Source organism: Eikenella exigua (genome assembly GCF_008805035.1).
In the GTDB taxonomy this organism is placed as follows: Bacteria; Pseudomonadota; Gammaproteobacteria; order Burkholderiales; family Neisseriaceae; genus Eikenella; species Eikenella exigua.
This window is the reverse complement of record NZ_CP038018.1, coordinates 727586-958271: the sequence shown is the minus strand read 5'-3', so window position 1 is coordinate 958271 and position 230686 is coordinate 727586. Positions and strand designations below refer to the sequence as shown.

General features: G+C 56.0%; 210 protein-coding genes, 3 tRNA genes and 14 pseudogenes (2 of these 227 cut by a window edge). 106 read left to right on the top strand and 121 right to left on the bottom strand.

What is annotated here, in order from left to right:
- Positions 1-809 carry the final stretch of an AsmA family protein gene (locus EZJ17_RS05035; protein WP_067444825.1) on the top strand. Its footprint begins 1348 nt before the window's first position, so only the last 809 of its 2157 coding nucleotides appear in the window; its start codon lies off the left edge, out of view; its stop codon occupies positions 807-809.
- A gap of 239 nt (positions 810-1048) precedes the next feature.
- Here EZJ17_RS05035 and bfr (EZJ17_RS05030) read toward each other — a convergent pair whose 3' ends face one another.
- The 3 genes from bfr (EZJ17_RS05030) to tldD all read right to left on the bottom strand — a co-directional run bounded on the left by bfr (EZJ17_RS05030) (position 1049) and on the right by tldD (position 3991).
- Positions 1049-1522, bottom strand: a complete 474-nt coding sequence (gene bfr, locus EZJ17_RS05030; protein WP_067438877.1) for a bacterioferritin — start codon at positions 1520-1522, stop codon at positions 1049-1051.
- A 17-nt stretch (positions 1523-1539) separates the two neighbouring features.
- Complete coding sequence (gene bfr, locus EZJ17_RS05025) at positions 1540-2004, bottom strand: bacterioferritin (protein WP_067438882.1); 465 nt, start codon at positions 2002-2004, stop codon at positions 1540-1542.
- A gap of 568 nt (positions 2005-2572) precedes the next feature.
- Positions 2573-3991 (bottom strand): metalloprotease TldD, encoded by a 1419-nt coding sequence (gene tldD / locus EZJ17_RS05020; RefSeq protein ID WP_369799474.1) that lies wholly within the window; start codon positions 3989-3991, stop codon positions 2573-2575.
- A 486-nt stretch (positions 3992-4477) separates the two neighbouring features.
- Here tldD and fabI point away from each other — a divergent pair, with 486 nt between their 5' ends.
- The 5 genes from fabI (at position 4478) to ribD (ending at position 9839) form a co-directional block, all read left to right on the top strand.
- Positions 4478-5266, top strand: coding sequence for an enoyl-ACP reductase FabI (fabI, locus tag EZJ17_RS05015; RefSeq protein ID WP_067438892.1), 789 nt, complete (start codon positions 4478-4480; stop codon positions 5264-5266).
- 167 nt (positions 5267-5433) lie between these two features.
- Entirely contained in the window at positions 5434-7062 is a 1629-nt protein-coding gene (locus EZJ17_RS05010) for a YdgA family protein (RefSeq protein ID WP_067438895.1), read from the top strand.
- A gap of 12 nt (positions 7063-7074) precedes the next feature.
- On the top strand, positions 7075-7290 hold the full coding sequence (locus EZJ17_RS10425) for a hypothetical protein (RefSeq protein ID WP_197478842.1): 216 nt from the start codon (positions 7075-7077) through the stop codon (positions 7288-7290).
- Positions 7291-7576: 286 nt separating this feature from the next.
- A complete protein-coding gene (ruvB, locus tag EZJ17_RS05000; RefSeq protein WP_067444816.1) occupies positions 7577-8608 on the top strand; it encodes a Holliday junction branch migration DNA helicase RuvB in 1032 nt (343 codons plus the stop codon).
- 139 nt (positions 8609-8747) lie between these two features.
- A complete protein-coding gene (ribD, locus tag EZJ17_RS04995; protein ID WP_067444815.1) occupies positions 8748-9839 on the top strand; it encodes a bifunctional diaminohydroxyphosphoribosylaminopyrimidine deaminase/5-amino-6-(5-phosphoribosylamino)uracil reductase RibD in 1092 nt (363 codons plus the stop codon).
- A gap of 309 nt (positions 9840-10148) precedes the next feature.
- Here ribD and EZJ17_RS04990 read toward each other — a convergent pair whose 3' ends face one another.
- From EZJ17_RS04990 to EZJ17_RS04980, 3 genes are all read right to left on the bottom strand, one after another.
- Positions 10149-10937: a competence/damage-inducible protein A gene (locus tag EZJ17_RS04990; RefSeq protein ID WP_067444812.1), complete on the bottom strand. Its 789-nt coding sequence runs from the start codon at positions 10935-10937 to the stop codon at positions 10149-10151.
- A gap of 140 nt (positions 10938-11077) precedes the next feature.
- A complete protein-coding gene (locus EZJ17_RS04985) occupies positions 11078-11488 on the bottom strand; it encodes a hypothetical protein (RefSeq protein ID WP_067444809.1) in 411 nt (136 codons plus the stop codon).
- Positions 11489-11714: 226 nt separating this feature from the next.
- Entirely contained in the window at positions 11715-12362 is a 648-nt protein-coding gene (locus tag EZJ17_RS04980; RefSeq protein WP_067438910.1) for an HAD family hydrolase, read from the bottom strand.
- A gap of 331 nt (positions 12363-12693) precedes the next feature.
- Here EZJ17_RS04980 and lolA point away from each other — a divergent pair, with 331 nt between their 5' ends.
- Positions 12694-13311, top strand: coding sequence for an outer membrane lipoprotein periplasmic chaperone LolA (gene lolA, locus EZJ17_RS04975; RefSeq protein ID WP_151086564.1), 618 nt, complete (start codon positions 12694-12696; stop codon positions 13309-13311).
- 83 nt (positions 13312-13394) lie between these two features.
- On the opposite strand, the gene polA is transcribed toward lolA, so the two are convergent.
- From polA to EZJ17_RS04935, 8 genes and pseudogenes are all read right to left on the bottom strand, one after another.
- On the bottom strand, positions 13395-16181 hold the full coding sequence (gene polA, locus EZJ17_RS04970) for a DNA polymerase I (RefSeq protein WP_151086254.1): 2787 nt from the start codon (positions 16179-16181) through the stop codon (positions 13395-13397).
- Positions 16182-16524: 343 nt separating this feature from the next.
- Positions 16525-17271, bottom strand: coding sequence for a hypothetical protein (locus EZJ17_RS04965; protein WP_067444804.1), 747 nt, complete (start codon positions 17269-17271; stop codon positions 16525-16527).
- A 280-nt stretch (positions 17272-17551) separates the two neighbouring features.
- Positions 17552-18427: pseudogene (locus EZJ17_RS10785) on the bottom strand (cytochrome b); the annotation flags it as partial.
- A gap of 39 nt (positions 18428-18466) precedes the next feature.
- Positions 18467-18835 (bottom strand): annotated as a pseudogene (locus tag EZJ17_RS04955) (Rieske (2Fe-2S) protein); the annotation flags it as partial.
- A gap of 298 nt (positions 18836-19133) precedes the next feature.
- Positions 19134-19883, bottom strand: coding sequence for a Nif3-like dinuclear metal center hexameric protein (locus EZJ17_RS04950; RefSeq protein ID WP_067438917.1), 750 nt, complete (start codon positions 19881-19883; stop codon positions 19134-19136).
- Between the two features lie 88 nt (positions 19884-19971).
- Positions 19972-21156, bottom strand: coding sequence for an SGNH/GDSL hydrolase family protein (locus EZJ17_RS04945; RefSeq protein ID WP_067438919.1), 1185 nt, complete (start codon positions 21154-21156; stop codon positions 19972-19974).
- 39 nt (positions 21157-21195) lie between these two features.
- Entirely contained in the window at positions 21196-22218 is a 1023-nt protein-coding gene (locus EZJ17_RS04940; RefSeq protein WP_151086562.1) for an SGNH/GDSL hydrolase family protein, read from the bottom strand.
- A gap of 425 nt (positions 22219-22643) precedes the next feature.
- A complete protein-coding gene (locus EZJ17_RS04935; protein ID WP_067438921.1) occupies positions 22644-24080 on the bottom strand; it encodes an MBOAT family O-acyltransferase in 1437 nt (478 codons plus the stop codon).
- A gap of 293 nt (positions 24081-24373) precedes the next feature.
- On the opposite strand from EZJ17_RS04935, the gene brnQ reads away from it, so the two are divergent.
- Positions 24374-25705: a branched-chain amino acid transport system II carrier protein gene (brnQ, locus tag EZJ17_RS04930; RefSeq protein WP_067438924.1), complete on the top strand. Its 1332-nt coding sequence runs from the start codon at positions 24374-24376 to the stop codon at positions 25703-25705.
- 178 nt (positions 25706-25883) lie between these two features.
- Here the strand turns inward: brnQ and EZJ17_RS04925 are convergent, their stop codons facing one another.
- The 3 genes from EZJ17_RS04925 to rph all read right to left on the bottom strand — a co-directional run bounded on the left by EZJ17_RS04925 (position 25884) and on the right by rph (position 28442).
- Positions 25884-26783 carry a Dyp-type peroxidase gene (locus tag EZJ17_RS04925; RefSeq protein ID WP_067438926.1) on the bottom strand — a complete coding sequence of 300 codons (900 nt, stop codon included), beginning with the start codon at positions 26781-26783 and terminating at the stop codon, positions 25884-25886.
- Between the two features lie 129 nt (positions 26784-26912).
- Positions 26913-27521 (bottom strand): glutathione S-transferase family protein, encoded by a 609-nt coding sequence (locus EZJ17_RS04920; RefSeq protein ID WP_067438928.1) that lies wholly within the window; start codon positions 27519-27521, stop codon positions 26913-26915.
- 186 nt (positions 27522-27707) lie between these two features.
- Positions 27708-28442 (bottom strand): ribonuclease PH, encoded by a 735-nt coding sequence (gene rph / locus EZJ17_RS04915; protein ID WP_067438930.1) that lies wholly within the window; start codon positions 28440-28442, stop codon positions 27708-27710.
- A gap of 243 nt (positions 28443-28685) precedes the next feature.
- Here rph and EZJ17_RS04910 point away from each other — a divergent pair, with 243 nt between their 5' ends.
- On the top strand, positions 28686-29246 hold the full coding sequence (locus tag EZJ17_RS04910) for a pseudouridine synthase (protein WP_067444803.1): 561 nt from the start codon (positions 28686-28688) through the stop codon (positions 29244-29246).
- Between the two features lie 80 nt (positions 29247-29326).
- Positions 29327-30196 (top strand): NAD(P)H-hydrate dehydratase, encoded by an 870-nt coding sequence (locus EZJ17_RS04905; RefSeq protein WP_067438935.1) that lies wholly within the window; start codon positions 29327-29329, stop codon positions 30194-30196.
- Positions 30197-30285: 89 nt separating this feature from the next.
- On the opposite strand, the gene EZJ17_RS04900 is transcribed toward EZJ17_RS04905, so the two are convergent.
- The 3 genes from EZJ17_RS04900 to lon all read right to left on the bottom strand — a co-directional run bounded on the left by EZJ17_RS04900 (position 30286) and on the right by lon (position 35038).
- Positions 30286-31827 carry a peptidylprolyl isomerase gene (locus EZJ17_RS04900; protein ID WP_067438938.1) on the bottom strand — a complete coding sequence of 514 codons (1542 nt, stop codon included), beginning with the start codon at positions 31825-31827 and terminating at the stop codon, positions 30286-30288.
- Between the two features lie 306 nt (positions 31828-32133).
- On the bottom strand, positions 32134-32439 hold the full coding sequence (locus EZJ17_RS04895) for an HU family DNA-binding protein (RefSeq protein WP_161802039.1): 306 nt from the start codon (positions 32437-32439) through the stop codon (positions 32134-32136).
- 160 nt (positions 32440-32599) lie between these two features.
- A complete protein-coding gene (gene lon, locus EZJ17_RS04890; protein ID WP_067444798.1) occupies positions 32600-35038 on the bottom strand; it encodes an endopeptidase La in 2439 nt (812 codons plus the stop codon).
- 280 nt (positions 35039-35318) lie between these two features.
- On the opposite strand from lon, the gene mnmC1 reads away from it, so the two are divergent.
- The 7 genes from mnmC1 (at position 35319) to EZJ17_RS04855 (ending at position 43147) form a co-directional block, all read left to right on the top strand.
- Positions 35319-36869 carry an FAD-dependent 5-carboxymethylaminomethyl-2-thiouridine(34) oxidoreductase MnmC1 gene (gene mnmC1 / locus EZJ17_RS04885; protein WP_067444795.1) on the top strand — a complete coding sequence of 517 codons (1551 nt, stop codon included), beginning with the start codon at positions 35319-35321 and terminating at the stop codon, positions 36867-36869.
- A gap of 124 nt (positions 36870-36993) precedes the next feature.
- The gene (locus tag EZJ17_RS04880; protein ID WP_231868020.1) at positions 36994-37446 is read left to right on the top strand and encodes an SMI1/KNR4 family protein; all 453 of its coding nucleotides are present in this window, start codon (positions 36994-36996) and stop codon (positions 37444-37446) included.
- 90 nt (positions 37447-37536) lie between these two features.
- Positions 37537-38991, top strand: coding sequence for a phospholipase D-like domain-containing protein (locus tag EZJ17_RS04875; RefSeq protein ID WP_067438947.1), 1455 nt, complete (start codon positions 37537-37539; stop codon positions 38989-38991).
- Between the two features lie 632 nt (positions 38992-39623).
- The gene (locus EZJ17_RS04870; protein ID WP_067438950.1) at positions 39624-40505 is read left to right on the top strand and encodes a metal ABC transporter substrate-binding protein; all 882 of its coding nucleotides are present in this window, start codon (positions 39624-39626) and stop codon (positions 40503-40505) included.
- Positions 40505-41431, top strand: a complete 927-nt coding sequence (locus tag EZJ17_RS04865) for an ATP-binding cassette domain-containing protein (RefSeq protein WP_067438953.1) — start codon at positions 40505-40507, stop codon at positions 41429-41431. Before EZJ17_RS04870 ends, EZJ17_RS04865 begins: the two co-directional genes overlap by 1 nt.
- On the top strand, positions 41425-42300 hold the full coding sequence (locus tag EZJ17_RS04860; RefSeq protein WP_067438956.1) for a metal ABC transporter permease: 876 nt from the start codon (positions 41425-41427) through the stop codon (positions 42298-42300). The genes EZJ17_RS04865 and EZJ17_RS04860 overlap by 7 nt, the downstream gene beginning before the upstream one ends.
- Complete coding sequence (locus tag EZJ17_RS04855; protein ID WP_067438959.1) at positions 42293-43147, top strand: metal ABC transporter permease; 855 nt, start codon at positions 42293-42295, stop codon at positions 43145-43147. The genes EZJ17_RS04860 and EZJ17_RS04855 overlap by 8 nt, the downstream gene beginning before the upstream one ends.
- 90 nt (positions 43148-43237) lie before the next feature.
- Here EZJ17_RS04855 and EZJ17_RS04850 read toward each other — a convergent pair whose 3' ends face one another.
- The 7 genes from EZJ17_RS04850 to EZJ17_RS04820 all read right to left on the bottom strand — a co-directional run bounded on the left by EZJ17_RS04850 (position 43238) and on the right by EZJ17_RS04820 (position 49036).
- A complete protein-coding gene (locus EZJ17_RS04850; protein WP_167508171.1) occupies positions 43238-43705 on the bottom strand; it encodes an RDD family protein in 468 nt (155 codons plus the stop codon).
- Positions 43706-43875: 170 nt separating this feature from the next.
- Positions 43876-44421, bottom strand: coding sequence for an RDD family protein (locus EZJ17_RS04845; RefSeq protein WP_067438965.1), 546 nt, complete (start codon positions 44419-44421; stop codon positions 43876-43878).
- 199 nt (positions 44422-44620) lie between these two features.
- A complete protein-coding gene (aroG, locus tag EZJ17_RS04840; RefSeq protein WP_067438968.1) occupies positions 44621-45673 on the bottom strand; it encodes a 3-deoxy-7-phosphoheptulonate synthase AroG in 1053 nt (350 codons plus the stop codon).
- A 273-nt stretch (positions 45674-45946) separates the two neighbouring features.
- Positions 45947-46723: a ferredoxin--NADP reductase gene (locus tag EZJ17_RS04835; RefSeq protein ID WP_067438971.1), complete on the bottom strand. Its 777-nt coding sequence runs from the start codon at positions 46721-46723 to the stop codon at positions 45947-45949.
- Positions 46724-46725: 2 nt separating this feature from the next.
- Positions 46726-47568, bottom strand: coding sequence for a J domain-containing protein (locus EZJ17_RS04830; RefSeq protein ID WP_067438974.1), 843 nt, complete (start codon positions 47566-47568; stop codon positions 46726-46728).
- Positions 47569-47717: 149 nt separating this feature from the next.
- Positions 47718-48140 (bottom strand): DUF4124 domain-containing protein, encoded by a 423-nt coding sequence (locus EZJ17_RS04825; RefSeq protein WP_067438977.1) that lies wholly within the window; start codon positions 48138-48140, stop codon positions 47718-47720.
- Positions 48141-48226: 86 nt separating this feature from the next.
- Positions 48227-49036: an outer membrane protein assembly factor BamD gene (locus EZJ17_RS04820; protein ID WP_067438980.1), complete on the bottom strand. Its 810-nt coding sequence runs from the start codon at positions 49034-49036 to the stop codon at positions 48227-48229.
- On the opposite strand from EZJ17_RS04820, the gene rluD reads away from it, so the two are divergent.
- The 5 genes from rluD (at position 49035) to EZJ17_RS04795 (ending at position 52950) form a co-directional block, all read left to right on the top strand.
- On the top strand, positions 49035-50153 hold the full coding sequence (rluD, locus tag EZJ17_RS04815) for a 23S rRNA pseudouridine(1911/1915/1917) synthase RluD (protein WP_067438983.1): 1119 nt from the start codon (positions 49035-49037) through the stop codon (positions 50151-50153). The two genes, EZJ17_RS04820 and rluD, sit on opposite strands and share 2 nt — an antisense overlap.
- Before the next feature lie 139 nt (positions 50154-50292).
- The gene (gene thiL, locus EZJ17_RS04810; RefSeq protein ID WP_067438986.1) at positions 50293-51279 is read left to right on the top strand and encodes a thiamine-phosphate kinase; all 987 of its coding nucleotides are present in this window, start codon (positions 50293-50295) and stop codon (positions 51277-51279) included.
- The gene (locus EZJ17_RS04805) at positions 51272-51775 is read left to right on the top strand and encodes a phosphatidylglycerophosphatase A family protein (protein ID WP_067438989.1); all 504 of its coding nucleotides are present in this window, start codon (positions 51272-51274) and stop codon (positions 51773-51775) included. The genes thiL and EZJ17_RS04805 overlap by 8 nt, the downstream gene beginning before the upstream one ends.
- 10 nt (positions 51776-51785) lie before the next feature.
- Positions 51786-52268 (top strand): DUF4279 domain-containing protein, encoded by a 483-nt coding sequence (locus EZJ17_RS04800; RefSeq protein ID WP_067438992.1) that lies wholly within the window; start codon positions 51786-51788, stop codon positions 52266-52268.
- 97 nt (positions 52269-52365) lie between these two features.
- Positions 52366-52950 carry a Z-ring associated ZapG family protein gene (locus tag EZJ17_RS04795; RefSeq protein WP_067438995.1) on the top strand — a complete coding sequence of 195 codons (585 nt, stop codon included), beginning with the start codon at positions 52366-52368 and terminating at the stop codon, positions 52948-52950.
- 76 nt (positions 52951-53026) lie between these two features.
- On the opposite strand, the pseudogene EZJ17_RS04790 reads toward EZJ17_RS04795, so the two are convergent.
- Positions 53027-53671: pseudogene (locus EZJ17_RS04790) on the bottom strand (tellurite resistance TerB family protein).
- Between the two features lie 142 nt (positions 53672-53813).
- Positions 53814-56387, bottom strand: coding sequence for an ATP-dependent chaperone ClpB (clpB, locus tag EZJ17_RS04785; protein WP_067438998.1), 2574 nt, complete (start codon positions 56385-56387; stop codon positions 53814-53816).
- Between the two features lie 162 nt (positions 56388-56549).
- Between clpB and EZJ17_RS04780 the strand changes: the two genes are divergently transcribed.
- Complete coding sequence (locus tag EZJ17_RS04780; RefSeq protein WP_067439001.1) at positions 56550-56999, top strand: acyl-CoA thioesterase; 450 nt, start codon at positions 56550-56552, stop codon at positions 56997-56999.
- A complete protein-coding gene (locus EZJ17_RS04775) occupies positions 56996-57913 on the top strand; it encodes a tyrosine-type recombinase/integrase (protein WP_067439004.1) in 918 nt (305 codons plus the stop codon). The genes EZJ17_RS04780 and EZJ17_RS04775 overlap by 4 nt, the downstream gene beginning before the upstream one ends.
- 106 nt (positions 57914-58019) lie before the next feature.
- On the opposite strand, the gene EZJ17_RS10295 is transcribed toward EZJ17_RS04775, so the two are convergent.
- The 6 genes and pseudogenes from EZJ17_RS10295 to EZJ17_RS04750 all read right to left on the bottom strand — a co-directional run.
- Positions 58020-58187: a hypothetical protein gene (locus tag EZJ17_RS10295; RefSeq protein ID WP_156496419.1), complete on the bottom strand. Its 168-nt coding sequence runs from the start codon at positions 58185-58187 to the stop codon at positions 58020-58022.
- Between the two features lie 94 nt (positions 58188-58281).
- Entirely contained in the window at positions 58282-58557 is a 276-nt protein-coding gene (locus EZJ17_RS04770; RefSeq protein ID WP_067439007.1) for a hypothetical protein, read from the bottom strand.
- A 56-nt stretch (positions 58558-58613) separates the two neighbouring features.
- Entirely contained in the window at positions 58614-59447 is an 834-nt protein-coding gene (locus EZJ17_RS04765; protein WP_151086253.1) for a PHP domain-containing protein, read from the bottom strand.
- Between the two features lie 70 nt (positions 59448-59517).
- The gene (serS, locus tag EZJ17_RS04760; protein ID WP_067439013.1) at positions 59518-60810 is read right to left on the bottom strand and encodes a serine--tRNA ligase; all 1293 of its coding nucleotides are present in this window, start codon (positions 60808-60810) and stop codon (positions 59518-59520) included.
- A gap of 305 nt (positions 60811-61115) precedes the next feature.
- Positions 61116-61259 (bottom strand): annotated as a pseudogene (locus EZJ17_RS10560) (cbb3-type cytochrome c oxidase N-terminal domain-containing protein); the annotation flags it as partial.
- Positions 61260-61422: 163 nt separating this feature from the next.
- Positions 61423-61760: pseudogene (locus tag EZJ17_RS04750) on the bottom strand (cbb3-type cytochrome c oxidase subunit I); the annotation flags it as partial.
- A gap of 203 nt (positions 61761-61963) precedes the next feature.
- On the opposite strand from EZJ17_RS04750, the gene EZJ17_RS04745 reads away from it, so the two are divergent.
- From EZJ17_RS04745 to EZJ17_RS04730, 4 genes are all read left to right on the top strand, one after another.
- Positions 61964-63703: a M61 family metallopeptidase gene (locus EZJ17_RS04745; RefSeq protein WP_067439016.1), complete on the top strand. Its 1740-nt coding sequence runs from the start codon at positions 61964-61966 to the stop codon at positions 63701-63703.
- Between the two features lie 263 nt (positions 63704-63966).
- Positions 63967-64269 (top strand): integration host factor subunit alpha, encoded by a 303-nt coding sequence (locus EZJ17_RS04740; RefSeq protein WP_067439019.1) that lies wholly within the window; start codon positions 63967-63969, stop codon positions 64267-64269.
- The gene (locus EZJ17_RS04735; protein WP_067439022.1) at positions 64253-64597 is read left to right on the top strand and encodes a hypothetical protein; all 345 of its coding nucleotides are present in this window, start codon (positions 64253-64255) and stop codon (positions 64595-64597) included. The genes EZJ17_RS04740 and EZJ17_RS04735 overlap by 17 nt, the downstream gene beginning before the upstream one ends.
- A gap of 19 nt (positions 64598-64616) precedes the next feature.
- Positions 64617-64693, top strand: a tRNA-Pro gene (locus EZJ17_RS04730).
- An 808-nt stretch (positions 64694-65501) separates the two neighbouring features.
- Here EZJ17_RS04730 and EZJ17_RS04725 read toward each other — a convergent pair.
- The 8 genes from EZJ17_RS04725 to EZJ17_RS04690 form a co-directional block, all read right to left on the bottom strand.
- Positions 65502-66278, bottom strand: a complete 777-nt coding sequence (locus EZJ17_RS04725; protein WP_151086252.1) for a ferredoxin--NADP reductase — start codon at positions 66276-66278, stop codon at positions 65502-65504.
- A gap of 227 nt (positions 66279-66505) precedes the next feature.
- Complete coding sequence (locus EZJ17_RS04720; protein WP_240746213.1) at positions 66506-67024, bottom strand: thermonuclease family protein; 519 nt, start codon at positions 67022-67024, stop codon at positions 66506-66508.
- Positions 67025-67157: 133 nt separating this feature from the next.
- Positions 67158-67751, bottom strand: coding sequence for an RdgB/HAM1 family non-canonical purine NTP pyrophosphatase (gene rdgB, locus EZJ17_RS04715; protein ID WP_067439028.1), 594 nt, complete (start codon positions 67749-67751; stop codon positions 67158-67160).
- Positions 67748-68017, bottom strand: a complete 270-nt coding sequence (locus tag EZJ17_RS04710; protein ID WP_067439031.1) for an NGO_0222 family membrane protein — start codon at positions 68015-68017, stop codon at positions 67748-67750. Before EZJ17_RS04710 ends, rdgB begins: the two co-directional genes overlap by 4 nt.
- 241 nt (positions 68018-68258) lie before the next feature.
- A complete protein-coding gene (locus tag EZJ17_RS04705) occupies positions 68259-68957 on the bottom strand; it encodes a LemA family protein (protein WP_082886424.1) in 699 nt (232 codons plus the stop codon).
- A gap of 258 nt (positions 68958-69215) precedes the next feature.
- Positions 69216-70343, bottom strand: a complete 1128-nt coding sequence (bamC, locus tag EZJ17_RS04700; protein ID WP_067439034.1) for an NlpB/DapX family lipoprotein — start codon at positions 70341-70343, stop codon at positions 69216-69218.
- A 42-nt stretch (positions 70344-70385) separates the two neighbouring features.
- A complete protein-coding gene (dapA, locus tag EZJ17_RS04695; RefSeq protein ID WP_067439037.1) occupies positions 70386-71261 on the bottom strand; it encodes a 4-hydroxy-tetrahydrodipicolinate synthase in 876 nt (291 codons plus the stop codon).
- A gap of 419 nt (positions 71262-71680) precedes the next feature.
- Positions 71681-73411, bottom strand: coding sequence for an ABC transporter ATP-binding protein/permease (locus EZJ17_RS04690; RefSeq protein ID WP_151086251.1), 1731 nt, complete (start codon positions 73409-73411; stop codon positions 71681-71683).
- Between the two features lie 124 nt (positions 73412-73535).
- Between EZJ17_RS04690 and EZJ17_RS04685 the strand changes: the two genes are divergently transcribed.
- Positions 73536-73781 (top strand): CsbD family protein, encoded by a 246-nt coding sequence (locus EZJ17_RS04685; protein WP_067439043.1) that lies wholly within the window; start codon positions 73536-73538, stop codon positions 73779-73781.
- A 99-nt stretch (positions 73782-73880) separates the two neighbouring features.
- Here the strand turns inward: EZJ17_RS04685 and EZJ17_RS04680 are convergent, their stop codons facing one another.
- Complete coding sequence (locus EZJ17_RS04680; protein ID WP_067439046.1) at positions 73881-76106, bottom strand: TonB-dependent siderophore receptor; 2226 nt, start codon at positions 76104-76106, stop codon at positions 73881-73883.
- 324 nt (positions 76107-76430) lie between these two features.
- Between EZJ17_RS04680 and EZJ17_RS04675 the strand changes: the two genes are divergently transcribed.
- Positions 76431-76937, top strand: a complete 507-nt coding sequence (locus EZJ17_RS04675) for a disulfide bond formation protein B (protein ID WP_067439049.1) — start codon at positions 76431-76433, stop codon at positions 76935-76937.
- 175 nt (positions 76938-77112) lie between these two features.
- On the opposite strand, the gene msbA is transcribed toward EZJ17_RS04675, so the two are convergent.
- The 3 genes from msbA to adk form a co-directional block, all read right to left on the bottom strand.
- Positions 77113-78927 carry a lipid A export permease/ATP-binding protein MsbA gene (msbA, locus tag EZJ17_RS04670; RefSeq protein ID WP_067439052.1) on the bottom strand — a complete coding sequence of 605 codons (1815 nt, stop codon included), beginning with the start codon at positions 78925-78927 and terminating at the stop codon, positions 77113-77115.
- Positions 78928-79101: 174 nt separating this feature from the next.
- Complete coding sequence (locus tag EZJ17_RS04665) at positions 79102-79620, bottom strand: CNP1-like family protein (protein WP_067439055.1); 519 nt, start codon at positions 79618-79620, stop codon at positions 79102-79104.
- Positions 79621-79709: 89 nt separating this feature from the next.
- Positions 79710-80357, bottom strand: coding sequence for an adenylate kinase (gene adk / locus EZJ17_RS04660; protein ID WP_067444772.1), 648 nt, complete (start codon positions 80355-80357; stop codon positions 79710-79712).
- A gap of 214 nt (positions 80358-80571) precedes the next feature.
- Between adk and EZJ17_RS04655 the strand changes: the two genes are divergently transcribed.
- The 3 genes from EZJ17_RS04655 to rpsU all read left to right on the top strand — a co-directional run bounded on the left by EZJ17_RS04655 (position 80572) and on the right by rpsU (position 83051).
- Positions 80572-81717 carry a M14 family metallopeptidase gene (locus tag EZJ17_RS04655; protein WP_067439061.1) on the top strand — a complete coding sequence of 382 codons (1146 nt, stop codon included), beginning with the start codon at positions 80572-80574 and terminating at the stop codon, positions 81715-81717.
- Positions 81714-82556 (top strand): peptidoglycan editing factor PgeF, encoded by an 843-nt coding sequence (gene pgeF / locus EZJ17_RS04650; RefSeq protein ID WP_082886426.1) that lies wholly within the window; start codon positions 81714-81716, stop codon positions 82554-82556. Before EZJ17_RS04655 ends, pgeF begins: the two co-directional genes overlap by 4 nt.
- Before the next feature lie 282 nt (positions 82557-82838).
- Positions 82839-83051 (top strand): 30S ribosomal protein S21, encoded by a 213-nt coding sequence (rpsU, locus tag EZJ17_RS04645; protein ID WP_023886457.1) that lies wholly within the window; start codon positions 82839-82841, stop codon positions 83049-83051.
- Between the two features lie 274 nt (positions 83052-83325).
- Here rpsU and EZJ17_RS04640 read toward each other — a convergent pair whose 3' ends face one another.
- The 8 genes from EZJ17_RS04640 to clpS all read right to left on the bottom strand — a co-directional run bounded on the left by EZJ17_RS04640 (position 83326) and on the right by clpS (position 93323).
- The gene (locus EZJ17_RS04640; RefSeq protein ID WP_067439064.1) at positions 83326-84669 is read right to left on the bottom strand and encodes a DUF58 domain-containing protein; all 1344 of its coding nucleotides are present in this window, start codon (positions 84667-84669) and stop codon (positions 83326-83328) included.
- A 9-nt stretch (positions 84670-84678) separates the two neighbouring features.
- Positions 84679-85683, bottom strand: coding sequence for an AAA family ATPase (locus EZJ17_RS04635; protein WP_151086249.1), 1005 nt, complete (start codon positions 85681-85683; stop codon positions 84679-84681).
- 72 nt (positions 85684-85755) lie between these two features.
- On the bottom strand, positions 85756-87120 hold the full coding sequence (locus EZJ17_RS04630; RefSeq protein WP_151086247.1) for a DUF4350 domain-containing protein: 1365 nt from the start codon (positions 87118-87120) through the stop codon (positions 85756-85758).
- Positions 87117-88631: a DUF4129 domain-containing protein gene (locus EZJ17_RS04625; RefSeq protein WP_151086245.1), complete on the bottom strand. Its 1515-nt coding sequence runs from the start codon at positions 88629-88631 to the stop codon at positions 87117-87119. The genes EZJ17_RS04630 and EZJ17_RS04625 overlap by 4 nt, the downstream gene beginning before the upstream one ends.
- A complete protein-coding gene (locus EZJ17_RS04620; RefSeq protein ID WP_067439075.1) occupies positions 88628-89608 on the bottom strand; it encodes a stage II sporulation protein M in 981 nt (326 codons plus the stop codon). Before EZJ17_RS04620 ends, EZJ17_RS04625 begins: the two co-directional genes overlap by 4 nt.
- Positions 89605-90378, bottom strand: coding sequence for an RDD family protein (locus EZJ17_RS04615; protein ID WP_067439078.1), 774 nt, complete (start codon positions 90376-90378; stop codon positions 89605-89607). Before EZJ17_RS04615 ends, EZJ17_RS04620 begins: the two co-directional genes overlap by 4 nt.
- A 338-nt stretch (positions 90379-90716) precedes the next feature.
- Positions 90717-93014: an ATP-dependent Clp protease ATP-binding subunit ClpA gene (gene clpA, locus EZJ17_RS04610; RefSeq protein ID WP_151086242.1), complete on the bottom strand. Its 2298-nt coding sequence runs from the start codon at positions 93012-93014 to the stop codon at positions 90717-90719.
- A 3-nt stretch (positions 93015-93017) separates the two neighbouring features.
- Positions 93018-93323 carry an ATP-dependent Clp protease adapter ClpS gene (clpS, locus tag EZJ17_RS04605; protein ID WP_067439084.1) on the bottom strand — a complete coding sequence of 102 codons (306 nt, stop codon included), beginning with the start codon at positions 93321-93323 and terminating at the stop codon, positions 93018-93020.
- Positions 93324-93771: 448 nt separating this feature from the next.
- Between clpS and EZJ17_RS04600 the strand changes: the two genes are divergently transcribed.
- The 10 genes from EZJ17_RS04600 to EZJ17_RS04555 all read left to right on the top strand — a co-directional run bounded on the left by EZJ17_RS04600 (position 93772) and on the right by EZJ17_RS04555 (position 104781).
- Positions 93772-93975 (top strand): cold-shock protein, encoded by a 204-nt coding sequence (locus EZJ17_RS04600; protein ID WP_003822547.1) that lies wholly within the window; start codon positions 93772-93774, stop codon positions 93973-93975.
- A gap of 249 nt (positions 93976-94224) precedes the next feature.
- The gene (locus EZJ17_RS04595; protein WP_067444764.1) at positions 94225-95685 is read left to right on the top strand and encodes a DegQ family serine endoprotease; all 1461 of its coding nucleotides are present in this window, start codon (positions 94225-94227) and stop codon (positions 95683-95685) included.
- A gap of 87 nt (positions 95686-95772) precedes the next feature.
- Positions 95773-97716, top strand: a complete 1944-nt coding sequence (locus EZJ17_RS04590; RefSeq protein WP_067439090.1) for an ATP-binding cassette domain-containing protein — start codon at positions 95773-95775, stop codon at positions 97714-97716.
- Position 97717: 1 nt separating this feature from the next.
- Entirely contained in the window at positions 97718-98197 is a 480-nt protein-coding gene (locus EZJ17_RS04585; protein ID WP_151086240.1) for a hypothetical protein, read from the top strand.
- A gap of 92 nt (positions 98198-98289) precedes the next feature.
- Positions 98290-99366 carry a peptide chain release factor 1 gene (gene prfA / locus EZJ17_RS04580; RefSeq protein WP_067439093.1) on the top strand — a complete coding sequence of 359 codons (1077 nt, stop codon included), beginning with the start codon at positions 98290-98292 and terminating at the stop codon, positions 99364-99366.
- A 138-nt stretch (positions 99367-99504) separates the two neighbouring features.
- Positions 99505-100200: an aspartate/glutamate racemase family protein gene (locus EZJ17_RS04575; protein WP_067439096.1), complete on the top strand. Its 696-nt coding sequence runs from the start codon at positions 99505-99507 to the stop codon at positions 100198-100200.
- Between the two features lie 120 nt (positions 100201-100320).
- Positions 100321-101292, top strand: coding sequence for a D-glycero-beta-D-manno-heptose-7-phosphate kinase (rfaE1, locus tag EZJ17_RS04570; protein WP_067439099.1), 972 nt, complete (start codon positions 100321-100323; stop codon positions 101290-101292).
- 153 nt (positions 101293-101445) lie between these two features.
- Positions 101446-103419 (top strand): DNA topoisomerase IV subunit B, encoded by a 1974-nt coding sequence (gene parE / locus EZJ17_RS04565; RefSeq protein ID WP_067439102.1) that lies wholly within the window; start codon positions 101446-101448, stop codon positions 103417-103419.
- Positions 103420-103619: 200 nt separating this feature from the next.
- The gene (locus EZJ17_RS04560) at positions 103620-104225 is read left to right on the top strand and encodes a glutathione S-transferase N-terminal domain-containing protein (RefSeq protein ID WP_067439104.1); all 606 of its coding nucleotides are present in this window, start codon (positions 103620-103622) and stop codon (positions 104223-104225) included.
- 151 nt (positions 104226-104376) lie between these two features.
- Positions 104377-104781, top strand: coding sequence for a ClpXP protease specificity-enhancing factor (locus tag EZJ17_RS04555; protein ID WP_067439107.1), 405 nt, complete (start codon positions 104377-104379; stop codon positions 104779-104781).
- A gap of 73 nt (positions 104782-104854) precedes the next feature.
- Here EZJ17_RS04555 and ylqF read toward each other — a convergent pair whose 3' ends face one another.
- The 5 genes from ylqF to EZJ17_RS10555 all read right to left on the bottom strand — a co-directional run bounded on the left by ylqF (position 104855) and on the right by EZJ17_RS10555 (position 108758).
- Entirely contained in the window at positions 104855-105784 is a 930-nt protein-coding gene (gene ylqF, locus EZJ17_RS04550; protein ID WP_067439110.1) for a ribosome biogenesis GTPase YlqF, read from the bottom strand.
- An 89-nt stretch (positions 105785-105873) separates the two neighbouring features.
- Positions 105874-106731: an RNase adapter RapZ gene (rapZ, locus tag EZJ17_RS04545; RefSeq protein WP_067439113.1), complete on the bottom strand. Its 858-nt coding sequence runs from the start codon at positions 106729-106731 to the stop codon at positions 105874-105876.
- On the bottom strand, positions 106712-107674 hold the full coding sequence (hprK, locus tag EZJ17_RS04540) for an HPr(Ser) kinase/phosphatase (RefSeq protein WP_067439116.1): 963 nt from the start codon (positions 107672-107674) through the stop codon (positions 106712-106714). The genes rapZ and hprK overlap by 20 nt, the downstream gene beginning before the upstream one ends.
- A gap of 14 nt (positions 107675-107688) precedes the next feature.
- Complete coding sequence (gene ptsN / locus EZJ17_RS04535) at positions 107689-108135, bottom strand: PTS IIA-like nitrogen regulatory protein PtsN (RefSeq protein ID WP_067439119.1); 447 nt, start codon at positions 108133-108135, stop codon at positions 107689-107691.
- 299 nt (positions 108136-108434) lie between these two features.
- Positions 108435-108758, bottom strand: a complete 324-nt coding sequence (locus EZJ17_RS10555) for a UbiA family prenyltransferase (RefSeq protein WP_067439122.1) — start codon at positions 108756-108758, stop codon at positions 108435-108437.
- A gap of 370 nt (positions 108759-109128) precedes the next feature.
- Between EZJ17_RS10555 and EZJ17_RS04525 the strand changes: the two genes are divergently transcribed.
- The 4 genes from EZJ17_RS04525 to EZJ17_RS04510 all read left to right on the top strand — a co-directional run bounded on the left by EZJ17_RS04525 (position 109129) and on the right by EZJ17_RS04510 (position 114316).
- A complete protein-coding gene (locus EZJ17_RS04525; protein WP_067439125.1) occupies positions 109129-109605 on the top strand; it encodes a SixA phosphatase family protein in 477 nt (158 codons plus the stop codon).
- Between the two features lie 58 nt (positions 109606-109663).
- On the top strand, positions 109664-110038 hold the full coding sequence (locus EZJ17_RS04520) for a YkvA family protein (protein WP_067439131.1): 375 nt from the start codon (positions 109664-109666) through the stop codon (positions 110036-110038).
- Positions 110039-110151: 113 nt separating this feature from the next.
- A complete protein-coding gene (panC, locus tag EZJ17_RS04515) occupies positions 110152-110985 on the top strand; it encodes a pantoate--beta-alanine ligase (protein WP_067439134.1) in 834 nt (277 codons plus the stop codon).
- Positions 110986-111229: 244 nt separating this feature from the next.
- Positions 111230-114316, top strand: a complete 3087-nt coding sequence (locus tag EZJ17_RS04510) for a DNA translocase FtsK (protein WP_151086237.1) — start codon at positions 111230-111232, stop codon at positions 114314-114316.
- On the opposite strand, the gene EZJ17_RS10880 is transcribed toward EZJ17_RS04510, so the two are convergent.
- The 3 genes from EZJ17_RS10880 to EZJ17_RS04500 form a co-directional block, all read right to left on the bottom strand.
- Positions 114295-114606 (bottom strand): hypothetical protein, encoded by a 312-nt coding sequence (locus EZJ17_RS10880; protein WP_346265218.1) that lies wholly within the window; start codon positions 114604-114606, stop codon positions 114295-114297. The two genes, EZJ17_RS04510 and EZJ17_RS10880, sit on opposite strands and share 22 nt — an antisense overlap.
- Before the next feature lie 87 nt (positions 114607-114693).
- Positions 114694-114927 carry a TonB-dependent receptor gene (locus tag EZJ17_RS10875; protein ID WP_231868022.1) on the bottom strand — a complete coding sequence of 78 codons (234 nt, stop codon included), beginning with the start codon at positions 114925-114927 and terminating at the stop codon, positions 114694-114696.
- 41 nt (positions 114928-114968) lie between these two features.
- Positions 114969-115331, bottom strand: coding sequence for an Mth938-like domain-containing protein (locus tag EZJ17_RS04500; protein ID WP_067439146.1), 363 nt, complete (start codon positions 115329-115331; stop codon positions 114969-114971).
- A gap of 277 nt (positions 115332-115608) precedes the next feature.
- Between EZJ17_RS04500 and EZJ17_RS04495 the strand changes: the two genes are divergently transcribed.
- Positions 115609-116913 (top strand): homoserine dehydrogenase, encoded by a 1305-nt coding sequence (locus tag EZJ17_RS04495; protein WP_151086235.1) that lies wholly within the window; start codon positions 115609-115611, stop codon positions 116911-116913.
- Positions 116914-117056: 143 nt separating this feature from the next.
- The gene (locus tag EZJ17_RS04490) at positions 117057-117284 is read left to right on the top strand and encodes a hypothetical protein (RefSeq protein WP_151086233.1); all 228 of its coding nucleotides are present in this window, start codon (positions 117057-117059) and stop codon (positions 117282-117284) included.
- A gap of 211 nt (positions 117285-117495) precedes the next feature.
- On the opposite strand, the gene EZJ17_RS04485 is transcribed toward EZJ17_RS04490, so the two are convergent.
- The 6 genes from EZJ17_RS04485 to panB all read right to left on the bottom strand — a co-directional run bounded on the left by EZJ17_RS04485 (position 117496) and on the right by panB (position 122502).
- A complete protein-coding gene (locus EZJ17_RS04485; protein WP_082887630.1) occupies positions 117496-117627 on the bottom strand; it encodes a FeoB-associated Cys-rich membrane protein in 132 nt (43 codons plus the stop codon).
- Positions 117628-117635: 8 nt separating this feature from the next.
- Positions 117636-119498 (bottom strand): ferrous iron transporter B, encoded by a 1863-nt coding sequence (feoB, locus tag EZJ17_RS04480; protein ID WP_067444758.1) that lies wholly within the window; start codon positions 119496-119498, stop codon positions 117636-117638.
- A gap of 20 nt (positions 119499-119518) precedes the next feature.
- Complete coding sequence (locus tag EZJ17_RS04475; protein ID WP_067444756.1) at positions 119519-119827, bottom strand: FeoA family protein; 309 nt, start codon at positions 119825-119827, stop codon at positions 119519-119521.
- A 301-nt stretch (positions 119828-120128) separates the two neighbouring features.
- Positions 120129-120548, bottom strand: a complete 420-nt coding sequence (locus tag EZJ17_RS04470; RefSeq protein WP_082888192.1) for a hypothetical protein — start codon at positions 120546-120548, stop codon at positions 120129-120131.
- Positions 120549-120754: 206 nt separating this feature from the next.
- On the bottom strand, positions 120755-121537 hold the full coding sequence (locus tag EZJ17_RS04465; RefSeq protein ID WP_064087876.1) for a DeoR/GlpR family DNA-binding transcription regulator: 783 nt from the start codon (positions 121535-121537) through the stop codon (positions 120755-120757).
- Between the two features lie 170 nt (positions 121538-121707).
- Positions 121708-122502 carry a 3-methyl-2-oxobutanoate hydroxymethyltransferase gene (panB, locus tag EZJ17_RS04460; RefSeq protein ID WP_067439161.1) on the bottom strand — a complete coding sequence of 265 codons (795 nt, stop codon included), beginning with the start codon at positions 122500-122502 and terminating at the stop codon, positions 121708-121710.
- Between the two features lie 410 nt (positions 122503-122912).
- On the opposite strand from panB, the gene EZJ17_RS10550 reads away from it, so the two are divergent.
- Positions 122913-123104 (top strand): hypothetical protein, encoded by a 192-nt coding sequence (locus EZJ17_RS10550; RefSeq protein WP_067439164.1) that lies wholly within the window; start codon positions 122913-122915, stop codon positions 123102-123104.
- Between the two features lie 102 nt (positions 123105-123206).
- Here the strand turns inward: EZJ17_RS10550 and EZJ17_RS04450 are convergent, their stop codons facing one another.
- From EZJ17_RS04450 to EZJ17_RS04440, 3 genes are all read right to left on the bottom strand, one after another.
- Positions 123207-124586, bottom strand: a complete 1380-nt coding sequence (locus EZJ17_RS04450) for a phosphomannomutase/phosphoglucomutase (protein ID WP_067444753.1) — start codon at positions 124584-124586, stop codon at positions 123207-123209.
- A 127-nt stretch (positions 124587-124713) separates the two neighbouring features.
- Positions 124714-125160, bottom strand: coding sequence for a hypothetical protein (locus tag EZJ17_RS04445; protein ID WP_067444749.1), 447 nt, complete (start codon positions 125158-125160; stop codon positions 124714-124716).
- Between the two features lie 206 nt (positions 125161-125366).
- Positions 125367-127112: a vWA domain-containing protein gene (locus EZJ17_RS04440; RefSeq protein WP_231868146.1), complete on the bottom strand. Its 1746-nt coding sequence runs from the start codon at positions 127110-127112 to the stop codon at positions 125367-125369.
- A 212-nt stretch (positions 127113-127324) separates the two neighbouring features.
- On the opposite strand from EZJ17_RS04440, the gene EZJ17_RS04435 reads away from it, so the two are divergent.
- The 4 genes from EZJ17_RS04435 to EZJ17_RS04420 all read left to right on the top strand — a co-directional run bounded on the left by EZJ17_RS04435 (position 127325) and on the right by EZJ17_RS04420 (position 129953).
- On the top strand, positions 127325-127819 hold the full coding sequence (locus tag EZJ17_RS04435; RefSeq protein WP_067445051.1) for a pyridoxamine 5'-phosphate oxidase family protein: 495 nt from the start codon (positions 127325-127327) through the stop codon (positions 127817-127819).
- 12 nt (positions 127820-127831) lie between these two features.
- Positions 127832-128272 carry a protein tyrosine phosphatase family protein gene (locus EZJ17_RS04430; protein ID WP_067439176.1) on the top strand — a complete coding sequence of 147 codons (441 nt, stop codon included), beginning with the start codon at positions 127832-127834 and terminating at the stop codon, positions 128270-128272.
- 299 nt (positions 128273-128571) lie between these two features.
- Positions 128572-128991: an NfeD family protein gene (locus tag EZJ17_RS04425; RefSeq protein WP_067439179.1), complete on the top strand. Its 420-nt coding sequence runs from the start codon at positions 128572-128574 to the stop codon at positions 128989-128991.
- Positions 128991-129953, top strand: coding sequence for an SPFH domain-containing protein (locus EZJ17_RS04420; RefSeq protein ID WP_067439182.1), 963 nt, complete (start codon positions 128991-128993; stop codon positions 129951-129953). The genes EZJ17_RS04425 and EZJ17_RS04420 overlap by 1 nt, the downstream gene beginning before the upstream one ends.
- Before the next feature lie 266 nt (positions 129954-130219).
- Here EZJ17_RS04420 and EZJ17_RS04415 read toward each other — a convergent pair whose 3' ends face one another.
- The 7 genes from EZJ17_RS04415 to purL form a co-directional block, all read right to left on the bottom strand.
- Positions 130220-130849: a YfgM family protein gene (locus EZJ17_RS04415; protein WP_067439185.1), complete on the bottom strand. Its 630-nt coding sequence runs from the start codon at positions 130847-130849 to the stop codon at positions 130220-130222.
- Positions 130850-132142, bottom strand: a complete 1293-nt coding sequence (hisS, locus tag EZJ17_RS04410; RefSeq protein WP_067439188.1) for a histidine--tRNA ligase — start codon at positions 132140-132142, stop codon at positions 130850-130852.
- Between the two features lie 205 nt (positions 132143-132347).
- Positions 132348-132995 carry a dethiobiotin synthase gene (bioD, locus tag EZJ17_RS04400; RefSeq protein ID WP_067439192.1) on the bottom strand — a complete coding sequence of 216 codons (648 nt, stop codon included), beginning with the start codon at positions 132993-132995 and terminating at the stop codon, positions 132348-132350.
- Positions 132996-133058: 63 nt separating this feature from the next.
- Entirely contained in the window at positions 133059-134366 is a 1308-nt protein-coding gene (gene bioA / locus EZJ17_RS04395; RefSeq protein WP_067439195.1) for an adenosylmethionine--8-amino-7-oxononanoate transaminase, read from the bottom strand.
- Between the two features lie 39 nt (positions 134367-134405).
- The gene (locus EZJ17_RS04390; protein ID WP_151086230.1) at positions 134406-134717 is read right to left on the bottom strand and encodes a hypothetical protein; all 312 of its coding nucleotides are present in this window, start codon (positions 134715-134717) and stop codon (positions 134406-134408) included.
- Positions 134714-134929, bottom strand: coding sequence for a hypothetical protein (locus tag EZJ17_RS04385; protein ID WP_151086228.1), 216 nt, complete (start codon positions 134927-134929; stop codon positions 134714-134716). Before EZJ17_RS04385 ends, EZJ17_RS04390 begins: the two co-directional genes overlap by 4 nt.
- A gap of 109 nt (positions 134930-135038) precedes the next feature.
- Positions 135039-138992: a phosphoribosylformylglycinamidine synthase gene (gene purL / locus EZJ17_RS04380; RefSeq protein WP_151086226.1), complete on the bottom strand. Its 3954-nt coding sequence runs from the start codon at positions 138990-138992 to the stop codon at positions 135039-135041.
- A 148-nt stretch (positions 138993-139140) separates the two neighbouring features.
- Here purL and EZJ17_RS04375 point away from each other — a divergent pair, with 148 nt between their 5' ends.
- From EZJ17_RS04375 to ppc, 5 genes are all read left to right on the top strand, one after another.
- Positions 139141-139479: a P-II family nitrogen regulator gene (locus EZJ17_RS04375; protein ID WP_067444746.1), complete on the top strand. Its 339-nt coding sequence runs from the start codon at positions 139141-139143 to the stop codon at positions 139477-139479.
- A 145-nt stretch (positions 139480-139624) separates the two neighbouring features.
- The gene (locus tag EZJ17_RS04370; RefSeq protein ID WP_067439201.1) at positions 139625-140389 is read left to right on the top strand and encodes a hypothetical protein; all 765 of its coding nucleotides are present in this window, start codon (positions 139625-139627) and stop codon (positions 140387-140389) included.
- Positions 140377-141969 carry a methyltransferase gene (locus EZJ17_RS04365; RefSeq protein ID WP_067439204.1) on the top strand — a complete coding sequence of 531 codons (1593 nt, stop codon included), beginning with the start codon at positions 140377-140379 and terminating at the stop codon, positions 141967-141969. Before EZJ17_RS04370 ends, EZJ17_RS04365 begins: the two co-directional genes overlap by 13 nt.
- Positions 141897-142313 carry a prolipoprotein diacylglyceryl transferase family protein gene (locus tag EZJ17_RS10545; protein WP_067444743.1) on the top strand — a complete coding sequence of 139 codons (417 nt, stop codon included), beginning with the start codon at positions 141897-141899 and terminating at the stop codon, positions 142311-142313. The genes EZJ17_RS04365 and EZJ17_RS10545 overlap by 73 nt, the downstream gene beginning before the upstream one ends.
- A 22-nt stretch (positions 142314-142335) precedes the next feature.
- Positions 142336-145044 carry a phosphoenolpyruvate carboxylase gene (gene ppc / locus EZJ17_RS04360; RefSeq protein WP_067444740.1) on the top strand — a complete coding sequence of 903 codons (2709 nt, stop codon included), beginning with the start codon at positions 142336-142338 and terminating at the stop codon, positions 145042-145044.
- 67 nt (positions 145045-145111) lie between these two features.
- Here the strand turns inward: ppc and EZJ17_RS04355 are convergent.
- From EZJ17_RS04355 to EZJ17_RS04345, 3 genes and pseudogenes are all read right to left on the bottom strand, one after another.
- Positions 145112-145186 (bottom strand) — tRNA-Arg (locus tag EZJ17_RS04355).
- A gap of 19 nt (positions 145187-145205) precedes the next feature.
- Positions 145206-145612 (bottom strand): annotated as a pseudogene (locus EZJ17_RS04350) (DUF441 domain-containing protein).
- Positions 145613-145708: 96 nt separating this feature from the next.
- On the bottom strand, positions 145709-146683 hold the full coding sequence (locus EZJ17_RS04345) for a polyprenyl synthetase family protein (protein ID WP_067444739.1): 975 nt from the start codon (positions 146681-146683) through the stop codon (positions 145709-145711).
- 434 nt (positions 146684-147117) lie between these two features.
- On the opposite strand from EZJ17_RS04345, the gene ychF reads away from it, so the two are divergent.
- The 5 genes from ychF (at position 147118) to mscL (ending at position 151305) form a co-directional block, all read left to right on the top strand.
- Positions 147118-148209: a redox-regulated ATPase YchF gene (gene ychF / locus EZJ17_RS04340; RefSeq protein WP_067444738.1), complete on the top strand. Its 1092-nt coding sequence runs from the start codon at positions 147118-147120 to the stop codon at positions 148207-148209.
- Between the two features lie 117 nt (positions 148210-148326).
- A complete protein-coding gene (locus EZJ17_RS04335) occupies positions 148327-149190 on the top strand; it encodes a hypothetical protein (protein WP_151086224.1) in 864 nt (287 codons plus the stop codon).
- Between the two features lie 221 nt (positions 149191-149411).
- A complete protein-coding gene (locus EZJ17_RS04330; protein WP_067444730.1) occupies positions 149412-150293 on the top strand; it encodes a carbohydrate kinase family protein in 882 nt (293 codons plus the stop codon).
- A gap of 152 nt (positions 150294-150445) precedes the next feature.
- On the top strand, positions 150446-150757 hold the full coding sequence (locus EZJ17_RS04325) for an HAD family hydrolase (protein ID WP_067444726.1): 312 nt from the start codon (positions 150446-150448) through the stop codon (positions 150755-150757).
- Positions 150758-150873: 116 nt separating this feature from the next.
- The gene (gene mscL / locus EZJ17_RS04320) at positions 150874-151305 is read left to right on the top strand and encodes a large conductance mechanosensitive channel protein MscL (RefSeq protein ID WP_067444724.1); all 432 of its coding nucleotides are present in this window, start codon (positions 150874-150876) and stop codon (positions 151303-151305) included.
- A 172-nt stretch (positions 151306-151477) separates the two neighbouring features.
- On the opposite strand, the gene rng is transcribed toward mscL, so the two are convergent.
- The 5 genes from rng to EZJ17_RS04295 all read right to left on the bottom strand — a co-directional run bounded on the left by rng (position 151478) and on the right by EZJ17_RS04295 (position 155414).
- Positions 151478-152977 (bottom strand): ribonuclease G, encoded by a 1500-nt coding sequence (gene rng, locus EZJ17_RS04315; protein ID WP_067445049.1) that lies wholly within the window; start codon positions 152975-152977, stop codon positions 151478-151480.
- Positions 152978-153249: 272 nt separating this feature from the next.
- Positions 153250-154551: a tyrosine--tRNA ligase gene (gene tyrS, locus EZJ17_RS04310; protein WP_067444722.1), complete on the bottom strand. Its 1302-nt coding sequence runs from the start codon at positions 154549-154551 to the stop codon at positions 153250-153252.
- Positions 154552-154702: 151 nt separating this feature from the next.
- Positions 154703-154779, bottom strand: a tRNA-Pro gene (locus EZJ17_RS04305).
- 48 nt (positions 154780-154827) lie between these two features.
- Positions 154828-155211, bottom strand: a complete 384-nt coding sequence (locus EZJ17_RS04300; RefSeq protein ID WP_082888191.1) for a hypothetical protein — start codon at positions 155209-155211, stop codon at positions 154828-154830.
- Positions 155208-155414 (bottom strand): dioxygenase, encoded by a 207-nt coding sequence (locus EZJ17_RS04295; RefSeq protein ID WP_067444719.1) that lies wholly within the window; start codon positions 155412-155414, stop codon positions 155208-155210. Before EZJ17_RS04295 ends, EZJ17_RS04300 begins: the two co-directional genes overlap by 4 nt.
- A gap of 269 nt (positions 155415-155683) precedes the next feature.
- Between EZJ17_RS04295 and dinG the strand changes: the two genes are divergently transcribed.
- Positions 155684-157819, top strand: a complete 2136-nt coding sequence (gene dinG / locus EZJ17_RS04290) for an ATP-dependent DNA helicase DinG (RefSeq protein WP_067444716.1) — start codon at positions 155684-155686, stop codon at positions 157817-157819.
- A gap of 124 nt (positions 157820-157943) precedes the next feature.
- Here dinG and EZJ17_RS04285 read toward each other — a convergent pair whose 3' ends face one another.
- Together EZJ17_RS04285 and EZJ17_RS04280 are read right to left on the bottom strand one after the other, a co-directional pair.
- Complete coding sequence (locus tag EZJ17_RS04285; RefSeq protein WP_067439236.1) at positions 157944-158153, bottom strand: hypothetical protein; 210 nt, start codon at positions 158151-158153, stop codon at positions 157944-157946.
- 252 nt (positions 158154-158405) lie between these two features.
- Positions 158406-159650, bottom strand: coding sequence for a D-alanyl-D-alanine carboxypeptidase family protein (locus tag EZJ17_RS04280; protein WP_067439239.1), 1245 nt, complete (start codon positions 159648-159650; stop codon positions 158406-158408).
- A 233-nt stretch (positions 159651-159883) separates the two neighbouring features.
- Between EZJ17_RS04280 and ilvA the strand changes: the two genes are divergently transcribed.
- From ilvA to glyA, 5 genes and pseudogenes are all read left to right on the top strand, one after another.
- Entirely contained in the window at positions 159884-161404 is a 1521-nt protein-coding gene (gene ilvA, locus EZJ17_RS04275) for a threonine ammonia-lyase, biosynthetic (protein WP_067439241.1), read from the top strand.
- Between the two features lie 195 nt (positions 161405-161599).
- A complete protein-coding gene (locus EZJ17_RS04270; protein WP_067444713.1) occupies positions 161600-162235 on the top strand; it encodes an alpha/beta hydrolase in 636 nt (211 codons plus the stop codon).
- Positions 162236-162302: 67 nt separating this feature from the next.
- A complete protein-coding gene (cutA, locus tag EZJ17_RS04265; RefSeq protein WP_067444700.1) occupies positions 162303-162626 on the top strand; it encodes a divalent-cation tolerance protein CutA in 324 nt (107 codons plus the stop codon).
- A 208-nt stretch (positions 162627-162834) separates the two neighbouring features.
- Positions 162835-163434: pseudogene (locus EZJ17_RS04260) on the top strand (IS1595 family transposase); the annotation flags it as partial.
- A 309-nt stretch (positions 163435-163743) separates the two neighbouring features.
- Complete coding sequence (gene glyA, locus EZJ17_RS04255) at positions 163744-164994, top strand: serine hydroxymethyltransferase (protein ID WP_067439247.1); 1251 nt, start codon at positions 163744-163746, stop codon at positions 164992-164994.
- A 210-nt stretch (positions 164995-165204) separates the two neighbouring features.
- Here the strand turns inward: glyA and erpA are convergent, their stop codons facing one another.
- Both erpA and EZJ17_RS04245 read right to left on the bottom strand, forming a co-directional pair.
- Positions 165205-165555: an iron-sulfur cluster insertion protein ErpA gene (gene erpA / locus EZJ17_RS04250; RefSeq protein ID WP_003821808.1), complete on the bottom strand. Its 351-nt coding sequence runs from the start codon at positions 165553-165555 to the stop codon at positions 165205-165207.
- 249 nt (positions 165556-165804) lie between these two features.
- Entirely contained in the window at positions 165805-167310 is a 1506-nt protein-coding gene (locus EZJ17_RS04245; RefSeq protein WP_151086222.1) for an SEL1-like repeat protein, read from the bottom strand.
- Positions 167311-167865: 555 nt separating this feature from the next.
- On the opposite strand from EZJ17_RS04245, the gene EZJ17_RS04240 reads away from it, so the two are divergent.
- On the top strand, positions 167866-168705 hold the full coding sequence (locus EZJ17_RS04240) for a 23S rRNA (adenine(2030)-N(6))-methyltransferase RlmJ (RefSeq protein ID WP_067444694.1): 840 nt from the start codon (positions 167866-167868) through the stop codon (positions 168703-168705).
- A 73-nt stretch (positions 168706-168778) separates the two neighbouring features.
- Here EZJ17_RS04240 and EZJ17_RS04235 read toward each other — a convergent pair whose 3' ends face one another.
- Positions 168779-169342, bottom strand: coding sequence for a hypothetical protein (locus EZJ17_RS04235; protein ID WP_067439256.1), 564 nt, complete (start codon positions 169340-169342; stop codon positions 168779-168781).
- A gap of 181 nt (positions 169343-169523) precedes the next feature.
- Here EZJ17_RS04235 and EZJ17_RS10540 point away from each other — a divergent pair, with 181 nt between their 5' ends.
- Positions 169524-169772 (top strand): alternative ribosome-rescue factor A, encoded by a 249-nt coding sequence (locus tag EZJ17_RS10540; protein ID WP_067439259.1) that lies wholly within the window; start codon positions 169524-169526, stop codon positions 169770-169772.
- A gap of 245 nt (positions 169773-170017) precedes the next feature.
- Here the strand turns inward: EZJ17_RS10540 and EZJ17_RS10535 are convergent, their stop codons facing one another.
- Entirely contained in the window at positions 170018-170323 is a 306-nt protein-coding gene (locus tag EZJ17_RS10535; protein WP_231868024.1) for a hypothetical protein, read from the bottom strand.
- An 83-nt stretch (positions 170324-170406) separates the two neighbouring features.
- Positions 170407-172032, bottom strand: coding sequence for an ABC-F family ATPase (locus EZJ17_RS04220; RefSeq protein WP_067439262.1), 1626 nt, complete (start codon positions 172030-172032; stop codon positions 170407-170409).
- Between the two features lie 274 nt (positions 172033-172306).
- Here EZJ17_RS04220 and EZJ17_RS04215 point away from each other — a divergent pair, with 274 nt between their 5' ends.
- The 4 genes from EZJ17_RS04215 to EZJ17_RS04200 all read left to right on the top strand — a co-directional run bounded on the left by EZJ17_RS04215 (position 172307) and on the right by EZJ17_RS04200 (position 174756).
- On the top strand, positions 172307-172882 hold the full coding sequence (locus EZJ17_RS04215) for a peptidylprolyl isomerase (protein ID WP_067439265.1): 576 nt from the start codon (positions 172307-172309) through the stop codon (positions 172880-172882).
- Positions 172883-172969: 87 nt separating this feature from the next.
- Positions 172970-173461 carry a peptidylprolyl isomerase gene (locus tag EZJ17_RS04210; protein ID WP_067439268.1) on the top strand — a complete coding sequence of 164 codons (492 nt, stop codon included), beginning with the start codon at positions 172970-172972 and terminating at the stop codon, positions 173459-173461.
- 71 nt (positions 173462-173532) lie between these two features.
- Positions 173533-173775: a zinc-ribbon domain-containing protein gene (locus tag EZJ17_RS04205; RefSeq protein WP_067439271.1), complete on the top strand. Its 243-nt coding sequence runs from the start codon at positions 173533-173535 to the stop codon at positions 173773-173775.
- A 6-nt stretch (positions 173776-173781) separates the two neighbouring features.
- The gene (locus EZJ17_RS04200) at positions 173782-174756 is read left to right on the top strand and encodes a glycosyl transferase family 90 (RefSeq protein WP_067444691.1); all 975 of its coding nucleotides are present in this window, start codon (positions 173782-173784) and stop codon (positions 174754-174756) included.
- A gap of 105 nt (positions 174757-174861) precedes the next feature.
- Here the strand turns inward: EZJ17_RS04200 and EZJ17_RS04195 are convergent, their stop codons facing one another.
- A complete protein-coding gene (locus EZJ17_RS04195; protein ID WP_067439277.1) occupies positions 174862-175224 on the bottom strand; it encodes a DUF2185 domain-containing protein in 363 nt (120 codons plus the stop codon).
- Between the two features lie 11 nt (positions 175225-175235).
- Positions 175236-176321 (bottom strand): beta-N-acetylhexosaminidase, encoded by a 1086-nt coding sequence (gene nagZ, locus EZJ17_RS04190; RefSeq protein ID WP_067439715.1) that lies wholly within the window; start codon positions 176319-176321, stop codon positions 175236-175238.
- A gap of 162 nt (positions 176322-176483) precedes the next feature.
- On the opposite strand from nagZ, the gene bamJ reads away from it, so the two are divergent.
- The 3 genes and pseudogenes from bamJ to EZJ17_RS04175 all read left to right on the top strand — a co-directional run bounded on the left by bamJ (position 176484) and on the right by EZJ17_RS04175 (position 178901).
- Positions 176484-177266 carry a BamJ family beta-barrel-assembly machinery protein gene (bamJ, locus tag EZJ17_RS04185; RefSeq protein ID WP_067439282.1) on the top strand — a complete coding sequence of 261 codons (783 nt, stop codon included), beginning with the start codon at positions 176484-176486 and terminating at the stop codon, positions 177264-177266.
- A gap of 67 nt (positions 177267-177333) precedes the next feature.
- Positions 177334-177816 carry a hypothetical protein gene (locus EZJ17_RS04180; protein ID WP_067439285.1) on the top strand — a complete coding sequence of 161 codons (483 nt, stop codon included), beginning with the start codon at positions 177334-177336 and terminating at the stop codon, positions 177814-177816.
- A gap of 136 nt (positions 177817-177952) precedes the next feature.
- Positions 177953-178901: pseudogene (locus EZJ17_RS04175) on the top strand (asparaginase).
- 81 nt (positions 178902-178982) lie between these two features.
- Here the strand turns inward: EZJ17_RS04175 and tehA are convergent.
- From tehA to EZJ17_RS04135, 8 genes are all read right to left on the bottom strand, one after another.
- Positions 178983-179927 carry a dicarboxylate transporter/tellurite-resistance protein TehA gene (gene tehA, locus EZJ17_RS04170; RefSeq protein WP_067444685.1) on the bottom strand — a complete coding sequence of 315 codons (945 nt, stop codon included), beginning with the start codon at positions 179925-179927 and terminating at the stop codon, positions 178983-178985.
- 212 nt (positions 179928-180139) lie between these two features.
- A complete protein-coding gene (gene glnA, locus EZJ17_RS04165) occupies positions 180140-181558 on the bottom strand; it encodes a type I glutamate--ammonia ligase (RefSeq protein ID WP_067439292.1) in 1419 nt (472 codons plus the stop codon).
- Positions 181559-181717: 159 nt separating this feature from the next.
- Entirely contained in the window at positions 181718-182458 is a 741-nt protein-coding gene (locus tag EZJ17_RS04160) for a pseudouridine synthase (protein WP_067439295.1), read from the bottom strand.
- A gap of 97 nt (positions 182459-182555) precedes the next feature.
- Complete coding sequence (locus EZJ17_RS04155) at positions 182556-183104, bottom strand: DUF1287 domain-containing protein (RefSeq protein WP_205748067.1); 549 nt, start codon at positions 183102-183104, stop codon at positions 182556-182558.
- Positions 183105-183389: 285 nt separating this feature from the next.
- Complete coding sequence (gene kdsB, locus EZJ17_RS04150) at positions 183390-184169, bottom strand: 3-deoxy-manno-octulosonate cytidylyltransferase (protein ID WP_067439301.1); 780 nt, start codon at positions 184167-184169, stop codon at positions 183390-183392.
- Positions 184166-184348, bottom strand: a complete 183-nt coding sequence (locus EZJ17_RS04145; RefSeq protein WP_067439304.1) for a Trm112 family protein — start codon at positions 184346-184348, stop codon at positions 184166-184168. The genes kdsB and EZJ17_RS04145 overlap by 4 nt, the downstream gene beginning before the upstream one ends.
- A 143-nt stretch (positions 184349-184491) precedes the next feature.
- Positions 184492-185523 (bottom strand): tetraacyldisaccharide 4'-kinase, encoded by a 1032-nt coding sequence (gene lpxK, locus EZJ17_RS04140; protein WP_067439307.1) that lies wholly within the window; start codon positions 185521-185523, stop codon positions 184492-184494.
- Between the two features lie 20 nt (positions 185524-185543).
- Positions 185544-186044 (bottom strand): dihydrofolate reductase, encoded by a 501-nt coding sequence (locus EZJ17_RS04135; RefSeq protein ID WP_067439310.1) that lies wholly within the window; start codon positions 186042-186044, stop codon positions 185544-185546.
- A gap of 150 nt (positions 186045-186194) precedes the next feature.
- Between EZJ17_RS04135 and ribH the strand changes: the two genes are divergently transcribed.
- The 3 genes from ribH to EZJ17_RS04120 all read left to right on the top strand — a co-directional run bounded on the left by ribH (position 186195) and on the right by EZJ17_RS04120 (position 188847).
- The gene (ribH, locus tag EZJ17_RS04130; RefSeq protein ID WP_067439313.1) at positions 186195-186680 is read left to right on the top strand and encodes a 6,7-dimethyl-8-ribityllumazine synthase; all 486 of its coding nucleotides are present in this window, start codon (positions 186195-186197) and stop codon (positions 186678-186680) included.
- Positions 186681-186704: 24 nt separating this feature from the next.
- Positions 186705-187148, top strand: a complete 444-nt coding sequence (gene nusB / locus EZJ17_RS04125; protein ID WP_067439316.1) for a transcription antitermination factor NusB — start codon at positions 186705-186707, stop codon at positions 187146-187148.
- Positions 187149-187386: 238 nt separating this feature from the next.
- A complete protein-coding gene (locus EZJ17_RS04120) occupies positions 187387-188847 on the top strand; it encodes a TrkH family potassium uptake protein (RefSeq protein WP_067439319.1) in 1461 nt (486 codons plus the stop codon).
- Between the two features lie 12 nt (positions 188848-188859).
- Here EZJ17_RS04120 and EZJ17_RS04115 read toward each other — a convergent pair whose 3' ends face one another.
- Complete coding sequence (locus EZJ17_RS04115; RefSeq protein WP_067439322.1) at positions 188860-189144, bottom strand: hypothetical protein; 285 nt, start codon at positions 189142-189144, stop codon at positions 188860-188862.
- A 261-nt stretch (positions 189145-189405) separates the two neighbouring features.
- Between EZJ17_RS04115 and EZJ17_RS04110 the strand changes: the two genes are divergently transcribed.
- The 6 genes and pseudogenes from EZJ17_RS04110 (at position 189406) to EZJ17_RS10775 (ending at position 195507) form a co-directional block, all read left to right on the top strand.
- The gene (locus EZJ17_RS04110) at positions 189406-191265 is read left to right on the top strand and encodes a lytic transglycosylase domain-containing protein (RefSeq protein ID WP_067439325.1); all 1860 of its coding nucleotides are present in this window, start codon (positions 189406-189408) and stop codon (positions 191263-191265) included.
- Between the two features lie 627 nt (positions 191266-191892).
- A complete protein-coding gene (locus tag EZJ17_RS10940) occupies positions 191893-192219 on the top strand; it encodes a hypothetical protein (protein WP_428840651.1) in 327 nt (108 codons plus the stop codon).
- Between the two features lie 85 nt (positions 192220-192304).
- Positions 192305-192394, top strand: a pseudogene (locus tag EZJ17_RS10935) ((Fe-S)-binding protein); the annotation flags it as partial.
- An 18-nt stretch (positions 192395-192412) separates the two neighbouring features.
- Positions 192413-193686 (top strand): annotated as a pseudogene (locus EZJ17_RS10530) (LUD domain-containing protein); the annotation flags it as partial.
- Between the two features lie 265 nt (positions 193687-193951).
- Entirely contained in the window at positions 193952-194896 is a 945-nt protein-coding gene (locus EZJ17_RS10780) for an L-lactate permease (RefSeq protein WP_282958261.1), read from the top strand.
- Positions 194893-195507, top strand: a complete 615-nt coding sequence (locus tag EZJ17_RS10775; protein WP_282958260.1) for an L-lactate permease — start codon at positions 194893-194895, stop codon at positions 195505-195507. Before EZJ17_RS10780 ends, EZJ17_RS10775 begins: the two co-directional genes overlap by 4 nt.
- A 139-nt stretch (positions 195508-195646) precedes the next feature.
- On the opposite strand, the gene EZJ17_RS04095 is transcribed toward EZJ17_RS10775, so the two are convergent.
- The 4 genes from EZJ17_RS04095 to alaS are packed head-to-tail and all read right to left on the bottom strand — an operon-like array spanning position 195647 to position 200814.
- Positions 195647-196771 carry a GmrSD restriction endonuclease domain-containing protein gene (locus EZJ17_RS04095; RefSeq protein WP_067439331.1) on the bottom strand — a complete coding sequence of 375 codons (1125 nt, stop codon included), beginning with the start codon at positions 196769-196771 and terminating at the stop codon, positions 195647-195649.
- A gap of 9 nt (positions 196772-196780) precedes the next feature.
- Positions 196781-197872 (bottom strand): adenine-specific methyltransferase EcoRI family protein, encoded by a 1092-nt coding sequence (locus EZJ17_RS04090; RefSeq protein WP_067439334.1) that lies wholly within the window; start codon positions 197870-197872, stop codon positions 196781-196783.
- A 53-nt stretch (positions 197873-197925) separates the two neighbouring features.
- On the bottom strand, positions 197926-198183 hold the full coding sequence (locus EZJ17_RS04085; protein WP_205748065.1) for a hypothetical protein: 258 nt from the start codon (positions 198181-198183) through the stop codon (positions 197926-197928).
- 6 nt (positions 198184-198189) lie between these two features.
- A complete protein-coding gene (gene alaS / locus EZJ17_RS04080) occupies positions 198190-200814 on the bottom strand; it encodes an alanine--tRNA ligase (protein ID WP_067444677.1) in 2625 nt (874 codons plus the stop codon).
- A gap of 288 nt (positions 200815-201102) precedes the next feature.
- Here alaS and EZJ17_RS10525 point away from each other — a divergent pair.
- Both EZJ17_RS10525 and EZJ17_RS04065 read left to right on the top strand, forming a co-directional pair.
- Positions 201103-201345: pseudogene (locus tag EZJ17_RS10525) on the top strand (ubiquinone anaerobic biosynthesis protein UbiU); the annotation flags it as partial.
- 1112 nt (positions 201346-202457) lie between these two features.
- A complete protein-coding gene (locus EZJ17_RS04065) occupies positions 202458-203255 on the top strand; it encodes a formate/nitrite transporter family protein (RefSeq protein WP_067439344.1) in 798 nt (265 codons plus the stop codon).
- A 180-nt stretch (positions 203256-203435) separates the two neighbouring features.
- Here EZJ17_RS04065 and EZJ17_RS04060 read toward each other — a convergent pair whose 3' ends face one another.
- The 3 genes from EZJ17_RS04060 to EZJ17_RS04050 form a co-directional block, all read right to left on the bottom strand.
- Positions 203436-203867: a PaaI family thioesterase gene (locus EZJ17_RS04060; RefSeq protein WP_067439346.1), complete on the bottom strand. Its 432-nt coding sequence runs from the start codon at positions 203865-203867 to the stop codon at positions 203436-203438.
- Positions 203864-204334 carry a PaaI family thioesterase gene (locus tag EZJ17_RS04055; RefSeq protein ID WP_067444673.1) on the bottom strand — a complete coding sequence of 157 codons (471 nt, stop codon included), beginning with the start codon at positions 204332-204334 and terminating at the stop codon, positions 203864-203866. The genes EZJ17_RS04060 and EZJ17_RS04055 overlap by 4 nt, the downstream gene beginning before the upstream one ends.
- Positions 204335-204464: 130 nt before the next feature.
- Positions 204465-205322, bottom strand: a complete 858-nt coding sequence (locus EZJ17_RS04050; RefSeq protein WP_067439352.1) for a segregation and condensation protein A — start codon at positions 205320-205322, stop codon at positions 204465-204467.
- Between the two features lie 125 nt (positions 205323-205447).
- Here EZJ17_RS04050 and EZJ17_RS04045 point away from each other — a divergent pair, with 125 nt between their 5' ends.
- A complete protein-coding gene (locus EZJ17_RS04045; protein WP_067439355.1) occupies positions 205448-206155 on the top strand; it encodes a B3/B4 domain-containing protein in 708 nt (235 codons plus the stop codon).
- A 262-nt stretch (positions 206156-206417) separates the two neighbouring features.
- Here the strand turns inward: EZJ17_RS04045 and EZJ17_RS04040 are convergent, their stop codons facing one another.
- The 4 genes and pseudogenes from EZJ17_RS04040 to EZJ17_RS04025 form a co-directional block, all read right to left on the bottom strand.
- On the bottom strand, positions 206418-206645 hold the full coding sequence (locus tag EZJ17_RS04040; protein ID WP_067439358.1) for a hypothetical protein: 228 nt from the start codon (positions 206643-206645) through the stop codon (positions 206418-206420).
- A 75-nt stretch (positions 206646-206720) separates the two neighbouring features.
- Positions 206721-207236, bottom strand: coding sequence for a hypothetical protein (locus EZJ17_RS04035; protein ID WP_151086218.1), 516 nt, complete (start codon positions 207234-207236; stop codon positions 206721-206723).
- A gap of 38 nt (positions 207237-207274) precedes the next feature.
- Positions 207275-207874: pseudogene (locus EZJ17_RS04030) on the bottom strand (OB-fold-containig protein).
- A gap of 155 nt (positions 207875-208029) precedes the next feature.
- Positions 208030-208296, bottom strand: coding sequence for a GNAT family N-acetyltransferase (locus EZJ17_RS04025; RefSeq protein ID WP_067439367.1), 267 nt, complete (start codon positions 208294-208296; stop codon positions 208030-208032).
- Positions 208297-208575: 279 nt separating this feature from the next.
- On the opposite strand from EZJ17_RS04025, the gene EZJ17_RS04020 reads away from it, so the two are divergent.
- The 5 genes and pseudogenes from EZJ17_RS04020 (at position 208576) to EZJ17_RS04000 (ending at position 214173) form a co-directional block, all read left to right on the top strand.
- Positions 208576-208986, top strand: coding sequence for an RNA-binding S4 domain-containing protein (locus EZJ17_RS04020; protein WP_197478839.1), 411 nt, complete (start codon positions 208576-208578; stop codon positions 208984-208986).
- A gap of 84 nt (positions 208987-209070) precedes the next feature.
- Positions 209071-209823, top strand: a complete 753-nt coding sequence (locus EZJ17_RS04015) for an SIMPL domain-containing protein (RefSeq protein ID WP_067439370.1) — start codon at positions 209071-209073, stop codon at positions 209821-209823.
- Between the two features lie 155 nt (positions 209824-209978).
- Positions 209979-210818 (top strand): KPN_02809 family neutral zinc metallopeptidase, encoded by an 840-nt coding sequence (ypfJ, locus tag EZJ17_RS04010; protein ID WP_067444664.1) that lies wholly within the window; start codon positions 209979-209981, stop codon positions 210816-210818.
- 393 nt (positions 210819-211211) lie between these two features.
- Positions 211212-212156: pseudogene (locus EZJ17_RS04005) on the top strand (aminotransferase class IV).
- A 333-nt stretch (positions 212157-212489) separates the two neighbouring features.
- Positions 212490-214173, top strand: a pseudogene (locus EZJ17_RS04000) (bifunctional chorismate-binding protein/class IV aminotransferase).
- Positions 214174-214336: 163 nt separating this feature from the next.
- Here the strand turns inward: EZJ17_RS04000 and thiD are convergent.
- The 4 genes from thiD to EZJ17_RS03980 all read right to left on the bottom strand — a co-directional run bounded on the left by thiD (position 214337) and on the right by EZJ17_RS03980 (position 218578).
- Complete coding sequence (thiD, locus tag EZJ17_RS03995; RefSeq protein ID WP_067439377.1) at positions 214337-215176, bottom strand: bifunctional hydroxymethylpyrimidine kinase/phosphomethylpyrimidine kinase; 840 nt, start codon at positions 215174-215176, stop codon at positions 214337-214339.
- 22 nt (positions 215177-215198) lie between these two features.
- Positions 215199-215999 (bottom strand): hydroxyethylthiazole kinase, encoded by an 801-nt coding sequence (gene thiM / locus EZJ17_RS03990; RefSeq protein WP_067444660.1) that lies wholly within the window; start codon positions 215997-215999, stop codon positions 215199-215201.
- 656 nt (positions 216000-216655) lie between these two features.
- Positions 216656-217147: a transcription elongation factor GreB gene (gene greB / locus EZJ17_RS03985; RefSeq protein ID WP_067439720.1), complete on the bottom strand. Its 492-nt coding sequence runs from the start codon at positions 217145-217147 to the stop codon at positions 216656-216658.
- 39 nt (positions 217148-217186) lie between these two features.
- A complete protein-coding gene (locus EZJ17_RS03980; RefSeq protein WP_082886432.1) occupies positions 217187-218578 on the bottom strand; it encodes a DHA2 family efflux MFS transporter permease subunit in 1392 nt (463 codons plus the stop codon).
- Between the two features lie 279 nt (positions 218579-218857).
- Between EZJ17_RS03980 and EZJ17_RS03975 the strand changes: the two genes are divergently transcribed.
- The 3 genes from EZJ17_RS03975 to rarD all read left to right on the top strand — a co-directional run bounded on the left by EZJ17_RS03975 (position 218858) and on the right by rarD (position 222719).
- Positions 218858-219898 (top strand): type IV pilus twitching motility protein PilT, encoded by a 1041-nt coding sequence (locus EZJ17_RS03975; protein ID WP_049258342.1) that lies wholly within the window; start codon positions 218858-218860, stop codon positions 219896-219898.
- A gap of 459 nt (positions 219899-220357) precedes the next feature.
- Positions 220358-221548, top strand: a complete 1191-nt coding sequence (locus EZJ17_RS03970; protein WP_223417339.1) for a PilT/PilU family type 4a pilus ATPase — start codon at positions 220358-220360, stop codon at positions 221546-221548.
- A gap of 220 nt (positions 221549-221768) precedes the next feature.
- On the top strand, positions 221769-222719 hold the full coding sequence (gene rarD / locus EZJ17_RS03965; protein ID WP_231868027.1) for an EamA family transporter RarD: 951 nt from the start codon (positions 221769-221771) through the stop codon (positions 222717-222719).
- 110 nt (positions 222720-222829) lie between these two features.
- Here rarD and EZJ17_RS03960 read toward each other — a convergent pair whose 3' ends face one another.
- On the bottom strand, positions 222830-224323 hold the full coding sequence (locus EZJ17_RS03960) for a patatin-like phospholipase family protein (RefSeq protein WP_067439392.1): 1494 nt from the start codon (positions 224321-224323) through the stop codon (positions 222830-222832).
- Between the two features lie 190 nt (positions 224324-224513).
- On the opposite strand from EZJ17_RS03960, the gene ppx reads away from it, so the two are divergent.
- The 7 genes from ppx to mltG all read left to right on the top strand — a co-directional run.
- The gene (gene ppx / locus EZJ17_RS03955) at positions 224514-226007 is read left to right on the top strand and encodes an exopolyphosphatase (protein WP_067439395.1); all 1494 of its coding nucleotides are present in this window, start codon (positions 224514-224516) and stop codon (positions 226005-226007) included.
- A gap of 282 nt (positions 226008-226289) precedes the next feature.
- Entirely contained in the window at positions 226290-227480 is a 1191-nt protein-coding gene (locus EZJ17_RS03950) for a lysozyme inhibitor LprI family protein (protein ID WP_067439401.1), read from the top strand.
- A 54-nt stretch (positions 227481-227534) separates the two neighbouring features.
- Entirely contained in the window at positions 227535-228071 is a 537-nt protein-coding gene (locus tag EZJ17_RS03945; protein ID WP_067444657.1) for an NUDIX hydrolase, read from the top strand.
- Positions 228072-228113: 42 nt separating this feature from the next.
- The gene (locus EZJ17_RS03940; RefSeq protein ID WP_067439407.1) at positions 228114-228425 is read left to right on the top strand and encodes an HLGFF motif protein; all 312 of its coding nucleotides are present in this window, start codon (positions 228114-228116) and stop codon (positions 228423-228425) included.
- The gene (gene ccoS / locus EZJ17_RS03935) at positions 228425-228604 is read left to right on the top strand and encodes a cbb3-type cytochrome oxidase assembly protein CcoS (RefSeq protein WP_067444653.1); all 180 of its coding nucleotides are present in this window, start codon (positions 228425-228427) and stop codon (positions 228602-228604) included. The genes EZJ17_RS03940 and ccoS overlap by 1 nt, the downstream gene beginning before the upstream one ends.
- The gene (locus EZJ17_RS03930) at positions 228601-229911 is read left to right on the top strand and encodes an MFS transporter (RefSeq protein ID WP_067439413.1); all 1311 of its coding nucleotides are present in this window, start codon (positions 228601-228603) and stop codon (positions 229909-229911) included. The genes ccoS and EZJ17_RS03930 overlap by 4 nt, the downstream gene beginning before the upstream one ends.
- Before the next feature lie 149 nt (positions 229912-230060).
- A protein-coding gene (gene mltG, locus EZJ17_RS03925; RefSeq protein ID WP_151086215.1) for an endolytic transglycosylase MltG crosses the window boundary here: on the top strand, positions 230061-230686 show its 5' portion. The gene runs 370 nt beyond the window's last position; 626 of the gene's 996 nt are visible here — the first part of the coding sequence; the start codon lies at positions 230061-230063; the stop codon falls past the right edge of the window.

The window sequence follows — 230686 nt, the reverse complement described above, 5'->3', positions numbered from 1 at the left end:
GGCCGCGAGCCCTGCACCACCGCCAAATTCGGCTTACCCTCGATATCGGCATGCTTGAAGGCTCCGGCCTGCAAATCCAAAATTTCCACAGCACCCTGCACCTAGACGCTGAAAAACTTGAAGCTCAAACCATCAAAATGCAGATGTACGATGGCAATGCCGAAGGCAGTGCCGTGTTGCACCACGGCAGCCGCCCCAAATGGGAGGCCGCCATCCGGTTCAACAACATCCAAATCAAACCCCTGCTGCAAGATGCCTTTCGCTTCAACCACCTCAGCGGGCGCGGTAACGCATCCTTCCGCCTTGGTGCAGAAGGCCTCAACCGCAGCGAATGGCACACCACCCTTGCCGGGCAAGGTAGAATCGTGCTCGATAACGGTGCTTGGCAAGGCATCAACCTTGGCAAACTCCTCAATAAGCCCGACAATCTGCCCGCCCAAAACCTGATCCGCTACAACGCCGAAAGCAGCACCCTCTTCCGTCATTTCAGCATCGAAGCCAGTGTAGAAAACGGTATGGGCACCACGCCCAGCCTCAGCCTGCAAAGCGACAGCCTCAACCTCAGCGGCCAAGGCAGCTTCGACATTCGAGCCACCACACTCAACTACGCCGTGCTCGCCAGTGTCGGCCAAGATCTCTGGCTGCCGTTAAAAATCAATGGCAGCATCAGCCGCCCCAACTTTGCCCTCGACTACCAACGCATCACTGGCAACCTGCAAAGCCCCGAACAAAAACAACGTGCCCTGCAAGATGTACTGCAACAGCAATGGCAGTGGATACAGAAACTACCTGAAAATCAACAGCAATAGCTGTCGTGCGTATCTCCAGGCCGCCTGCTTTGTTGGCAACAATTTTCAGGTAGCCTCAACCAGCCAAACAAAGGCTACCTGAAAGCATAAGCTTTAACGAAGTTAAAACCTGTGGCGCGATTTTCCAGGTAGCCTTTTACTTGAAGCGAATTGAATTGCACAAAACAGCCTGCTGCTGAAGCGCACAGGCTGTTGCTATTTGGAAAGGATCTTGCCTAGTTTGGCAGTGGCTTGGTGTTTTAATCCCCTTGCCCCCCGAGTTGCAGGTAGTTTTGCAAACCCAAACTTTCCATCAGATCGAGCTGGGTTTCCAGCCAGTCGAGACGTTCTTCGTTTTCGTCTTTCTGTTTTTCCAAAAGCTGACGGGAAACGTAGTCCTGCTTTTCTTCGCATACGGCAATGGCTTCCACCAGTGCTTGGTGTTTGTCTTGCTCTTTTTGCCGGTCGCATTGGATGATTTCTTCGGTGTTTTCGCCAATCAGCAGTTTGCCGAGCTCTTGCAGGTTGGGCAGACCTTCCAGCAGGAGGATACGCTCAATCAGGGCATCGGCTGCTTTCATATCGGCGATGGATTGTTTGTGGAGATAACCGCCCAGCTCTTCCAAACCCCAGTTTTTCAGGATGCGGGCATGCAGAAAATACTGGTTGATGGTAATGAGCAGGATGCCCAGGTTTTTATTGAGCTGGCGGATAACTTCGCGATCGCCTTTCATGCGTTTTCCTTTCCGTATTACAGCTGGCTTTGCAGATAATTCTGCTCGCCAAGCAAGTCGATGAGGCGCAGCTGCTGTTCGAGCCAGTGGGCGTGATCTTCTTCGGTGTCTTTGAGCTGGTTGATCATCAAATCGCGGGTTACATAGTCTTGTTTTTCTTCGCACAGTTTGATGCCGCGTTTGAGGTTTTCACGCACTTCGTATTCGGTATCCAAATCGAATTGCAGCATTTCGCGCACGTTGCGGCCGATGCGCACGGGAGCGGGCACCATCTGCGGAGTGCCGCCGATCATGAGGATACGGCGGATGAAATCGGCAGCATGCTCGGTTTCGTCTTCCATTTCGTGGCCGATGCGGGCGAAGAGCTTGGTGTATCCCCATTCGTCGTATATGCGGGAGTGGATGAAATATTGGTCGCGGGCGGCGAGCTCGCCGGCCAAAAGTTGGTTCATGTAGTCGATAACTTCTTGGTTGCCTTGCATTGTTTTGCTCCTGTGAATAAATAGAATGATACGTGTAATGGCAGCAGTAATATATGCTGTCGTTTCAACTTGGTGGATTATACGCAGCTTAATGCGAAAATTCTCATATCGCGCTTATTAATGCGAATAATTATCCTGAAAAGTAAGCGATTCCCTTTCGGCATGTGGTATGAAATTTCAGAAAAATAAAATGGTTAAGCAGATTAGCTTAATCAGCTGAATTTGCCAATGATTATCAGTGGGCAAAATATTTACTTTTCTTTGCATTATATGGTGTGTTTTTTAGGAATCCTATTAGAAACATTATCTTGCGTATGATAACTATTGCTATTTCAGCAAGCAACCGGCTATTTGTTGACCTTGCCTTCTGTACTAACAAGGGCTACCTGAAAAAAGAGCTCCTACGAGGAAAACAGTTTTCAGGTAGCCTTTTGGGTTGGCAGCTTGGATTAATCAGCCACACCGCAACACATCGCCAATACCAAGCGGTGATGTGCCACCAATACAAAAGCTAGATACAACAAAGGCTACCTGAAACCTCTTTCAGGTAGCCTTTGCCTCTAAACCATCAAGCGGTTTCGCTGCCGCCGACAGTTAAGCCGGCATCGATACGCAGCGTGGGCTGCCCCACGCCCACGGGCACGCTCTGCCCTTCTTTGCCGCACACGCCAATGCCACTGTCGAGTGCCATATCATTGCCGATCATGCTCACATGTTTGAGTACTTCCGGCCCGCTGCCGATGATGGTAGCGCCTTTCACGGGGTATTGCAGCTTGCCGTTTTCCACCCACCACGCTTCGGAGGCACTGAACACAAATTTGCCGCTGGTAATGTCCACCTGCCCACCGCCGAAGTTCACGGCATACAGGCCTTTTTCGATTGAGGCGATGATTTCTTCCGGCTCGCGGTTGCCGTTTTGCATGAAAGTGTTGGTCATGCGCGGCATGGGTGCGGCAGCGTAGCTTTCGCGGCGGCCGTTGCCGGTTACCGCCATGCCCATCAGCCGGGCGTTGGTTTCGTCTTGCAGGTAGCCGGCCAGGATGCCGTCTTCAATCAGCACGGTTTGGCGGGTGGCGTTGCCTTCGTCGTCCAGATTGAGCGAGCCGCGCCGCAGCTCGATATTGCCTTGGTCCACCACGGTTACGCCTTTGGCTGCCACGCGTTCGCCCAAACGGCCGGCAAACGCGCTGGTGCCTTTGCGGTTGAAATCACCTTCCAGCCCGTGCCCCACGGCTTCGTGCAGCAGCACGCCCGGCCAGCCACTACCGAGCACCACGGTCATGTTGCCGGCGGGCGCAGGGCGTGATTCCAGGTTGACCAAAGCCTGTTTTACCGCCGCCCCCACATAACTGCGCAGCCGCTCTTCGCTGAAATAATCCAGTCCGTGCCGCCCGCCGCCGCCGAAGCTGCCCACTTCGCGCCGCTCGCCCTGCTTGGCCACCACGGTGATGCTTAAGCGCACCAGCGGACGGATATCGGCAGCGGTGATGCCGTCTAACCGCGCCAGATAGATTAAATCGTGTTCGCAAGTTAGCCCAGCCATCACTTGTATAATCCGTGGATCGGCAGCTTTAGCCAGCTGTTCCACACGGTTAAGCAGCGCCACTTTGGCGGCGGAGTCCAGGCCATGAATCGGGTTTTCTGGCGTATATAGTGCAACCTGCCGTGGACTACCTGAACCAGCCAGCTGAATCTGCCGCTCCTGCCCCGATGCACCGATGGTGCGTACCGCTTCTGCCGCCTGCCGCAACATGGCCGGATTTAGGCTATCGGCATAGGCAAACGCAGTTTTCTCGCCCGATACCGCCCGCACGCCCACGCCTTGGTCAATCTGAAAACTGCCGGATTTCACCATGCCCTCTTCCAAATGCCAGCTTTCATAAGCGGTGCGCTGGCAGTAGATGTCGGCATAGTCCACTTGGTGGGTGGAAATGGCAGATAAGGCGCGGGCGATTTCGTCTGTGCCCAGTTGGTTGGCATGCAGCATTTGTTTGGAAACGGTGGAGTGCACTGTGTTCATGGCATTTAAAGATTTGAAAGCGAAAGTCGGGCGGCATTATATAACGGTTGGGTAGCAGCTCGTATTTTGTCTGTTGGCAGAATTGCGAAAATAAATCACATTTTATGAGTATCGATAAAAATATTTCCTATCTAAATATTATTGATAACAATTATCGCTTATGTATAATAGCCATGCCCCTTCTCATGGGGCATGGCTAAAGCAGACTATATCTACCCAATTCTACAGGAGTGCGCCTAGCGAAACCAATTGTTTAACATCCCAATATTCAAAACCGAAAAGTTGAAGCCCGCTGCCAAAAAAACAGCGGGTTTCGGCTGTTCGCAACTCTCGCAAAACAGCTTTGGATTTACTCTGCCAACCTAAATTAAGCTATAATGTCCCGATTTTGGTGCAGGCTACCTGAAAATCAAGCAGCTTATACAGACAATTTCCCCTGAGGACAAGAAAAAAATGGGCTTTTTGCAAGGCAAAAAAATCCTGATTACTGGCATGATTTCCGAGCGTTCTATTGCCTACGGCATCGCCAAAGCCTGTAGTGAACAGGGCGCCGAGCTGGCGTTTACCTATGTGGTGGACAAGCTGGAAGAGCGTGTGCGCAAAATGGCGGCCGATTTCGGCTCCGATTTGGTATTCCGCTGCGACGTGCAGAACGACACCGAAATCGAACAAGTATTTGCTGATCTGGGCAAAAAATGGGACGGCCTCGACGGCTTGGTACATGCCATCGCTTTCTCGCCCAAAGAGGCTCTCAGCGGCGACTTCTTAGACAGCATCAGCCGTGAAGCCTTTGAAATTTCACACGACGTTTCCGCCTACAGCCTACCTGCGCTGGCCAAAGCCGCCCGCCCGATGATGCGCAACCGCAACAGCGCCATCCTCGCGCTCACTTATCTGGGCGCCGTGCGTGCCATCCCCAACTACAACGTGATGGGCATGGCCAAAGCCAGCTTGGAAGCCGCTATCCGCTTCACTGCCGCCTGTGTTGGCCCCGAAGGCATCCGCTGCAACGGCATTTCCGCCGGCCCGATTAAAACCCTGGCCGCTGCCGGTATTGCCGATTTCGGCCGCCTGCTCAGCCACGTGGCTTCGCAAAACCCGTTGCGCCGCAACGTAACCATCGAAGAAGTAGGCAATACTGCTGCTTTCCTGCTCTCCGACCTCTCCTCCGGCATCACCGGCGAAATCACCTATGTGGACGGCGGCTACAGCATCAACGCCCTAAGCGGCACTGGTGCCTAATTTTCCGCCCGATTTAGCCCATTAAGGGCACACAGGCTACCTGAAAACAATTTTAACGAAAGTAAAAATCTGTTTTCAGGCAGCCTCTTGCTTGCCCAGCACCAAGACAGTGCCCCGTTTTGGTGTTATCCTTGCACTTTCCTAATATCACGCATTTTGGTTGTTGCATGAAAAAACTCCTTTGGCTGTTCTCCGGCCTCGTCCTGCTGCTGGTCGCCCTGTTTTTTGGCGCACCTTACTATCTCGGCATCAAAGCCGAACAAAGCCTGAACAAACAGCATGAAATCCTAAGCCACACATCCTTCTTGCAAGTCGAATCCCGCCGCTACGAGCGCGGCTGGTTCAGTTCGCATGAAACCACCGTGGTGCGTTTCAAACCCACCTTCCTGGCTCAGCTGCAAGACAAACTGCCCGACAACATCAAAACCATCCTCACCCAGTCCATCACGCTGGAGAGCAACATCAAACACAGCCTGTTTGCCAACGGCAGCATGCCTGTGCGCGCCGTGGTAGACACCGAATTCGTTTTCCAGCCTGAAAGCCGCGAAATACTGCAGCGCTTCTTTGGCAGCCAAGCCCCTGCCAGCCTGCGTAACGTTATCCAACTCAACGGCAACGGCCGCCTCACTTGGCAGGTTCCCGCCTTCAAATATCAAGAGCTCTCCGGCATCGCCATCAACTGGCAAGGCCTCGAAGGCAGCACCGACTACGCCAAATACTTCACTGAATACCAAAGCAGCCTGAATAACCCCGGCCTCACCATTACCCTGGCCGACAAAGGCAGCGTTTCCTACAAAAACCTCCAGCTGCACACCGAAACCCGAGAAGGCAGCCACAACCTTGCCCTGGGCAGCAGCAAGCTCACTCTCGGCCAGGTGGAAGTGGAGTGGAAAGACAGCATTAACTACGATATCCGCCTCAACGATGTGCTGAATATGGTGTCCGACCTGCAAATCGGCAGCTTTATCAACCCCTATGGCCAAGTACCGCCCGCCAAAATCACCCTCAACGACCTGCAAATCGAAACCCGCATGGATCAAGACGGCCGCTGGGTGAACACCGAAGGCAAATTTGGCTTCGCCAAGCTCAACTACGGCAGCGACAACTACGGCCCGCTGGCCATCCACGTAAGCGCCGAACACCTCGATGCCGAAAGCCTCGCCGCGCTCAAAACCCGCCGCGACCAGCTCATCACCCAGCGCCTCAGCGACGAGCAAATGCGCGAAGCCCTGCTCGCCAGCCTGCGCAACGAAGCCGCCGGCCTTTTCACCAACGATCCCGTTATCCGGCTCAAACAGTTCGACCTCACCACCCCGCAAGGCATGATCAGCGGCAACGGCGAACTCAAATTCAGCAACCTCACTACCGCTGATTTGAACGACATTGACAAAATGCTCGCCCAAACCGATGCCGATTTCCACATTGCCGTACCACAGCAAGTGATCGAACGACTCACCGTCTCCCAAGCCAAAAACTACATCAGTGTCGATCCCTCCCTGCCCGATGCCGACCACGAAATCAAAGAAGCCGTGCGCCTGTGGCTCGACAGCGTGCTCGAAAGCATGGCACGGCAAGGCTACCTGAAAATCGATGACAACCAAATCGTGAGCACCCATATCGTCGTGCGCAACAAAACCTTCAGCATGAACGACAAGCGCATCGAATCGCAGGCCGATGAAAACCTGTTGCCCGACAGCTCCCTGCCCGTCGATTCCAGTACCCCGGCCACGCCGGCATCTGCGCCTGCCACCGCCTCGGCTGCTTCCGTCCCGCCGAAGGGCGCATCTGCCCCCTAGCCCAGCAACAGAATGAGCCAATCCCCCTACCCGCCCGCCACCTATCCTGAAAAAGTGGGTATTTACCCTGCCCACTGCCATTCCGGCAGTGGCTATTTTTGCGATTACGTGCTCGAATACCGCGTATGGTGCCATCCCGAGCGCGGCGTCTCCGATTTATATGAAGGCGACGACTACTTCCATGCTTTCGCCACCCATGCCGAAGCCCTCGCCTTTGCCCGGCAATAACCCGGCAGCGAAGATCCGCTCGTCCTCGTCCGCCAGCAAGAATATATCGACGAGCCCCAGCTCGGCACCTTCATCCGCCATGCCGGCGAAATGGAATGCATCACCGAATGGCTGCCGGAATGGCTGGGAAGCAGTTAACGCCAGCCCGGATTAATCGAAGCCTTCCTCGCCCAACAGGCTACCTGAAAGTGATATTTTGGCGAAGCCAAAGCAGAGCTTTTGCGGAGCTAAAACAAAACCGCAATGAAATTAAACCACTAAGGCCACCTGAAACCCATTTCCCATCATGCTCCACACCGATTCCCTCACCGCCGCCGAACCCGAACGCCTCATCACCGCCCGCCAGATTTCCAGCCAGGAAGAGCAGCTCGAACGCGCCCTGCGCCCCAAAACCCTCGCCGACTACATTGGCCAGGCCAAAACCAAAGAGCAGCTCGGCATCTTCATCCAAGCCGCCAAAAAGCGCGGCGAAGCCCTCGACCACACCCTCCTGTTCGGCCCGCCTGGCCTGGGTAAAACCACCCTCGCCCACATCATCGCCAAAGAGCTCGGCGTCAACCTGCGCCAAACCAGCGGCCCCGTGCTCGAACGCGCCGGCGACCTCGCCGCCCTGCTCACCAACCTCGAGCCGCACGACGTGCTCTTTATCGACGAAATCCACCGCCTCAGCCCCGTGGTGGAAGAAATCCTCTACCCCGCCCTCGAAGACTACCAGCTCGACATCATGATCGGCGAAGGCCCCGCTGCCCGCAGCGTGAAAATTGACCTGCCCCCCTTCACACTCGTTGGTGCCACCACCCGTGCCGGTATGCTCACCAATCCCCTGCGCGACCGCTTCGGCATCGTCTCCCGCCTCGAGTTCTACAGTAGCGCCGACCTTGCCACCATCGTTTCCCGTTCCGCCGGCCTGCTGCAAATGAGCCTCGACGACACCGGCGCCTTCGAAATCGCCCGTCGCAGCCGCGGCACCCCGCGCATTGCCAACCGCCTACTGCGCCGCGTGCGCGACTACGCTGAAGTGAAAAGCAACGGCCGCGTGGATGCCGCCCTGGCCGATGCCGCCTTGCAAATGCTCGATGTGGACAACGAAGGCCTCGACATGATGGATCGCAAATTTCTCGAAGCCGTGCTGCATAAATTTGCCGGCGGCCCCGTCGGCCTGGACAACATCGCCGCCGCCATCGGCGAAAGCCCCGACACCATCGAAGACATAATCGAGCCATATCTCATTCAGCAAGGCTTCCTCCAGCGCACCCCGCGCGGCCGCGTGGCCACCGAACGCAGCTACAGCCACTTCGGCCTGCCGTTTAAGCCTTGAAAGCTAGCTGAAACTATCGGCATCTTTTTAGCTTCGCAGAAACTCCGCTTTGCTTCGTTTTCAGGTAGCCTTTCTTGCCGTTTAAAGGCTACCTGAAAACCTTATTTACCCCGTTTCCCCTATCCGCCCCTTACTCAAAATGCCCCAATTCTCCCCCGCCGACCACGCCCTGATGCAGCAAGCCATTGCCCTTGCTTGGCAAGGCCGTTTCTCCACTTCGCCCAATCCGCGTGTCGGCTGCGTGATTGCGCAGGGCGGGCAGATTGTCGGCCAAGGTTTCCACCTCAAGGCCGGTGAGCCGCATGCCGAAGTGCACGCCCTGCGCCAGGCCGGCAGCGCCGCGCAAGGCGCCACCGCCTACGTTACCCTTGAGCCCTGTGCCCACCATGGCCGCACCCCGCCCTGTGCCGAAGCCCTGATCCGCGCCGGCGTGCGGCGTGTAGTGGCCGCCATGCAAGACCCCAATCCCCTGGTGGCGGGCAAAGGGCTGGCCATGCTTGAAGCCGCCGGCATTCAGGTAGCCTGCGGCCTGATGGAACGCGAAGCGCGGCTGCTCAACCGCGGCTTCCTCTCCCGCATCGAACGCGGTCGCCCGTTTGTGAAGCTGAAAACCGCCGCCAGCCTCGACGGCAAAACCGCGCTCGCCGGCGGCCAAAGCCAATGGATTACCGGTGCCGCCGCTCGGCACGATGTGCAGATCCAACGCGCCGAAAGCTGTGCCGTGCTCACCGGCATCGGCACCGCTCTGGCCGACAACCCGCGCCTCACCGTGCGCGATTTCCCCACCCTGCGCCCCCCGCTGCGCGTGCTGCTCGATAGCCGCCTGCGCCTGCCTGCCGGCAGCCATCTACTCGATGGCAGTGCTCCCACGCTCATCTATACCTTGTCCGACAGCCCCGCGCTCGCCGCCGCCGAAATCTGCCGTTTGAAAGCTGACGCCCAAGGCCGGCTCAGCCTGAATGCCGTGCTGGCCGATTTGGCTGGGCGCGGCATCGGCGAGCTGATGTTGGAAGCCGGAGCCACACTGGGCAGCGCATTTTTGGCGCAGGATTTGGTGGACGAAATCGTCTGCTATCAAGCGCCCAAACTGCTCGGCGGCACGCAATCGTCCACCTTGTTCAGGCTACCTGAAAACCCTGCCGCTCTCAGCTGTGAGTCCAATTGGCACACCATAAGCGTCGAGCAGCTGGGTGACGACATCAAATGGGTGCTGCAAAATTGGCGGGGTTGAAATGCCCGCATGTTTGCCGCCATTTGTTGCCATAAGATTTCCTCGCCGGCGTAGTTAAGGAAGAAAATAGCTTCAGGTAGCCTTTATGTTGCCGCTCCTGTAAGCCAGGGCCTCGAATCCGACATTCCGATTGACAGCGTGGTTAGGATATATGTATGAAATAATTATTGTTTCACGCAAAGCAATGAGCCGCAGACAGTACAGCTAGTACAACAAGGCGAGATAAAGCAGTATGAAGTGCTTTGGTTATAAAAAATTCCAGGTAGCCTCAATCATGCTGAAGGCTACTTGAAACCGATTTCTTTCTGTTTACACGTCTTCTGGCGCCAGCTCAATCTGTGTGGCGCCCTGCTTTTTCAAGCCGGCTTCGGCTGTCTGCCAAGCTGCATCCAGCCGGCTACAAGCTTCCCCTTCGGCTTTGAGGCCGAACAGCAGGCGGTAGCGCTGCTGGGTGGTGGGGGTGGCAGGCAGGCTGAAGCTGCGGATGCCGGGGTAGTGCTGTTCGATGTCGGCCATCAGGGCGCTGATACGGGATTCGGGCAAGTCGATCCAAGCGCTGACGCTGCGGCGTTCGGTTTGGTGTTGGAGATGGGCGTAGTATTCGTCGAGTACCCAAGCTGCCATGGGCTGTGCCATTACGGGGAAGCCGGGCAGGAAGTAGTGTTCGCGGATGGAAAAACCAGCGATGTTGTTGTAGGGATTGGGAAGCAGGCCGCTGCCTTGGGGGAATTCGGCCATGCGCAGGCGGATTTGGTGGCCGATGCTGCCGAGGCTGTCGCCGTGTTTGAGGGATACGACTTCGATGTTGGCAGCGGCCTGCGGGTGCAGCGCCAGCGGCAGACCGAGGGCTTCGGCCGCAGCTTGGCGGGTGTGGTCATCCGGCGTGCTGCCGATGCCGCCGGTAACAAAGGTGGGCAGGCCTTCGGCAAAGCTTTGGCGCAGCCGGTGGACGAGGAGTTGGCGATTGTCGGGCAGGTATTGCACGGAATCGAGCAGCAGGCCGCGCTCTTTGAGCAGCTGTTTGAAAAAGGCAAAGTGTTTGTCTTGGCGGCTGCTGTGCAGGATTTCGTCGCCGATGATGATAAGGGAAAAGGACATGAGGTTTCTTTGGGAAGGAAGGCTACCTGAAGCTATGGTTGATGCTTTCAGGTAGCCTCTATGCAAATAACAGGCTATCTGAAAATTGGATTGCTGCTTGAGCGTCTCCGAAACCTGCACTTTCAGGTAGATTTTTTTGCTTAATAGCTGATTCCCGGCATCGGGTAATACTGGAGGATGGGCGCAGGGCGGGTGGGGTGCACTTCGCCTTCGGCTCGCGGCAGGATTTCCACTACAGCCACATCGCAGCTGTTCCCGCCGCGCGAATACTGTATTTCGTAATTCTTGCCAGCCTGCGAGGTGAGGCTGCTGGCGGTGTAACAGCGGTGTACCTGGCTGGTGGTTTTACTGGGAAACGCGCCATCGAGCACCAGCGGTTTGCTGGCGGGCACAACAAATTCTTTATACGATTCGCGGAACACCACGCCGGTATCGGCATTCACAGTGTTGCTGCGCTGAGTGGTAGGCATGCCCACCGAAAGGTTGCGGATGCGGCGCGGCAGGCCACCAGTAAATCTGGTGTGGCGGCGTCGGCCTTGTTTTCTGCCCATTGTTCGCAGCTGCTGTTCGGGATCATGTGCACCACATCGTGGCCGTATTGGCCGTAAATGCGTAGTTGAGCCTGGTCTTGTGCGTTATACAGCTCTTCGCGGTGCATGATTTACGATTTCTGCGACATAAAGCAGCTACTCAAGGCCAGTGTGGCGCAAATAGGCAGCAATAAGCTAATTTTTTTCATTAAGACGTTCTCCATTAGGTAAAGGTTAAGCTACTCGGCTATAGTAAATCCAAAATCTGCCCGGGCGCATCCAGCCGTGCATCTGCCGGCCATTCGTGCACCTGGTCGCTCTCGGCGATGTAGCCCCAGTTGGCCAAGGCTGTGGCCATGCCGGCGTTTTTGCCCGCCACCATATCGCGTTCGGCATCGCCCACATACAGGCAGCGCTTAGGTGCAATGCCGATTTGCCGACAGGCGTGGTGCATCGGCAGCGTGCTGGGTTTGGACTCGGCGCAGGTGTCGCCGCTCACCACCACGGCAGGCGGGGCGATAAAGCCCAGCTTGGGCACGAGCAGGCTGGTGAAACGGTGCGGCTTATTGGTGATGATGCCCCAGGCAATGCGGCGGCGGGCGAGCTGCTCGAGCATGGGGTTGATGCCTTCAAACAACACGGTTTCATCGCAAAAGCCGTGTTCGTATTCAGCCAGGTATTCCTGCCGCCAGCGCGAGTGGTCGGGGTGGCTTTTTTCAATGCCCGTGCCCAGCTTAATCAGATAGTTGGCACCATGGCTGGCCACTGGTCGGATTTGCGCCATCGGTACGGCGGGTAGGCCGTTTCTGGCCAAGAGGCGGTTGAGCGCGCCGCCCAAATCCAGCGCAGTGTCTGCCAATGTGCCGTCTAAATCGAATAATACAGCTTGAATCATAAGGTTCTCCAAGAAGGCGGATGAGGCTACCTGAAAAGTATAGTGAATTAAAATGAGGATGCTACCGCGTTGGCTTGCCTTACCGTGTTATCTGTATTGTCTGCGGCTCGCTGCATCTACCGCAACCTTTTCCGCCGCTTACCGCAGCCGTGAATTATAGCGCAGGAATAAAATCCGGTTAAAAATTCGCCACCCTATTTTGCCTAATGCCTTGCCGCAGCGGAAAAATTCCTTTGCCCTGCTATCTTCACAATTCCCACCGCCCTGCCCCGCCACGCCCAAGCTGGTACAATGCGCCGTATTCCGTTTTGATTCGCACAAAGGAAAAATGATGAAAAACCAAACCTTCCGCCTTGTTGCCGCAGCCGTTTTGGCAATAGCCATCGGCAGCGCCCAGGCCGGCGGCATCGAAGCCCTGCAAAAATTCAACGCCGACACCGACGGCATCAGCGGCAGCTTCAGCCAAAGCGTGCAAAGCCATAACAAAACCCGCAATGCCCAAGGCCGCTTCAGCATCCTACGTCCTGGCCTCTTCAAATGGGAATATACCAGCCCCTACAAACAAACCATCGTAGGCGACGGCAGCCACATTTGGCTCTACGACATTGATTTGGCGCAAATCACCAAAACCGCGCAAAACCAAGCCATCGGCGACAGCCCCGCCGCCATCCTCTCCAATAAAGACGCCCTCTCCGCCAGCTACACCCTAAAAGAAGATGGCTCCGCCGGCGGCATCGACTACGTATTGGCCACGCCAAAGCATTCCAACGCCGGCTACCAATACATCCGCCTTGGCTTCAAAGGTGACGATCTGGCCGAAATGCGCCTAAAAGACAGTTTTGGCAACCAAACCACTATCAAATTCAACAATCTGAATACCAGATCCAACCTCTCCCGCAGCCAATTCCGTTTTACCCCGCCGCAGGGTGTGGATGTGCTGACGCAGTAAGAGCAGTTTAGTACTTGAGAGAAAGGCTACCTGAAATTTTCAGGAAGCCTTTTTGTGTTAATCAATAAATGTAACTAACCTTTTTAATGTGCCTCTTCCCAATTCATTCCCACGCCTACCTCAGCCACCAGCGGCACTTTCAACATCCCTTCATCCACTTTCGCCATAATCTGCGGCAGTTTTTCTTTGACTAAATCCAGTTCGGCTTCAGGCACTTCCAGTACCAATTCGTCATGCACCTGCATGATCAGTTTGCTTTTCAGGCTACCTGAAACCAGCCAGCGGGACACGTCTATCATGGCGCGTTTGATGAGGTCGGAGGCGGTGCCTTGCATGGGGGCGTTGATGGCGGCGCGTTCGGCTCCGGCGCGGGCGTTGGCGTTTTTGTTGCGGATGTCGGGCAGGTAGAGGCGGCGGCCGAACAGGGTTTCGACAAAGCCTTGGGCGGCGGCTTGTTCTTTGGTGCGCTGCATGTATTCGGCGACGCCGGGATAGCGGGCGAAGTAGCGGTCGATGAAGGTTTTGGCGGACAGGTTGTCTATGCCCAGCGATTTGGCGAGTCCGTATTGGCCCATGCCGTAAATGAGGCCGAAGTTGATGGTTTTGGCGTAGCGGCGTTGTTCGGGCGAGACGTTTTCGGGGGCGATGCCGAATACTTCGGCGGCGGTGCGGCGGTGTACGTCTTCGCCGTTTTGGAACGCGGCAATCAGGGTTTTGTCGCCGGAGAGGTGCGCCATGATGCGCAGCTCGATTTGGGAATAGTCGGCGGAAACGATGACGCTGCCTTGCGGTGCGGTGAAGGCGCGGCGCACGCGGCGGCCTTCGGCGGTGCGGATGGGGATGTTTTGCAGGTTGGGGTTGTTGCTGGCGAGGCGGCCGGTAATGGCGACGGCTTGGGCGTAGGTGGTATGCACGCGGCCGTCTTTGGGGGAAATCATTTCGGGCAGTTTGTCGGTGTAAGTGGATTTGAGCTTCGCCAGGCCGCGGTTTTGCAGGATGATTTTGGGCAGGGGGTAGTCGGGCGCGAGCTGTTCGAGCACGGCTTCGTTGGTGGAAATGCCGCCTTTGGCGGTTTTTTTCAGGCCTTTGGTGGGGATGCCCATTTTGTCGAACAGGATTTCTTGCAGCTGTTTGGGCGAGTTGAGGTTGAACGGCTGGCCTGCGGCAGCGTAGGCTTCCTGTTCGAGCTTCATCAGCTCGGCACCGAGTTCGGCACTTTGGCGGGCGAGTTCGGCACGGTCGATTTGCACGCCGTTGCGTTCCATTTCAAACAATACCTGCGCGACGGGCAGCTCCATTTTTTCATACATTTCAAGCTGCTTGGCGTCCATCTGCGCGCGCAGGTGCGCTTCGAGGCGCAGGGCGAAATCGGCGTCTTGGGCGGCGTATTCGGTCGCCTGCCCGATGGCGACGTCGGCAAAACCGATTTGCTTCGCGCCTTTGCCGCACAGCGATTCGTAGGTAATGGTTTCCAAGCCGAGCCAGCGTTCGGACAATTCGTCCAATCCGTGTCCGAGATGGCTCTCGATGATGTAGGAAGCGAGCATGGCGTCGCCGGCAATACCGTTCAGGGCGATGCCGTAGTTGGCGAAAACATGTTGGTCGTATTTGAGGTTTTGCCCGATTTTTTTCAGGGCAGGGTTTTCCAAATGCGGTTTCAGACGACCTAATACGTCTTGCAAATCAGGCTGTTCGGGCGCGGCAGTCAGGCTGTGTCCTACGGGGATGTAAACCGCTTCGCCCGCTTGGAACGCGATGCTGATGCCGACCAGCGCGGCGTTCATCGCGTCTAATGACGTGGTTTCTGTATCGATGCCGATTTTGTCCGCCTGCGACAGTTTGTCCAACAAAGCGGCAAACTGCGCTTCGGTGGTAACGGCTTGATAATCCAGTTTTTCGGGTGCAACGGCTTTTTCAGGTAGCCTTTCAGACGATGTTTCCATGTCCAACGCCGCCTGTTCGCCTATCGTATCGCTGCCGAACAAATCGCCGTCCGCCGCTTCGTGCATACGGCTTTCCGCTTCTTTCAACCAAGTGCGGAAGCCCCAGCGTTTGAAATCGATCGCAAGCTGCGACCATTTCGGCGAAGTGCGGCGCAGGCTTTCGAGGCCGTCTGAAAGCTCGGTGTGCAAGTCCACATCGGTTTTAATCGTTACCAAATCATACGACAGCGGCAGTTGGGGCAGCGCGGCTTGCAGGTTTTCGCCGACCTTGCCTTTGATTTCCGCAGCGTGTTCCATCACACTGGCCAGCGAGCCGTAGGCTTCCAGCCACTTCACCGCCGTTTTCGGGCCGCACTTCTCCACGCCCGGCACATTGTCCACCTTGTCGCCCATCAGCGCGAGATAATCGCGGATTTGGTCGGGGCGAACGCCGAATTTCTCCTTCACGCCTTCAATATCCAGCGTTTCGCCGCTCATCGTGTTCACCAGCGTCACGCGCTCGTTCACCAGCTGCGCCATGTCCTTATCGCCGGTGGACACCACCACATTCCAACCCACTTCGTCTGCCATCGCCGCCAGCGTGCCGATGACGTCGTCCGCTTCCACTTGCGGAATCACCAGCACCGGCCAGCCCATCAGCCGCACCAAATCCGGCAAGGCTTCCGCCTGCGGACGCAAATCGTCCGGCATCGGCGGGCGCGTCGCCTTGTAGTCGGGGAACATCTCGTGGCGGAAATTCTTGCCCTTCGCATCAAACACCACCGCGCAATAATCATGCACATAATCCGCCCGCAGACGACGCAACATATTCAACACGCCGTAAAGCGCACCCGTCGGCGCACCGTCAGGCGCGGTCAACTGCGCCATCGCGTGATAAGCGCGGTAGAGATAAGAAGAGCCGTCAACGAGGAGGAGGGTTTTGCGCATTTGGGCAACCGTTTGTGTGAAATGAAAACAGCGGGATTATAGCGCACAATAAGCAGGTTACCTGAAAGCCAGCCAAAACCGAACGGCAGATTGCAGCTAGCCTTTGGCAGGTGGAAGAAAGGCTACCTGAAAACAGCGGCGCTAGAATTTCAGGTAGCCTTTTAGAGGATGGATGACGGATTTGCTTTTATTCAGAAGATGCTTTTTATTGGCAAGCAAAGTGGTAATGCTGCCCTACTCTGGAAGTAAGCTCAAGGTTGGTTGCAAGCGGTGCAGCAGTAAAGCTCAAATAACGTGAATTGCTATGTGGCTCAAATTGCTCGGCCGGTTTTTCAGGTAGTCTTCAAGCCAGCCAGTTGTAGCATTGTTCCCACAGCAGGGTTTCTTCCGGCTTTTCACGGCCGGCCAGCAAGGCTTGCTCAGAGGCTCGGCGAAAGGTGGCGCGGGTGTGCGGGTCAGCAAACCAGACAGAAAGTTTGGTGACTAGATACTCACGATGCGGGCGATGGTCGGGGAGATAACAGGCTTTATACCAGTCCGGTTCGTTTGCACCATAGGGTATGGTCAGATACAGGCCGATAAATTCGCGCAGGGCGTTGGTTTCAGAAGCAGACTGTGTCCACAGGGCGAGCAGCTTGTCGGTTACGTCTAGGCCCGCAAAGTGGAACATGGCCAGCCATGCGGACAGACAGCCTTCGTAGCGCGGAGCGGCGATTTGGTGTGCAAACCAAGCGGCAGCGAAGCGGTGCAGCCAGCGGATTTCATCTTCCGGCCAGCATTCTGGTAGGTCACAGAGCAATTTGTCGAGCAGCATTTCGTCGAGAGAACGCACATCTTCGTCGTTTACCAAAGCCTGCAAAATGCGCGGCAGGAAATGCTTCATATCGCGCGCTGTGGCGGCTTCGTCTGCCAGCGGTACGCTGCCCAGATAGCCGGCCAGGTTGTTGGCAGGAATCTCGCGTAATCGGTAGCGCAGCAGTTCGCGTTGGCAGTCTTTAGGCGTGCAGCATTCGCAGGTGCAGATATTGAGAGGGAAGCGGACTGTATAGGGAGCAAACAGCTGGTAGGCTTCTTCGATAAAGGCTTGCATTCTGTGGCTCTTTGATTGGGGTTCAGGTAGCCTGAATCGGTTTGAGGCTACCTAAAAATATAGCTGCTGTGATTTGAAGTATTCAGTATATCAGGCGCTTTGTTAGATACCAGCATCCGGCCTGCGGCTTGCTTTCTTTGTTGGTGGTTTATGGTTTCAGGTAGCCTCTTTCCCCAAAAAACACAAGCTGTTTCCAAGCTGTGTTTCTTGCTGCGGTATGCTTAGTGCACGTTTTTCCAGTATTCCTTTATTCCTTCTTCAGGAAGTAGGCCAGCGGCAGTATGATGGCGAACAGGAACAGCACCAGCATGGTTTTGAAGGTGGTGTTACGGTAGCGCACAGACTTCACCGGCGAACGGTTGAGCCAGACAGGCGGGCAATCAGAATCACTGCCGCACCCATACCGGTTACACCTCACATCTACGTGCCAGGAAACGAGGGAACAGCGCGCAAGATGGCGTAGAACGAGGTGAAATACCATACCGGGGCGATGTGCTCCGGAGCTTTCAGTGAGGTGGCCACGTTGAAGTTGGGCGCTTCGAGGAAGCGGTCGCTTTCAGGAGCGAAGAACATGATGGAGCAGAACACAATCAGGAACCAAAATATCTTTTACATGGTGTAATACGAATGGAAGGGGAAGCTGTTGAGCGGGATGCCATTTTCGTCTTTCAGCTTTTTGATTTACACTTGATTGCCACGCTGTCTGGGTTGTTGGAGCCCACTTCGTGCAGCGCAATCAAATGCGCCACCACCAAACCGACCAGCACCAGCGGCACGGCCATCACGTGCAGGGCATAAGAAGCGGTTGAGCATAACGTCGGAAACGTTAAAGTCGCCGCGAATCCAAGTGGACAAATCAGGGCCGATTACGGGAATGGTACCGAACAGGTTGATGATTACCTGCGTGCCCCCAAACGACATCTGAAAGGCTTCCGCCGTCAGGGCGAGGAAAATCAGCGCGCCACACACCCACACGAGCTCGCGCGGTTTTTTGAACGAGCCGTAAATCAGGCCGCGGAATATAGCAGGTACACCACGATGAAGAACAACGAAGTGCCGGGGAGTACAAATAGCGGATAATCCAGCCGTCAGACACATCCCGTATGATGTATTCCGCCGCAGTAAGTGTGGCGGGCAGATAGTATTGGTTTAGGTTATAGTTTGATTGGTCATGATTTGTTCCTCGGTATAAGCTGTCTTCACCCACGCGGATGGTAGTTTCAGTATAGATATTTATAAGGAGGGATCACCAGATTGGACGGCGCTAGCATTCCTTTGAACGCACGGCTGACCAAGTTGAATTTGGAACCATAGCACAGGCAAAAGAAGCTCCCTTTCCAGCGTGCACCCAAATCCACTTGCCGCGTCACTCGGCGGTAACCAACTGGCCGGTTTCAATTTTTCTCATGTCGATGTCGATCGGCGCAATGGTTGCTTTGGCCTTTTCCGAAGGGAAAAACTGACAACGAAAGGCTGGCTACCCCCAGCGCACCACACCGGCGGCTCCGGCAGTGGCCAGCACCAAAAAGCGCCGTTGTTCTTGATTGATTTCTTGGTTAGTCATTACTTAATCATCCTAATACTCTGAAAATACCGAAATACCAAGGCTTTTGCACAACAGCCGTTGTGGCGTCGCAAGGAGGCAACTTTGCAAAGGCCTCATCCTGCCAATAGCGCAGCGGCGTGATTTAACTTAACCTAAATCAACACTTAAAGAAATATTTAAAATAAAGTAAAGATTTGTCTTGCCGCAGCAGGGAGCATGGGCATAAGTGCAATAATGTAACAACTTGTTCAAATGATAAAAATGCATCCAAGGCTACCTGAAAAGCAAGATGTAAAGATTACATGACAACTTAAACTTAGGCTGGATTGTCTTCATCAAAAAACAGGCATTCCAGCGGCCATTCTTGCTGTAACCGTGTCGACAGCGCCTGGATGCCGTAACGTTCGGTGGCGTGGTGGCCGGCACTCACGAACAGCACACCGTTTTCCTGCGCCAAATGGTATTGCGCTTCGGAAATCTCGCCGGTAACGAAGGCGTCTACACCAATATCGATCGCCTGCTGGAAAAAACCCTGCGCCCCGCCGGTACACCAGGCCAGCTTACGCACCGGCCGCGACAAATCGCCGGCGGAAACCGGCTTGCGTCCCAAGCACTCAGCCAGATTAGCCAGCAGTGCATGGCCGTCTGCCTCTGCCTCTGGTGTGCCGAACATTATTAGGTTTTGCTCGCCGGTTTGGCCTTCGATGCGCCAACCCATGCGTGCTGCCAGCTGTGCGTTATTACCCGCTTCGGGGTGGGCATCAAGCGGCAGGTGGTAGCCGGCCATATTGATGTTGTGTCGAATAAGCGTGGCGATGCGGCGGTGTTTCCAGCCAGTGATGGTTGCTGGCTCGCTTTTCCAAAACAGACCGTGGTGCACCAAGAGCATATCAGCATCCTGCTCCACGGCATAATCGATGGCGGCCTGGCTGGCGGTAACGGCACACACGATTTTGCGCACCTCGTCTCGTCCTTCCACTTGCAAGCCGTTGGGGGCATAGTCGTGAAATTCGGCTGTGCGCAAAAATTCGTTGCACCAGCGGATGATGTCTTGGCATTGCGGCATGGTTGGGCTCCGGAGCGAATGGGTAATGGGTCTATTGTATTTTCAGGTAGCCTCGTATCTAAGGCTACCTGAAATCTGTTTGGGCGGGTTATTTATTGGCCAGTTTGATGATGTCGTCGGCCAGTTTGCCAGCAGCGGTTTGGTAACCTTGAGCGGTGAAATGCACACCGTCGCGCGCGCCTAAGCCTTGTGCCATCCAGCTTTTCATACTGCACGCGCCCCCCATAGCAGCCTGCCACGACCAATACAAAATTTGCTCCTGCTGCGCCACTTCGCGCTGCATTTGCTGTATGGCGTCAAGATAAGGCGGGCGTTGGCCGCATTGGCCGTGCCGTCCTTGAAGCGACTCAGGTGCGCCGATAATCAGGATGCCGGCACCAGGCAGGGCTTCGCGGATTTTATGGATGGTATTGGCCCAGATGCGTTTGGTTTGCGCCATGTCGAGATGGCTGTTAAACGCCTCGTTGGTGCCGTAGGCCAGGATGACCAAATCGGCCTGGGTGGCAGATAAATCCTGCTGCCAATCGGCGCGCCAGCCGCTCCATTGGGAGAGCTGCGAGCCATTGATGCCCATGGCCGATACGGTTACGCCGGGGCGGTTGTTTTCGATGTTGATGTGGCCGATTTCCCAAATATCGCCAGCTTGAGCTCGGTAGCTGAGCGGCAGCTGGGAGGTGAAGGAGAAATACTGCCAAGCGTTACTGCCGAGATTGGGCAGGGAGGCGACTTGGCTGCCTTGCGCGCCGTACACTTTAAGTTCGCTGTCGGCAAACATGGGGCGGGCGGTGATGGTGATTTGTTGGGCTTCGCTGATAGGGCTGCGGGGGTTAACGGTTACGCTACCGCTGCCACCAGAGGAGCGGCTAAGAATACCGCCCAATGGGAATTCGGCACGGGCGTTGCGGTTGCTCAACACCTGCCAGCCGCTGCTGCTATGCAGCACTTGGGCGTTACGCTGGCCGGATACAGTGTTGGGATATACCCAGCCGATGCCGCCATCACCCCACTGTTGTTGCAGGCGGGTGCGCAATTCGTTGGTGAAGTAGTCGCCGGCGGTATGAGAGTCGCCCAGCTGGATGATGCGGAATTTCACGTCGTCCCCACGGTTGAGCCGTTGCAGCTTGTCGAGCCACACGGGCTGCCAGCTGCCGTAGTTGGTGAGCTCGGCTTTTTCAGAAGAACCTTGGGCGGCGGTTTCGGCGCTGCAGGCCTGGCAGGCGAGCAGGCAGACAGTCATTAAGGCCAGTTGGCGGCCTTTTTTGGAAAACAACATTACTCTAGCTATCCTTAAATTATGATTTTCTATTCGCCATCACAGTTTCGGAGGCGGTGGGGTGGCGGGCGCAACGGAATTGGTGGGCTGATAGTCGATGCGGCCTGCTATCTGGTCGGCCAGAAGCTGTTGCCCCTTTATGGTGAAATGAATGCCGTCTTTGCTGCGCAAACGGACGGTTTGTCCGTTGATGCTGATGCTGTCTCGGTATTTCCCATCTTCGCCACCCATGATTTTGTCGGTAGGTAACCAGATGGTTTTTCCGGCCAGCTCACTGGCAAATAGGCTGTCTAAGTAACGCATTTGGGCATTGAAGCGGGTACTCTTCATCAGTGGAATGCCCAGCCAGATAATCTGAACGTTAGCTGCTTTGGCGGCAACAACAATGCGTTCAATACGCTGCCGGTAAACCTGTTCCCATTCAGGGCTTTGGAATTTTAGGTAGCTTTGGGTGCCCGGCTCAGGACTGGGGAAATCCCAAGGGTCGTTTGGCCCCAGGAACACCACCAGCAACTTGATTTTTTGATCTTCCCGCAAGATTTTTTCTATGGTGGCCGGCCAGTCGAAGAAGCTGGGGTACGAAAGGCCAGTGCTTTGACGGCTGAGGTTGAGTGAGTCGATGCCGTATTGGCTGCTCAACCATCTCTGTACATGCGGCGCTACACCTTCCATCATGGAATCGCCGGCAAAGAATACTTTGTCGCCTGCTGAAAGCTGCACGTACTCGTGCAGTGGTTTGGATGCGGTGTTTTGTGCCGCAGCCGGCTCGGAAGCGGATTTGGTTCTGGTTTCAGGCGGTACAGCAGATGCAGTGAGTAACACTACACCCGGCGGGATGTGTGCGGTGGCGTGCTGCTCGCGCCAGCTTTTGTTTTCGGCTTCCAGCCAGCTTAGGGCAGCTTCATGCCGCTGCAAGGCTGCCTGCTGCCAACGGCTGCCGTTACGCCACCAACCATAGTCGGTTAATTTTTCCAAAGGGCTAGCACGGTGGTAGGTTTGCTGCCAATAGGCGTTGATAGAATCTTGACTAAACCACACGGTGAACAGTGCAGTGAGCAGCATAGCCGCATACAGCCGCCACACCGGGGAGGAGGGCTTGCTTTGGTTATCCGGTGTTGCACTCGGGATGCCGATTGCGTCGGCCACGGAGTGGGTGGTTTTGGCCGGACGCACGGTAGCAAATTGTGCAGGTTTCGGTTTGCGCTGCGGCGTTTTGTGCCCTGCTCTGGTTGTTTTGCCTGAGGCTACCTGAAAATGGGTTAGCGATGCGGATTCGGGTTTGGCCGCTTTGGCTGCGGGTTTGGCTTGCGAATCAGGGTTGGTTGCTACCTGCTCCGATACAGATACCGGTAATTCCAGCTGCTCAGGGCGTTTTTTCGTACTAGATTTGCGGCGTGTGGTTTTGTTGCGGTGTTTGTTTTTATTGGCTCTGCGTTTGGCTTTGCTGGGATTCATAACTGCCCAATCCTTTCTTATTATTATGGTTATTAAAAGTTGGCATACATAAAGCCCGGAATGCCGGAAGGGGCAAACACCATCAATAGCCACATGGTGGCACTCATCGGTAGCGGCCATATCCACATCGGCAGGCGTTCCAAGAGCACTATTGCGCTGTCAAACAGCTTGGATAAGAGGCCGTAGGCGGCCAGTGCGAACACCATCGCACCCAGCACTAATAAGGTTTCCAATTCCGGTACGTCACTGCCGCCTCCACCCAACAACGATCGGAACATCAGCCCGGTATCGGCCAGACTTTCAGTGCGGAATACTACAAAGGTGAGACAGACAAAGTTTACGGTAAACAGTACCGCTACTAGTTTACCAAAACGGGACAAGCCGGACAGTTTCTCGCGCCCGCCCAGCATTTTATCACCGATATTCAGCCCCACCAGCCCAACGCCGTGCAACGCGCCCCACAGCAGGAAATTCCAACCATGGCCGTGCCAGATGCCGGAGAGCAGCATGGCAATCATCAAATTGATTTGTGTGCGCCGCCAGCCTTTGCGGCTGCCGCCCAGCGGGATATAGATGTAGTCGCGAATCCAGGTGGAGAGCGTGATGTGCCAGCGGTTCCAAAAATCGCGCAGATTAAACGCGCGTAGTGGCATGGCGAAGTTTTGCGGCAGCTGAAAGCCGAGCAACATGGCCATGCCCACCACCAAATCGGTGTAGCCGGAAAAATCCATAAATAGTTGAACGGTGTAGCCATACATCGCAGTGAGCACTGTGATGGAGTCGTATTGCAGCGGGTTTTCAAACACCGGATCCACCCAGTTACCGCCTAGCGCCCCGGCCAGCCACCATTTTTTGCAGATACCCAGCACAATCAGGCCAATAGCCAATGCCGGGCGGATCATGGTGCGCGGTTGTTCGCTGCGGATTTGCGCCGCCATGCCGCCGTCTGTGCCATAGATGCTTTTTAATTGGCCGGTACGGGCAATCGGGCCGGAAGTGATGGTGGGAAAAAAGCTAAAATACAGCAAAAGCTCGCGCCATTTGAGCCGCACGTCTTCATTGCGGTAGAGCGACACCAGATAAGCCACGCCTTGAAAGGTGTAGTAGGAAATGCCCAGCGGCATCAAAATACCCAGTGCCGCATCGTGCCCGCTTCGCTGCAACAGCGGCAGGAAGAAATCCACATATTTGAAAAACGACAAATTCAACATCGCCAGCAGCACGCCAACCGTGAACCATCTGCGACGCGCCGTCTGTCTCCTTCCCTGCGACAGACCGGCAGCAATCAACGTAGTACCCAGTGAAAACGCTAGCACGGCCACGGCAAACCCCCAATGCAAATGCCACAACCAACCCAACCCAGCAAATAGCAATAGCCAATTCTGCCAGCGCGGCCGCTTGGCCAACAGCCAGTAAACAGGGAAGAAGCACAGGAAAAAGGCAGCAAATTCTATTGACAGCAGCGGCATAAAATCAGCGCAAAGAAAGAAAGGGGTAATTCGTTGGCGAAATTATTGAATTATACTGTGTCCTTCTGCCGGGATAAAGCCTTTTACATCTTCTGTGCCGTGTAGATTTGGTTTCAGGCAGATCGCTTTTCCCAGGTAGCTTCAAAAGGGCTACCTGAAAGCATAAGCTTCAACGAAGCCAAAATCCGTTTAGCCAGCCGCCCTATCCCTTTAACAGCCGATTCGGTATCATAATACCTTTTTACCGCAGCTATCGGCCATATCCAAGCAATAGTAGCCTACCAGAGAACATCATGAATAAAAACACCTTTATTATCGGCTTTATGCTGTTCGCCATCTTTTTTGGCGCCGGCAACCTGATTTTTCCGCCCACTCTCGGCCTCAATAGCGGCTCCGAATTCTGGAGCACCCTCCTCGGCTTCGTGATTACCGGCGTTGGCCTGCCTCTGTTGGGTATCATGGTAAGCGCCTTCTATCACAATGGCTACAAAACCTCCCTCACCCGCATCCACCCTTGGTTTGCCGTCATTTTTCTGATGGCGATTTATCTCACCATCGGCCCCTTCTTCGCCATCCCGCGCACCGGCGCCACCTCCTACGAAATGGCCGTGCTGCCCTTTATCGGCGAAGCCGGCCGCACCTCGCTTCTCGCCTTCACCGTGGTTTACTACGCCATCACCCTGTGGCTGAGCCTGAACCCCTCCAAAATGGTCGAACGCATCGGCGCCATCCTCACCCCTGCGCTGCTCATCGCCATCCTGGCCCTGATCGGCAAATCCGTGTGGTGGCTCTACGGCAACCCGCCCACCATGTCGGCTGCCAACTTTGGCGACCAATCCGCCTTCTTAGCCGGTTTTATTGGTGGCTACCAAACCATGGACGTGCTTGCCTCCGTGGCCTTTTCCGTGATTGTGATCAACGCCATTAAGGCCAAAATGCCGGCAGATCAGCGCGATAACCAAGTGGTGATGAAGCAAACTTTTGTGGCCGGTATCATTGCCGCCGTATCGCTGGCTATTATTTATGTCGGCCTAGCCTGGGTGAGCAACCGTCTGCCCGTGTCGCCCGACACCCTGGCCGACCTGTCTGCCAAACAGCAAGACATCGGCTCCTTCCTGCTCAATACCGCCGCCTACCAAACCTTCGGCAGCTTCGGCCGTATCCTGTTCGGCATCATCGTTACCCTCGCTTGCCTTACCACCTCGGTCGGTCTGGTTACCGCCGTGGGCGAATTCTTCTATGGACTGTTCCCGCGCATCCGCTACAGCAGCTACGTCATCGCGGTAACCCTCGTGAGCTTTATCCTGGCCAACCAAGGCTTGAGCGCCGTTATCGGCAAATCTGTGCCCGTATTGATGGTGCTCTACCCGATTGCCATGACCATCCTGCTGCTGCTGATTATCGACAACTTCATCCGCCCGATGCCCCTGCTTGCCCACCGCCTCGCCACCGGCCTGGCTACCGCGGTTTCCATCCTCTCCGTGGCCGGTGCAGGTTTTACCGAACAACTGCCGTTGAAAGCCTATTCGCTGGAGTGGCTACCTTTCGCCCTGGCCGGGATTGTGCTCGGCAGCATCATCGGCAAAATGGCTGTCGGTAAACCGGCTGATCAGGAAACAGTTTGATTAATTAGATTACTTGATAGCGAGATAAGTAAGGCTACCTGAAACAAACGCGGCGCTGTTCCGCAATGTTTTCAGGTAGCCTTTTATAGCAAGCCAACCCATGTTCTCGATTAGATTAAAGGCTACCTGAAATTCAGGTAGCCTTTGTATTGTCGGCCAATCAAACCAATCTGCAACATCACAGATCAGCCAAGCGCTCCACGCTCGGCGCATAGTAGTAGGCACTGCGCTTGGCGGTGGACATATGTTTTAGCAACAGGTCGATTTTGCCGTCTTTTTCGCCGAACATGAATTTCAGCTGCTCGTCGATATTGTGCAGGCTGGCGCTGTAGGCGATGAATTGCAGGCCGTGCTCGCCGCTCACTTGGCCGAAAGGCAGGCTGCGGCGCACGATTTTCAGGCCGACACCGTTTTCCTTGATGTTAGTGCGGCCCAGGTGCGAATCGGGCAAACGGTCTTCGCGGGCAAACTCGATGTTGTCGGCCTTGCTGCGGCCAACGGCCTGCTCCTGCTCTTTCACGCTGATGCTGTCCCATTTTTTCAGGTCGTGCAAGTATTGTTGCAACACCACATAGATGCCGCCTGCACTTTTCCCTTCGGCAATGATGCCCACGGAAGCGATTTCATCATCGCCGTGCGGGTTTTCTGTACCGTCCACGAAGCCGTCCAACCCGCGCTCTTCCGGCATACGGAAGCCGTGGGTTTCGTTTTTCACTTCAAGCGATTCGCCGAAAGCGGCCAGCATTTTTTCCGCCAGCAAATAGTTCAGGCCGGTATGGGTGGATTGGATATGGATCATCAAATCGCACTGGGTGGCGGGGCACAGGCCGTTGCCCAGCGGCACGAAGGGGCGGATTTCTTCGCCTTCGCCGCTGTGGTTCAGGCCGCGCCAGAAGTCTGCACCGAAGGCGATGGTCATGCCCAACTCGTGGCCGGGGAAACGGGTTTGGCAGTCGGCCAGCGCGGCGAGGGCTTCGCGACAGGCGGTTTTGACTTTGGCGGCGTCGCGCACGTCGGCCTCGATATAAATGGCGGCGGTGATGGTTTCCGGGATGATAGCGGTTTGCGGGGTACTCATGCTGATAATCCTTTCTTGTCTTGGTATTGTTTGGGCGATGCACGCAATTATAACGGCAGGCTACCTGAAAATTCGGCGGTGCTGTTTTTCAGGTAGCCTTTGGCCGTGTCGGCGGGGATGCGGATAGGGCTAAACCAAACCATGCCGCAGTTGTGCCAAGGTGGCGGGGCGGGTTTCCAAGTTTTCCGGCGACACGGCGCGCACGTCGGCGCGGGCGGTGAATTGTGCCAATGCGCTTTGGTTGGCGGGGCTGAGGTGGGGCTGCAAATCAGGCAGGCGGTATTGCATGAACACCAAGGCCATGCCCAGCGCCAGGTGGGCGACATCGCCGCTGTCGGCATCCAGCTGCGGGGCGGCGGCCAGTCCTCGGATGCAGGCGGCGCGGGCGCGTTCGGTGAGCGGGTGGTCGGGGGTGTTTTCGGCTTTGAATTTTTGCAGGCCGAAGAGTTTCACCAGTTGGTCGAGCAGGGAGAAGGCAAAGGCGGCGGTGGCGGTTTGCTCGGCGGTGTGCAGGGGGTGGCCGAGCAGGAAGTCCAAGATAAACGGGCTGTTGCCGATAACGGTACCGCTGTCGGTTTGCAGAACGGGCACTTGGGAGAAGGGGTTGAGGGCTTGGAGCTCGGCGGGGTTTTCCCAAGGATTGGTGTAGGCAATGGCGAAATCGAGCTCATGCTGAGGGAGGGCGGCGAGCAGGATAAGGCGGCCATAGGGGGAAGTGGGGCTGGTGTAGAACTTCATGGGTTTCCTTCGTTTTGATTGCAGTTTGTTTTAACTTCGGTGCAGCTAGGTTTTAGCTTCGCAGAAACTCAGCTTCCTTCGGAAGCTTCGTTTTCAGGTAGCCTGTTGCGCGCTTTGAGGCTACCTGAAATACTGCTACAACGAAATTGAAATGGATTGCGGCGTTAAACCGGCTTTCAGGTAGCCTTAGCCGGCAGCAGCAATGGCGGCCTGCTGGTGTTGCAGCAGTTCGGCGATGCCTTTTTGGCCAAGTGCGAGCAGTTGGGTGAGTGCGGCAGGGCTGAAGGCGGCGCCTTCGGCAGTGCCTTGAATTTCGATGATGTTGCCGGAGGCGGTCATTACGAGGTTGATGTCGCTGTCGCAACCGGAGTCTTCGGGGTAGTCCAAATCGAGCAGGGGCACGCCGCCAACGATGCCGAGCGACACGGCGGCTACGGCTTCACGAATCGGGTTGTGCGCGAGTTTGCCTGCGGCCAAGAGCTTGCCAATGGCCAAATGCAGGGCGACGTATGCGCCGGTGATGCTGGCAGTACGGGTGCCGCCGTCGGCTTGGATCACGTCGCAATCGATCAGGATTTGGCGTTCGCCAAGCTGACTTAAATCTACGGCGGCACGCAAGGAGCGCCCAATCAGGCGTTGGATTTCCTGAGTACGGCCGGATTGCTTGCCTTGGGCGGCTTCGCGGCGCATGCGGCTGGCGGTGGAGGCGGGAAGCATGCCGTATTCGGCGGTTACCCAGCCTTGATTTTTGCCGCGTAGAAAGGGTGGAACGGATTCGTCGATGCTGGCGGTACAAATCACTTTGGTGTTGCCGCAGGCAATCAGGACAGAGCCGTCGGCATGAGGCAGGAAATGCGGGGTGATGCTGATATTGCGCAGTTGGTCGGCAGCACGGCCGGTGCGGATGGGGGCTGGGGACATGGTGTTCTCGCTATGTAGATGGGGGTTGGGCCTTGGTTTGGCCGAAACCTCGCTACGCTTCCTCTTCGTTGCTGCTCGGGTTTTCAGGTAGCCTCAGCTCAGCCGGGGATGATTATACCGCCGGATGGCTGGCATTGCTTGGAAATACTGGCGTAGGTGGCTGGAGTAGCTTTGATTTCAGCTATATAATCTAGCCATTCCAGCCCAAAAGGCTACCTGAAACCCCCCACCGGCCTGCTCACCATGTCTGATTTAATCGTTTTTAACAAGCCCTATGGGGTTATCTGCCAATTCAGCCCGCACGAAAAACACCGCTCGCTGAAAGAGTTTATCAACCTGCCCGATGTTTATCCTGCCGGGCGGTTGGACACCGACAGCGAAGGCCTGCTACTGCTCATGGCCGACGGCCGCCTGCAAGCCAAAATTGCCGACCCGCGCCACAAAATGGTGAAAACCTATTGGGCGCAGCTCGAAGGCAGCCCGGACGAAGCAAAACTGGATTTATTGCGGCGTGGTGTGGATTTGGGCAATTTCTTTACCCGCCCGGCGCAGATCAGGCTACCTGAAAAATCGGAAACCGACCGCCTGTGGCCGCGCGTGCCGCCGATTCGGGTGCGCAAGAGCGTGCCGGATTTTTGGTTGGAAATCCGCATCAGCGAAGGCAAAAACCGCCAAGTCCGCCGCATGACGGCCAAGGCGGGCTACCCCTGCCTGCGGCTGGTGCGCGTGGGCATCGGTCGGCTGGATTTGTGGCAGCTGGAACTGGCACCAGGTCAATGGCGGCCTGCACCGTGTTTGCCCTAGCTCAATATTCGGCGTAATGGCCGTACTCTCGGTATGCCGTTTGCTTGGCATTTGTCTAATTGAATAACATGAGGTTTGATATGGCAGATTTATCCCAGCAGTTGGCGCAGTGGCAGCATACTGCCCGTTTCCGTTTCCCCCTTTTAATCAAACCACGCTCGGAAGACAGCCATAAAGGCACGTTCGGCACGGTGGCTGTGGTGGGCAGCGCGGCCGGCATGTCCGGCGCCGGGGTGCTGGCGGCCAGCGCGGCCTTGAAAGGCGGGGCGGGCAAAGTGTGGCTCGGTTTTGCGCAAAACAGCCTGCCGATACCGTATCTGCCTAATTATCCGGAAATCATGATCACCACCGCCGAGCAGCTGGTGCAGCGGTGCGACATCAGCGTTTACGCTATTGGCTGCGGCTTAGGCATGAGCGATGCCTCGCGCCAGCTGTTGGAGCAGACCACGGCAGCGGCCATCCATACTGATGCACCGCTGCTGTTGGATGCCGATGCGCTGAACCTGCTGGCGGCAGAGACTATGTTCTTGCCCAATAATGTGGTGCTCACGCCTCATCCGCTGGAAGCGGCACGCCTGCTGGGTATTACGGTGGAAGAGGTGCAGGGCAACCGCTATTTGGCGGCAACTCAGATTGCCGAGCGCTATGGCAGCTATGTGGTGCTCAAGGGTGCGAATACCGTGGTGTGCACGCCGAACGGGCGGATTGTGTATGAAAACGACAGCGGCAACCCCGGCTTGGCCACCGCCGGCAGCGGCGACGTATTGAGTGGCCTGATGGCTGCCCTGCTGGCACAACATCTGCCCATGCAAGATGCGGCCTGCGCGGCAGTATGGATGCACGGCACGGCGGCAGAGCTGCTGGCCGCCCGCGGCATCGGCCCCATCGGCCTGACTGCGGGTGAAATTGCCGATGCGGTGCGTGAGCTGCGCAATCTGGCAGCGGGCTAGGCTGAATGGTCGGCTTGCTCCAAGTATAATTGCAGCGATAGAAAGGCTACCTGAAAGTTTCAGGTAGCCTTTTCAAGCGGCAAAATCAATCAGTTTTCATCCCGATCCAATTTCTGTGAGCCATGCTGTATTGGGTATTTGCGTTGCAGCACTTGCAAATATTGGTGGTAGAACGCTTCGGTATTGCGCCCGGCAACTTGTTGGCGCAGCTCCGGCAACTGCTGTTTGCTGTTTTCCGGCAGGTTGATGGCGCGCACCTCCACCAAGGCGGCGTTGCCGTTAGGCAGAGTAATCACTGCGTAGCCAGGTTTGCTGTTTTGCGGATGGGCTTTCACGATGGCGGCAAAGTTTTGCAGGCCAACGGCTTGTTGCAGCTGGGTGGCACCGGCTTTTTCCGGATTGCTCCATTGCAGGTTATCCACTGCCTTACCGGCTTGCAGATTGCTCAAGGCTTGAGCAGCGGCAGCTTGTGCCAGCTTGGCACTCTCCACAGCCACATAATCTTTTAGCACCGCTTCCTTGGCTTCTTCAAAGCTCTGATTGCGGGCTTTGCTCACATCAGTGGCACGCAGCACGCGCAATACGCCGTTTCCCATATCTAATACTTCGGAATTGTGGCGGCGCTCGATAACCTCGGCGCTAAACATGGCTTCCTGCACGGCCTGTGGCAGTTTGGCGGCGGCAGCTTCGGGCTGGCTGAGCCACTCTTCGTGTTTTTGCAACGGCAGCTTCATTTCCTGCGCTACTTTTTGTAGGCTGTCGGGGTTGTCGAAAGCCAATTGTGCCAACTGCTCGCGTGCATTGCCCAAGGCTTGTGCGGCTTTGCGTTGACGCACGCTCTCTTCTAACTGAGCTTTCACGCTCTCAAACGGCGGTTTGGCTTCGCTGGCGACGGTGGGCAGATTGCGGTAGGCTTCTTGCAATTCCTGCGCGCTCACAGTTTGCTGTTTGGCCAGCTCTTCCACGTTCAAATCAACAAACTCAAGTTTCACTGCCAAAGGCAAGGCATATTTGGCTTTGTTGGCTTCAAAATAGCTGCGCAAGGCGGCATCAGTAGGCTGTACTTTGCTGGCAAAATCGGTCGCATTGAAGGGCGCAGTACGCAGCTCGCGCTCGCTGCCGGTAAGGGCAAGGATTTGGTTTGCCTGGCTGTCGCTAACGATATTGCCGTTGCTCAGCAGGCTAATAAGGGTTTGGCGGCGGTACTGGCTGCGCATTTCGTCAATCAGCCGGTCTTCGGTAATACCTCTTTGGCGCAGGTAAGCTTGAAATTGCTCGGAGCTGAATTGGCCGTTGATTTGGAATGAAGGATCGCGCGTAATCACACTTTTGATTTGTTCAATGGAAAGTTCGCCCACGCCCAACTCTGCCGCGCCTTGCTCGAAATAGGCTTGCTGCACCAGCGATTGGAAAACGTCATCTTTGTTGATAGGTTGATCGCTATGGCGCGTCACCTCCCTCAGCAGTTCCTGCACTTGTTCGGTAGTGATGTAGGTGTTGCCGATTTTGCTGATGTAGCTGCTGTGCATACCGGAAGTGAGAGTTTGGGCACCGAATCCTACAAAGGTAACAGTAATCAGCCCCAGGAGCACTTGGGACAGGCGGCGGTGTTTTTCGATGATGGCAAACATAAAAGTAAAAAGGAAATGTGGTAGAAATTAAATGTGATATTGTAACGGTTCTGCGGGTGGCGGGCTATAGCGAATTAACTTAACTTTCTCGGTGGCTTTGACTCGCTTTACCGTGCTGCTGGTGCTGTCGGCGGCTAGCTGTCTTGTATCGCAAACAAATTTAATCCGCTATATGACTACAGACAGTTTATTATAGCCCGAGACCTCTGCTATCTTGCCAAACATAAGAGGCTACCTGAAAATAGTGGCAGGAAAAAAGACAGGCGAGAAAGCCTGTCTTTTTCCATTTATGCAAGAAAGTGCGGTTTACAGCGCGTCTTTCAACGCCTTACCTGCACGGAATTTCGGAGATTTGGCGGCTGGAATAATCAGTTCTTTACCAGTTTGCGGGTTACGGCCTTTACGTTCGGCGCGTTCGCCCACATAGAAAGTACCGAAGCCCACCAGAGTTACGGTGTCGCCTTTTTTCAGAGCGGTGGTAACAGCCTTGGTAAAACCATCCAGTGCCTTGCCGGCAGCAGCCTTGGAAATGTCAGCTTCCTTGGCAATCGCTTCAATCAATTCAGACTTGTTCACGTTAAGTCCCTTTCTAGTTGAGGAGTAATGAAGAATTGGCCGATTGTGGTCGGCACTAATGCGTTTATCTGCAACAGGCTGCTTTATAGCAAGTTCAAAATCATCGGTCAAGCAAATAAACAGCTGGCAAGCGGCTATTTTCAGCTAAAGTGGCAGGTTTGCGCCTTTCACACAACAAAGCCTGCCACTTTTCTCCCTAATGCTTGGTGGCGCGGCCGCCGGATTTCGCCGGGGTTTTCGGTTTGGCCGCAAGCATGTCCTGCCAAGGTTGCGGCTGGTATTCCAGGCCGAAGGAGAGCACTTCGTCAATCCAGCGCACCGGATGGATTTCCAGCTCTTCTTTCACGTTTTGCGGAATTTCTTCCAAATCTTTCACGTTTTCCTGCGGAATCAGCACATGCTTGATGCCGCCGCGCAGAGCAGCCAGCAGTTTTTCTTTCAAACCGCCGATGGGCAATACTTCGCCACGCAGAGTGATCTCACCGGTCATGGCCAAGTCGGCACGCACGGGAATGCCAGTGAGAGAAGACACGATGGCCAGCGTCATGCCGATGCCGGCACTGGGGCCGTCCTTGGGCGTGGCGCCTTCCGGAACGTGCACATGGATATCGGTTTTCTCGTAGAAATCCGGTGCAATACCCAATACTTCGGCACGCGAACGCACCACGCTCCAGGCGGCAGAAATGGATTCCTGCATTACATCGCCCAACTTACCGGTGCGCAGGATGTTGCCTTTGCCTTTGAGTGCGACAGCTTCGATGGTAAGCAGCTCGCCGCCCACTTCCGTCCACGCCAGGCCGGTAACTTGGCCGACACGGTTTTCGTTTTCGGCCACGCCGTAATCGAAACGGCGCACACCGAGGTAGTCGTGCAGGTTGGCCGCATCCACCACCACGGTTTGCGTCGTGGCAGTGCGTTTAGTGCTGGCTTTTTTGTCTTGCTCCAATACCTGCTTCATCACCACCTTGCGGCAGATTTTGGCAATTTCGCGATCGAGCGAGCGCACGCCGGCTTCGCGGGTGTAGTAGCGGATGATGTCGCGTACTGCGCTTTCCTGGATATTGATTTCGCCATTTTTCACCCCATTGCGCTCAATCTGCTTGGGCACGAGATATTGCATGGCAATATTGACTTTTTCGTCTTCGGTATAGCCGGAGAGGCGGATAATTTCCATGCGGTCGAGCAACGCAGGCGGGATATCCATGCTGTTGGAGGTGGCTAAGAACATCACGTTACTCAGGTCGAAGTCCACTTCCACATAGTGGTCAGCAAAAGAATAGTTTTGCTCTGGATCAAGCACTTCCAAGAGCGCACTGCCCGGATCGCCACGGAAATCGCGGCCAAGCTTATCGATTTCGTCCAGCAGGAACAGCGGATTGTTCACGCCGGCTTTAATCATATTTTGTATGATTTTGCCCGGCATCGAGCCGATGTAAGTACGGCGGTGGCCACGGATTTCACTCTCGTCATGGATGCCGCCCAAGGCCATACGCACGTATTTGCGGCCGGTGGCTTTGGCAATGGATTGGCCGAGCGAGGTTTTGCCCACGCCAGGCGGGCCCACCAGGCACAGAATCGGACCTTTGAGCTTGTTCATACGTTTTTGCACGGCCAAATATTCCAAAATGCGCTCTTTCACCCTTTCCAAGCCGTAGTGGTCGGCATTGAGCACCAAATCAGCCCGCACAATATCTTTGCTGACCTTGCTTTTCTTCTTCCACGGGATGTCCACCAGGGTTTCGATATAGTTGCGCACCACGGAAGACTCGGCTGACATCGGCGGCATCATGCGCAGCTTTTTCATTTCGCCCAGCGCTTTTTCTTCCGCTTCCTTGCTCATGCCGGCTTCGCGCACCTGCTGTTCAAGCTGGTCGAGCTCTTCACGCTCGTCACCCTCGCCCAACTCTTTCTGGATTGCTTTTACCTGTTCGTTCAGGTAATAGTCGCGCTGCGATTTTTCCATCTGCCGTTTTACCCGGCCGCGGATGCGTTTTTCTACTTGCAAAATATCCAGCTCGGCTTCCAGCTGGCCGAGCAGGTGTTCCATGCGTTCGGCTACATCGATGATTTCCAAAATCTCCTGCCGCTGCTCCAGCTTGAGCTGCAAATGGGCGGCGATGGTGTCCACCAGTCGGCTGTGGTCGGTGATGCCGTGAATGGTGCCGGCCACTTCGCCGGGGATTTTCTTATTGAGCTTGATGAATTGATCGAACTGCGCCAAAAGCGTTCGGCGCAGGGCTTCATAGTCATGGCCGGCAGTATTTTCTTCGGCAGCCAACACTTCAACTTCGGCTTGGAAATAGTCGCCACCATCGTTTACCGCCAAAGCACGGGCGCGCTGCATGCCTTCTACCAGCACTTTCACCGTGCCGTCGGGCAATTTCAGCACTTGCAGGATATTGGCCAGTGTGCCGATCACGTGCAAATCGTCTGTGCCGGGGTCTTCGTTGGCCGGATTTTTCTGCGCCAGAAGGAATACCGGCCCATCTTGCTCGATGGCGGCATCCAGCGCAGCAATAGATTTGAGGCGGCCGACAAACAGCGGCAGCACCATATGTGGATACACCACCACGTCACGCAGCGGCAACATCGGCAGGGCGCGGTTTTCAGCGGGATTATGCTGGGATTGGGTCATTATCTTCTCGGTTATTGTTTTCAGTCGAATAGGATGGTAAAGCCTCGCTGCCTGGTAAATTGGGGACGGGTAACAGCATTTCAAGCATTAAGTAGAGTTTAGTTTTAAAAGGCTACCTGAAAAACAGACAGCGGTTTTAACTTCGTTGAAGCTACGCTTTACAGGTAGCCTTTTGCTTCATGCCGACGAAACACACCAAGCCAAAGTTGCCGCTGCTGGCCGCTTCTGTCTATACTGCAGCCCTATCACCCATTCCCGCCCGCACTAGCCGGCAAATATCATGACTACCCCTGCCCTCATCTGGCAAGGCATCCCCGACGAACAAGAGCTTGCCGCCGCCATATCCCAGCATCCCCGCGCCGCCTGCATTTTTCTCAGCGACGATTTTTCAGGTAGCCTCCATGAGCCCGATAAAGGCTACCTGAAAAGTTGTACCGCCCCTGCTGCCAACTTTATCCCCGCCGATGCCAACCCGCTGCAACGCGATATTTATCTGTTGCCTGCTGCCGCTGCCGCCGAGTTGGCACAATACGGCTTCGGCGAACTGGTTTGGCAAAACAGTCCGCCTGTGCCGCAACAGGCTAGCCCAAGCAAACCCTGGCAAATTGCCCCTCCACCCATCCCTGTGGAACGCGTACTGATTATCGGCGGCGGTATTGCCGGCGCGGCCACCGCTCACGCCCTCGCCCGACGCAGCATCAGCAGCCTGATCCTCGAACAAAACAATCAGCCCGCCCGCGCCGCCTCCGGTAACCGGCAAGGCCTGCTCTACGCCAAAATCTCCACCCACCCCACCCTGCAAACCCGCCTCCTGCTCGGCAGCTACGGCTACAGCCGCCGCCTGCTCGAACACCTTCTGCCCGACAGCCCGGATTGGCAAGCCTGCGGCGTGCTGCACCTCAACCACAATCAGAGCGAAACCCGCCGCAACCGCGAGCTGGCCGAGCAACGCGCCAACCGCCATCTTTATTATGCCGTCAGCACCGCCGAGGCCGAAGCACTCTCCGGCATCCCGCTGAGTGGGCAGAGCGGCCTGTTTTGGCCGCAGGGCGCTTGGCTCAACCCGCCTTCCTTCGCCGCCGCCCTGCTCGAATCACCCCGCATCCGCGTGCTCACGCAGCATCGACTCATCAATCTGCAACGCCACGGCAGCGAATGGCGGCTTGCCGTGGATACGCCGCAAGGCATGCAGACTTTTTCAGGTAGCCACATCGTGTTCTGTTGCGGCGCCGAGCAATTGGCCGATATCCTGCCCGAAGCCCTGCCGCTGCAATTTATCCGCGGCCAAACCAGCCTGGCCGATGCCGCGCCCCTCAGCCGTCGGCTGCGCTGCGCCCTGAGCGCCGATGCCTATATTTCGCCGGAGTATCGTCATCAGCACTGTTTCGGCGCCAGCTTCGTGCCCAACGAGCAAAGCAGCGAGTTGCGTGCCACAGAAGACGACGGCAACCACGCCAAACTAGCACAACTCTCGCCCGAACTGGCTGCCGCCCTGCCCGCCTACCAGTCCGGTCATGCCGCCGTGCGCGCCGACTGCTACGACCACCTGCCTGCGGTGGGTGCATTGGGCGACTGGGCGGCGATGCGCGTGCAATACGCCAAACTCGCCCACGATAAAAACTACCGCCTGCCAGACCTGCCCGGCCCCCACCTGCCCGGCCTGTTTGTGAACAGCGGGCACGGCAGCCGCGGCCTCGCTACTGCTCCGCTATGCGGCGAACTGGTAGCTGCTCAGATATTGGGGCAGCCGCTGCCCGCCGAACCAGAAGTGGCCGCCGCCCTCTCCCCCAACCGCTTGTTAATCCGCCGCATTATCCACCGGCAAACTTAAAGGCTGCGGGCTACCTGAAAATGTAAAAGCAGCAGAATAGTCTTTCGTTGCGCTACCGGCTTGATTTGCCCCATCTGGCCAGCTGGAATGCCTGTAAAGCCTTTTTTATTGAAGGAATAACGCAATGTGGTATCAATCATTTGAATTTTACGACCGACACCACCCCGCCACGCCGGACGACATTGCCGCATTCCGCACTCCTTTGCCCGAAGCCGAACGCGCCAACGCATTAAACTATCTCGAACCTTACTCAGCACAGCTCAGTGCCACCGGATATTGCCTGCCAGCCCACTTTTATATCCCTGACGAACTGATGCAGCTTTGGCAATATTCCGTGCACGGCGGCATCACGGGCAATGGGCAAGATTTTGGCTACTTCTCACCGGCGGAAACCGTGTCCTATTATTTCGGCTACCAATTCTGGTATTACACGCCCGATTTGCTGCCGATTGCATTCGATGGCGGCGGCGTGTTCTATTGTTACGATTTCGGGCAGCCCATCCTTTTAATTGTGATGAAAGACTCAGGCTCAGACGACCTGGCGTTCCGGTTGGCAACAGCCTTGCTGCCGTGCTGACTCAAGAACCGGCTTACTAAGCATCAAACCAATCCGGCACCAAAGGCTACCTGAAACCTCAAACCAACCAAAACCATACGAAAACACACCATGTCCAACCGCACCCTCCTCCTCGACCACCCGCAGCCGCTGCTCGACCAGCTGCATGCGCGTTCCAGCAGCAGCGAAATGCATGGCGGCAACAGCGTGCAACTCTTGCAAGACAGCCGCGAGAACTTTCCCTCCTGGCTTGAAACGGTGGCTGCTGCCAAGCATTATGTGCTGATTGAAATGTATATTTTTGCCGCCAACGATTTCGGCGTGCGGCTGCGCGATTTGCTGGTGGAAAAATGTCACCAGGGTGTGAGCGTGGTGCTGGTGTACGACTGGCTGGGCAACCTGTGGCCGGCTGTGTGCCGCTTTTTTGAACCGCTCAAGCAGGCCGGCGCGCAAGTGGTGGCCTACAACCCGCCTGGTTTTGCCAGCGGCATCGGCCTGCTCTCGCGCAACCACCGCAAATCCTTCGTGATAGACGGCCACACCGCCTTCGTGAGTGGATTATGTGTGTCTTCCGCCTGGGAAGGCAATCTGGCCAAAGGTGTGGCGCCGTGGCGCGATACCGGGCTGAAACTGCAGGGGCCGGTGGTGGCCGAAGTGGTGCAGGCTTTGTCCGACACGCTGCGCTCGCAAGGCGAAAGGCTACCTGAAAACATCACCCCTTATGGCGGCACGGCTGCCGGCACAGTACGCGCCGGCGTGGTGGCCACCACGCCCAGCAACAACAATATGATGCGGCTGGATTTAAACGCGCTGGCGCTGGCGCGGCGCAACCTGTGGCTTACCGATGCCTATTTCATGCCCACCCGCCTCTACACTCAAGCCCTCATCAACGCCGCCAACGACGGCGTGGACGTGCGCATCCTGGTGCCGCGCACTTCCGATATACGCTGGATAGGCCGCGTGTCGCGCATCCGCTACCGCAGCCTCTTGGAGGCCGGTGTGCGCGTGTTTGAATGGGACGGGCCGATGATTCACGCCAAAAGTGCCATTGCTGACGGCCAATGGGCGCGCGTGGGCTCGACCAATCTCAATTTCGCCAGCTGGTATCTCAACCGCGAATTAGACGTGGTGATCGAAGACGCGGTAGTGGTGCACCAACTGGAGCAGATGTTTCTACAAGACCTCGCCAACGCCACCGAAATCGTGCTCAACAGCAGTGAACGCCGCGCCGCCCTGCGCCGACGCCACCAAATGCTTTCCAAGCGGCACAGCCGCCAGCGCGCCCAAGCTGCCGCCCGTCAGCTGCTGCAGCTTTCCAGCATGTTTCGCGGCAACTTCTACGGCACGCGCACGGTGGATGAAAACGAAGCCAAATCCTATCTGAGCCTGGGCATCGGTATGCTGGCGCTGGCGCTGCTGCTATGGTTCGCGCCCTATCTGTTGGTGGTACCGTTGATATTCCTGCTGTTGGCCGGCGGACTTTCCACCACCGTCCACGCCGTGCGCCAACTGTGGCGCTTCCGGCGCCGCAAACGCACTAGTAAGGTAGATCGTCCGGTTGAATAGAAGGACTACTTGAAACAACTTTTTGATACAGCTAAGGCTGGGTTCTGCGAAACTAAAGCGTTAGCTTCAATGAAGTTATAATTGAAGCATATTTTTCATGCAAGGCGGCCAGCTGCAAACAACGCAGTAGTACGGCAAACCAATGCAAATGCAGTAGGAAGAAATAAAAGTTTTAGCTAAAAAAACCTGATTTTCAATTTTCAGGTAGCCTGTCCAGACAAAATTAACACAAGATAACAAAGCAGACGGTAAAAACAGTAAAAACTGTTTGTTAGTCTGGTTGGGTTGCTTCATTTAAATTGGCAAAGAGGCTATTGCATATGGCAATGATTGTTAGCACGGCACGGTAAAATGCGAATAAAATAATCCCGTATACAGTATAGACCTGTTGTTTTTGTTGGTTTTTCCTGTTGTTATATAAAATCCATAATAAAATAATTGATAATAGTTGTTATTTGCGCTAATATAGTAAAATTCCTGAACCTGATACAAGGCGGCGAGTTGCAGGCAGTACAGGAGTACAGTTAAAGCGAGCCAAATGAAGTATCAGGTTCAGGAATTTTACTATAGCAGGCAAAATCTTTGCTTTAGTTGTCCATTTAATTAGCTCAACTTAAATTTAGGAGAAAACAATGCGCCGATTATTATCTGCATTCTGTCTGTTGGCCGCCTTGGGCTTTGCTGCACCGGCCTATGCTAAATTCAAAGTGGTTACCACCTTCACCGTAATTCAGGATATTGCCCAAAACGTGGCGGGCGATGCGGCTGTGGTGGAATCGATTACCAAGCCGGGCGCAGAAATCCACGATTACCAGCCCACACCGCAAGACATTGCTAAAGCCCAATCTGCCGATTTGGTGTTGTGGAACGGACTGAACCTGGAACGCTGGTTTGAGCGTTTCTTCCAAAACGTGCGCAACAAGCCGGCAGTGGTGGTAACGCAGGGTATTGTGCCGATGTCAATTCACGAAGGTCCTTATCGTGGCACGCCCAACCCGCACGCTTGGATGTCTACCCGCAACGCCTTAATCTATGTGGAAAACATTAAAAACGCACTAATTAAGTACGACCCGCAAAATGCAGCAGCGTACACCCGCAATGCCGCCGCTTATGCCCAGCGCATCCGCAACCTAGACCGCCCTTTGCGCGAAAAACTGGCACGCGTGCCGCAAAATCAGCGTTTCTTGGTAACCAGCGAAGGCGCGTTCAGCTATCTGGCACGTGATTATGGTTTCAAAGAAGTGTATCTGTGGCCGATTAACGCCGAGCAGCAAGGTACGCCGCAGCAGGTGCGCCGCGTGATCAACACTGTGCGGCAAAATCATATTCCGGTGGTGTTCAGCGAGAGCACCGTATCACCGCGCCCGATGCAGCAGGTATCGCGCGAAACCGGTGCCAAATACGGCGGCGTGCTGTATGTAGATTCGCTTTCCGCCAAAAACGGCCCGGTGCCGACCTACCTCGACCTGCTCAACATCACGGTTTCCACCATTGTTAGAGGATTTGGAAAATAATGTCTGAACAAGCCGCCTCCATCAGCGTTGAATCGGTAACGGTTCGCTACAGCAACGGCCACACGGCCATCCGTGACGTGAGTTTCACGCTGCAAGGCGGCACTACCTGCGCGCTGGTGGGCGTAAACGGCAGCGGCAAATCCACCCTGTTTAAAAGTCTGATGGGGCAAATTAAGCCGAAGTCGGGCAACATCCACCTGTGCGGCCTGCCCGTACCACAGGCGCTCAAGCGCAACCTAGTGGCCTATGTGCCGCAGAGCGAGGAAGTGGATTGGCAATTTCCCGTGTCGGTGTACGATGTGGTGATGCAGGGGCGCTATGGCTACCTGAATTTCTTGCGTCTGCCTAAGGCGGAAGACAAACGTAAGGTGCAGGAAGCTATGGAGCGGGTAGGCATTGCCCATTTGGCACAGCGGCAGATCGGCGAGCTCTCCGGCGGGCAGAAAAAACGCGTCTTTCTGGCGCGCGCGCTGGCGCAACAGGGCAAGATTATCTTGCTGGACGAGCCGTTTACTGGCGTGGACGTGAAAACCGAAGACGCGATTGTGGATTTGCTCGGCCAGCTGCGCGAGCAGGGGCATCTGATTTTGGTGTCTACCCACAACCTCGGCATGGTGCCGGACTTCTGCGACCAAGTGGTGATGATCAACCGCACCGTGCTGGCTGCCGGCTGCACTGAGCACACTTTCAACCAACACAACCTCGAGCTGGCCTTCGGCGGCGTGTTGCGCCACTTCCGCCTCTCCGGCAGCGATTTGCACGATGACGAAGATAGCCGTGTACTCACTGTACTTACCGACGACGAACGCCCCGCCGTGTTCTACGGCCAAGCCAAAAATGATCCACCAGCCGTACCTTGCTGCAGCGATGCCCAAGGCAGCGGCGCGGAGCAGGAAAACGGCAGTGAAGGGGAAAGTTCATGCTAGAGATGCTGCTGGAGCCGTTTGCCTATGAATACATGGTGAAGGCCATCGTGCTGAGCGCGGCGGTGGGTGGTATGTGCGCGTTTTTGTCGTCTTATTTAATGCTCAAAGGCTGGTCGCTGATTGGCGACGCACTATCGCACTCGGTGGTGCCTGGCGTGGCGGTTACCTATGCGCTCGGCTTGCCCTATTCTGCCGGCGCGTTTGTATCCGGCATTTTGGCAGCACTGTCGATTTTGTGGATACGTGCCATCACGCAGCTGAAGGAAGACGCGGTGATCGGCTTTATCTTCACCACTTTTTTCGCCATCGGCCTGTTTATCGTGTCGGTGAACCCGACTGCGGTAAACGTGCAGGAAATTGTGTTGGGCAATATTTTGGGCATTGCCGACGAAGATATTTTTCAGGTAGCCATCATCATTGGCGTATGCCTGCTGTTTCTGCTGCCCACTTGGAAAAACTTGCTCTTGGTGTTTTTTGACGAAACTCAAGCCGTGGCTGTCGGCCTCTCGCCACTGCGCTATAAAATTTTGTTTTTCTGTCTGCTCAGCGCCTGCGTGGTGGCTGCGCTGCAAACTGTGGGTGCGATTTTGGTGATTGCCATGGTGGTTACTCCCGGTGCCACCGCCTACTTGCTTACCGACCGCTTCGGCAAACTAGTGCTAATTGCCGTATCGCTCGGCATACTTACCTGCGCCTTGGGTGCCTATATAAGCTTTTTCCTCGACGGTGCCACCGGCGGCGTGATTGTGTCCCTGCAAAGCCTGCTGTTCCTGTTCTCCTTCGTGTTTGCGCCCAAGTACGGCCTGTTGCGGCAAAAATTCGGCGCTGCGCCACAGGCAGCCGAAGAAACGGAGGCCGGCTATGTCTGAGCTGATCAACTGGTTTGCCACGCCGCTCGCCTTCCCCTTCATGCAGAACGCCCTGCTCACCGCGCTGATTGTATCCATCACATGCGGGCTGTTGTCCTGCTATCTGGTGCTCAAAGGCTGGTCGCTGATGGGCGACGCGGTGTCGCACGCCGTGCTGCCCGGCATTGTGCTTGCCTTCGTGTTCGGTATCCCGCTGCAAATCGGCGCATTTGTCTCCGGCCTGCTCTGTTCCGTGGGTGTAGGCTACCTGAAAAACAACAGCCGCCTCAAAGAAGATACCGTGATGGGCATCGTCTTCTCCGGTATGTTTGCGCTCGGTCTCGTATTGTTTACTAAAGTAGAAACCGACCAACACCTCACCCACATCCTGTTCGGCAACGTGCTGGGCGTGAGCCGCGAAGAGCTGCTGCAAACCTTCGCCATCTGCACCGCCGTGGCCTTGGTCATGCTGCTCAAACGGCGCGACTTCATGCTCTACTGTTTCGACCCTGCCCAAGCGCGCATCGCCGGCCTATCCCCGCAGCTTCTGCATTACGGCCTACTTGCCTTGCTTGCCCTTACCATCATCACCGCCATGCAGGTGGCCGGTGTAGTGCTGGTGGTGGCCATGCTCATTTCCCCCGGCATCACCGCCTTCCTGCTTACCAAACGCTTTGAGCACATGATGATCATCGTCATGGCCGCCTCCGTTCTCACCTGCCTCGCCGGCACCCTGCTCAGCTACCACATTAACTCCGCCACCGGCCCCAGTATCGTGATTTTGCAGGCTATCCTATTTCTGCTCGCCCTCATCTGGAGCAAACTGCGGCAGGCATTTGGCAAGGAGGAAGTAGTAGAGGCTAGCTGAAGCCTCGCAGCAACAAGTTTCATATCCGCCCACCATAATAATACGAAAGGCTACCTGAATGATTCAGGCAGCCTTTCGTTATGCCGGCACTCACACCTTCACCACCAAAGTCTGCAACATCAAATCCTGCGGCGTTTGATAATTGCCGCGCTTGCGGCATAGCATAATCAGGTACAACAATTGCACAGCACAATAGATAATGTGGCCCAAACCCAGGCCGCTGAGCAGCCCGCATAGCGAAAGCAAAACGGCAAAGAAAAACACTTCGCGCGCCAGCACATATTTAGCAAAGCCCGGGTTCTCGCCGGTATCCGTAATCACACGGATACGCAGGATTTTCTGGCCGATACTCTGACCGCTTCGACTCATGATAACAGCCTGCCAGAGAAATGACAGCACAGTTAGACAACCAATGATTAGTATAGAATCATACAACCACAGCAATTTGGCACGTGCATATCGTGGGTTCGCACCAACCGTTATGGTAAGAATGAAAAATATAATAGGCAGGATGCGGTCGATTGCCCCGGCCAGCAAGCGTTGCCACGGCTCGGCCAACTCTACTTCCTTCATCCGATCCGCTGCCTGCGGTGCGGCTTCTGATTGAGGAGGCCGATAGGCTTGGCGGAAGTTTTGCATGGTTTGTCCTCAAATTAGGGCAGATAAATAAGGCTACCTGAAAGCGGGAAAATGATTTCAGGTAGCCTTGTGTATGAATAAAAAATGGCTTAGTTTTTGATGACCAATGTCTTTGCCAGCAAATCCTGTAAGGTTTGGCGGTTGCGGCTTTCCATAAACAGCAGCACGATACAGGCGATGGTGGCGATAAGTGCCAGCGAATTGGCCAATGATTTGCTAACAATTCCGATAAGGGTAAAAATGAAGTTGTAGCCAAATTCGCGCACCAAGCAATATTTAACGAAACCGGGGTTGTTGCCATTTTCAGTGATCACGCGGATATTCAAGGCTTTTTTACCTATCGTTTGCCCATCGCGGGACATGATGACCATTTGGTAAATACCAAAGGCGAAAACGAAGAGCAAACTAAGTCCGATAACCATCATCGAATCTTTGATAAAAATTGCGATAACAAAAAAGAAGACTATAAAAATAGCGGCAAAAATCACTATATCTAGCAATCGTGCACCTATCCGCTGCCAAGGGCTGGCCAGATCCACTTCCATTTTACCGTTATCGAATAAATCATTTTCCAATGCGGTGGAAGCATAGGCTTGGCGGAAATCCTCGTTTGGGTTTTCACGGAAATCTTGCATAAGTGTATCTCCCTCAGGCAGCCGCAAACCTTTGCTCCTGCTCTGCAGTTAATGGCATCGTTGAAAAATTATAAATTTTAACAGGTTGGTGTAATTTGTAAATATTTATAGGTTTTCAGGTAGCCTTTTGTTGTATTGGGCTATCTGAAGCGTATTGGAGGCGTTGTAGTTAGTAAAAAATCGGCAAAAGCCGCTTTGCTCATACTCTGCCGCGATTGGCTTCGGCCATCAGCGCAAGCAACTTTTCGGTGGCATCCCAGCCGATGCAGGCATCGGTAATGCTTTGGCCGTAGGTTTCGGGTTTGTCTTGGCGGCTTCCCACCAAGTGGCTTTCTATCATGATGCCCATGATGTTTTGCTCGCCGTTTTTCAACTGCACGGCCACATCGTGCGCCACTTCCATTTGGCGGGTGTAGTCTTTGCGGCTGTTGGCGTGGCTGAAATCCACCATCAGTTTGGGCGTTACGCCGGCTTTGGCCAGCTGTTCGGCGGCGGTTTTAACGTGTTCCGCGCTGTAGTTTGGCTCTTTACCGCCGCGCAGGATGGCGTGGCAGTCGGGGTTACCGGCGGTATGGACGATGGCGGAGTGGCCGGCTTTGGTGACGGAAAGAAAGTGGTGCGGGTGAGAGGCGGCACCAATGGCATCGATGGCGATTTTGAGATTGCCATCGGTGCCGTTTTTGAAGCCGACCGGGCAGGATAGGCCGCTGGCAAGCTCGCGGTGTACCTGGCTTTCGGTGGTGCGCGCGCCGATGGCGCCCCAGGAGATGAGGTCGGCATAATACTGCGGGGTGATCATGTCGAGAAATTCGGTAGAAGCGGGCACGCCGAGGTTGTTTAAATCCAACAACAGGCGGCGGGCTTGGCGCAGGCCGAAGTTGATATCGAAGGTGCCGTTGAGGTGGGGGTCGTTGATGAGCCCTTTCCAGCCCACGGTGGTGCGCGGTTTTTCAAAATAAACACGCATCACGATCAGCAGCTCTTTTTCGTATTTTTTGCGCAGGGGCAGCAGGCGTTGGGCGTATTCGAGGGCGGCTTTGGGATCGTGGATGGAACAAGGGCCGATGATGACAAGCAGGCGCTGGTCGCGGCCGTGCACCAGGTCGGCAATCTGGTGGCGGGTGGTTTCCACCAAATCGGCAGCAGCTTCGCTGATGGGCAGTTCATAGAGGTGGGCGATGGGGGGCAGCAACTCGCTGATGCTGCGGATGCGTACGTCGTCGGTACGGCTGAAGGCTTGGGATTGGCTCATGGCTGTGTTTTGCTGTTCGTGGGAAGGGGCTTATTGTGGACTGGGCGGCGGCGGCTGGCAAGGGCTTAATGTTCAGGTAGCCTCGGATGGATTACTGAGGCTACCTGAAAATTGATGGCTGCTTGCTGCGAGCCTGTATTCTATCGGCATTTCTCTAGTCCTGATGAATTTTAGCCTACCCTTATCTTGCGGGCTAAGAATTTGGTTTCAGGTAGCCTGTTGCTAGGGGCTACCTGAAAATGCTATTGGCTCTATGCGTTGCACCTTTAAGCATTAAAAACCATTTTCCATCATGATGTGGCCGGGGATGCGGTTGCGGTGCATGGCAAAACCGAGCTTGAGCAGGGCTTGGAAGGTGTCTTTCACCATGGCGGGGTTGCCGCACAGCATGAAGCGGCTGCGCTCGGTGCTGAACGGCAGGCCGAAGGCTTGGCTGAGGCTGCCGTTTTCCAACAGTTGCGGCAAGCGTTGGTTGAGGCTGCCGGGCTGCTGCTCGCGGGTGAGCACGGAAACGAAGCGCAGTTTATCGTAATACTCGCCCACTAATGGGTGTTCGGCCAAATCGCGGATTCGCTGGTTAAACACGGCTTCGTTGGCATGGGAAACAGAATGCGCCAGGGCGAGATGGTCGAAACGCTGCCAAATCTGCGGCTGCTGCAAAATGGAGAGGAAGGGGGCGATGCCGGAGCCGGTGCTGAGCATGATGAGGTCGCTGCCGTCGGGGAAGCGTTCGGGCAACAGGAAGCCGGTGGCGGTTTTGTCGAGCAGGATGGTACTGCCTGCTTCCATCTGTTCGAACCGGGCCGACATGGGGCCGTCTTCGATGAGCACCGCAAAGTATTCGAGGGTGTCGTCGTATTCGGCGGAAACCACGGAATAGGCGCGCCAGATGAAGCCGCTGCCTTCGGGGAAGCCGAGGCGGGAAAATTGGCCGGCGGCAAAGCGGTATTCTTCGGGGCGGCTGATGGCGAAACTCATCAGTTTGGGCGTGTGGCGTTTTACCCAAAGTACGGTTTGTTCTGTGTATTTAGCGGCTGGTGAAGCGCTCATGATTATCCTTGCTGTGTGGGCGGGAGAGTGATGCTGGCGTCGGGGTATACCGGCGAATCGTTTTGTTTTTCTATTTGCCAAACATCGGTTTGGGTGTGGCGGCCGCTGTCTAAATCAAGATAGAGCAAGCGGTATTGGCCGGCACCGAGTTCGTAGAGGGTGAAGAACCCCTTCTCGGGCATGTAGAAAGTACGGATGTTTTGCCAGCTGCCGTCTTGCTGCATTTGCAGCTCCACCATGCGGTCGGCGCCGTGGTTGGCAATGCTGGCGATAGACATGCCGTTTTGCGCGGCCACTGGGTAGCCTGAAATATAGTCAGAAAAATACGGCCAGATGTTGCCGTTGGGGGCTTTGGCTGGGCGTTGGTAGGCGCTGCCTTGGGCGGCCAGCTGGCTCACGGCGGAAGGCGTATATTGAGGCGCAGCCGGAGTTTTATCCAACCACCACCAAAGTTGCAACACGAGCAGCCCAAGCAACAAGCCGGTGCCGAACACCAGCCAAAATGCTTTGTTGGCACGCAGCCGCTGCCACTGCGCTTTCAGCTTCTGCCCCCAAGGCACCAGCTTGGCCTGCTGCCGTGCAGCGGCTTGCTGCAGCAAGGGATTGGTAGCTTTGGCCTGGCGCTGGGCGGCAATCCAGGCATCGTGCCGTTTGCGTTGCTCGGGGTCGGACAACACGGCATAGGCCTTGTTTACCATCTGCATGATGCGCAGGGCTTCAGAATTGTCGGGATTAAAATCGGGATGATAGCGTTTCGACAGGCAGCGGTAGGCCTCGCGTATCTCCTTATCCGAGGCGGTTTCGGACACGCGCAGGTTGCGGTAGTGCGTGGGGATGGCGGGCATAAAGGCTACCTGAAAGCATAAGCTTCAACGAAGTTAAATCGGTTGGGATTTTAGGTGGGCAAAATTCGGTTTAGTCGTTTTTCATGTGGCCTGTATCACACTAAAGGCTACCTGAAAACGTTACTGCAAGAAATAAAGTGTAACCGGATTTATTTATTCAGGTTGTTCACTTCCTGCTGGGCTTTGTTCACTTCCTCTTCCAGCTTGCCGATGCGCTCCAGATAGCGGGCGTAGTTGCGCTCGTTGCCATAGCGCACTTTGCGGCCTTCTTCCAGATTCTGCTGGGCTTGGCGCAGGCGCTCGGTGGCGGCTTGGCGCTGGCTTTCCTTGGCAGCAGGCTGGGCGGCCGGGGTGGCGGCAGCTGGGTTGCTGTAGCTCGGGCTGCCAGGCGCGGTGCTTACGGGGGCGGGATAGGTGGTCACGCGGCCGAGGGTGACGGCACGGCAATTAGGGCCGGGGGTGGCGGTGTAGGTGCGGCGGCCTTGTCGGTCGGTGCATTCGTAGGTGGTGGCGCTGGCTATAGCACAGAAGCCCAGCAGGCAGGCGGCGAAGATAGGGGGTAATTTTTTCATTTTCATATCCTTGTTTTGAAGTTAAGACGTTCTAGCTGATAAAGGCCACCTGAAAAACAGCTTTCAGGTAGCCTCCAAAATCTATACTATTTCCAATAGCGCCACCACGGAATATCGTCCGGCTGCCATTCTTTCTGCAAATAAGGGCTTTGCGGGAAGTTTTGCGCTAACACGCGGCGAGTGTCGCTGCTCAACTCCGGTTTTTCCAAACGGGTGTAGGCGGTCATCATAATCGCCAGCGCCTCTTCCACATAACGCGTATTCTGATAGCGGCTCACAATCCCCTGTGCGCGGTTGGCGGCGGCCAAGTAAGCGCCGCGCTGCATATAGTAGCGTGCGATGGCCATTTCGTTACCGCCCAGCGCATCCACCAGGCGCGTCATTTTCTCGCGCGCGTCGTTGGCGTATTTGCTATTGGGGAAGCGGGTGATGAGCTCGTTGAACACCTGATAGGCTTCGCGGTTTGCTTTCGGGTCGCGGTCGGACCAATCCTGCGAGGCCAGCTTGTTGAAGATGGATTTGTCTTGATTGAGCACAATCAAGCCCTTCAGATACAGCGCGTAATCGGTGTTCGGATGGTTGGGATACAGCTTCAAAAACTGCTCCACATGCGCCAGTGCCTGCGGCTGCTGCTCGTCTTTATAATACACATAAGCCGTATCCAGCCGCGATTGCACCGCTTGGCGGGTGTTTGGGAAACGCGCCCGCAAAATTTCATATAAGCGCACTGAACGGCTATAATTGCGGCTCTCCATTTCCTCGTGCGCTTCGGCATACAGCTTATCTACCGACCAATCCTGCGTAATCTGGGCATCTTGGCTCACAGCGGTGGTTGAAGTGCTGGAGCAGGCCGACAGCATCACTGCCAGGCCGGTAACTAAAAGAATCTTTTTCATGCAGAACATTTCTTCCTATACCAACAATGACGCCGATTATAACGATGATTTCGACTTTTCGGCAGGGGCAGACGCGGAAAATTGTATAAATTTAACCGTGCCCACCGATTTGGCCGGCCAAAGACTCGATGCCGCGCTGGCCAAACTGCTGCCCAATTATTCCCGCAGCCACCTGAGCACTTGGATTAAAGACGGCAACGTGTTGCTCAACGGCCAGGTTGCCCGCCCCAAAGAGCGGCTCATCGGCGGCGAAACCTTGGAAGTGCACATCCAACACAGCCACGAAACCGCCGCCTTTACGCCCGAGCCCATGCCGCTGGATATTGTGTTTGAAGACGACAGCGTGATTGTGTTGAACAAACCTGCCGGCCTTGTCGTCCACCCTGCCGCCGGCAACTGGAGCGGCACTCTGCTCAACGGCCTGCTCGCCCACTGCCCGGCACTGGCCGAACTCCCCCGCGCCGGCATCGTGCACCGCCTCGACAAAGATACCAGCGGCCTGATGGTGGTGGCCAAAACCCCGGCCGCACAAAACAGCCTCGTGCAGCAGCTGCAAGAGCGTAGCGTGAAGCGCATCTACCGTGCCGTGGCCGACGGCATCGTGCCGTTCGACGGCAAAATCGACACCCTCATCGGCCGCGACCCGCACAACCGCCTCAAAATGGCCGTGGTCGGCTTCGGCGGCAAAAAAGCCGTGACCCACATCAAAGTGCTCGAGCGCTACCAGAGCCACAGCTACATCGAATGCGCCCTCGAAACCGGCCGCACCCACCAAATCCGCGTGCACATGCGCGAAGCTAAACACCCGCTTGCCGCCGACCCCGTGTATGGCAACCCGCGCCACCCCTGCTCCGATGCCGTAAAAGAAGCCGTACACCAGCTTGCCCGCCAAGCCTTACACGCCTACCGTCTCAGCTTCGTTCACCCCGAAAGCGGCGAAACCGTACAATTCGAAGCCCCGCTACCGGAAGACATCCACCATCTGCTCTCCGTATTACGCTGGGAATGCGGCATGGATTCCACCCTCAGCCACACCCTGCCCCCCGCCGAGCCCGATGACGAAGACGATTGGGATGAAGACGATTACGACGTGGAAACCATCTACGTGCGCGATTAGAGGCTACCTGAAAATATCAGTTACAACGAAGCAAAAATGCCAACCAAAGGCTACCTGAAAGCACCCGCTTCAACGAAGCGAAAACATAATGCAAGCTATGGTTTCAGGTAGCCTTCCCATTAACCAAACACCCCCCGCCATGCCCAACACCGCCCCCAAAGCCCTCGGCGAATTCGACTTTATCCGCCGCTACCTCGCTGCCGAACAGCCTGCCGACCCCGAGCTCCTGCTCGGCATCGGCGATGATGCCGCCATCGTCCGCCCGCGCCCCGGCCATGATTTATGCTTCAGCAGCGATATGCTGCTGGCCGGCCGCCACTTCTTTCCCGATGTCGCCCCTGCCGACCTCGCGCACAAAATCTTGGCCGTAAACATTTCCGACATGGCTGCCATGGGCGCACGGCCGCGCTGGGTGATGCTCAGCGCCGGTCTGCCCGAACTCAACCCAAGCTGGCTGGAAGCATTTTCAGGTAGCCTTTTCGCCATGCTGCGCCAATACGGCATTACCCTCATCGGCGGCGACACTACCAAAGGCGACCTCGTTTTCAACGTGAGCATCACCGGCGAGCTGCCCGCGGGCCTTGGCCTGCGCCGCAGTGGCGCGCAAAACGGCGACGATATCTGGGTGTCCGGCCAAATCGGCCTGGCTGCCGCTGCGCTGCACCATATCTGGCAAAATATCAGGCTACCTGAAAACCTGTTTGCCCAATGCGAAGCCGCCCGCCTGCGCCCCACTCCGCGCGTAGCGCTCGGCCAAGCCCTGCTGCCCGTTGCCACGGCAGCGCAAGATATTTCCGATGGTCTGGCTCAAGACCTCGGCCACATTTTGCGCGCCTCCAACGTGGGCGCGGAGCTATACGCCGACCTGGTGCCTACCGTGCCCGAGCTGCGCCAATGCCTGCCTGCGCAAACTGTATACGAGCTCACCCTTGCCGGCGGCGACGACTACGAATTATTGTTCACCGCCCCGCCCCAGGCGCGCCCAGCCGTGCTTGACGCAGCCGAAAACAGCCAGACGCCCGTAGCCCGCATCGGCCGCATCAACGATACAGGCTACCTGAAATTGCTGCGCGACAACGGCAGCGAACTGCATCTTTCCCAGTTAGGATTCGACCACTTTGGCTAAACAGAAACCCGCCTTCCGCCCCACTTTCGCCTGGCTGCTGCGCCGCCCTGTCTGTTTCCTCGGTTTCGGTTTCGGCAGCGGCCTCGCTCCCGTCGCCCCCGGCACTTTCGGCACCCTGCCCGCCCTGCCCATCGCCGCCGCATTGATGGCACTGGGTATCGACGGCTGGCTGCTCACCCTGCTGTGCCTGCCCCTGTTTGCCGTCGGCATCTGGATTTGCAACCAAACCGAAGCCGCCCTCGGCGTGCACGACTACGGCGGCATCGTGTGGGACGAAATCGTGGCTATGCTGCTGGTGCTCGCCTTCACGCCGAATACTTGGGCTTGGTGGTTGGCTGCCTTTGCCGCCTTCCGCTTCTTCGATGCAGTAAAACCACCTCCCATCCGATGGTTCGACCGCCAAGTGAGCGGCGGCTTCGGCGTGATGTTGGACGACATCATCGCCGCGCTGATGAGCCTACTCCTTATCCGCCTTGCCGTCTATTTAATCTACTGAAAATAAGCCAATGGATGCCCCCAACCTCAACGAATGCTATCTCTACTTCGCCCTCACCGGCCGAGGCTTCGACCCCGATGCCGTCAGCGCCGCTCTCAATCTTGCCCCCACCCGCGCCGTGTATGAGGGCAGCAGCATAGGCGGCAGAGTGCTGCAGCATGCCAGCTGGCAATATGGCACACCCGTCCTGCGCGGTGGCGACGTGTTCCTCCTCAACGAAATCGCCGACGAGCTCATCGCAACCTTGCTGCCCGTGCAAGATAAAATTGCCGAGCTGATCAAAGCCCACCAGCTCGAAACTTATTTGATGGTTGTGCTCACCGTGAGCACCGATGAACGCGACTCCACCCCGGCTATCGGCTTTTCGCCCCAAGTAATCAGCTTCTGCCACGCCGTGGGTGCCAGCATCGAATTCGATATCTACCAAGGCCAGGCCGACGAAGAGGAAGAAGCCGACTACCGCGCAGATAATCCGCCGCGTGTGCTGCATTAACGCTGCAAACTTTTCAGGTAGCCTTTACACAAGGCAACAAACCGCCTAAATTGCTATACAATAGTCATACCGCCCGTCCACCACAAAGGAAAATCCCATGAATAACCTGCCCCTCATCACCCAATTCATCCTTACCGGCCTCGGCGGCTTCCTCATCGGCGTGCTCATCACCCTGTTGTTTAAACGCGGCAACAGCAAGCAGCAAGCCGAATTGGAAGAAGCCAAAAAAGCCCTGCAAGACTACCGCGAAGCCGTAAACCACCACTTCATCGACACCGCCGAAGCGGTGGACGAGCTCACCCGCAGCTATCAAAACGTATTTGCCCAGCTGAGCCGTGGCGCTGAAGAATTGATGACGCCCGAAGCCTACCGCAACCAGCTCGAACAGCGCAGCGGCCAAAGCGTTACCCTTTCCTACCTGGCCGAGCAAACCCATGAAACCTCCGGTAATGCTGAGCAACGCATCCAGCTCGTGCCGCACGACGCACCCGTGCCGCCGCAAAACGACTTAGACGAAGCCGACTCCGCTGCCGATGCCACCATGTTCAATCCTGCCAACACCACCGAACCCGCCCCGGCCGCCAGCCCGGAACAAGAACCCGCACCTGCCGCTGAGCCGGCTGCTCCAGCCCCGGCAGATGAGGCCGCCGAACCCACCAAAGAAACCCCGCCTGCGGAGTAATGCTTCGGCTAGAACGGATTAAAGGCTACCTGAAAATTTTCAGGTAGCCTTTTGCTTATGCCAAACGGCTGGTGTTTTATTGCGCCAACTCCAACTGCCGCTCCAACTGCCGCTCCAACTGCTCCACCAAACCGTCATCCAGCCCCAATACCTGCGACAGCCGGGACAAAAAGGCAATTTCACCGCGCACCAAATCGCCGCAAACCGCGCGGGCAGCCAAATAGGCTTCGGCAGCCAGCGCCTGATCGCCGCCCACCGCCTCGGCCAGCTCGTTAATAGAAGCCGGACGGGCATATTCGTTGGCCAGCCACTGCTGCACTTCGGCATCGGCACCGCCCTCTTGGGTAATCAGCTGTTTTTCCGTTTCATCAATCAAGCCGTCTGAAGCAGCGGCTGCAATCATGGTGCGCAAAATCACGCGGCTGCGCTCTTCAGCCAGCTGCCCCTGCGCGGCAAAAGCCGCTTCGGGCAAAGCGGCCACCGTGCTGTTCGGTCGGTCTCCCTGCCAGTTTTGGTAAGCCTAGGCCATCATCCCCAAAGCTGCGGCCGAGCCGGCCTTCAGCAATGATTTGGTGCCGCCTTTTTTCAGCAGCATCGCAGCCAGCCCGCCGATTAACGCCCTGCCACCGAACGAGTTGAGCGGATTGTTATCGGACATCACTTTGTTGCCGCTTTGCTGCACGGCACCTAATACTTGGTTGAGCAGACTATTGAAATCCATATCGTTTCCTTTTTGTGTGAAGTTGTAGCTTGCGGTGGTTTTCGCATAAGGCATTTCCCGCGTGAGGTAACGCAGGCCACCTGAAAACATCGGTTCAACCATTTTCAGGTAGCCTGCTGTCTCAAACATTCAAGCCGTCAAATCAGGCAAACACCAATCTGCCGCCCTCTTCTTTCACATGAATCGTGCTGTCGGGCGCGTATTTGCCTTCGAGCAAGGCTTTTGCCAGCGGATTTTCGATTTCCGACTGGATGGCACGTTTGAGCGGGCGTGCGCCGTACACGGGGTCGAAACCGGCTTCGGCAATCAAATCCAAGGCGGCATCGTCCACTTTCAGGTGCAGGTGCTGCGCTTCCAAGCGTATTTCCAAGCCTTTGAGCTGGATTTTCGCGATGCTGCGGATATTTGCCTGATCCAAGCCGTGGAACACGACCACTTCGTCAATACGGTTGATCATTTCGGGGCGGAAGTGGGTTTTCACGTCTTCCATCACTACTTCTTTCACGGCTTCGTAGTCCTGCGTACCCATTTGTTGGATGTGATGGCTGCCGATGTTGGAAGTCATGACAATGACGGTGTTTTTGAAGTCTACAGTGCGGCCTTGCCCGTCGGTCAAACGACCGTCATCCAATACTTGCAGCAGGATGTTGAACACGTCGGGATGGGCTTTTTCCACTTCGTCCAAAAGAATCACGCTGTACGGTTTGCGGCGGACTTGCTCGGTCAGGTAGCCGCCTTCTTCGTAGCCGACATAGCCCGGAGGCGCACCGATTAGGCGGGCAACGGCGTGTTTTTCCATGTATTCGGACATGTCGATACGGATAAGGTGGTCTTCGCTGTCGAACAGGAAGCCTGCCAGGGCTTTACACAACTCGGTTTTACCCACGCCGGTCGGACCTAGGAACAGGAAGCTGCCGTAAGGCTTGTTCGGATCGGCAAGGCCTGAGCGGCTGCGGCGGATGGCGTCGGACACGGCACGCACGGCTTCATCTTGACCGACCACGCGGCGGTGCAATACTTCTTCCATTTTCAGCAGTTTGTCGCGTTCGCCTTCCATCATTTTGGCGACGGGGATGCCGGTCATGCGCGATACGATTTCGGCCACTTCATCCGCACCGACTTCGGTGCGGAAGAGTTTATTTTGTTTTTTGCCGTCGGGGTTGCTTTCCGCCGCTTGCAACTGCGCACCCAATTTCGGCAACTCGCCGTATTCGAGTTCGGACGCGCGGGCGAAGTCGCCTTGGCGTTTGGCCTGCTCGATTTTGACTTTGATGTCGTCCATCTGTTTTTTGATGTCGGTGGTGCTGGAAGACGCGGCTTTTTCGGCTTTCCAGATTTCGTCCAAATCGGCGTATTCTTTTTGCAGACCGTCAATTTCTTCGTCTATCAGTTCCAAACGTTTTTTGCTGGCGTCGTCGCTTTCTTTGGCAACATGCATTTTTTCCATTTTGAGCTGGATGATGCGGCGGTCGAGTTTGTCCATCTGCTCGGGCTTGCTGTCCAACTCCATTTTGATGCGGCTGGCGGCTTCATCAATCAAATCAATCGCTTTGTCGGGCAGGAAGCGGTCGGTGATGTAACGGTCGCTCAATTCTGCGGCGGCAACGATGGCGGGGTCGGTAATGTCGATGCCGTGGTGGATTTCATAGCGTTCCTGCAAACCGCGCAGAATGGCGATGGTGTCTTCCACGCTGGGTTCGCCGACCAATACTTTTTGGAAGCGGCGTTCGAGTGCCGCATCTTTTTCGATGTATTGGCGGTATTCGTCCAAAGTGGTCGCGCCGATGCAGTGCAATTCGCCGCGCGCCAAAGCTGGTTTCAACATATTGCCCGCGTCCATCGCGCCGTCGGTTTTGCCAGCGCCGACCAAGGTATGGATTTCGTCAATGAAAATCAGGGTGTTGCCGTCGTCTTTCGCCAAGTCGTTCAACACGCCTTTCAAGCGTTCTTCAAATTCGCCGCGGTATTTCGCGCCGGCAATCAATGCCGCCAAATCCAAAACCAGCAGGCGTTTGTTGCGCAGGGATTCAGGCACTTCGCCGTTGACGATGCGTTGCGCCAAACCTTCGACAATGGCGGTTTTACCCACGCCAGGTTCGCCGATCAGCACAGGGTTGTTTTTGGTGCGACGTTGCAATACCTGAATCGCGCGGCGGATTTCGTCGTCGCGACCGATAACGGGGTCGAGTTTGCCGTCGCGGGCGCGCTGGGTCAGGTCAAGCGTGTATTTTTTCAGAGCATCGCGTTGGTCTTCGGCATTGGCATCGTTCACGTTTTGTCCTCCGCGTACCGCATCAATTGCGGCATTGATGTTTTGTTCGGTCGCACCGGCTTCTTTCAGGATTTTGCCGGTCGCATCGTTCTGCTGCACCAAGGCGAGCAGGAAAAGTTCGCTGGCGATATAGGCATCGCCGCGTTTGACGGCGGCCTTATCCGTCAGATTCAACACCGCCTGTAATTCGCGGCTGGGCAGAATATCGCCCCCCTGGCCGGACACTTTCGGCAGGCTGTTTAAATGTTGCTGCAAACGCTGCTTCACTTGCGGCACGTTCACGCCCGTATGAGCCAACAGTGCAGATGTTCCGCTGTTTTGGTCGTCAAGCAGGGCTTTTAACACGAAACCTGCTTCCAGATAGCTGCTATCCGCAGCCAAGGCCAAACTCTGGCCTTCTTGCAAGGCCTGTTGGAATTTAGCGGTTAATTTGTCGTATCGCATGATTATTTCCTTTGCATATTGTTTTCTTGCAAGGCATATGGGTTTGGAGCAGATTTTGTCAAGGTATTTACACAGCTGTTTTACAGAATGTTGTTGCAACACGTTCAATAATTAGGCAACAAATGCTAAGATAACATGGTTTTTAATCAGCGGAGCCCTAGTATGCCAGCCGCTCAGCGCATCCAAATCAACCTGCCGGAACACTTCTGTTTTGAAACCCGCATCATGCTAGAAGTCGGCCACCTCAACTATGGTAACCACCTTGCCAACGATGCCGTTTTGCGCATCGCCCACGAAGCCCGCTTACGCTTTCTTGCCGCGCACGGCTGCACTGAAACCGATGCCTTCGGTGCCGGTCTGATTATGGCCGATGCTGTCGTGCAATACCGTGCCCAAGCCTTTCATGGCGAAGAGCTGCTAGTTCAGGTAGCCTTAGGCGAAATTGGCAAGGCCGGTTTCCCGTTTTTCGCCAAACTCTCCCGGGCAGCCGACCACACCGAAATCGCCCGCGTACAATGCGGCATGGTGTTTTTCAACTACGCCGCCCAGCTTATCGAGCATACTCCCGCCGCCTTCCGCGCCCATTTTACTCACCACAGAGCAGAGCAATGAGCAGCGGTTGGATAGCACAAATCGAAGCCTGGCTGCACAGCCTGCAACAGCAAAACCACTCCCCCCACACCCTAGCCGCCTACCGCCGAGACCTCGCCTGGCTGGCCAATTTTCAGCCGCAAAGCGCACTTGCCCGACCATTGTTCACCGCCGCCCTGCGCCAGCTTGGCCAACAAAACCAGCACCCACACAGCATCGCCCGCCGCCTCAGCGCTTGGCGGCAATTTTGCCGCTGGCTGGTGCGAACAGGCTATCTGAAAACCGACCCCACCCACGGTCTTAAAGCCCCCAGATCCCCTGAACGCCTGCCCAAAGCTGTACCTGCCGAGCCGCTTAACCAACTCCTCGACCAAGCCCCAGAAAATCTGCTCGACAGTCGAGACCTTGCCATCTTTGAGCTGCTCTACGGCAGCGGCCTGCGCCTTGCTGAAGCCTGTGCTCTCAACCTGGCCGACCTTAACCTGCAAAGCGGTTGGGTGGCCGTCACCGGCAAAGGCTGCAAACAACGCCATCTTCCCCTCACCGCTCAAAGCATCCGCACCCTCGAAGGCTACCTGAAAACCCGTACCGCCGCGCCCAACGAAACAGCCCTCTTCACCGGCCGTACCGGCCGCCGCCTCGGTGCCCGCCAAATCCAAAAACGCCTGCAACAATTCGCCACCCGTTACGGCAGCTGCCACCTCAGTCCCCATATGTTGCGCCACAGCTATGCTAGCCACCTGTTGCAAAACACCCGCGACATCCGTGCTGTACAAGAGCTGCTCGGCCACAGTCAGCTCGCCACCACCCAGCACTACACCAAGCTGGATTTCGACCATCTCGCTCGCGTGTACGACGATACCCACCCCCGTGCCAAGCGGCAGCAAACCAAAGCTGAAACAATGCAAGATAAAGAAGGAAAAATAGAGAAATAGTGTTGCTTATTAGCCAGCGTGCGATATAAAAAAGGACTACCTAAAGGTTTCAGGTAGCCTTTTTCGGCAATTTGAGCAATAGCGCGCGCAGTGCCCTATCAAGCAATCAGTTCAGCGTTCTGTTCTGCTCGATTTCCTGTTTTTTGCGCTCCAAAATACGCTCAATTTCCTCTTCACGGCGCTGGCGCTCGATTTCCTGTTCAATGCGACGGTTGCGGAAAAAGAAGAAAGCCACTACACCGGACAAAATCAGGGCTAGTAAAACCAAAAACATATTTATCACTCCTCTAATTAATAAAATCTTCGATTATCAGTCCTACATTCCTTCCTCACAAGGAATACAGCCTGACACTTTTCGGCAGGTTACCTTATTTAGTTTTTTTTGTCTTTTCTCCATTCACACTTTGCAGTCGGTCTGCAATAAATCCCTGGATAAGTTCGCGCTTTTCCCAGAAGAAGGTTTGCATTTTGCCTAGGGGATAAATCTTGCGTACCATACCAGGCAAGCCGGCATGCACGATAGCAGCAATTTCATTATTGTTGGTTTCTTGAGCCATAGCCTGTTCCAGCGTGAGCTCTTTCTCAGTAAGGTAGTCTTGCAGCTGCTTTCTCACATAGTTATTAATTTCAAACTGTTTGATCATGATTCATTTCCTTATATCGTTTCCCGTGCACAAAGCATTCGTGCGTGAAAAGAGTACTACAAGCAAAATTCTTGCCAAACCGGCCGGCAGCATTCAGGCAGTGGTGGGCAGGCGCCGAGGCGGCCGCTGCCGAAGTCGCCTATGCGGTGGAAATCGCTGCCAGCGCTGGCGAGAAAGCCATATTGCTCGGCGAGGTGAGCGTAGTTGAGGCGGTCATTTAAGTCGGTGGTGCTGCTGTGCACCTCAATAGCCTGTCCGCCCAGTACTTTAAATTCAGTGAATAAATTACGCTGAGCGGTGGCAGAGAGGCCGTAGCGGATGGGGTGGGCAACAACTGCGATGCCGCCTGCGCCCAAAATAGCAGCTACGGCCTCTTCGAGCGTAGCCCATTCATGCCTTACGTAGCCAGGTTTACCATCACCTAAATATTTTTTAAAAGCCTGCTGTTTATTACGCACATGGCCTTGTTCCATCAGCCATTGCGCCAGATGGGTGCGGCTGGCCATTTCACGGTTGGGCACCAGCGCGAGCGCGCCCTCGCAGGCACCGGCAAGGCCTTTCTTCTCAAGCTTTTCCGCCATGCGCAAAAAACGCTCCAACCGACCGCGGCGCAGCCTAGCCAGCAGGTTTTGTAACACGGTATCGGTTTCATCGAGATTGAGACCAACAATATGAATGGTACGTTTGCGCCAACTCACGGAGATTTCCACGCCGTTTATCAGCTGAATGCCCAAGGCTTCCGCTTCCTGCCGTGCTTCGGCCAGGCCACCGGTATGGTCGTGGTCGGTAAGCGCGAGCAAGGTACAACCATTGGCGTGTGCTAGTTTCACTACTTCGCGTGGTGGCAGAGCACCATCTGAAACATTGGAATGGCAGTGTAAATCTATCATCTAATCAGCTAATTGGTATGACATGAAGGCTACCTGAAAACCAAAATAGGTTTTCAGGTAGCCTTTGGGCTTAGGGGACAAGTTTGTCCACGCCGCCCAAATAGGGGCGCAAGGCAGCAGGGATGCTGATGCTGCCATCGGCGTTTTGATGGTTTTCCAGCACCGCCACTAAGGTACGACCTACTGCCAAGCCGGAGCCGTTCAGGGTGTGCACCAAGCGATTTTTACCATCTTCATCTTTGAAGCGGGCTTTCATGCGGCGGGCTTGGAAATCTTCGCAGTTGGAGCAGCTGGAGATTTCGCGGTAGGTGTTTTGCGCGGGCACCCACACTTCCAAATCGTAGGTTTTGGCGGCACCGAAGCCCATGTCGCCGGTACACAGGGTAATAACGCGGTAAGGCAGTTCGAGCAATTGTAGGATGCGCTCGGCGTGGCCGACCATTTCTTCTAGTGCGGTATAGGAGTGTTCTGGGTGGACGATTTGCACCATTTCCACTTTGTCGAACTGGTGCTGGCGGATAAGGCCGCGTGTGTCTTTGCCGTGTGAACCAGCTTCGCTGCGGAAACAGGGTGAATGGGCGGTAAGCTTGATAGGTAGTGCATTGGCGGACAGGATGCGCTCGCGCACGGTGTTGGTCAGAGTTACTTCGGCAGTGGGAATAAGGTATTGCATGGTTTTACTCTCGTCGCCACCACGGGTAACGTGGAACAGATCTTCACCGAATTTGGGTAGCTGGCCAGTACCGATGAGGGTGCTATCGCTGACGATATAAGGTGTGTAACACTCGGTGTAGCCGTGCTGCTGGGTGTGGGTGTCGAGCATAAATTGCGCCAAGGCACGGTGCAGGCGGGCAACTTGGCCTTTCATCAGGCTGAAGCGGGCGCCGGAAAGCGCAGCAGCAGTTTCAAAGTCGAGACCGAGCTTTTCGCCTAAGTCCACATGGTCTTTGATTTCGAAATCAAATTGGCGCGGGCTGCCCACGCGACGCACTTCTACATTTTCGGTTTCATCTTTGCCGGCCGGCACGCTCTCGTGTGGCAGATTTGGAATACCGAGCAACAGAGTGTCGATTTGTGCCTGTACGGTTTGGTAATCGGTATCAGCCCGTTCTAAATCAGTTTTGATTTTCGCCACTTTGGCCATGGCTGCTTCGACTTCGGCGTGTTTGCCCTGCCCTTTGAGCGCGCCGATTTGTTTGGACACGCTGTTGCGCCGTGATTGCAGCTCTTCGGTACGCATCTGCAGGGCCTTACGATGCGCTTCCAGCGCGTCGAAGGCAGTAGGGTTGAAAACAAAACCGCGCTGCGCCAGTTTGGTAGCAACGGCGGCCGCATCGGTGCGGAAAAGTTGGATATCTAGCATGATTTGCGTCCTGTAAAGAAGATTTGGCTATATTGTAAACGCGGCGTATAGGAAAGGCTACCTGAAAAAGCTAAGGCATTTTTCAGGTAGCCTTCAAATGGATGCTTTCTTACTTGGCTGCAGGCTGCGATGCAGAGGAAGCAGCACTAGCTGACGAAGCGGCGGCAGGTGTGAGAGCGGACGCTGTTGCTGCTGCGGGCTTGGTGGCACTACTCGGATTAGCTTTACCCCACACATAGGTGGTTAGGATAGCCGATGGAAAACAGTCAAATCAGAATAATATGAGGTAAAACACTAGAGTGTGACAGCGGATCGTTGTATTCCTCGATGCCGTTCCAATTGTGGCCGGTGGTTTTTACATCTTCGCCTTTGGCTGGTATCTTAACTTTACTTTGCGACAAAATTAGCCATATCAGCCTGATAAAGCTGATTGCGACGATGCCAGTGATGTAGTAGTTCCGGAAATTGCCAGTTTAAAGAGGGATGTATTCATTGTTGTGCTCCGTATTCACGGCTTTAGGGAGTCTGGTTGTTGTTATTGATCGAATCATTATCATCGATGATGTGCCGCTCCTCTTCATCGTAGTGCGTTTTGAATTTGTCGTAGTAGTAGGCAATATTGATCGGTATACTCCAATTGCCTTGGGTATAGTTCATTGGCAGGGCAACCGCCGCCAGCAGAATCACCAGCTGCCAGCTCCAGAATGTAAAGTCTGGTAGTCGACCGTCATATAGACGAGCGTTACAAGTGTGCTGCACTACATAATTAAGATGTGGCAATTAAGCCACAGCTACCGAATACAAAAATAATGGCATTGGTATGCGGTGGATGTAAACGGCCAGAATGGAACCACGGCCCCAACTCAGATAGATTCAGCTGCGGAAAATAGAGCTGTGCAGTCACAGTTACTCTAACCAACATTCCAACCACACCCCCAAACCACCGTCATCACGGCAAACTGCCGCACTACTTTGTAGTTATAGGTTTATGTTCTCATGAAAAATCTCTATTCTCTATATTAAAGATAGCTGTACTCTCCTTATAATACAGTATTGCATGTAACTTAAACAGTATATAGAGTAAATTTTCATTTTTAACAAAACAGGTTTCCTGAAAAAGCTGTATCCCATTCAGTTCTAGCGAAACAAGCAAATGCTCCACTACACCATTACTCCCTTGCCTGAACAGCATCTCTTCCGCGTCTGCCTGCGTTTCAGCCACTGCGGCAGCCAAGCCGTCCGCCTTACCCTGCCCAACTGGGTGCCAGGTAGCTATATGATTCGCGAGTTTGCCCGGCACATCGTCCGTATTGAAGCCAGCTGTAACGGCCAAACTGCCAACTTACAAGCCGTCAGCAAAAATATCTGGCAGGCCGAAGAAAACACACCCGGCGACTGGCTCATTGAATACGACGTTTATGCCTTCGATCTTTCCGTACGCGGCTGCTATCTAGATAGCGAACGCGCCTTCTTCGACGGCGCCGCCCTGTTTTTTCAGGTAGCCTCACACACCGAAGAGCCACACCAAGTCGAACTCTGTTTCCCCAGCCAATGGCAAACCGCCACCGCCCTGCCCAGGCTGGATAACCATCTCTACCAAGCAAACAACTACCGTCATCTTATCGATTGCCCGCTTGAATCCGGCACCCTCGAAATTCTCGAATTCACCGCTGCCGACATTCCACATCGCATCGTCCTCAGCGGCCACTACCCCGACTTCGACCGTCAACGCCTGCTGGCCGACACCCAAGCCATCTGCACCGCCCAACTCCAATTCTTCCCCAACCCCGCCCCATTTACGCACTACACCTTCTTGCTGCACCTGGGCGATCACGTCTACGGCGGCCTCGAGCACACATCATCCACCGCCCTGCTCGCCGATCGCAGCTGGCTACCTGAAAATAACCTTGCCGAAGCCTCTGCCAACTACACCCAGCTGCTCGGCCTGATTTCCCACGAATACTTCCACGCCTGGAACGTCAAATCCATCAAACCCGCCGCCCTTGCCCAATCCGATCTCAACCAAGAAGCCTACACCGAGCTTTTATGGGCATTCGAAGGCATCACCTCCTATTACGACAACCTATTCCTCGTGCGTAGCGGTTGTATCAGCCCCACCGCCTATCTCGAACTCTTAGCCAAAACCATCACCCGTGTGCACCGCAATCCCGGACACCGCCTGCAAACCCTAGCCCAATCCAGCTTCCACGCCTGGGACAAATACTATAAGCAAAACGAGAACAGTCCCAATGTCATTACCAGCTACTACCAGCAAGGCACCCTCGCCGCCCTTTGCCTCGACCTATACATACGCAAGCAAAGCCGGCACAGCCTCGACAGCATCATGCAAGCCCTCTATCAGGACTGGCTGACCAGAAAACAGCCCCTGCACGAAACCGAATGGGAAGAGCTTGCCCAAACCATCACTGGCCTCGACTTACGTAGCCTGTTCAACCAGCTCATCCGCAGTACCCAATCACTGCCTTTCGAAACCGCCCTCGCCCACGCTGGCCTGCGCCTGCATTGGTTGCCCTTGCCACCCTCGCACAACGGCGGCTGCGGGCTGTTACCCCCTACTCTGCCAGCCAACGACTTCGGTGCCCGCTTCCAGCAAAACAGCAGCGACATCACCCTAAGCCACGTACTCAACGGCGGCAGTGCCGAACAAGCAGGCCTTGCTGCAGGCGACCGCATCATTGCCATCAACGGCTATGCTGCCAATGACTTCGCCGTCCAATGGCAGCAGCAGAAAGCCAGCAGCCAAGCCAAATTGCACTACTTCCGATACGGCGTGTTGTATCACACCTCTGCCACTGTACGGCTTGCCGCCGCCAATACCGCCTGGCTTACTATCGAAAATCCAGTCGCACTACAAACCTGGCTGCAAATATAGCCAAAGCGCTGGTTTTCTTCCTACTGCGTTAGCTCGCATTGTAGAAAAAAATGAGCTTTGGCCATATCAAAGCACAGCCATTTTTCAGGTAGCCTTTTTGGAACAGCTGCCAGTGAAATCCACTGTTTATAGGCATAATGAACAAATTGCCACATAATCTGTCGTCTCATTTCACAGATTTTTCCGCATGTAGCAGCATTCACTTGATTTCTAAAAAGTAATTAGCGATAATTCTCAACTTAGTAACTTTAGAGGTAAACTCAATGACACTCACTAAAGCAGAATTGGCCAATATTCTGGTAGAAAAAGTCAGCAATATTAGCAAGAGCGATGCAAAAGAAATCGTTGAACTCTTCTTCGAAGAGATCCGCGCCACTTTAGAACGCGGTGAGGAAATCAAAATTTCCGGCTTCGGCAACTTCCAACTGCGTGACAAACCGCAACGCCCTGGCCGCAATCCCAAAACCGGCAAAGAAGTTCCGATTACCGCTCGCCGAGTGGTAACCTTCCACGCCAGCCAAAAACTCAAAGGCATGGTGGAACACCACTATGGTAAACAAAACTGAACGCGCCTTACCGCCCATTCCGGTTAAACGCTACTTCAGCCTGGAAGAATTGTGCTATCTAGCCGATATCCAGCCCGAACAATTCTTCCAATGGCAGCAAGATAACGGCGTAGTGATCGGCCATGGCGGCAACCAATACACCCGGCAAGACGTGGTGAAGATCCGTAAATTAAGCGGCAGTTTCCCCACCTACATCGACCGTTTCAATCTAAACGGCCACGACAGCCTAAATCGCCCCGCCGCCACTGCTGAAGAAGTTTGGCAGGATTTGCAGGTAATTTTAGAAAAAATCGAAGCAGTCCTTGCCAAGCCGCAAAAAACAGCTTAGAATCATTTTTTCCGGAAGTCGGAGTGTGGCGCAGTCTGGTAGCGCACTTGCATGGGGTGCAAGGGGTCGAAGGTTCGAATCCTTTCACTCCGACCAAAAATCCAAAGGCTTAATAAAAATAGTTAAGCCTTTTCTTATATATTTATCATACAACGTTGCATCTTCCCATATGCCTGAGCGGCTTAAGCTTATACTCGCCAACTCACATCACAAAGTATGTTAATCCGCTACGAAGGCCTCCTGAAAGCAAAGCTTCAACAAAATAAAAACAAGCAAAACAAGTCCCGCTAAATTTCTTAAGTTCTCCCCTTCTATGTCTGATAAAACATGAAGACTCCAGTTGACGTCTACTAACACTGCCGCACCGATTCCCACACCAAGCTGCCCTCTTGGCTAGACAGTAATAACGAAGAATTACGTTATGCTGTAGGTGTCTACAATTTCTACCTATCCGCGAGCTACCTGTCATTTAATCGAAAACTTTCTTGTTCACCAGCTGGACAACACTGATCATGAAACTGCATCTTGAGCACAGTTTTCATTCAAGCAACATATCCCACCCTACACCAATTCTGCTATTTGCTCTACTTTACTGCACTTGCTCGACAGTGTACCGACAAGCAACCTGTTCTACTACGACATCACTGCCAACCTGATTACATGTGGTGAATCCATCGTGCTGCCTTTACTGATGCGGGATGAATCGATAACCATATTGCTGATGCGCTGGAAAACAGCACTGATTCTGTATTTGTCAAAAGCAGACAACAGCTGATAGAGAGCCTATTTCTCACACAAGGCATCAATCCATTCGTCCTCAAAGGCTACCTGAAATTTTAGCTTCGCAGAAATTTCGCCTCGCTGCGTTTTCAGGTAGCCTTTTCTTCACTAAAATACTCAAACTTTATTGGTCTACAAACGCGCGCTCAATCAGATAATCACCGCGCTGCCCCATTTTGGGCGACACAGTTAAGCCAAAGCTGTTGAGCACATCGCTAGTGTCTTTGAGCATGGCCGGGCTGCCACACAGCATAGCACGGTCGGCTTGTGGGTTAATCGGTGGCAGACCGATATCTTCGTACAGTTTGCCGCTCCGCATCAAATCGGTAAGTCGGCCTTGGTGCTCGAATTCCTCTCGGGAAACAATAGGGTAGTAAATCAGTTTCTCACGAATCATTTCGCCCAGGTATTCGTGGTTAGGCAGCTCTTGGGTGAAGCGATCGTAGTAGGCGAGGTCTTTTTTATAGCGCACACCGTGTACGAGAATGACTTTTTCAAATTGCTCATACACTTCTGGATCTTTAGTGATGCTCAAGAACGGGGCAATACCAGTACCGGTGGAGAGCAGATAGAGGTGTTTTCCGGGGTTTAAATCGCCGCAAATCAGAGTGCCGGTGGGCTTTTTACTGATAAGCACCTCGTCGCCGACTTTGAGGTGCTGCAGACGGCTGGTGAGCGGGCCATCCGGCACTTTAATGCTGAAAAACTCGAGATGCTCTTCCCAGTTGGCGGAAGCCACGCTGTAGGCACGCATCAGGGGTTTGCCGTCCACCAGCAGGCCGACCATGACGAATTGGCCGTTTTCAAAACGCAGGCTGTCGTCGCGGGTGCAAGTGAAGGTGAAATAGGCGTCGGTCCAGTGGTGTACGGACAGGACTTTTTGTGTGTTGAAGGCTGCCATATTGTCTTTCTAAATAAAGTGAAACCGCTCGGCGGCGGAAAAATTTGCGAATTATAGCATTGTGTTGTAAGGGATAGGGGTTTTATTGCGAACGATTTTGATTAAGCAGCTATCTAGTTTTGGCCAAGCCCATCCCTTTCATTTTTTACTTCGCTGCAACCTCGTTTTAGCTTCGTTGAGACTTACGCTTTAGCGAAACTCACTACGTTCGTTTTCAGGTAGCCTACTCAATGCCGATACTGTTGCGGCTGCCGGTGGCGAAACTGCCACGGTGCCTGCGGAGAAGCTTGCCGCCACAGACCGAGCCGCTGGTTTTTGGCTTGTGCTTCAGCTTCGGCATAGGCAGCATATTCGGCCTCGCTCTGCCATTCGCGGGCGTAGCGGCGATAGTGCCAGGCGCAGCCGTCGGCCACCTGCTGTCGGTTGATATCCTGGCCATTTAGGCGGATTTGTGCCACTTTGCGGCCGTAGCGGTCGGTATCCACGATTTCGGCCTGTACTTGTCGATGCAGCACTTGTTCGGCCAAACGGTCGCGGCAGGCTTTGCCCTGGGCTTGCTCCAATTCCGGCGCATCGATGCCGGCAAGGCGGATTTTATGCCGTTGACCGGAGCGGTGGTCTTGCAGATGTAGCGTATCACCGTCCCACGCACGAACCACTTCGCCGCTAATGATGTTGTTCCTGGCAGGTTCGGCACTGGCGGGCAAGGTAGAACAGGCGGCCAGCAGCATAGCGTAGCCGGCCATGCCGATTTTGACGAAACCTGCTGCATTAGTTTTAGCTCCGCAAAAACTCACTGCGTTTGTTTTGGCAAAATTTACTATGTTTATTTTCAGGTAGCCTTTGACCTGCAGAATGGGTAACAGGTGTTTCATGCTGTTAAAATCCGGCACGGATTTTTTCTGCCAGTTGCCGCAAAGCTTGAGCACGGTGGCTAAGTTGGTTTTTGGTGTCTGGTGCAAGCTGGGCGGCAGTTTGCTGCAAATCGGGTAGGTAGAAATGTGGATCGTAGCCGAAGCCGTTGCTCCCGGCGGCCTGTTCCTGCCATTGCCCGTGCCACACGCCTTCTGCAATCAGCGGCTGCGGGTCATCGGCGTGGCGCACTAAAACCAGCACGCAAACGTAATACACGGCGCGGTTGGCCTGCGCAGCCAAGTCAGCACTCAGTTTGGCGTTGTTGGCAGCATCAGAACGCAGCTCCTCTCCGGCATAGCGTGCGGAGAGCACGCCCGGTGCGCCGTTTAGGGCAGGCGCGCAAATACCGCTGTCGTCAGCCAGTGCGGGCAAATCGCTATGTCGGCTGGCATGCCGTGCCTTTGCCAGCGCGTTTTCCACAAAACTAACATGCGGTTCCGGGCATTCGGGCACGGCAAAATCCGACTGGGGACATACCTGCCAGCCGAGTTTGACAAACAGAGTGTTGAATTCACGCAATTTTCCGGCGTTGGTACTGGCTAATACTAATTCTTTCACGTTACCTCCTTACCTGTCGGTTGAGCTTCATTTTCTACCTGCTGTGAAACAGCCTGCTGCATCTGTTGGGCGACAAGCTGTTTTTCGCGTAAAAACTTGGCCAACGAAGCCATCTGCCCGGCTATGCACAGGAAGGCGGCCAGGAAACAGGCTACAGCTGCGGCGGTGTATTTCAAAATAAATAACACATTGCCCGCGAGCAGCAACAGGATAAATAGTATCGTGAACAGCGCGGTAAGTTTCAGGTAGCGTCTGGTTTTATTCATGGCAATATGCGTTAGAGCAAGAAAGGTTAAATTTAGGATTAATTTGATTTCAATAGATCATTTGAATCCGAATGAGACGGAAATGGCGAATTCTGATTCACTTCCGTTAAAGGATGCGCTTTCAGGCAACCTTTCGGCAAACAAAAATTAGCCGGATACTCCTTACCCTGTTCCGGCTTTGTAACAGCCTATGTTTTCAGGTAGCCGGGAAGGCTACCTGAAAACATAAACGGCCAATCTTTTATTGTGGCGAACCGTTTGGCTGCCCGGTATCCTGCGATTCCTCATTTTGTGCTATTACATCCTGCGTGGTATCTACTACATTAGGTTTGTCGCCATATTGCTGTTTTAGCTGCGATACACCTTCTTTGGCTGCCCGTGTTGCGTGTTCGGATGCCGATTTAACCGCCTGTGCGCTGCTGCCAATAATTTTTTGCAAGCATTCGGTATCGTCGCGGGCAAAACTCTGTGCCTGTGCATCAAATTTTTCATCATCGCTGTTGAAATATTCCACCGTGCCAAACGACAGCTTCTGCGCCACCAACACGGCGGGGAAGGAGTTGCGGTAGCTGTTGAAACGGCGCACGCGGTTGTTGTAGCTTTCACGACGCTCGAGAATTTCATTTTCCAAGCGCTCCAACTGCCCCATCAGCTTTTGATAGGTGGCATCAGCTTTCAGTTGCGGAAACGATTGCGCCATAGCCATCATCTGTTGGGTATTGTTAGCCTGAGCTACTTTAAGTTGCGTGATTTGCTCGTGTTCCAAATAGCCGGATGCAATTTCGATAATCTGCCCACTGAGCTGCTGGCGTTTTTTCAAACCAGCCTGCAAATTGGAAAACCCTTCGCGAATGCTCTGCATACTGCTTTGCAAGGTGTTGTAAACCTTAACCAGCCAACCAATGGCAACGGTAACAATAATTAGCAAGAACAAAAGCATGTGTGCAACTCCTGAATGATGGTCGAAAATAAGGAGACGAATGCGGCGTATTGTAACAGTTCTCTATTTGTTTTTGTTTGCCATAAAGGCTTTCCAAGCTGCCTGGCAAGCGGGATAGGGCTACCTGAAAACTATCGGCATAGTTGGATTAAGGAAAAACAGCCTCTTGGATACAACAAACTTTCAGGTAGCCTTGAATACAAACAATACAGAAGCAGCCTTTAATCTGCATTATAAGGCTACTTTCTCATTGTGCCATCAGCGCAGTTCGTTATACAGGCGGCTCAGCCAAGTTTGTGCATCCGCGCCTTGGTAGGGGCTGCCGTCTTTGTTGGATAACACCAATTGGCTGCTGTTATTGCCTTGCGGCTGCACAGCTACCACAAATTCAGGCTGTGCCTGCGGTTCGGCGGGTTTGCTGCTGCGGCCGAATAGGCGGCTGAAGAAGCCGGGCTTCTCGGTGCGCACGGCTTTTCCTTCGGCAGGAGCCACCTGAACCAAATAGGCTTGGCGTTGGGTGTTTTGGGCAGTAACGCTCAGGCCGATGCGGTCGAGCGCAAGGCCGACACGACGCCAATTGCGAGCTTGATTACCGCGCAAAATCAGGCGGCCTTTTTCCAGGCTGGCCAAATCGCCGTTGCGCGGGGCGGCAGCCTGCCGCTGTTTCAGCGCTTGCTCAATTTGTTGTTCGTCGGCACCTAAATACTGCATGAAGCGGCCGAGCAGCGTAGCTTCTAAAGCGGTATCGCGCTGTGAAGGCTGCCACATGGTGGTGTCTTTGTTGTGGTCGGCGTAGGTTTCCTTCATACCGCGGTGGGTGAAGAATACATCGGTACCGCCTTTGCTGTTGCGCTCGAGGCGGATGGTGAATTTGTCGCGCTCACCGGTGGAATATACACCGCCCAAGCCGACGCGTTCAAACAGGCGGCGCAGGCCGTCTTGCGGCAGTTTGGCGCGATTTTCTGCCCAATCGGTTTCCATCAGGCCGATACCCGGCTCTTCACGGGCAATCACGAAGCCCTGCTCTTGCCAGAAAGCGTGCAAGAGTGGCCACACTTCGGCTGGGTTTTTGTTGGCAATGTTCAGCCAACGCTCACCACCTTCTCGCTGCATGGTGATGTTTTTCACCTCAGCCAACACCGGCGAACCCGCTTTGTTGGCAGCAGCCTGCTGGCTACGGGCAACATCGCTGGCCCGCACTGAGCCGCCAGCGGGCAGGTTGTATATATTGCCTTGCGAGGGGTTGTCTAAATCGGGCGGTACTTCCAAGCTCACCACTTTGCGGTTTTCAGTTTGGTAGTCCAGCTTGGGTGCTTCGGTTTTAGTGGCGCAACCGGCCACCAAGCTGGCCATCAACAAGGCGGCGGGCAGTTTGAATACGTTCATGCAGCTATGTCCTTCAGGGTTGAAACTTGTAATTAAATCCAATTAAATCAGTTGCAGTTTTTGCAGTGCGGCGCTCACGCGCGCCTGGCCAGTTTCGCTCAGGCTGACCATCGGCAAGCGCACGGCACGGCCGCACAAACCCAGCTTTTCCAGCGCCCATTTCGGCGCGGCCGGGCTGGGCTCGCAAAACATTTCTTGATACAGCGGCACCAGTTTGGCGTTCAGCACACGGGCCTCAGCCAGATTACCGGCCAATGCGGCACGGCACATATCGGCAAACAGCTTGGGCGCCACGTTACCGGCTACGGTAATCACACCGTGTGCGCCGCACAGCATGGCAGCCATGCCGGTGGGGTCGTCGCCAGAATAGATGGCAAAACCTTCGGGCACGCGGTTAATCAGATCCACCATGCGGCCAATGTCGCCACTGGCTTCTTTGATGCCGATGATGTTGGGGATTTCGGCCAAGCGCAGCACGGTATCGTTGTTCATGTTGACCACAGTGCGGCCGGGCACGTTGTACACAATCATCGGAATATCCGCCGCTTCGGCAATAGCAGCGAAGTGGCGGTAGATGCCTTCCTGCGGCGGTTTATTGTAGTACGGCACCACAGACAGCGTGGCATACGCACCGGAGCCAACTGCCGCACGAGACAGCTCGATGGCTTCGCTGGTGCTGTTCACACCGGTACCGGCAATCACCGGAATACGGCCGTCGGCAAAACGGATGGCTGCCTCGATCACTTCAATCTTTTCCGGCACGCTGAGCGTGGTGCTCTCGCCGGTGGTACCAACGGCGACAATGGCATCCGTGCCGTTGGCAACATGCCAATCAATCAGGCGTTGGAATTGTTCGTAGTGGACACTGCCATCTTCACGCATCGGGGTGATGATGGCGACAAGACTACCGGTTAGCATGGCTCACAACCTTATATTTGGTGGGTGGTCGAAAACGGGACGATTGTAGCCTATTTTGCCGGCTTGTGCGAAATATTGCATAGATTAAAACTTGCTTGCCGAAATTATCTCCCAAGTGCCGGCAATATGGATTTAGCAAACAGATTGAGTATGATAAATGAAGGCATTAACTGCTTTCAGGTAGCCTCCACTAGGCAGCCATCACTGAGAAAATCTGGGCAACCGACTATATTCTTGCTCTTAGTAAACCAGCAGCCATTCGCTGAAAGCTAGCCAGAACAAGATTCCAACGCGGTTAAAACGAGCGTAATAGTGGAGTTCGCCAGACTTTAAAAGAAATCGGTAAAACCAAATATCGTTACAACAATGCCGAACCACGGCAATAGAAAGGCTACCTGAAATTTCAGGTAGCCTTTGTTTCAAGTGGTGCCCTCTGCCTCGCAAACCGCCATTTCCCCTTCCATAAATCCAGCCAAATCCACCCTTCGCTCAAACAGTTCCTGAATCCGTGCCTGATGGCTGATACCGATGCACAAGACATCCGGCAAGCATTGGCGCAGAGTGTGCATGAGTTCGGCGGCGGAAGCGTCGTCCAGCTGGTTGGTGGCTTCGTCCAGAAACAATACATTGGGGCGATGCAGCAAGGCGCGGGCAAGGCTGAGGCGCTGCTGTTCGCCACCAGAGAGGATGTTGTGCCACTCGTGTTCGGCATCGGGATCGAGCGCGGTCAGACGCGGCAGGCCGGTTTGCCTTAATACTTGGGCGATGGCGGCGTTATCAGGTGCGGTGGCATACGGATAGGCAAGCACGTTACGCAGGCTGTCGTGCGGCAGGTAGGGGCGTTGCGGCAGGAACAGGCTGCGGCCTTGGATGGCGAAACGGCCTTGATAATACGGCCACAGCCCGGCCAGCGTGCGCAGCAGAGTGGATTTGCCAATGCCGCTGCGGCCTTCAAGCAGCAACCATTCGGCGGCGCGGGCGGCGAGCGAGAGGCCGTGCAGCAGGGTGCGGCCGTCTGCGGTGTGGAGGGTGAGCTTGTCCGCTTTGAGTGCGGCGGTTTGGCCGGATTTGCCGTCGCCATCATGTGCGGGCTGCTTTTGCGGTATGTCGTCCAGCGTGTTCAGGGCTACCTGAAAACCGTCCAGACGTTCCACCACGGATGCCCATTCGATGATGCGTTTGTAGTAATCCATAAACCAGCCGAAGCCGTCCTGCACGTTGGAAAACGCGCTGCGTGCCTTCACCATGTCGCCGAAAGTGAGGGTATGTGCCAGATACATAGGCAGGGTGGCGATGATGGGAATAAACATGGATAGGCGCAGATAGGCGGCGGAAAAGGTTTCCAGGCGCAGTTCGCGGTCGATAAGCTCGCGCCAGTTGCGGCGTACGGCTTCAAAGTGGCGGTTCAGGCGGCTTTGTTCGGCAGCTTCGCCGCGATACAGGGCAATTTGCTCGGCATGGTCGCGCACGCGCAAGAGGGTGGCGCGGTAGTCGGCTTCGCGGTGCTGGCGTTCCACGTTGAGCGGCTGGAGCTTGCGGCCGATCAGATGGGTGAGCAGCGTGCAGGCTGCCGAATAGGCCAGCGCCACCCACACCAGATAGCCGTGCACGGTGATGTTTTGCCCGAAGATTTTGAAGGTTTGCACACCGGATAGCTGCCACAAAATCACCACGAATGCGCCGAGTTTGGCGGCGTTCATGATGAAATATTTGAACAAATCGATGCTTTTTTCCGAGAGCAAGAAGATGTCTTCGGCAATGCGCTGGTCGGGGTTGTCCGGCCCGCCGCCGTGTTGCAGTTGCAGGCGGTAGTGGCGGCTGCGGACGAGCCATTGCCGCTGGAACTGCTGCGTAAGGTGGCTGCGCCAGCGGAACAGCAGGATTTTGCGCAACCAGTTGCCGAAGGCAACCAAGGCGGTCACCAAGGTGATATACAGCAGATATTCGCCAGCCAACGCTGGCATGGCGGTGCTGTCGAAGGCGGCGAGCGCATCGTAAAACGTTTTGTTCCAATCGGTAATCAGCACGCTGACGCGCACGATGGCGAGCGAACAGCCGACCACGGCAGCCAAAAGCAGCCATTCGCGCCATTGGCTTTTGGCAAACCAAAACGGGGCGGCAAGACGGAGGAAACGGCGGAGGGTTTTCACGGGGCTACCTGAAAATGGGATATGGATAATATTGGATGGTAAAGCAAGGTTAATCGGTTTTACTTGCGAAGCGGAAAAGGTTTATAGTTCCAACTCTTATAGCACACAACCAAGGAGTATTTTTATGAGCAATTTCGACGATATCGTAGGCAAAGTGAAAAAAGAAGTGGGCGATGCCATCGGCAGCAGCAAACTGCAAGCCGAAGGCCTGATTCAAGAAGGCGTGGGCAAAGCTAAAGAAGCCATTGCCGATGTGGAAAAACAAGCGGCCGATGTGCTGGAAAAAGGCAAAAAATCCGCTGAAGAGCTGGTGAGCGAAGTCAAAGGCAAAGCCGAGGGCCTGATCAACGACATCAAAAGCAAGTTCTAACTGAGCAAACGGCACGGCAAACCGCCCTGCCCCACGCCGCCGAACAGAGGCTACCTGAAAATTTTCAGGTAGCCTTTTCTCTTTGCCCGCGCGGCGGGATTACAGCTTCCAATCGAATTTCAGCATGATGTTGCGCGGCTCGATCAGATAGTTGTTGATGCCGTTCTGCCGGGTTTTCTGGTTTTCATACACGCGCCGGTCGGTCAGGTTGCTGCCAATCAGGCTGAGCTTCATGTTGTCGTTGAAGCTGTATTGCACATTGGCGTTAAACAGCGCATAACCGCCCTGCTTCACATTGGCCAGGCTGGACGTTTCGCTTTGTGCCGTTACACCGCCGCCAATCGTCCATTTGTTTGCCGCACCGGGCAGGCGGTAGCTGGTGTAGAGACGGAACATATGGCGCGGCGTGTGTTTGCTGAAATTGGTGCCCGCAGGAATCGCACCGCGGTTTTCGGCATCCAGATATTTGCTGTTGTTCAGCGTGTAGCCTGCAAACAGCTGCCAATCGTCCGTCAGCTTGCCGGAAATTTCCATATCCACGCCGCGGCTGCGCACACGGCCCACCGGCTCGTTATACCAGCGCGACATGATATTGTCGTACACCTGCACGCTGCGGTTTTTCTGCACGATGTCGAACAAGGCCACGGAAGCATTCAGCTTACCTTCATACCATTCGCCCTTCCAACCAATTTCGTAGTTACTGCCCAATACCGGCGGCAGATAACGTTCGTAGCGGTCTTTGCTGCCGTTGGGCTTGAAGATGCTGGTGTAGCTGGCGTATACGCTGTGATGCGGCGTGATGTCGTAAATGATTCCGAAATACGGAATAAAACGATGGTGGTTGCGCTCGGTAACACTATCCGGGTCATTATCGACCGCGCCGCTGGTGTAATGATAGTCCACCACAGACTTGGTGGTCATATTGGTGTAGCGCGTGCCGGCCAAAATGTGCAGCTTTTCGGTGGGGTTGAAGCGTGTGCCGGCCATTAAGGAATAACTGCGCTCGGTATTATCGTAGTCCCACAACATCCACGGTGTACCGGCATACCAATCCGGCTCGGCCACTTCGTTACCCCGGAAAGAAGACGGGTCGTAAGACTGAAGATGGCGGAACTGGCGGCGTTCGCCACCACCGCTTTTGTGGTTATAGGTATAGCCGAAGAACACATCGTGTTCCTGCTCCAACAGGCGATATTTGCCGTTCAGATTGGTTTTGATGGTGAACTGCTTTTCGTTGCGGTCATATCGGCCAAGCCAGCCGGAAGGCAGAACGCCGCCGGTTGTCCAGCCCGCATAGGAAGTACTGCCGCTGTAAATGCCGCCGTTACGTTTCAAAGAATGGTTGTTGTTGTAATTGAGCGTGCCGGTCAGTTTCCAATCGTTGGGAAAATAGTGCTCCAATTCAGCAAACAGATTGATTTTACGGGCTCTGTTGCGGCTCCAATCATAGCTGAGGAAAGTGTCGCGCGGCAGACCGGAATCACTGCCGTTCACGCCCATCGGAATACCCCAGTCGTCGGGCGTGGATATTTTGCGCTGATACAGCCCGCCCCAAGTGAGCTTGGTATCTTCGCCTAACTGTGCATCCATCACGCCGTATAAGGTGAATGTGTTCCCTGCCGCACTGTCTTTGAAACTGCCGTCTCTACTTGCCACACCTACCACGCGTCCGCGCAGGGTTTGCGCTTTGTTCAGCGATCCGGAAACATCAATCGTGGTACGGGCGGTGCCGAAGCGGTTAAACAAAACATCGCCTTGTATTTGGCGCAAAGAGGTCGGGCGTTTACGCACGGCATTGACCGTGCCGCCCGGCTCGCCGTTGGCTTGGGTAAGCCCCGTGGCACCGCGTACCACTTCGATATGATCGTACACTGCCAAATCAGTAGCAGATTGTGCATCGTACATGGGGTTGGCTACTGCGCCGGGTACCACGCTGCTGATGCCGTCTTCCTCAATCTGGTCGATATAGAAACCGCGCGATTGGAAGCGCGCCGTACCGGTATCGCGGATAACGTTGACGCCCGTAGTGGTTTTCAGCGCATCTTCCATGCTGGTAATGCCTTGGTCACTCATCTGCCGTTTGGTAATCACGCTCACCGACTGCGGCGTTTCCTTGGGCGACAGCGAAAGCCCCGTGGTGGTGCGCATGGCGGAGGTGGTGTAGCTGTTTCGGTTTCCGGTGCGGGTGCTGCGGTTGCGGGCAGTGATTTGGATGCTTTCCAATTCGGCGCTGCCGCCTTCATTTTCGGCAGCATTATCGGCCCATGCGGGCGCGGTAGCGGCCAGCAGGGCGGCGATAAAGGTGGGTTTGAACGGGTGTTGCATAATTTCCCTTTGATAAGAAAAGTAAACATAGATAAATTTTCAAGGCGCGATTATAGTCTTTTACAACCTAATACAAATGAATTTGATAATTTTTAACAACAAATAGAGTGCAAATACCATACGCAACGCAAAGAGTTTGGTTGTTGGCCGGATACTCCCTTCTTCGCTGTTGCCGAATAACAATGATGCAGTCTCCTGAAAATGTGTACTTCAAAGCGGCGTATCGGATAAGCTTATTTTTCAGGTAGCCTTTGCCGTTTGGCGTTCTCCGGTGGCGGGCTTATAATAATATCCTTTGTTTTACAAGCCGGATGAAAGCAGATCATGATTGGTTCTTATCGAAAAATCCTGTTGGGCATTTTTGCCGTGGCGGTGGTGTGCACGGCGATGTCGTTGTATATGCAGTATGGGCGGGGTATGGACCCATGTGTGATGTGTATTATTCAGCGAGTGTCGATTATTTTCGTGGGGCTGCTTTCGCTGCTTTCTATGCTGTTGCCGCTGAAACGCCGCTGGGCGCGGACGGTGGCGGCGATGCTGGTGAGTATTCCGGCGCTATGGGGCGGCTGGACGGCCATCAGCCAGCTGCATCTGCAAAGTCTGCCCATAGACCAGCAGCCTTCCTGTGGTGCGCCGTGGACTTTCCGCTTGCAGGGAGCGCCGCTGTTTGATTGGTATGAGCCGATTATCCGCGGCTACGGCCAATGCGGCACGGTGGAATATTTCTTGAGTGTGCCGTTTGCCTGGTGGTCGCTGCTGGCTTGTACGTTTATCCTGGTCGGCCTGTGGGGCGGCTGGTGGGTGATGCGTCATCATGAAATAGCGGAGTAGTAGATATTTTCAGGTAACCTGTTGCAACGTGTTATGTGCTATCTGAAATTTTTGGGCTCGATTGAATGTAAGGCTGGCTAGCAATTCAATCTATGAAACACTCGCCTACAAACATACTAAAAAGGCTACCTGAAATCTTTCAGGTAGCCTTTGCCTTTACTCCTATGCAACAGCGTTAAAGCATGCCCGAGAGGCTTTCGGCGGCTTCTGCCTGTTGTGCCTGTTGCTCTTGCTGTTCGTGGAACTGCATACGGTAGAGGTCGGCGTAGCGGCCGCCTTTGGCAAGCAGCTCGGCGTGTTTGCCCTGCTCGACAATCCGGCCTTCGTGCATCACCACAATGTTATCGGCCTGCTCGATGGTGGAGAGGCGGTGTGCCACCACCAAAGTGGTACGCTGCTGCATGAGTTTGTCGAGTGCGGATTGCACCAGGCGTTCGGATTTGGTGTCGAGCGCGCTAGTGGCTTCGTCCAAAATCAGGATGGGCACGTTTTTCAGCAGAGCGCGGGCAATGGCAATACGCTGACGCTGGCCGCCGGAGAGTTTGAGGCCGTTTTGGCCGATTTCGGTTTGCAAGCCCTGCGGCATAGCGGAGATAAACTCCCAGGCGTTGGCGGCTTTGGCAGCCGCTTCAATAGCAGCGGGATCGGCATCGAAACGGCCGTAGGCAATGTTTTCAGCCACCGTACCGTTAAACAGCACCACGTCTTGGCTCACCAGCGCCATTTGTTTGCGCAGGGAGGCCATGCTGTATTCACGGATGTCGCGCCCGCCGATACGCACTTCGCCCGCGGTGGGATCGAAGAAGCGCGGCAATAGGTTGGCCAGCGTGGTTTTACCGCAGCCGGACGCACCCACCAAGGCCACCACGCTGCCATTGGGAATGTGCAAATTGATGTTGTCGAGGCTGTTGCGGGCGGCACCTTCATAGTGGTGGCTCACGTTCACCAACTCGATATCGCCGGTGTGCTCGCTGAGGATCTCGGTGCCGTTATCGGGCTCAACCGGTTCATCTAAAAACTGGAACACGCTCTCGGCGGCAGCCAGGCCGCGTTGCAGCGAGGAAGAAATACCGGTCATGCGCTTGATGGGATCGAACATCATCAGCATGGCGGAGAGGAAGGACATGAAATCGCCGGCGCTAAACGAATCGGAAGCAGCGCGGGCGGCAGCCAAATAAAGGATGGCGGCCAGCGCGGTGGCAATCATCAGCTGGGTTACCGCCGTGCTGAAGGAGTTGGCGGCGGTTTGCTTCACACCGTTGCGGCGCACGTTGATGGCGGTTTCATCGAAGCGGTTTTTCTCGTGCTCCTGCCCGCCATACACTTTAATCACCCGCTCGCCGGTGATGCTCTCGCCCAGCACCTGCGTCATCTGCCCGGCATATTGCTGGCTTTCGCGCGAAAGCTGACGCAGGCGTTTGCTCACCTGGCGCACACACCAGGCCAGCACCGGAATTAAAATCAACGTAATAATCGTGAGCTGCCAATCCAAATACAGCAGAAAACACAGCAAGCCCACTACGGTGATGCCGTCTTTGGCGGTGACGGTTACCACATTAAAGCCGGCTTCGGTAATCTGGCTGGCATCGTTCATGATGCGCGACATAATCCGCCCGCTGCCGTGTTGGCTGAAATATCCGGCCGGCAGCTTGAGCATTTTGGCAAACATTTCGCGGCGAATTTGCTGCACCAGGTGGCCGGAGAGGTAGCTGGTGCTGTATTCGTTGATGAAGTTGAAAATACCGCGCAAGATAAACAGGCCGATAATCGCCAACGGCACCCAACGCATAGCGGAGAGATTTTTCTCCACAAAGCCTTCGTTAATCAGCGGCTTGAGCAGCCATGCGAAAATCGGCCCAGTAGCGGCCACCACCACCATGCCGAGCACGGCCAGGGCGAAAATACGCAGATAGTTTTTCAGGTAGCCAAACAGGCGGCGGAATAAGGCCAGGCTGCTGGCTGTAGTGTACGGGGTAGAAGACGAAGACATGGTGGCCTCTGCCGTTGAAAATGGCGATTGTAAGGCATATCGGGGGCAGGCAACAATGCGGCAAGGCCGCTTTAGCAGGGTTTAACCTAAATTTGTGGCTGGCTGGGGAAAAGGCTACCTGAAACCCATACCAGTTTTCAGGTAGCCTTTATCTTGATTTAAGCGTTCACACCGTCAGTGTAGCCCACCCATGCTGCGGATGCGCTGATCGAGCTCTTGCGCAGTGAGCGCGCGGCCGTCGTTGCAGAAAATCGCCATCAGGCGGCTACGCACCGGGTCGTTGGCGTTCACATAGCTGTCGAACTTGCGCCATACATTATTGCGCGGAGCAATCCAGCGCCGGTTGGTGTTATCGCCAAAGGCGAAGGATCTGAGGTGGCGGTCGCCGCAGCGCATGCCCTCATAACTCATATTCGGCTGCCCGCCCTGCGGCTGTACTGCCAGGACATAACGCATACTGCGGTCGGCAGCCTGCTGCACGGGCAGTTGTAGCCAAACTTTATTGCGGTAGGTGGGGTTGATATACAGCTCAAACCACTCGCCGCGCTGCAAATCGGGATAATCGGGCAACACCACGGCAGCCTCTTCCCACGGCTTTTCCTCTTCCGGCATGTAAGAGCGGTTTTCGCGCAATTCGGCTGAAGCGGCGACGGAAAGCGCCAATACGCAGGCTGCAAACCATAGTTTTTTCATTGCTTTTCCTTTTTCAGGTAGCCTTTTGGTTTCAGGTAGCCTGCTACTTGGCTGGAGGCTACCTGAAAACTTCTGCACCCGCACCCGGCTTATTTGCCTAAGGCAGACAACACAGCGGTTTTCACGGCTTCCACCGGCTGTGTGCCATCGATTTTGATGTAACGAGGCGCATTGTCGCCGGTGAGCTGGCTGTAGAAACCGATGAGCGCGGCGGTTTGTTTGTGGTACACATCTAGGCGATTTTTCACGGTTTCCTCACGGTCGTCGTCGCGCTGGATCAGGTCTTCGCCGGTAACGTCGTCTTTACCTTCCACTTTGGGCGGGTTGTAGCGTATGTGGTAAGTACGGCCGGAGGGCAGGTGCACACGACGGCCGGCCATGCGCTCGAGAATCACCGCATCAGGCACATCGATTTCCACCACCGCATCCAAAATCACGCCTGCCTCCTGCATGGCTTCAGCCTGCGCCAGCGTGCGCGGAAAGCCGTCGAACAGGAAACCGTTTTTGCAGTCATCCTGCGCAATGCGCTCTTTCACCATACCGATGATGATGTCGTCGCGCACCAAACCGCCTGCATCCATAATCTTTTTGGCTTCCAAACCCAGCGGCGTGCCTGCTTTAATGGCAGCGCGTAGCATATCGCCGGTGGAAATCTGCGGGATACCGAAAGCGGCGGTAATAAACTGCGCCTGCGTACCTTTGCCCGCGCCGGGTGCGCCCAATAACAAAATCTTCATTATCTCTTCCTTTAAAATCAATATAAAGCAAGGCAGCAGCAATACTCCAACAGGCTACCTGAAAAACGCTGCCGCCCAATCTGCCGCACAGTTTAGAGCTCCTGCCGCAAAAAATCCAGTTTCCGCCGCCCTTTCCTCGCCCCGCCTTCCCTAGAAAGGCTACCTGAAAAGCATTACAATCCCCGCTTTCCCTCCTCAAGCAGCGAGACCTGCCATGCCTAAAATCAGCAGCAACTTCGATGCCGGCGCCATCACCGTAATCGACAGCGCCGGCAGCCAAAACATCCGCCTCGCCCTGCGCGGTGACAATGCCGCCTCCTTCAGCCAGTGGTTTTATTTCCGCTTGCAGGGCGTGGCCTACCAACCTTGCCGTATCCGCATCGAAAACGCCAGTCAATCCAGCTACCCCGAAGGCTGGGAAGATTATCAGGCCACCGCCTCCTACGACCGCAGCAACTGGTTCCGCGTGCCCACCCGTTATGAAGACGGCGTGCTCACCATCGAACACACCCCGCTGGCCGGCAGCGTGTATTACGCCTATTTCGAGCCCTACTCCCACGAGCAGCACCTCAACCTCCTCGGCGACGCCCAAGGCAGCGGCCTGTGCCAAATCGACGACCTTGGCAGCACCGCGCAAGGCCGCGACATCAACCTGCTCACCATCGGCCACCAAGCCGCCAGCGACCTCAAAATCTGGATTATCGCCCGCCAGCACCCCGGCGAAAGCATGGCCGAATGGTTTGCCGAAGGCCTGCTCTCTCGCCTGCTCGACCACCAAGACCCCACCGCCCGCGCCCTGCTCGACTGCGCCACCTTCTATATCGTGCCCAATATGAACCCCGACGGCGCCGCCCTGGGCAACCAGCGCACCAACGCCGCCGGTGCCGACCTCAACCGCGAATGGCAAAACCCCAGCCCCGAGCGCAGCCCCGAAGTGTATGCCGTGCGCCAGAAAATGCACGAAACCGGCGTAGATTTATTTCTCGACATCCACGGCGAAGAAGCCCTGCCCTACGTATTCGCCGCCGGCTGCGAAGGCAACCCTTCCTATGATGCACGCATCGCCGCGCTCGAAGCCTCCTTCAAAACCGCCTTGCGCCAGGCCAGCCCCGACTTCCAAGACGAACACGGCTACCCCAAAACCGCCCTCGGCCAAGCCAACCTCGCCATTGCCAAATCCTACGTGGGCGAAACCTTCGGCTGCCTCTCCTACACCCTCGAAATGCCCTTCAAAGACAACATCAACCTGCCCGACGACGACTTCGGCTGGAACGGCCAGCGCTCCCTGCGCTTGGGCGAAGCCATCCTCAGCGCCATCCTCGCCGTCTGCCCGCAACTGCGCCCGGATGAAACCGCATGAACGGCCAATTCCCCGCCAACAGCTTTGCCGCCAACTTAGGGCTACCTGAAATTTCAGGTAGCCTCCTGCACGCCGATTGGCCCGCGCCAAACAATGTCCACACCTTGATTACCACCCGCCAAGGCGGCGTCAGCCAAGGCCGTTTCGCCAGCCTGAACGTGGGCGACCACGTGGGTGACGACCCCGCCGTCGTGGCTGAAAACCGCCGCCACGTGCAGGCGCACGTTCCCCTGCCGCTGGCCTATCTGCGCCAAGTGCACGGTAATCGCGTAGTGGCCGCTGCCGACTACCTTGACGCTCCGCCGGAAGCCGATGCCGCTTTCGACCGCAGCCGCCGCACCGCCTGCGCCGTCATGACCGCCGACTGTCTGCCCGTACTCCTCTGCGACCGTGCCGGCAGCGTAGTGGCCGCTGCTCACGCCGGCTGGCGCGGCCTAGCTGGTGGCGTGCTGGAAAACACCATCGCCGCTATGCAGGCCGACCCTGCCGACCTCCTCGCCTGGCTCGGTCCAGCCATCGGCCCCGACGCTTTTGAAGTGGGCAGCGACGTTTTAGCTGCCTTCACCCAGGCCGACCCCGCTGCCGAAGCCGCCTTCGAATCTATAGGCAGCGGCAAATACCTAGCCGATATCTACCTGCTTGCTACACAAACCCTGCGCCGTACCGGCGTTAGCCAAATCTACGGCGGCCAGCATTGCACCGTGCTCGAGCGCGACCGCTTCTTTTCCTACCGCCGCGACGGCCAAACCGGCCGCATGGTCAGCGCCGTGTGGCTGAGCCCGGAGCTAAGTGGGCAAAGGCTACCTGAAACCCATGTTTCCAGTTCAAATCAAGTATGAGTTTTCTAGCGAAGCACTTATTACCACCCATGCACTGCTACCGTCTTGCTCTGCTTGACAAATTCGGTCGTAGCCGCCATAATTCGTTCCTTTGTATGCAGCCCTTTCTGCTGCCTAATATTTTGGCGCACCGCACAGCCGGTGTAGCCGCCCCGATTAGGAGGTGATTTTTCCACCCCGGCTCTTATCCAGCCCGCACCAGCCAGTGCAAAAGTGATAAATCAAACCATTTTCTCGGGCACCATTGCCCGGCAACAAATAAAATATTTTAAGGATGACAAAATGCCTTCTATTCGCGTAAAAGAAAACGAACCATTTGAAGTAGCCATGCGCCGTTTCAAGCGCTCTATCGAAAAAACCGGCCTGCTCACCGAGCTGCGTGCCCGTGAAGCCTACGAAAAACCGACTACTGAGCGCAAACGCAAAAAAGCTGCTGCAGTAAAACGTTTGCAAAAACGCCTGCGCAGCCAACAGCTGCCGCCGAAACTGTACTAATCTTTTGATAAACAAACACAGCCCGTTATTACAACCGGCTGTGTTTTTCTTTGGCCATAAGCCGAAAAGGCTACCTGAAAGTTTATGTACTCATAGCTTGGAGATTTGGATGCACCACTGACTGAAACGCTTCGTTTCATACGGCATTGGCTCGCCTTACAGCCCTCCCACACCGCCTAGGACCAGCCACCTGTAAGAAAATGATTGTTTCAGCTATAAGTTTGAGCGTTTGAAGTTAAAGACAGGGCTACCTAAAATTTTCAGGTAGCCTCCCCTACCACGCTTGACGACGTTTGAGCTGGAGATAGCGGTTGATAAGTTCGGTACTCAGTTGGTTGGGCAAAACATTGATGGCGTTGATGCGGGCGGCATCAAAGTGGCGGATGGCTTCGGCCACGTGGCTTTCGTATTGCAAAGCGCCGAGGTAGGCTTGGGCGTCTGCTTCGTTGCGCACGGGCTGTTGGCGCACTTCTTCTGGCGCAAGCGGGCGCAAGCCACCGAATAAAACCATGTGGTGTTTGCGCAGGCGCTGGATGTGTTGCAGTAGGTGGCGGCTATCTTCGTGGTTCAAATGGGAGAGCACCACCACGAGGGCGCGGCGTTTCTGTTTTTGCAGCAATAAGTTCACGGCGCTTTCAAAATCGGCGGCCTGTTGCGAGGGTTCGATATCGAACATACCCTGCACCAGGCGGCCGAGCTGCTCCATGCCCTTATGCGGTGGCACGAAGCGGGCTACGGGATGAGCGAAGGTAAGCAGGCCGGCGGCGTCGCCGTGCTTGAGCGCGGTGTAAGAAAGCAGTAGCATGGCCTGCAGGGCATGGTCGAAATGGCTTTTGCCTTCCATTTGCAGGCGCATATTGCGGCCGCAGTCGAGCAGGAAGATGAGCTGTTGGTCTTGCTCGTCTTGATAGGTACGCACGATGGGGCGGCTCATGCGGGAGGTAGCTTTCCAGTCGATATTGCGGATGTCGTCGCCATCTTGGTAGTCGCGCAGCTGGTGAAAATCCTGACCAAGGCCTAAACGCGGGAGTTTTTTCACACCCACGAGGTTGAGCCAGCGTTGTAGGCCGATTAAATCGGCACCGAGGATGCGGCTGAAATCGGGCAGCACGTCCACTTTGCCGGGCAGCTCCTGCCGATGCCGCCGCTGCCACAGACCGAGCGGGCTGGCGAGCCAGTATTCGATGCCGGCAAATTCGGCACGGCCTCGCCGGCGCGGGGTGAGCCGGTAGCGGATGGTGGAAAGGCGGCCGGGCCGCGTGTCGATAATCAGATGCGGGGTGTCGGTGTCCCAGTCGGGCGGAAACAGGTCGGCCACCAGGATGGTTTGCGGCTGCCGCCAGCGGCCTTTGGCCGGCGGGGTAAGTGTGAGTTCCACTTCGTGCGGCCGGCCTTGGATAAACTGGTGCGGCAGGCTGCGCTCCCAGCGCGGCTCGGGCTGGCGGCGCTGCCAGAAGGCATCAATCAGCGCCGCCAAGGCGAGCAGGACGGCGAGGCCGCCGGCGATGTATTGGACGATGCGGCCGTTATCTGCGTTCAGGTAGCCTATCAGCCAGCCGGCGATGCACACGGCAACGAGGGCGGCAAACAGCAGCACCAGCAGTCTGGATGGTCTCATGAATATGCCTTACAAGCGCGGGGCGGGCACGGAGGCGGCCAGTTCGTTCAATACTTGCTCCACTTGGATGCCTTCCATTTCCATCTGGGTGGAGAGGCGCACGCGGTGGCGCATGGCGGGCAGCCAAATGGCTTTGATATCGTCGGGGGTAACGAAATCGCGGCCAGCCAACAAGGCATAAGCGCGAGCACAGCTAATCAGAGCAATGCCGGCACGCGGCCCGGCGCCCACGGATAAGGCAGGCCAGTCGCGGGTGGCAGCCACCAGGCGCACGGTGTAGTCGATAATCTGCGGATCAACGCTCACTTGTGCCACCAGTTTTTTCAGCTGGTCGATTTGCTGCGGCTGGAACACGTGCGTGGGCTGGCTGCTGCTGAGCAGGTCGTTGTTGCTGCTGTTGATCACAGCATTCAGCATGCGTGCTTCGTCAGCAGGAGCCGGGTAGCCGATCATCACTTTAAACATAAAACGGTCGAGCTGGGCTTCGGGTAGCGGATAAGTGCCTTCCTGCTCAATCGGGTTTTGCGTGGCCAATACCATGAAGGGGCTGGGCAGATGATGGGTGTGGCCGTCGAGCGTTACGCTGCGCTCCTGCATCACTTCGAGCAGGGCGGATTGGGTTTTGGCCGGAGCGCGGTTAATTTCGTCGGCGAGCAGCAAGTGGGTGAACACCGGGCCTTGGCGCAGCTCGAAGCGGCTGTTTTGCGCATCGTAGCGGTAGTGGCCGGTAACGTCGGAGGGCATCAGGTCGGGGGTGAATTGGATGCGGCGGAATTCACCGGCAAAGGTTTGCGCCAGCGAGCGCACGAGCAAGGTTTTACCGGTGCCCGGCACGCCTTCGAGCAGCACATGGCCGCCGGCCAGGAATACGGTGAGTACTTCGTCCACCACCTGCTGTTGGCCGATGAGCACTTCGTTCAGCCGCGAACGCAGCACTTGAATGGCGCGCACGCCCTGCTGGATGGCGGGGTTGGCGCTGGTTTGTTGGGGCTGGGAGAAATTGATGTCCGTCATCGAATCATCCTTTTACGTTGTTTGTTTCGTTGGTTAATCGGAGGTTTGGGTTTCAGGTAGCCTCTAGCCGCGCTAATACCACGAGCGGTTTATCTTGCGCACGATGCGCTGGTGGGCGGCAAGCATTTGCAGCCACTGCACCAAATTAACCTGTTCCGGCAGAGGCTGAAGCCATGGTTCAACCACGGAGGGCGGCAGTTTGGTTTGGGCGCACAAAAACTCCAGCTGTTTGCGGCTGCCCATTTGTTTCCAAGCCGGGTGGCGCTGCTGCAGGGCTTCGAGCAAGCGGCGTTGCATATCGCTGAGGATGGCGCGGCGGCTCAGGTGGCTGGAGAGGAACTGGCCTTGTGCGAGCAGGTGCTGGTTCAGGTAGCGTTCCGGCGCAGGCGGCAGCTGCTGCACCACGCCCACGCGGACGATGATGCGCCACAGTAATACGGCGGCAGCGGCCAGCACAACGGCAAACAATATGGGCTGGGCTTTCAGCATTTTCCATATCATCGGCTCGGCGTTGTTATAGCCGGACGGGTAAACTTTCTCGGCCAGCAGGATGCCGTCTTTCCCTTGAGCCAGATAAACGGCAAGGTAGGGGTGGTCGTAGAGAGCGAGATGGTTGCGGTTGAAGTCGGGGCGGCTCGGATTGCCCAGCCAGTTGTCATTCCAGGTGAGCAGCACGCTGCCATCGCCGTAGCGCACGCGGATGGTTTGTATTGCACCGTAGGCGTTTTTGCCTTGGAACAATACCAGTTTGCTGTCTTGTGCCGCCCAGCCGTTAGTGCTGCTGTATTCGGCGCCGGTAAAGGTTTGGATAGTGGCCCCTTCCGGCAGCTGGATACTGCTCAAGCCGGCGTTGCAGTGCGGATCAACCTTCAAAGCAACTTCGTCGCCAACTTGGCGGGCGGCTTCGCGGCGCTGCTCGGCGGCTTTCACGCAAGCAGGCAGATTAGGCAGGGTTTTAACATCGATTTCCTCCAACTCCACGGTGCCAATTTGCAAATGGCGCAGCATGGTTTGACGGAAATTCAGCGTGTCTTCATCTTCGGTATTGCCCGGCTTGCCGTCTGCTTTCAGCGAGTTATCATCAGCATAACTGGGCAACGCCATCACCAAATGGTTGCCGCGCCCAACCCATTCCAGCAGGCGTTCGGCATCTTCCTTATCCCGCATGCGGTTGTCGGCCACAATCAGCAGGCGGTTATTATCGTATGCATTAAGTCCGCCCAAACCGAACAGGCTGCGTTCGTGCCGGATATTTTTCACACCGTATCGGGTGAGCAGGGTTTTCAGACCATAGAGCTGCCCCTCGCGCATTTCCTGTTTGGGATCAAGCGACTGCCAGGTTTTGCTTTCCTGCTTGGACAGGCCGGCAACAGCTACCAAGCCGCCTATAAGCAATATGGCAATCAGGCCGATGAGGATGGATCGACGGTTTTTCATGCCCTACCCTCCCCACCGGCAAACACTCGCCGGTATTGGCGGCACAGGCTGTGCACCGCTTCCCGCTCGGGCAAGCGGTGGGCATAGGCCAGTTCTACCCAGTTATCGGTGAGCGATTGCCAGTAGTCCAAAAGCTGCGGCTGGCGCTGGCGCACACGTTTAAGCACTTGGCCTTCGGTGTCGCTGCTGCGCAGCGGTAGGCCGTAGCGGCGGCTGATTTGCGAGAGGCTGGCGCGATAAAGCAGGCTCATGGCAGCGCGCGGGTCGCGTTCGTATTCGGCCAGCACTGCGGAAACTACGTCGTTGGGCAGGCTTTCTGGCGTAATTTTCATGCCGAATAGGGTTTCCGGCACCTCTTCGCCCTGGCTCAAGCCAAAACCGCCGTTGGCTTGATACCAACGGTATAAAATCCACAGCACCAAGGCCAACAGCAAGCCGATTAGGGCATACATCAGGGCGTTAAACCAAGCTGGCGATGGGGTTTTCACATTAGGCAGCTCCAGCTGCTGGCGCGATGCAGCATCGTCGTCTTTATCGCATTTGAACCAGCAGTATTCGGTTTGGGTTTTGATGCTTTGAAACGGCGCTTTACGCAGGGTGTTATCGCGGATTTGCTCCACCTTTTCACGCTGGGGTAGCGGCTCGGCATGCAGGCTACCTGAAAAACTGAAGCCAATAAACACAGCCAAGGCCAATGCCCACAACGCACTGCTGCTGCCCAACAGGCGGCCTTGGATTTTGCGGGCAGCCAAGCGGATGTCCCAGCCTTCGGCCTTGGTGCGGGCATTCAGATAGAGCGTGAAGCCGCAGGCCACATAAATCGGCCCCCAAAAACACAGCAGCAGCACATAAATGCCGTTGAGCAAATGCTGAAAAATCAAACCTTCGCCGGAAGACACCAAAGCCTCAATCTGCTGCAAAGCATCAGTGGAGCGCGCCCCACCGAACGGGCCGGCCACGATATTTTGCGCCGGATCGCCCGTCCACAACCAAAACAGCATCGCAAGCAGGCCAAAAGCCAAGATACTTTCCAGGTGGATGCCGAAAAACGCTAGCCAGCTGGCTGCACCGCCACTTTGGCGCGACAACTCATTACAGCGGCGCTGATGCGCTTTGCCGCTCAAGCCCTCCAGGAGCGTAACCGGCAACACCAGGCTGCGGCGCATGCTGAAGCGCCGCCAGGTTAAATCGCCAATCAAGCGCGGCCGCCACATCTGCCTAAACGCCGCGCGCACGCATTGCCGGTATGGCGGCAGCGGCTCGAATACCTGCTGCGACATCAGCCACAGCACCGGTGCTTCAAACAACGGCTTAAGCCACCACACCAAAAAACCGCCCCATTCAGGCTGCTGCCAGCACAAAGCCAGCACCAACGCATACACCGGCAGTGACAGGGTTGCCCACACCGCCATATACAGCGCCGGTCGCTCCTGAAACAGGCGCGCACCCAAATCCAAAGCCTCCCAGCCACTGCGCGGGCGGAAATTCAGGCGGGTTTCCCAAATATTCATGCCGCCCTCCTGCCCGCATACAGCAGATAAGCATACACCAGAAGCCACATTGCTATGGAAACAATATATTTCAAAATCATCGGAATACTGGTAATCGGCGACCAAAAGCCTTCAATAAATGCGGCAATAAACAGCATCAGGAAACCACCATTCATCAGCCCCACCGCCTGTTTGCCCTGAATGCGCAAGGCATCACGCCGCGACAAACCTTGTGGTTTGAGCAGCGCCAAACCCAACCGCAGGCCGCCTGCCGCAGCCATCACAATACCGGTAAGCTCAAATGCGCCGTGCGCACCCACAAACGAGAAAAAGGCCGGTCCGGCCGGATCGCGGGTCATATAGCCCATTGCCCCGCCGATTACCCAACCATTCATCACCGTGAGATAAACCGTGCCCAAACCAAACAGAATGCCGCTGGCAAAACTTTGAAACGCAATGGTTATATTATTAAAAATATAATAGCCAGCCATGACAAAGTTCTGCCACGCCTCGCGGTTGGTGCCCTCACTATACTGATCCAGCATCTCTTTATAGCTATCCGCCAATTGCGGACCATGCTGTAAGCCTTCGATTTTGTCCACGCTGTCGGGATAAAACGCCGTGAGCAGGAAAGCCACGATAAACGGCAGGTAAAACAGTGCATGCGCCAGCCATACCAGTTTTTTCTCACGCCGCACTAGCTGCGGGAAGCCCTGCATCACGAAATCGCGGCAGCGCACCCACAGCGATACCTGCTGCCCCACATACAAAAGCTGGTGCGCGCGTTCACACAGATATTGCAAATAATCGGTAAGGCCGCCGGAATAGCAGCGATCGGTGGCCACCGCCAAATGATGGCACACTGTGCGGTAGTCTTGCATAAACAAAGCCGTTTTCTGCGCACTCAGACTGCCGCGCCGTTTTTCCAGCTGTTGCAAATCCTGCTCAAACGTGCGCCAGAACGCCTGATGCTGTTCTTCAAAAAACAGTTGCCTCACGCCGCCTCCTTCCGCTGTTCACCCGCGTAATATTTGGCCAAGCCCAATATCAACCGCTCGGCGCTGCGTTCGTCTTCCCGTTGGCCGAAAATCGCCCCCACCATCATTTGCGCCAATTCGCCGGTGCGCGCCGCGCTCAAATGGCGGCGGCGTTCAACAAAGCTCAAAATTGCCTGTTGTTCCTCGCGTGTGAGTGCCACGGGCGGGGTAATCGCTTCAATATTGCCTAAATCCATACGCTCGGCCTGTCCACGCGTTTTATCCACATACACCACCACCGTAGAAGCCATGATATCGCCCAAGCGGCGACCGTAAGGATTGCACAGGCCGCAGATCATGCCGATACCATAGAAAAACGGCAGGCTGTCAAACACACGCAGCAGGTTGCGCAGCAACGAAGCAGACCAGGAGATATGCGTGCCATTGTCGTTGATCACACGCAAACCGAAGATTTTCTTGCCCGGCGTCTGCCCGTTCCAGCACACTTCAAACACCACGAAATACAACCACAGTGTGAAGAAAATATTAACAAACAGCAGAAAGAAGAACAGGCCTTGGGCGATATTGCCGTCATCACCGCCATTCGTACCAGAGAAGATGAATGCAAACAGCATAGTGGAGAGCATCAGCCAAATGCCGCGGAGAATAAAATCAACAAACCAAGCGCGCGAACGGGCAAACACCGAAGCCGGACGCAGATAAATATCAATAGCTTCCGGCGTTTCAACTTTGAGCAGGGTATCCAGCCGCGAGAGAATGGGTTCAGACATAATGAGAGGCTTGCCAAACGAAATGAAGGGTGGCCAAGAAAATGACGAACTTTGCCCGAAAGACGGGGGTTTGGCAAGCCCCCAGCAGGTGGGTAAAACTGCTTACAGACAATTTTTATGCGGGATAGCTGTGTGGGGATAGGATAGAAAGAAAGGCTACCTGAAACACAATAGCGCAACTTCTGCGCACCAATCTTCAGGTAGCCTAAGCCTAAGCGCAATGAAGGCTACCTGAAAATATCAGCTTCAATGCAGTCAAATCATCGCCCTCAAAAAAAGCTGCGTTTCTCCTTAAGAAGCTATAACACGCTTACACTGCAAACCATATCTGCCCTGTATCAGCCGTTGGCATCCGCCACTTTGCCGCGCTTGGCTTTGGCGGCAGAGAAGGCAAGGGTAACTTTGTCGGATTTGGCATCGTAGCCGATGGTTACCTCGCCGCCTTTACTTAAGCGGCCAAAAAGGAGCTCGTCGGCGAGCAGGCGGCGGATTTTGTCTTGAATCAGCCGCTGCATAGGGCGGGCACCCATTTGCGGATCAAAGCCCTGCTCGGCCAGATAGCTGCGCAGGCCGGTAGTAAAATGGGCTTCCACATTTTTGGCCAACAGCTGCTGCTCCAGGGCAAGCAGGAATTTGTCGGTTACCTTGGCGATGATTTCGGTATCCAACGGAGCGAAGGAAATCACGGCATCCAAGCGGTTGCGAAATTCGGGGGTGAAGGCTTTTTTCAGCGCATCGCCCTCATCGCCGCTCATGCGCTGGCGCGTGAAGCCGAGCACGGGGCGGCTAAGGCTTTCTGCACCGGCGTTGGTGGTCATGATCACAATGGTGTTGCGGAAATCGGTTTTGCGGCCGTTGTTGTCGGTGAGTGTGCCGTAGTCCATTATTTGCAGCAGGATATTGTGCACATCAGGGTGGGCTTTTTCGATTTCGTCCAGCAACAGCGCGCAGAATGGCTGTTTGTTTACTACTTCGGTGAGCAGACCGCTCTGCTCAAAGCCGACGTAACCGGGTGGCGCACCGATGAGGCGAGCCACGGCATGGCGTTCCATGTATTCGGACATATCGAAGCGTTGCAGCGGCACGCCCCAAATATAAGCAAGCTGGCGGGCGACTTCAGTTTTGCCCACGCCGGTGGGGCCGGAAAACAGGAAGCTGCCGATGGGTTTTTCCGCCGACCCCAGGCCGGAGCGAGACATCTTAATGGCGGCAGCCAATGCTTCGATAGCAGCATCTTGACCGAATACCATATTTTTTAGGTTGCGCTCCAAATGACGCAACACTTCTTTGTCATCTTTGGAAACAGTCTGCTCGGGAATGCGGGCAATTTTGGCCACCACTTCTTCAATCTGCGCGGCTTCAATCACTTTGCGCCGTTTATCGCCGGGCAAAATGCGCTGGGCGGCAGCAGCTTCATCAATCAAATCGATGGCCTTATCGGGCAGGAAGCGGTCGTTCAGGTAGCGTACCGAAAGCTCGGCGGCAGCACTCAAGGCGTGCTGGGAAAAGCGGATTTGGTGGAAGGCCTCGAGTGCGGGTTGCAGTCCTTTGAGGATTTCCACGGTTTCAGCCACACTGGGCTCGGCTACGTCGATTTTCTGGAAACGGCGGCTTAAGGCATGGTCTTTGGCGAAGATGGTACGGTATTCGTCATATGTGGTGGCGCCGATGCAGCGCAGATGGCCTTTAGAGAGAGCTGGTTTGAGCAGATTGGAAGCATCCATGGTGCTGCCGGTGGTACTGCCTGCACCGATGATAGTGTGAATTTCATCAATAAACAGAATAGAGTGCTCGATTTTGGCTAACTCTTTAAGCACAGCTTTGATGCGGGCCTCGAAGTCGCCGCGGTATTTGGTGCCGGCCAAGAGCGAGCCCATATCCAGCGCAAACACGGTGGCGCCGGCGAGTGCGTCAGGTACATCGCTGTGTTCTAAGCGGTAGGCCAAGCCTTCGGCCAATGCGGTTTTGCCCACACCGGCCTCACCCACCAAAAGCGGGTTGTTTTTGCGGCGGCGGCACAGGGTTTGCATGAGGCGTTCCAATTCCATGGTGCGGCCAACCAGCGGATCGATACGCCCTTCGCGTGCTTCAATATTAAGGTTAACGGTATATTTGGCTAGGGCATGACGGATAGGTTTGCCCTCCTCGCCACCTTCCTGTTCAACTTCATCGCCTTTATCTGTTTCCACTACGCGATCCGGCACGATGCCGTGCGCGATATAGTTGAGAATCTCGCTGCGGCCAATCGACTGCAAGCCCAGGAAATACACGGCATGGCTGTTTTTTTCCGACATAATCGCCACCAGTACGTCCACCGGCTGCACCTGCCGTTTGCCTGCCGACTGCACATGCACAATCGCACGCTGAATCACGCGCTGGAAACCGAGCGTGGGCTGGGTTTCGCTGCTGGTTGGCGAATCCTCAGGCAGAACCGGCGTGTTTTCTTCAATGCTGATAGCCAGCTGTTCGGCCAAAACTGGGATGTTCGCACCGCAGCTTTGCAACACCGCTCGCACCTCGTCGCTCTCCTGCACCAGCGAAAGCAATAGATGTTCTATGCCGATGAATTCATAGCGCTGCATGCGGGCATCGGCATAGATAACCTGTAAAATGCTTTCCAGCTCTTTCGACAACATGGCTCACACCTCCTCAACCGTACTCAGCAGCGGATGACCGGCCTGTCTAGCAAGGTTTTGCACTTGCTGATGCTTGGTATCAGCAATATCTTTTTGGTAAACACCGCACAGACCTTTGCCTTTGTGATGTACTTGCAACATCACTGTTGCCGCCTGGTTTTCAGGTAGCCTGAAAATATCAGTAAGCAAGCTAACCACAAAATCCATTGGTGTGTAATCATCATTAATCAGGAATACGCCATATTTCTTGGGCGGAGACACATTTTGCCAGACAGTTTCTGGCTGGAGCGCCTGTTCGGTATTGGACATAGCTTTGACTCTTCAAGGTGTACTGTAGTTGGCCGAGGCCTTTGCTTTATCTGCTATTAGTGAAGCAGACTAACGCCGCAACAGGAATTCAACGGCTTTAGCCGTAATTCGGTTTTAGATTGTAAATCAACTTTGTTTGCCGGTTGCTTTTTTGCACAGCCTAACCGCAGACTGATGCCAGATAATTATATTCAACCGTACGGCAGAACACAAAATAAGGGTAAAAGCTCGGATTTCTGTCTTTTTTTTGCGATTTTTAACATTATTATTCAAACATTACTTGACTGTTAATCCCGGCTGCGCGAAACTTATCTCCGCAAGCGCGGCAGGCTGGATAAATTGCTCCGGCTCGGCAGCTGAACAAACCGTTTTACCCAACACAGTCGTTTTCCTGCTTTGCCAACCCTGCTTTTCCCGATATTTTGTTTTTTTAGATAGGATGTATTGTATGGCAACTGGTACTGTTAAATGGTTTAACGATGCTAAAGGTTTTGGTTTCATCACTCCCGATGAGGGTGGCGAAGATTTGTTTGCCCACTTCTCGGCCATCAACATGAACGGTTTCAAGACCCTGAAAGAAGGTCAGAAAGTTTCTTTTGAAGTAACCACTGGCCCGAAAGGCAAACAAGCATCCAATATCCAGCCGGCCTAAGTAGCCGCTTATAAAAAGACAGGTAACGGCCTGTCTTTTTGTGCTTTCAGACATACCCTTCCGACTTAATACTACCTGAAAACACGGTTTCAACAAGGTTACGGTCTAGCATAGCAAGTTTTCACACAACTAAATCTTCACACTCCAAGCACATCCCGCAAAAGCAAGGCATTCCAGCCTGGCATGGCTAAATAAATGCTTTAGTTATACAATGCTTCCCTTGCCTGCCAATACAATATTGTTGCCACCATGCCAAACACCACCCGCCCCATCTTTTCCATCCTGCTTGCCCTGATGCTCTTAGGCGGATGCGGCAAAGAAGAAGCCTCTACTGACGATTCCTCATTTGTCCGAACCGTGAGCGCACCCGCAGGTGGTGCTGATATGCTGTTGCCTGACTTCACCAAATTAGTTGCGCAAGAGGGCGGCGCTGTGGTCAATATTCAAGCCAGCCGCACCAATGAAAACACTGCTCAGGCCGGTGGCGAAGACAATATCGATCAGCTGCCTGAAAACGATCCTTTCTCCGAATTTTTCAAACGCCTGCAGCCCAACCAAGCCGATTTAGTCGAGCCCGGCGACGACGAATACAACTTCGGTTCCGGCTTTCTCATTAGCTCCGACGGCTATATCCTCACCAACACCCACGTCCTCAGCGGCATGAATAGTATCAAAGTCGTGCTCAACAACCGCCGCGAATACACTGCCCGCCTGGTCGGCTCCGACACCCAAACTGATATCGCCCTCTTGAAAATCGACGCGCAAGGCCTGCCCACCGTCAAAATCGGCGACCCCAAAACCTTGCGTGTAGGCGAATGGGTAGCCGCCATCGGCGCACCTTTCGGCTTCGACAACAGCGTAACCGCTGGCATCGTCTCCGCCAAAGGCCGCAGCCTGCCCAACGAAAACTACACTCCTTTCATCCAAACCGACGTAGCCATCAACCCCGGCAATTCCGGCGGCCCGCTGTTCAACCTGCGCGGGCAAGTAGTGGGCGTAAACTCCCAAATCTACAGCCAATCCGGCGGCTTTATGGGCATCTCCTTCGCCATCCCCATTGATGTGGCCATGAATGTGGCCGACCAGCTGCGCCGCAACGGCAAAGTTGAGCGCGGCCGCATCGGCGTGGTGATTCAAGAAGTAAACTACGACTTAGCCAAATCCTTCGGCCTCCAAGCCGCCAACGGCGCGCTGATTTCGCAGGTAACTCCTGGCGGCCCCGCCGACAAAGCCGGCCTCCAGCCCGGCGACATCGTGCAAAGCGTGAATGGCGAAAACGTGAAAGCTTCCAGCGACTTGCCCGTGCTCGTCGGCATGATGCCGCCCGGCACCCAGCTCACCCTCGGCATTTGGCGCAATGGCAAACGCGAAGAAGTACAAGTCACCCTCGGTTCTAGCAACACCAGCAGCGCCGATGCCGGCAACCAATCCGGCAGCGGCACCAATGCCGATAACGGCAGCGGCTTCACCTCCGAGCCTACCGGCCTGCAACTACGCAGCCAAGGGCAAAGCCTCTTGGTTTTGCAGGTTGAAGGCGCCGCCCAACAGGCCGGCCTGCGGCGTGGTGACATCATCCTAATGGTAAACCGCACCGCCGTGAGCGACGAAAACAGCTTCAACCAAGCCCTCAACCATGCCGACCACACCGTCGCCCTACTCATCCAACGCGGCAACAGCAAGCTGTTTTTAGCGCTGGAATTACACCGTTAGCCGAACTACATAGCAAAGGCTACCTGAAAAATATTTTTCAGGTAGCCTCTTCATCTAAAAAATTCAGATTCCCACATATCAAACAACATGATAGAAATCAATCGCCTCACCCTGCAACGTGGCAATAAAGTTCTGCTCGAACAAGCCTCCGCCCGCATCGCCCCCGGCCGCCGAGTCGGCCTTATCGGCAAAAACGGCAGCGGCAAATCCAGCCTGTTTGCCCTGATTAAAGGCGAAATTGGTGCCGACGCCGGCGACATCCACCTGCCCCCACATTGGAAACTCGCTGCCGTGGCGCAAGAAACCCCCGCTCTGGAAATTAGCGCGTTGGATTACGTGTTGCAAGGCGATACCGAGCTGCAAACTTTTCAGGTAGCCCTAAAGCAGGCCGAAGCGCAAAACGACGGGCACGCCATTGCCGAATGCCACGCCAAGCTTGAAGAAATTGGCGCCTACAGCGCCCCTGCCCGCGCAGCCAAGCTATTGAACGGTCTGGGCTTTAGCCAATCTGAACACAGCTACCCCGTCAAAGCCTTTTCCGGCGGCTGGCGCATGCGCCTCAACCTTGCCCAAGCCCTCATGTGCCGCGCCGACCTGCTCCTGCTCGACGAACCCACCAACCACCTCGACCTCGAAACCGTATTGTGGCTGGAAAGCCACCTCGCCGCCCTGCCCTGCACCCAAATCATCATCTCCCACGACCGCGACTTCCTCAACGCCGCCACCAACCACACCATCGAGCTCGCCCAACGCCAGCTGCACAGCTACAGCGGCAACTACGACTTCTACCAGCAACAACGCGCCCAACGCCTTGCCAACCAGCAGGCCGCCTACGTTAAACAGCAGGCGCACATCCAGCACCTCCAATCCTTTATCGACCGCTTCAAAGCCAAAGCCACCAAGGCCAAACAAGCCCAAAGCCGAGTTAAAGCCCTGGCTAAGCTCGAGCTGGTTGCCCCCGCCCACCTCGACAGCAGCTTCAGCTTCTCCTTTCCCCCGCCCGAACACCTGCCCAATCCTCTGCTTAAGCTCGAACAAGTCGATCTCGGCTACGGCGGGCAAACCGTTTTGCACCAAACCACCCTCTCGCTCGAAAGCGGCGCCCGCCTCGGCCTGCTCGGCGTAAACGGCAGCGGCAAATCTACCTTGATCAAAGCCCTTTCAGGTAGCCTGGAGCCCCAAAGCGGCCAAATTATCCGCGCCGACAAACTGAAAATCGGCTATTTCGCCCAACACCAGCTCGACACCCTGCGCGCCGACCAAAGCCCGCTCTGGCACATCCAGCGCCTCAGCCCCGAGGCCAAAGAGCAAGACATCCGCAACTTCCTCGGCGGCTTTGACTTCGCCGGCGACATGGCCATCCAGCCCATCACCGGCTTTTCCGGCGGTGAAAAAGCCCGCCTCGCGCTGGCCGTTATCGTGTGGCAGCAGCCCAACCTGCTCCTGCTCGACGAACCCACCAACCACCTCGACCTCGATATGCGCCACGCCCTCACCGTGGCCCTGCAAAGTTTCCAAGGCGCGCTCATCGTCGTTTCCCACGACCGCAGCCTGCTCGAAGCCACCACCGACAGCTTCCTGCTCATCGACCAAGGCTACCTGAAAACTTTCGAAGGCGACCTCAACGACTACCGCCGCCTGCGCCTGGCCCAAAGCAACCCAGAAGCCGCCCCGCCTCCTTCTGCTGCCGGCCAAAACCGCAAAGACGAAAAACGCCTCGCCGCGCAAATCCGACAGCAACGCGCCCAGCGCGGCAAACCCATCCAGCAAAAAATCGAAAAAGCCGAACAGCTCATGGCCAAACTCAGCGCCGAGCAAGCCGAATGCGAAGCCTTTCTCGCCGATGAAGAAGCATATAAGGAACACAATAAAGCCAAATTGCACCAATACTTAGCCAAAACAGCCGAAGTCAAAGTACAATTAGCACAAACAGAAGAAGACTGGCTCGCCCTGCAAGAACAACTTGAAGCCGTGTATCAAGCCGTCGAACAGGAATTTTCCAGCCAGCAATCGTTAGAAAAGGGAAAATAAAATGCAGAAAACTACGCTACTTACCATTTTTGCCCTAAGCTGCCTCAGCGCAGCCGCCGGCCCCGTTTATTCCTGCGGTAACGGCAGCTACAGCAGCAAACCCGGCCCCGGCTGCCAACGTGCCGACCTGCCCACTATCGGCCGCTACAGTGCCGCCCGGCCGCGCCCCACGCCTGCGCCCGTTGCCGCCGGCAGCCAGCAAGCCGCCGTATATCGTGCGCCCGCCCCGCAGCCCGTGGCTGCAGCCGCCCCTTCCGGCCGCACCAATAGCGGTCGCCGCATGATTCTCGAGCAAGAGCTGGCCAACGAACGCCGTGCCCTGGCCACTGCACAAAGAGCCCTCACCGAAAGCCGCACCATGCCCAAAGGTGACGGCGCAGCCTACCAGGCTCACCAAGCCCGCGTCAGCAGTCTGCAAAGCGACGTGCTCGATCGCCAGCAAAACATCCAAGCCCTACAGCGCGAACTCAGCCGCATGTAGGCACGGCGGCAAACCCGGCCGCATTTGCTATAATCCTTTTCAGGTAGCCTCTATCGTTTGAGGCTACCTGAAAATTGTTTGAAAGAGCCCACATGAAACCATCAGTTCTAGACAAACTCCAATCCCTCTCCGAGCGGCTCGAAGAAGTAACCGCCCTGCTCAGCACCCCCGAGGCCACTGCCGACATCAACCGCTTCCGCCAGCTCAACCAAGAGCATGCCGAGCTCACCCCCGTGGTAGAAGCCTATCGACAATACCGCCAAGCCGAAAGCGACCTTGCCGACGCTGAAGACATGCTTGCCGATCCCGAAATGAAAGACTTCGCTGCTGAAGAAATCGAAGCCGCCAAAGCCAAAATCGAAACGCTGGATACCGAGCTGCAAAAACTTTTGCTGCCCAAAGACGAAGACGACGGCAAAAATATTTTCCTCGAAGTCCGAGCCGGCACCGGCGGCGATGAAGCCGCCCTGTTTGCCGCCGATTTGCTGCGCATGTACACCCGCTATGCCGAGCGCAACCGCTGGCAGGTCGAAATCGTTTCCGCCAACGAAAGCGATTTGGGCGGCTACAAAGAAGTCATCGCCCGCATCGCCGGCATTGGCGCCTATGGCCGGCTCAAATTTGAGAGCGGCGGCCACCGAGTGCAACGCGTGCCCACCACCGAAAGCCAAGGCCGCATCCACACCTCCGCCTGTACCGTGGCCGTGATGCCCGAAGCCGATGAGCTCGAAGAAATCCAGCTCAACCCCGCCGAACTGCGTATCGACACCTTCCGCGCATCCGGCGCCGGCGGCCAGCACATCAATAAAACCGATTCCGCCATCCGCATCACCCACCTGCCCACCGGCATAGTGGTGGAATGCCAAGACGGCCGCAGCCAGCACGCCAACAAAGCCCAAGCCATGAAAGTGCTCGCCGCCCGCCTGAATGACAAACAAAAACGCGAAGCCCAGGCTAAAGAAGCCGCCGAACGCAAATCCCTCATCGGCAGCGGCGACCGCAGCGAACGCATCCGCACCTACAACTACCCGCAAGGCCGCGTTACCGACCACCGCATCAACCTCACCCTGCACAAGCTCGACTTCGTGATGGACGGCGACATGGAAGAAATCACCAACGCCCTCATCGCTGAGCACCAGGCCGAACTCTTGGCCGCCATGGGCGAATAGGGTTCCGCTCCACTGAAGATTAAATTTTCAGGTAGCCTTAAACACCAAACAGGCTACCTAAAGCCGATATACAGCTTTTCAGGCAGCTTCTGCATACCGCTCCAAAGGTCACCTGAATCTCACCAAAAGAAAGCCCACATGAACACCCTTAGCATCATCGGCGGCATGTCGCCCGAAAGCACCGCCACCTACTACACTCAAATCAACCGCCTTATCAACCGGCAAAAAGGCGGCAACCACAGCGCACCCATCCTGCTCGCCAGCGTGGAATTTCAAGAAATCGTGGATTGTCAGCAGCGCGGCGATTGGCTCAAAGCCGGCGAAATCCTCGCCCAAGCCGCCCGCAATCTGGAGCAGGCCGGCGCAGACGCCGTCCTCCTGGCCACCAACACCATGCACAAAGTTGCTGCCCCAATACAGGCCGCCATCGGCGTGCCCTTCCTGCATATTTTAGACAGCGTGGCCGAACGTATCCGCGCACAAGGCATGTACACCGTTGGCTTGCTCGGCACACGCTTTACCATGCAGGACGCATTCTACCGCAAAGGTCTGGCCGAACGCGGCATCCAAGCCATTGTACCGGACGAGGACACGCAGGCCGAAATACACCGCATCATTTTTGAAGAGCTCTGCGTGGGCAAGTTTGCTGAAGGCAGCCACCGCTTTTATGTGCAAACTATCGGGCAGCTGGCTGCCCAAGGCGCACAGGGCATCATCCTCGGCTGCACTGAAATCGGCCTGCTGGTGCGCCCCGAAGACACTGCCGTGCCGTTGTTCGACACCACCGAAATCCATGTGCAGTCCGCCACCAAATTTATCTTGCAAACAGCCTGAAGCGGATACTGATTTTCAGGTAGCCTGTTACAGAAATATATCCTTCATACGAGGCCAAACAACTGTGCGAATTGCTTGCATAAGAACGCCCGTCCATCTTACCAACATCGGAGATTAGCCATGATCCTCCCTTCTCTCACCACTCTCCCCCAGCAGTTCCAATCCGCCCGCGTGCTGGTGGTGGGTGACACCATGCTCGACCGCTACTGGTTTGGCGAGGTGGAGCGCATTTCCCCCGAAGCCCCCGTACCCGTAGCCAAAATCGAGCGCATGGATCAGCGCGCCGGTGGTGCCGGCAACGTGGCGCGCAACATCGCGGCCCTGGGTGGGCAGGCAGCCTTGCTGTCGGTGGTTGGCCAAGACGAGGCTGCCAACGAACTGGAAAAAATCGTTCAAAGCAATGGCGTACAAACCTTTTTAGAACGCGATGAAACCATCGACACTACCGTGAAACTGCGTGTGCTCTCGCGTAATCAGCAGCTTTTGCGCATTGATTTTGAAGAGAAGCCCAGCCAAGACGTGCTGGATCGGCTCAACCGCCGTTTCCGCAGCCTGCTGCCGGATTATGATGCCGTTATCCTTTCCGACTACCGCAAAGGCTGCCTGTTTCAGGTAGCCGATATGATTGATTTCGCCCGCGAGCACAACAAACCTGTGTTAATCGATCCCAAAGGCGACGACTACGAAAAATATGCCGGAGCCAGCCTCATCACCCCCAACCGTAACGAACTGCGCCAAGTGGTCGGCTCATGGGAAAACGAAGCCGAGCTCACCGAAAAAGCCGAAGCCCTGCGCCGCCACCTACAATTAAACGCCATCCTGCTCACCCGCAGCGAAGAAGGCATGAGTCTGTATGAGGCAGAGCACATCAGCCACCAGCCCACCCGCGCGCAGGAAGTGTTCGACGTATCCGGCGCCGGCGACACCGTCATCGCCACCGTAGGCCTCGGCCTGGCCGCCAAACTGGATTTGCGCCAAGCCATGCACATCGCCAACGCCGCCGCCGGCGTGGTGGTGGCCAAACTCGGCACCGCCGTGTGTAGCCAAGCCGAATTGCTCGCCGCCTTGCAACAAGATGTTGAGGCAGGCTAAAGCCCAGCCCCATTCCCAACACAGGCTACCTGAAATTTTGTTCCACTCGTTTTCAGGTAGCCTGTTTCTTGTATGCCCGGCACAGCTTGGATAGCCATAAATCGCCAATCCTAATATGCTAAAATAGGCCGGATTTAAAACGTGAACACACCCATGACCAAGCAATACTCAGAAAGCAGCATCAAAGTCCTCAAAGGCCTGGAGCCGGTGAAAGAACGCCCCGGCATGTACACCCGTACCGACAGCCCTACCCACATCTGCCAGGAAGCCATCGACAACGCTGCCGACGAAGCCCTCGGCGGCTTCGCCAGCCGCATCAATGTGGAAATCCACGAAGACGGTTCGCTCTCCGTATCCGACAACGGGCGCGGCATTCCCGTGGGTCTGCATCCAGAAGAAAACGTGCCCGTGGTCGAGCTGGTGTTCACCCGCCTGCATGCCGGCGGCAAATTCAACAAAACCAGCGGCGACGGCGCTTATGTCTTCTCCGGCGGCCTGCACGGCGTGGGCGTATCCGTAACCAACGCCCTCTCCCGCCGCCTCGAAGTGGCCGTGCGCCGCGAAGGGCGCGAATACCGTATCGCCTTTGCCGGCGGCGACGTGGTCGAGCCTTTGGCCGAAACCGGCAAATGCTCCGCCAAAGACAGCGGCACCACCCTGCGCATCTGGCCCGATGCCCGCTATTTCGAAAGCCCCAACTACGACATCGCCGAAATCGAACGCCTGCTGCGTGCCAAAGCCGTGCTGCTGCCCGGCGTAACCGTTACCCTCACCCGCCGGCGCAACGGCCTGCCCGAAACCCAAACCTGGCACTACCCCGACGGCCTGGAAGGCTACCTGAAAACCCTGCTGGCCGAGCAGGAAAACACCCTGCCCCTGCTTACGCTGCAAAACCATGTTTCAGGTAGCCATCATGGTGATTTTGCCGACGGCGAAGGCGTATCCTGCGCCCTCACCTGGCTGGAAGAAGGCCGCATCACCACCGAGAGCTATGTCAACCTCATCCCCACCCCTGCCGGCGGCACCCACGAAGCCGGGCTCAAACAAGCCCTGTTCAACGCCGTATCCAACTTCATCACCCACCACAACCTTTTGCCGCGCGGCGTGAAAATCCAAAGCGACGACGTATTCAACCGCGTCGCCTTCGTGCTTTCCGTGCGCATGCTCGACCCGCAATTCCAAGGCCAAACCAAAGACAAACTCACCAACCGCGACGCGCTCAAACTCGTGGCCGCCCTCGCCGGCGACCCCGTCGAATTGTGGCTCAACCAAAACCTCGAAGCCGGCAAGAAAATTGCCGAGCTCGCCATCAAACAAGCCCAAGAGCGCATGCGTTCAGTGAAGAAAATCGAAAAACGCAAAGGCAGCGGCATTTCCGTATTGCCCGGCAAGCTCACCGACTGCGAAAGCGAAGACATCCGCGAAAACGAGCTGTTCCTGGTAGAAGGCGATTCCGCCGGCGGCTCCGCCAAACTCGCCCGCGACCGCAACACCCAAGCCATCCTGCCCCTGCGCGGCAAAGTGCTCAACAGCTTCGAAGTGCACCGCGACCAACTCTTCGCCAACACCGAAATCCACGATATTTCCGTGGCCATCGGCGTAGACCCGCACGGCGAAGGCGACAGCCCCGACCTCTCCGGCCTGCGCTACGGCAAAATCGCCATTCTTTCCGATGCCGACGTCGACGGCTCGCACATCCAAGTGTTGCTGCTCACCCTGTTTTACCGCCACTTCCCCGAGCTCATCCGCCGCGGCCACATCTACGTTGCCCAGCCGCCGCTGTTCCGTGTGGACGTAGCCGCCCAAGGCAGGAAAAAAACCGCCCGCAAATTCTACGCCCTCGACCAAGCCGAGCTCGAAGGCATTCTGGAAAAACTGCGCAAAGAAGGCCTGCGCGAAAACCAATATTCCATCAGCCGCTTTAAAGGCTTGGGCGAAATGAACCCCGACCAGCTTAAAGACACCACCATGCACCCCGACACCCGCCGCCTGCTGCGCGTGCATATCCCCGAGCACAGCAGCGAGCCCACTCGCGAAGTATTCGTCAAACTTATGGGCAAAGGCGAATCCGCCCAGCGCCGCAGCTGGATGGAAGCCGAAGGCGACAAAGCCGAGCTGGATATTTAAAGCCATAAGCAAAGGCTACCTGAAACATTGCTTGCTTTTCAGGTAGCCTTCATTCTTGCCGTCAATTTGAATAAATATATAAATATCATTAAGTTACACAGATTTCCTAGCCATAAAACCGCCGGCAGGCTATAATTACGCTGCCAGCATATGCCGGCAGCCTTGCCAAGCCGGCGAAACCATTTAGGGAGAATACAGTTATGATGGTCTTATACTCAGGCATCACCTGCCCGTTCAGCCACCGCTGCCGCTTCGTGCTATATGAAAAAGGCATGGATTTCGAAATCAAAGACGTAGATATCTTCAATAAACCCGAAGACCTCTCCGTGATGAACCCCTACAACCAAGTTCCCGTATTGGTTGAACGCGACCTCATCTTGTTTGAGTCCAACATCATCAACGAATACATCGACGAACGCTTTCCCCACCCGCAGCTCATGCCCGGCGATCCCGTGATGCGCGGCCGTGGCCGCTTAGTCTTGTTCCGCATGGAAAAAGAGCTGTTCAGCCACGTGCAGAAACTCGAAAACCCTGATACATCAGCCAAAGAGCAGGCCAAAGCGCGCGAAGCCATCAGCCAAGGCCTTACCCTGCTCGCTCCCGCCTTCTCTAAAAACAAATATGTACTGGGCGACGACTTCTCCGTGATCGACGTGGCCATCGCCCCCCTCCTGTGGCGGCTCGACCACTACGGCATCAAACTGGGCAAATCTGCCGCCCCCATCCTGAAATACGCCGAGCGCATTTTCCAGCGTGAATCCTTTATCGCCGCGCTCACTGCTGCCGAAAAAGCCATGCGCCGCTAGGCATATAGCTGAAATAATTATTTTTTCATACAAGGCGGCAAGCCGCAGACGGTACAGGTAGTACGGTAAGGCGAGCCAACGCAGTAGGAAGAAATAAGTATTTTAGCTATATGTTTTTCAGGTAGCCCTTCGCCACACAGGAATCTTGCTCATGAACCCCACCCTTAAACCCTACCTTGTCCGCGCCCTGCATGAATGGTGCAGCGACCAAGGACACACTCCCTACATACAAGTATGGGTGAACGAACACACCCGTGTGCCCATGCAGTTTGTGAAAGATAACCAAATCATCCTCAATATCGGCGCCACCGCCTGTGCCGGCCTTTCCATCGATAACGACTGGGTCAGCTTCACCGCCCGCTTCGGCGGCGTGGCGCATGACATTTGGATTCCAGTCAGCCATATCGGCACCCTCTATGCCCGCGAAACCGGCGAAGGCATGAATTTCGATATCACTCCCTACGAACCCGGCACTCCACCCGAACCTGAAGCTGGCGGCAGCAGAAAAGACAGCAAACCCACCGGCAAACACAAAGGCCTGAAGCTGGTGAAATAACGCCATCACGGTCAAACTAAAGGCTACCTGGAAACTGAAAATCGGTTTCCAGGTAGCCTTTAGTATATATCGCCTATTTCCCTTTACGCCGTTCAGCCTGCCGCTGGGCACGTTTGGCTTGCAGGTGAGCTTCTTCTTCGCGGGCGGCAGCGAGCCAGGTTTGCCATTGCTCGGGGGTTTCGAGGGTGATGCGGCCGATTTGGCCGTCGCGAAAATCGGTGAGGGTGTTTTCAGCGGCTTTTTGGTAGTTGATGCGGCCGCCGCCAAGCAGGGCACCGCGCCGGCGGCCGATCCATTCGAGCCAGTCGGTGTCTTGCCAGCTTTGGCTTTCTTCCGGATCGGCTTGGTAACGTGCTTGCAGCTGGGGCAGGTAGTGCTGGCGCAGGTAGTTGAGCAGCTCGAGGGCGACGGTTTCTTCGTCCAGCGCATTGCGGCCTACTGCGCCGCTGGCGGCGAGGTTGTAGCCGCTTTGCGGAACGATGATTTTCGGCCACAGCATGCCGGGGGTGTCGTAGAGCCAGAAGTCGTCGGCAAGCAGCAGGCGTTGTTCGGTTTTGGTGATGCCGGGTTCGTTGCCGGTTTTAGCAGATTTTTTACCGATCATGCCGTTGATAAGGGTGGACTTGCCCACGTTGGGAATGCCGCAGATAAGCACACGCAAGGGGCGATCGATTCCTTGTCGGTGAGGGACGAGAGCACGGCAGGCGGCAGTGATCTTTTGGGCGGCCTGGCGTTCGGAAGCATCAAGGGCAATGGCACTGGTGTTGGACCGGTTTTGCAATTCAGCAAGCCACATGCGGGTAAGCTCGGGGTCGGCAATGTCTTGTTTGTTTAGTAGATAAAGTTTAGGTTTGCCGCGTGAGAGTTGGGCAAGCAGGGGATTTTGGCTGGAGGCAGGCAGGCGGGCATCCAGCATTTCGATGACCATATCGGTGCTTCTCAGCCGCTCAATGAGGGCTTTTTTGGTTTTGTACATATGGCCGGGAAACCATTGGATGCTCATGATGTTTTCTTTCTGTGGGTTTCAGGTGGCCTGTTTGATGTTTTAGGCTACCTGAAAACTCAAACCTTAACAGAACCAATCCTTTGTTTTTACACATGGTGAGCAGCGGTGGCGGGAAGCTGGCGATGGCGCACCCACACGGGGTAGTCGCGCAAGCGTTCGGCCACGGCTTCGGCCACGAATACAGAGCGGTGCTGGCCGCCGGTGCAGCCGATGCCGACCACAAGCATATGCACGCAGGTTTGGCGGGCGTATTCTGGCAGCCAGCGGTTTAGGTAGCCGCTGATGTCGGCCACCATCTGCTGCACGATTTTGAATTGAGCAAAATAGGCACGCACGGCTTCATCGCGGCCGGTTAGCGGGCGCAGGTTTTCATCGTAATACGGGTTGGGTAAGGCTCGGGTGTCGAAAAGGAAATCCAAATCCAGCGGTGTGCCGTATTTGAAACCGAATGATTCAATCACCACCTGCAAACCACCGTGGCTGAGGGCGAGCCATTCTTGGATGCGGAATTTCAAATCACCGATGCCGTCGTGGGAATTGTTGATACAAAAGGCGAAACTCTGCCACGGCTGGAGCATCTGCCGCTCAGCTGCTATGCTTTCGCCCAGGGTGAGGGTGTTGGCGGCAAGGGGATGACGGCGGCCATGACGGTCGAGCCGGCGGATGAGGGTGGCGGTGTCGGTATCGAGAAACAACAGGCGTAGGGGATGGCCTTGGCGGCGTATGGCGCGCAGGCAATTTTGGATGTAGTCTTGAGGATAAGGCAGGCGGATATCGAGGCTGATGGCCAGCTTACTGATTTGGCTGGCGGCAGATTGAGCTACCAATTGGGGCAGGAGCGAGGGCGGAATGTTGTCCACGCAAGTGAAGCCCATGTCATTGAGCAGTTTTAAGGCAACTGTTTTTCCCGAGCCGGTGAGCCCGCTAATCAGCACTATTCTCATGGATGCGTTCGTTTTCCCTCAGCATGGCGGTATGGCGTTCTAAAAATTCTTTGGTACTGTCTTTGCCACGCGCCTGCAGAATATAGTTGCGCACCGCTGCTTCCACTAGCACGGCGAGGTTGCGACCGACAGCCACTGGCAGAGTAACCGAACGCACGGCCACGTTGAGGACGGTTTCGGTTTCGCTCTGGATGGAAAGGCGGTCGAGCGTTTTCATGTAGTTGTCGTCGGCCAGCGTAAGATTGATGATGAGTTTGAGCTGTTTGGAGGGCAGCACGGCGGTTTCACCGAAGATGGTACGGATATTGAGCACGCCCAAGCCGCGTACTTCGAGAAAATCGCGCAACACGGCCGGGCAGCGGCCTTCCAGCGTTTCCGGGCCGGTGCGGTAAAGTTCCACCGAGTCGTCGGCCACCAGGCCGTGTCCGCGCGAAATCAGCTCCAAGGCCAGCTCACTCTTGCCCAAGCCGGACGCGCCCATCAGCAGTACGCCGATTTCAAACACATCAAGAAACACACCGTGCTTCACGGTAGAGGTAGCCAATACGCGTTGTAGGTAAATCCGCAGCACGTCCATCAAAAATGGGCTTTCGGTTTTAGAAGTAAGCAACGGCACGTTGTGCGTGTGGCAATAATCGCGCAGCATGAAGGGCACAGGCAAATCATTGGCCACAATCACCAGAGCGATGCTTAAATCGAAGAGTTCGTCCAAACTCTCTCTCACTTCGCCGCCGGCCATCTTATCCAAATAAGCCACTTCGGCCACACCCAACACCTGCACCTGATTGGGGTGGATAAAATTCAAATGCCCCACCAGCGCCAGCACGGGTTTATCGGCATCCACGCTGATGCGGTTGTCTGCGCCCGCCGTGCCGGCCGACCAAGCCAAACTCAGCTTGGCCTGGTTGTCTTGATAGAGCTTGCGCACGGAGATGCTGGGCATGGGTGTCCTATTGGTTATGCGGTGAGGATGCGGTGGGCGGCTTCGGTGTTTTCGGCAACTAAAATCTGCTCGCGCACGGCTTTGTCAGAAAGCTTGATGGCTAAGGCCGACAACACTTCCAAATGCTCGCCGGAAGCGTTTTCCGGCACCAGTAGCACAAACACCAGCGACACCGGCTTGCCGTCGGGCGCATCGAAATCCACAGCTTCTTTCAAGCGGATAAACGCGCCGGTGGCCGCTTGCACTTCGGCATGCCGGCCATGCGGGATGGCCACGCCGTGCCCCAGCGCGGTGGTGCCGAGCTTTTCGCGCGCAAACAGGCATTCAAACACAGCGGCGCGGCTCAGGCCGGATTCGCTTTCCAGCAGCAGGCCGGCTTCTTCAAACAGGCGTTTTTTGCTGCTCACTTCCAAATCCAGCACAATATGCGATACGGGCAGGATATTGCCGATTAGGCTCATGGTTACTTCTCTCGCATAAAAATACATTCAAAGTTGGAATTGTACCTGTGCTGCCACCGAAGGGCAATTTTGTGCCCGGCGGCCAAGTTTTCAGGCAGTCTTTTAGCCGCCGCTGTAATGTGCCAGCAAAACAAGCTACAAAGCTCAGCTGATTCGGTTGCTGGATTAAGGATACTTTAAAACAGGCTTCCCAGTTGCGGCTACGGATGGCGCGATATTGGCCGCATTGGTGCCACATCACATAAACAAGCGCGAACCAATACGGCCAGCGGGCGTGAATGGCGCAGCCAGTAGTGGCATCAGCAGCACAAACAACGTGTGGCATAGCCTGCAGGTATAGGCGGGCAGCTACCGCACAAGGCCAGTATTAAGAGTAGCGCTTTGCGCGTGCTCACTTTGCCGGTGGCAAATGGGCAGTTTTGGGTGCGCGCCACCGTACCGTCGAAATTACGATCGGCAAAATCATTAATCACACAGCCGGCTCTGAGTATCAGAAATGTGTCGAGCACGAAGACAAGGAATGCCGAAATCAGGCAGCCACCGGCGGCCATCCACAGAATCCACAGAGCCCACAAGGCGGCCACAGCAAAAGCAACGTGCCAATGGGCCTTGTCGGCACGCATCACTATAAGTAAACAGCCAAGCGGGCGGCTTGGTGCAGAGTAAGAAAGGAAAGGCACAAGGGTCCTTGGGGGCGTTATTTCAGGTAGCCTCTTCCACAGCCAAAAGGCTACCTGAAATAACGTCTGCTGCAACGCACTGCCCTACTCTGCCAAAAAGCGCACCAATTCCGGCACAAACCCTTCAGTCAGCACCATATCAGGCAGCGCAGGGCGGCGGAAACGGTGGGCGGCTCGGGCTGCCAAAGCAGCGGCGGCAGGGTGTGTGGAAAGGCTGTCATTTGTTTGTGTTATTGAAACCATGCTTTTCAGGTAGCCTCTGCGGCTGCCAGGCATTAAGATGCGAATTTTATCAGAGAATAAGGAGGGCAAGATGAACCTGATTTTATGGCGGCACGCCGAAGCTGAAGATGGCGTACCCGATTTGGAACGCAGCCTCACCGACAAAGGCCGGCGGCAGGCCGATGCGGCTGCCCGGTGGCTGCGCCCATATCTGAACAGCCGGGTGGAAGTATGGGCTTCGCAAGCACTGCGCAGCCGGCAAACTGCCGAAACGCTCGGCCTGCCCTATGCCGTGAAACCCGAGCTTAATCCGATTAACCATGTGGAAGAGCTGCCCGCGCTGATTGCCGCGCATAAAGGGGCGGATTATTTGATACTGGTGGGGCACCAACCCTGGCTGGGGCAGCTGTGCAGCTATCTGCTCAACGGCGGCTGGCTGGCCGGACAATATTGGTCGGTGAAAAAATCCAGCATTTGGTGGTTTGGCGTGAAGGTTGATGAAGGCGGCAGGCTCTGTGCCAAACTGAAAGCCGCAATGACCCCGCAGCTGCTATTGCCGGAAGATTAAACTTGAAACCTGCCGCTGCCGTGCCCATTTGTGCCGTATCCAATGCAAGGAGTTTGCCATGAATCAAGACAACCCTGTCCGCCCCGAAGATTTCGTGCCGGAATTCCGCCGTCGCCGTTTCGAGCCAGACGGCTTTTTGCGCAAACTGCGCCGTTTCGCACTGCGGCTGGGGCGGCCGGTGGTGGAGCAGCTGTATGCGCTGTATTTCCTGTTTCAATCGCCCGCCGTGCCCAAACGCGCCAAACTGATTATCGTGGGCGCACTGGTGTATTTCGTCAGCCCCATCGACAGCATCCCCGACCTGCTCGGCCCGCTGGGCTTCAGCGACGACATCGCCGTGATCACGCTGGTATACGCGCAGATGAAGGATTATCTGACGGAGGAAATCAAAATCCGCGCCTGTGCCGCGGCAGAACGGCTGGTGCGGAAGTAGGCTTGGTTATACCCAGAAAGGCTACCTGAAACCATAACTTAGGATTTTCAGGTAGCCTCTCCCAGCATGGCGGAGTATACTGCGCCGCATTTTATTGATAGGGCAAACCAGCCATGAAAATTATCCATACCATTAAAGAACTGCGCAACTGGCGCCGCGATGCCGGCAGCGTAGCATTCGTGCCCACCATGGGCAACTTGCACGAAGGGCACCTGGCCTTGGTGCGCGAAGCGGCCAAACGGGCCGACAAGGTGGTAGTGAGCATTTTTGTCAACCGCCTGCAATTTGGCCAAGGCGAGGATTTCGACCGCTACCCGCGCACACTGGAGCAGGATGCCGCCAAACTGGCCGGCGAAGGCGTAGCCATACTCTTCGCGCCGAGCGAGCAAGAGCTGTATCCGCACGTGGCTCAGCAATACAACGTGGAGCCGCCCCATCTGCAAAACGAACTGTGCGGCGCATTCCGCCCGGGGCATTTCCGCGGCGTAGCCACCGTGGTGGCCAAGCTATTCAACATTGTTGAGCCCGATTACGCCTGCTTCGGCAAAAAAGATTACCAACAGCTGGCCATCCTGCAAGGCATGGCTGCCGATTTGAATTTCCGGGTGGAAATCGTGCCCGTGGACATCGGCCGTGCCACCGACGGCCTGGCGCTCTCCAGCCGCAACCAATACCTGAGCGAGGCCGAACGCAAACAAGCCCCGCAGCTCTACCGCGAATTGCAGGCCATTGCCCGCGCAGTGGAAAACGGCAACCGCGACTATGCCGCACTGGAACAACAGGCGGCGGAAAATTTGAAACAAGCCGGCTGGCAGGTGGACTATGTGGAACTCCGCCACGCAGGCAATCTTCAGGTAGCCCATGTTGGCGACAGCGAACTGGTGGTGTTGGCCGCCGCCCGTTTGGGCAGTACGCGCCTCATCGACAATATCGAAATCCGCCTCTAATTAGCCATCCTGCCGCCCGCATATTGCGGGCGGAGATCTTTGAAAACCTTAGATTTGAGCACCAATCAAAGCGACAGCATCACAGAACGCACAGACATATCATTACAGATAAGCAGGTGTTCGGGGGAACGCATCGCGCAGAAATGTGTCAAAGTTGAGAATTTTACGAAGGCCGCCAGGTTTAATTTCGGCGGGAAACACGTTAAAATACCAATCTTTGCGCCAAATTCGGGAGCTGCTGTTTATGTTTTTAGTTTTTCTGCTGATTCTGTTGTTGGCTGGCATCGCCGCGCTCTTGTGGTGGCGTGCGCGCGAAGAGCGCGAATGGCTGCTGGAGTTTACCTATCTCAACCGGCACCAAAACAACAAGCAATCCACTGATATCGAAGTGGAAAACACCCCGCAGCAACAGCCTGCCCGCCCCAACGTGCTGCCGCAGCGTGCGCAAACCCAAGTGAAGCTGCATTATCAAAAAGTGCAAGACGAATTGCAGCGCAAAATCGAGCTGCTTGCCGGTAGTGTGAAGAAAAAAGCACGCCGCCGTAACGTGAGCGAAAACCAAGAAGAACTACCGATTTTCAGCCCCGCCGAAGAAGAAACGGCCGTAACGGAAGCAACTGCCCTGTTGCCAGAAATCACCATTGATGCCACTGCTGAGCAGGTTGAAAATGCTGAAAGCTCTCACACCACCGAAACCGAAGCCAAAACTGCCGCCGAGCCGGAAATCCACGATTTATCCGCTCCCGACGCCAATTTGCCGGTTATCACCGAAGCCGAGGCCACCCGCCACAGGCTACCTGAAAATATCGAAAACGAAGAAAACCAACCCGAGTCGAGCATCATTTCTCTTTCCGAGGCCACGCGTATGCTACATAAAAACGAAGCAGCCGAAGCCAAACCGCTGGAAACCGTGGTGCTGAACTGGCCGATAAAAGCCCCCTCTTCCGCTGCCGAGCCGCGCGAAGAAATCACTCCGGCCGATCCCGCTGTGCAGTATGTGCGCGAAAAAATCCAAGCACACCTACCGCCCGTGGCCGAACCTGCGCCTGAAGAGCCTGCCGAAGAGCGGCACACCATCAGCCCCGACGACATCCGCAACAATCTCCTGCGTCAGCGCCTGCGTGCGCGCAGGCAGCCCCAGCCCGCGCCCCAACCGGTCATCACCCAGCAGCAGCCTGATTTGCCGGTAATCAATGAAGATGAAATTTTGGCTAATCTGGCTAAAACCGATGCCCCGGCCAACCGCCAGCGCAGCCGCTTCAAACGCCAAACCGTGCGTGAGAGTGTGATTCCTGCCGCCGCGCGCGTGAACCACAGCCAGGGCGCGCAAGTGCCGACGGCTATGCCGCCTCAGCAAACTCAGCCGCTGCCGATTTCCACCCGCTTCACCCCTTTCAATCATGGCGCTGCGCCCGAAAGCCCTGACGCCCCGCCCGCTGAGGAGGAGTCGGCGCCGGCTGCCGAACAGCCGCCGCTTTTTTCTCCGCAAAGCACTGTTGAAGACAGCCCGCCTTGGAGCTTAACTGAAACTGTGAGCGACGATACCGCTGAAACGTATTCAGACACCGCCGACCAATCTGGTGCCCAATATCACTTCCGTCCCGACCTCTCGCTCACCGAGCAAGCACCGGCTGCCGAACCCGCCATCGAGTTCGACAACGGCAACGAATGGCAGCAAGCCTTAGAGCAAGGGGCAGCCGAAGCCCAGGAGCAAGCCACGTGGGCAATCCCTACGCCCACTGCCGCGCCCGGCATCCCTCCCCTGCCCGACCTGCCGCCGCAGCCCACGCCGATTTCGACTGTTTCCGCCGTATCGTATGCCGATTTCGGCCACTATCATGTGCCGATGAACGAGCTGCTCCTGCCGCCGCAATACGATAATGAAGCCACTCTCAGCGAAAAGCAGCTGCTGGACAACAGCATCAAAATCGAAGAAAAACTGGCCGAGTTCCGCGTGAAAGTAAACGTGGTGGATGCTTATGCCGGCCCGGTGATTACCCGCTACGAAATCGAGCCCGATGTAGGCGTGCGTGGCAACTCGGTGATTAACCTGGAAAAAGACCTTGCCCGCTCGCTCGGCGTGGCTGTCATCCGCGTAGTGGAAACCATCCCGGGCAAAACTTGTATGGGCTTAGAGCTGCCTAATCCCAAACGGCAGATGATTCGCCTAAGCGAAGTATTCAACTCACCAGTGTTTGCCAAAAGCAAATCTAAGCTCACCCTCGCGCTGGGTCAGGACATCACCGGCCAGCCGGTGGTAACCGACCTCGCCAAAGCCCCGCATCTCTTGGTGGCCGGCACCACCGGCTCGGGCAAATCCGTGGGCGTGAACGCCATGATTTTGTCGCTGCTATTCAAGGCCACGCCCGACGAAGTGCGCATGATCATGATCGACCCGAAAATGCTCGAGCTCTCCGTGTATGAAGGCATCCCGCACCTGCTCGCACCGGTGGTAACCGACATGAAACTTGCCGCCAACGCACTCACCTGGTGCGTGAATGAAATGGAAAAACGCTACCGCCTAATGAGCCATGTCGGCGTGCGCAACCTCGCCGGCTACAACCAAAAAATCAAAGATGCCACCGCCCGCGGCGAACGGCTGGCCAACCCCTTCAGCCTCACTCCCGACAATACCGAACCTTTAATCCACCTGCCGCACATCGTGGTGATCGTGGACGAATTTGCCGATCTGATGATGACGTCCGGCAAAAAGATCGAAGAGCTGATTGCCCGCCTCGCCCAAAAAGCCCGCGCCGCCGGCATCCACCTCATTCTCGCCACCCAGCGCCCCAGCGTGGACGTGATTACCGGCCTGATTAAAGCCAACATCCCCACACGCATCGCCTTTCAGGTAGCCTCCAAAGTGGATAGCCGCACCATCATCGACCAAATGGGCGCAGAAAACCTGCTCGGTCAAGGTGATATGCTCTTCCTGCCGCCCGGTACCGGCTACCCGCAGCGCATCCACGGCGCCTTTGTGGCCGATAGCGAAGTGCAGCGCGTGGCCGAATACCTCAAAGGCTTCGGCGCACCCGACTATGTGGAAGACATCCTCACCTCCGGCGTAGGTAGCGACGATTTGTTCAGCAACGCCAACAGCGGCATCGGCGGCAACAGCGGCCAAGACCCCCTGTTCGACGAAGCAGTTGCCATCGTTTTGCGCACGCAGAAAGCCACCATCTCCTCCATCCAGCGCCACCTGCGCATCGGCTACAACAAAGCCGCCACCCTGGTGGACCAAATGGAAGCCGAAGGTATCGTCTCGCCTGCCGACACCAATGGTAAACGTACCATCCTCGCCCGGCCAGATCATTTGGACGACGGCGCATAGGGCCGGATAAGCTGGAAAAAGGCTACCTGAAGTTTCAGGTAGCCTTTTTCCATGCCGGGCTGAATAGATTGGGGTTGGCTATCAGCCTTTAAAACGAATAGCGGGCGTTGAAGAAGAAGTGGTTCATTGTAGGTACCGGCGGCGCGCAGGATGGTTTTATTGAACAAGTTGTTCATCCCGGCACACAGGCTGACAGTATCTCTCCAGTTGTAGCCGACGTTGAGCCCGAACACGTCGTAGCTGTCCAATTCGTGTTCCTTCAGCTTGCTGCCGCCGTTTTCGTAGTACACGTCGATGAATCGGGTGGGCCGAGAGCCGATTTTTTGGCGACTGTAGTGGGTGTAGGTGGCGTTTAAGTCCCATTCGGGAGTAATTTGTCAGTTGAGCGCGCTGCTGATGGTGTATTTGGGCACGATCGATACGTAATTGCCGTAGAACTTCTCTTCATTGCGGTGGAAATAGGTGAAGTTGGTGCTGAAGTTCAGCTTGTCGCGAATCAGCGGCAGGGTTACGTTGCCTTCGAATCCGGCGAGTACGGCTTTACCGCGGTTGACCCATTGGTACACGTTAGTGTAAGTAGAGAGAGGGGTGTCAGGTAGCCTGCTGTGCATCAGAGGCTACCTGAAAATGCTGCGTTATCTTGCCTGTGGCGTTACAGCCACAACCATGCCCATACGCGGCGGCCTTCGCTTTGCAGCAAAAGATAGGTGCGCACGGCGGCGGCGGTGTGCATGCATTCCACGCCGATGCCGCTTGCAGCGGCGGCAATGCGCGGGTGTAAAAACTGTTGCTGCTCGCCGGTGCCGATGAGGATTACTTCGGGCTCACTTGCGGCGGCGCGGGCTAGGTCTGCGGCTTGCAGTTCGGCTGCGGAGGGAAGGTTGACGGTTTGCACGCTACCGCTGCCGTCAAGCAATACGGCTTGGCGGTAGATGTGGCCGTCGATTTCGATTTGGCCGCATTGATAATTGCCGATATGGCAGGCGGAGGCGGGCTGGTGTTCTTGAATCAGCATAATTTGTTTGTGTTTGAATGGGTTGGAGGCTACCTGAAAGCATAGGCTGTAAGGAGATTGAAACGCTTGGCTTCGAGGCAGTGTGGTTAAAAGTGTAAGTGTTTCTATTAAAAGGTGTAAAAAGCGGGGTTTTCAGCTAAGATAGCGGCTTTCTGTCCGCTTTCGGATTTTAATTTTATTGTTTATCAGCTTGGCCGCCCGTATGGCAGGCCGGCATGTTCAGAGCAAAACGGCAAATTGGCGCTTGGCGCAGCCGTAATCATAACAAGGAGTCAGCATGCAACCAATTAGAATTGGCATCTTGGGGATGGGTACCGTCGGTGGCGGTACGGCCAAATTATTGTCGGAAAACGCGCAGGAAATCACGCGCCGCCTGGGGCGCGAAGTGCGTATCAGCATGGCTGCCAGCCACAACACTGGCTGCATCCGCAAATTATGTCCGCCGGATACCATAGTGTCAGATGATGTGTTTCAGGTAGCCCGCAGTGCGGATGTAGATATTGTGGTAGAGTTGATGGGCGGAACGGATACGGCACGCGAAGTGGTGCTGTGTGCCATCGAAAACGGCAAACACGTGGTTACCGCCAACAAAAAACTGCTGGCTGAATACGGCAATGAAATTTTCGCACTGGCGGCGGGAAAAAACGTGATGGTAATGTTTGAAGCAGCAGTGGCCGGCGGCATTCCGATTATCAAAGCCCTGCGAGAAGGCCTGGCCGCCAACCGTATCAAATCGGTGGTTGGCATCATCAACGGTACTAGTAACTTCATTCTGAGCAATATGCGCGCCCACGGCAGCCCGTTTGCCGAAGTGCTCAAGCAGGCACAGGAGCTGGGCTACGCCGAAGCCGACCCGACTTTCGACATCGGAGGCCACGATGCGGCGCACAAGCTGAGCATTATGTCTGCGCTGACCTTCGGCACGCCGATTAATTTCCAACACTGCTACTTGGAAGGCATTAACAAGCTGGAAAACCAAGACATTCGCTACGCCGAAGAGCTGGGCTACCGCATCAAGCTCTTGGCCATCTCCCGCAAAACCGAAGAAGGCATTGAATTGCGTGTACACCCCACACTCGTGCCCGAATGCCGTCTGCTGGCGCAGGTGGAAGGTGTGATGAATGCTGTACTGGTGCAATCAAACATGGTGGGTGAGACCCTGTATTACGGCGCCGGCGCTGGTGCAGCCCCCACTGCCAGCGCCGTGGTGGCCGACATCATTGACACCGCCCGCCTAATTCACGCTGCCAACGAACAGCGTGTGCCGCCTTTGGCTTTCCGCAACAACGAAGAGCTGTCCGTGCTGCCGATAAACGAAATCACCAGTAGCTACTACCTGCGTGTATCGGCACAAGACAGACCTGGCGTGGTGGCCGACATCGGCCGCATCCTTGCCGAACAGGACATCTCTATCGAAGCTCTTCTGCAAAAAGGCGTAATCAATCACGAAAATGCCGAAATCGTGATTCTCACCCACCAGTCTAAAGAAAAGCACATCAAGGCCGCTATCGCCAAAATCGAAGCACTGGAGCACGTTTTCCAGCCCGTGATGATGCTGCGCATGGAAAGCCTGCATGGCTGAGATTCAAGCTGATGAATCCGACCGCCACAAACGCTGCCCCCTCATCGGTTGGAATGTGGTAACGGTGGTGTTGACACTCGCCTTTGCCCTCATACCGCGCTCGCATCGTGGAAGCCTGTCCAAAATATACTCGCCGTACCGCAATGGCAAGCCAACTTGGCCAAACACGGCCTTGCCCCGGCCAAAGCGAGCGCGTGCTTGAACCCTACTGCTGCTGCCTGTGGAAAGAGCCGGTGCAAAAATTCAGCACGACGGAAGATCTCCGCAGCCTGCCGAAGCTTTCACCGAAACAGCAGTTAGACAAACTCGGCGGCAGCGAAGCCTTCCTGCAACAGCAAGAACAATGCCTGGCTGTGTATACCGGGCGTTGAAAATGAGAGCTTGGCCAGATTAAAGGCTACCTGGAAGATTCAAGTAACTTTTTTTAAGACGGCAAGCTGCCCTTATAAAAATGTGTTCTTAGCTACAGCAGAAGGCTACCTGAAATTTTTCAGGTAGCCTTCTTACCACAAACACCCTGCACCCTACCCATCTAAAATGCAGGCTGCTTTTCCTTACATCAAAATCAACTAAACAACAATCTTACCCACAGCCCCCGCATTTCCCGCATCCGCTGCTGCAATCAGGTTTCCTTTTTTTTGGTTTAAACACAAACTTCCGCAGCAGGAACACCACACAGGCGAGCATGATGATGGCGACTATAATAAATTGCATTTGAATTATCATAATATCCTTGAAGTAATTTGATACACGATAAAGGCCGCGAGGTAGGCGAGTGCGAACATATAGCCTGTAACCATAACAGTGTGTTTCAGAGATTTGGTTTCACGCTTGATAACTGCCAAAGTCGCGGCGCACATGGGGGCATACACATACCAGGCGAGAAAGGCGAAGGCAGTGGACAAGCCCCAGCTGGTGTGCACAATCGGAATCAGCGCGTTCTGCACCGCGTCTTCAGACGATGCGCCCACGGCATACACCGTGCCCAGCGCGGCCACGACCACTTCTCGCGCGGCGATGCCCGGAATCATGGCAATGCACATTTCCCAAGTGAAGCCCAGCGGGGCGAACAGCGGCTGGATGGCGTGGCCGAGCATACCGGCCAGGCTGTAATCGATTGCCGCGCCGGTTGCGCCTTCGGGCGGCGCAGGCCAGCTGACCAAGCCCCACAGAATCACAGTCAGCGCGAAAATAATCGTGCCGGCGCGCTTCAGGAAGGCTTTCACCCTGTCCCACAGGCTGGTCAGGATGTGTTTGAAGTTGGGCATACGGAAGGTGGGCAGTTCCATCAAGAGCGGGAACTGCTGCACGTTGCCCTTAATCCGCGCCAACCGTTTCATGATATACGCTGCCAGTGCCGCCGACAGGATGCCGGCAATGTACAGCACAAACAGCGTCAGCCCTTGCAGATTGAATATGCCAAGCACGGTTTGGTTGGGGATGACGGCGGCGATAATCAGCGCGTACACGGGCAGCCGCGCGGAACAGGTCAGCAACGGAGCAACGGCGATGGTGACCAACCGTTCGCGCGGGTCGTGGATGGTGCGGGCGGACATCACGGCAGGCACGGCACAGGCAAAGCTGGACAGCAGCGGAATGAACGAACGGCCGGATAAGCCGCTTTTCGCCATCACGTTATCCAGCAAAAATGCGGCGCGCGGCAGGTAGCCCGAGTCTTCCAGCAGCAGGATGAAGGCGAACAGGATGGTAATCTGCGGCAGGAACACCAGCACGCTGCCCGTGCCGGCAATCACGCCGTTCACGATTAAATCGTTCAAAATGCCGGGCTGCATATTGGCGGCCACCCATTCGCCCAGCCAGCCAAAACCGCCTTCGATGGCTTCCATAATCGGCGCGGCCCAAGTGTACACCGCTTGGAACACCATAAACAGGATGACCATCAGCAAAACCACGCCCCACACAGGATGCAGAACGATTTCGTCCAATTTTTTGTGCCAGGCGGGCAAAGTCATTTCCGTGCGCACCACTTGTGCCAAAATGGATTCGACTTCATGATAAAGCACATCGCTGTCCAATTCGTCCAACGTGCGTTCAGCAGAGGCAGGGTTGGCGGGGAACGAGCGTTTGCGCGGTAACTGCGCCACCGCTTCGCGCACCGCCTGCACGCCCGATGCGCTCACGGCCACGGTTTCCAGCACGGGCACACCCAACAGTTCGCTCAGTTTCGCCGCGTCGATATTCAACCCGCGCCGCTGCGCCACATCGCTCATGTTCAGCGACACCACCATCGGCAGTTTCAGCGTTTTCAGTTCCAAAATCATGCGCAGCGTCATGCGCAGGTTGGTCGCGTCGGCCACAGCAATGATGGCATCAGGCGGAATGCCGAGTTTGCCCACTGCCACATCTTTCGCCACCGCTTCGTCTGGGCTGGTGGTGCGCAGGCTGTATGTGCCGGGCAAATCGACAATGCGCACGGCTTCGTCGTCCAAAAACGCGCCTTCGCGCTTGTCCACCGTTACGCCCGGATAGTTGGCTACTTTGGCATGCGAACCAGTAAGCCCGTTGAACAAAACAGTTTTGCCGCAGTTCGGCGCACCGATGAGGGCGAAATAGCTCAGTTCCATCGTTGTTCCTTATTGTTTTTCTACTGTTTTTCCATCTGATTGCCATGTGCAGGCTGCTTTTGTTCCGCATCAACCAAATGGCACATAATCTTCCCCGCCTCATCGTGCCGCAGCGAAAACTGCGACTGGTTGCCCAAGCGCACCGCAAACGGCCCGCGCCCGAAGCCGCCCACGGCAATCACCTGCAAAGGCATGCCGCCGGAAAAGCCCAAATCCGCCAAACGGCGCGACACCAAGGCATCGAGTTCGCCGAACACGGGATTGGGGACAATGGAATCGATATGCGCAACCGCGCCTTTGCGCAGCTGAGAGAGTGGAGTGGTGGACATAGTTGGGCTTTCTGGAGCGGAGTTAGGAGGCCTAGAAAGAAATTGTTTTGATTATTCCTTGCCTAGGTTTACTGTGATAATAAATCTTATTAATATAGAACTCAAATTGGAAACTGCTATCATTCTAGTTTTATTAAGTAAATTATTGTGCCAAATCAAAAAAGAACGATTTTCCTGGTCAAGGCAAGATGATTTGATATGAAAGGCAAAACAAAAAGGCTTCCTGAAAACGCAATGCAGCAAAATTTCTGCGAAGCTAAATTTTCAGGTAGCCTTTTTCCTATTCAAATTCCGGCTATGTTTATATCGGTTTTTTCTTCCGATAATACCGCCGATACACTATCCATCCATACCCCACCAACACCGGTAGCGCGGCGAAGATCAGCTTAAACGTCCAGCCCGCATACCAAGGCAAGGCTGAAACTGCGGCGGCCGCATCCTGCTGCAACAAGCCCACCGGCAGCAATTGCTCGCCGCGGGCATCGAAATACGGCCACCAGCAAGCTGCCAGCAGGCCGAGGAGGCAGGGCCATAGCCAAGCTGCGCGGTTGCGTTGCCACAGCAAAAACGCCGGCAGCAGCACAATCAGCGTGAGCACCGCCACCAGCAGCGCGGTTTGCCCCTGCGCGCCGAAATAGGATACCGTCGCATAAGTCAGCACCACAAACAGCGCGCCCAGCACCGCCATAATCACTTCTTCCGGCCTTTTCAATATCGACATGGTGTGTTCTCCGTAACAAAATCAATTTAGGCAAAATATACTGCAAAGCTGGTGCAGCCGCCAGTTTATTGCGGCATGAATACCGTTTTTTCAATCATCACACGGCATTTTCACTTTATTGAAGCTTGGCTTTCAGGTAGCCGTATCGGTTTAACTAAAGGCTACCTGAAAATTTATGCCGAACCTCTTTCAGGTAGCCTGCCGCCCTATTCTTCCCCTTCTTTGGCCGCCAGATGCCAGCGCACGCCGGCATCGTCCAGTTTTTTGCACAGGCCGGCGCTGGGTGGCTCATCGGTGAACAGGGCGTGAAATTCAGTTACATCGCCTATGCGCACCAAGGCATTGCGGCCGAATTTGCTGTGGTCCACGGCCAGGTAGCAGTGGCGGGCGTTGGCCATCATGGCCTGCATCACGCTCACTTCTTTATAGTCGAAATCGAGCAGCGAGCCGTCGGCTTCGATGCCGGAGGCGCCAAGGATGGCGTAATCCACTTTGAATTGGTTGATGAAATCGATGGTGGCTACGCCGGTGATGCCGCCGTCCACCGGCCGCACCACGCCGGAGGTGATGATGACGGTGTAGTCCGGCCGGCCGGACACGATGGAGGCAACGTGGATATTGTTGGTGATGATGCAGAGATTTTTATGGTTTTTCACCAGCGCCAGCGCCACGGCTTCGATGGTGGTGCCGATGCTCATAAACAGAGAAACGTTGTCGGGAATGTGCTCGGCAATCAGGTCGGCAATGTGGGCTTTTTCGCTTTGCAGCTTGTTTTTGCGCGTGTCGTAGTCTTCGTTTTGCACGCTGCTGCCGGGCGCGGCGCCGCCGTGGTAGCGGCGCAGGATATTGTGTTCGCACAAAACGTTGATGTCGCGGCGGATGGTTTGCGGGGTCACGTTTAGGCTGCGCGCCAGCTCTTCCACCGACATAAAGCCGTGGTCGTGCACAAGCCGGGCGATTTTCTGCCGGCGGGGGGTGCGGTGCGGCATGGTTGCTCTATCTTCTTTGTTGATTAGAAATTGGAATGGTTTGGCTAAGGTTTTCAGGTAGCCTTTTGGCTCAATCGCGAGGCTACCTGAAAACAATGGCAAGGCAATCCGAATTCAGCTTGGCAAAAGCGGCGCTGCGTTTTCAGGTAGCCTCACTTTATTAGCCTGCCTCAAGCTGCAAAGGTATGCTCCGGCGCAGGATAGGTTTTCTCTTTCACTTCGCGCACATAAGCCGCCACCGCCGCCTGAATGCTATCCTGTCCATACATGAAGTTTTTCACAAACTTCGCCGTTTGGCCGGGGAACACGCCGAGCATATCGTGCATCACCAGCACCTGCCCGTCGCAATCCACACCCGCGCCGATGCCGATGGTGGGGCAGGCCAGCGTTTCGGTAATCTGTTTGCCCAAAGCGGCGGGCACGCATTCCATCAGCACCACCACCGCACCGGCCTTCTCGTGCGCCAGTGCATCGTTTAGCAATGCCTGCGCCGCCACATCGCCCTTACCCTGCACCTTATAGCCGCCGAACACATGCACCGACTGCGGCGTGAGCCCGATGTGCGCGCACACCGGAATGCCGCGCAGCTGTAGAAACTCGGTGGTTTCCGCCATCCAGGCGCCGCCTTCCAGCTTCACCATATGCGCCCCTGCCGCCATCAGTTCGGCCGCAGCGGCAAAAGCCTGCTCCTTGCTCTGCTGGTAGGCACCAAACGGCAAATCGCTCACGATCAGCGCATTGCTGCTGCCGCGCGCCACCGCCGCCGTGTGGTAGCACATATCGGCCAGGCTCACCGGCAGGGTGGATTTCTGCCCCTGCACCGTCATGCCCAGCGAATCGCCCACCAGCAGCATATCCACCCCCGCCGCATCCATCAGCGCGGCAAAGCTGGCTTCGTAGCAGGTGAGCATGGCGATTTTCTCGCCCTCGCGCTTCATTTTGCGCAAAGTGTTCACAGTAATCACGGCATTTCCTTTTCACGATCAGATGGCGCGCAAGGCTACCTGAAAACCTTAGCGCAGGCAAACCCGAAGTGTTTTCAGGTAGCCTTCGGCATAGCCGTTCCCTATAATCACCCTATCCCAATCCACAGGAAAACGCTTATGAAGAAAACCGCCCTCCTCCTGCCCGCCCTGCTGGCCGGCCTCAGCCTTGCCCCCGCCCTAGCCGAGCCGCTCAACTACAACCTGCTCAAATTCAGCAAAACCGCCAGCCGCACCGTGCCCAACAATTGGATGACCGTGCCGCTTAAACATCCTGCAAAGCCGCGCCCGCCGACTCTCCGGCGCAGAAAAGCCGCCGCCAAATTGAAGAAAGCCTCGCCATCGAAGCCCTGCAAAACTTCCGCAAACGCGCCGACACCCTCAGCCGCAGCATGGGTGGCAGCAGCTACCGCGTGGTGGAAGTATCGTTGCAGCAAAGCTTTGAACGCCTGTCCGACTACAACTATTTCATTGGAGTGGAGGGAAGATCCGGTTCAGTCCGTGCCAGCCATCCCGAGCCCGTGTTCGACAGCCCGGGCGGCAGCACCGTGCAGCCAACTGCAAACGGCACAATCCAGTATTGAATACTGCCAGCCCCTAACCAGCCTTTTCCTACAGCAATCAGGCTACCTGAAAACCAACCGCACCGTATTGCCACGGTGCGGTTTGCTTTATCCGGCTCGGTTTCACAACGGCCACTGCAAGCCGCCGTGCTGTTCCACCAGGGTTTTGAACTGCGCCTGAATTCGTGCCAGCGCGGCCTGGTTGTCGCCCTCGAAGCGCAACACCAGCACCGGCGTGGTGTTGGAAGCGCGCAGCAAGCCGAAGCCGTCGGCGAATTCGGCGCGCAGGCCGTCGATGGTAATCAGCTCTTGCAGGCCGTCGAACCGGGCGGCCTGAGCCAAATCGGCAATCAATGCGTGGCCGTCGGCACCTTCGGGCAGAGCAATATTCAATTCGGGAGTGGACACGCCTTCCGGCAAGGCTTCCAGCACGGCGCTGGGGTTGGGGCTAGCTGAAAGGATTTCCAGCAGGCGCGCGCCGGCATAGAGACCGTCGTCGAAGCCGAACCAGCGTTCTTTGAAAAATACATGCCCGCTCATTTCGCCGGCCAAAAGCGCGCCGTGCTGCTTGATGGCGGCTTTGATGAAGCTGTGGCCGGTTTTGCTCATCACCGGCTCGCCGCCGTGCTGCTTAATCCACGGCGCCAGCAGGCGGGTGGATTTCACATCGTAAATCACTTTCGCGCCGGGGTTGCGCCCGAGCACATCTTGCGCAAACAGCATCAGCTGGCGGTCGGGATAGATGATGCTGCCGCTGCGGGTAACCACGCCGAGGCGGTCGCCGTCGCCGTCGAAAGCAAGGCCGACTTCGGCTGCACCGGCCGGCACGGCACGGATAAGGTCTTGCAGATTGGCGGGCTTGGCAGGGTCGGGATGGTGGTTGGGGAAATGGCCGTCCACTTCACAAAACAGCTCCTCCACTTCGCAACCCAGCGCACGATACAGCCGCCCGGCAAACGCTCCGGCTACGCCGTTGCCGGCATCGACGGCGATTTTCAGCGGCCGCTTCAGGCGGATATGGCCTGCAATGTGTTGAATATACTCTTCTGCCACATCCAAACTGCGCACACTGCCTTGCGGGCTAGCTGAAACAAAATCCTGCGCTTCGATGATACCGCGCAACTCTTGGATGCTTTCCCCGGCCAGGGTATTGCCGCCGAGCATCATTTTGAAGCCGTTGTAATCGGGCGGGTTGTGGCTGCCGGTAATCATCACGCCGCTGCCGGAGCAATGCCGCACGGCGGCGAAATACAGCATGGGCGTGGCCACCATGCCCACATCGGCCACTTCCAGCCCGCCTGCGGTGAGCCCGCGCATCAGCGCCGCTTGCAATACCGGGCCGCTGAGCCGGCCGTCGCGCCCCACGGCAATCTGCCGCAGGCCTTGCCGGGCGGCACGCACGGCGATGGCGCGGCCGATTTGCTCGGCAGTCTCTTCGGTGAGGGTTTGGCCGACGATACCGCGGATATCGTAGGCTTTGAAAATGCTGGGGGAAATGGGCATGGGAGTTCCTTTTCTTGTTCGGGGGTGGAGGCTACCTGAAAATACGGTGCGCCTGTGGGCATGAATATTTCGTGGCTGCCTAAAGTTTCAGGTAGCCTGAAGGTGTCGTTGGATTTGGCGACACAGCCTATGCGCTTGCTAAAAACGGCAATATTTCGGGGTACTCGCTGCAAAATTCTTCAGACTTTAAAAATGCCAACATGGTTTTATCCGTGCATTTCTGTGCAGCGGAAACCATTTCCTTTATTGCAGCTTCGTTACATGAATTGACGGTTCTGCCCAACAGCAGCAGTCCCCATTCCTGCTCTTCGGTATTGTTGAGAAACTCTTGAAACATATTGCCCAAAGTTTCAAAGAAAACAGCTTGTGCCACACCGTCCAACACGGTCAACACGCTTTCTTGGATACCGTAATCGTCTTGGTTGGAAAAGGTTTGCAGCAGGGCCTCGATATATTGCCGTTCGGAGGCGTCGGCCGGCTTTTGGGCGATGAGGGCGGTGAATGTTTTGGCATCACCGCCGTTTTCGTATCTGTCTAAAGAAAAAAGGGTTTGTTTCCAGTGGTTGAAATTCATGGCTGTTTATCTGAGTGAACGAGCAGTTTGGGCAAGTCCGGGCGGCGCGGGTTGGAGCGCACCATATCCTTACCGCATCCCTTCAGGTAGCCCGAAAGTTTTATTGGGCTCTGCAATCCGGTTGTGCATTCCGAGCCGTTTTAAATTTCAGGTAGCCTTTAAGGCCAAGGCGGATAAAGGCTACCTGAAACCTTGTTCCCGAAGCCTTACTGCGGCTTGCTGCTGAGCTGTTGTGCTTTTTCAATCAACTGCACAAACTGGCGGCGCAGGCCGTGGCGGTCGGGGGATTGGGCGTTGCGGGCGAGCTCGAGGGTTTGCGGCCAGCCGAAGTTGCCGCTGTATTTGCCGCTGCGCAAGAGTTCGCCGAAGGCGGCTGCGGCTACAGCTTGGCGGGTGGCGTTGCTGCCTTGGGCGAGCGGTTTGCTGCCCACTGCCACGGGGCGGTTGATGAGGATGCTGCTGCTTTGGCCGGGCAGTTTGTAGCGCAGGTTGATGAAGGCGTATTCGCTGCCGGCTTTATCGTTGGCGGCGGGGGTGGCCTGGTAGTGGCTTTCGGGCAGCCAGCCGGTTTGCCCGGCGGGGATGATTTCATACAGGGCGGTAACATTGTGGCCGGCGCCGATATCGCCTGCATCTACTTGGTCGTTGTTGAAATCTTCGCGGGCAAGCATGCGGTTTTCATAGCCGATCAGGCGGTATTCCTTCACGGTGGCGGGATTGAATTCCACTTGGATTTTCACGTCTTGCGCCACGGTGGCGAGCGTGGATGAGAGCTGGCGGTGCAGCACTTTCTGCGCTTCTTCGGGGCTGTCGATGTAGCTGTAGTTGCCGTCGCCGGCATCGGCCAGCTGCTCCATCAGCCGTTCGTTGTAGTTGCCGCTGCCGAAGCCGAGCGTGGTGAGCGAAATGCCGCTTTTGCGTTTTTCGGCCACCATGCTGCGCAGGGTGTTGAAATCGGTGATGCCCACGTTGAAATCGCCGTCGGTGGCGAGCAGGATGCGGTTGATGCCGTTGCGGATATAGGCGCGCTGGGCGGCTTGGTAGGCCTGTTGGATGGCGTTTTCGCCGGCAGTAGAGCCGCCTGCCTTCAGGCTATCAAGCGCGGCGAGGATTTTCTGCCGCTGGTTGCCCGGGGTGGGCGGCAGCACGACTTTGTTGCCGTCGGCATAGGTAACGAGAGTGATGCGGTCTTGGGCGCGGGTTTGGTGTGCGAGGGTGCAGAGGGTGTATTTCACCATCGGCAGTTTGTCGCGGCTATACATGGAGCCGGACACGTCCACCAGGAACACGAGGTTGGCCGGCGGCAGTGCGGCCTGGCTCACTTCTTTGGCCTGGATGCCGATGCGGATCAGCTTGGCGCCGCTGCGGAAGGGGGAATCCACGGTTTCGGTGTGTACGGCGAAAGGTTTGCCGTCGGTAGGCTTGGCGTAGCCATAGTCGAAATAGTTGATGATTTCTTCAATGCGTACGGCATCAGCGGGCGGCAGGCGGCCGGTTTGGGTGAGGAAGCGGCGGATGTTGGCGTAGCTGCCGGTGTCCACATCAATGCTGAAGGTGGAAACGGGCTGCTCGGCCACGGCGTGCACGGGGTTGGGCTCATAATGGCCGTAGCGCTCGGTGTTTTGGCGCGACGGGGCAGCCACTTCTGCATGCCGAACCGAACCATATGCTCCTTCTAGACCAACCATGGAATCTCTGGTGGCTGCCGCCTGCGCTGCGGGCGCAGCTGAAGGCGCTGCTTCATATGAAGTCACAGAATGGTTCTTCACCGCTGCCTGCGGCATGGCGCGTAAGCTGAAGCGGGCACTTCGGGATTCATAATAATCCGGCTGTTCGTCCAAATAACGCGAACAGGTCTGATGAACGCGCTGGGTATTATCTGCCAGCGCGGGCAGGGCGGATACAGACAATAAGGCGAGCAAAATAGTGCGGGCAAACGGCGGTTTGGGCATGGCAGCCTCCTTGGTAAGCAGACAGGGGAAACAGCTGCCATTATATAACCGCCCACGCCGCCTGCAAACCAAACGCCATGCCCTGCCGCCGCTCTATTTTCAGGTAACCTCCATGCTGTTTGAGCCCAGCATTTGGGCGTGGAATTTGGTATCATTCCCCTGTGAGCAAAAGGCTACCTGAAACCGGCCTATGGCAAAACAAGGAGAAAATCGTGTTCAGGGAGATGAAACACGCAAACCAGCAGCTATCCAACGAAGAAGCCATCGCCATTTTGCAGCGTGGCAAATCCGGCGTGCTCGCGCTGCACGGCGACAACGGCTATCCCTACGCCGTGCCGATCAGCTATGTTTACCACGAAGGCAAAATTATCCTGCACGGCGCGCCCGCAGGTCATAAACACGAACTGCTCGCGCGCGACAATCACGTTTCCTTCTGCGTGGTGGATCTCAACGACATCGTGCCGCAGGAATTCACCACCTATTTCCGCAGCGCCATCGTGTTCGGCACGGTACGTACCGTCACCGACCCCGCCGAAAAACAGGCCGCACTCGAAGCCGTGGGGCACAAATACTCCCCCAACCAAAACGGCCTCCTGCCCTATATCGGTAAACATTTTGATTATGTGAAAGTGATGGTTTTAGAAATCGACCACCTCACTGCCAAAGAATCCATCGAGCTCGTCCGAGCAAAACCAAGCCATTCATAACCAAGGAAAACTATGTCAAACCAAGCCCCCTTCCCCACCCTTGCTCCCGGTCTGTTTGTTTCTCCGCAAATCAGCCGCCAAGACATCCTTGCCGCCGCTGCCGCCGGCGTGCAAACCATCATCTGCAACCGCCCCGACAGCGAAGAGCCCGGTCAGCCCAGCTTCGATCAAATCCGCCACTGGGCGGCCGAAGCCGGTATCCGGCACGTTATTCACCAGCCCATGCTGATGCCGCAAATCGATGCTGCCGCTGCCGCACAGTTTGCCAAACACCTGGCCGACCACCCCGCGCCCGCCCTCGCCTACTGCCGCAGCGGCACCCGCAGCAGCTTCTTGTGGGCCATGGGGCAAGCCGCCCAAGGCGCAGACCCGCGCCAACTGGTGCAAACCGCTGCCGCTGCCGGCATCGACCTTACTGCCGCCCTGCCCCGTTTGCAGGAAGCACAGGCATAGGCTGAGCTGGCCCGCGCAATATTAACTTCGATGCAGCTGAGCTTTTCAGGTAGACTTACCAACCATCCAAAGGCTACCTGAAACGAGTGAAACAGCGTTTCTACAAAGCCAACGCCTCTGCTTCAACGAAAAGTTGAAACCCAGCTAAAAAGTAATAAAAACTTTGAGCAGGCCGTTTTCAGGTAGCCTCATCCGGCAGGCTAAAGGCTACCTGAAACTACCTTAAACAATGTCTTGGTATAGCCCAAGCAGAGTTGCAGCAAAGCTCAAGCCCCACCCACACAAGAAAGGAGCCGCCTATGCACTATTGGTATTGGTTTATCGCCGCAGCCGCCCTGTTCGTTCTCGAAATGTTCAGCGGCACGTTCTACCTGCTGGTGGCCAGCATCGCCCTGCTCGGTGCAGGCATAGCCGCCTGGCTCGGCGCGGGCAGCGGCGTATCGCTGCTGGTGGCCGTGCTGCTTTCCGTGGTCGGCATCGCCGCCGTATACCGCATCCGGCGCAACCGCCGCGCCCACGCCGCCGATGCCGAAGGTGATTTAGACATCGGCAACACCGTGCTGCTGCACCAGCCCCAATCCGGCAGCCTGTGGCTCGTACAATATCGCGGCACTTATTGGCAGGCCGAAGCTCCCTTCCCCGCACGGGCCGGCCAAGCCGCCCGCATCGCCGGAAAATCCGGCAATATCTTGATTTTGCAACCTCTGGAGGAAAACTGATGGATATCGTTACCCTGGCAATCCTATTTGCCGTTATCGTTGTATTCGGCTTTAAAGCCTTCACCGTTGTGCCGCAGCAGGAAGCCTATGTGGTGGAGCGGCTCGGCCGCTTCCATGCTGTACTCAACCCCGGCCTCAACTTCCTCATCCCCTTCCTCGACCGCGTGGCCTACAAGCACCTGCTCAAAGAAATCCCGCTGGATGTGCCCAGCCAGGTGTGTATCACCCGCGACAACACCCAACTCACCGTAGACGGCATCATCTACTTCCAAGTAACCGATGCCAAACTCGCCTCCTACGGCTCCAGCAACTACATCACCGCCATCACCCAGCTTGCCCAAACCACCCTGCGTTCCGTCATCGGCCGCATGGAACTGGACAAAACCTTTGAAGAGCGTGACGACATCAACCGCACCGTGGTCGCCTCACTCGATGAAGCCGCCGTATCCTGGGGAGTGAAAGTATTGCGCTACGAAATCAAAGACCTCGTGCCGCCGCAGGAAATCCTGCGCGCCATGCAGGCGCAAATCACCGCCGAACGCGAAAAACGCGCCCGCATCGCCCAATCCGAAGGCTTGAAAATCGAGCAAATCAACCTTGCTTCGGGCGAGCGCGAAGCCGAGATCAAAAAATCCGAAGGTGAAGCCCAAGCCGCCGTCAACGCCTCGCAAGGCGAAAAAGTGGCCCGCATCAACCGCGCCCAAGGCGAAGCCGAAGCCCTGAAACTGGTGGCACAAGCCAGCGCCGACGCCATCCGCCTGGTGGCCGACGCCATCAATCAACCCGGCGGCAACGAAGCCGTTAATCTGAAAGTAGCCGAGCAATACGTGGACGCCTTCGCCAAACTGGCCAAAGAAGGCAACACCCTGATTATGCCCGCCAACGTGGCCGACATCGGCGGCCTCGTCTCCGCCGGCATGAGCATCATCAAAGGCCAACAAGGCAAAACACCCACGGCTTGATTGCGATAGGTAGGGAGTGTGCAAAGGCTACCTGAAATGGTTTCAGGTAGCCTTTGTTTGCAGAATAAAGTTGCTCGGTATTAGCTTTGGTAAGCCTCCAAACCATCCAGACATAGTTTCAGGTAGCCTGTATTCACTTCCGCGCAGGCAATACCTTATTCAAGCTACACGCTATCTGAAACCCAAAAGGCTATCTGAAAAAACGGCTGTTGCCGGCGGTGGGTTTTCCATCCGCCGGCAACAGCCGTTATGGGCTTTGGCCTGCCTTAGTTCAGCTGGTCGATTTTCAGCTGTATGAACTCGCGCCCTTGGTCGTCTTGGGGCAGTTTGTCCATCGCCTGTTTGTAGGCGGCGGCGGCTTCGCTGCGTTTGCCTTGGGCGGCGTAGACATCGCCTTTGGTTTCCAACAGGATACCGGCGTAGGCTTCATCGGTGTTCATGCCGAGGGTGGAGATGGCGTCATCGTATTTCTGCTGTTGCAGCTGCACGGTGGCCAGGCGCTGGATGGCCATGGCGCGGATGAGCGGTTCTTGGTGGTATTTGAGCACCCAGTTCAGGTGGCCGGCGGCTTCGTCGTATTTGCCTTGGTCGAAGGCGGCACCGGCCTGCATCAGGGTGGCTTGGGCGGCGGAAACGCTGGTCGGGTACTGGCTTTGCAGTTGGGTGAGCAGTTTGGCGGCTTCGGCGGGTTTGCCGGCCTGCTGATTTTCCGCCCACTGGTCGAACACGGCCACGGCTTCGTTGCTCACGCTGCGCTGGTGGCTGCGGTACATCACCCAGCCAAAGTAGCCGATGGCGGCCACCACGAGCAGGGCAAACAGCCAACGCCCCCAGCTGCGCCAGAAATATTTGAAGTTTTCAATTTCTTCTTGGTCTTTTAAATCGTAAACAGCCATTTAGCGTATCCATTCGTTTAATTGTTGAAGCAAATCGGCAGCAAGCACGCTCACTTGGCCGCGCCCTTGCTGCATATCTTTGAGGCTGGCTTTGCCTTCGGCCAGCTCGCCTTCACCCACGATCAGCGCCACTTTGGCGCCGGAAGCGTCGGCTTTTTTCATTTGGGCGGCCAGTTTCTGACTGCCGGAATGTTGCAGCACGCTGAAGCCGGCGGCGCGGGCAGCGGTGGCATACTGCATGCTGGGCAGCAGGGTATCGCCGCCTTGGTGTATCACATAAATATCGGGTGCGGCATCGGCTTGCAGATTGCCGTATTCGTGCACCAACAGCAGCAGGCGCTCCACGCCCATGGCAAAGCCGATGGAAGGGGCGGGTTTGCCGCCGAGCTCTTCAATCAGGCCGTCGTAGCGGCCGCCACCGCACACGGTGGCTTGGGCGCCGAGTTTGTCGGTGGTCCATTCGAACACGGTTTGGTTGTAGTAGTCCAACCCGCGCACGAGGCGGTGGTTTTCCACATAGGCAATGCCCAAACCGTCGAGCAGGGCTTTGAAACCGGCGTAGTGGGCGCGGGAGGCTTCGCCGAGATAATCGGCCAAGCGCGGGGCGGCATTGCAGATTTCCTGCAAGTCGGGGTTTTTGCTGTCCAGCACGCGCAACGGATTGGTGTGCATACGGCGGCGGCTGTCTTCGTCCAGCGCAGCTTCGTGCTGTTTCAGGTAGCCTACCAAGGCGGCGCGGTGGGCGGCGCGTTCTTCGCGGTTGCCCAGGCTGTTGATTTCCAAAGTCAGATATTGGCTGATGCCGAGCTCGCGCCACAAATCGGCGCACATGGCGATGATTTCGGCATCGATATCGGGGCCTTCAAAGCCCAGCGCTTCCACGCCCACTTGGTGGAATTGGCGGTAGCGCCCTTTCTGCGGGCGTTCGCGGCGGAACATGGGGCCCATATACCACAGCTTCTGGCCGCCGTTGTACAGCAGATTGTGCTCCACCACGGCGCGCAGGCAGGAGGCGGTGCCTTCGGGGCGCAGGCTGAGGCTGAGGGTGTCGTTGGAGTCGGCAAAGGTATACATTTCTTTGCCCACCACATCGGTGTCTTCGCCGATGGAGCGCACGAAAAGGCCGGTTTGCTCCACAATCGGGGTACGGATTTGGCGGTAGCCGAAGCGGTGCGCCCATTCGCCGATGCGGTTTTCAAAGGCCTGCCAGAAGGCGGCGGTGAGCTTGAAATCTTTCTGCTCCACCGGCAAGAGGTCGTTCATGCCTTTTACGGCTTGGATTTTTTGTCCCATGATTCGGTTTGGGGAGAGGGGTAAACGAAAAAGCGGATTATAGCGGATATGTGGGGGTTCGGGCTAAAGCTGTGTGCAAGACTACCTGAAAAAATGCTGCGGGCGGTTTTCAGGTATAGTGAATTAACAAAAACCAGTACAGCGTTGGCTCGCCTTGCCGTACTATTTGTACTGTCTGCGGCTCGCCGCCTTGTCCTGATTTTTGTTAATCCACTATAGCCTCTGCCAACACCGCCCATTCGGCTTCGGGGAAATGCCGCTGCAGGTAATCGCGCAAATAGCGTTCGGTTTCCGCACCGATTACGGGGTCGGCGGCGGGATAGCGGTTGTACACCAACCGCTGCACCGGCAGGCCGGCATGGCGGGCGGCAGCAAGGCTGAGCAGGGTGTGGTTGATACTGCCCAGACGGCCGGATGTGACCAACACCAGCGGATAGCCGCGTTCGGCGGCAAAGTCGAGCAGGGTTTGCTCGCGGTTTAGCGGCACCATCAGCCCGCCCGCCCCTTCGAGCAGCACGGTGTCGTAGCTTTGCAGCAGGGTTTGGGTGGCTTCATCGATGGTTTTTAAATCAATGGGGCGCTGTTCCTGCTCGGCAGCCAAGTGCGGCGAGCAGGGGTAGGCAAACACATAGGGGCAGGTGCTACCGTTGCGGTCGTGTTCAGTGAGCCCGATGCCTTGCAGGCGGCGGTGGGTTTGGATGTCTTCAGCAATGCCTTGGCAGCCGGTTTGCACGATTTTTTGGGTAGTCACGCAGCGACCGGCAGCGGCCAGCTCTTTGGCATACAGGCCGGTGGCGATGCTTTTGCCGATGCCGGTGTCGATGCCGCTGACAAAATAAACTTGTTTCTGCATACTGTTCCCCTCTCTGCAAACAGGCTACCTGAAAATTTCAGGTAGCCTTCAGCGCGTGTAACATTATTCGGACTGCGGCCATGCTTCGCCGTATTCCTCCGCCACTGCCGCCAAAGTCTGTTCGGCCAAGAAATCTAATTCCTGCTGGCTGATCACAAATGGCGGCATCAGATACACCAGCCGCCCGAACGGCCGCACCCACACGCCTTTTTCCACCAGCCGCGGCTGCAAGGAAGCGGTGTTGACCGGCTGCGCCATCTCCAGCACCCCAATCGCACCAAGCGCCCGCACTTCACGCACGCAACGCCATTGCGCCGCCACAGCCAGTTTGCGCCGCAGCGTTTGCTCGATATTGGCCACTCGCTGCCGCCACGGGCTTTCCCGCAGTATCGCCACGCTCTCGGCCGCCACCGCGCAGGCCAGCGGATTGGCCATGAAGGTGGGGCCGTGCATAAACGCGCCCGCCTGGCCCCGGCTGATGGCCGCGGAAATTTCCTCGGTGCACACCGCTGCCGACAAGGTGAGATACCCGCCGGTGAGCCCCTTGCCCAGCAAGATAATGTCCGGCACCACGCCGGCGTGCTCTAAAGCAAACATTTCGCCACTGCGGCCGAAGCCGGTGGCGATTTCGTCAAAAATCAGCAGCACGCCGTATCGGCTGCACAATGCCCGCGCCTGCCGCAGATATTCGGAATGGTAGAAATACATTCCACCCGCCCCCTGCACCACCGGCTCTAAAATCAGCGCCGCCAATTCATCGTGTTTTTCTGCCAACAAGTTTTCCAACGGGCGGATACTTTCCGGCTGCCATTCGCCGTGGAGCGGGCTGGCCGGTTGCGGCAGGAAATACTGCACCGGCAGGCTGCTCGAAAACAGGCCGTGCATGCCTTCTTCCGGGTCGCATACCGACATGGCATGCCAAGTGTCACCGTGATAACCGGCGCGGATGGTGGCAAAACGACAGCGTTTCCCCTGCCCCACGGCGTGCTGGTATTGCAGCGCCATCTTCATCGCCACCTCCACCGCCACCGAGCCGCTGTCGGCGTAAAACACTTGGTTGAGGGCCGTCGGCAACAATTCCAGCAGCAACTGCGTGAGCCGCACCGCCGGCTCGTGGGTGAGCCCGCCGAACATCACATGGCTCATCTTCTCCAATTGTGCGGCGGCGGCAGCGTTGAGGCGCGGGTGGTTGTAGCCGTGCAGCGCCGCCCACCACGAAGAAGTGCCGTCCACCAGCCGTTTTCCGTCGGCCAGCTCGATGCTGCAGCCTTCCGCCCGCGCCACGGCATACACCGGCTGGGTATTGGGCATGGCGGCGTAGGGGTGCCAAATGTGGCGGCGGTCGATTTGCGTGAGGGTTTCCCAATTCATGATGAGGCTACCTGAAAAATATCGGGCTGGCTTGCCCGCTTATGAAATCGAATCAAATCCTTCAAACACGGCCTGACGCGGCGCGGCTCGCAAGGCGGCTGTGGCATCGGATTCACGGGTGAGCTTGAGCCAAACTTCATCCAGCGAGCGGCCGATTAAGAAGGGTTCTTCCCTGAAGTCGAAAGCATAAATATCGAATTCATCGTGGCTCGGCCTGCTTTCAATATCCCAAAACAGATACGTGCCGGTTTCGCTTTTGGCAAAACATTCCATCCTGGCCATCAGGCAAACGTGCTGTGCGGAGAAAAAGCCTTCGTATTCGTCCAAATCGTGGATATAGCTGGATTTCACCGCTGCCTCGCCTGCTGCCAGGAATCGCAATATTGCGGATCAGCGGGGATATGGACGAGATAGTTGCCCAGCGAACGACCCCAGCCATATTGCGTGGCAAAGCGCTGGTAGGATGCAGGGAAGCCCCGGCCGTTGGCAAATCGGAAGTTTGCCAGCTCGTTAGGATCGCCGAATATTTTGGCCGGTTTTAACACCTGCAGCTTGGTTTCCATACCCTATCTCCGTTTTTGCCATGATTGAGGCTACCTGAAAGTATTCAGCTTCTACATCCTCACGGCATTGAAGCTGATATTTTCAGGTAGCCTTGTGTTACCCGACGGCCTAGCCCAGCACCTTCCGTGCCGTAGCAAACATCCGATACCAGCCGGCCAGTTCGCTATCTCGCCATTCTTCCGGCAGCCAGCTCATCTGCGCGCTGCGGTACACACGCTCGGGGTGCGGCATCATGATAGTCACGCGGCCGTCGGCAGTGGTGACGGCGGCGATGGCATCGGGCGAGCCGTTGGGGTTGAGCGGGTAGGTTTGGGTGGGCTTGCCCTGCCCGTCGATATATTGCATGGCAGTTCTCAGGCTACCTGAAACTTGGTTTGCAGCTAGCCCCAAGTGGGTGAAATCGGCGCGGCCTTCGCCGTGGCTAACCACCACGGGCAGGCTGCTGCCTGCCATATCGGCCAAAATCAGCGAGGGCGATTGTGGCACGCGTACCATACTCAGGCGGGCTTCAAACTGTTCGGATTCGTTACGGCGGAACTTCGGCCAGCCGTCTGCACCCGGGATGATTTCGGCCAGGTTGGCCATCATCTGGCAGCCGTTGCACACGCCTAAGCTCAGCGTATCGCCTCGAGCGAAGAATTCGACGAACTGGTTGCGCAGTTTGCTGTGGAACAGGATAGATTTCGCCCAGCCTTCGCCCGCGCCCAGCACGTCGCCATAGCTAAACCCACCGCAGGCGGCAAGCATTTGGAAGGTGTCGAGTTTCACGCGGCCTGCCATCAGGTCGGACATATGCACATCATAGGCATCGAAACCGGCGCGGGTAAAGACGGCGGCCATTTCCACTTGGCCGTTTACGCCCTGTTCGCGCAGGATGGCGATTTTGGGTTTCGCCCCGCTATTGATAAACGGCGCGGCAATATCCTGTTTCACATCAAAGCTTAAATCGGCAAACAGCCGGCTGCGTTCTTTATCGGCCAGCAAGGCGAACTCGCTGTCGGCGCAGGCGGGATTGTCGCGCAAGCGTTGGATTTGGTGGCTGGTGGACTGCCAGGCGCGTTGCAAATCGACGAGCGCTTCATCAAACAAGGTTTCCCCGTCATTCACAACCGTGAAATTGCTGCCGCAATGCGCCTGTCCGATGCAATAAGCCGCGTTGCCCAAACCTTGTTTAGCGAATGCCGCCATCACATCGGCAAAATCCTGCTTCCGCACCTGCAATACCGCGCCCAGCTCTTCGTTGAATAAGGCAGTCAGATTAGCAAGCGGCAACACTTCTTCCACAATCGCGTTCGGCAGTTTGCGTTCCCATTCTTTAAACAGAACCTGCGCGTATTCATCGATATTCGCTTCCAAGCCGCTCCGCCCCGCAAACGCCATTTCCGCCAGCGTGGCAAACAGGCCGCCGTCGCTGCGGTCGTGGTAGGCAAGCAGTTTGTCTTCCTGTACCAGCTGCTGAATCACGTCGTAAAACTTTTTCAGGTAGCCTGCTTCGATGTCGGGCGCTTCGCCGCCCAATTCGCCGTATACCTGCGTTAAGGCCGAGCCGCCCATGCGGGCTTTGCCCTGCCCTAAATCCACCAGCAGCAACACGCTGTCTGCCACCGGTTTGATATCGGGCGTAACCGTTTTGCGCACGTCCTGCACGGGGGCGAAGGCGGTGGCAATCAGGCTCAACGGCGACACCACGGATTTTTTCTCCGCGCCGTCCTGCCACACCGTTTTCATCGATAGGCTGTCTTTGCCCACGGGGATGCTCACGCCGATTTCCTGGCACATCTGCGACACGGCTTCCACCGTGCGGTAGAGTTTCTCGTCTTCGCCAGCATTGCCGCAGGCGGCCATCCAGTTGGCGGAGAATTTGATGTTGCCGATATCGCCGATATTAACCGCCGCGATATTGGTAATGGCTTCGCCGATACACATCCTGCCCGAAGCGGGCGCGTCAAACAGCGCAACGGCAGGTTTTTCACCCATGGCCATCGCTTCGCCGCGATGCGTATCGAAGCCCATGATGGTCACGGCGCAGTCGGCCACGGGGGTTTGCCAGCGGCCGACCATTTGGTCGCGGTGGGTCAAGCCGCCCACGCTGCGGTCGCCGATATTGATGAGGAAGTTTTTCGCGGCTACGGCCGGCAGTTGCAATACGCGGTAGGCGGCTTCCTTCAAATCGATATGGCTACCTGAAAACGGTTTTTCAGGCTGCTGTTGCGTTTTATCGGTGCGCGTGGTTTTGGGCGGTTTGCCGAGCAATACGTTCAGCGGCAAATCTACAGGCTTATTGGCAAACAAATCGTCGCGCACCTGCAAATGCCCATCGTCGGTAGCCGTGCCGACCACGGCAAACGGGCAGCGCTCGCGTTCGCAAATGGCGCGGAAAGCATCCAAATCTTTTTCCAGAATCGACAATACATAACGCTCCTGCGCCTCGTTGCACCAGATTTGCAGCGGCGTGAGGCCGTGCTCTTCCAGCGGCACATCGCGCAGCTTAAACACCGCACCGCGCCCGGCATCGTTTACCAATTCGGGGAAAGCGTTGGACAGGCCGCCTGCACCCACGTCGTGAATGGCGATAATCGGGTTGGCCGCGCCGAGCTGCCAGCAGCGGTCGATCACTTCCTGCGCGCGCCGTTCGATTTCGGGGTTGCCGCGCTGCACGGAGTTGAAATCGAGCGAAGCATCGTTCGCACCCGTGTCCATCGACGAAGCCGCGCCGCCGCCCAAGCCGATGAGCATGCCCGGCCCGCCGAGCTGCACCAAGAGCGCGCCTTCGGGGATTTCGTGTTTATGCGTTTGTTCCGCCTGGATATTGCCCAAACCGCCGGCAATCATAATCGGCTTGTGATAGCCGCGCATTTGGCCGTCGAACTCGGCTTCAAAGGTGCGGAAATAGCCCAACAGATTCGGGCGGCCGAATTCATTATTGAACGCCGCGCCGCCAATGGGGGCTTCAATCATGATGTCGAGCGGGGAGGCGATGTGGGCGGGTTTGCCGTAGCCGCCTTCCCAAGGCTGTTTCAAATCGGGGATATTGAGGTTGGAAACCGTATAGCCGGTGAGGCCAGCTTTGGGGCGCGCGCCTCGGCCGGTAGCGCCCTCATCGCGGATTTCGCCGCCCGCACCGGTGGCCGCACCGGCAAACGGTGCAATCGCCGTGGGGTGGTTGTGTGTTTCCACCTTCATCAGGATATGCGTGTCTTCTTCGTGGAAACGGTAGCCTTGATTGGCCGCCGCATCGGGATAAAACCGGGCGATTTTCGCGCCTTCGATTACCGAGGCGTTGTCCTTATACGCCACCACCGTGCCGGCCGGCGCAGCTTCGTGCGTGTCGCGAATCATGCGGAACAGCGATTTGGGCTGCTTTTCTCCATTTAAGATGAAATCGGCATTGAAGATTTTGTGGCGGCAGTGTTCACTGTTGGCCTGCGCGAACATCATCAGTTCCACATCAGACGGATTGCGTTTTAAAGCCTGATAATTATCCAGCAGATAATCGATTTCGTCGGGCGAGAGTGCCAAGCCTAAGTCGGTATTGGCTTTTTCTAGTGCAGCACGGCCGCCGGAGAGCACATCCACCGTATCGAAGGTGTGCGCTTCGGGGTGGGCGAACAATTTGGCGGCTACCTGAAAATCGGGCAACACAGATTCGGTCATGCGGTCGTGCAGCAAAGCTGCCCATTGCTGTTTCTGCGCTTCGGAAAGGCTACCTGAAAGCCACACTGCCATGCCGCGTTCGATGCGCTGGATTTGGGTGAAGCCGCAGTTTTTCGCAATTTCCGTGGCTTTGGAAGCCCAAGGCGAAATCGTGCCGATGCGCGGCGTGATGAGAAACAGATGCAGGCTACCTGAAGACTGCGGCAACTCCGATGCCACCTGCCCCGCCAGCAACGCTTCCAACTTCTCTGCATCCGCCGTATTCAAGTGCTCGGCACAATCGGCAAAATACCAATACTCACTGCGGATTTCGGCTTCGGGCAGCCTCAAAGCAGCCGCTTTTTGCAGCAATTTTTCAACACGGAAACCAGACAAGGCGCGCTCGCCGCGCAGGAAGAGGATAGGCATGGGCAGACTCGCATGAAGAGGATCGGGGGCGTGATTATACGCCAAGTCTGCCCTAATCTGTCGGCGGAGTGAGCCGATTGAAAGCACTGCTGCCTTGTGGTAGCTTAACTGCCTAAAACCTTAATATACCAACCCGCCCGAGGAACTCATGAAAAAAATCGAAGCCATCTTCAAACCGTTCAAACTCGACGACGTGCGCGACGCGCTCACCGATATCGGCGTAAACGGCATGACCGTAACCGAAGTGAAAGGATTTGGCCGCCAAAAAGGCCACACCGAAATCTATCGCGGCGCGGAATATGCAGTGGATTTTCTGCCCAAAATCCGGCTGGAAATCGTGCTGGAAGACAGCATGGTCGAGCAGGCGGTGGAAGCCATCGTGCAGGCGGCCAACTCCGGCAAAATCGGCGACGGCAAAATCTTCATCCTGCCGGTGGAAGGCGTGGTGCGCATCCGCACCGGCGAGCGGGACGAAGCCGCGCTGTAAGCCGTTTCCTTCCGGCCAGCTGCCGCGTAAACTGCAATCAAACAGTATGCCGGCCGTGCCAGCCAAGGCTACCTGAAAATATCAGCTGGCACGAAACTGCTATTTTTCAGGTAGCCTCATCCGGCCAAATAGTTTTTCTCCCATCATGTTCCGCCTGCGCAAACATTATTTCGACGGCATTGATTCTGCTGGCAACGCATTGATTGCCTATGCGGCCGAGCTGCATTACCACGGCATCAAGCTGCCCTATTCCGCCCTGATTTTCAGCCCGGCCCACGGCTGCACCATCGAACGCAGCTGCCTGAGCGCATCACAACTATCTCCCAACAGCATCCGGCAACCCAAACTTGGCCTCGAAGGCCGCTGGCAGGCTTTGTCCGACGGTGTCCGGCTTACCTTGCCGGCCGGCGACAAACGCCGGCTCGTTTGGCATGCCCACACGCCCAGCGCCCGTTTTCAGGTAGCCTTAAACGGGCAGGAATACAGCGGCTTGGGTTATGCCGAAACGCTGGAAATGGATTTTTGGCCGCAACAACTGCCGTTATGCGAGCTGTATTGGGGGCGTTTCGTATCGGAGCAGCACTATGTGGTGTGGATCGAATGGCGCGGCGAAGTGCCGCTAAAACGTTTGTACTACAATGGCGTGCTAACTGAAGATTTCGTGCTGGAAGCCGGGGGGCTCACGGCGCCCGCATTCGGCCTACATCTGGCGTTTGCTGCACCGGAAACGATAAAAGACGAGCCGCTGCTGGCTATTGCAGCGCGCAACCCATTGTTGCGGCTACTATTCAGCCGCAGATTTTTATCCAGCCGCGAACAAAAATGGAAAAGCCGCGCCACCTTGAGGCTACCTGAAAATATTGCTGTGGAAGGCTGGGCCTTATACGAGAGGGTGTTATGGCAAAAATAAGCGTTACCCTACAAAAAATTGTTTATGCCTTGGTGTTCTGCCTGCTGCTGCCGCTGCTGCTGCAATATTGGGCACGGCACACTTCGGAGGTGGTGCGGCTGCCGGTACCGCCCTACCCGCTGACCGGCGCACTGCTGGCAGCGGCCGGATTCTCATTAATCCTGTGGGCGATGCACAACCTGTGGTACCGCGGCGGCGGCCTGCCAATGAATGCGTTTCCGCCGCAGCATTTTGTAGCTTCCGGCGCCTACCACCTGTGCCGCCACCCGATTTATACCGGTGCCGTCCTGCTTTGCATGGGCACGGCGCTGTATGCGCAATCGCCCGGCGGGCTGTGGCTGGTATCGCCGCTGTTTGCGTTGCTCATAGTGGCTTATGTGGCCGGCTTCGAGCGCGAGGTGATGGCCAAGCAGTTCGGCGCCCGGCCGATGCTGCACTATGGTCTGTTCAGCCTGCCACCAGATAACGGGCATGAGGCGGCTTTCTCCAGGCGGCTGTTGCTCGGACTGAAAGTTTGGCTGGTATGGCTGCTGCTGTATGAAGCGTTTGTGTGGCTGGGGGTGCCGCCCGATGCGTGGTATAGCAACGGCGCTTGGGATGAGGTTGTGCCGCTGTGGGGCTTCAGCGTGGTGTTTTATGTACTGCTTTACCCGTGGGCCGGGCTGCTGCCGCTGTGGTTACGGCAAAACCGCCAGCTGCGCGGCTTCGTCCTAGACGCATTCTGGGGCATGGCACTGATTTTCTATTGTTATCTGATTATTCCGGCTGCCGTTCGCTATGGCAGATTACCTGAAAATACTTTATGGCTGCGCTGGATTGTCCTCGGACGGGAGTATGATAGTGCGGCGGCGGCGCTGCCATCGTTTCATGTGTTTTGGGCACTGTTGGCCGCACGATATTCTTGCCTATGCCGCCCGCAGTGGCGTATGGTATGGGCTTTGTTGGCTGCGCTGGTGATTGTCAGCTGCCTGACCACGCACAACCATACCTTGGCCGATGTGTTGGCCGGGATGGTCGCTTATTGGGCAATCCGATACCGGCAGCCGATCTACCGCGCTCTGTTGCGTGCCGCCGAATATATTGCCAACTCGTGGCACGAATGGCGCTTTGGCCGCCTGCGGCTGATTAACTACGGCTTCTATGCCGCATTGGGCGGCGTGTGCGGTTTTCTGGTGTTGGCTTATCTGCTGCCGCAGTATTTGTGGGTAGTGTGGCTGCTGGGGGTGGCCGGATTTATTGGCGCGGGCTTATGGGCGCAATGGGTGGAAGGCTCATCGGCGCTGCTGCGCCCGTTCGGCTACTATGGCAGCGTGTTCGGCATCGTGCTAGCCGGCTGTCTGATTGCCGCCAGTTCAGATTTGGGCAGTTGGACGCTGCTGGGCGCGGCTGCACTGGCTGCCTGCCCCATCCAGCTGTTCGGCCGCTGCCGCTGCCTGATTCAGGGCTGCTGCCACGGCATCCCCACCGATATGCCGGGTATCCGCTTTTTCCATGATAAATCGCGTGTGTGCAAACTGGCCGGCTGGCAGGGGAAAATCTGCACCCCACCCAGTTTTATTCCATCGCCGCCAATTTCCTGAGCTTTTTCCTGCTGTGGCGCTTATACCGGTTGCAAATGCCTGCTTCGTTTATTGCCGGTATGTATTTGATTCTCAGCGGTGCGTTCCGCTTTGTGGAAGAATCGCTGCGCGGCGAACCGCAAACGCCGTATTTTCTCAGCATGCGTGTGTACCAATGGCTAGCTCTGGCATCGGTGCTGGCGGGCATCTTGTTTACCTGCCTGCCTTCGGCTCCACTGTTCTCAGGTAACCTTCCTGCCAACTGGCCGCTGCATGCCATTGTCTATTTCGTATTGATCTGGTGCGTGTACGGCTTGGATTACCCAAACAGTACACTGCGTTTTTCCCGGCTAACCCAAGAATAACCTTCTGCAAAGGAATAACCCCATGATGCCCGAACCCTCCGGCCAACATCCCTACAAAGACGCGCCACTCTTCGACGACGTTGCCTTCCTCACTGGCGCGCTGCAAACCGTGCTGGCCGCGCAAACCGATTGCCCCGTGCAGGAAGCCGTAGCCGCACTGCTGGGCGGTGAAGCGCCGCAAGACGTGGTGGCGCGCAGCCTGCCTCAGCTCAACGATCAACAGCTGGAAGACCTCATTCGTGCCTGCAGCCTGTTTGCACAAATCCTCAATATTGCCGAAGACGCGCACCACCAACGCCGCCGCTTAGCACACAGCCAAACCCGCGACAACGCCAAATCCACCTTCGGCCACACCCTTGATTTGCTGCAACAGCAAGGCGTAAGCGCCGAAGCCTTACAGCAGCAGCTGAATCACACCGAAGTGGCCGCCGTGCTTACTGCCCATCCTACCGAAGTGCAGCGCCAAACCACCCTCACCCTGCACCGCCAAATCCGCAACCTGCTCGACCAGCGCGCCAACCAGGCCGGGCAGAATGAAGAACGCTTGCAGCAGCAGGTGCAAACCATGCTGTGGACGCTGTGGCAAACCAATGAAAACCGCCATTTCAAAATCACGGTGGCCGACGAAATCAGCAACGGCATCATGTATTTCCCGCTCAGCTTCTTCAGCGCCGTGCCCGGCGTATACCGCAAGCTGGAGGCCGCCCTTCAGGTAGCCTACCCGCACACCCGCCTGCCCAACGTGCTGCACATCGGCGGCTGGATCGGCGGCGACCGCGACGGCAACCCTTTCGTTTCCGCCGACACCCTGCGTACTGCCTTCGCCCAACAGGCCAGCGCCGTGTTCCGCTTCTACCGCAGCCAGCTCTACAAACTGTATGAAGAGCTGCCGATGTCGATACGGCGCGTGAACGTGAGCCCCGAAGTGCTGGCTTTGTCGGCCAAATCGCCCGACACCGAACGCGCCCACGAAGAAGAGCCCTACCGCCGCGCCTTGGCCTACATCCTCGCCCGCGCCGTGGCCACCGCACACCGTTTCGGCAGCGGCTTGGGCAGCCAATTCGGCCTGCTCGAACCGTATGACACGGTGGAAGCATTTTTAGCCGACCTGCACACCGTGCACGCTTCCTTGTGCGCCAACGGCAGCCGCCTGCTGGCCGACGGTCGCTTGGCCGACCTGATCTGTGCCGCTTCCGTGTTCCGCTTTTATCTGATGCCGCTAGACTTGCGCCAACACGCCCAGAAGCATATCGATGTGGTGGCCGAGCTCTTTGCCGCCGCTGGTTTGGAAGACTTCGCCGCGTTAAACGAAGCCGAGCGCGAACGCGTGCTGCTGCGCGAGCTGTCGTCCCCGCGCCCGCTCTACAGCCCGTTTGCCCACTACAGCGAAGATACCGAGCACGAGCTGGCCATCTTCCGCGCCGCTGCCGAAATTAAAGCGCAATTCGGCGAAGAAGCCATCCGCCAAAGCATCATTTCCAATGCCGAAAACGTGAGCGAAATGCTTGCCTTGGCCTTGATTATGAAAGAAACCGGCCTGCTGCGCCTGAACGCCGAAGGGCTACCTGAAAGCCGGCTCAATATCGTGCCATTGTTTGAAACCATCGAAGCGCTGCAAGACTGCATCGGCGTGATGGATCATCTGTTCTCCCTACCGTGGTACCGCCACCTGCTCGCCGGCCGCAGCAATATTCAGGAAATCATGCTCGGCTATTCCGACAGCAATAAAGACGGCGGCTATGTAACCAGCCAATGGGTGCTGTATCAGGCCGAGCAGGCTTTGGTGAAACTGTTTGCCAAACACCAAGTGCGCCTGCGCCTGTTCCACGGGCGCGGCGGCAGCGTGGGGCGTGGCGGCGGTCCTTCCTATGAAGCCGTGCTGGCCCAACCCGCCGGCAGCGTGGCCGGGCAAATCCGCATCACCGAGCAGGGCGAAGTCATCACCGCCAAATACGCCGATGCCGACAACGCCGAGCGCAACCTCGAAACCTTGGTGGCCGCCGCGCTGGAAGCCAGCCTGCTGCCGCACCGCACCGAAGAGCCCGATGCCGCGCTGATGCAGTCGCTCTCCGATGCCGCCTTCGCCTACTACCGTGAACTCATCACCCATCCCGATTTCGTGGGCTACTTCCTGCAAACCAGCCCGATCAACGAAATCGCCAGCCTCAACATCGGCAGCCGCCCCGCCAGCCGCAAAACCCTGGCGCGAATACAGGATTTGCGCGCCATTCCTTGGGTGTTCTCCTGGACGCAAAACCGCCTGATGCTGCCTGCCTGGTACGGCTTCGGCAGCGCGGTCGAGCAGCTTTTGTGCGATAACCCGGCCAACCTCGAGCGCCTGCGCCATATGGTGCGGCACAGCGCCTTCTTCCAAGCCATGCTCTCCAATATGGAGCAGGTGATGGCCAAAGCGGATTTGGACATCGCCCGTGCCTATGTTGGCCTGGCCGCCCAGCCGCAAGCTGCCCAAGCCATGTTTGAGCGCATTGCCGGCGAGTTTGAACGCAGCCGCCGCGCCCTGTTACAATTAATCGAGCAAGACCACCTGCTCACCGACAACCGCAGCCTCGCCCGCTCCCTGGCCCTGCGCATTCCCTACCTGAACGCGCTCAACTGGCTTCAGGTAGCCCTGCTCGCCCGTTTGCGCCAGCACCCGGGCAACCCGCAGCTCATCCACCTGATCCACCTCACCATCAACGGTGTGGCTCAAGGCTTGCGCAATACGGGTTAACCCCCTTTCCTGCAAACGGCAGGCAAGAAAAAGGCTACCTGAAACATTTCAGGCAGCCTTTTCATCATGGCCTCGCCGACAGGAATCGAACCTGTATTTTACGCTTAGGAGGCATACGTTCTATCCGTTGAACTACGGCGAGAAATAATCAAACTTTCCAATCAATCTTTTCCGGCAACAAACGACAAAATCCCCGTCGCAATCAGCGGCCTCACCGGGATGCCGCCCAAAAATGCTCAGCGGCCTCACCGGGATGCCGCCCAAAAATGCCACGCCGATAATCGTGCCCAACGGCAGGCCGGTTACCAATATCGGCTGACGCTCATCAGCGGCACGCCGCGCCCGGCCAGCCAAGCCACCAATATGCCCACCAACACCGCCGCCAGCATTTTTCAGCTCATCAAGCTGGCCAAACCAGGAGACTGGATTTTCCCGACACCAGCGGGCTGAGCACACCGATGGTGAGCAGAATGATGCCGGCTTGAATGCCGTATTGTTCGGCCAGCGGGATATAGCGCACCAGCACGGTTTGATGCGCCAGGAGCAACACAGCGGCCGAGATGATGATAGATTAGTTGTTGCTGAGTACGCCCAGCAAAATCAGCAGCACCAAAAATAACGGGATAACATTCAGATGCAATTATATATTCCCGAAAAAAAGCTGCTATGATACACGTGCCAGCGATTCTTCGGCAAGCTGCCGCATGGCCTGCGACACCTCATTGTCCGGCAACGCGGCCAAGCATGACAAGGCCTCATCCACTGCTTTACGCGCCTCGTTCACGCAATAGGCCAGTGCATCGGATTGCGCCACATAAGCATGAATTTGCTTGAAATAGCTCCGGTCCGAGTGCCCCAGTGCGTAGCGCACAGCTTCAGCCACCGGCTGCTCAGCGTTTTGCATCAGGTAAATCAGCGGCAGGGTTGACTTGCCTTCGGCCAAATCGTCGCCCACGTTTTTGCCGGTTTCTTCGATGTTGCCGGAATAATCCAGTACGTCGTCAATAATCTGGAAGGCGGTACCGATGTAGCAGCCGTAGCATTTCAGCGCAATTTCCTGCTCAGGCGTGGCACCGGCTAAAATCGCGCCCACTTGTGCGGCGGCTTCAAACAGTTTGGCGGTTTTATATTGGATCACCTGCGCATATTCGGCTTCGGTGATGTTGGTGTTGCCGATATTCAGCAGCTGCAACACTTCGCCCTCGGCGATGATGTTGGTGGCATCGGCCATCACGTCTAAAATCTTCAGGCTACCTGAAGACACCATCAGCTGGAAGGCGCGGGTGTAGAGAAAATCGCCCACCAACACGGCAGCAGCGTTGCCAAACATATTGTTTGCCGTTTTCCGGCCGCGCCGCAGCTCGCTCTCGTCCACCACATCGTCGTGCAGCAGGGTGGAGGTGTGGATGAATTCCACCATCGCTGCCAACGCGTAGAGCGGGTCTTCATCGTAGCCCAGCACCTTGCCGGAAAGAATGGTGAGCACCGGCCGCAACCGCTTGCCGCCGGCGCTGATGATGTAGCGCCCGATTTGCGAAATCAGCGCCACTTCCGATTGCACCGCGCGCTCAATCACCGCATTAACGCGGCTCAAATCGCGGGGCAGATGTTGCTGGAAATAAGGCAGGTGTTCAAACATGGTAATGTGCGGCTTTTTTGTATAGTTATCAGCATAACACTAAAGCACTTATTCCTTCCTACCGCGTTGGCCCGCCCTGCCATACTGCTTGTACTGCCTACGGCTCACTGCCTCGCATGAAGGAAGAAATAACCGCTTTAGCTATACGGCCGGGCAAACGCACCGGCCAAACAGGGGCGGCATTATAGCAGCCTATGTACAAACTGCCTATTTCCGCCCTATTCCACAGACTACCTGAAAGCGCAGCTTCAACGAGCTGCCCCGATGTTTCGGTGCGGCCGAACCGGGTTTCTGCCCGCCTGCCATCCCGTGCGACCGTTTTCAGCCCGCCTCAAACCGCCTAAAGGCTACCTGAAACTCCAAACCGCAGCTTTCAGGTAGCCTTCTATGTTAAAATCCGCCGATTTTAATCTAACGGCATTTAAGGAACACACATGAGCATGAAATGCGGCATCGTCGGCCTGCCCAACGTCGGCAAATCCACCCTCTTCAACGCGCTGACCCAATCGGGCATCGAAGCGGCGAACTATCCCTTCTGCACCATCGAGCCCAACGTTGGCATCGTGGAAGTGCCCGACCCGCGCATGGCGGAGCTGGCAAAAATCGTTAACCCGCAAAAAATGCAGTCCGCCATTGTGGAATTTGTGGACATCGCAGGCTTAGTCGCCGGCGCAAGCAAAGGCGAAGGCTTGGGCAACCAATTCCTCGCCAACATCCGTGAAACCGACGCCATCGTAAATGTCGTGCGCTGTTTCGACGACGACAATATCGTGCACGTTTCCGGCAAGGTCGATCCGATTGCCGACATTGAAACCATCGGCACCGAATTGGCGCTTGCCGACCTCGCCAGCGTCGAAAAAGCCATCGTCCGCGAAGAAAAACGCGCCCGCTCCGGCGACAAAGACGCGCAAAAATTGGTGGAACTGTGCAAAAAAATCCTGCCGCACCTCAACGAAGGCAAGCCCGTGCGCTCCTTCGGCTTAGACGCAGACGAGCTCGCCATGCTCAAACCGCTGTTCCTGCTCACCGCCAAACCCGCCATGTATGTGGGCAACGTGGCCGAAGACGGTTTTGAAAACAACCCGCACCTCGACCACCTGAAAGCATTGGCTGAAAAAGAAAACGCCCCCGTCGTTGCTGTATGCGCCGCAATGGAGAGCGAAATCGCCGAATTGGAAGACGATGAAAAAGCCGAATTCCTCGCCGAAATGGGCTTGGAAGAACCCGGCCTCAACCGCCTGATCCGTGCCGGCTATGACTTGCTCGGCCTGCAAACCTACTTCACCGCCGGCGTGAAAGAAGTCCGCGCCTGGACCATCCACAAAGGCGACACCGCCCCGCAAGCCGCCGGCGTGATTCACACCGACTTCGAACGCGGCTTCATCCGCGCCCAAGTGATTTCCTACGACGATTTTGTCTCGCTCGGCGGCGAAACCAAAGCCAAAGAAGCCGGCAAAATGCGCGTAGAAGGCAAGGAATACGTGGTGCAGGATGGCGATGTGATGCACTTCCTGTTTAACGTGTAATCCAAATGGAAGGCTACCTGAAAAAAGTGCCCAACGATTTTCAGGTAGCCTCTTCTTCATCTAGCTGCCTAAAAACATGAGCTTCAACGAAGTGAAAACAATGTATTCTTTGCCATCATGAAAACCCCGCTCCTCCTCACCCTGCTCCTTGGCTCCGCCGCCAGCCACGCGCACACCGCGTCAGCCACGCCCCGCGCACAAACGCCCGAGCAAATCGTACAACGCCACTACCGGAACTATTCGCAGCAACACCGCTGCTTCCGAGCCAGCCCATCAGATGCAGAACTGGGATACAACGCCGACTACGGCGGCGAATTCTGCATGCGCCAAACCAAACGCGGAATCCGCCAAACCGCACAGGGCAGGCTGATGTATCTGCTGTACACCGGCGACAGATTCGACTTCGGCAAGGGGGAAAGCACCGGCGGCCGGGTTCAATCCGGCTTGGCTGGTATATTTGTACTGAAACAGGTACGCAGCGGCTGGCAGCGGCTGGCCGCCAAACCCTATATCGAAATCGGAACTTATGGCGTTGCGCCCGAAGCCAAATATTGGTCATTCCGCCAATTCGGCAGAGCGCGTTGGGGTTTTATGACGCCTATGTCCTACCTAAGCCACGGTTATGCCAGCTCGGAAATCCTTATCTTTACCCATAACGGCACAGGCAAAATCAGCGAAAGCCGCATCACAACCAAGACAAACAACGGTTATATTTTAGACAATTGCAGAACCAACCGTGATACCGGCCAGCCCAATACTCCCGCCGAACGCCAAAAATGCCGTGGCGAGTGGTACAAACTATCCGCCGACTTCAGCATTGCAACCCACGCCCGCCCCACCGCAGGCTTCTACCCACTGCAACTGACCGTATCCGGCTTCGACGGCTTCAAACGCTACCGTAACCAAACCTTTCTCATCCACTATAATGTCGCAAAAGAAAGCTATGTTGAGCCCCGAACCTACCCCTTGGCAAACAAATAAAGAAACCAACCCATGAAGCCAACCCGCCTATTCCCGCTCCTAGCGCTGCACCCTATTCACCTGCCACACCGCCCAAGCCAACCCGGCCAACAATCGCATGCGCCGTAAAGCCGACCGGCAGCTTCAATAAGCAAAGCAGTAAAATGCTTGAGGCTACCTGAAAACATCCCAACCATTTTTCAGGTAGCCTTCCCCCAACCCTCCAACCTTAGAAAGCAATCATGAAAATCAGCAGCTTCGGCGAAGTATTATGGGACGACTTCCCCGGCGGCAAAGCCCTCGGCGGCGCGCCGCTCAACGTTTTGGTGCGCCTGGCCTCGTTTGGCGCGGACTGCAGCATCATCAGCCGCCGCGGCCGCGATGCCGACGGCGAAGAGCTGCTGCACCAGATTACGGCACGCAACGTGGCTGCCGATTTGGTACAAACCGATGAAGAACACGCCACCAGCCTGGTGAAAGTGCTGCTCAAGCCCGACGGCAGCGCCAGCTACGACATCGTTTATCCTTGCGCTTGGGATAAAATCAGCGTAACCGAAGCAGCGCTCGCGCGCGTGGCCGAATCCGACGTGCTCGTGTATGGCAGCCTCTCCAGCCGAGATCCCGTATCCCGTGCCGCGCTGGAGCAAATCCTGCCCGCCGCCCGTTTCCGCGTGCTCGATGTCAATCTACGCAAGCCGCATTACGAGCCCGAACGCGTGCTCAGCCTCATGCGCCATGCCGATCTCATCAAGCTCAACGACGAGGAACTCTACGAGCTCTCCGCCGCCTTCGGCTCGCCCTACCACAGCCTCGAACAAAACCTGCGCTACCTCGCCGGCCACACCGACACCGCCCACATCTGCATCACCCTCGGCCAGCACGGCGCGGTGTATTTCCGCCACGGCAAAATCCTCGCCCACCACGGCTTCCGCGTGAGCATGGCTGATTCCGTGGGCGCGGGCGACAGCTTCCTTGCCGGTTTCCTGTTCCAAATGCTCTCCGGCGCCAGCCCCGAAGACACCCTGGCCTTCGCCTGCGCCATCGGTGCGCTCAACGTTACCCGCCACGGCGCCGTGCCCAATATTTCCCTAGCTGAAATCCAAGCGCTGATGCACCCGGAATAAGTCGGCACAGGCAACAGCCTGGGTTTTCGCTTAGCCTTGCCTTCAGGTAACCTTTGTAAATCAGGCTGAAGCCCTCTTTAACCATACTCGGCAGCAATATGGCCGTATGAAATGAAGTGCTTCAGCCCTATCTTTTTTCAGGTAGCCCTCACATGAATACGCCCCGCCCCAAAACCATATTCGTAGATGTTGACGACACCCTCGTCCGTAGCGTTGGCCAAACGCGCATCCCCATGGCCGCCGTAATCGCCCACATCCGCCGCCTGCACGATGCCGGCCACCTGCTCTACTTGTGGAGCAGCGGCGGTGCCGACTACACCCGCGCCAGTGCCGAAGAGCTGGGGATAGCCCACTGTTTTCAAGCCTTCCTGCCCAAACCGCAAGCCTATATCGACGACCAAGCCGTTGCCGACTGGCGTTTCTGCCGCCATATCCTGCCTGCCAACAGCGGGGAAATCGAATAATTTGCTGCTTTCCTCGCCATTCAGCCACAATTAACAAAATTTATCCGTAACCTACAAGACGGCGACGGCTAAAACCATTATCATGCCGCCGTTCTTAACCATTCAAGGAAACTCACATGGCATTACGTGACGAATTCAAAGCCTTCATCATGCGCGGTAACGTGATTGACCTCGCCGTCGGTATGGTAGTCGGCACCGCCTTCTCCGGCATCGTCAAATCATTGGTGGACGACGTGATCATGCCCCCTATCGGCCTGATTTTGGGCGGCGTGGACTTCTCCAACCTGTTCATCACCCTGAAAGCAGGTGCAGATGCCCCTGCCAACGGTTACGCCACCCTGGCCGCCGCCCAAGCCGCCGGCGCGGTTACCCTGAATATCGGCCTGTTTATCAACACCGTGATCAGCTTCCTAATTATCGCCACCGCTATCTTCGCCGTGATCAAAAGTATCAGCAAACTGCAAAAAACCGCTCCGGAAGAAGCTCCTGCCGAACCATCCGAAGAAATCTTGCTGTTGCGCGAAATCCGTGATTCGCTGAAGAAATAATCGCCGCACAGCACAAAAGGCTATCTGAAAACAGCTTCAGGTAGCCTTTTCTCTTGCTGTATCGCCAAACCGTGTAAATCCTTCCCATAACCAAAAAGCTAGCTAAAAAATTTTAGTTAGCAGCAACTTGCCGTGCTGTGTTTTCAGCTAGCTTTTTTCTTATCCAACCCCATCACAACAGCACAATATCAAACTGCTCCTGCATGTAGCTGTTTTCCACCATCAGGGAAATGGGTTTGCCGATGAAGTCGATCAGCAGCGCAAGCGATTGCGATTCTTCATCCAAAAACAAATCGATAACGGCCGGTGCGGCGAGGATGCGGAATTCGCGAGCATCGAAGCGGCGGGATTCGCGCACGATTTCGCGTTGGATTTCGTAGCACACGGTTTGCGGGGTTTTCAGGTAGCCCCTGCCCTGGCAGGTGGGGCAGGGTTCGCACAGGATGTGGTTGAGGTTTTCGCGCGAACGTTTGCGGGTGAGCTCCACCAGCCCCAGGCTGGTGAAGCCGTTGAGGGTAACGCGGGTGCGGTCGAAGCGCAGGGCTTTGGCCATCTCGCCCAATACGGCCTGGCGGTGCTCTTCGCTCACCATATCGATGAAATCCACAATAATCATGCCGCCGAGGTTGCGCAGGCGCAGCTCGCGGGCGATGGCGTGGCAGGCATCGAGGTTGGTTTTGAAGATGGTTTCGTCGAAATTGCGTGCGCCCACGAAGCCGCCGGTGTTCACGTCGATGGTGGTCATGGCTTCGGTGCTCTCGATAATCAGGTAGCCGCCGAAGTTTAAATCCACACGCGGCTTGAGCGACTGGTTGATTTCCTGCTCCACATGATGGAGCTCGAACAAGGGTTTTTCGCCCTGATAGTGTTGGATACGTTCCACCGCGCCCTGCACGTATTGCCGGGCAAATTCCTGCATCAGGCGGTAATTATTGGCGGAATCGACGAAGATTTTCTGGGTGTTGCCGTTGAACATATCGCGCAGCACGCGCAGGCTCAGGGGCAAATCCTGATACAGCATGGTTTCGGCCGGGCTGGTTTTGGAGCGGGCGAGGATGTCTTGCCACAACTTGGACAGGTAATCGATGTCAGCCTGCAATTCTTCGTCGCGGGCGTTTTCGGCGCTGGTGCGGATGATGTAGCCGCCGGCGTTTTCGGGCAGCAAGGCTTTGAGGCGGGCACGCAATTCGTTGCGCTCTTCTTCGTCTTCAATGCGCTGGGAAATGCCGATGTGGTCGTCTTGCGGCAGATACACGAGAAAGCGGCCGGCCAGGGAGATTTGGGTGGAAAGGCGCGCGCCTTTGCTGTTAATCGGGTCTTTAATCACCTGCACCAAGATGGTTTGCCCTTCAAACAGCATATGCTCGATGCGCTGGGTTTCCCCCGGCTTCTGCCGCTGTTCAAGCACGTCCACAATGTGCAAAAAGGCGGCGCGCTCCAAGCCGATGTCGATAAAGGCGCTCTGCATGCCGGGCAGCACGCGTTTGACCACGCCCAAATAAATATTGCCCACCAGCCCATGGCCGCTGTTGCGGTCGATGTGCAGCTCGCACACTTTGTTTTCTTCCAACAGCGCTACGCGGGTTTCCTGCGGCGTTACGTTCACCAAAATGGTTTCCGGCGGGCGGCCTGAATTATCGGCCAGCCGGATTGGGTTGATTGCCTGTAGCATGTTCAGCTTTCTGATTTCAATTAGATTTTGCAGAACAGGCTGATGGCCTGCCTGTTCTGCAAAATCTACTGTCTGCCGGCTGGCCAGAGGCAGAATCATACGATGAAAACAACCTTGCCGACAACCTGAACACCAGCCGGAAAACCGGTTTCAGGTAGCCTTTATCCTAGGAAAATAAGCTGCGTTTTCAAAGTATAAACCTAAAAATAAGGCTACCTGAAAATCCGGCCGGAGCGGCTTGGTTTTCAGGCAGCCTTTAGTTCTCATTCAAATCATTGCCACACCAAGAGCGCGTGGTTGCGTTTGCCGCGGCGGAGGATAGTGTATTTGCCGAAGCGTTTGTGCGCATCGGCCAGCAGGTAGGCATCGTCTGGGCGTTCGGCGGCGTGGTCCGGGTTGTTCAATTCGGCAGCTTGGCCGTTGAGCAATACCGCTTTGCTGTTCACAAAACCGCGCGCTTCTTTATTGGACGAAGCCAAACCGGTTTTCACCAAGGCTTCCACCACATTGAGGCTACCTGAAACTTCAAACGCGGGTAGACCGTCGAGGGCAAGCTGTTCGAAGTCGCTTTCGGTCAGGCTGCTTTGGTCTTCGGCAAACAGGCTTTCGGAAATACGCTGTGTAGCTTGCAGGGCAGTTTCGCCGTGAATCAGGCGGGTCATTTCTTCGGCGAGGATACGTTGCGCTTCGGGCTTGGTGCCGCTGGCTTGGTCTTTCGCTTCGATGGCGGCGATTTCCTCGATAGACAGGAAGGTGAAGTATTTCAGGAATTTATATACATCAGCATCGGCCACCTTCAGCCAGAATTGATAGAACTGATAAGGCGAGGTTTTCTTCGCGTTCAGCCATACCGCGCCGCCTTCGGTTTTACCGAATTTGGTGCCGTCGGATTTGGTTACCAGCGGCAGGGTTAGGCCGAATACTTGTTTTTGGTTCAAACGGCGGGTCAGGTCGATGCCGTTGGTAATGTTGCCCCATTGGTCGGAACCGCCGATCTGCAGCGTTGCACCGTGGCGTTTGTTCAGCTCGGCAAAGTCATAGCTTTGCAGCAGCGTGTAGGCGAATTCGGTGAAGGAAATGCCCACGTCGTCGCGGTCGATACGCTGTTTGACAGATTCCTTGTTCAGCATGGCGTTCACAGAAAAATGCTTACCGATGTCACGCAGGAAGTCGAGGCAGTTCATGCTGCCGAACCAATCGGCGTTGTTCGCCATAATGGCGGCGTTTTCACCTTCAAAGCTCAAAAACGGTTTCAGCTGGTTGCGGATGCTTTCTACCCAGCCGGCAACGGTTTCGGCGGAATTCAAGCTGCGTTCCACCGCTTTGAAACTGGGGTCGCCAATCATACCGGTCGCGCCGCCCACCAAAGCAATCGGCGTATGCCCCGCCTGTTGGAAACGGCGCAAGGCCAATACCGGCAACAAGTGGCCGATATGCAGGCTGTCGGCGGTCGGGTCGAAACCGCAGTAGAGGGCGATTTTCTGTTCGTTCAACAAAGTGCTCAAAGCTTCGATGTCGGTGGTTTGCGCGATCAGGCCGCGCGCTTGCAGATCTTGGATAAGAGAGGCGGTCATAACGGATTTCTTTGCAATAACTGGATGTAACGGGAAATATTCAGCCTGGCCGAAACCTAAGTTTCAGGTAGCCTTTAAGACCGAGAACGGCGCAGCGTTTGTGCCGCACCAAAACAAAAAGACTTGGCAGCACCAAGTCTTTTTGAAAAGCTGGTCGGAATGAGAGGATTCGAACCTCCGACCCCTTCGTCCCGAACGAAGTGCGCTACCAGACTGCGCTACATTCCGAAAGAAGGTGCATTATAAGCCCGGGAGCGGCGTTTAGCAAGCATCATCTCAACACTTTTCGCCCAAGCCCGCCCGCTTCCCGGCGCGCGCCGCCTGCACCTGCGCGGCAAAATACAGCGCTGCCGCCGTACCGGCCATGTCTGCCGCCGCATCACGCCAATCGGCCTGCCGCGATGCCGTGAGCGCGCCTTGCGCCCACTCGCTGCCCGCAGCCAATACCAGTGCCGCCAGCAGCAAAGCTTTCCACGACACAGGCCGCCGCCGCCGCAAAAACACTTTAGCCAGCAGCCAAAACTGGCCGAAAAACAAAGCCGCGTGCACCACTTTATCGAAATGGGCAAACGGCAGCGGCGCGTTGTTGCCCTGATGCAGCAGCAGTGCATACATCATGCCCGCAAACCACAAAACGCTCAGCCACAGCCAGCGGTTCACGCCCGGTACTCCTCAAGCCAGTCGGCACACATCATCGCCAGCCGCACAAACCGCCCGCCGCGCTCATCCAGCACCGCCTGCCACTGCGCCACTTCCTCTGCCGAAGGCGCTTCGTCCAAACTGCATTCGTTGAGCCAAAAATCCAGCGTTTCCGCCGCCGCACCCACGGTTTCAGTGCGGAAAAATTCCAAGAGTTCAGACATTTCACTCTCCAGCTGTTTGATTTATTGATGCGGCGGATTGTACTTGCCTTTCATTCTGCACGCCATCGGGTTTCAGGTAGCCTTTGTCGCTCAACAGGCTACCTGAAAGTTTATAGCCGTCTCCATGAAGGATATGGCATTGTCTTATTCTGATTTTGAAACACCTATGCCTTCTCTGCCCTGTCCCATATTTTTCAGGTAGCCTCCACTCCCGCCCAAGCCCTCCCATAATCTTCTATAATACCCGCCTCTTTCCAGCCACCACCGCCATGCTCACCGATTTAGAAAAAGACGCCATCCGCCGCCACTACCAGGCCATCAGCGAAAACCTGCCCCATTTCCGCCCGCGCAAAGCACAGCGCGAAATGCTGGCAGCCGTGGCCAACACCCTGTCGCGCACGCTGGAAAAAACCGACGGCGAAGAGCCGCCCAAGCGTGAGGGCGAGAGCATTGCCGTGATTGAAGGGCCCACCGGCGTGGGCAAAAGCCTGGCCTATCTTTTAGCCGGCGGCATCATGGCGCAAACGCGCGGCAAGCGGCTGGTGGTATCCAGCGCCACCGTGGCCCTGCAAGAGCAACTGGTGGGGCGCGATTTGCCGTTCTTGGTGGAAAAAAGCGGGCTCAAGCTCACCTTTGCCCTGGCCAAAGGGCGCGGCCGCTATCTCTGCCCCTACAAGCTCTACCAGCTCACCCAAAGCCAGGCGCAGCAAAGCCTGGCCGGCTTCGACACCCCGCAAATCCTGTGGGACAGCAAACCCAAGCCCGAAGAAATCCAAACCCTGCGCGAGCTGGCCGACGCCTTCGCCGAACGCCGCTTCAACGGCGACCGCGACACCTGGCCGGAGAAAATCGACGATACCCTCTGGCTCAAGGTAAACAACGACAACTACGGCTGCCTCAAAGCCGCCTGTCCCAACCGCCCCGAATGCCCCTTCTACCTTGCCCGCGATACGCTCGAAACCGTGGATGTAGTAGTGAGCAACCACGATTTGCTCATGGTGGACATCGGCATGGGCGGCGGTGTGATCCTGCCCGCGCCCGAACACAGCTTCTACTGCATCGACGAAGCGCACCACCTGCCCAAAAAAGCGCTCAACCAGTTTGCCGCCGAGCATTCGCTGAACCAAGCCGTGTGGGCGCTGGAAAAACTGCCGCAAATCACCGACAAAATCGCCGCCGTAACAGACAAAGCCGAGCTGGCCAACTTGGCCGACGAAGCCGCTGCCGCCCTGCTCGACAGTCTCTACGAATGGCAGTTCCACCTCGGCGACACCCCCGAGCTCGCCTACAACGACAGCGGCCGCGATCCGCAATGGCTGTGGCAAGACGGCCAAATCCCCGAAGGGCTCGCCCTGCTCGTGTCCAACACCGCCGCCGCCGCGCAAAGCCTCTACAAACACGCCAACGCCCTCAACGACGTCCTCTCCGCCGCCCGCCGCGAAAAAGACAGCGACAGCGCCCAAATCGACCGCCTCAGCAGCGAATTCGGCACTTTCCGCGCCCGCATCGAGCAAATCAGCGCCGTGTGGGACTTGCTCGCCACCGAGCCCGTGGGCGACGCCCCGCCGCTGGCCAAATGGATCGAGTGCAGCCACAACAGCGACAAAACCGACTACTCCTTCCATGCCTCCCCCGTGAGCGCCGCCGCCATGCTTGCCGCCGGCCTGTGGCGCCGCGCCGCCGGTGCTATCCTCACCTCCGCCACCCTGCAATCGCTCGGCAGCTTCGACCATTTATTGAAACAAACCGGCCTGCAATGGCTACCTGAAACCACCACCCTCGCGCTGGAAAGCCCCTTCAACTTCCCTTCCCAAGGCGAGCTCTACATCCCTCCCGTGGCCGCCAGCCCCAAGCAGGCCGACGCCCATACCGCCGAAATCGCCGAATGGCTGCCCAAGCTCATCAGCCCCGAAGAAGCCGTCGGCACCCTCGTTTTGTTCTCTTCGCGCAAACAGATGCAAGACGTGGCCTTAAGGCTACCTGAAAACCACCTGCCCCTATTGCTCATCCAAAGCGACCTGCCCAAAGCCATCCTGCTCGAACGCCACCGCCAAGCCATCGCCGAAGGCCGCGCCAGCATCCTGTTCGGGCTCGACAGCTTCGCCGAAGGCCTCGACCTGCCCGGCAGCGACTGCGCCCACGTCATCATCGCCAAACTGCCCTTCACCATGCCCGACCATCCCATCGAAAAAACCCGCAGCCGCTGGATAGAGCAGCGCGGCGGCAACCCCTTTATGGAAATCACCGTGCCCGAAGCCGGCATCAAGCTTACCCAAGCCGTGGGCCGCCTCATCCGCACCGAACACGACTACGGCCGCATCACCATCCTCGACAACCGCATCCTTACCGCCCGCTACGGCAAACAACTCCTCGCCTGCCTGCCCCCATTCAAACGCATCGGCTGAGCCTGGGGCAAAAGGCTACCTGAAACTGATTAAGAGGTCATAAAGAGGCTACCTGAAAGAGCAGCTTCAATGAAATTAAACCCCCATATCCTTCCAATACCTAGAAACACTGCCCAACGCCAGCCTACCCGAATGGCAACACCGTCAATGCCGTACCGCCATCAGCTGCTTCCACGAGCTCGGCGGCGTGCTCGACTTCCAACAATTCACCTACACCGCCGCCCCTGGTGAAGCCGAACGCCACAAATACCATTTGCATATCGCCAACCACACTCTGCACACTGTTATCGCCAAACGTAACGAACAGGCCATGCAACGCGCAGCCCGATACCAAGTGCCTCCCTCGCTCAACTTATCCAACATTTCAGCCTGCAAGCCTATACAGGGCACAAAATCAGTGTGGCGGAGTTCTACGGTAACCAGCTCGATTTGCAGCAAAACCACCTCATCGTGCGCGACAGACAGAACAAAATGTCGGTGTGGCAACGTCTACCTACCCATAATCCAACATTACCGCACCCTACCACCCAAACAAAAGGCTACTTGAACAATTTCAGGTAGCCTTTCTCGCATCAATCAAGCCATATCAAGACCCGCTAAACAGGCTCTTAAACCACAGCACGATGCTGTCCCACAGGCGGCCGAAGAAGCCGGCTTCAGCCACGTCGTTGAGCGCCACCACGTCTTTCTGTGCCACCACGCGGTTTTGCGCATCCATAAATTTCACTGTGCCGAGTACTTGGCCTTTGCTAATCGGCGCAAGCACGGGCTGCACGGTTTCCAGCACGGGCTGAAGCTGGGCGGCTTGGCCGTGCGGCACGGTGATGTAGGTGGTGTCGATAAAGCCCACGTTCACGGCGTTTTCTGTACCCTTATACACTTTCACCTGTGAAATGGCGGTCTCGGCATCATACAGCTTAGGCGTGTCATAAGATTGCAGCGCCCAATTGAGCAATTTGCTGCTCTCGGCGGCGCGCGCCTGCATGCTTTCAGTGCCTACCACTACAGAAATCACGCGGCGGCCATTACGTTTGCTGGAGGCAACCAGATTGTAGCCGGCGCTGTCGGTGTGGCCGGTTTTCATTCCGTCCACGTCGGGGTCGCGGTAGAGCAGCAGGTTGCGGTTGGGCTGGGTGATGTTGTTGTAGCTGTAAGACTGGATGGCGTAGAGCCGATAGTATTGCGGATAGTCGTGAATGATAGCGGCGGAAAGGGTGATGAGGTCTTGCACTGAGGTGTAGTGCTGCGCGCCGGGCAGGCCGGTGCTATTTTCAAAATGGGTGTCGTTCATGCCGAGCCGTTTGGCTTCGGCGTTCATCAGCTGCACAAACTGTGCTTCGCTACCGGCCACAGCTTCGGCCAGGGTAATGGAGGCATCGTTACCGGACTGCACAATTACCCCTTTGAGCAAATCATCCACGCGAGCAGGGGTTTTCGGATCTAGAAACATGCGCGATCCTTCTACTTTCCAGCCTTGCTCGGAAACGGTAAAGGTTTGATCTGGCTTGAGCTTGCCTTCTTCTAGGGCTTTGAACACCAAATAGGCGGTCATCAGTTTGGTGAGAGAAGCGGGCTCGATGTGTTCGTTTAATTTGTGCGATGCAAGTATCTGGCCGCTTTGCGCGTCATACACAGCATAGGCTGAGGCTTTGATTTCAGGTAGCCCCACAGCGGCCACGGGCTGAGTGGCGGCAGAACTGGCGGAAACAACCGAAAGAGAAGCGGCGGGAGCAGAGGCTTGGCGGGGGAAAGAAGCAGCTTGTGGCGCAGCCTGCACCTGCCAGCCGGCCACTAAAAGGGATAAGGTGAGGAGGGTGAGTTTTTGTTTCATTGCGTTGTCTGTTTGATTTGGTTGAATGGTTTGCCGACAACAACGTTTGGTTTGAGTCTATCTGAAACTGAAAACTTTTCAGATAGACTCCTGCCAAATGCCAATCATGCAGCAAAATCGCACTAATTATAGCCATTCAAACCCGCTTTGCTAAGCGTTTAACCTGATTTTTCTTGCCAGCGGCGGCGCAAACAGAGTATCTTGCTTTTTAGTCTCGTTCAAAACACCCTATCATGCCACTGCCCTACACCGACTACCTCACCCGCATCCTCACTGCCTCCGTTTACGACTTGGCTGTTGAAACGCCACTCGATTTCGCTCGCAACCTTTCCGCGCGCACCGGCAACTGCATTCTGCTCAAGCGCGAGGACCTACAGCCGGTTTTCTCCTTCAAAATCAGAGGAGCATACAATAAAATGGCTAAGCTTCCACCAAAAATGCTGCAAAAAGGTGTGATTGCCGCCAGCGCCGGCAACCATGCGCAGGGCGTGGCGCTTTCCGCGCAGAAGCTCGGCTGCGAAGCCACCATCGTGATGCCTGAAACCGCGCCGCAAATTAAGGTGGACGCAGTACGCTCGCGCGGCGGCAAAGTGGTGCTCAAAGGCGTGTCGTTCAACGATGCCTACGACCACGCCATGCAGCTTGCTGACGCCAGCGGTCAAACCTATATCCCGCCGTTTGACGATCCTGATGTGATTGCCGGCCAGGGTACCATCGGGCTGGAAATCGTGCGCCAGCACTCCAAACCGATTGATGCCGTGTTCGTACCTATCGGCGGCGGTGGGCTGGCGGCCGGCGTGGCCGTGTTCATCAAGCAGGTGCGCCCCGAAATCAAGGTAATCGGCGTGCAAACCCACGATTCCTGCGCCATGAAAACCTCCATCGAACACGGTCGGCTGGTCGAGCTCAAAGACGTCGGCCTGTTTTCAGACGGCACGGCAGTAAAGCTGGTGGGCGAAGAAACCTTTCGCCTGTGCCGCGAATTCTTGGATGAAATCATCACAGTAGATACCGATGCTATCTGCGGCGCACTCAAAGACATTTTCGACGACACTCGCAGCATCTGTGAGCCCGCCGGCGCGCTGGCCTTAGCCGGCCTCAAAGCCTACATCGCCCGTGAGCAAGTGCAGAGGCAAACCCTGATTGCCGTAACCAGCGGCGCCAATATCAATTTCCACAGCTTGCGTCATGTTTCCGAGCGCAGCGAGCTGGACGAGAGCAACGAAAGTATTTTTGCCGTATCGATCCCCGAGCAGCCTGGTAGTTTCCTAAAATTCATCAACATATTGGGTAACCGAAACATCACCGAGTTCAATTACCGCTACAGCGACAACTCCACCGCCCACATCTTTGTGGGTATCCAAAGCAAAGGCGCAGCCGACCTGGCCGCAGTCAGTGCCGCGCTCACCGCCGCCGGCCTGCCCAACACCAACCTTACCAAAAATGAAACCGCCAAAATTCACATTCGCTACATGGTGGGTGGGCGTACCGGCAAAGTAGCGCACGAACGTTTGTTCAGTTTTGAATTTCCCAAACGCCCCGGTGCGTTGGCCTACTTCCTCGACCGCATGCAGAGCGGTTGGAACATTACCCTGTTCCACTACCTCAGCCACAGTTCGGATTACGACCGCGTGCTGGTGGGCATCGACATACCACCCGCTGACAACCAAGCCTTTGCCACCTTCCTGCAAGAGCTGGGCTATGTGCACACCGAACAAACCGACAACACCGCCTACCGTCTGTTCCTTGGCTAGGCCTAGAGCATTACCTGCCACTAGTTTTCAGGTAGCCCTCAAACCCATTCAGGCTACCTGAAACTTGTAGTGGATTAAGTTTAAATCAGGACAAGGCGGTGAGCTGCAGATAGTATAGTAGTACAGCAAGGCAAGCCAACGCTGTCTTGCTTTAAAATTAATTTACTATGAATCTCATTCACAAACTAAAAAACTATGCTAACTCCACAACACCTACTCTGGATAAACGGTCCTGCCGGCCGCCTGCACACCATCTATCTGCCGGCTGAACCCCCCGAACGCGGAGTGGCCATCATCAACCACCCCAATCCTCTGCACGGCGGCACGTTTACCAACAAAGTGATCCAAACTGCCGCTAAAGTCTATGCCCGCCTTGGCTTCCACTGCTACCTACCCAACCTGCGCGGCGTAGGCAAAAGCGAAGGAGAACACGACTACGGGCGCGGCGAAACCGACGACTGCCTCGCCGTAATCGACTACGCCCGAAGCCAACACCCCCATGCCACCCAACTCATCATTTCCGGCTTCTCCTTCGGCGGCTACGTGAGCCTGTTTGCCGCCCAACAGCGCCGACCCGATGCCCTCGTGCTACTCGGCCCCGCCGTGGGCATGTATGAAGTGCCCGCCGCCCAAGCCGCCGACCCGGTGCACACCTTGGTGATCCACGGCGAAATTGATGAAGTGGTGCCGCTGGCCAACGCCCTCAGCTGGGCCGCCCCGCAAGACATCCCCGTGGTTGTGCTGCCCCAATCCTCCCACTTCTTCCATGGCAAACTCATTCCCCTGCGCGACACCCTGCTGCGCTTCGTGCCCGGCCTGTTGGAAAAATAAGCCGACCGGTTTCAGGTAGCCTTTGAATTGGAAAGGCTACCTGAAACCCTATCTTCTCCTTACCACCATGTCCGCCTGCCAACCCGCCATCGTCCTCACCACCTGCCCCAGCCAAGCCGAAGCCGAACGCATCGGCGGCCTCCTGCTGCAACATCAATTCGCCGCCTGCGTGCAATACGAAACCATTCAAAGCCAATACATCTGGCAGGGCAAACTCTGCTGCGACAATGAAATCCGCCTCACCATCAAAACCGCCACTCGGCACTATCCCGCCGTTGAACGCCTCATCCTCGAACACCACAGCTACGATTGCCCGCAAATCCTGCTGCTGCCCGTATACGACGGCGTGGAAGTCTACCTGAAATGGCTGCAAGACAACCTCGCACCGTAATTCGGCAAACGTTCATCACTCAATCTTCTCCCTATATCTTGCCACCCGTTAAAAGGCTGCCTAAAAATTTCAGGTAACCTTTCTCTCCGCCCTCTGCATATAGCTGAAGCAATTATTTTTGGAGCTGTCCTAGATAATTAGGAATACTCAGATTTGATTAAAGCATTCCCATGAGAGAAATCGCCTCAATCAGCCTGTCCAAGACAAACTGATCGAATTGTTCGTTGCAGGGGCAACCGCCCGTACTGACACCGAATTGACCGGAGTCAATAAAACCATCGCTGCCTACTACTTTCACCGTTTGAGTTTGCTTTCTTTTCATAGTTGGCGAGCACTTGGAACGATTTGATGGCGAAGTAGAAGCAGATGAAGGTTATTTGGAAGGCGGCCGCAAAGGCAAACGCAGTCGCGGAGCAGACGGCAAAGTTATGGTATTCTGGCTGTTAAAGCGTAATGGCAAGGTTTACACCGTTACCGTAGCCAATATTAGCGGCTACCCTACTACCGATTATCCGGGAGCAGATAAGGCCGGACAGCGTAGCTTATACCGATTGTCACAGTATCCCAATGTATTGGATGTTAGCTTAGCCGCTTGCACATTAATTACCACACTCATTTTGCAGGCAGGCAAAACCACATTAACGGGATTGAGAATTTCTAGAACCGGGCCAAACGTCATTTACGCAAGTTCAACAGTATTCCGAAAAAGTATTTCGAGCTGTATTTGAAAGAGTGCGAATGGCGATTTAACAACAATGAAATGAAGTCTCAGATTGCCATGTTGAAACAAATGGTAAGAGATAGTCTGTCCTGGCTATCTAGATCAGGCTATAATATTTTCATACAAGGCGGCGAGACCACTGAACAGTACAGCACACAGTACAAGTAGTACCGCAAAGCAAGCCAACGCAGTAAGAAGCAAGTAAGTGCCTTAACTATAACCACCGAATTCAGCTACAATACAGCGCATTAGAGTTAAATAAACTCCTCCCCTTTTTTACCCAACGAACTGCAAATAATGCAAGTAGCACGGTTGGGGGCAAGAGAAGGTCTGTTCAGCTTATCCCCCCGACACCACCAGCGTCCTACCATTGCCTTTACTAAAGGAGATCCAAGCATGTTTTCCCGCAGCATCACCATAGAACAATATGACCCTGAACTCACCGCTGCTATTACCGCTGAAGAGCACCGCCAACAAGACCACGTCGAACTGATTGCCTCCGAAAATTATGCCAGCTACGCTGTGATGGAAGCCCAAGGCAGCCAGCTCACCAACAAATATGCCGAAGGCTACCCCGGCAAACGCTACTACGGCGGCTGCGAACACGTAGATGTGGCCGAAGAGCTTGCCCTCGAGCGCGTGAAAAAACTGTTCGGCGCCACCTATGCCAACGTACAACCCCACTCCGGCTCGCAGGCCAACCAAGCCGTGTATGCCTCCGTATTGAAACCCGGCGATACCATCCTCGGCATGAGCCTCGCCCACGGCGGCCACCTCACCCACGGCGCATCGGTAAACATTTCCGGCAAGCTCTACAACGCCATCACCTACGGCCTGGACGAAAACGAAGTGCTCGACTACGCCGAAGTGGAACGCCTCGCACTCGAACACAAACCCAAAATGATTGTGGCCGGCGCCTCCGCCTACGCCTTGGAAATCGACTGGGCACGCTTCCGCCAAATCGCTGATAAAGTAGGCGCTTACCTATTTGTGGATATGGCACACTATGCCGGCCTGATTGCCGCCGGCGAATACCCCAACCCCGTGCCGCATGCCGACTTCGTTACCACCACTACCCACAAAACCCTGCGCGGCCCGCGCGGCGGCGTGATTCTGTGCCGTGACAACACCCACGAAAAAGCGCTCAACTCCGCTATTTTCCCCAGCCTGCAAGGCGGCCCGCTGATGCATGTGATTGCCGCCAAAGCCGTGGCCTTCAAAGAAGCCCTGTCACCCGAATTCAAGCAATACGCCAAACAGGTGAAGATCAATGCTGCCGCCATGGCCGAAGAGCTGGTAAACCGTGGCCTGCGCATCATTTCCGGCCGCACCGAAAGCCACGTTTTCCTGGTGGATCTGCGCCCGAAACACATCACCGGCAAAGCCGCTGAAGCTGCACTGGGCAAAGCGTTGATTACCATCAACAAAAACGCCATCCCGAACGACCCGGAAAAACCCTTCGTTACCTCCGGCATCCGCGTAGGTACTGCCGCCATCACCACCCGCGGCTTCGACGAAGCTGCCGCCCGCAAACTGGCCAACCTGGTGGCCGATGTGCTGGACAAACCCGAAGACGAAGCCAACTTGGCTCGCGTAGCCGGCGAAGTGAAAGCCTTGTGCGACCAATTCCCGGTATACGGCGCATAAGCAGATAGCTTTGATCGCCTCGCTTGAAATAAAACCAGCCGGCTGGAGACAGCCGGCTTTTTTATGCCATTCAATATATGCGGATTAAAGATAAGTCGGGAGTGCGGATAGCATGAGTAATACGGCAAGGCAAGCCAACGCTGTAGCATTCTTAATCTAAAAGGCTACCTGAAACTTTCAGGTAGCCTTTCATTCATGCGCTTGAATCAATCAAACCGAAAATGAAGAACCGCAGCCGCAGGTGGTTACGGCATTCGGGTTGCTACGGATAACGAATTGTGAGCCTTGCAGGCCTTCGGTGTAGTCGATTTCCGCGCCGAGCAGGTATTGGTAGCTCATCGGGTCGATTAGGAAAACGAGGCCGCTTTTTTCGATTTGAAAGTCGTCATCGTTCACAATTTCGTCGAAAGTGAAGCCATATTGGAAGCCGGAGCAGCCGCCGCCGTTCACGAACACGCGCAGTTTCAAATCGGGGTTGTTTTCTTCGGCAATCAGCTCGGCTACCTTATTGCAGCAACTTTCAGTGAAGATAATGGGATCGCTGTGATCAATGTCGGACATGATTTATTCCTTTTTCTGTGCTATGCGGGATGGGCTTATTGTGGCGCAAAGCGGGGTTTGCGGGCAAGTCGGCCTTGAGTAAATTCTAAGCGGCAAATAAGGGCGAATGCGGCGGGTTTAAAGTGCAGGCAGGCGGTGCCTGAGGCGAAATATTTTAAGGCAGGCATTGCGTTTCGCCATCACTGCATATAAAGGCTACCTGAAAAACCGTTTGCCATTTTTCAGGTAGCCTTTTGATTTCAGGCAGCCCTAAGCCAATTCTTCCTGCCATTGCTCTAAGAGCTTCTGCCACTCGCCTTCGTTCTTATGGCCTTGCGCGATGGCGGCTTTGAGGTGGGAAATCGCTTCGCCGGCGTTAGCGCGCACGCCCCAGCCGTGATAGTAGAGGCAAGCGAGGTTGTAATGCGCCACGGGGTCGTGTCGGAGGGCGGCTTTTTTAAACCAAGCAGCGGCTTTTTCGTAGTCCTTCCCCACAAATTCGCCAAGGAAAAACATCATGCCGAGATTGGTTTGCGCACGCGGCAGGCCGTATTCAGCGGCGGCTTTATAGAGCGAGAACGCTTGGCCGATGTCTTGTGTGGCACCATTGAGGCCGAAATGGCAAACGAAGGCTTGCCGGTAGTGTTCTTCGGCCAGCTGTTCTTCCGGGTCGGGCAGATGGCATACCGGATCGGACGCACGGCGCTGGGGTTTCACCGGCTCGGCCAGCTTTTCTTTGGCTTCTTCATGCCCGTTGAGCACAGCCTGTTCATACCATTGCCGCGCCAGTTTGTCGTCTTTAGATACGCCCAAGCCGTAGCGGTACACATCGCCCATTTGATACATAGCATCAGCATTACCCAAGCGCACAGCTTGCTCCAAGCAGCGCACGGCGGCATCGAAGTTTTGCTGGATGCCCTGCCCGGTGAGCAGCTGTTTGGCCAGCAGGTTCAACGCTTCCGAGTCGTTGGCGTTGGCAGCTTGGATAATCCATTGTACGGCGGCTTTGGGGTCGGCAGCACAACCGATGCCATTGAGCCGCATGTGCCCGGCCTTGCTTTGGGCAGCCACCACGCCTTTGGCGGCCACACGTTCATACCAATGCAAGGCTTTGGCTTTGTCCATGCCGCCGAAGCGGCCGGTTTCATACAGGCGGGCAAGCTGCCATTGCGCATCGCCGTAGTCGTGTTCGGCGGCGCGTTTGAGCCAGCTGATGCCTTGACGCACGTCGGTTTTGGTGCCCAAGCCGTGCAGGAGGGCATAGGCCATATGGTATTGCGCCTGCGGCTCGCCCAACGCGGCAGCGTGGGAGGCCCAGGCGAAGGCTTTTTGGTGCTGGCCGTGGGCGGCCGCGTTTTCCATCAGCCACACGATGGCCGGCGGGAATTTTTGCGCAGCCAGATGCTGCATCACTTGACTGGCGGCCAATACATCTTGCTGCATGCCTTCGCCGTTGGCCTGCATCAAAGCCAGGCTGTAGGCGGCTTTCAAGTAGCCTGAAGCAGCGGCACGCTCCAGCCAATAGAGCGCGGTAGCATAATTTTGCGACACATTTTGGCCTTGACGGTTCCACTCGCCCAGTTCGTATTGCGCCTGCTGGAGCCCCATTTCGGCGGCTTGGAGCATATCGGCCACGGCTTTTTCGCGGGTGCCTTCTGCTTCCAGCAATTGTTGGGCGCGGCGGTAGTAGGCTTCGGCATCGGGCAGATTATCCTGCTCCGTCCGGTTTGTTTTCACCAGCTTAACGGCTTTGCGCCCGAGTGCAAATTTAATCATTCGTTCCAACCGTATTTAAATCTTTCTTTCGGCGGCTATTGCGGCTAGGCCGCATGCCACCCCTCCCTAGTTCAGGCCGGTTGGCAAGGGTTTTCCCCTGCCTGCTAACTGTTCTGTTGCACGGCATCTTGTTAATATACAGACATTTTAGCATGCCGGCATACCCTGTGGCAGCCCGTTTAAGCTATTTGAGGCTACCTGAAAAGCCAGAACATACCGATAATTTGCTAACGGAGCCTCTTTTACGCATAAATTGCCAAACTTTCGAGCTATGAATTGTCGTTCATTTGATTTTGGTCAATATTTCTCCCGACCATTATCTTTATAATCCCCTCCAAGTTGAAAGGATTTAGTGCCCAGCTGGCAAGCAAAACCGGTTGGTTGAAATAGAGATACTCCTGTTTCTTGCAACATTGGATTCATTTTCCTCTTGATGTGTGTGTGTTTAGGTGTGGCCAACTGCCACACCTTTTTTTATCTGCAATATTTAGCCAAAGTAGCGGAAGCCAACCAACCCGCTATAAAATGCCGTCTTTCCCAACTCAGCGCCACCCCATGCTCAGCTACCGCCACGCCTTCCATGCCGGCAACCATGCCGACATGCTCAAACATTTTATCCTGTTTCTCACCCTCAGCTACTTCAACCGTAAAGACAAGCCCTATTGGTATATCGACACCCACAGCGGAGCCGGCTTATATCGCCTGGCAGACGATGCCGCACAAAAAACCAGCGAACACCAACAAGGCATCAGCCGCCTGCTCGCCGCGCCCGCCCTGCCTGCCGAGCTGGAACAATTCCGCCAACACCTGCGCCATATCCTGCCCACGCCCGATTTCTATTGTGGCTCGCCCCGCCTTGCCCAAAGCCTGCTACGCGACAGCGACAAAATGCGCCTGTTTGAGCTGCACCCCGCCGACTTCGCCCTGCTGCAGGAAAACACCCGCGCCGACCGCCGCATCATCGCCAAACAAAGCGACGGCTACCAAGGTCTGATTTCCCTCCTGCCGCCCCCGACGCGCCGCGCTTTGGTTCTTATCGATCCGCCCTACGAGCAAAAGCAAGACTACCGCCAAGTAGTCAAAACCCTGCAGGCCGCCCTGCGCCGCTTCGCCACCGGCTGCTATTTGCTGTGGTATCCCTGCCTTTCGCGCGAAGAAAGCCGCCAACTGCCTGCCGAACTGTGTAAACTGCCGCCCGTTACCCATTGGCTGCAAGCCGAACTGCATGCCCACGCCCCGCGCAGCGACGGCTTCGGCATGCACGGCAGTGGCATGTTCGTTATCAACCCGCCCTACCTGCTGGCCGAACAGCTCGCCGCCAACCTGCCTGCCCTCACCGAACTCTTAGCGCAAGACGGAGGTGCAAGATTTGTGCTGGAGCAAGAAAGCGCTTAAGCATTTAAGTTTTCAGGTAGCCTTTTCCATACCAAGGCTACCTGAAAAACACAGCACCACGCCAAACCGGCAATCAATACACTAATTTGCCATACAGCTGCCCCGGCCGGCAGCGATTTCTGATTTCCTCCGCCAATTCCAAAGCATTCCCCGCGCTGTTAAGCCACACCTGGTTTCCGGCTGCAGACGACGGCTTAATCCGATTCAAATTCAAACTGAGCGTTTGCGGCACTACGCCGGCCTGTTCCGGCATACGGTATTGCAATAACAATTTGCTGGGAAAGTTTCCGCCCCGCAAATTCACAAATTGCAACCATTCATAAGCCACAAAACCTTCGCCCGCACCCGATAAACAATAACGGATACCCTCTTCCTCCAAACGCACAAACTCGCGTGGTCCGGTACGTTTGCCATGCCACCGCCACCACACCAGCCTGCATACCGCTAAGGCAAGCAGCAGCAAGATACCCAAGTGCAATACCGTTATTCGATATTGCCCAGATAGCAAAATTATCCGTCCAAGAATAGTGAGCAACGCCGCGGCACCAAACACAGTAGCCCACCCGTTCAACAAGCCTCTGCCAAACTCCCACTCCCGTATCTCTTTACGACAGGAAAGATAATCATGATTTTCCATTGTGTTATTTCCTCAATAAAGCTATCTGAAAGTACCGTAAAGCAATAATGCAAAACCTTGCAGCATCATAGCCCCTCTGCTTAACAACATCAATTTTCAGGTAGCCTGCCCCCTCTTGCCCCATCCTAACCGGCAGGCTACAATCCGCGCCCGTTTTAATACAAAACAAAAGGAAAGCCCTATGACACATCAACTCAATAAAGGCAAAATCCGTGATAACGCACTCAAAGCGCTGGTGCATTCCAATCTGTTCCGGCACAAAACGGAACGCAAAAAGAAAGGCAAAGGCAGCTACAACAGGCAGGCAGCCAAAAAATGGCGGGACGGTTTTGAACAACCGTCCCGTTTCATTTGCACTATGCATAACCAAAGTGCTGCATACGGCCTTGACTGGCCTGTATGGAAAATATTTCAGCTACAGGCTACCTGAAAACTGCTTTACCGATTTTCAGGTAGCCTCATGCTTGGGCAGATTCCAAGCCTGCGCTATGGTTTGTTCCCAAACAATACCCCATAACCGAATGCAAGCAACAGCAACACTACTATCAGCCAAGTAAGAGGCGATTCATTCAGCTCCTTGTAACGCAGCCCGATTGCCTTACAAGCCCGATAGCGCAGGAAAAACGGCAAAAGAGCGTAGACAAGCATCACGCCCACCGCCAGCCAAAATAGGATTTACCTCGCCAGCGGCGACAATGAATCCAACACACCCACCATCCAAACAAACAAGGCAAGCAGAGCGGGAATCCCGAGTGTGTACGCCCATATCCGCCGAGCCTGACCCCAATGCACTGGCTGCTTGATAATTTGATAATTCGTGCCGGAGAGCATGGTCGGTTCCACCAACAAAATCCGTGCGCTATACAGCGGAATCAGCGGTATCCATAAAGCCACAATCCATGCCGTGGTGATGTAAGTGCCGTCCGGCTCGTAATCGCATTCGCCGATAAATGTGGTGCCAAATCCATTGAGTGTGAACATGCTTTCCCTTTCTTATATTTTTATTTGAACCATCTGGAAAAGGCTACCTGAAAATTGATTTCTCTTTCAGGTAGCCTTTGGTGTTACACCAAGCCTTTCTTGGCTAAGTAGCCTTCGTAATCACCCATGTAGTACTCGAAGCCGCCTTTGCCGTCGAGCTCGATAATCTGGGTGGCAAGCGAGGATACAAATTGGCGATCGTGCGACACGAAAATCAGCGTGCCTTTGTATTTTTCCAGCGCCATGTTCAGCGACTCGATGCTTTCCATGTCCATGTGGTTGGTGGGTTCGTCCATAATCAGCACATTGGGGCGCAGCAACAGCAGTTTGCCGTAGAGCATACGGCCTTTTTCACCGCCGGAGAGCACTTTCATTTTCTTCACCACGTCGTTGCTGCCGAACAGCAAACGGCCGAGCGTGCCGCGAATCACTTGCTCGTCGTCGCCTTCCTGCCCCCATTGGCGCATCCATTCGGTCAGGTCCATGTCGCAGTCGAAGTCGTTTTCGTGGTCTTGCGGATAGTAGCCGACGGTGGCTTTTTCCGCCCATTTGATGCTGCCTGCATCGGGTTTGATGTCGGAAAGTTTTTCGTCAAACGCACCAGCCAACAGTTTCAGCAGAGTGGATTTGCCCGCGCCGTTCGGGCCGATGATGGCGAGGCGTTGTCCGGCTTCCAGAATGTAAGACAGTTTTTCAAACAGGGTTTTGTCGAACGATTTGGCCAAGTTTTCCACTTCCACGGCTTGGCGGTGCAGCTTGTTTTTTTCGTCGGTTTCAAAGCGGATATACGGGTTTTGGCGGGTGGACGGTTTCACTTCCACCATTTCTGCTTTGATTTTGTCGGCCTGTTTCAGACGGCTGGTGGCTTGGCGGGCTTTGGATTTATTGGCAGAGAAGCGCGCCACAAATTCTTGCAATTCCTGCATTTTTTCTTTGGCTTTGGCATTGTCTTTCAGCGCGCGCTCGCGCGATTGGGCGGAGGCGAGCATGTAATCGTCGTAGTTGCCGGGGTAAACCGTGATGGTGTTGTAGTCCAAATCCGCCATGTGGGTGCAGACTTCGTTTAGGAAGTGGCGGTCGTGGCTGATGATAATCATAGTGCTGTCGTATTGGTTCAACACGCCTTCCAGCCAGCGGATGGTGTTGATGTCCAAGTTGTTGGTCGGCTCGTCCAAGAGCAGCACGTCGGGTTTGGAAAACAGGGCTTGCGCCAGCAGCACGCGCAACTTGAAGCCGGGGGCAACTTCCGCCATGGTGGCGTTGTGTAGTTCTTCGGCAATGCCCACGCCGCTCAATAATTCGGCGGCACGCGCTTCGGCGGTGTAGCCGTCGTATTCGGCGAACTTGGCTTCCAGTTCGGCGGCGTGCATATAGTCTTCTTCGGTGGCTTCGGGATTGGCGTAAATCGCGTCGCGTTCGGTCATCGCCGCCCACATTTCGGTATGCCCCATCATCACCACGTCCAGCACGCGCATGTCTTCGTAGGCAAACTGGTCTTGGCGCAGTTTGCCCAAACGCACGCCGTGTTCAATCGCCACTTCGCCGCTGGTCTGCTCCAAATCGCCGCCCAAAATCTTCATGAAGGTGGATTTGCCCGAGCCGTTCGCCCCGATGAGGCCGTAGCGGTTGCCTTCGCCGAATTTGACGGAGACGTTTTCAAACAGCGGCTTCGCGCCAAACTGCATGGTGATGCCGGAAGTGGAAATCATGGGTGTGCCTTTGCGGAAAATTAGAATATAAAAAGTGGGTAATTTTAACACAATCAATGCTTTCTGTATTTAAAACAACCCTTCTCACCATAGCCAGCCTCTATGGCAGCGGAAGCTGTTCTTTCTTCTTGCCGGGCGAGGAGTTGCAAACAGCATGAGTAATACCACAACGCCAGCTGACACAGCTGGCAAAAGCGCTGTAACCGTGCTTGCAAAATTTTCAGGTAGCCTTTACCCTAACGCCCTTATTCATTTCCATATCTTAACCAATATCATGAACAAACCGTTCCGCACACTCATCCTGGCCGCCGTACTCAGCTGCTCCGCCCTCGCCGCCCACGCCGAAACCCGCGTGATGCTCGAAACCAGCCAAGGCAATATTGAGCTTTCCTTGGATGAAACCCGTGCGCCGAAAACCGTGGAAAACTTCCTCGCCTACGCCCGCAGCGGCTTTTACAACGGCACTATTTTCCACCGTGTGATTCCCGGCTTCATGATTCAAGGCGGCGGCCTCACTGCTCAAATGGCCGAAAAAGCCCCCATCCGCCGCGCTCTCGACAACGAAGCTACCAACGGCCTGAAAAACAACCGCTACACCATCGCCATGGCACGCACAGCCCAACCGCACTCCGCCACCAGCCAGTTTTTCATCAACTTGAAAGACAATGAATTTCTCAACCACACCGCTCCCACCGCACGCGGCTACGGCTATGCCGTGTTCGGCAAAGTAACCGCCGGGCAGGAAGTGGTGGACAAAATCGCCGGCATTCCCACCGGCACCGTGGATATGTATCAAGACGTGCCGCGCACGCCCATCGTTATCCGCCAAGTGCGCGTTCTTTCGCAATAATCCCAACATAAAAAGGCTACCTGAAACCCAAACCGTTTTTCAGGTAGCCTCTTCCCTTTTCTCCAACCTAATTACAGGACAATAAACATGATCAAACTCCACACCAACTTCGGCACCATCGGCATCGAACTCGACCACGAAAAAGCCCCCGAAACTGCCGCCAACTTCGAACAATACGTGAAAGACGGCTTCTACGACGGCCTTATTTTCCACCGCGTGATCAAAGGCTTCATGATTCAAGGCGGCGGCATGGACGAAAACATGCAGGAAAAGCCCTCCCGCGCCCCGATTAAAAATGAAGCGCAAAACGGCCTGAAAAACAACAAATACACCCTCGCCATGGCGCGCACCCAAGCCCCGCACAGCGCCTCCTCCCAATTCTTCATCAACACCAAAGACAACGACTTCCTCAACCACACCTCCCCAAGCCTGCACGGCTGGGGCTACGCCGTATTCGGCAAAGTGGTGGAAGGCCAAGATGTTGTTGATGCCATCGAAGGCGTGGCCACCAAACGCCACGGCTACCACGACGACGTGCCGGTTGATCCCATAGTCATCACCAAAGCCGAAATCGTATAAACAAACCAGCCGAGCCGGCTGCCATATGCCGGCTCGGCTTTCACATCTGACCATCTCAAAGGGAAAACACCATGATCTTCATCTGGGGCAGCAAAGGCTATTTCGATGACCTCGGCGAAAGCGGCGAGAGCTGCATCTGCGGCAACTGCAACAACCGCGTTAATTTGCACATCACCAACGCCTACACCAAATTCACCTTCTTCTTCATCCCCCTATTCCGCATGGAATCAAAATACTACCTCACTTGCCCCGGTTGCTCCCACGGCTGGAAGCTCAAACGCCAGGAAGCCAAACAACTGATGCAACCCCGCTAAACCGCTATGCCCATCGACTTCGGCATTTACCACCGCCGCCTGCACAAACTCGCCTACTACACCCGCCACAGCCCATTCGGCCTGTTGCCACACCGCCTGCTCGCCAGATCCATCAAGCCCGTATTGGCCGAGTTTGCCCGCCTACCGAGCGAAACCCAGCAACAAATCCGGCAACGCGTGGACTACTGCAACCGGCAAAACCTGCCATTTACCCTTTCAGGTAGCCTCACCCCGGTAGGCCAAGCCGGCAACTTCAAACGCGGCAGCCACACCTCTGCCTACTACTACGACCTCGCCGCCCTCCTGCGCCACTTCCCGGCAGAAGCCCGCTTCGCCTACGAATTCGGCGACGTCACCCACATTCCCGCCCAGCCCTCTTTCGTGAAAAGCCGCCCCATCCGGAGCGATAACCAACACTCCATTTTGCTCAAGCTCGACAGCGTGCGCCACTTCTACATCTACCCCGACCGCACCCCCTTTGCCGCCAAACGCAACCAACTCGTCTGGCGCGGCGCCGCCTTCCAAGAGCAGCGCCTGCGCTTCTTGCACCAATACCACGACCATCCCCAGTGCGACGTCGGCTGCGTACACAAACAATCCATCGGCCAGCCCTACCACCGCAGCTTCATGAGCGTAGGCCAACAGCTGCAATACAAATACATCCTCAGCATCGAAGGCAACGACGTCGCTACCAACCTCAAATGGATACTCGCCTCCCGCTCCCTCTGTTTCATGACCACCCCCGCCTACGAAACCTGGCTGCTGGAGGGCCTGCTGCAGCCTGAAGTCCACTACGTCCACCTCCAGCCAGACTACAGCGATTTCGAAGAAAAACTCGCCTTCTACCAACAACACCCCTACGCCGCTGAACGCATCATCCGCAACGCCAACGCCTATATGCAGCCCTTCTTCAACCACAGGCAAGAACTGATCACCAGCCTGTTGGTGATGCAGAAATATTTTGAATTGGCCACAAGCTAATTGATCAGCCTGGCTTGCCCGGCCACAACAAAAGACTACCTGAAAATCAAAAAACCACTTCAGGTAGCCTCTATACCGCCCGCCATCACAATGATGACACCAAGCTCACTCCTGCGGAATCTCCCAATCGCTCACCGCCACAAAATCCGGCTGGTGTAAATCCTGCTCAAACACCGAGCCGGTGGAGCTGTGCAGCAATTTGGCGATCGCCGGCTGGTAGTTAGCCATGCGTTGCAGGCTGTAGAGGTGGAAGTTGGCCGCATTGTCGGCATAATCATCGTCTTCAAAACTGGAAAACATCCGCCAGCCGCTATCGGGCGGGAAGGCCGAATCAGGCTCTTCCCGATACAGAAAACGGATCGGCATGCCTTCTTTGGCAACCTGGTCGGAAACGATGGCATAGCCCTGCGGCACGTCTTTTACCGGCAGCTCTTCTTCCGGCAGGCTGAAAATTTTCGGGTTCAACATAAGTATCCTCCTTAAAACGCCTCGCCCACTTTCACCCCACCGGCCAAATCTTGCGGCGAGGAAAGGGCGGCGGTGAAGGCTTGGGCGGCTTGGAATTCAGGCTGTTGCATTACTGCGGCGTAATCTTCTGGCGTGCCGCGCCCGGCCATGTATTGCCAGCGCTCGGCCAGTTGCGGGTTTTCAGGTAACCTGAAGCCTTCGAGCAGTTCGTCCACCCAATCGGGGCGATTACACACCAACACGATATCGCAGCCGGCGGCAAAAGATTGCGCTGCCCGCTCGCGGATGCCGCCGGCCATGCTGGCGCCCTCCATGGTGAGGTCGTCGGAAAAAATCACGCCGTTGAAGCCCAAATCCTGGCGCAAAATCTGCTTCAGCCAGATGCTCGAAAAACCGGCGGGCTGCGCGTCCACCTGCGGGTACACCACATGCGCAGGCATCACGGCGGCCATGCCCTCGGCGGCCAGGGCGCGGAAAGGCTGGATATCTGCCGCCATCAGTTCGGCCAGGCTACGCGGGTCTTCGGGCAAGACGTGGTGACTGTCGCCGGAAACAAAGCCGTGGCCGGGGAAGTGTTTGCCGCAGCTTTGCATGCCGCTCCGGTTGAGCCCTCGTTGCAGCGCCAGCGCCAGCGCGGTAACGGTATCAGCTTGGCAGTGGAAGCTGCGGTTGCCGATCACGGCGCACTGTCCCCAATCCAAATCCAACACCGGCGTAAACGATAAGTCCACCCCGCAAGCGCGCAATTCTGTCGCCAACACCCAACCCACCTGTTCCGCCGCCGCTTCTGCCGCTGCTTGGCCTTGCTTTTCCCAAATGCCACCCAGCGTGCTCATGGCCGGCAGACGGGTGAAGCCTTCGATAAAGCGCTGCACTCGCCCGCCCTCATGATCCACGGCAATCACCAACTCCGGCGTACGCAATGCCTTGATTTCGGCACACAAAGCCTGAAGTTGGCTGCGGTTTTGGTAATTGCGGCGAAACAAAATCACACCGCCAACGGCTGGGTGCAGCAGGCGTTGTTTTTCTTCCTCGCTCAGGCGGTGGGTGGCAACATCGGCCATAATCGGGCCGCGCGGCAGGCAAACGGGTGGCATAGCAAATCTTTCTGTGTGTTCGGTACAAAGGCGGAATTTCATCACTTCTGCTGCGAAAAAACAAGCCGAGGCCTTTTAATTCAGGTAAAACCGATTGAAACGGCACGGCGGAAATGATGTAATGCTCGCTGTTGTTTCCTTTCATTCACATTAGGGAGTTTTATGCAAACCAACACATTCCGCACTGGCCTGCTGGCCGCCGCCGTGGTATTCGCCCTGGCCGCCTGTAACCAACAGCCCACTTCTGGCAGCGCCTCTGCTCCGGCCGTATCTTCCCCTGCTGCAGCTTCAACCGCATCCGACCCCGCTGCCGCTTCGGGCCTTGCCGCCGCCTCCGACGTATTGGCCGGCATGACCGAACAACAAAAAGCCAGCTACCTCATCGGCTACCTCCAAGGCCAACAGCTGGGCGACGCCAACACTATCTTAGATTTCGACCAAGCCACCTTGATTAAAGGCCTGCAGGCCGGTATGGCCAGCCAGCCGCTGCCCGTGAGCGACGAAGAAGCCAACAACATCCTGCAGCAATACCATACTGCCCAGATGGGCAAACTGGCCACCCGCCAGCTGGAAGAAGGTAAAGCCTTCCTCGAAGCCAACAAAGCCAAAGAAGGTGTGAAAACCACTCCCTCCGGCCTGCAATACAGCGTGAAAACCGAAGGTACCGGCAAACAGCCCACTGCTAAGAGCACTGTAACCGTACACTACGAAGGCAGATTGCTCGACGGCACCGTGTTCGACAGCTCCATCAAACGCGGCGAACCCGCTACCTTCAAGCTCGACGGCGTGATCAAAGGTTGGACCGAAGGCCTGCAGTTGATGAAAGAAGGCGGCGAATACACCCTCTACGTCCCCGCCGAACTCGCCTACGGCGACAAAGGCAACCCCAGCATTCCGCCCAACTCCGTGCTGGTATTCGATGTTAAACTGATTAAAGTTCAGTAATTCCATCAGCTAACTAAAAGGCTACCTGAAAAGCAAAACACTTTTCAGGTAGCCTTTAAACCATGCCATGCTCACACTCGATCCCGATTCCAACCGCCAATTCATCATCATCCGCAATCATCAAGACATTGCCGTCTGTACCACCGAGCTCAACGAACACGGCCAGCTCATTAGCCAAACCACCGCCGAATTCGACACCCAAAACCGCATACGCGGCTTCTTTTGCTACACAGCCGCTGCCGGCCGCATCACAGCCTGCCGGATTTACCACTACCACACCCCGTCCTTCACACAAGAAGACGGTTTTTCCGACTACCTCGACACCGGCAACGGCCTCCAGCTTCTGTGCTACACCCACTCTTACCACATCAACACACAAACCGCCCGCTGCGACTGGTTTGATGCCCAAGGCGAATTAGCCTACTACGATTGGTTCGTACACGACCCCGCCATCGGCGAACACATCTACGCCGGTACCTATCCGCCGCACGAAACCGCACACCTACCCGCAAACCAAATCCAGCCCTATTTGCCTGTTTACACCGACTAATTGGTTTTTCAGGTAGCCTTTAATCCATTCCCTCAATCACACCAAGGCTACCCGAAAAAGAAACCCCAACCCCCTACCCCAATTTTTCAGCTAGCCCCTATAATTCCATATCCCATTTCCAACAAAACATTCCGCCATGCAAAAAATATTCGTCCTCTACACCGGCGGCACCATCGGCATGAAGCCCAGCCCCGACGGCCTTGTGCCCGATGCCGAACTCGCCGAACAAGCTCTGCAGCCCTATGCCGAACAAGCCGTGTTCCACTGGCACATCTGCCAGCCTCTGATCGACAGCTCCAACATCACCCCCCAACATTGGGCAGAATGGCTCTCCCTCCTGCAAGCCGCCCTGCCCGAGCACGACGGCATCCTCGTCTTGCACGGTACCGACACCCTCGCCTACACCGCCAACCTCCTCGCCCTTGCGCTCGACAACGGCGGCAAACCCATCGTCCTCACCGGCGCGCAAAAGCCCTACCACGCCGCCAACAGCGATGCCCCGGCCAACCTCCACACCGCCATTGCCGCCCTGCAAAATCCCCAACTGCACGGCACCGTTATCGCCTTCGGCGGCCAGCTCTATCCCGCTATCGGCAGCAGTAAATGCAGCACCGAGCTCGACCAAGGCTTCGACAACGCCCACTTCAACACCTGGCAGCCAAACACCCCTGCCCTGCCGCCTCAGCGGCCTGCCCACCCGCTTCAACCCAGCCGCCCGCGTGTGCAGCCACCTGCTCACCCCCGGCAGCAGCCCCGAGCAAATCGCCCACAGCCTGCGCCACTTCCCCCAAGAAGCCGCCATCCTGCTTTCCTACGGCCAAGGCCACGCCCCCGCCAGCTCCGAATTGCTCGCCGCCGTGCAACACTTCACCCAAAACGGCGGCCTGTTGCTCAACATCAGCCAAGCCCACCACGGCCGCACCGGCACCGCCTACGCCCAAGGCAACGCCCTGCGCCAGGCCGGCGCGGTGGGCGGCGGCAAATGCAATATCGAAACCGCCACCGCCCTCATGACCCTCGCTGCCAGCAACCACTGGATGTCCGACCAGCTGCAACAGGCTTTAGCGCAATTGGATTTGCTCTGATACCTTCCTCCGCTACAAAAAGGCTACCTGAAACCGTATCAACCGTTTTCAGGTAGCCTTTGCAACAAGGGCACAAGCAGCCTAACGCACCAAAAACCGCCCCTGCCACACCAAATACAACGTTCCCGCCAACAACAGTGCTACCCCAGCCGAGCCGCTTACCGCCAGCACCGTGCCCAGCCATACCATCTTGCCCGCAGCCAAAAGGTGCAGCCCGCAGCCGCACATGGCCGCCAAGCCGAACGAGAAGCCCCACCAGCTCATGCTAAACCCGCCCTCGGCAAACCAGCCCAGCAGGCGCAGCAACAGCAGAAACTGCAAACAGCCGTATCCCATCAAGGCCAGCGCAAAAATGTCGATTGCGCCGCCGTTCACCGCAAAATACGCCCCACAGCCCACAAAGGCCGGCGCAAGCTGGATGCCCACTATCCCGCGCACCTGCGGTGCAACCGCCACCGCCGTGCGCAGCCTGCCTAAAATCGCCGCCTCCAGGCTAAACCAAGACAGCAGCCCCGCACCGAAAAACAACACCGCATAATCATGCTGCCCCAGCACGTCTAGCGCCGTGGCACTCACGAAATTAGCGGCCACCGTAGGCAGATAAATCACCGGCGTAGTGGCTGCCAAGCTGTGCAGCCCGCGCCACAGCCCGGCAGCACGATACATGGCAAACGCCAGCTGCCCAGAAATGCCGGCATACACCAGCACGCGTGCCGCCCCGGCGGCATAAGGCAGCCCGGCAATGCCTGCCAAGATGGTGGTAATCGGAATGGCGCTGAGAAAACAGCATTGCACCAAATCGGTTAAGTCGCCTAAAAACTCATCGCGATAAGCCAATATCTTGCACACATAAGCCGCCACCAGCACCAACCACACCGCAAATGCCGCTGCCAGCAGCCATTCGCTCGGCCAAGTCGGCATCAGGCCTGCCGCTGCGCCATAGCGCCACGACAAACCCAACGCGAATAGGCCGATGGTGGTGCTGAAATAACTGAGTGGAATCGGAAATTTGCGGCGTGCGCCCATGATGTGTTCCTTATTGCTTGGATAATTTAAAACAGGTGGCATCATACTGGCATTCCTCTGTTCCAAACTATCCGATTTTGCTCAATCTGCTGCTATTTTGTCTCGTGCAATCATGGGACAAAGGCTATCTGAACCTGCGAAAGGCAGCAGCCAGGGCAAACATTCGGTATAAAAAAGCCACCTGATTGTTCAGGTAGCCTTTTCATTCTGCCTTACAGCGAGTAATACATTTCAAATTCCAGCGGGTGCGGCGCCATGCGGATGCGGCGCACGTCTTCTTCTTTGAAGGCAATGTAGCTGTTGATCCAGTCTTGGCTGAACACGCCACCGCGCAGGAGGAATTCGTGGTCGGCTTTGAGGGCGAACAAGGCTTCTTCCAAAGAGGCGCACACGGTCGGCACCAATACATCCTCTTCCGGTGGCAGGTCGTAGAGGTTTTTGTCGGCCGGATCACCGGGGTGGATTTTGTTTTGGATACCGTCCAGCCCGGCCATCAGCAGCGCGGCGAACATCAAATAGGGGTTGGCGGTGGGGTCCGGGAAACGCACTTCAACGCGGCGGGCCTTCACGCTGTGCACGGTGGGAATGCGGATCGAAGCGGAGCGGTTTTTGGCTGAATAGGCCAGTTTGGTGGGCGCTTCAAAATGCGGCACCAGGCGTTTGTAGGAGTTGGTGGAGGGGTTGGCGATGGCGTTCAGCGCTTTGGCGTGCTTGATGATACCGCCGATGTAGTAGAGGGCGGTGTCGCTCAAGCCGGCATAGCCGTCGCCGGCGAAGAGGTTTTGGCCGTTTTTCCAAATGGATTGGTGCACGTGCATACCGCTGCCGTTGTCGCCCATCAAGGGTTTGGGCATGAAGGTGGCGGTTTTGCCGAAGTTGTGCGCCACGTTGTGGATCACGTATTTCATGTCTTGGGTTTGGTCGGCACGGTGTACCAAGGTGCTGAATTTAGTACCGATTTCCATCTGGCTGCCAGTACCGACTTCGCCGTGGTGGACTTCCACTTCAATGCCGATTTCCTGCAGGATATTGACCATGGCGGAGCGCAAATCCTGCCCGGCATCCACCGGCGCAACCGGAGAGTAGCCGCCTTTTACCATCGGGCGGTGGCCAGTGTTTTGGCCGTCCAGATGCAGACCACTCGACCAGGCGGCGCTTTCGGAGCTGATTTCGAAACGTGCTTTGTGCATATGGGTTTCAAACTCAATGCCGTCGAACACGAAAAACTCAGGCTCGGGGCCGAAATAGGCAGTATCGCCCACGCCGCTGGCTTTCAAATAGGCTTCGGCTCGGCGGGCGATGGTGCGCGGGTCGCGGTCGTAGCCCTGGCCGCTGGCCGGATCGATCACATCGCAAGTGAGCACCAAGGTGGCATCGTCGTAGAAGGGGTCGATGAAGGCGGTGGCCGGATCGGGGCGCAGCTGCATATCGGAGGCCTGAACGCCCGCCCAGCCGCTGAAAGATGAACCGTCGAACGGCTGGCCGTTTTCAAACCATTCTTCCGGATCGTCCAGCACTACGGCTGCGGGTACGGTGAAATGGTGCTGTTTGCCTTTGGTGTCGGTGAATCGCAAATCAACGAAACGGACATCGTTTTCTTCAATCATGCGAACTACATTGCTGATGGACATGGTGGCACTCCTTAAATATGCGGGGATAAAATCAAGCGGGCATTTTGCCACAGCCGCCGCCCGAGCGTATATAGCAAAAATCAAAAAGGCTACCTGAAAATTTAGCTTCGCAGAAACCCGCGTGCTCGTTTTCAGGTAGCCTTATTCAATTATCTTCAATCAAAACCGCTCGTGCGGCGCCAGATAGCGCCACTGCCCCGGCGGCAGCGCGCCGAGTTTCACTTTGCCGATGCGGATGCGCTTGAGCCCCACCACGCGCAGCCCCACCAGCTCGCACATGCGGCGGATTTGGCGTTTTTTGCCCTGTTTCAACACAAAGCGCAGCTGGTCTTGGTTTTGCCACGACACCTTGGCCGGCCGCAACGCTTCGCCGTCCAGCTTCAGGCCGTGGTTCAGCAAGCGCAGGCCTTCTTCGGAAAGCTTGCCCTTCACCCGCACCAGATATTCTTTTTCCACACCGCTGTTTTCGCCGATCAGGCTTTTGGCCACGCGCCCGTCTTGCGTGAGCACGAGCAGCCCGACCGAATCGATATCCAGCCGGCCGGCGGGGGCGAGGCCGTGGCGGTGTGCCGCTTTAAACTTTTGCGGGCTGCGGTCTTCCGGCCAATGGTTGGCTTCTGTAATCAGCTCGGCAGCGCTGCGGTAGCCTTTTTCAGCCTGCCCGCTCACGAAGCCCACGGGTTTGTGCAGCAGAATGGTAACCCGCCCGGCCTGCTCTTCGTATGCAGCGCGGTGCAGCTCAATGCGGTCGCCCGTGCCCACCTTTTGGCCGAGCACGGCTTTCTCGCCGTTCACGCTCACCCAACCGCGCTCAATATAGACATCGGCTTCGCGGCGCGAGCAGAGGCCGAGTTCGGCCATGCGTTTGGAAAGGCGGACGGTGTTGTCGGGTGTGGTCATATTCGTTTCTTTGTTAGGCAGATGTTAATTTCAGGTAGCCTGCTTGGCGCGAGGAGGCTACCTGAAAAACAGCATCAGGCTTGGCCGCGCCGCCACTTCACAGCACTACATTGGCGGGCTGCCTGAAATGGCCGACGATTTCGTAGCGGAACAGGATGTCCTCTTCGCGCGTGCCTGCACCGATATTGTGGATAATCAGCGGTGTATCACCATGTTTACGGTCGGATACGATGCCGATGTGCGGCAGCCCGCTGCCCGCCAGCCGCCAGGTAACAATGTCGCCCGCGCGGTATCCGTCTTGCGCCGCCCAGCCGTGCCGCGCGAAATAAACCTCCAGATTCGGCACGCGGCGGTGGTCGATATTCGGGTCGGGGCGTTTTAGCCCCCAGCGATTCGGGTAGGCGGAAAAATTCGCTTTCATGTCTTGGTGAACCAGCTGCTGCAAGTCTATGTCCTGCTGCCGCAGTGCGCGAATCACCACATCGGTGCACACGCCTTTTGCTATCGGCACATCGCCCATCGGATAATCTAGCGCAGTATAGGCGGGGTCGTAGCGCACGGTTTGGCCGATTTGGCTGCGGGCGGCGCGGACGATGGGCGGCGCCTTATCCGCGTTGCCGACCTGTGCCGATGCGGGCGGCGGCATGGTTTCAGGCAGCCGAACAGCTTTGGCGCGGGCAGCGGGATTTTGCAGCGGGCGGGTGGTGTTCGCAAAATAAGCGGCAGAAAGGGCAACGGCAATCAGGAGGGCGGCGAAACCAACGCGGCGGAACAAACGCATAACTCAACTCCTTAAAATCGGTCGTTCAAGGCGGAGGCAAGCTGTTTCGGGAGAACAGGCTACCTGAAAGCATCAGCTTCAACGCAGTTAAAGCATCAACCTCAACGAAGTTAAAACCATATAGGCTTTGCTCGGCCGGGCTATTTATTTTCAGGTAGCCTCTTCGGGATGACGGGCAAACCAATCGCGCACGCGCTGCAAATCTTCGGCGGTGTCCACGCCGGCGGCGGGGGCGTTGTCGCACACGGTTACGGCGATTTTGCCGCCGTGCCACAGCACGCGCAGTTGCTCGAGCGATTCGATGCTCTCCAACGGCGAGGGCGGCAGGCCGACGTATTGGTGCAAAAAGCCCACGCGGTAGGCATACAGGCCGATGTGGCGCAGCGGGGCGAAGCCTTCGGGCAGCACGGCTTGCGTTTCGGCGAAGGCGTCGCGCGGCCAGGCGATGGGGGCGCGGCTGAAATAGAGGGCGTTGCGCCGTTGGTCGAGCACCACTTTCACGCAGTTGGGGTTGAGAAACTCGGCCGCGTCGGCAATCGGGTGGGCGGCGGTGGCCATTTGCGCGCTGCTGCTGCCGAGCAATTCGGCGGTGCGGTTGATGAGGGCGGGATCAATCAGCGGCTCGTCGCCCTGCACGTTTACAGCGATGTCTTCATCGGCCATGCCCAACAGCAGCGCGGCTTCGGCCAGGCGGGCGGTACCGCTGGTGTGCTGTTTGCCGGTGAGCACGGCTTCGATGCCGTATTCGGAGCAGGCAGCGGCAATGGCGGTGTGGTCGGTGGCCACGACGATGCGCTGCGCCTCGCTCAGCTTGGCGCGCTCGGCCACGCGCACCACCATGGGTTTGCCGGCAATATCGGCCAAGGCTTTTTCAGGTAACCTGCTGGAGGCCAGGCGGGCGGGGATGATAACGGTAAACGGGGTGCTCATGCGCGCAGCTCTTCTTCGGTGAGGGGGCGGGCTTCGTTTTCCAGCATGATGGGAATGCCGTCGCGGATGGGGAAGGCCAGCTTGGCTTGGCGGCTCCACAATTCTTGGCGGCCGGCATGGTATTCGAGCGCGCCTTTGGTGAGCGGGCAAACGAGGAGGTCGAGGTATTTTTTGTCCATGGTTTGGGGTCTCCGGTTGGTTGGGTTGGCGCGGCGGGTATCGGGCGCGAACGCCTGTTGGCAAAACTGCTTGCGCTGTGAGGCTGCCCGAAACTTGTCCGCGCGGCCTGCCGTGTCGCTGTTTTCAGGTAGCCTTTCCGTTTTCAGGTAGCCTGCTCCCTATCCGGCAGGCAGCGGCGGATTACGGCCTGCACTAAGGCTTCCGGCAATTCGGCGCGCACAGGCAATACCCATACTTCCTGCGCGGTATCGGCGGCGAGCTTCACTGCATCTTTTTCAGTGACGATGTAGCAATCGGCCGCCGGCAAATCGGCAATCTGCCAGGTGGCGTGGTCGGGCAGGGCAATTTGCCGTTCGATCTCGATGCCCAGCCGCGCCAGTTCGGCAAAGAAACGTTCGGGCTTGGCAATGGCAGCAGCAGCAATAACGCGGCGCTGTTTCAGGTAGCCTTCGGGCAAAGATTCGTGCGGGCGGTGCAGACGGTAAATCTGCCCACATTGCAGGCGGCTGCGGCAGAGCAGCATGTTATCCGGCAACGCCCAATCCGGCTCGGGGCTGTCGGGCGTGCTGTTAGCGAGCAGCACGGCGTTTACGCTTTCCAGGCGCTGCAAAGGCTCGCGCAAATTGCCGTTGGGCAGCAAATCCAGCGGCCGCCCCACATCGGTGGCGGGGAATACTGCCAGCTCGAAATCGCGTTGTAGGGCGTAGTGTTGCAAGCCGTCGTCGGCAATGATGATTTGCGCTTCGGGATGCGCGGCCAAAAGCGCCCTGCCCGCTTCGGCACGGCGGCTGCCCACGGCGGCAGGAGCGCCGGTGCTGCGATGCAGCAGCACCGGTTCATCACCGGCCTGCGCGGCAGTGCTTTGGTTGTTTAACACGTGCACACCCTGCTCGCTTCGACCATAGCCCCGGCTGATGATACCGGGGCAGATGCCGCGCTCCTGCAAGGAGCGCACCAAGGCCTGCACCACGGGGGTTTTACCGCTGCCGCCTGCCTGCACATTGCCCACCACCACCACCGGCACAGGCAGTTTTTCGCTCTGCCAACGGCCTTTCAGGTAGCCTTCACGCCGCCGCGCCGCCAACAGGCCAAACAGCCGTGCCAGCGGCCATAAAATCGGCGTAAGCAGCGGGTTGGGCGTTTGCCAATGGCGCTCGATCAGGCGGTGCAGCATTTTTCAGGTAGCCTCATCTTTCAGCTAGCCTGCCGGGCGCGGCGGTAGTGCACAAAATCAAAGCGGATGCCGTTGGCAGCCGCAGTGTGGCTGCTGCGTTCTATTTCCTGCCATTCGGCGGGGGCAAAGGCGGGGAAGAAGGCGTCGCCGTCGATATCCAAGCGCACTTCGGTGATGCGCAAATCGGTGGCCAGCGGCAGGGCTTGGGCGTAAATCTGCGCGCCGCCCATGATGATGATTTCGGGCACCTCGGCCAACATGGCCAGCGCGGCATCTAAGCTGTCGGCACGTTCTGCGCCTTCGGCCTGCCAGAGCGGCTGGCGGGTAATCACGATATTGCGGCGGCCGGGCAAGGGTTTCTTGGGCAGCGAATCCCAAGTTTTGCGCCCCATCACCACGGGTTTGCCCAAGGTGTAGCGTTTGAAAAAGGCGAAATCTTCGGCAATATGCCAGGGCATGGCGTTGCCGCTGCCGATGCAGCGGTTATCCGCCACGGCGGCGATAAGAGTGATGGTTGGCATGGGAGGCTACCTGAAAAGTGGAGCAAAACGCCGCCATTGTAACGCAAGCCATCTTCCTTCACAGCCCCAAAACGTGCGCTTTGGTGTAAAATCCGCTTTCTTTGCGGCGCATGCCGCTTTTGCTTATTTCACTACAACGGAGCAGCGGACATGACCATCATCCCCCCCAACCACGACGGCGCAGGCCTGAATATCGGCATTGTACAAGCCCGTTTTTCCAACGAAATCGGCAGCGCCATGCTTGAAGTGTGCACCGAAAAACTGGTGGAACTGGGCGTGCCCGACGGCAACATCACCGTAGCCACCGTGCCCGGCGCGCTGGAAGTACCGCTGGCGCTGCAAAATATGGCGCAGTCGCACAGTTTTGATGCACTGGTGGCCTTGGGCGCGGTGATCCGCGGCGAAACTTATCATTTCGAATTGGTGTCAAACGAATCTGCCGCCGGCATCAGCCGTGTGGGGCTGGATTTCAACATCCCCATCGCCAATGCCGTCCTCACCACCGAAAACGACGAACAAGCCCACGCGCGCATCCAAAGCAAAGCCGCCGAAGCCGCCGTGGTGGCGGTGGAATGCGCCAATCTGCTGCGCCGCCTCAATCCGGCCGGCAACAACCTGCCCGATGCCATCGTGTAGCCCTTGATTTCAGAAAGGCAAGTAATGAAACCGAAAAACCGCACCCCGCGCCGCCGCGCGCGCGAATTTGCCGTGCAGGCGCTGTATCAGGCCGCGCTCAATCAGCTGCCCGATACCGAAGTAGCCAAAAATATCCGCGAAAACGAATACTTCGCCAAGGCCGACAACGAGCTCTTCACCGCCATTTTCTTCGGCGTGCAGGCCAAACGCCGCGAGCTGATGCAGATTATCCGCCCGTTGCTCGACCGCGACGAAAAAGATCTCAGCCCCATCGAATGCGCCGTGCTCCTAGCCGCTGCTTTCGAGCTGCGAGATATGCCGGAAACACCCTACCCCGTGATCATCAACGAAGCGATTGAAGTTACCAAAACTTTCGGCGGCATCGACGGCCACAAATTTGTCAACGGCATTTTGGATAAACTGGCGGCCGAACTGCGGCCCAATGACCCGAAACGCACTTATAGCTAAAGCACTTATTTCTTCATACAAGGCAGCGAGCCGCAGACAGTATAGGTAGAAGTATGGCAAGACAAGCTAACGTCGTATATAAGAAATAAGTGCTTTAGCTATGACCCACGCTCATTTGCTCATGCCGCAAGCTACCTGAAACCGCTGTATCCGTTTTCAGGTAGCCTCAACCGCCACCACAACACCCCGTTAAAACAAGTAAAATACATCCTTTTCCACAGGCCACCTAAGCCACACCATGTACTACAAACTCGCTCCCATCATCCACATCTTCTCCCGCCTTGGCTTCGTATTTTCGCTATTGCTCTTGGCGCCCACCATCGTGTCGTATCTCTACCAAGATGCTGCTTTCTGGATATTTGCTGACACCGCCGCTGGCACCATCTTCGTTTCCGGCATCATCTGGCTCATCACCCGCCGCCACCACCGCGAGCTGCGCGCCCGCGACGGCTTCACCCTCGTCTTCCTTTTATGGGTAGGCTTTGCCATGGTCGCCTCCCTGCCATTCTACTGGCATTTGCCCGGTATCAGCTACACCGACGCCTTTTTTGAAGCCATATCCGGCCTTACCACCACCGGCGCCACCGTCTTCACCAACCTCGACAGCTTCCCCCCCTCACTTAACTTCTGGCGCCATCTGCTCAACTGGGTAGGCGGAATGGGCATCATCGTGTTAGCCGTGGCCATCCTGCCCATGATCGGCGTGGGCGGCACCCAGCTCTTTAAAGTCGAAATCCCTGGCATCCACAAAGACAGCAAACTTTCCCCTCGCATCTCCCAAACCGCCAAAAACCTTTGGTTAATATACGTTTTTTTCACACTCCTTATCTGCCTTGCCCTGCGCCTGGCCGGTATGAGTTGGCTCGATGCCGTGTGCCATGCCATGTCCTGCCTCGGCCTAGGCGGTTTCTCCACCCACGACCAAAACATCGCCTATTTCAATTCTCCACTCATCGAAATCATCATCACCATTGGCAGTGTTATGGCCGCTATCAACTTTACCAACCATTATTACGCCTTCCGCCAATGCAGCCTCAATGCCTATCGCTGCGACAGTGAAGTGCGCGTGATGATTACCACCCTAATTGCCAGCATTATCGTATGCTCCCTCTATTTGTGGCACAAAGATTTTTACGCCGACTGGCCGCACGCCCTGCGTTACGTCGGTTTCAACTTCGTCTCCATCGGCCTGGCCAACGGCTACGCCAACACTGACTTCGCCACCTGGCCGCTGCCCGTATCCCTGTGGATGTTTTTCCTCGCCAACATCCTCGCCAACGCCGGTAGCGCCGGTGGTGGGCTCAAAACCATCCGCGCCATCGTATTGTTCAAATTCAGTCTGCGTGAAATGATGCTGCTCTTGCACCCCAACGCCGTGCACACCGTAAAAATCAATGGTATGCACATCGCAGAGCGTACCGCCATGACCGTGCTCGTGTTCACTGCCGTTTATTTCCTCACCATCATCTTCGCTACCTTCGCCCTCATGGCCACCGGCCTCGACTTCGTAACCGCCCTCACTGCCACCACCGCCTGCATTACCAACGCTGGTCCCGGCCTCGGCAGCGTGGGCCCCGCCGGCAGCTACGCCAACCTAGCCGACGCCCAAAAATGGCTGTGCTCTATCGTCATGCTACTCGGCCGCTTGGAAATCTTCACCGTGTTCATGCTTTTTACCCCCGCCTATTGGCGCAAATAGCGTTTGATGATTTCAGGTAGCCTCAAACGGGAAGAGGGCTACCTGAAAGGCAATAGCAAGAGCAGCTTGTTTGGGTGAAGCAGCCCCAAACACAAAAGGCCACCTGAAAATTTCAGGGTAGCCTGAGACCTTTGCAAAATCCCGTTTTCGGCATATTTCCTCTCGGTACGTTTCTCGAATGCTTGAAAATATTTCCATATTATCTGTGCCCAATAAAGCCAAATGATTTGCGATGCTGCTGCTCTGAACCGCACTCAAATCCGTGGTTTTGAAAAGGTCTCGGTCTTCATCATCCAAGCATTCCTCAGCCGCCCAGTTTCTCTAGCAATTCCATCAACCCATCGGTGCATTCCTCCGCCTGCGCCCGGATTTCTCGCAGCTGTAGAGCGCGGCTGAGGCATTTTGGTTTTCAAGCAGCCTCCTTTATCAGGCTACCGGAAAATCTTTTCCTGCGTAAAAAGCAGTAAAACCCGCCGTCTGTTCGCGCCTGCCGCTTCATTACCCCGCCGCTTTCAGGTAGCCTTAGGTCATTCCGAATTATTCAAACCGACATCAAGCATGAAAAAAATCGTATATCAGCACAGCATTCCCCTCCTCGCCGCCGGCCTGCTCGCCGCCTGCTCCAGCCAAACCGAAACCCCGGTCGAGCCCATCAACACCGACAGCAGCGCCGCCGTCCAGCTGCCCGGCGGCCGCCGCAGCGATTCTGAAGACAAAGTGCTGGCCGACTACCAGCTTTTCCAATCCGCCCAAGCCGCGCTCAAACAGGGCGATGCCAGCCAGGCCGCCCAATTCCTCGCCCAAGCCCAGCCCAGCGCGATGGCCAACAGCCTGCGCAACCAGTGGCTCAAACAGCTCGGCCGCAACGGCCAATGGCAAGAGTTTGTTCGACAATACGGCTACCTGAAACCTGCCGACCGCGATAAAGAAACCCGCTGCTATGCTGCACTGGCCGGGCAGGAAAATCAAAATGCCGCCCAAGAAGTGCTGGCCGAACTCGGCCGCCAGCCAGAAGGCTGCAACCGCCTGCTCGAACAGCTCGCCACTCAAGGCAGGCTGCCGGCTGATGCCGCTTGGCGGCGCGTACGCGGCTTGCTGGCCAACAACCAAATCAGTGATGCCCGCCGCTTGGCCGCCGCCTTGGGCTCACCCCTGCCAGAGCCGCTCACCAGCGCCACGCCCGACAGCCAAGGCGGCCGCGAAGCCCTGTTGCACAGCGTAATCGGCCAAAATGCCCGCAAACAGGCCGATGCCGCCCAACGCCTACAAAGCCTCTCAGCCAGCCTCAGCCCGGCTCAAACCGGCTTTGCCTGGGCCGTGCTCGGCCACCACTACGCGTTGAACCAACGTTTCCCTGCCGCGCTCGACGCGTTCAACCGTGCCGACCGCAGCCAGTTTGGCAAAGAACACTGGGAATGGTACGCCCGCAGTGCTCTGCGCCTCGGCCGCTGGAACGATCTACAAAACATCATCGCCGCCATGCCCGACACCCTGCGTGCCGACCCCACTTGGCAATACTGGCTCGCCCGCAGCCTAGCCGCCAGCGGCGATTCCGCCCGAGCCCAGCAGCACTACCGCCAAGCCGCTGCCTCCGGCCGAAATTTCTATGCCCTGCTTGCCACCGAAGCCCTCGGCGGTAAAGTGGACACCCGCAACACCGCCGCCGAGCCCGGCAGCAGCCAAACCGGACAAGTGGCCGCCGATGGTGCGGTTTCCCGCGCACTCAACTTATTCCGCGCCTCCCAGCGCAGCGGCGATTGGGACATGCGTAAACAAGCCCAGGCCGAGTGGCGTTACGCTATAGACGGCTTCAACGAACCCGCCCTGCTCGCCGCCTCTAAGCTCGCCCACGACGCCGGCTTCTACGAGATGGGCATCCATGCCGCCGACAAAACCAACAGCCAAATCAACTACAACCTGCGCTACATTTCCCCCTTCCGCGACAGCGTGAGCCGCTACGCCGCCCAAGCCAATATCGACCCCGCCTGGGCCTACGGCATCATCCGCCAAGAGAGCCGCTTCATGATCGGCGTGCGCTCCCGTGTGGGCGCCACCGGCCTGATGCAAGTGATGCCTGCTACCGCCCGCGAAATTGCCGGCAAAATCGGCATGGATCCGGCCGAATTGCACACCATCGAAGGCAACATCCGCATGGGCACTTGGTATCTGGGTGATGCCCGCAACCGGCTGGGCAACGAAGTGCTCGCCACCGCCGGCTACAACGCCGGCCCCGGCCGTGCCCGCAACTGGCAAGCCTCCTCAGCGCTCGAAGGCGCGGTGTATGCCGAAACCATTCCGTTCGACGAAACCCGCGACTACGTCAAACGCGTGATGACCAACGCCACCTACTACGCCAGCTTATTTAACGAGCCGCACACCTCACTCACCCGCCGCATGGGCACCATTCCTGCGCGGTAATGCCGGCCAGTTGAACTATTTTGCTACCACAGTTATAACAGATTAATTAATTTTTGATACAAGGCGGCAAGCTGCAGACAGTACAGAGTACGGTAGGGTAAGCTAACGCTGTATTGGAAGTTAAGTTAATCTGCTATGAACCAAAGGCTACCTGGGACTTTTCAGGTAGCCTTTTTGTATCGAAAATCGATTAATAAAAATAAAACTGTTGTTTGAGTTGCGAAATATCGGCGTGGCAACGTTGACATTTTGTTATGCCTATCCTCCTGAACCTTCAGGTAGCCTTCAACCGAATAGCATGGGCAATTCATTGACCACACAAAAGTTTCTACTATCCCCTGCATAATAACGAATTTCGTGCTTTAAATCCGTCAAATCTACCCTCCTCCATATCAACGGTGTCTGGCATTAGCCCTAATTTCACAAGCATCTTGACCATCTAAAAGCATATCGCTTAAAGTAGTATGGATTTTCCGTTGGTAAGACTCGCATCGGCTTCTCTAAATTATTAAGAAATAAGAAGCATATTATGAACACCAACCAAACCACCACACACAGTGGCGGCAAGCCTGCCGAAGTTTAATTTTTCGGCTCTGCCTTTTGGACTTATTTATGCCGGAAGCAGGTATGGATGCCATTACGCTATTAGAACAGCAAGGCATCAAAGTGCATTATCCGATGGAACAAAGCTGCTGCAGGCAACCTGCATTTTCTATCGGGATACTGCGAAGAGGCGTTCAATGTAGCCAAAGCCCAGCTCGCTTTATTCACCGAAAACTACTCATCATTATGCTTTCCGGCTCTTGCGGCAGCATGATGAAGCACCATTGGCCCAAATTGTTTAAAGGCAGCGAATACGAACAGCGCGCCAACGAATTGGCCAGCCGTGCGTTGAGTTCACCAATTTTCTGGTGGGCATCGGCTACGAGCCTAAAGACGTGGGCGAGCCAGTGAAAGCGGCGGTGCATACTTCCTGTACGGCACGCCGCGAAATGGGCGTGCACATCACAGGCTGGAAGCTGATTGACGCCTGCAAAACGTGGAGCGCATCGTGCACGACCACGAAAGCGAATGCTGCGGCTTCGGCGGCACATTCTCCGTTAAACAATCCGACATTTCTGGCAACATAATGAACGATAAAGTGACCATGCTGAAAGAAACACAGGTCACGGAAATCGTGAGTAACGCACGCGAAGCCCCTACCGACAAACCTTTGTGCAAAATCCTGTGCACGGCAATGAATATGCTGATGACCAAGCGCAAAATTGTGTTGTCGGACGAACAGGAATTGCAGATGCTGTGCACCCTTTGTAAGCACATTCGCCAGCGTTCGCTGTCCAAACGCCTGATTTGCTGGAACAGATGGAAAGCAATCTCACCAAACTGGGAGTGAGAGTGCATTGGGTGGAAATGCCCAAAGAAGTCTGCTGCATTATCCACAGTATCGTGATGCACCACCAAGGCAAATCGATGGTGAGCGAAGAGATCGAGCTGAACCATTATCTTGCCGAATGCGGCATTAAAGCGGTGAAAATCGATTAGGGCAAATATATTGCGCAAATGGCCGGCGAAAGCCGCCCCCACATTGTGATGCTCGCCATCCACAAAACTAAATGGACTGCTCTACAAAAACACCGGCACAGAGCTGACCGACGATATGGACAAACTCATCGGCTTTGTCCGCATGGTATTGTGCAACATTTACTACACCGCCGATATCGGCTTGAGCAGTGTGAACTTTGCCATGACCGAAACCGGCACACTGCGTCTAATGGGAGACGATGGTAAAGGCCGATGCGGGTAATGCGCGCGTCGCCATTGAAAAAGTGGTGGCCAAATTGTCGGATGTTCCGACACTCTACAACCTGATACCGCACAGCGGTATCGGGCAAAGTATCACCCACCTAAGAACAGATGCACCGCACGCTGCAATGTATCTGCTGTAGCGCCTACATGAACCACTGCCCGGTGTATACCATATCGGCGGTTCGGCACATGGCACCGCTTACCTCGGACCGATTGGCAAAATCCTGTTACCGCATCTGCTGGGATCGGAAACCACCCACGACCTGCCTACCGCCTGCACCATGTATGGCACGTCTTGGAAGGCTGCCCCATGAAAATCCTGATTACCTAGCAGATATAGCGCCTGTGCAAAGAAGCACAACACACGCCCGATGAAACTGTGCCCTATCTAATTAAAAACTAAGGAGCTTTGTACACTTTTGAGCAAATAACTGGCTTGATGCTGATTTGACGGCATTTTATTCAGCAAAACTGCCTACCGCATGTTCGGCATGATGACCACCAAATTCCGCAGGCTGCCCCTCTGGCGAGCAGCTCAGCTGGACAGACAGCCATGTACCGATGAAACCTGCGCCCAAATCGCTGCACCAGTTGTTGAAAGCAAAACAACAAAAATTCCGGCTAAACCGAATGCAGGCTGCTTTGGCAGCAATTAAACAATGGCACGCGGACATTTCCATCTGCATTTTTTGTAGAGCAAAAGCTGTTTTCGGGTAGCCTGTAGTTCCTACAAAGCTAAAGACTGCAATTTGGCATTTGCCCTGTTGCAAACCAGAACGCTCACGCTCCAAGTTTTAATCAGCTACACACCCCCCAAACAACACCTGTACCTCATGCCCCCAGTCTTTACGGCGTTTCATTGACATATAACGGAGACATCATGAGTATCGCCCTTTCCGTCTTTCCAATCTTATTTCTAATTATTTCGATGATTGGCTTCAAAATGCGCGGCGATTACAGCGCAATATTAGCAGCATTGTCCGCTGTTTTGATTGCCATTTTTGCCGTGCCCAACGTGGGCGGTTTCACGCCCCCCGAAGGCTACGGCGCCGGATACGTCGGCTGGGCATTTGCCGAAGGTGTGTTGAAAGCCATCTTCCCCATCCTGATTGTGATTCTAATGGCCTTGTTCAGCTACAATGTGCTGCTGGAAAGCAAACAGATTGAAGTGATTAAACAACAATTTACCAATATTTCCAGCGACAAACGCATTCAAGTTCTGCTGATTGTTTGGGGCTTCGGCGGCCTGTTAGAAGGTATGGCTGGTTTCGGCACGGCAGTGGCAATTCCAGCCGCTATCTTAATCGGTTTGGGTTTCACACCGCGCTTTGCGGCGCTCGTATCGTTGATTGGCAACAGCGTAGCCACCGGTTTCGGTGGGGTTGGCATCCCCGTGATTACGCTAGCAAAAGAAGTGTTCGGTTCTGCGGTTACTTCCGAACAAACCCATGCTATCGCCAGCGACGTGGTGATTCAATTGGGATTCTTAATGTTCTTGGTGCCATTTGTCATCTTAATGCTGACCGACACCTCTAAAAAATACATCGTTCCCAATATTATCCTATCTACCGTGGTAGGCGGATTGTCGCTAGGCGTACAGTTTGTCGCCGCTTATTTCATCGGCGCGGAAACGCCTGCCATTTTGGGCAGCATCGCCTGTATCTTCTTCATTGTGCTGTATGCAAAAATGACCGAGAAAAACAGCACGCCAGTTGATAAAGCCATCAGCATGGAACAAATGGCGAAAGCATGGGCGGTGTACGGCTTCATCCTGTTCTTCATCATTATGGCCAGCCCCTGTCCGGCCCCATCAGCGCGTTTTTGAAATCCACTCTGGTGAGCAAAATCCACCTGCCGATTTATGCGGAAGGCAAATATTTCGCCTTCGGCTGGTTGTCTAACGCTGGTTTGATGCTGTTTTTGGGCGCGTTTATCGGCGGCTTGGTGCAAGGTGTTTCTGCCGGCAAACTGTTCCAGATTTTGGGCCAGACTTTGGTGAAAATGAAGGCTTCGGGCATCACCGTCATCTGCCTGGTGGCCATGAGCGCGATTATGAGCCACAGCAGCATGATTGCCGTGATTGCCAAAGGCTTGGTGGACGCCACCGGCACGTTCTATCCGCTGGTTGCACCGCTGGTGGGCGCCATCGGTACATTCGCCACCGGCAGCGACACTTCTTCCAACATCTTGTTCGGCAAACTGCAAGCCTCCGTGGCCGACCAGCTGAACATGGATAAATCATGGCTGGCCGCCGCCAACACGGCCGGCGCGACCGGCGGCAAAATCATTTCGCCGCAAAGTATCGCCATCGCCACCGCCGCCTGCGAACAGCAAGGCCAAGAAGGCGCCTTCCTGCGCTCGGCCATGCCTTATGCGATTGTGTATGTGATTATTGCGGGCATTACCGTGTATTGCTTCACCGCATTCGCGCTGTAATTTTGTCGGCATTAAAAGCAGCCTGCACTCTAGTTTGAAGAGTGCAGGCTGTTTGTATGGAAAGGCTACCTGAAAGTTTTCAGGTAGCCTTTTGTGTGTGTCTCTATGCGGGTGGTTAGTGGAACGCCAGTTACGCTTGTTACTTACTGGACTTCCTGCGGTTGCAGTCCCGGCACAACATTTGGCAATTCTCTTCAACCGTTTTTCCACCTTCGCACCACGGTGTGATGTGGTCACCTTCCATTTCCGACAATTCAAATTTCTGTTTGCAGTGCAGGCAGATGCCGCCTTGTTTCTCATAAACCTTCTGTTTAATGCTGTCGGAGAAAGCACGGATGTTCAAATATTTTTCCTCGCGGGTCAGGACATATTGGTAAATCCCTTTTTTGTTTTCTACATCGTCGTCGGCAATCAGTTTGGCAATTTCCGCTTCCAATACGTCTTTATCCAAATCGGTATCTTTGAAACAGTTGTATAGAAATCCCCAAGGTTGCCCTTTCATCAGTTTGGTGCGCTTGACAGGGAATTTCAGATTGACCCATTCAATCACATTTTTGAAATACAGCCACAAATCATCGGCATTCTTATCATGCTGGTGAATTGCCATATATTTGCAGATCGCTTCGTCCCCATCTTGATTGGCAAGCCATTCAATTGCAGTTTCCAAATAATCTTGGCGGATCGCTGTACCGTTCAAATAGTCTTTTCCGATTTGGTAGGCGGCGCAGTTTGTTTTGCTGAAATGGCGTTTGGCATCAGTTACCCAGTTGCCCGAATACACGGCGTTGCGCAATTCTTGGTCAGTCAATTTCTCGCCTGCAATATTGATGGTTTTGAACCAGTCCAGTTTTTCGCTGTCTGTTCCTTCACATTGGTATATGGTCAGTTCGTAATCTAAAATTTTATCCTGTTCGTCTGCCCGTAAGTTGTGGAAGTAACGCATCATATAGGCAAAATCACCATTCACATATTGGCAGATGGAAATGGTGCGCTGCTGTCCGTCCACGATTTCAAACGTACCATCACCACGCACCGCCCAATACATCACGTTGAGCGGAAATCCTTTCAATACGGTGTCAATCACGGCATCGCGCTGTTTGTCTTTATAGACAAACTCGCGCTGGTAGGGCGGGCGCACGTCCAGTTTGCCGCCATAGGCACGCACGCCGTCTTCGTTATTGTCGATATAGCCTTCCGCTTTTTTGGTTTCGCTGTCGTAGCCCGTCAGTTCTCGGATGGTGATGGTGGTCATTTGGATTTTCATGGTTACACCTTAAATTTTTTGAATAAGAATGCGTGCATAAACAATACTTAATGCGCCATTTGCATTATCAGCAACGTAATAAATGCCTTTTGGTTTTTCGGATAAGGGCAATGTAGCCCGCGTATTGGCTTTACTGCCATTGCTTTCCGAACCGTCCAGATTAATCTGTTTGGGATTGATATACCGTTTTGTTGGTCTGGCTTCAAATTCATCCCTACCCGCCGTTATACCCATAACCTTAAATTGTTGTGGGTTGTATTTGTCCAAAAACGTAATCGGCACACCCATTACACCATCGTAATCACAGGGAATATCGGCAACTTTGGAAACTTCGACAGCATCATAATTGTCGTATTGCGGATAATCGGCGGGATTGTAGGTTCGGTATAAAATCAGTTCTTCATGGCGTTTGGCTATATCCAGGTTGGTAAACCAACAGATATTTCCCATACTCCGCCATTTTTGTCCTGTTTCATCCTGCCAATAGCGTGTCGCTTTTGGTTCATAGTAATCAGGTACTTGGAATGCCATATCACCATTATGGTTGCCAAGCCATATTTTGTTTTCTTTTAATAAGGGAAAAATTTCTTTATAAGTAATGGCATTCTGATTGCCGATGATGATGAATTTCTTACTGTATTCGACCAACTGTGCCACATATTCCCGAAACAGCGAAAATGGCGGATTGGTTACGACTATATCAGCCTGTTTTAGTAACCCGATACATTCCTTGCTGCGGAAGTCGCCGTCGCCCTTCAGCGGTTTGACTGCTATTTCTTCGGGTGAAGGAATACCGTTGCCGTCCTTGTCGCCTGTGTATTCCAAATAAACCGCCTGTTCGCTGTCGTTTTGGCTGAACAGGTCGCTGTTTTGGTTTTTGTAGCAGGTGGTAATCAGTTTTTTCAAGCCGAGATGCTCGAAATTGTAGGAGAAATAATGGAAGAAATTGCTGACGCGCGGGTCGTCACAGTTGCAATAGATAGTTTTGTCTTTGAAATGGTGTTTGTAGTGCCGCAGCTCGTTTTCGATGTCGGAAAGCTGGGTGTAGAACTCATCGTTTTTGGCTTTGTTTGCCGCGTGAAGGGATTTGTTGCCTGCCATATCAAACCCTTCCGAAAATGCAAGAAAGTCTTGATATTTTATTGATTTCTAAGTTATAATTGCCGTGCCGTGCCGTGCCGTGCCGTGCCGTGCCGTGCCGTGCCGTGCCGTGCCGTGCCGTGCCGTGCCGTGCCGTGCCGTGCCGTGCCGTGCCGTGCCGTGCCGTGCCGTGCCGTGCCGTGCCGTGCCGTGCCGTGCCGTGCCGTGCCGCTATATCTGCGTCTGCTGTCCATGTAGTCTTTCCTTAAATTTGAAGGTTTGTCCCAATAGGCTACCTGAAAATTTTCAGGTAGCCTTTCCCATTTAATCAAACGGCATCAAGCCAGCTTCTCTCTAACCCAGCCTTCCGCCGAATCGAGCATCGTGCCGACTTGGGAAACATCCGCCCCCCCTGCCTGTGCCAAATCCGGTCTTCCACCGCCTTTGCCACCGACTTGTTCGGCTGCGAATTTGACCAAGTCACCGGCTTTTACTTTTCCAGTCAAGGCTTTGGATACGCCAGCGCACAGGGAGACTTTGCTGTCGTTTATGGCAGCGAGCAGGATGACGGCGTTGTCGGATTTGCCGGTTAAATCGGTAACGATTTCGCGCAGGGCGGCTGCGTCGGCTTCGATTTGGGCGGCAACGAGTTTGGCTGCGCCCAAGTCTTTCGCGTTGTCCAAGAGTTTTGCGCCTGCGTGGACGGCGAGTTCGGCTTTGGCTTTTGCCAACTCTTTTTCCAAGGCTTTGGCGTTTGCGGCGTTGGCTTGGATTTTGGCGAGTACGTCTTTTTCGGTTTGGGCTTTAACTTCGGCGATGATGTTTTTCATCAGGCTTTCTTGGTTTTGCGCCCATGCCAGCGCCGCTTGACCTGTGATGGCTTCTACGCGGCGGATGCCTGCGGCGATGCCGCCTTCACTGATGATTTTGAAAAAGCCGATGTCGCCGGTGCGTGCGACGTGGGTGCCGCCGCACAATTCGATGGAGTAGTCGCCCATGGTGATGACACGGACAAAGTCGCCGTATTTTTCGCCGAAGAGCATGACTGCGCCTGATTTTTGTGCGTCTTCAATGGACATGGTTTCCACTTTGACGGGTACGTTGGCGATAATCGCGGCGTTGACGCGGCGTTCGACTTCGGCGATTTCTTCCGCGCTGATGCCTTGCGTGTGGGAGATGTCGAAGCGGGTCAGCTCGGCGTTTTGCAGGCTGCCTTTTTGTTCGACGTGTGCGCCCAAAACATCGCGCAAGGCTTTGTGCATCAAGTGGGTCACGCTGTGGTTGCGCATGATGCTGTTGCGGATGTCGTTGTCGATTTCGGCGGATACGGCATCGCCCACTTTCAGACGGCCTGATACGACTGCGCCGAATTGTCCGTGTACGGCGGCTTTGATTTTCTGCGTGTCTTCGACGCGGAAGCGGTTTTCGCCTGCGAAGATAAAGCCGACGTCGCCGACTTGGCCGCCGCTTTCGGCGTAGAACGGGGTTTGTTCCAAAACAACCACGCCTGCTTCGCCCGCTTGGAGTTCGTCCACGGCTTCGCTGCCTTTGTATAAGGCGATGATTTTGGTGTCTTGGCTGCGCTTTTCGTAGCCGGTGAACTCGGTGTCCGCGCCTGTGTAGTCCAGTTGCGCGTTGGCTTTGAAGTTTTGCGCGGCGCGGGCGCGGGCGCGTTGGGCTTCCATTTCGCGGTTGAAGCCATCTTCATCCAAATCGATATTGCGTTCGCGGCAGATGTCGGCGGTCAAATCGTATGGGAAGCCGTAGGTGTCGTAGAGTTTGAAGATGATTTCGCCGTCCAATTTGTTGCTGCCTTTGGTCAATGCGTTTTCCAGCAAAGCCATGCCGGTTTCCAAAGTTTGGGCGAAGCGGCTTTCTTCATTTTTCAGGGTTTCTTCGATTTGCGCTTGTTTTTCCTTCAATTCAGGATACGCATCGCCCATTGCTTTGACCAAATCGGGCACGAGTTTGTAGAAAAACGCTTGTTTCTGACCGAGTTTGTAACCGTGGCGAACGGCGCGGCGGATGATGCGGCGCAGTACATAGCCGCGGCCTTCGTTGGACGGCATCACGCCGTCGGCAATCAGGAAGGAGCAGGAGCGGATGTGGTCGGCAACGACTTTCAGGCTCGGCTCGTCCATGCTGAACGGCGCGCCGGTTTCGCGGGCAACGGCTTTGAGCAGGTCTTGGAACAGGTCGATTTCGTAGTTGCTGTGAACGTGCTGCATCACGGCCGCCATGCGCTCCAAGCCCATGCCGGTATCGACGGACGGTTTGGGCAGCGGATTCATATTGCCTTGCTCGTCGCGGTTGAACTGCATGAACACGCAGTTCCAAATTTCAATCCAGCGGTCGCCGTCTTCTTCGGGGCTGCCGGGAATGCCGCCCCAGATTTCCTCGCCGTGGTCGTAGAAGATTTCGGAACACGGACCGCAGGGACCGGTGTCGCCCATCTGCCAGAAGTTGTCGGACGCGTATTTCGCACCTTTGTTGTCGCCGATGCGGACGATGCGTTCGGCGGGCATACCGATTTCGTTCAGCCAAATGTTGTAGGCTTCATCGTCTTCAGCATACACGGTTGCCAAGAGTTTTTCTTTTGGGATGTTCAGCCATTCGGGGGAGGTGAGGAACTCCCAAGCGAAGTGGATGGCGTCGCGTTTGAAGTAGTCGCCGAAGGAGAAGTTGCCCATCATTTCAAAGAAGGTGTGGTGGCGGGCGGTGTAGCCGACGTTTTCCAAGTCGTTGTGTTTACCGCCTGCGCGCACGCATTTTTGCGCGGTGGTGGCGCGGTTGTAGGCGCGTTTGTCGAAGCCGAGGAACACGTCTTTAAACTGGTTCATGCCGGCGTTGGTAAACAGCAGCGTCGGGTCGTCGTGCGGCACGAGGCTGGAAGAGCGGACGATGGTGTGGCCTTTGGATTCGAAGAATTTTAGGAATTTTTGGCGTAGTTCGGAGGTTTTCATGGCTTTTTGGTATCTTTCAAAAAGTGATTTGGGCGGTTTGTGCACTTAACAAAAATCGGGCATGATTTTACTGCATATTGCAGGAAGCTGCCTACTTAAATACCAAGGGAGAATCGGCGACTTCAGCCATATCCGAAGCGGGTAGGCAGAAGTTTTCAGGTAGCCTTATCTATATTTATTTGCGTAAAGGCTACCTGAAAGAGACTGCTTGAAAATACCCACCCAGCGATGTCGATTTAAATCAGCGCTAAACCGCCATCTAGCTCATAGCCCGCCGAGCACAGCAGCATCCCCGAACTCGCCTGCCTCGCCGGCAGCCTGCCTTCCCTGAAAACCGCCGTGGACAACGGCACGGACACGGTTTACACGGAGCCGAAAAACACGACTAACGTGCGCGACTTCCCTGGCCTGAATTTCGATCAAAAATTCATCATCGAAGGCATACGCTACATCCATGAGTGCAGGCGGCATGTGTTAATGGCCATCAGCACCTATGCGCAAGCGGGACAAGTGGAATACTGGGGCAGCGCGCGTAGACACGGCGACTGCCAACCCTGCGCGTACTGTATAACACCCGTATGGGATGCGGCTTCGAGTAAGGCATCGGAAGGCAGCCAAAGCACACTGGGAGGCATATAGCCAGCCTTGAAAGTAGGTTTCAGGTAGCCTTTCTACAGGAGGGAAACTATTATGAAACAAGAATAGAAGAAGGTTAACTAAAGATTCATACGGTATTAAGGCGGCTTGTATTGCTGGATGTGCTGCTGCAATCGTTCATTATGATAAACGGCGAAGGCAACCCCAATGCTGCGATGCTGCTAATTTTTCCGAACGCATGAGCGCTCTGTACAACTTTGACGTATGCCGTGAAGATAAATTACAAAATCCACTGCCAGGCAGACTGTTGACGATTTTTCCGTGTAGCCGCTGGAAGGCGTTTGGCAGCAAAAAACGGCGGGAGAGGATAAATTGGATAAAGGCAATTTGGTCTACGCCATTATGATCGCCCAGTCTGATTTCATCACGCCTGAAATGTGACAAGATGCGCAGGCCAAAACACGCATTAAGAAACCTGTATAAAGAAGTATGCTTTGAACGCATGGCTAATAGCAAATGCGTGAGCATTCTACATGTTGGCAGGTTTGATGACGAACTCACTTCGTTCGCCAAAATGGACAAGTTCTGCCAAAAACACGTCCTGCAACGCAGCAGCGCTACGAACTGCGAAATTTATCTGAACAACGCCAACCGCACCGGAAAAGCTCAAAACTATTTTGCGCTATGCCGTAGAATGATTTCAGGCAGCTTCAAGGCCGTCTGAAAGGCTACCTGAAACAAAGGAATGCCATGAAACTATCACCACCATCAGCAGCGAAACCAAAATAACCCTTGCATGTTATTGGCAATACACAGGCAACCTCTGTGTACTAAGAATCCCGTACTGCTCTAAGCAGCAACCCTAACTACATCGTATAATATAATATTCCGGTAAACCTCAGCAGCAAAACTGTAGGCCGGCATGGCCATGCCGACACCGGCATAAGAAAATTTTTCAGGTAGCCTTTGCTAGACTCATCGAAGACTGCATGAGAACAATCAACCAAATGATTTGAAACTTATTTAATTTAAAAAAGGAAGCTATCATGGCACAATCCGTATTTGTGGAAAAAATTGAGCTAGCCTGCCGCAAGAAGGTGGGGGTGTTTGAGCGCAACAAGGCGAAGTATGCGCTGCGTTCGCTGATTGCCGGCATGCTGCTCACGCTCACGTCGGCCACGGGTGTGATTGCAGCGGATGTGCTCAACACAGTGCATCCTTCACTGGGGCGTTTTGCCTTTCCGTTTTTCTTCTCTTGGGGGCTGGTGTATATCTTGTTTCTTAATGCGGAACTTACCACTTCCAATATGATGTACCTCACGGCCGGCACCTTCCTCAAAAAAATCAAATGGGAAAAGGCGCTGATTATTTTGCTCTACTGCACGGCATTTAATTTAATCGGCTCGATTTTCACCGCTTGGCTGTTCAACCAAACCAGCGCGTTTGCCCACATTTCGGCGGATGGCTATTTGGCCAATATGGTGGGGCACAAACTGGAACGGCCGAACGGCCTAGTGCTGTCGGAGGGGATTTTCGCTAATCTGTTTGTAAACGTGGCGGTGTTATCCTATCTGCTGCTGAAGGAACAGGCGGCGAAGATTGCGGCAGTGTTTGCGGCGGTGTATATGTTTGTGTTTTTGGCCAACGAGCACGTGGCGGCAAACTTTGCTTCGTTTGCGCTGGTGGGCTTCAATCAGATTGCCGATAGCGTGTCGCATTTTGAAGCGCTGAATATTCTGCGCCATTGCAGTGTGGCTTTTGTGGCGAATTGGATTGGCGGCGGGCTGCTGATTGGCGTGCCGTATGCGTTTTTGAATAAGGATGAGGGAGAGTATGTGGATTAAGGTTTGATATAGCTAAAAATGCTTCACTTCCTGCGTTGGATATGGTGTTGGCTCGCCTCGCCGTACTCCTGTACTGTCTGCGGCTCGCCGCCTTGTATGAAAAAATAATTAAAAATTTCAGGTAGCCTGTTTAACGGAAAACAGGCTACCTGAAATTTTGCACGCTCCTTAGGGCGAAAGTTATTGGGCGGCGGGCATTTGGAAGTGGCAGCGGGCCACGACGATGGGTTTGGCGGAATCAGACTGCCAGGCTTCCACGGCCACATTAGCAATGCGGCTGCCTTGGCGGGTGAGGGAGCAGCGGGCGTAGGTGGTTTCCGGCTTGCCGCTGCGCAGGTAGTCGAGCGAGAAATCGATCATTTTAGGCAGCTCGGCGAGGCCGGCCTGGTGGTAGAGGAAGAGCACGGCGCAGCTTTCGATGAAGCCGCCGAGCATGCCACCGTGCAGGGCAGGCAGGAAAACGTTGCCGATATTTTCGCGTTTGTATGGTAAGGCAAACAGGGAATTTCCGTTGGATTCGCCGCATTGCAGGCCAATGAATCCGGTGTAGGGGATGAGGTCGGCGGCTTCTGCCGTGAGTTCTCTGGAAAGGGTGAATAGGGTGTTGTTCATGCTTGCAACATCTCCTGTAATTTAGCTTGTTCTTCTGGGGTGAGCGGGGTACGCATAAAAGTGGCCATGCCCAAAGCGAAGGGGTCGGCAGGGTCTTCTTGGTAGCAGCTGCTGCGCACGAAGGCCACTTGGCCGGCCAAGCGGTAGCATTCGGCACGGCCGTAGATGCGGTGGCCGGGAGTGGCGGGGTGCATATAGTCGATGCGCATATCGAGGGTGGCGAGGATTTCGGCACTGGGCAGCTGGGCGGTTACCGCGCAGGCGGAAACCATATCGACCAGGGTGGTGATGGTGCCGCCGTGGATGATCTGGGTGTCGTGGCGGCCAACAAGATGAGGCCGCCAATCGAAACTGAGCACGGGGCGGCGGGCACGGATACCTTCATAGCACAGGCCGATGGCGCGGGAGTGGGGGAGGTCGAGGTAGTGTTGGATGAGGATGCGATAGAGAGCGGAATTTGCGGGCATGGTGGTTTCTACTGTAAGACAATATGTTTTCAGGTAGCCTTTGGGAGGCGGAGGGGCGTTATTGTTTGACTGGCAGGAGGCTTTGTCAAGGCTACCTGAAAAATGGCAAACGGTTTTTCAGGTAGCCTTTCTATTTATTTTCATCTTCTCCTTCTCTTTGCAGCACGGCAGTTTCATCTGCCTCTCCGGGCAGGCTCACCAAAATATTGCCAAATGCGCCGTCTTCCTGAGTGAGGCGCACCAGCCCTTCTTTCACCAGCTCCAACAGGGCGATAAAACTCACCACCACTTGCACCACACCGCTTTCCGGCTCAAACAATCGGCTAAAGCGGCAGCTGCCGTCTTGCAGACGGCGCAGGATGCGGCTCATGGTGGCGCGCACAGAAAGGGCTTCGTTTTCCTGCACCACTGTGTGGCTGCGGCGTTGGCCGGCGCGGGAGAGGATAGCTAGCCAGGCTTGGGTGAGGTCGGCCAGCTGTACTTCTGGCAGCTTGGCGGCGGTGGCAATTTCCAGCGGCAGATATGCCCAGGCGAAATCGCGGCCGGCGCGGGGCAGCGCATCCAACCCCACAGCGGCGAGCTTCATCTGCTCGTAGGCCAAGAGGCGGCGTACCAATTCGGCGCGCGGGTCGGCAATGTCTTCGTCGGCGGCAGCGGGCGGCACGGGTAGCAACAGGCGCGATTTGATTTCAATCAGCACGGCCGCCATCAGCAGATATTCCGCGGCCAAATCCAGGTTTTGCTCATCCATTTGCGCGATATAGGCCAGATATTGCTCAGTGATTTTGAGCATGGGAATATCCAGCACGTCGATGTTTTGCTTGCGGATAAGATACAGCAGCAGATCGAGCGGGCCTTCAAAAATGTGCAGCACCACCTGCAGCGCATCGGGTGGGATAAAGAGGTCGGCAGGCAGGTCGGTAACCGGCTGGCCGAACAGCGTGGCGATGCCGGGGCTGCTCGGCGTATCGGGCGGGGAAACGGGCATTTTCAGGTAGCCTTTAGCGGGCAGAAAGCGGGGATTATATCGCCTTTACCGTATTGGCTTGCCAATCTGCTATTCGTATAATCTGCCTACTTTCGGACAAGATTGAGCTAGTGAGGAATATTAAGATGAAATTTATAGCAGACAAACAATTGTTTACCCAATTTCCCGGCTTGCGCATCGGCATTAGTGTGGCATGCGGGGTAAACAATAAGACAGATGCGGCTGCTTTCCTGCCGCAATTGCAACAGGCGGCAAACAATGTAGCAGAAAATTGCGGAGGACAGCCTGTGGCACAGTTGCCAAAAATTGCTGCCTGGCGCGAGGCATATCGACAATTTGGTGTGAAAGCCAAAGAATATCCTAGCTCAGTAGAAGCGCTATATAAGCGCGTTTCTAAAGGAAAAGGCTTGGGCAGCATCAGCCCGTTGGTAGATATTTATAACTATATTTCGCTCAAATACACCGTGCCGGTGGGCGGGGAAGATTTGGATGCCATGCAGGGTGATCTGCAGCTAACCTACGCCGGTGCGGATGAAGTGCCGGTGGTTGTGTTGGGCAAAGATGAGGCACAGGCACCAGCAGAGGGCGAGATTTTCTATAAAGACAACGCCGGCGCCATTTGCCGACGCTGGAATTGGCGTGAAGTGGCACGCACCGTCATTAGCCCAGATACAACCCACTGCGTGTTTGTGATTGAAGCATTAGCCGAAGTGGGAGACGACGAGCTACGTGCCGCACAGGAAGAGTTGGGCATACTGATCACGCAATACTGTGGCGGCACGATTACCCACCAAATTGTGTGTGCCGGGCAGGAAGAAGCGGAATTACGCTGAGGCCGCACGGCAATCAGCCCACCCACACCGGCAAATATCAAGGCTGCCGGCAGGCCGAGCAAAGCCAGCCTCCCGTCCACACCCAAGGTACTGAACAGGGTCTACCGCCAGAAACGCAAACAATGCCAGCGCCACACTAACCAGCATGCCTTCCAACATCACATCCCCAAACTAGCCCGGATACAACATCACGATTTTATTTTTATCTGTTGCATGGCTTCCTCTTTTATATTGCAGACCACCTGAAAGCCGTCCGACTACCCTACACTACCAAAGCCAGCAGGCAAAACACCGTCCAGCCGATCCATGTCAGCAGTGCCCACATCCGGATCTGCTCCGTATCCCAATCGTCCGCCACCCAGCCGATCAGCCAGCCCGCTTTCCAACCCTCGATTTTTTCCGCTCCGCCCCACGAGAGAATCCATTTGAAAAACAGGCTGAGCAAAATATAAACCGGCAAAACCAGCAATCTCCCCACCCAATCCGTCATAATTTACTCCATTGCAGGCTACCTGAAAGCTGTTTAGGCATCCGCTTTGAGCACCATAAAATTCGGCTGCTATTTTCAGGTAGCCTCACTGGGCTCCAGCAAAGGCAGCCCAGTGGCATGGCTCAAATCTGCCAAACCAGCCACAAAGCGTTTCTGCAGAGCACCCGTGCCCAAAAATATCCTGTCCAGCAGCACATCCTGCCCGCCGTTTTTGCCCGCCAGCCACACTTCGGCAATCGAGCCCTTGCCGCTGCGATACAACCCGGTAAATCCGTCCAACGGATAACTTCCCGCCAACCGCCAGCCGCGCAGCGACACGGCATATACCAACAGGCAATCCTCTGACGCGCTATAACGGATTTTGCACAACCGCTGCCAGCACCGCCCCAAGAAAAAGCCACTCAGCAGCAAACTGCTGATCTGTTGCATCCGCAGCGCGGTATTCGCCGCCCCCATCAAACAAGAGAGGGCAATCAGCAGCCACACCAGCGATGCCGCCGTCAGCAACCCCAACTGCCGGAACACCAGCTCCGTATCCTGCCGGCTGGAAGGCTCGGCTCTAGGTGGCAAATCTGGCATGGTATGAGTCATTCTGTATCTCCTATTTAGCTTGCCATTTTCAGGTAGCCTTAATCCACCGGGCTCCCGCTCGGATTCAAAATCGCCTTAAACGTATTCCCCTCCAGCGATACCAAAAGCACCGCATCGCCCTGCTTCAGCACACCTTCGCCATCGGGTCGGGCTCGGCCATCACATAATGCTGCTGGCCTAGGCTTTCCTGCGAAATGGCGGTAGTTCCGTCTTTGGGCATGATTTTATAGAGCCCGCCCGTCATGAAGTGCACCAAAGGCAGCGCAGCAAGAAACAGTGCCGCCGCAACTGCCAACCAAGCGTTTAGGTAGCCGCCAAACAGCCCGGCACACACGGATTGCAGCACATAGCCCGTGAGCCCGAATACAGCGAGGAACACCACCAGCAACATCATCAGCGGCACCCGCCCTACATACAGCCAATCCAAAAAGCGCACCAATGCACCCGCACCTTCGATGCCGCCGTGCAAATCGCCATCCAAATCCGCTTCCACCAGGCTGTCGGGCAACAGATTATCGAACCAGTCGGTGAGGCCGCCGGCCAAGAGCGAAAGCAGCTCTAAGAGGCCAAGCATCAGCATCAGGGCGATGGCGATGCCGAAAATTTCGGTTTCGGGGGGCGTTGATTAAATTCCACATGGCGGGGTCTTTCACGGGTTGTCGGTTAATCGGATTTTCCGCTTCACAGAAACTCGCTTTGTTTGAGCTCCGTGTTTGAGCTCCGTTGAAGCAGTGCTTTCAGATAGCCTTCAGGCGGTGGGAAGAGGCTACCTGAAACCATATTTCCATTTCATTTAATCTCTTGTAATGGCACGGCGCTGCCGACCGTGTTCATCGAAATTCTCTTCGTCCAACCAGCGCTGCATCCGCCGCTTAATCTGCGGCCATTCCGAATCCAGCATGGCAAACCAGGCCGTGTCGCGGTTGCGGCCTTTATACACCACCGCCTGCCGGAAAATGCCTTCGAAACGGAAGCCCAATCGCTCAGCAGCGCGGCACGAGGCTCGGTTCAGCGCGTCGCACTTCCATTTGTAGCGGCTGTAGCGCAAGGTTTCAAACACATATTACGCCAGCAAAAACTGCGCTTCGGTGGCAATGAGGCTGCGTTTGAGCCGCTCGGAATAAATCACCCAGCCCATGTATTCAAAAATAGCGAAAACGGTTTATATACGCAATATTTTTCGTATCAGCACCCAATAAAAATAAATCAATATTTTGATAATAAATATAAAAATATTATGCATACATTTGCATACATAACACATACAAACCCAGCCGCCAGCCATTAGCTGTATTCCAAGCCTTTGGTATAAAATAGCTGCTCGAATACGGAGGCAAATATGGCAGGCAAAAACTCACACAACGAACACCACATGCGGCTCGACAAATGGCTGTGGGCGGCACGTTTCTTCAAAACGCGCGGCATGGCGCAAAAGCACATCGAGCTCGGGCGCGTGCTGGTGAACGGCGCGAAAGTGAAAAACAGCAAAAACATCGAGCCGGGCGACACCATCGACCTCACGCTCAACTCCCTGCCTTATAAAATCACCGTGCTCGCACTCAACCACCAGCGCCGCCCCGCCCCCGAGGCGCGTGCCCTCTACGCCGAAGACAGCTCCACCGCTGCCAAACGCGAAGCGCAAAAAGCGCTCGACCAGGCCAGCCGCATCAGCGCCGCCTACCCCGACGGCCGCCCCACCAAACGCGACCGCCGGGAGCTGGATAAACTCAAACGCGGCTGGCAGGAATAGCATCAAAGGCTACCTGAAAATCCGCCTATACCTTTTCAAGCCGCCTCCGCCGGTTTTCTTCCACCAAGTGCAAAGGAAAGCATTATGTCCACAGAAAAAGCCCTCTCCGGCAGCGTTAAAGCCCTCGGCGCCCTGCTCGCCATCGGCCTCGTGGCCGCCGCCTTCGTGTTGGGCAGTCAGTTTAAAAATTTCCGCCAGCCCGGCACGATCACCGTAAAAGGCCTGGCCGAACAAAACTTCCAGTCCGATCATGCCCGCTGGACCACCGCCGTGGGCGTACACGGCGCCAGCTATCAGGAAGTGCTCGACCGCCTGAACCAGCAACTCCCCAAACTCGAACAATTCCTGCGCAGCCAAGGCTTTGATGCTGTCGAAATCCAAACTGCCTCCCCCGAAATCAGCCCCGCCTTCTTGGTGGAACACGATGCCCACGGCAACGAAATCCGCACCCCCAACGGCTACAACGGCAAGCAGCAGCTCACCGTGGCCAGCAGCAAACTCGACCGCATCCAAAGCGCCCACCAAAACATCCTCGCCCTGCGCGCCGGCAATGACGCCATCAATTTCGAGGCCCCGCAATACCTGCTCGGCAACCTCGAAACCATCAAACACAGCCTGATTAAGCAGGCCACCGAAGACGCTCGCCGCCGCGCTGCCGAATTCGCCTCCACCGGCGGCGGCAAAGTCGGCGCCATGCGCTCCGCCTCGCAAGGCTCGTTCAATATCTATGCTGACAGTGGCAGCAGCGGCGACGACGAATACGGCGGCTGCTACGACAAAACCACCGTTGGCAAACAAGTGCGATTAGTCGTAACCATCGAATACGCTATCGAATAAACCCCTGCCGCACACGCCAAGGCTACCTGAAAGCACCGGCTTCAACGAAGCTAAAACCAGCTAAGCAAGTTTCTGCAAAGCCAAAATCTCCGCATGCTTTTCAGGTAGCTTGTTATATAATCTGCCCAAACCACACCAACCCAAGGAATTCCAATATGAAACTCGGCAACCAACGCAGCAGCAGCAACATCGAAGATCGTCGCAGCCTTGGCGGCGGAGGTGGTGGCAAAATGGGCCTCGCCGGCCTAATTATCGTACTCATCGGTGCCTATTACGGCGTGGATTTGAGCGGCCTCACCGGCGGCGGCATGCAGATGCCGCAGATGCAACAACAGCAGCAACGCACCACCAGCCCCGAAGAAGAGCAATTGGCGCAATTTTCCTCGCAAATCCTCGCCACCACCGAAGACGCTTGGGGCGAATATTTCCGCAGCCAAGGCCGGCAATATGTGCAGCCGAAAATGGTGCTCTACCGCGGCAGCACCCCCACCGCCTGCGGCACCGGCCAATCCGCGATGGGTCCGTTCTACTGCCCAGCCGACCAAAAGGTTTACCTCGACCTCTCGTTCTATGACGACATGAAAAACCAGCTCGGCGCAGCGGGCGATGCGGCCTTTGCCTATGTGATTGCCCACGAAGTCGGCCACCATGTGCAAAACCTCGACGGCACCATGGAGCGCGTAAACCGTGCCCGCGCCCGCATGAGCGAGCGCGATGCCAACCGCCTCTCCGTGATGGTGGAGCTGCAGGCCGACTGTCTGGCCGGAGTATGGGCCAACCGCGCGCAAGCACGCCAGCTGTTTGAACAGGGCGACTTGGAAGAAGCCTTCAACGCCGCCGAAGCCGTGGGCGACGACCGCCTGCAACAACGCAGCCGCGGCTACGCCGTGCCCGACAGCTTCACCCACGGTACATCCACCCAACGCCTGCAATGGTTCCGCCGCGGCCTGCAAAGCGGCGACCCGGCGCAATGTGACACCTTCTCTTCCCTGTAAGCGCCAGTCCAATACCAAAAGGCTACCTGAAACGGTTTATTCCGATTTTCAGGTAGCCTTTTGCATAAGGGACGACGCGCTGAATACCGAAGCTTCTGAAACCGCTTCTATTGAGTGCTTATCCCCTACAAAGCCTTCACCTCAACATTCATCGGAACAACACACCTCGCTTAACGCAATTTGCTATTAATCCCAAACCTGCGCCCCAATCCGGCAAACAGGCTACCTGAAAACCCGTCTGCGGAGCGTAAACGCCTTGATGGCGGGTTTGCTTTTCGCAGAAACCGTTGTTCAGGTAGCCTTCTTGGATGCAATTTTTGGCACAAAAGGCTTGTCAAACGCTTTGCTTCAAGAATATCTTTGACGCCTTAGCACAAATCACAAAGAAATATCATGGGAAAAGCAGTTCCTGCCGTTTTCGGCAGCGTTTTCCACCGCGAGATGCCGGTGTTGGTTTTTTCCGATGGCGCATGGCAGCCGATGCGCCGGCAGTCTTCCGATTCGCTCTCCCTGCCATCGGCCAAGCAGCCTGCATTACGGCAGTGAGTGCTTTGAAGGGCTGAAGGCCTTCCGCCAGTAAAATGGCTGTATCGTTATCTTCCATCTGGAAGTGAATATCGCCTGTATGCAGCAGAGTACGAAACTGTTGGAACTGCCTGTGCCGGATGCGCCCGCCGCCATGTATCTGCGCCCACGCTTATCGGCACCGACCCGGCAATCGGCAAGGCCGGCGTGGGCTCATCTTCGGCCATGCTGTATATTTTGGCTTCGCCGGTGGGCGACTATTTCAAAGTGGGTTCGCCGATGAAGCTGTTGGTGGAAACCGAACACATCCGCTGTACACCGCACATGGGCCGGGTGAAATGCGGTAGCAACTATACCTCCGCACTGCAAAACGTGGTGCACGCCCGAGAGCAATACGGCGCCAACCAAGCGTTGTTCTGCCCGAACGGCGACGTGCAGGAAACCGGCGCCTCCAACTTCGCGCTGATTAACGGCAATGAAATCATCACCAAGCCGCTCACCGAAGAATTCCTGCACGGCGTAACCCGCGATTCCGTATTGCTATTGCGCGTAGCCGCCGATTTGGGCTATAAAGTGAGCGAGCGCAATTTCACCGTGGCCGAACTGCAGGCCGCAGCAGAAAATGGCGCGGAAGCCATTCTCACCGGCACGGCAGCCGTGGTATCGCCGGTGACTTCCTTGGTGATCGATGGCAAGGAAATCGTGCTGCAAAGCCAAGAGCGCGGCACAGCCATCCGCAAAGCGATTACCGACATCCAATACGGCTTGGCCGAAGACCGCTACGGCTGGCTGGTGCCCGTGCCCGAGCGCTGATTGGCCATTTGTTTCACCCGCTTTTGCATAGTTAAGCGGAGTGGAAATGCTTTTTCAGGTAGCCTTCTGCCCCTTTGTAAAGCCGCAGCCGCTTTGCCGGCTGTTCCCACCAACCGTCCTTTGTTTTCCCGCAGTCTAGATGGCGTTTACACCATGGCAGATTCAATTCGCTTTAGTTATATCCATGTTTCATGGTAATGAAGCGGCTTCAGGCAGCCTGCACTTGTAGATAGAGGCTACCTGAAAACCATCATCCGTTTTTCAGGTAACCCCAAACTCCATCCCCTAAAGCGCGTATGATCCTATCCTTTCATATCTTGCCCATTCACAGCCATACCCTATTTCGCCCTGTTTGACGATGCCGTGAGCGGCCGCGAAAAACTCTATCAAAATCATGTGGAAAGCCGCCTTTTCCATCATAACGAACTGGATTCGCTGGACGATACGCTGAAAAGGGCTGGCAAAAAAGGCTGCATGCTGTGTTGTTTGCAGACTACGAATTCGGATTACCGCTGATGGGGATTGAGTCTGAACGCGGCGGCAATCTTGCTCTACATTGGTTTGCCGCCTGCGCCAACCCGTTCTGTATGCCGTCTTGTCCCACCTGCCCGATGCGGCAGGAAAATCCGCGTGGACGCTGTGTTTTTCGCCCGAACTCTTCCTCAAAATCGGTGCGGACGGCACCATCAGCACCGAACCGATGAAAGGCACCGCGCCGATTTTGGGCGACGGGCAAGACGAACGCCGCGCCGCCGAGTTGCAAGCCGACCCGAAAAACCGCGCCGAAAACGTGATGATTGTCGATTTGCTGCGCAACGACCTCGGCAAAATCGCCCAAACCGGCAAAGTATGCGTACCCGAGCCGTTTAAAGTGTCGCGTTTCGGCAGCGTCTGGCAGATGACCAGCACCATCCAAGCCCAAGCCCTGCCGCACATCACCGCCGCCGACATCCTCCGCGCCGCCTCCCCCTGCGGCAGCATCACCGGCGCGCCCAAACGCATAAGTATGCAGATTATCGAATCGCTCGAAGCCGAACCGCGCGGCCTTTACACCGGCAGCATCGGCTACCTGAATCCATGTGAAAGTGGGCTGGGGTTTGAAGGTATATTCAACGTCGTCATCCGCACCTTGTCGCTCAAACCCGTTTCAGACCCGATTTCAGACGACCTAGATAGTGGATTAAATTTAAATCAGGACAAGGCGATGAAGCCGCAGACAGTACAGATAGTACGGCAAGGCGAGGCAACGCCGTACTGGTTTCAAGTTAATCCACTATATCAAGGCGTGTACGGCGTCGGTTCCGGCATTGTCATCGACAGCGACCCCGCCGCCGAATATCGGGAATGCGGTTGGAAAGCCCGTTTCCTCAACGAATTGCGCCCCGCCTTCGGCATCTTCGAAACCATGCGCGTGGAAAACAGGCAATGCCGCCTGCTCGACCTACATTTAGGTCGTCTGAAAATCTCCGCCCAAGCCTTCAACCTGCCCCTTCCCGAAGATAGCGAAACCCGAATCCGGCAATACATCGCCAAACTGCCCGACGGCCTCTTCCGCCTGAAAGCCGAACTCGTTTCAGACGGCCTCATCCTCAGCCATGCCGCCACCGCCGAGCTGTCCGCCCCGCAGCGCGTCATCCCCGCCCCGCAAACCCTCCCGCGCCGCGACTACCTGCGCCGCTTCAAAACCACCCGCCGCGCCCTCTTCGACCAAGCGTGGCAAACCGCCGAAACACAAGGCGCGTTCGACAGCCTGTTTTTCAATTCAGACGGCCTCCTGCTCGAAGGCGGCAGAAGCAACGTGTTCGTCAAATATCAAGGGCAATGGCTTACCCCATCTCTGGATTTGGACATCCTCAACGGCGTCATGCGCCAAGCCGTGTTGCAGCAGCCGCAAACCTACTTGGGCGCAAACGCAGTCATCGAAACGCACATCACCCGCGACATGCTGGAACACGCCGAAGAAATCCGCCTCTCCAACGCCTTGAGAGGCGTATTCCGGGCAGAATTGGCACAATAAACAAACGGCTTGGAATCTTGTTCCAAGCCGTTTGTTTCAGCACATCGAGTTTCAGGTAACCTTCCAGCCATATACACGAAGGCTACCTGAAAACATCAGCTCCAACGAAGCCAAATCTTTTCAGGTAGCCTTTGCACACAGCCAAGCTGTCTGCTTGCTTTCTTCACTCTGCACACATCATCGCCCAATGGTTTACCGGCCCGTGGCCATGGCCGATATTGATGGGCTGCGAGATGGCGGCGGTGATGCACTGTTTGGCGGTGCGGATGGCCGCTTCCACCGCTGCGCCTTTGGCCAGCTCGGCGGTGAGGCAGGCGGAGAAGGTGCAGCCGGTGCCGTGGGTGTGCGGGGTGGGGAAGCGCGGGCTTTCCAAAGTGAACTGCCCGTCGGGCATAAACACCCAGTCGCGGCAGATTTCGCTTTGCGATTCGCCGCTGTGGCCGCCTTTAATCACCACGGTTTGTACACCGGCTTCCTGCAAGATGCGGGCGGCGCGTTCGGCGTCGGCATCAGTTTGGATATCGATGCCGGTCAGCGCTTCGGCTTCGGGCAGGTTGGGCGTGAGCACGTCGGCCAGCGGCAGCAAATGCCGTTTGAGCGCGGCCACGGCGTTTTGCTGCAACAGCGGCGCACCGCCCTTGGCCACCATCACCGGATCAAGCACCAGCCGGCCAAATGGTTTACCTGCCAGCTTTTCCGCCACGCATTCAATCACTTCGGCTGTGCCGAGCATGCCGATTTTAAAAGCGGCTACCTGAAAACGAGCATCGCGAGTTTCTGCGAAGCTAAAATCGGCGGCGATGGAATCGATTTGCGCGCGGATAATATCGAGCGGCACGCCGTGGATGGCCTGCACGCCGAGCGTGTTTTGCGCGGTGACCGCCGCCAGCACGCTCATGCCGTACACGCCGCGCATTTGAAAGGTTTTCAAATCGGCCTGAATGCCGGCGCCGCCGCCGCTGTCTGAGCCGGCGATGGTAAGGGCTTGTGCAATTTGCGTCATCTGTTCTCTCCTGATTAAGCCGTTAAATCCATTCTACTTTCGCGCGCGCCGCCACTTCCTGTGCTGATACGGTGGCCAGGCTGTCGATCAGCTTCCATGCGAACGAGCCGCTCTGCGAAGGCTGCAAGCCCTGCGCCGCCAACTCGCCGGCCACGGCATACACGGCGCAGGCTTCGGCCACGGCGTGCAGATAGTCTTCCGGCGCGGCCACGGCGGCAAATGCGCCCGCTATCGTGCTCAACAAGCAGCCGGAAGCGGTTACTTTGGGGAACAGCGGCGTGCCGTTATTCAATTTGGCGGTGCGGCTGCCGTTGGAAACGTAGTCGGTTTCGCCGCTGATGGCGGCAACGCAACCGTATTGCTGCGCAATGCGTTGGGCGATGCTGTGCAAATCGGCCGAGCCGCTGCCTGCATCTACGCCTTTGGCATGCCATTCCACCCCGGCAATGTGCGCCATTTCGCCCGCATTGCCGCGCACGGCGGCGAACCGGATTTCTGCTAGCAGCTGCGCCGTGGTTTCGCGCCGCAGTTGGGTAAAGCCTGCGCCCACCGGATCAAGCACCACCGGCACACCCGCGCGGTTAGCCGATTTGCCCGCCGCCAGCATGGCTTCCACCTTCTGCTTGTTCAGCGTACCGATGTTCAATACCACTGCCGAGCTAACTGCCGCCAGTTCCGCCATTTCATCCACGCTATCAGCCATAATCGGCGACGCACCAATCGCCAGCAGGCCATTGGCCGAGAAATTGGCCGCCACGATATTGGTGATGTTGTGTACCAGCGGGTTGCGGGCACGAACTTGATCCAGATATTTGATTTCCATATTACTTTATTCCTAGTGATTGGCGGAACGGGCAAGAAAAACGCCCGCTGTTGGATCGGGCGAGAAATGGTGTTGTATCAAGAGAATATGGCGGGCTCTTCAGCTGTGCTTTCAGGTAGCCTGCAACGATTGGCCGCCGGCCACCCACATAGTTTCCTACGCCAGTATTGGGGCTGTTGGCAATTACTTTTCCAAGCGGATTTTTTGTTCCCAAAGCGGCAGATTCAAGGCGAAAACCACAGCAAGGTGACCCCTTGCAAGGATTTCCAACGCGGAAGATGCTGCTTTGGAAGCGAAAAGATGCGGAAATAGTAATTGCCGGCAGTCCCTAGCTGTATCAGGTACAACGGGTATTTTCTCAGCCGCCTCTGCGGCACCCCGACTAATGGCGGCAGATTATAGCCTGCAACATGGTGAAAGGCTACCTGAAACTATTCCGTCATTTCGTTTCAGTCAATCCGCTAAATTTCAGGTAGCCTGCAACCTTGTAGGAATAAATTTTATACCTGTCGGCACGCTATCCAAGTATGGCCGTCATCTCTGCACCAGGCTGGCTAAAAGCGGATGTTGTTTAAGCATGGCAACACCGCTTTACGCCAACAAAAGGCTACCCGAAAATTTTCAGGTAGCCTTTCCCTACACGATATATCTGCCCTCTACTCTATCTTCACATAAGCTATAGACAACACTTCGATTTTCTCCCTGCCTTCCGGCCCGTGGAACACGATTTCGTCGCCTTCTCGGGCTTTGAGCAAGGCGCGGGCGAGTGGGGAAGTCCAGGAAATTTTGTGGCGGGCGGTGTCGATTTCGTCCACGCCCACGATACGCACGGTTTGCTCTTCGCCGTTGCCGCGTAGCAGCTCCACAGTGGCGCCAAAAAAGATTTGGTCGGTGGCTTCGCGGGTTTCGGAATCGACCACTTGCGCCGCTTCCAGCCGTTTGGTGAGGAAGCGGATGCGGCGGTCGATTTCGCGCATGCGGCGCTTGCCGTAGAGATAGTCGCCGTTTTCGCTGCGGTCGCCGTTGGAGGCGGCCCAGTTGACGATTTGCACGATTTCGGGGCGCTCTTTGTTCACCAGCTGATAGAGCTCGTCTTTCAATGCCTGCCAGCCGGAGGGGGTGAGGTAGTTGGGGGTGGTATTGCTCATGATGGCTTTCAAATCTATTCAAATGTGCGGATGAAGGTTTCAGGTAGCCTTGCGGTTTAAATGCCTGCCGTCGCCAGAGTGCAGTTTGGCCAGCAGCCACAGCAGCACCAAGCCGAAGGTGGCCAACGACAGGTAGGTGTAGCTGAAGGCCTGTTCCAGCAGTGCGCCGGTTTCGCCCACGGCGGCACGGTATGCGCCCAAAATCACAGCGGCCACGGCAATGCCGATGCCGATGCCCACCTGCTGCACCACGCTGAGCATGGTCGAACCCGCGCTGGCTTCTTCGTTCGACAAATCACCGATGGTAAGGGTGTTGATGGCGGTAAACATCAGGGATTGGCACAGGCCGAAGCAGGTGGCCAGCAGCATGTAAAACGTTATCGAGCTGTGCGAATCGAGTAGCGACAGCGCAGCCACCACGGCCGACATGGCCACGGCCACGCCCAAGAGCGTGGCCTTATAGCCGAAACGCACCAGAATCGGCGCGGTAAACGGTTTCATCAAAATCGAGCTCAACGCCACCGGCGCGAGCATCCAGCCGGCCATTTCGGCATTGTAGCCAAAAGCTACCTGAAGCATCAGCGGTACCAGGAAGGGGATGCCGGAAGAGAGCACGCGGAACATCAAGTTGGCAGCCAACCCGATGCTGAAAGTATGCACCTGGAACAGGGAAAGCGGTAGCAGTGGATTTTTAGCACGCCGTGCATACACGGCATACAGCCACATGGCCGCCGCACCCAGCCCGATTATCAGTAAGGAGCGGCTGCCGTTGCGCAGGTTTTCCGCTGCCAGTTCCAGCCCGTAGGTAATCCCCACCAGGCCGCCGGCAAACAGCGAGAATCCTTGCCAATCTAATGGTTGCGTATCGGTGCGCACATTGGGCATATAGCGGCCGGCAACGGCAATACCAAGCAGGCCGATGGGGATATTGATAAAGAAAATCCAGTGCCAAGACAGGTTTACCGCCATCCAGCCGCCTAAAATCGGCCCGACAATGGGTCCGATGAGGCCGGTCATCGACATCAAATTCCACGCCGCCACCAATTCCGACTTGGGCACGGTGCGGATAATCGCCAACCGCGCCACCGGCATCATCAGTGCGCCACCCACGCCCTGCAAAATCCGCGCCAGCACCAGCCAGTTTAAAGTGGGCGAGGCGGCGCAGACCACCGAACCGAGCACAAACACCGCCACCGCCAGCCGGAACACGTTAAGCGTACCCAGCCGGTCGGCCAGCCAGCCCGAGAGCGGAATCAGCGCGGCTACGGTAAGCGCATAGCTGATGATGGCCAGCTCCATTTGCAGCGGCGATTCGTGCAGGCTTGCCGACATCACCGGCAGCGCGGTATTCAAAATGGTGGCGTCCAGCGACTGCATAAACAGCGCCATCGCCGCCGTCCAGGCTAGGCCTTTTTGTTGCGGGGTCATCATGATAAGAAAGGGTGTTTGGTATGTCGTTTGATTGGTCGGTAGATTGCAAGAGGCTACCTGAAAAATAAACGGAATGGATTTTCAGGTAGCCTCTGTCTGACTGGGCATCATCCCGGCCAATAGCCAGAAACATGCCAAAACCCTGCATCCTGTTTCAGATAACCGCCAATTTTACATGAAAATACAAGTTTTCCTTTATTTATCCCGCCATCTGTATTTACAATGAACTGTTTTTAGCAAAACTGCAAAAAAATTACTGAAAAGGGAGTTTCAAACGCCATGCAGATTACCGACCTACTCGCGTTCAGCGTGAAAAACAAAGCATCCGACTTGCACCTCTCCGCTGGCCTGCCGCCGATGATCCGCGTGCACGGCGACGTGCGCCGCATCAACCTGCCGGAAATGAGCGCCGAAGAAGTGGGCAACATGATCGCTTCCATCATGAACGACCACCAGCGTAAAGACTACCAACAACGGCTGGAAACCGACTTTTCCTTCGAGCTGCCCAACATCGCCCGTTTCCGTGTGAACGCATTCAACACCGAACGCGGCCCGGCTGCCGTATTCCGTACCATTCCCAGCAAAGTACTCACGCTGGAAGAGTTGAACGCGCCCAAAGTGTTCCAAAAAATTTCCGACCAACCGCGCGGCCTGGTGCTGGTAACCGGCCCTACCGGTTCCGGTAAATCCACCACCCTGGCTGCGATGATCAACTACATCAACGAAAACCATCACCACCACATCCTCACTATCGAAGACCCGATCGAGTTTGTGCACCAGAGTAAACAATGCTTGGTGAACCAACGCGAACTGCACCAACACACCCACAGCTTCGCCAACGCTCTGCGCTCCGCACTGCGTGAAGACCCGGATATCATCCTGGTGGGTGAGATGCGCGACCCGGAAACCATCGGTTTGGCGCTCACCGCCGCCGAAACCGGCCACCTAGTATTCGCCACCCTGCATACCACCGGTGCAGCCAAAACCGTGGACCGTATTATCGACGTGTTCCCCGCCGGCGAAAAAGAGATGGTGCGTTCCATGCTTTCCGAATCACTGCGCGCCGTGATTTCGCAAACCCTGCTCAAAACCAAAGACGGCAAAGGCCGCGTGGCCGCGCACGAAATCCTGATTTCCACCGCCGCCGTGCGCAACCTGATCCGCGAAAACAAAATCGCCCAAATCGGTTCTGCCCTGCAAACCGGCCAAGCACACGGTATGCAGACGCTCGACCAATCCCTGCAGGCCCTGCTCAAACGCGGCATTATCAGTATCGATGCCGCCCGCGCCAAAGCGCAGAACCCCGACCAACTCGTCTAAACCGACAATCGTACAAGGGAAAACATCATGTCAAACGATCAGCACAAACAAAACTTGGCCGAGCTGCTCTCCGAAATGGCCAACCAACGCGACGACCTACCGCCCGAACCCACTCCTGTTACTGCCGCCATGATGCCGAATGGCAATTTGGCTTCCATGGAAAGCCAGCTGGCCACTGGTACACTCGATATTCCGCCGCTGCCCGATTTGCCCGAAAGCACATTCGGCAAACCGGAATTGATTGAACCAGGTTTCGTGGCACAGCCCATTACGCCGCCTGCCCAACCAGTGCAGCCGCAAGCAGCACAACCGCAGCCGCAACTTAAATCTAAATACGCAGCAGCCCTTGCACCCCATGCCGCCCAACCAATGCAGACCCCAGCCAAACCGACTCTGGCTCAGACTGCCCCGCAGCAGCCTACCGCCCGTCCCGCACCAGCCGTGTCTAGCCATCCGCCGCTGCATGCCGCGCCGGCACAGCCTGTCGGTCATGGACCGAACCAGCACTTAACCCGTGAGCGCGCCAAACTGCACCCGCTGCTGGAAAAAATGGCCGATGAGTCGCTCAAGCGCAACGCTTCTGATATCTTCATCAGCAGCAACTTCCCGCCTTCGTTCAAAATCGACGGCACACTGGTACCGATTCCGGTGAAACCGCTCACCGAAGACGAAGCCGCACAAATCGTTTACTCCACCTTTAACGACGAGCAAAAAGCCAAATTCCCGGTGGAGTGGGAGCTGAACTATTCCCTGCAATCGCAAAACGGCATCCGTTTCCGTGTGAATGCCTACCATGAACAAGGCCGCATCGGCTTGGTAATGCGCCGCATTACCACCAACATCCTCACCATCGACGACCTGCGCCTGCCGCAAGTGCTCAAAGAGCTCTCCATGCGCAAGCGCGGCCTGATTATTCTGGCCGGTCCCACCGGTTCCGGTAAATCCACTTCGCAGGCCGCGATGCTTGACTGGCGCAACAAACACTCCGCCGGCCACATCGTAACCATCGAAGACCCGATCGAGTATATCCACAGCCCGATCAAGAGCATCATCACCCAGCGCGAAGTCGGCCTCGACACCCACAGCTGGGGTGCGGCCGTACAAAGCGCCATGCGTCAGGCGCCCGACGTAGTCTGCGTGGGTGAGGTGCGTAACGAACACTCCATGGAATATGCCCTGCAACTGGCGCAAACCGGTCACTTGTGCTTCTTCACCATCCACGCCACCAACGCCAGCCAAACCGTTGAGCGTATTATGAACTTGTATCCGGAAGAGCGGCATCCGCAAATTCTGATGGACTTGGCATTGAACTTGGTGGCCATTATCGGCCAGCGTTTGGTGCTAAAAAAAGGCGGTAAAGGCCGAAACGCCATCATCGACTTGCTGATTAACACCCCTGCGATGCAGGACCACGTGTTCAAAAACCAGCTGCTTGAAGCTCGCGAGCTGATGGAACGTGCTGAAGACGACGGCATGCAAACCTTCGACCAAGACTTGTTCCGCCTCTACATCAACAACGAAATCGACTACGACGAAGCCCTGCGCCAGGCAGAATCTGCCAACGACTTGCGCCTGCGCATCAAGCTCTACGAAGAAGGCCGCGAAAGCACGCATATCTTCGAACGCGTAAACGATTTGAACCTGATGTAAGCAGCCCAAACCAGAGGCTGATAGAGGCTACCTGAAAAACACCAGACGGATTTTCAGGTAGCCTCTACCGTTTTCATATCAACAGGCAGACTGTCTTAATACCTTGCATTTTCTCGCTAAATACCTACTATTTCATACCAGATGGCGAGTTGATGAGTACAAATAGCACAGCAGCGTGCACCCATACTGAAAAAATACAATCATTTAACTGCGGCCACCCTTGCAACCAAAACTTTCAGGTAGCCCCTACACCATCCGCCAACACATCATGAATACCACCCACTCCACCGAATACCGCCGCGGCCTCTACTGCGTCATCGGCTGCTACCTGATTTGGGGCTTTTTCCCGCTCTACTGGCTACCCCTGGTCGGCCAGCCCATCAGTGCCGGGCAGCTGATGGCACACCGTATCGTATGGGCATCGCTGCTTGCCATCGGCGCAGTGGCCTGCTCGCCTTCCGCCCGCACCCAGCTCGTACAAGCCGTCAAAAGCCGCCAAACCCTCACCGCCTTCGCCATCTGTTCCACCTTATTGGCAACAAACTGGCTGCTCTATTTGGCCGCCATCACCCAACGGCAGGTATTGCAAGCCAGCCTAGGCTACTTCATCGCACCACTCGCCAGCATCTTCTGCGGCCGCCTATTTCTGCGCGAAGCCCTGCGCCCATTGCAAATCGGCGCCATTCTTTTAGCCATCGTGGGCGTGGTGTGGCTTTCTGCATGGGGCGGGCAGATGCCTTGGATTGCACTGGGCATCGGTGTGAGCTGGAGCATATACGGCCTGTTGCGTAAACTTGCCCCGCTGCCAGCCCTGCCCGGCTTCACGCTGGAAACACTGATGTTGCTGCCCTTTGTCCTCCTGTATCTTGGCTGGCATTATTGGCACGGCAGCCTGGTCTTCACCCAATTGCCGCCCCTGCCCTTGGCCATTGTAATCGGCAGCGGTGCCGCCACCATGATTCCGCTGCTGCTGTTTGCCGCCGCCGCGCAACGCATCCGCCTCACCACCATCGGCATACTGCAATACCTCTCGCCCAGCCTGCAATTCCTACTCGGACTCACTGCCTTTCACGAGCCGTTCAGCCGTATGCAATTTGCCGGTTATCTGTGGGTATGGGCGGGCGTAGCGCTGTTTGTGTGGGGCGCACGTAAAAAGCAGCAGGCTACCTGAAAGCTGATCAATACGATAAAGCAAGCTAACACTAGCTTAGTTTGATATCCACCCACTATAAAAGGCTACCTGAAATCTTTCAGGTAGCCTTCCAGCTTAACCAACTATCCTCACTCTGCCTTACCTTCCTCCAAACAATCTGCCCTGGTTGCCGCTGTGCCGTTTTTGCAGGCATCTTGAGCCGGCGCAGTCGAGCCTTCTTGCGCCCCTGATTCTGACCCCGCTTCTTTCGATAAGGCAGCCAGCACCCGGGCGTATTCGGGCGATTGGCGCATCAGCACGCGGGCGGCTTCTTTCAGGTTGTTGATGTCCTCACGCGGCAGGTAAAAGCTGGTGGAAATATTGAGCACGTTTTTGCGCAGGGTGGAGTCGGGCAAATCGCGCAAGCTTAGGCTCACGAAATGCAGGCTGATCGGCTGGCCTCGGCGGCTACCGGCCTGGCTGTTCCATTGGTCGGCCACAGCACGGATGCGGCGTAGCGACTCTTGCGAATTTTGGTCGATGGGCACGTTGATGATGGCGCCCAACACATCGTAGAGGCCGGGCACTTTGGCACTTTGGTCGATGGTACTGTCGAGCTGGTTTTGCGCGTTTACGCTGATCACGATGATTTTGCGCACGTTTTGGTTGGCCAGCTGGCGGTGCAGAATTTGGCTGGGATAGATTTCAGTGGCTTCCAATAGGCCGCGCAAACCAAGGTTGTCGGTGAGTCCGCCATCGAGCAAATGGACATAAGGACGGTTTTTGCTGTCTTGATATAGCGCCAACTCTTGGCTGAACTCGCGGCGAGTTCGGGCTTGCTGCTGCTCGTCGCTGCTGTGTTCCAGCGCGTTTTGCAGGCGCGGCGGCAGAGTGTAGCCGCAGTTGCCGCCGTTGTTGTTAATAGTAATCGGGCTGAACACCACGGGCACGGCACTGGAGGCGGCCACGGCGCGAGCCAGGCGCAAATCGGAAAGGTTGAGGCACATCATGTCGAAAAATTCTTGCGTGAAATCAAAGCGCCGCCCTATCGACATATCGGTGGCCGACACCACGGCAAATGGGCCTTTGCGACGGCTGGCCAAATCGCCGAAGGTGGCGTGGCCAAACAAAGTGGCTTCAAACTGCTCCTGCAGCAAATCGCCGCGCCCGAATTCTGGCGAGGTCAGGCGCGGCAGGTTGGCCAGCGAAAACACTTGCCGGCTCACCAGTTTTTGGAAATTCTGCTTCAAGAATTGCTGTTCAAATGCAGGGATGGTATCGCGCCCGTGGAGCGAATAATAAGTAGCCAACACCGAGCCGCCGGACACGCCGTACACTAAGTCCACACTATCGAGTAGCGGTTTTTCCCGCCCCTCGATATATACCGGCTGCTTGGCCAGCTCTTCAAGCACGCCGTAGCCCAAAGCCGCTGCACGCGTACCGCCGCCGGAAAACAGCAGCACCACGAATACATCGTCGTTTTGCTGTGCGATGCTCTGTTCCAGCCGGTAGCCCTGCATGGTATCCACCTGGGAAATAGTGGCCACCGGCCGATAGTTCACCAGCGAGCAGGCTCCAAGCAGCGCCAACAGCACCGCCGCCGCACCGCGTTTCAGCACCGCATTGCACGCACGAATCCGCATAAACCAACCTTTCACACTCAAATCTAAGCCATAACGCAGGCTACCTGAAAAATAGAAAACCAATTTTCAGGTAGCCTCAAGCGCATTATAGCAAAGCCGCTTCCCCTAGAGGCGAGCTGAAATTCTGCAGCATAATGACACACTAGGCGCCGCAAGGTAAGATACATGCTTTCTATCCAACACAAGCAATATGACCATCCCCGCCAACATGCTGGCCGCGGTAGACCTCGGCTCCAACAGTTTCCGCCTGCAAATCTGCACCAACCACAATGGTCAGCTGCAAATCGTTGATTCCATCAAAGATATGGTGCGCTTCGCTGCCGGGCTGGACGAACACAAACAACTCGACCAAGCCGCCCAAGAGCGGGCACTGGCCTGCCTGGCCAAATTCCACGAGCGCCTGCGCGGCTTTCCGCCCGAGCAGGTGCGCGCCGTGGCCACCAACACCTTCCGCGTGGCCAAAAATATCGCTCCCTTCATGCCCCGCGCCGAAGCTGCCTTGGGCTTCCCCATCGAAATCATCGCCGGGCGCGAAGAAGCCCGCCTCATCTACACCGGCGTCATCCACACCCTACCGCCAGGCAGCGGGCAGATGCTGGTGGTTGATATTGGCGGCGGCTCCACCGAATTCGTAATCGGCAGCCGCCTGCAGCCCGATATCACCGAAAGCCTCAATCTCGGCTGCGTAAGCTACAGCCTGCGTTTCTTCCCCAAAGGCAAAGTGTCCGCCGAATCCTTCAAGCTCGCCGTCAACACCGCCCGCAGCGAAATCCAACGCATTGCCAAGCTGTTGAAAAGCACCGGCTGGCAGCTGGCCGTGGGCACTTCCGGCACCTCCCGTACCCTGCGCGACCTCATCGCTGCCGCCAATCCCGAAGACAACCGCATCACTCCCGCCGCCCTGCAAAAAATCGCCGCCCGCCTGATTGAAGCCGGCAGCGCCAAAAAAGCCAAATTCGACGGCATGAAAGCCGACCGCATCGAAGTATTCGCCGGCGGGCTGGCCATGATGAACGCCGTATTTGCCGAGCTCGATATCGACAGCATGACCGTAACCGACGCCGCCCTGCGCGACGGCGTATTCTACGACCTCATCGGCCGCCAGCTCAACGAAGACATGCGTGAGCAAACCATCGCCCATTTCCAACAGCGCTACCACGTCAGCCAAAACCAAGCCCAACGCGTGGCCACCCTCGCCGCCCAGTTCTTCGACATGCTCGCCGAACGCGAATCCGAAAAAGAGCGCCACTATTGGCAACAATACCTGCGCTGGGCCGCCCTCGTGCACGAAATCGGCACCGACATTGCCTACACTGCCTATCATAAGCACTCCGCCTACATCCTCGAGCAAGCCGACATGCCCGGATTTTCCCGCCAAGAGCAGCAAATCCTCGCCACCCTGGTGCTCGGCCAGCGCGGCGATTTAAAAAAAATGGCCGAGCTGCCTATCAGCCCCACCATGTGGCTTGCCGTGGCCGCCCTGCGCCTGGCCGTACTGTTCTGCCGCGCCCGCCTGCCACACACCCTGCCCGCAGGCACCCGACTGAGCTACGAAAACAAAAACTACACCCTCGCCATTAGCCGTCAATGGCCGGAAGACAACCCCCTCACTGCCGGCGCACTGGCCGATGATGCCGCCCAATGGCGCAAGATCGGCATCCGCTTTGGGCTACTGCTGCAATAGCAACGGTATGACGCAAACTTTCAGGTAGCCTTCCACCGCCACATCAACCACGGGCTACCTAAAAATCGATCCCTCCTGTTTCAGGTAGCCTCCTCCAGCCATCGAAAGGCTACCTGAAAAACTACGGCCTCAACGATAGCCAAGCAATGCTTCCTTCTCCCAAGCGGCGGACTGCCAACAGCATACGTGGCGAGCCGCAGCTGCAAAAGCAAAATTTCCCGCCACGGCGCACTACGGCGGGTTAGAATACTGCTATCCATCTCCTGATCAAGGAATCCAAACATGAAACCCCTGATTAAATCCGTCCTCGCCCTCCTGATTGCTGCCTCGCTGGCCGCCTGTGGCAAAGAAGAAGCCAAACCTGCCGCCCTCAGCTGCCAAGCACCCGAAGCGCTCGAACAGCTCAAAGCCCAAATTCAGGCCACAGCCTTCCCGCCCAGCGGCAGCGAACTACCTGCCCCACAGGTTGGCGCCGCCGAAATCCAGGCCGCACTCGACCAACTCGGCTTCGAAATCACCGACATCCGCACCACCCAAGCCGCTTCCGAAGGCAACAAACAGCTTGCCTGCGAAGCCACCTTGCGCTTTGCCCCCAAACCGGAAGCCCAGGCCCGCCTGAAACAAAGCATTTCCGACTACATGGAAATCAATGAAAGCGACGGCATCGAATACAATGAAATGATGACCGCTGGCGACCCTACCCTCAAACCCGACGGCCAAGGCGGCTACATCCGCCCGCTCAGCTACACCGTCAGCCAAACTGACAGCGGCGACAAACTCGTTATCAACGTAGACAGCAAAACAGCTTCCTCCGGCCTACAACCGCCTCTCTCTTTCTACCTCGCCGCCCCCGATTTGGCCAAACAAGTAGCCGAAATCCGCCAGAAATCTGCTGCCGAGGAAACCCGCCAGCAAGAGCTGAACACACTCGACCAAAACCGTCTGCAAGCCCGCATTGAGCTCTTGCGCACTCAAAACAAACAGGCACACGACGAACTCAATAAAGCCTGGCAAGCTCTGCCCGCCGCCGCCCGTACCCAGCTGAAAGATGCCCAAAACCAATGGAACCGCCTGCGCGAAAGCCAATGCGCCTACCAAAGCACGGCCGACTCCACCGAACCGCTGGAGCAGGAAGCCCTGCGTATCGAATGCGACACCCGCGAGCTGCAGCAGCGTATCCCCGCCCTCAAGCAGGAAGCCGAAGCTTTCACCGGCAACCAGCTCACTGAAGCCACCCAGCGCGCCCAAGCCGCCCAGCAGGAATTGCGTAATGTGTGGCAAAGCGTGCCTGCCGATGTGAAAGACATCATCGGTCAAGACTACCAATCCTGGGCCGCCAGCAGCGCAGCCAAATGTGCCCAAGCCGCCCAACAGGCCGGCGGCGGCAACAACGGTCAGCTCGCCCGCCTCGAATGTACCGCCACCGAGGCCCGCAACAAGGCCAAAGAACTGCGCGGCTACGTTTCCCAATGATCTGCTTCCATAGAAAGGCTACCTGAAAATTTCAGGTAGCCTCACCATACTGCAATGAACCTCACCGAAACCCAACTTTCTTCCGAGCCGATTTTCGACGGCAAATTCGTTACCATCGCCCGCGACACCGTACGGCTGCCCAACGGCAACCAAGGCTACCGCATCGTTATCCGCCACCCCGGCGCCGCCTGTGTGCTGGCCGTTACCGAAGCAGACGAAGTGGTGTTGGTGCGCCAATGGCGTTATGCCACCGGCCAAGCCCTGCTCGAGCTGCCCGCTGGCAAGCTTGATGCCGACGAAGACCCGGCCGTGTGCGCCGCGCGCGAATTGGAAGAAGAAACCCCCTACCGCGCCCAATCCGTGCGACTGCTGCATACCTTCTACACCGCCCCCGGCTTCTGCGACGAGAAAATGTATCTCTACCTCGCCGAAGGCATCACGCCCACCAGCGCCCGCCAGCCCGACCAAGACGAATTTGTCGAAACCGTATTGCTCTCGCGCCAAGCCGTGCGCGAAGCCATTATCAACAACCAGATTCAAGACGGCAAAACCCTGGTCGGCCTGCAATATTGGCTGCTCAACAGCAAATAACACACACACCTAAGGCTACCTGAAATAAAAGGCTACCTGAAAATGCGCCAATTCACCCTCAGCACCCCCAACGGCACCCTGCTCGGTTTCCTCGTGCTCATTGCCGACAACGACGACGAGCCCATCTCCGGCAGCGCCATGATTCAGGCGCACGCAGCCGCGTTGCCGCCGAAAGATGCCGCGCCTGCCCGCGCATTGGAAGCCCTGGCCGGCCAGCTGCTGGTTTGGCAGCCGCATGGCGAGGGCATTGCCCTGTATGATGCCGAAGGCGGCCTGGCGGCCGATATCCGCCAGCAATACCTGCGCCTCGGCGGCCACACCCTGCTGCTCACCGATTTAGAAGGAAACCTGTAATGGACAGCGTGTTTATCCTGATTCCCATCAGCATCGTGCTGGCCTTCGTTATCGGCTATTTCTTCTGGTGGTCCGGCCACAACGGCCAGTTTGACGATTTGGAAGGCCCTGCCCACCGCATTTTGATGGACGACGATTCCGTGCATCCCGACTCCCCATCCCCGCAGGACAAACCATGAACCCAGGCTTTAAATTCGCCGTATCGCGCCGCTTTGCCCCGCTGTTCGGCACCCAATTTCTCGGCGCGCTCAACGACAACTTATTCAAAATTGCGCTGGCCACCATGATCAGCTTTTATGGTTTGGGCAAAAACGGCTTCATCGAACCGGCACAAATGATTAACGTGAGCGCGCTGTTGTTTGTGTTGCCCTTTTTCCTGTTTTCCGCCCTCTCCGGCCAGCTGTGCAACAAATTCGACCGCAGCCGCATGGCAGTGGCGGTGAAGGTGGCCGAAGTGCTGATTATGCTGCTGGCCACGGTGGGCTTTCTCAAGCAATCATTGCTGTTGTTGCTGCTCTGCATCTTCCTGATGGGCTTGCATTCCACCCTGTTCGGCCCGCTTAAATACGCCGTGTTGCCCGATTATTTGGACGAACACGAGCTGATTGTGGGCAACAGCCTGGTGGAAGGCGGCACTTTCCTCGCCATCCTGTTCGGCCAGATTTTGGGCACCATTCTGGCCGGTATCGGCGGCACCACGGTATCCGTTTTCCTGCTCATCATTGCTGCCGGCGGCCTCGCCTCCAGCCTGTTTATGCCGCGTGTGGCGCCGAAAACCCCGGAAGCAAAAATCGACTGGCACATTGTGCGCAACTCCAAAGCCATTATAAAACAAGCCTTTGCCAACCGCGAAATCTACGCCGCCATCATCGGCATTTCCTGGTTTTGGTTTATCGGCGCGGTGTACACCACCCAGCTGCCCACCTTCACCAAACTGCACTTGGGCGGCAACGATAATGTGTTCAACCTGATGCTCACCCTGTTTTCCATCGGCATCGGCAGCGGCTCCGTGCTGTGCGCCAAACTCAGCCACCGCCGGCTCAACCTCGGCTGGGTGGCCGTGGGCACGGTGGGCATGGCCATATTCGGCCTGCTGCTCGTTGCCCTCGTGCACGGCACGCACTACCACGAATATAGCGGCATCGGCAGCTTCCTGTTGCGCGGCGACGCCTATGCCGTGATGCTCTGCATCGTGCTGCTCGGCTTCTGTGGCGGCTTTTTCTCCGTGCCGCTCTATACCTGGCTGCAAACCGCCAGCAGCGAAGAATTCCGCGCCCACGCCATTGCCGCAAATAACATTATCAACGGCCTCTTCATGGTGGCCGCCGCCCTGCTCTCCGCCATCCTTCTATGGCTGTTCGACAGCATCAACCTGCTTTACCTTATCGTGGCGGCGGGCAATATTGTGGTGCTGGTGTACCTGCTGAAAATCGCCCCGCCAATCCGCGAAGGCTGGCAACGCTGGTTTGGCAAAGAGGAAGAATAAGCTTCGGCCTGCAAACCGCAAAAAGGCTACCTGAAAAACAAAAAAGCCGTTTCAGGTAGCCTTTGCCAGTCCTCCAAATAAACCGCACCGCTTCGCATCCGCCCCGCCCTGGGCTATACTGCCGCCCTTTAATCGGCCATACCGAACCCATGCTGAAAAAAAACCTCTATTCCCTGCTTGCCCTTATCCTGCTGGCTGCCGCCCTATTTGCCGGCCTCCTCTTCGCCCCCAAAGACACCCATAGCCAACGCCTGCGCGTGGAGCGCGGCAGCGGCATTGGCAGTGTGAGCCGCACGCTGGCTGCCAACGATGCCATCTACAGCCGCTGGGTGTTCGTGGCCGCCGCCTACCTCACCGGCACCCACAAACAGCTCCTGCCCGGCAACTACCGCCTTCAACCCCGCGCCTCCTCCTGGCAAATCCTGCGCCACCTCAAAAACGGTCGCCCCGACACCATCACCGTGCGCATCATCGAAGGCATGCGTTTTGCCCAAATGCGCCGCCTCATCAACCAAACCGCCGACATCCGCCACGACACTGCATCTTGGAGCGACCGCCAACTCCTTGCCGCCATCGCCTCCGATGCCGACATCCAACATCCCGAAGGCCGCTTCTTCCCCGACAGCTATGAAATCGACTACGACAGCAGCGATTTGCAAATCTACCGCCTCGCCTACCGCCGTATGCAAAGCCAGCTGCAATCCGCCTGGAGCGGCCGTGCCGACAATTTGCCGTATAAAAACCCCTACGAGCTGCTCACCATGGCCAGCATCAT

Bases quoted from the DNA above. Each gene is read 5' to 3' on its own strand.
- EZJ17_RS10780 (WP_282958261.1), top strand. From the start codon at position 193,952: ATGAGTATCGCCCTTTCCGTCTTTCCAATCTTATTTCTAATTATTTCG.
- EZJ17_RS04430 (WP_067439176.1), top strand. From the start codon at position 127,832: ATGTCAAACCAAGCCCCCTTCCCCACCCTTGCTCCCGGTCTGTTTGTT.
- EZJ17_RS04525 (WP_067439125.1), top strand. From the start codon at position 109,129: ATGAACCTGATTTTATGGCGGCACGCCGAAGCTGAAGATGGCGTACCC.
- EZJ17_RS04145 (WP_067439304.1), bottom strand. From the start codon at position 184,348: ATGGACAAAAAATACCTCGACCTCCTCGTTTGCCCGCTCACCAAAGGC.
- dapA (WP_067439037.1), bottom strand. From the start codon at position 71,261: ATGCTAACCGGTAGTCTTGTCGCCATCATCACCCCGATGCGTGAAGAT.
- clpA (WP_151086242.1), bottom strand. From the start codon at position 93,014: ATGTTGTCGAAAGAGCTGGAAAGCATTTTACAGGTTATCTATGCCGAT.
- hprK (WP_067439116.1), bottom strand. From the start codon at position 107,674: ATGCCCAGCATCTCCGTGCGCAAGCTCTATCAAGACAACCAGGCCAAG.
- prfA (WP_067439093.1), top strand. From the start codon at position 98,290: ATGAAACCATCAGTTCTAGACAAACTCCAATCCCTCTCCGAGCGGCTC.
- EZJ17_RS04135 (WP_067439310.1), bottom strand. From the start codon at position 186,044: ATGCCAACCATCACTCTTATCGCCGCCGTGGCGGATAACCGCTGCATC.
- EZJ17_RS03980 (WP_082886432.1), bottom strand. From the start codon at position 218,578: ATGATGACCCCGCAACAAAAAGGCCTAGCCTGGACGGCGGCGATGGCG.
- EZJ17_RS04875 (WP_067438947.1), top strand. From the start codon at position 37,537: ATGTCCAACCGCACCCTCCTCCTCGACCACCCGCAGCCGCTGCTCGAC.
- EZJ17_RS04475 (WP_067444756.1), bottom strand. From the start codon at position 119,827: ATGTCCACCACTCCACTCTCTCAGCTGCGCAAAGGCGCGGTTGCGCAT.
- EZJ17_RS04210 (WP_067439268.1), top strand. From the start codon at position 172,970: ATGATCAAACTCCACACCAACTTCGGCACCATCGGCATCGAACTCGAC.
- EZJ17_RS03960 (WP_067439392.1), bottom strand. From the start codon at position 224,323: ATGCGGATTCGTGCGTGCAATGCGGTGCTGAAACGCGGTGCGGCGGCG.
- lpxK (WP_067439307.1), bottom strand. From the start codon at position 185,523: ATGCTGCACCGCCTGATCGAGCGCCATTGGCAAACGCCCAACCCGCTG.
- thiL (WP_067438986.1), top strand. From the start codon at position 50,293: ATGCCCAACACCGCCCCCAAAGCCCTCGGCGAATTCGACTTTATCCGC.
- tehA (WP_067444685.1), bottom strand. From the start codon at position 179,927: ATGGGCGCACGCCGCAAATTTCCGATTCCACTCAGTTATTTCAGCACC.
- EZJ17_RS04855 (WP_067438959.1), top strand. From the start codon at position 42,293: ATGTCTGAGCTGATCAACTGGTTTGCCACGCCGCTCGCCTTCCCCTTC.
- EZJ17_RS04465 (WP_064087876.1), bottom strand. From the start codon at position 121,537: ATGCCGCACCGCACCCCCCGCCGGCAGAAAATCGCCCGGCTTGTGCAC.
- rpsU (WP_023886457.1), top strand. From the start codon at position 82,839: ATGCCTTCTATTCGCGTAAAAGAAAACGAACCATTTGAAGTAGCCATG.
- panC (WP_067439134.1), top strand. From the start codon at position 110,152: ATGAAAATTATCCATACCATTAAAGAACTGCGCAACTGGCGCCGCGAT.
- EZJ17_RS04935 (WP_067438921.1), bottom strand. From the start codon at position 24,080: ATGCCGCTGCTGTCAATAGAATTTGCTGCCTTTTTCCTGTGCTTCTTC.
- glyA (WP_067439247.1), top strand. From the start codon at position 163,744: ATGTTTTCCCGCAGCATCACCATAGAACAATATGACCCTGAACTCACC.
- erpA (WP_003821808.1), bottom strand. From the start codon at position 165,555: ATGTCCGACATTGATCACAGCGATCCCATTATCTTCACTGAAAGTTGC.
- EZJ17_RS04045 (WP_067439355.1), top strand. From the start codon at position 205,448: ATGAAATTTATAGCAGACAAACAATTGTTTACCCAATTTCCCGGCTTG.
- ypfJ (WP_067444664.1), top strand. From the start codon at position 209,979: ATGAAACTCGGCAACCAACGCAGCAGCAGCAACATCGAAGATCGTCGC.
- ruvB (WP_067444816.1), top strand. From the start codon at position 7,577: ATGCTCCACACCGATTCCCTCACCGCCGCCGAACCCGAACGCCTCATC.
- EZJ17_RS04555 (WP_067439107.1), top strand. From the start codon at position 104,377: ATGAACCCCACCCTTAAACCCTACCTTGTCCGCGCCCTGCATGAATGG.
- EZJ17_RS04335 (WP_151086224.1), top strand. From the start codon at position 148,327: ATGAAAACCCCGCTCCTCCTCACCCTGCTCCTTGGCTCCGCCGCCAGC.
- EZJ17_RS04095 (WP_067439331.1), bottom strand. From the start codon at position 196,771: ATGAAAATCCAAATGACCACCATCACCATCCGAGAACTGACGGGCTAC.
- dinG (WP_067444716.1), top strand. From the start codon at position 155,684: ATGCTCACCGATTTAGAAAAAGACGCCATCCGCCGCCACTACCAGGCC.
- EZJ17_RS04050 (WP_067439352.1), bottom strand. From the start codon at position 205,322: ATGCCCGTTTCCCCGCCCGATACGCCGAGCAGCCCCGGCATCGCCACG.
- EZJ17_RS04775 (WP_067439004.1), top strand. From the start codon at position 56,996: ATGAGCAGCGGTTGGATAGCACAAATCGAAGCCTGGCTGCACAGCCTG.
- EZJ17_RS04055 (WP_067444673.1), bottom strand. From the start codon at position 204,334: ATGCCCGCAAATTCCGCTCTCTATCGCATCCTCATCCAACACTACCTC.
- EZJ17_RS04595 (WP_067444764.1), top strand. From the start codon at position 94,225: ATGCCAAACACCACCCGCCCCATCTTTTCCATCCTGCTTGCCCTGATG.
- EZJ17_RS04910 (WP_067444803.1), top strand. From the start codon at position 28,686: ATGTCTGATTTAATCGTTTTTAACAAGCCCTATGGGGTTATCTGCCAA.
- EZJ17_RS10555 (WP_067439122.1), bottom strand. From the start codon at position 108,758: ATGCGTGCCGACAAGGCCCATTGGCACGTTGCTTTTGCTGTGGCCGCC.
- EZJ17_RS04765 (WP_151086253.1), bottom strand. From the start codon at position 59,447: ATGATAGATTTACACTGCCATTCCAATGTTTCAGATGGTGCTCTGCCA.
- EZJ17_RS04680 (WP_067439046.1), bottom strand. From the start codon at position 76,106: ATGCAACACCCGTTCAAACCCACCTTTATCGCCGCCCTGCTGGCCGCT.
- rluD (WP_067438983.1), top strand. From the start codon at position 49,035: ATGCAGAACATTTCTTCCTATACCAACAATGACGCCGATTATAACGAT.
- EZJ17_RS04865 (WP_067438953.1), top strand. From the start codon at position 40,505: ATGTCTGAACAAGCCGCCTCCATCAGCGTTGAATCGGTAACGGTTCGC.
- rng (WP_067445049.1), bottom strand. From the start codon at position 152,977: ATGCTACAGGCAATCAACCCAATCCGGCTGGCCGATAATTCAGGCCGC.
- EZJ17_RS04420 (WP_067439182.1), top strand. From the start codon at position 128,991: ATGGATATCGTTACCCTGGCAATCCTATTTGCCGTTATCGTTGTATTC.
- EZJ17_RS04640 (WP_067439064.1), bottom strand. From the start codon at position 84,669: ATGAGACCATCCAGACTGCTGGTGCTGCTGTTTGCCGCCCTCGTTGCC.
- bamC (WP_067439034.1), bottom strand. From the start codon at position 70,343: ATGAACGTATTCAAACTGCCCGCCGCCTTGTTGATGGCCAGCTTGGTG.
- EZJ17_RS10875 (WP_231868022.1), bottom strand. From the start codon at position 114,927: ATGCACAGCAGGCTACCTGACACCCCTCTCTCTACTTACACTAACGTG.
- EZJ17_RS04510 (WP_151086237.1), top strand. From the start codon at position 111,230: ATGTTTTTAGTTTTTCTGCTGATTCTGTTGTTGGCTGGCATCGCCGCG.
- ylqF (WP_067439110.1), bottom strand. From the start codon at position 105,784: ATGAGCATCCAATGGTTTCCCGGCCATATGTACAAAACCAAAAAAGCC.
- EZJ17_RS04385 (WP_151086228.1), bottom strand. From the start codon at position 134,929: ATGGAAACCAAGCTGCAGGTGTTAAAACCGGCCAAAATATTCGGCGAT.
- EZJ17_RS04835 (WP_067438971.1), bottom strand. From the start codon at position 46,723: ATGAGCGCTTCACCAGCCGCTAAATACACAGAACAAACCGTACTTTGG.
- EZJ17_RS04615 (WP_067439078.1), bottom strand. From the start codon at position 90,378: ATGTCTGAACCCATTCTCTCGCGGCTGGATACCCTGCTCAAAGTTGAA.
- EZJ17_RS04600 (WP_003822547.1), top strand. From the start codon at position 93,772: ATGGCAACTGGTACTGTTAAATGGTTTAACGATGCTAAAGGTTTTGGT.
- EZJ17_RS10535 (WP_231868024.1), bottom strand. From the start codon at position 170,323: ATGTTCACACTCAATGGATTTGGCACCACATTTATCGGCGAATGCGAT.
- bfr (WP_067438877.1), bottom strand. From the start codon at position 1,522: ATGAAAGGCGATCGCGAAGTTATCCGCCAGCTCAATAAAAACCTGGGC.
- EZJ17_RS04215 (WP_067439265.1), top strand. From the start codon at position 172,307: ATGAACAAACCGTTCCGCACACTCATCCTGGCCGCCGTACTCAGCTGC.
- thiM (WP_067444660.1), bottom strand. From the start codon at position 215,999: ATGGAAATCAAATATCTGGATCAAGTTCGTGCCCGCAACCCGCTGGTA.
- ccoS (WP_067444653.1), top strand. From the start codon at position 228,425: ATGGACAGCGTGTTTATCCTGATTCCCATCAGCATCGTGCTGGCCTTC.
- EZJ17_RS04040 (WP_067439358.1), bottom strand. From the start codon at position 206,645: ATGACGGATTGGGTGGGGAGATTGCTGGTTTTGCCGGTTTATATTTTG.
- EZJ17_RS10425 (WP_197478842.1), top strand. From the start codon at position 7,075: ATGAGCCAATCCCCCTACCCGCCCGCCACCTATCCTGAAAAAGTGGGT.
- EZJ17_RS04740 (WP_067439019.1), top strand. From the start codon at position 63,967: ATGACACTCACTAAAGCAGAATTGGCCAATATTCTGGTAGAAAAAGTC.
- EZJ17_RS04635 (WP_151086249.1), bottom strand. From the start codon at position 85,683: ATGACGGACATCAATTTCTCCCAGCCCCAACAAACCAGCGCCAACCCC.
- EZJ17_RS04820 (WP_067438980.1), bottom strand. From the start codon at position 49,036: ATGAAAAAGATTCTTTTAGTTACCGGCCTGGCAGTGATGCTGTCGGCC.
- EZJ17_RS04235 (WP_067439256.1), bottom strand. From the start codon at position 169,342: ATGGAAAATCATGATTATCTTTCCTGTCGTAAAGAGATACGGGAGTGG.
- EZJ17_RS04205 (WP_067439271.1), top strand. From the start codon at position 173,533: ATGATCTTCATCTGGGGCAGCAAAGGCTATTTCGATGACCTCGGCGAA.
- EZJ17_RS04485 (WP_082887630.1), bottom strand. From the start codon at position 117,627: ATGCAATTTATTATAGTCGCCATCATCATGCTCGCCTGTGTGGTGTTC.
- EZJ17_RS03945 (WP_067444657.1), top strand. From the start codon at position 227,535: ATGAACCTCACCGAAACCCAACTTTCTTCCGAGCCGATTTTCGACGGC.
- mnmC1 (WP_067444795.1), top strand. From the start codon at position 35,319: ATGACTACCCCTGCCCTCATCTGGCAAGGCATCCCCGACGAACAAGAG.
- cutA (WP_067444700.1), top strand. From the start codon at position 162,303: ATGTCCGCCTGCCAACCCGCCATCGTCCTCACCACCTGCCCCAGCCAA.
- lon (WP_067444798.1), bottom strand. From the start codon at position 35,038: ATGACCCAATCCCAGCATAATCCCGCTGAAAACCGCGCCCTGCCGATG.
- bfr (WP_067438882.1), bottom strand. From the start codon at position 2,004: ATGCAAGGCAACCAAGAAGTTATCGACTACATGAACCAACTTTTGGCC.
- EZJ17_RS03975 (WP_049258342.1), top strand. From the start codon at position 218,858: ATGCAGATTACCGACCTACTCGCGTTCAGCGTGAAAAACAAAGCATCC.
- EZJ17_RS04830 (WP_067438974.1), bottom strand. From the start codon at position 47,568: ATGCCCGCCATCCCCACGCACTACCGCAACCTGCGCGTGTCCGAAACC.
- ribD (WP_067444815.1), top strand. From the start codon at position 8,748: ATGCCCCAATTCTCCCCCGCCGACCACGCCCTGATGCAGCAAGCCATT.
- EZJ17_RS04630 (WP_151086247.1), bottom strand. From the start codon at position 87,120: ATGAAAAACCGTCGATCCATCCTCATCGGCCTGATTGCCATATTGCTT.
- EZJ17_RS04180 (WP_067439285.1), top strand. From the start codon at position 177,334: ATGCTCACACTCGATCCCGATTCCAACCGCCAATTCATCATCATCCGC.
- rph (WP_067438930.1), bottom strand. From the start codon at position 28,442: ATGTCCCCAGCCCCCATCCGCACCGGCCGTGCTGCCGACCAACTGCGC.
- EZJ17_RS04450 (WP_067444753.1), bottom strand. From the start codon at position 124,586: ATGCCCATTTCCCCCAGCATTTTCAAAGCCTACGATATCCGCGGTATC.
- EZJ17_RS04280 (WP_067439239.1), bottom strand. From the start codon at position 159,650: ATGAAACAAAAACTCACCCTCCTCACCTTATCCCTTTTAGTGGCCGGC.
- ilvA (WP_067439241.1), top strand. From the start codon at position 159,884: ATGCCACTGCCCTACACCGACTACCTCACCCGCATCCTCACTGCCTCC.
- rfaE1 (WP_067439099.1), top strand. From the start codon at position 100,321: ATGATCCTCCCTTCTCTCACCACTCTCCCCCAGCAGTTCCAATCCGCC.
- glnA (WP_067439292.1), bottom strand. From the start codon at position 181,558: ATGTCCATCAGCAATGTAGTTCGCATGATTGAAGAAAACGATGTCCGT.
- EZJ17_RS05010 (WP_067438895.1), top strand. From the start codon at position 5,434: ATGAAAAAACTCCTTTGGCTGTTCTCCGGCCTCGTCCTGCTGCTGGTC.
- rapZ (WP_067439113.1), bottom strand. From the start codon at position 106,731: ATGAGAATAGTGCTGATTAGCGGGCTCACCGGCTCGGGAAAAACAGTT.
- feoB (WP_067444758.1), bottom strand. From the start codon at position 119,498: ATGGAACTGAGCTATTTCGCCCTCATCGGTGCGCCGAACTGCGGCAAA.
- EZJ17_RS04195 (WP_067439277.1), bottom strand. From the start codon at position 175,224: ATGTTGAACCCGAAAATTTTCAGCCTGCCGGAAGAAGAGCTGCCGGTA.
- EZJ17_RS04120 (WP_067439319.1), top strand. From the start codon at position 187,387: ATGTACTACAAACTCGCTCCCATCATCCACATCTTCTCCCGCCTTGGC.
- EZJ17_RS04965 (WP_067444804.1), bottom strand. From the start codon at position 17,271: ATGCAAGCCTTTATCGAAGAAGCCTACCAGCTGTTTGCTCCCTATACA.
- ptsN (WP_067439119.1), bottom strand. From the start codon at position 108,135: ATGAGCCTAATCGGCAATATCCTGCCCGTATCGCATATTGTGCTGGAT.
- adk (WP_067444772.1), bottom strand. From the start codon at position 80,357: ATGAAGATTTTGTTATTGGGCGCACCCGGCGCGGGCAAAGGTACGCAG.
- serS (WP_067439013.1), bottom strand. From the start codon at position 60,810: ATGCTAGATATCCAACTTTTCCGCACCGATGCGGCCGCCGTTGCTACC.
- EZJ17_RS04110 (WP_067439325.1), top strand. From the start codon at position 189,406: ATGAAAAAAATCGTATATCAGCACAGCATTCCCCTCCTCGCCGCCGGC.
- bamJ (WP_067439282.1), top strand. From the start codon at position 176,484: ATGCAAACCAACACATTCCGCACTGGCCTGCTGGCCGCCGCCGTGGTA.
- mscL (WP_067444724.1), top strand. From the start codon at position 150,874: ATGGCATTACGTGACGAATTCAAAGCCTTCATCATGCGCGGTAACGTG.
- EZJ17_RS04950 (WP_067438917.1), bottom strand. From the start codon at position 19,883: ATGCCGCAATGCCAAGACATCATCCGCTGGTGCAACGAATTTTTGCGC.
- hisS (WP_067439188.1), bottom strand. From the start codon at position 132,142: ATGGGACAAAAAATCCAAGCCGTAAAAGGCATGAACGACCTCTTGCCG.
- bioD (WP_067439192.1), bottom strand. From the start codon at position 132,995: ATGCAGAAACAAGTTTATTTTGTCAGCGGCATCGACACCGGCATCGGC.
- EZJ17_RS04245 (WP_151086222.1), bottom strand. From the start codon at position 167,310: ATGATTAAATTTGCACTCGGGCGCAAAGCCGTTAAGCTGGTGAAAACA.
- msbA (WP_067439052.1), bottom strand. From the start codon at position 78,927: ATGTCTTCGTCTTCTACCCCGTACACTACAGCCAGCAGCCTGGCCTTA.
- kdsB (WP_067439301.1), bottom strand. From the start codon at position 184,169: ATGAGCACCCCGTTTACCGTTATCATCCCCGCCCGCCTGGCCTCCAGC.
- purL (WP_151086226.1), bottom strand. From the start codon at position 138,992: ATGCCTATCCTCTTCCTGCGCGGCGAGCGCGCCTTGTCTGGTTTCCGT.
- EZJ17_RS04270 (WP_067444713.1), top strand. From the start codon at position 161,600: ATGCTAACTCCACAACACCTACTCTGGATAAACGGTCCTGCCGGCCGC.
- EZJ17_RS04470 (WP_082888192.1), bottom strand. From the start codon at position 120,548: ATGTCGATATTGAAAAGGCCGGAAGAAGTGATTATGGCGGTGCTGGGC.
- EZJ17_RS04745 (WP_067439016.1), top strand. From the start codon at position 61,964: ATGCTCCACTACACCATTACTCCCTTGCCTGAACAGCATCTCTTCCGC.
- EZJ17_RS04060 (WP_067439346.1), bottom strand. From the start codon at position 203,867: ATGAACAACACCCTATTCACCCTTTCCAGAGAACTCACGGCAGAAGCC.
- EZJ17_RS04720 (WP_240746213.1), bottom strand. From the start codon at position 67,024: ATGGCCGGCTACGCTATGCTGCTGGCCGCCTGTTCTACCTTGCCCGCC.
- EZJ17_RS03950 (WP_067439401.1), top strand. From the start codon at position 226,290: ATGAAACCCCTGATTAAATCCGTCCTCGCCCTCCTGATTGCTGCCTCG.
- EZJ17_RS04780 (WP_067439001.1), top strand. From the start codon at position 56,550: ATGCCAGCCGCTCAGCGCATCCAAATCAACCTGCCGGAACACTTCTGT.
- EZJ17_RS03930 (WP_067439413.1), top strand. From the start codon at position 228,601: ATGAACCCAGGCTTTAAATTCGCCGTATCGCGCCGCTTTGCCCCGCTG.
- EZJ17_RS04625 (WP_151086245.1), bottom strand. From the start codon at position 88,631: ATGAATATTTGGGAAACCCGCCTGAATTTCCGCCCGCGCAGTGGCTGG.
- EZJ17_RS04445 (WP_067444749.1), bottom strand. From the start codon at position 125,160: ATGAATTTCAACCACTGGAAACAAACCCTTTTTTCTTTAGACAGATAC.
- EZJ17_RS04585 (WP_151086240.1), top strand. From the start codon at position 97,718: ATGCAGAAAACTACGCTACTTACCATTTTTGCCCTAAGCTGCCTCAGC.
- EZJ17_RS04490 (WP_151086233.1), top strand. From the start codon at position 117,057: ATGGCAAGCCAACTTGGCCAAACACGGCCTTGCCCCGGCCAAAGCGAG.
- nusB (WP_067439316.1), top strand. From the start codon at position 186,705: ATGAAACCGAAAAACCGCACCCCGCGCCGCCGCGCGCGCGAATTTGCC.
- EZJ17_RS04090 (WP_067439334.1), bottom strand. From the start codon at position 197,872: ATGGCAGGCAACAAATCCCTTCACGCGGCAAACAAAGCCAAAAACGAT.
- clpB (WP_067438998.1), bottom strand. From the start codon at position 56,387: ATGCGATACGACAAATTAACCGCTAAATTCCAACAGGCCTTGCAAGAA.
- EZJ17_RS04860 (WP_067438956.1), top strand. From the start codon at position 41,425: ATGCTAGAGATGCTGCTGGAGCCGTTTGCCTATGAATACATGGTGAAG.
- EZJ17_RS04905 (WP_067438935.1), top strand. From the start codon at position 29,327: ATGGCAGATTTATCCCAGCAGTTGGCGCAGTGGCAGCATACTGCCCGT.
- EZJ17_RS04500 (WP_067439146.1), bottom strand. From the start codon at position 115,331: ATGCTGATTCAAGAACACCAGCCCGCCTCCGCCTGCCATATCGGCAAT.
- fabI (WP_067438892.1), top strand. From the start codon at position 4,478: ATGGGCTTTTTGCAAGGCAAAAAAATCCTGATTACTGGCATGATTTCC.
- EZJ17_RS04800 (WP_067438992.1), top strand. From the start codon at position 51,786: ATGGATGCCCCCAACCTCAACGAATGCTATCTCTACTTCGCCCTCACC.
- EZJ17_RS04575 (WP_067439096.1), top strand. From the start codon at position 99,505: ATGAACACCCTTAGCATCATCGGCGGCATGTCGCCCGAAAGCACCGCC.
- EZJ17_RS04200 (WP_067444691.1), top strand. From the start codon at position 173,782: ATGCCCATCGACTTCGGCATTTACCACCGCCGCCTGCACAAACTCGCC.
- tldD (WP_369799474.1), bottom strand. From the start codon at position 3,991: ATGCTGCATGCCAACCAACTGGGCACAGACGAAATCGCCCGCGCCTTA.
- EZJ17_RS04020 (WP_197478839.1), top strand. From the start codon at position 208,576: ATGGCAGGCAAAAACTCACACAACGAACACCACATGCGGCTCGACAAA.
- EZJ17_RS04940 (WP_151086562.1), bottom strand. From the start codon at position 22,218: ATGCTGCTCACTGCACTGTTCACCGTGTGGTTTAGTCAAGATTCTATC.
- EZJ17_RS04375 (WP_067444746.1), top strand. From the start codon at position 139,141: ATGAAAAAAATCGAAGCCATCTTCAAACCGTTCAAACTCGACGACGTG.
- EZJ17_RS04240 (WP_067444694.1), top strand. From the start codon at position 167,866: ATGCTCAGCTACCGCCACGCCTTCCATGCCGGCAACCATGCCGACATG.
- lolA (WP_151086564.1), top strand. From the start codon at position 12,694: ATGAAAAACCAAACCTTCCGCCTTGTTGCCGCAGCCGTTTTGGCAATA.
- EZJ17_RS04665 (WP_067439055.1), bottom strand. From the start codon at position 79,620: ATGAAAAAACTATGGTTTGCAGCCTGCGTATTGGCGCTTTCCGTCGCC.
- EZJ17_RS04770 (WP_067439007.1), bottom strand. From the start codon at position 58,557: ATGATCAAACAGTTTGAAATTAATAACTATGTGAGAAAGCAGCTGCAA.
- ppx (WP_067439395.1), top strand. From the start codon at position 224,514: ATGACCATCCCCGCCAACATGCTGGCCGCGGTAGACCTCGGCTCCAAC.
- EZJ17_RS04425 (WP_067439179.1), top strand. From the start codon at position 128,572: ATGCACTATTGGTATTGGTTTATCGCCGCAGCCGCCCTGTTCGTTCTC.
- EZJ17_RS04160 (WP_067439295.1), bottom strand. From the start codon at position 182,458: ATGACCACACCCGACAACACCGTCCGCCTTTCCAAACGCATGGCCGAA.
- EZJ17_RS10295 (WP_156496419.1), bottom strand. From the start codon at position 58,187: ATGTTTTTGGTTTTACTAGCCCTGATTTTGTCCGGTGTAGTGGCTTTC.
- tyrS (WP_067444722.1), bottom strand. From the start codon at position 154,551: ATGACCGCCTCTCTTATCCAAGATCTGCAAGCGCGCGGCCTGATCGCG.
- EZJ17_RS04705 (WP_082886424.1), bottom strand. From the start codon at position 68,957: ATGCTTTTGTTCTTGCTAATTATTGTTACCGTTGCCATTGGTTGGCTG.
- EZJ17_RS04035 (WP_151086218.1), bottom strand. From the start codon at position 207,236: ATGACTCATACCATGCCAGATTTGCCACCTAGAGCCGAGCCTTCCAGC.
- EZJ17_RS04015 (WP_067439370.1), top strand. From the start codon at position 209,071: ATGTCCACAGAAAAAGCCCTCTCCGGCAGCGTTAAAGCCCTCGGCGCC.
- EZJ17_RS04495 (WP_151086235.1), top strand. From the start codon at position 115,609: ATGCAACCAATTAGAATTGGCATCTTGGGGATGGGTACCGTCGGTGGC.
- EZJ17_RS04900 (WP_067438938.1), bottom strand. From the start codon at position 31,827: ATGTTTGCCATCATCGAAAAACACCGCCGCCTGTCCCAAGTGCTCCTG.
- EZJ17_RS04520 (WP_067439131.1), top strand. From the start codon at position 109,664: ATGAATCAAGACAACCCTGTCCGCCCCGAAGATTTCGTGCCGGAATTC.
- EZJ17_RS04065 (WP_067439344.1), top strand. From the start codon at position 202,458: ATGGCACAATCCGTATTTGTGGAAAAAATTGAGCTAGCCTGCCGCAAG.
- EZJ17_RS04795 (WP_067438995.1), top strand. From the start codon at position 52,366: ATGAATAACCTGCCCCTCATCACCCAATTCATCCTTACCGGCCTCGGC.
- EZJ17_RS04685 (WP_067439043.1), top strand. From the start codon at position 73,536: ATGAGCAATTTCGACGATATCGTAGGCAAAGTGAAAAAAGAAGTGGGC.
- EZJ17_RS04725 (WP_151086252.1), bottom strand. From the start codon at position 66,278: ATGGCAGCCTTCAACACACAAAAAGTCCTGTCCGTACACCACTGGACC.
- EZJ17_RS04155 (WP_205748067.1), bottom strand. From the start codon at position 183,104: ATGCCGCCGCCCGCATCGGCACAGGTCGGCAACGCGGATAAGGCGCCG.
- EZJ17_RS04990 (WP_067444812.1), bottom strand. From the start codon at position 10,937: ATGTCCTTTTCCCTTATCATCATCGGCGACGAAATCCTGCACAGCAGC.
- bioA (WP_067439195.1), bottom strand. From the start codon at position 134,366: ATGAATTGGGAAACCCTCACGCAAATCGACCGCCGCCACATTTGGCAC.
- EZJ17_RS04295 (WP_067444719.1), bottom strand. From the start codon at position 155,414: ATGTCTGAACTCTTGGAATTTTTCCGCACTGAAACCGTGGGTGCGGCG.
- ppc (WP_067444740.1), top strand. From the start codon at position 142,336: ATGATGCCCGAACCCTCCGGCCAACATCCCTACAAAGACGCGCCACTC.
- EZJ17_RS10540 (WP_067439259.1), top strand. From the start codon at position 169,524: ATGACACATCAACTCAATAAAGGCAAAATCCGTGATAACGCACTCAAA.
- brnQ (WP_067438924.1), top strand. From the start codon at position 24,374: ATGAATAAAAACACCTTTATTATCGGCTTTATGCTGTTCGCCATCTTT.
- thiD (WP_067439377.1), bottom strand. From the start codon at position 215,176: ATGACGCAAATTGCACAAGCCCTTACCATCGCCGGCTCAGACAGCGGC.
- EZJ17_RS04325 (WP_067444726.1), top strand. From the start codon at position 150,446: ATGAATACGCCCCGCCCCAAAACCATATTCGTAGATGTTGACGACACC.
- EZJ17_RS04365 (WP_067439204.1), top strand. From the start codon at position 140,377: ATGGCAAAAATAAGCGTTACCCTACAAAAAATTGTTTATGCCTTGGTG.
- EZJ17_RS04370 (WP_067439201.1), top strand. From the start codon at position 139,625: ATGTTCCGCCTGCGCAAACATTATTTCGACGGCATTGATTCTGCTGGC.
- EZJ17_RS04925 (WP_067438926.1), bottom strand. From the start codon at position 26,783: ATGAGTACCCCGCAAACCGCTATCATCCCGGAAACCATCACCGCCGCC.
- EZJ17_RS04920 (WP_067438928.1), bottom strand. From the start codon at position 27,521: ATGAAGTTCTACACCAGCCCCACTTCCCCCTATGGCCGCCTTATCCTG.
- alaS (WP_067444677.1), bottom strand. From the start codon at position 200,814: ATGAAAACCTCCGAACTACGCCAAAAATTCCTAAAATTCTTCGAATCC.
- EZJ17_RS03940 (WP_067439407.1), top strand. From the start codon at position 228,114: ATGCGCCAATTCACCCTCAGCACCCCCAACGGCACCCTGCTCGGTTTC.
- EZJ17_RS04870 (WP_067438950.1), top strand. From the start codon at position 39,624: ATGCGCCGATTATTATCTGCATTCTGTCTGTTGGCCGCCTTGGGCTTT.
- EZJ17_RS04560 (WP_067439104.1), top strand. From the start codon at position 103,620: ATGATGGTCTTATACTCAGGCATCACCTGCCCGTTCAGCCACCGCTGC.
- EZJ17_RS04880 (WP_231868020.1), top strand. From the start codon at position 36,994: ATGTGGTATCAATCATTTGAATTTTACGACCGACACCACCCCGCCACG.
- EZJ17_RS04985 (WP_067444809.1), bottom strand. From the start codon at position 11,488: ATGGGCAGAAAACAAGGCCGACGCCGCCACACCAGATTTACTGGTGGC.
- EZJ17_RS04735 (WP_067439022.1), top strand. From the start codon at position 64,253: ATGGTAAACAAAACTGAACGCGCCTTACCGCCCATTCCGGTTAAACGC.
- pgeF (WP_082886426.1), top strand. From the start codon at position 81,714: ATGAACGGCCAATTCCCCGCCAACAGCTTTGCCGCCAACTTAGGGCTA.
- EZJ17_RS04945 (WP_067438919.1), bottom strand. From the start codon at position 21,156: ATGTTGTTTTCCAAAAAAGGCCGCCAACTGGCCTTAATGACTGTCTGC.
- polA (WP_151086254.1), bottom strand. From the start codon at position 16,181: ATGCGCAAAACCCTCCTCCTCGTTGACGGCTCTTCTTATCTCTACCGC.
- EZJ17_RS04845 (WP_067438965.1), bottom strand. From the start codon at position 44,421: ATGCAAGATTTCCGTGAAAACCCAAACGAGGATTTCCGCCAAGCCTAT.
- EZJ17_RS04345 (WP_067444739.1), bottom strand. From the start codon at position 146,683: ATGTTTGAACACCTGCCTTATTTCCAGCAACATCTGCCCCGCGATTTG.
- EZJ17_RS04825 (WP_067438977.1), bottom strand. From the start codon at position 48,140: ATGAAAAAATTACCCCCTATCTTCGCCGCCTGCCTGCTGGGCTTCTGT.
- EZJ17_RS04440 (WP_231868146.1), bottom strand. From the start codon at position 127,112: ATGCCCAAACCGCCGTTTGCCCGCACTATTTTGCTCGCCTTATTGTCT.
- EZJ17_RS10550 (WP_067439164.1), top strand. From the start codon at position 122,913: ATGGGTGGCAGCAGCTACCGCGTGGTGGAAGTATCGTTGCAGCAAAGC.
- parE (WP_067439102.1), top strand. From the start codon at position 101,446: ATGACCAAGCAATACTCAGAAAGCAGCATCAAAGTCCTCAAAGGCCTG.
- ribH (WP_067439313.1), top strand. From the start codon at position 186,195: ATGACCATCATCCCCCCCAACCACGACGGCGCAGGCCTGAATATCGGC.
- ychF (WP_067444738.1), top strand. From the start codon at position 147,118: ATGAGCATGAAATGCGGCATCGTCGGCCTGCCCAACGTCGGCAAATCC.
- aroG (WP_067438968.1), bottom strand. From the start codon at position 45,673: ATGAGCCAATCCCAAGCCTTCAGCCGTACCGACGACGTACGCATCCGC.
- EZJ17_RS04415 (WP_067439185.1), bottom strand. From the start codon at position 130,849: ATGGCTGTTTACGATTTAAAAGACCAAGAAGAAATTGAAAACTTCAAA.
- EZJ17_RS04330 (WP_067444730.1), top strand. From the start codon at position 149,412: ATGAAAATCAGCAGCTTCGGCGAAGTATTATGGGACGACTTCCCCGGC.
- EZJ17_RS04220 (WP_067439262.1), bottom strand. From the start codon at position 172,032: ATGATTTCCACTTCCGGCATCACCATGCAGTTTGGCGCGAAGCCGCTG.
- greB (WP_067439720.1), bottom strand. From the start codon at position 217,147: ATGAGCAATACCACCCCCAACTACCTCACCCCCTCCGGCTGGCAGGCA.
- EZJ17_RS04675 (WP_067439049.1), top strand. From the start codon at position 76,431: ATGATTGGTTCTTATCGAAAAATCCTGTTGGGCATTTTTGCCGTGGCG.
- clpS (WP_067439084.1), bottom strand. From the start codon at position 93,323: ATGTCCAATACCGAACAGGCGCTCCAGCCAGAAACTGTCTGGCAAAAT.
- EZJ17_RS04590 (WP_067439090.1), top strand. From the start codon at position 95,773: ATGATAGAAATCAATCGCCTCACCCTGCAACGTGGCAATAAAGTTCTG.
- EZJ17_RS04980 (WP_067438910.1), bottom strand. From the start codon at position 12,362: ATGATTCAAGCTGTATTATTCGATTTAGACGGCACATTGGCAGACACT.
- nagZ (WP_067439715.1), bottom strand. From the start codon at position 176,321: ATGCCACCCGTTTGCCTGCCGCGCGGCCCGATTATGGCCGATGTTGCC.
- EZJ17_RS04655 (WP_067439061.1), top strand. From the start codon at position 80,572: ATGCCTAAAATCAGCAGCAACTTCGATGCCGGCGCCATCACCGTAATC.
- EZJ17_RS04710 (WP_067439031.1), bottom strand. From the start codon at position 68,017: ATGAATAAAACCAGACGCTACCTGAAACTTACCGCGCTGTTCACGATA.
- EZJ17_RS10940 (WP_428840651.1), top strand. From the start codon at position 191,893: ATGGATGCCATTACGCTATTAGAACAGCAAGGCATCAAAGTGCATTAT.